The sequence below is a fragment of the Streptomyces sp. NPDC050842 genome (assembly GCF_044456565.1).
In the GTDB taxonomy this organism is placed as follows: Bacteria; Actinomycetota; Actinomycetes; order Streptomycetales; family Streptomycetaceae; genus Streptomyces.
The window spans coordinates 457,823-688,508 of record NZ_JBITGA010000002.1 but is presented as its reverse complement, the minus strand read 5'-3'; the positions used below and the strand labels follow the sequence as shown (position 1 = coordinate 688,508).

The 230,686-nt window shown below is 71.1% G+C and carries 179 protein-coding genes and 7 pseudogenes (2 of these 186 cut by a window edge); 105 read left to right on the top strand and 81 right to left on the bottom strand.

What is annotated here, in order from left to right; genetic code table 11:
• From ACIBG6_RS08280 to ACIBG6_RS08265, 4 genes are all read right to left on the bottom strand, one after another.
• Window positions 1-454, bottom strand: the 5' portion of a protein-coding gene (locus ACIBG6_RS08280; RefSeq protein WP_399221767.1) for a rhodanese-like domain-containing protein. 956 nt of this gene lie to the left of the window's left edge; only the first 454 of its 1,410 coding nucleotides appear in the window; it begins with the start codon at window positions 452-454; the stop codon falls past the left edge of the window.
• Window positions 455-970: 516 nt separating this feature from the next.
• Window positions 971-2,473, bottom strand: a complete 1,503-nt coding sequence (locus ACIBG6_RS08275) for an APC family permease (RefSeq protein WP_399221766.1) — start codon at window positions 2,471-2,473, stop codon at window positions 971-973.
• A gap of 110 nt (window positions 2,474-2,583) precedes the next feature.
• Window positions 2,584-3,105 (bottom strand): DUF4436 family protein, encoded by a 522-nt coding sequence (locus ACIBG6_RS08270; RefSeq protein ID WP_399221961.1) that lies wholly within the window; start codon window positions 3,103-3,105, stop codon window positions 2,584-2,586.
• A gap of 192 nt (window positions 3,106-3,297) precedes the next feature.
• Window positions 3,298-3,717, bottom strand: coding sequence for a TetR/AcrR family transcriptional regulator (locus tag ACIBG6_RS08265; RefSeq protein WP_399221765.1), 420 nt, complete (start codon window positions 3,715-3,717; stop codon window positions 3,298-3,300).
• A 134-nt stretch (window positions 3,718-3,851) separates the two neighbouring features.
• Here ACIBG6_RS08265 and ACIBG6_RS08260 point away from each other — a divergent pair, with 134 nt between their 5' ends.
• Window positions 3,852-4,430 carry a TetR/AcrR family transcriptional regulator gene (locus tag ACIBG6_RS08260; protein WP_399221764.1) on the top strand — a complete coding sequence of 193 codons (579 nt, stop codon included), beginning with the start codon at window positions 3,852-3,854 and terminating at the stop codon, window positions 4,428-4,430.
• Between the two features lie 63 nt (window positions 4,431-4,493).
• Here the strand turns inward: ACIBG6_RS08260 and ACIBG6_RS08255 are convergent, their stop codons facing one another.
• On the bottom strand, window positions 4,494-6,824 hold the full coding sequence (locus ACIBG6_RS08255; RefSeq protein WP_399221763.1) for a collagenase: 2,331 nt from the start codon (window positions 6,822-6,824) through the stop codon (window positions 4,494-4,496).
• A gap of 394 nt (window positions 6,825-7,218) precedes the next feature.
• Here ACIBG6_RS08255 and ACIBG6_RS08250 point away from each other — a divergent pair, with 394 nt between their 5' ends.
• The 6 genes from ACIBG6_RS08250 to ACIBG6_RS08225 all read left to right on the top strand — a co-directional run bounded on the left by ACIBG6_RS08250 (window position 7,219) and on the right by ACIBG6_RS08225 (window position 15,232).
• A complete protein-coding gene (locus tag ACIBG6_RS08250) occupies window positions 7,219-8,208 on the top strand; it encodes an alpha/beta hydrolase (protein WP_399221762.1) in 990 nt (329 codons plus the stop codon).
• 69 nt (window positions 8,209-8,277) lie between these two features.
• The gene (locus ACIBG6_RS08245; RefSeq protein ID WP_399221761.1) at window positions 8,278-9,822 is read left to right on the top strand and encodes a peptidoglycan DD-metalloendopeptidase family protein; all 1,545 of its coding nucleotides are present in this window, start codon (window positions 8,278-8,280) and stop codon (window positions 9,820-9,822) included.
• An 85-nt stretch (window positions 9,823-9,907) separates the two neighbouring features.
• Window positions 9,908-11,935: a family 43 glycosylhydrolase gene (locus ACIBG6_RS08240; protein WP_399221760.1), complete on the top strand. Its 2,028-nt coding sequence runs from the start codon at window positions 9,908-9,910 to the stop codon at window positions 11,933-11,935.
• Between the two features lie 507 nt (window positions 11,936-12,442).
• The gene (locus ACIBG6_RS08235) at window positions 12,443-13,249 is read left to right on the top strand and encodes a serine/threonine protein kinase (RefSeq protein WP_399221759.1); all 807 of its coding nucleotides are present in this window, start codon (window positions 12,443-12,445) and stop codon (window positions 13,247-13,249) included.
• Window positions 13,246-14,676, top strand: a complete 1,431-nt coding sequence (locus tag ACIBG6_RS08230; protein ID WP_399221758.1) for a protein kinase — start codon at window positions 13,246-13,248, stop codon at window positions 14,674-14,676. The genes ACIBG6_RS08235 and ACIBG6_RS08230 overlap by 4 nt, the downstream gene beginning before the upstream one ends.
• Window positions 14,677-14,779: 103 nt before the next feature.
• Entirely contained in the window at window positions 14,780-15,232 is a 453-nt protein-coding gene (locus tag ACIBG6_RS08225; RefSeq protein WP_399221757.1) for an RICIN domain-containing protein, read from the top strand.
• 119 nt (window positions 15,233-15,351) lie between these two features.
• On the opposite strand, the gene ACIBG6_RS08220 is transcribed toward ACIBG6_RS08225, so the two are convergent.
• Window positions 15,352-17,013 (bottom strand): peptidase M23, encoded by a 1,662-nt coding sequence (locus ACIBG6_RS08220; protein ID WP_399221756.1) that lies wholly within the window; start codon window positions 17,011-17,013, stop codon window positions 15,352-15,354.
• Between the two features lie 228 nt (window positions 17,014-17,241).
• On the opposite strand from ACIBG6_RS08220, the gene ACIBG6_RS08215 reads away from it, so the two are divergent.
• The 3 genes and pseudogenes from ACIBG6_RS08215 to ACIBG6_RS08205 form a co-directional block, all read left to right on the top strand.
• Window positions 17,242-18,771 carry a right-handed parallel beta-helix repeat-containing protein gene (locus ACIBG6_RS08215; protein ID WP_399221755.1) on the top strand — a complete coding sequence of 510 codons (1,530 nt, stop codon included), beginning with the start codon at window positions 17,242-17,244 and terminating at the stop codon, window positions 18,769-18,771.
• Between the two features lie 86 nt (window positions 18,772-18,857).
• Window positions 18,858-19,190 carry an ABC transporter permease gene (locus tag ACIBG6_RS08210; protein ID WP_399221960.1) on the top strand — a complete coding sequence of 111 codons (333 nt, stop codon included), beginning with the start codon at window positions 18,858-18,860 and terminating at the stop codon, window positions 19,188-19,190.
• A pseudogene (locus ACIBG6_RS08205) lies at window positions 19,181-19,297 on the top strand (urease subunit gamma); the annotation flags it as partial. The gene ACIBG6_RS08210 and the pseudogene ACIBG6_RS08205, both read left to right, overlap by 10 nt.
• A 162-nt stretch (window positions 19,298-19,459) precedes the next feature.
• Here the strand turns inward: ACIBG6_RS08205 and ACIBG6_RS08200 are convergent.
• Window positions 19,460-22,816 carry a S8 family serine peptidase gene (locus tag ACIBG6_RS08200; RefSeq protein ID WP_399221754.1) on the bottom strand — a complete coding sequence of 1,119 codons (3,357 nt, stop codon included), beginning with the start codon at window positions 22,814-22,816 and terminating at the stop codon, window positions 19,460-19,462.
• A 482-nt stretch (window positions 22,817-23,298) separates the two neighbouring features.
• A complete protein-coding gene (locus ACIBG6_RS08195; protein WP_399221753.1) occupies window positions 23,299-24,201 on the bottom strand; it encodes an NAD(P)-dependent oxidoreductase in 903 nt (300 codons plus the stop codon).
• 314 nt (window positions 24,202-24,515) lie between these two features.
• On the opposite strand from ACIBG6_RS08195, the gene ACIBG6_RS08190 reads away from it, so the two are divergent.
• Window positions 24,516-28,424, top strand: a complete 3,909-nt coding sequence (locus ACIBG6_RS08190; RefSeq protein WP_399221752.1) for a Pls/PosA family non-ribosomal peptide synthetase — start codon at window positions 24,516-24,518, stop codon at window positions 28,422-28,424.
• Window positions 28,425-28,468: 44 nt separating this feature from the next.
• Complete coding sequence (locus ACIBG6_RS08185; RefSeq protein ID WP_399221751.1) at window positions 28,469-29,872, top strand: M1 family metallopeptidase; 1,404 nt, start codon at window positions 28,469-28,471, stop codon at window positions 29,870-29,872.
• Window positions 29,873-29,900: 28 nt separating this feature from the next.
• On the opposite strand, the gene ACIBG6_RS08180 is transcribed toward ACIBG6_RS08185, so the two are convergent.
• Window positions 29,901-30,530: a hypothetical protein gene (locus ACIBG6_RS08180; RefSeq protein WP_399221750.1), complete on the bottom strand. Its 630-nt coding sequence runs from the start codon at window positions 30,528-30,530 to the stop codon at window positions 29,901-29,903.
• A gap of 109 nt (window positions 30,531-30,639) precedes the next feature.
• Between ACIBG6_RS08180 and ACIBG6_RS08175 the strand changes: the two genes are divergently transcribed.
• Window positions 30,640-31,269, top strand: a complete 630-nt coding sequence (locus ACIBG6_RS08175; protein WP_399221749.1) for a GNAT family N-acetyltransferase — start codon at window positions 30,640-30,642, stop codon at window positions 31,267-31,269.
• A 21-nt stretch (window positions 31,270-31,290) separates the two neighbouring features.
• On the top strand, window positions 31,291-31,986 hold the full coding sequence (locus tag ACIBG6_RS08170; RefSeq protein ID WP_399221748.1) for a 2-phosphosulfolactate phosphatase: 696 nt from the start codon (window positions 31,291-31,293) through the stop codon (window positions 31,984-31,986).
• A 21-nt stretch (window positions 31,987-32,007) separates the two neighbouring features.
• Here ACIBG6_RS08170 and ACIBG6_RS08165 read toward each other — a convergent pair whose 3' ends face one another.
• The gene (locus tag ACIBG6_RS08165) at window positions 32,008-32,982 is read right to left on the bottom strand and encodes a helix-turn-helix transcriptional regulator (RefSeq protein WP_399221747.1); all 975 of its coding nucleotides are present in this window, start codon (window positions 32,980-32,982) and stop codon (window positions 32,008-32,010) included.
• Between the two features lie 137 nt (window positions 32,983-33,119).
• Here ACIBG6_RS08165 and ACIBG6_RS08160 point away from each other — a divergent pair, with 137 nt between their 5' ends.
• Window positions 33,120-33,515, top strand: coding sequence for a RidA family protein (locus tag ACIBG6_RS08160; RefSeq protein WP_329619499.1), 396 nt, complete (start codon window positions 33,120-33,122; stop codon window positions 33,513-33,515).
• 91 nt (window positions 33,516-33,606) lie between these two features.
• Here the strand turns inward: ACIBG6_RS08160 and ACIBG6_RS08155 are convergent, their stop codons facing one another.
• Genes ACIBG6_RS08155 through ACIBG6_RS08145 form a run of 3 tightly spaced genes read right to left on the bottom strand, consistent with a single transcriptional unit; the run spans window position 33,607 to window position 37,089 of the window.
• On the bottom strand, window positions 33,607-34,590 hold the full coding sequence (locus ACIBG6_RS08155; RefSeq protein WP_399221745.1) for a quinone oxidoreductase family protein: 984 nt from the start codon (window positions 34,588-34,590) through the stop codon (window positions 33,607-33,609).
• Window positions 34,591-34,639: 49 nt separating this feature from the next.
• Window positions 34,640-35,701, bottom strand: a complete 1,062-nt coding sequence (locus ACIBG6_RS08150; protein ID WP_399221744.1) for a sulfotransferase family protein — start codon at window positions 35,699-35,701, stop codon at window positions 34,640-34,642.
• Between the two features lie 32 nt (window positions 35,702-35,733).
• Window positions 35,734-37,089 carry an MFS transporter gene (locus ACIBG6_RS08145; RefSeq protein ID WP_399221743.1) on the bottom strand — a complete coding sequence of 452 codons (1,356 nt, stop codon included), beginning with the start codon at window positions 37,087-37,089 and terminating at the stop codon, window positions 35,734-35,736.
• On the opposite strand from ACIBG6_RS08145, the gene ACIBG6_RS08140 reads away from it, so the two are divergent.
• The gene (locus tag ACIBG6_RS08140) at window positions 37,089-37,724 is read left to right on the top strand and encodes a helix-turn-helix domain-containing protein (RefSeq protein ID WP_399221742.1); all 636 of its coding nucleotides are present in this window, start codon (window positions 37,089-37,091) and stop codon (window positions 37,722-37,724) included. The two genes, ACIBG6_RS08145 and ACIBG6_RS08140, sit on opposite strands and share 1 nt — an antisense overlap.
• An 86-nt stretch (window positions 37,725-37,810) precedes the next feature.
• On the opposite strand, the gene ACIBG6_RS08135 is transcribed toward ACIBG6_RS08140, so the two are convergent.
• The 3 genes from ACIBG6_RS08135 to ACIBG6_RS08125 all read right to left on the bottom strand — a co-directional run bounded on the left by ACIBG6_RS08135 (window position 37,811) and on the right by ACIBG6_RS08125 (window position 48,334).
• A complete protein-coding gene (locus ACIBG6_RS08135; RefSeq protein ID WP_399221740.1) occupies window positions 37,811-38,794 on the bottom strand; it encodes a class I SAM-dependent methyltransferase in 984 nt (327 codons plus the stop codon).
• Between the two features lie 139 nt (window positions 38,795-38,933).
• A complete protein-coding gene (locus ACIBG6_RS08130) occupies window positions 38,934-39,059 on the bottom strand; it encodes a hypothetical protein (RefSeq protein ID WP_399221739.1) in 126 nt (41 codons plus the stop codon).
• The gene (locus ACIBG6_RS08125; protein WP_399221738.1) at window positions 39,056-48,334 is read right to left on the bottom strand and encodes an amino acid adenylation domain-containing protein; all 9,279 of its coding nucleotides are present in this window, start codon (window positions 48,332-48,334) and stop codon (window positions 39,056-39,058) included. Before ACIBG6_RS08125 ends, ACIBG6_RS08130 begins: the two co-directional genes overlap by 4 nt.
• Window positions 48,335-48,606: 272 nt before the next feature.
• Here ACIBG6_RS08125 and ACIBG6_RS08120 point away from each other — a divergent pair, with 272 nt between their 5' ends.
• Entirely contained in the window at window positions 48,607-55,650 is a 7,044-nt protein-coding gene (locus tag ACIBG6_RS08120; RefSeq protein WP_399221736.1) for an amino acid adenylation domain-containing protein, read from the top strand.
• Window positions 55,651-55,749: 99 nt separating this feature from the next.
• Here the strand turns inward: ACIBG6_RS08120 and ACIBG6_RS08115 are convergent, their stop codons facing one another.
• Genes ACIBG6_RS08115 through ACIBG6_RS08105 form a run of 3 tightly spaced genes read right to left on the bottom strand, consistent with a single transcriptional unit; the run spans window position 55,750 to window position 59,768 of the window.
• Window positions 55,750-55,986: a phosphopantetheine-binding protein gene (locus ACIBG6_RS08115; protein ID WP_329619490.1), complete on the bottom strand. Its 237-nt coding sequence runs from the start codon at window positions 55,984-55,986 to the stop codon at window positions 55,750-55,752.
• Window positions 55,987-56,018: 32 nt separating this feature from the next.
• On the bottom strand, window positions 56,019-57,233 hold the full coding sequence (locus ACIBG6_RS08110; protein WP_399221735.1) for a cytochrome P450: 1,215 nt from the start codon (window positions 57,231-57,233) through the stop codon (window positions 56,019-56,021).
• Window positions 57,234-57,239: 6 nt separating this feature from the next.
• Entirely contained in the window at window positions 57,240-59,768 is a 2,529-nt protein-coding gene (locus ACIBG6_RS08105; protein ID WP_399221734.1) for an AMP-binding protein, read from the bottom strand.
• 255 nt (window positions 59,769-60,023) lie between these two features.
• Between ACIBG6_RS08105 and ACIBG6_RS08100 the strand changes: the two genes are divergently transcribed.
• From ACIBG6_RS08100 to ACIBG6_RS07980, 25 genes are all read left to right on the top strand, one after another.
• Window positions 60,024-61,046, top strand: coding sequence for a VOC family protein (locus ACIBG6_RS08100; RefSeq protein ID WP_399221733.1), 1,023 nt, complete (start codon window positions 60,024-60,026; stop codon window positions 61,044-61,046).
• Window positions 61,043-62,152 carry an alpha-hydroxy acid oxidase gene (locus ACIBG6_RS08095; protein ID WP_399221732.1) on the top strand — a complete coding sequence of 370 codons (1,110 nt, stop codon included), beginning with the start codon at window positions 61,043-61,045 and terminating at the stop codon, window positions 62,150-62,152. The genes ACIBG6_RS08100 and ACIBG6_RS08095 overlap by 4 nt, the downstream gene beginning before the upstream one ends.
• Window positions 62,149-63,477 (top strand): PLP-dependent aminotransferase family protein, encoded by a 1,329-nt coding sequence (locus tag ACIBG6_RS08090; RefSeq protein WP_399221731.1) that lies wholly within the window; start codon window positions 62,149-62,151, stop codon window positions 63,475-63,477. Before ACIBG6_RS08095 ends, ACIBG6_RS08090 begins: the two co-directional genes overlap by 4 nt.
• Window positions 63,478-63,482: 5 nt before the next feature.
• The gene (locus ACIBG6_RS08085) at window positions 63,483-64,550 is read left to right on the top strand and encodes an N-acetylneuraminate synthase family protein (RefSeq protein WP_399221730.1); all 1,068 of its coding nucleotides are present in this window, start codon (window positions 63,483-63,485) and stop codon (window positions 64,548-64,550) included.
• Window positions 64,534-65,343: an SDR family oxidoreductase gene (locus ACIBG6_RS08080; RefSeq protein WP_399221729.1), complete on the top strand. Its 810-nt coding sequence runs from the start codon at window positions 64,534-64,536 to the stop codon at window positions 65,341-65,343. The genes ACIBG6_RS08085 and ACIBG6_RS08080 overlap by 17 nt, the downstream gene beginning before the upstream one ends.
• A 26-nt stretch (window positions 65,344-65,369) precedes the next feature.
• Window positions 65,370-67,331, top strand: coding sequence for a transketolase C-terminal domain-containing protein (locus tag ACIBG6_RS08075; RefSeq protein ID WP_399221728.1), 1,962 nt, complete (start codon window positions 65,370-65,372; stop codon window positions 67,329-67,331).
• Complete coding sequence (locus ACIBG6_RS08070; protein ID WP_399221727.1) at window positions 67,307-67,981, top strand: RraA family protein; 675 nt, start codon at window positions 67,307-67,309, stop codon at window positions 67,979-67,981. Before ACIBG6_RS08075 ends, ACIBG6_RS08070 begins: the two co-directional genes overlap by 25 nt.
• On the top strand, window positions 67,981-68,871 hold the full coding sequence (gene rfbD, locus ACIBG6_RS08065) for a dTDP-4-dehydrorhamnose reductase (protein WP_399221726.1): 891 nt from the start codon (window positions 67,981-67,983) through the stop codon (window positions 68,869-68,871). Before ACIBG6_RS08070 ends, rfbD begins: the two co-directional genes overlap by 1 nt.
• Complete coding sequence (locus tag ACIBG6_RS08060; protein ID WP_399221725.1) at window positions 68,871-69,518, top strand: HAD family hydrolase; 648 nt, start codon at window positions 68,871-68,873, stop codon at window positions 69,516-69,518. The genes rfbD and ACIBG6_RS08060 overlap by 1 nt, the downstream gene beginning before the upstream one ends.
• A gap of 1 nt (window position 69,519) precedes the next feature.
• Window positions 69,520-70,803, top strand: coding sequence for an L-lysine 6-transaminase (gene lat / locus ACIBG6_RS08055; protein ID WP_399221724.1), 1,284 nt, complete (start codon window positions 69,520-69,522; stop codon window positions 70,801-70,803).
• A 126-nt stretch (window positions 70,804-70,929) separates the two neighbouring features.
• Window positions 70,930-71,145, top strand: coding sequence for an MbtH family protein (locus ACIBG6_RS08050; RefSeq protein ID WP_399221723.1), 216 nt, complete (start codon window positions 70,930-70,932; stop codon window positions 71,143-71,145).
• A gap of 300 nt (window positions 71,146-71,445) precedes the next feature.
• Window positions 71,446-74,295 carry an AAA family ATPase gene (locus tag ACIBG6_RS08045; protein ID WP_399221722.1) on the top strand — a complete coding sequence of 950 codons (2,850 nt, stop codon included), beginning with the start codon at window positions 71,446-71,448 and terminating at the stop codon, window positions 74,293-74,295.
• A 296-nt stretch (window positions 74,296-74,591) separates the two neighbouring features.
• On the top strand, window positions 74,592-77,546 hold the full coding sequence (locus tag ACIBG6_RS08040) for an AfsR/SARP family transcriptional regulator (protein ID WP_399221721.1): 2,955 nt from the start codon (window positions 74,592-74,594) through the stop codon (window positions 77,544-77,546).
• Window positions 77,547-77,832: 286 nt separating this feature from the next.
• Window positions 77,833-78,162, top strand: coding sequence for a hydroxyisourate hydrolase (locus ACIBG6_RS08035; protein ID WP_399221720.1), 330 nt, complete (start codon window positions 77,833-77,835; stop codon window positions 78,160-78,162).
• Window positions 78,163-78,494: 332 nt separating this feature from the next.
• Complete coding sequence (uraH, locus tag ACIBG6_RS08030; protein WP_399221719.1) at window positions 78,495-78,857, top strand: hydroxyisourate hydrolase; 363 nt, start codon at window positions 78,495-78,497, stop codon at window positions 78,855-78,857.
• Window positions 78,858-78,994: 137 nt separating this feature from the next.
• The gene (locus ACIBG6_RS08025; RefSeq protein WP_399221718.1) at window positions 78,995-80,044 is read left to right on the top strand and encodes a helix-turn-helix domain-containing protein; all 1,050 of its coding nucleotides are present in this window, start codon (window positions 78,995-78,997) and stop codon (window positions 80,042-80,044) included.
• Window positions 80,045-80,493: 449 nt separating this feature from the next.
• Window positions 80,494-81,288 carry a 2-keto-4-pentenoate hydratase gene (locus tag ACIBG6_RS08020; RefSeq protein ID WP_399221717.1) on the top strand — a complete coding sequence of 265 codons (795 nt, stop codon included), beginning with the start codon at window positions 80,494-80,496 and terminating at the stop codon, window positions 81,286-81,288.
• A gap of 49 nt (window positions 81,289-81,337) precedes the next feature.
• Window positions 81,338-82,231: an acetaldehyde dehydrogenase (acetylating) gene (locus tag ACIBG6_RS08015; RefSeq protein ID WP_399221716.1), complete on the top strand. Its 894-nt coding sequence runs from the start codon at window positions 81,338-81,340 to the stop codon at window positions 82,229-82,231.
• Window positions 82,228-83,265 (top strand): 4-hydroxy-2-oxovalerate aldolase, encoded by a 1,038-nt coding sequence (gene dmpG, locus ACIBG6_RS08010; RefSeq protein ID WP_399221715.1) that lies wholly within the window; start codon window positions 82,228-82,230, stop codon window positions 83,263-83,265. The genes ACIBG6_RS08015 and dmpG overlap by 4 nt, the downstream gene beginning before the upstream one ends.
• Before the next feature lie 55 nt (window positions 83,266-83,320).
• Window positions 83,321-83,551 (top strand): acyl carrier protein, encoded by a 231-nt coding sequence (locus tag ACIBG6_RS08005; RefSeq protein ID WP_317592256.1) that lies wholly within the window; start codon window positions 83,321-83,323, stop codon window positions 83,549-83,551.
• A 71-nt stretch (window positions 83,552-83,622) separates the two neighbouring features.
• Window positions 83,623-84,699: a histidinol-phosphate transaminase gene (hisC, locus tag ACIBG6_RS08000; RefSeq protein ID WP_399221714.1), complete on the top strand. Its 1,077-nt coding sequence runs from the start codon at window positions 83,623-83,625 to the stop codon at window positions 84,697-84,699.
• Window positions 84,696-85,676, top strand: coding sequence for an LnmK family bifunctional acyltransferase/decarboxylase (locus tag ACIBG6_RS07995; protein WP_399221713.1), 981 nt, complete (start codon window positions 84,696-84,698; stop codon window positions 85,674-85,676). Before hisC ends, ACIBG6_RS07995 begins: the two co-directional genes overlap by 4 nt.
• On the top strand, window positions 85,673-86,218 hold the full coding sequence (cysC, locus tag ACIBG6_RS07990) for an adenylyl-sulfate kinase (RefSeq protein WP_399221712.1): 546 nt from the start codon (window positions 85,673-85,675) through the stop codon (window positions 86,216-86,218). The genes ACIBG6_RS07995 and cysC overlap by 4 nt, the downstream gene beginning before the upstream one ends.
• A complete protein-coding gene (gene cysD, locus ACIBG6_RS07985) occupies window positions 86,215-87,150 on the top strand; it encodes a sulfate adenylyltransferase subunit CysD (protein ID WP_399221711.1) in 936 nt (311 codons plus the stop codon). The genes cysC and cysD overlap by 4 nt, the downstream gene beginning before the upstream one ends.
• A gap of 2 nt (window positions 87,151-87,152) precedes the next feature.
• Complete coding sequence (locus tag ACIBG6_RS07980; RefSeq protein ID WP_399221710.1) at window positions 87,153-88,511, top strand: sulfate adenylyltransferase subunit 1; 1,359 nt, start codon at window positions 87,153-87,155, stop codon at window positions 88,509-88,511.
• A 24-nt stretch (window positions 88,512-88,535) separates the two neighbouring features.
• On the opposite strand, the gene ACIBG6_RS07975 is transcribed toward ACIBG6_RS07980, so the two are convergent.
• From ACIBG6_RS07975 to ACIBG6_RS07955, 5 genes are all read right to left on the bottom strand, one after another.
• Entirely contained in the window at window positions 88,536-92,459 is a 3,924-nt protein-coding gene (locus ACIBG6_RS07975; protein WP_399221709.1) for an amino acid adenylation domain-containing protein, read from the bottom strand.
• Window positions 92,456-100,249, bottom strand: a complete 7,794-nt coding sequence (locus tag ACIBG6_RS07970) for an amino acid adenylation domain-containing protein (RefSeq protein WP_399221708.1) — start codon at window positions 100,247-100,249, stop codon at window positions 92,456-92,458. The genes ACIBG6_RS07975 and ACIBG6_RS07970 overlap by 4 nt, the downstream gene beginning before the upstream one ends.
• Window positions 100,250-100,287: 38 nt before the next feature.
• A complete protein-coding gene (locus ACIBG6_RS07965) occupies window positions 100,288-101,337 on the bottom strand; it encodes a MupA/Atu3671 family FMN-dependent luciferase-like monooxygenase (protein ID WP_399221707.1) in 1,050 nt (349 codons plus the stop codon).
• 63 nt (window positions 101,338-101,400) lie between these two features.
• Complete coding sequence (locus ACIBG6_RS07960) at window positions 101,401-105,108, bottom strand: amino acid adenylation domain-containing protein (protein WP_399221706.1); 3,708 nt, start codon at window positions 105,106-105,108, stop codon at window positions 101,401-101,403.
• 92 nt (window positions 105,109-105,200) lie between these two features.
• Window positions 105,201-105,419: an MbtH family protein gene (locus tag ACIBG6_RS07955; protein WP_399221705.1), complete on the bottom strand. Its 219-nt coding sequence runs from the start codon at window positions 105,417-105,419 to the stop codon at window positions 105,201-105,203.
• Between the two features lie 204 nt (window positions 105,420-105,623).
• On the opposite strand from ACIBG6_RS07955, the gene ACIBG6_RS07950 reads away from it, so the two are divergent.
• Window positions 105,624-106,889, top strand: a complete 1,266-nt coding sequence (locus ACIBG6_RS07950) for an MFS transporter (protein WP_399221704.1) — start codon at window positions 105,624-105,626, stop codon at window positions 106,887-106,889.
• A 495-nt stretch (window positions 106,890-107,384) separates the two neighbouring features.
• Complete coding sequence (locus tag ACIBG6_RS07945) at window positions 107,385-107,657, top strand: hypothetical protein (RefSeq protein ID WP_399221703.1); 273 nt, start codon at window positions 107,385-107,387, stop codon at window positions 107,655-107,657.
• Between the two features lie 208 nt (window positions 107,658-107,865).
• Here ACIBG6_RS07945 and ACIBG6_RS07940 read toward each other — a convergent pair.
• From ACIBG6_RS07940 to ACIBG6_RS07915, 6 genes and pseudogenes are all read right to left on the bottom strand, one after another.
• Window positions 107,866-108,189 (bottom strand): annotated as a pseudogene (locus ACIBG6_RS07940) (GNAT family N-acetyltransferase); the annotation flags it as partial.
• 148 nt (window positions 108,190-108,337) lie between these two features.
• Window positions 108,338-109,000 (bottom strand): DUF5825 family protein, encoded by a 663-nt coding sequence (locus ACIBG6_RS07935; protein ID WP_399221702.1) that lies wholly within the window; start codon window positions 108,998-109,000, stop codon window positions 108,338-108,340.
• Window positions 109,001-109,068: 68 nt separating this feature from the next.
• Complete coding sequence (locus ACIBG6_RS07930; RefSeq protein ID WP_399221701.1) at window positions 109,069-110,970, bottom strand: RiPP maturation radical SAM C-methyltransferase; 1,902 nt, start codon at window positions 110,968-110,970, stop codon at window positions 109,069-109,071.
• Between the two features lie 222 nt (window positions 110,971-111,192).
• Window positions 111,193-113,082: a prolyl oligopeptidase family serine peptidase gene (locus ACIBG6_RS07925; RefSeq protein ID WP_399221700.1), complete on the bottom strand. Its 1,890-nt coding sequence runs from the start codon at window positions 113,080-113,082 to the stop codon at window positions 111,193-111,195.
• On the bottom strand, window positions 113,079-114,335 hold the full coding sequence (locus ACIBG6_RS07920) for an MFS transporter (RefSeq protein ID WP_399221699.1): 1,257 nt from the start codon (window positions 114,333-114,335) through the stop codon (window positions 113,079-113,081). Before ACIBG6_RS07920 ends, ACIBG6_RS07925 begins: the two co-directional genes overlap by 4 nt.
• Window positions 114,336-114,580: 245 nt before the next feature.
• Window positions 114,581-115,606: a serine hydrolase domain-containing protein gene (locus tag ACIBG6_RS07915; RefSeq protein ID WP_399221698.1), complete on the bottom strand. Its 1,026-nt coding sequence runs from the start codon at window positions 115,604-115,606 to the stop codon at window positions 114,581-114,583.
• A gap of 164 nt (window positions 115,607-115,770) precedes the next feature.
• Between ACIBG6_RS07915 and ACIBG6_RS07910 the strand changes: the two genes are divergently transcribed.
• Entirely contained in the window at window positions 115,771-117,666 is a 1,896-nt protein-coding gene (locus ACIBG6_RS07910; protein WP_399221697.1) for a CAP domain-containing protein, read from the top strand.
• Between the two features lie 55 nt (window positions 117,667-117,721).
• Here ACIBG6_RS07910 and ACIBG6_RS07905 read toward each other — a convergent pair whose 3' ends face one another.
• The 3 genes from ACIBG6_RS07905 to ACIBG6_RS07895 all read right to left on the bottom strand — a co-directional run bounded on the left by ACIBG6_RS07905 (window position 117,722) and on the right by ACIBG6_RS07895 (window position 119,563).
• Complete coding sequence (locus tag ACIBG6_RS07905; RefSeq protein ID WP_399221696.1) at window positions 117,722-118,180, bottom strand: group II truncated hemoglobin; 459 nt, start codon at window positions 118,178-118,180, stop codon at window positions 117,722-117,724.
• 118 nt (window positions 118,181-118,298) lie between these two features.
• Window positions 118,299-119,042, bottom strand: coding sequence for a BtrH N-terminal domain-containing protein (locus ACIBG6_RS07900; protein WP_399221695.1), 744 nt, complete (start codon window positions 119,040-119,042; stop codon window positions 118,299-118,301).
• Between the two features lie 293 nt (window positions 119,043-119,335).
• The gene (locus ACIBG6_RS07895) at window positions 119,336-119,563 is read right to left on the bottom strand and encodes a MerR family transcriptional regulator (RefSeq protein ID WP_399221694.1); all 228 of its coding nucleotides are present in this window, start codon (window positions 119,561-119,563) and stop codon (window positions 119,336-119,338) included.
• A 167-nt stretch (window positions 119,564-119,730) separates the two neighbouring features.
• On the opposite strand from ACIBG6_RS07895, the gene ACIBG6_RS07890 reads away from it, so the two are divergent.
• The 3 genes from ACIBG6_RS07890 to ACIBG6_RS07880 all read left to right on the top strand — a co-directional run bounded on the left by ACIBG6_RS07890 (window position 119,731) and on the right by ACIBG6_RS07880 (window position 129,112).
• Window positions 119,731-122,712 (top strand): hypothetical protein, encoded by a 2,982-nt coding sequence (locus ACIBG6_RS07890; protein WP_399221693.1) that lies wholly within the window; start codon window positions 119,731-119,733, stop codon window positions 122,710-122,712.
• A gap of 4 nt (window positions 122,713-122,716) precedes the next feature.
• Complete coding sequence (locus tag ACIBG6_RS07885; RefSeq protein ID WP_399221692.1) at window positions 122,717-127,765, top strand: hypothetical protein; 5,049 nt, start codon at window positions 122,717-122,719, stop codon at window positions 127,763-127,765.
• A 99-nt stretch (window positions 127,766-127,864) separates the two neighbouring features.
• Window positions 127,865-129,112 (top strand): MFS transporter, encoded by a 1,248-nt coding sequence (locus tag ACIBG6_RS07880; protein ID WP_399221691.1) that lies wholly within the window; start codon window positions 127,865-127,867, stop codon window positions 129,110-129,112.
• A gap of 2 nt (window positions 129,113-129,114) precedes the next feature.
• Here the strand turns inward: ACIBG6_RS07880 and ACIBG6_RS07875 are convergent, their stop codons facing one another.
• Entirely contained in the window at window positions 129,115-129,831 is a 717-nt protein-coding gene (locus ACIBG6_RS07875) for a TSUP family transporter (RefSeq protein WP_399221690.1), read from the bottom strand.
• 405 nt (window positions 129,832-130,236) lie between these two features.
• On the opposite strand from ACIBG6_RS07875, the gene ACIBG6_RS07870 reads away from it, so the two are divergent.
• The 6 genes from ACIBG6_RS07870 (at window position 130,237) to ACIBG6_RS07845 (ending at window position 135,485) form a co-directional block, all read left to right on the top strand.
• The gene (locus tag ACIBG6_RS07870; RefSeq protein WP_399221689.1) at window positions 130,237-130,884 is read left to right on the top strand and encodes a LuxR C-terminal-related transcriptional regulator; all 648 of its coding nucleotides are present in this window, start codon (window positions 130,237-130,239) and stop codon (window positions 130,882-130,884) included.
• A gap of 208 nt (window positions 130,885-131,092) precedes the next feature.
• On the top strand, window positions 131,093-131,341 hold the full coding sequence (locus ACIBG6_RS07865) for a hypothetical protein (protein WP_399221688.1): 249 nt from the start codon (window positions 131,093-131,095) through the stop codon (window positions 131,339-131,341).
• Between the two features lie 32 nt (window positions 131,342-131,373).
• Window positions 131,374-134,010: a WD40/YVTN/BNR-like repeat-containing protein gene (locus tag ACIBG6_RS07860; protein WP_399221687.1), complete on the top strand. Its 2,637-nt coding sequence runs from the start codon at window positions 131,374-131,376 to the stop codon at window positions 134,008-134,010.
• Between the two features lie 15 nt (window positions 134,011-134,025).
• Window positions 134,026-134,280, top strand: a complete 255-nt coding sequence (locus tag ACIBG6_RS07855) for a hypothetical protein (RefSeq protein ID WP_399221686.1) — start codon at window positions 134,026-134,028, stop codon at window positions 134,278-134,280.
• A 32-nt stretch (window positions 134,281-134,312) separates the two neighbouring features.
• Window positions 134,313-134,558: a hypothetical protein gene (locus ACIBG6_RS07850; protein ID WP_399221685.1), complete on the top strand. Its 246-nt coding sequence runs from the start codon at window positions 134,313-134,315 to the stop codon at window positions 134,556-134,558.
• 105 nt (window positions 134,559-134,663) lie between these two features.
• The gene (locus ACIBG6_RS07845) at window positions 134,664-135,485 is read left to right on the top strand and encodes a DUF1826 domain-containing protein (RefSeq protein WP_399221684.1); all 822 of its coding nucleotides are present in this window, start codon (window positions 134,664-134,666) and stop codon (window positions 135,483-135,485) included.
• Here ACIBG6_RS07845 and ACIBG6_RS07840 read toward each other — a convergent pair.
• On the bottom strand, window positions 135,421-136,347 hold the full coding sequence (locus ACIBG6_RS07840; protein ID WP_399221683.1) for a glycosyltransferase: 927 nt from the start codon (window positions 136,345-136,347) through the stop codon (window positions 135,421-135,423). The two genes, ACIBG6_RS07845 and ACIBG6_RS07840, sit on opposite strands and share 65 nt — an antisense overlap.
• A 49-nt stretch (window positions 136,348-136,396) precedes the next feature.
• Here ACIBG6_RS07840 and ACIBG6_RS07835 point away from each other — a divergent pair, with 49 nt between their 5' ends.
• Both ACIBG6_RS07835 and ACIBG6_RS07830 read left to right on the top strand, forming a co-directional pair.
• Entirely contained in the window at window positions 136,397-137,758 is a 1,362-nt protein-coding gene (locus tag ACIBG6_RS07835; RefSeq protein ID WP_399221682.1) for a 2OG-Fe(II) oxygenase, read from the top strand.
• A 77-nt stretch (window positions 137,759-137,835) separates the two neighbouring features.
• On the top strand, window positions 137,836-139,929 hold the full coding sequence (locus ACIBG6_RS07830; protein WP_399221681.1) for a sulfotransferase: 2,094 nt from the start codon (window positions 137,836-137,838) through the stop codon (window positions 139,927-139,929).
• A 5-nt stretch (window positions 139,930-139,934) separates the two neighbouring features.
• Here the strand turns inward: ACIBG6_RS07830 and ACIBG6_RS07825 are convergent, their stop codons facing one another.
• Together ACIBG6_RS07825 and ACIBG6_RS07820 are read right to left on the bottom strand one after the other, a co-directional pair.
• Complete coding sequence (locus tag ACIBG6_RS07825; RefSeq protein ID WP_399221680.1) at window positions 139,935-140,759, bottom strand: aspartyl/asparaginyl beta-hydroxylase domain-containing protein; 825 nt, start codon at window positions 140,757-140,759, stop codon at window positions 139,935-139,937.
• Window positions 140,756-141,520, bottom strand: coding sequence for a polysaccharide pyruvyl transferase family protein (locus ACIBG6_RS07820; protein ID WP_399221679.1), 765 nt, complete (start codon window positions 141,518-141,520; stop codon window positions 140,756-140,758). Before ACIBG6_RS07820 ends, ACIBG6_RS07825 begins: the two co-directional genes overlap by 4 nt.
• Window positions 141,521-141,634: 114 nt before the next feature.
• Between ACIBG6_RS07820 and ACIBG6_RS07815 the strand changes: the two genes are divergently transcribed.
• A complete protein-coding gene (locus ACIBG6_RS07815; RefSeq protein WP_399221678.1) occupies window positions 141,635-142,345 on the top strand; it encodes a hypothetical protein in 711 nt (236 codons plus the stop codon).
• Here the strand turns inward: ACIBG6_RS07815 and ACIBG6_RS07810 are convergent.
• Both ACIBG6_RS07810 and ACIBG6_RS07805 read right to left on the bottom strand, forming a co-directional pair.
• The gene (locus ACIBG6_RS07810; RefSeq protein WP_399221677.1) at window positions 142,264-143,145 is read right to left on the bottom strand and encodes a carbon-nitrogen hydrolase family protein; all 882 of its coding nucleotides are present in this window, start codon (window positions 143,143-143,145) and stop codon (window positions 142,264-142,266) included. The two genes, ACIBG6_RS07815 and ACIBG6_RS07810, sit on opposite strands and share 82 nt — an antisense overlap.
• A 5-nt stretch (window positions 143,146-143,150) precedes the next feature.
• Window positions 143,151-144,653: an APC family permease gene (locus ACIBG6_RS07805; RefSeq protein ID WP_399221676.1), complete on the bottom strand. Its 1,503-nt coding sequence runs from the start codon at window positions 144,651-144,653 to the stop codon at window positions 143,151-143,153.
• Between the two features lie 120 nt (window positions 144,654-144,773).
• Here ACIBG6_RS07805 and ACIBG6_RS07800 point away from each other — a divergent pair, with 120 nt between their 5' ends.
• Both ACIBG6_RS07800 and ACIBG6_RS07795 read left to right on the top strand, forming a co-directional pair.
• Window positions 144,774-145,382: a TetR/AcrR family transcriptional regulator gene (locus ACIBG6_RS07800; RefSeq protein ID WP_399221675.1), complete on the top strand. Its 609-nt coding sequence runs from the start codon at window positions 144,774-144,776 to the stop codon at window positions 145,380-145,382.
• Window positions 145,383-145,478: 96 nt separating this feature from the next.
• Window positions 145,479-146,621 carry a mechanosensitive ion channel family protein gene (locus ACIBG6_RS07795; RefSeq protein WP_399221673.1) on the top strand — a complete coding sequence of 381 codons (1,143 nt, stop codon included), beginning with the start codon at window positions 145,479-145,481 and terminating at the stop codon, window positions 146,619-146,621.
• A 32-nt stretch (window positions 146,622-146,653) separates the two neighbouring features.
• On the opposite strand, the gene ACIBG6_RS07790 is transcribed toward ACIBG6_RS07795, so the two are convergent.
• Complete coding sequence (locus ACIBG6_RS07790; protein WP_399221672.1) at window positions 146,654-148,174, bottom strand: catalase; 1,521 nt, start codon at window positions 148,172-148,174, stop codon at window positions 146,654-146,656.
• Between the two features lie 351 nt (window positions 148,175-148,525).
• On the opposite strand from ACIBG6_RS07790, the gene ACIBG6_RS07785 reads away from it, so the two are divergent.
• Complete coding sequence (locus ACIBG6_RS07785; RefSeq protein ID WP_399221671.1) at window positions 148,526-150,151, top strand: phospholipase D family protein; 1,626 nt, start codon at window positions 148,526-148,528, stop codon at window positions 150,149-150,151.
• A 14-nt stretch (window positions 150,152-150,165) separates the two neighbouring features.
• Here the strand turns inward: ACIBG6_RS07785 and ACIBG6_RS07780 are convergent, their stop codons facing one another.
• The 7 genes and pseudogenes from ACIBG6_RS07780 to ACIBG6_RS07750 form a co-directional block, all read right to left on the bottom strand.
• Window positions 150,166-150,519: a PRC-barrel domain-containing protein gene (locus ACIBG6_RS07780; RefSeq protein ID WP_399221670.1), complete on the bottom strand. Its 354-nt coding sequence runs from the start codon at window positions 150,517-150,519 to the stop codon at window positions 150,166-150,168.
• 164 nt (window positions 150,520-150,683) lie between these two features.
• Complete coding sequence (locus ACIBG6_RS07775; RefSeq protein WP_399221959.1) at window positions 150,684-151,508, bottom strand: ribonuclease BN; 825 nt, start codon at window positions 151,506-151,508, stop codon at window positions 150,684-150,686.
• The gene (locus ACIBG6_RS07770) at window positions 151,508-152,260 is read right to left on the bottom strand and encodes a VOC family protein (RefSeq protein ID WP_399221958.1); all 753 of its coding nucleotides are present in this window, start codon (window positions 152,258-152,260) and stop codon (window positions 151,508-151,510) included. The genes ACIBG6_RS07775 and ACIBG6_RS07770 overlap by 1 nt, the downstream gene beginning before the upstream one ends.
• A gap of 199 nt (window positions 152,261-152,459) precedes the next feature.
• Window positions 152,460-152,945: a flavin reductase family protein gene (locus ACIBG6_RS07765; protein ID WP_399221669.1), complete on the bottom strand. Its 486-nt coding sequence runs from the start codon at window positions 152,943-152,945 to the stop codon at window positions 152,460-152,462.
• Window positions 152,946-152,947: 2 nt separating this feature from the next.
• Window positions 152,948-154,039, bottom strand: a complete 1,092-nt coding sequence (locus tag ACIBG6_RS07760) for an iron-containing redox enzyme family protein (protein WP_399221668.1) — start codon at window positions 154,037-154,039, stop codon at window positions 152,948-152,950.
• Entirely contained in the window at window positions 154,036-154,236 is a 201-nt protein-coding gene (locus ACIBG6_RS07755) for a CDGSH iron-sulfur domain-containing protein (RefSeq protein WP_399221957.1), read from the bottom strand. Before ACIBG6_RS07755 ends, ACIBG6_RS07760 begins: the two co-directional genes overlap by 4 nt.
• Before the next feature lie 49 nt (window positions 154,237-154,285).
• Window positions 154,286-154,850 (bottom strand): annotated as a pseudogene (locus ACIBG6_RS07750) (methyltransferase).
• Window positions 154,851-155,094: 244 nt separating this feature from the next.
• Here ACIBG6_RS07750 and ACIBG6_RS07745 point away from each other — a divergent pair.
• A complete protein-coding gene (locus tag ACIBG6_RS07745) occupies window positions 155,095-155,298 on the top strand; it encodes a hypothetical protein (protein WP_399221667.1) in 204 nt (67 codons plus the stop codon).
• Window positions 155,299-155,309: 11 nt separating this feature from the next.
• On the top strand, window positions 155,310-155,987 hold the full coding sequence (locus ACIBG6_RS07740; protein WP_399221666.1) for an HAD family hydrolase: 678 nt from the start codon (window positions 155,310-155,312) through the stop codon (window positions 155,985-155,987).
• A gap of 91 nt (window positions 155,988-156,078) precedes the next feature.
• On the opposite strand, the gene ACIBG6_RS07735 is transcribed toward ACIBG6_RS07740, so the two are convergent.
• Window positions 156,079-156,837 carry a MerR family transcriptional regulator gene (locus ACIBG6_RS07735; RefSeq protein WP_399221664.1) on the bottom strand — a complete coding sequence of 253 codons (759 nt, stop codon included), beginning with the start codon at window positions 156,835-156,837 and terminating at the stop codon, window positions 156,079-156,081.
• A 271-nt stretch (window positions 156,838-157,108) separates the two neighbouring features.
• Between ACIBG6_RS07735 and ACIBG6_RS07730 the strand changes: the two genes are divergently transcribed.
• A complete protein-coding gene (locus ACIBG6_RS07730; RefSeq protein WP_399221663.1) occupies window positions 157,109-158,350 on the top strand; it encodes a PP2C family protein-serine/threonine phosphatase in 1,242 nt (413 codons plus the stop codon).
• 329 nt (window positions 158,351-158,679) lie between these two features.
• Here ACIBG6_RS07730 and ACIBG6_RS07725 read toward each other — a convergent pair whose 3' ends face one another.
• From ACIBG6_RS07725 to ACIBG6_RS07705, 5 genes are all read right to left on the bottom strand, one after another.
• Window positions 158,680-159,162 (bottom strand): hypothetical protein, encoded by a 483-nt coding sequence (locus tag ACIBG6_RS07725; RefSeq protein ID WP_399221662.1) that lies wholly within the window; start codon window positions 159,160-159,162, stop codon window positions 158,680-158,682.
• Window positions 159,163-159,176: 14 nt separating this feature from the next.
• Window positions 159,177-159,737, bottom strand: a complete 561-nt coding sequence (locus ACIBG6_RS07720) for a hypothetical protein (RefSeq protein WP_399221661.1) — start codon at window positions 159,735-159,737, stop codon at window positions 159,177-159,179.
• 102 nt (window positions 159,738-159,839) lie between these two features.
• Window positions 159,840-160,607, bottom strand: coding sequence for a metallophosphoesterase (locus ACIBG6_RS07715; RefSeq protein WP_399221660.1), 768 nt, complete (start codon window positions 160,605-160,607; stop codon window positions 159,840-159,842).
• Complete coding sequence (locus ACIBG6_RS07710) at window positions 160,604-160,855, bottom strand: BON domain-containing protein (protein WP_399221659.1); 252 nt, start codon at window positions 160,853-160,855, stop codon at window positions 160,604-160,606. The genes ACIBG6_RS07715 and ACIBG6_RS07710 overlap by 4 nt, the downstream gene beginning before the upstream one ends.
• 134 nt (window positions 160,856-160,989) lie before the next feature.
• Entirely contained in the window at window positions 160,990-161,955 is a 966-nt protein-coding gene (locus ACIBG6_RS07705; RefSeq protein WP_399221658.1) for a TIGR03557 family F420-dependent LLM class oxidoreductase, read from the bottom strand.
• Window positions 161,956-162,105: 150 nt separating this feature from the next.
• On the opposite strand from ACIBG6_RS07705, the gene ACIBG6_RS07700 reads away from it, so the two are divergent.
• Window positions 162,106-162,858 carry a nucleotidyltransferase family protein gene (locus ACIBG6_RS07700; RefSeq protein ID WP_399221657.1) on the top strand — a complete coding sequence of 251 codons (753 nt, stop codon included), beginning with the start codon at window positions 162,106-162,108 and terminating at the stop codon, window positions 162,856-162,858.
• 242 nt (window positions 162,859-163,100) lie between these two features.
• Here ACIBG6_RS07700 and ACIBG6_RS07695 read toward each other — a convergent pair whose 3' ends face one another.
• Window positions 163,101-163,604, bottom strand: coding sequence for a hypothetical protein (locus ACIBG6_RS07695; protein WP_399221656.1), 504 nt, complete (start codon window positions 163,602-163,604; stop codon window positions 163,101-163,103).
• 359 nt (window positions 163,605-163,963) lie between these two features.
• Between ACIBG6_RS07695 and ACIBG6_RS07690 the strand changes: the two genes are divergently transcribed.
• Both ACIBG6_RS07690 and ACIBG6_RS07685 read left to right on the top strand, forming a co-directional pair.
• On the top strand, window positions 163,964-164,176 hold the full coding sequence (locus tag ACIBG6_RS07690) for a hypothetical protein (RefSeq protein ID WP_399221655.1): 213 nt from the start codon (window positions 163,964-163,966) through the stop codon (window positions 164,174-164,176).
• Between the two features lie 200 nt (window positions 164,177-164,376).
• Window positions 164,377-165,114 carry an alpha/beta hydrolase gene (locus tag ACIBG6_RS07685; RefSeq protein WP_399221654.1) on the top strand — a complete coding sequence of 246 codons (738 nt, stop codon included), beginning with the start codon at window positions 164,377-164,379 and terminating at the stop codon, window positions 165,112-165,114.
• Window positions 165,115-165,266: 152 nt separating this feature from the next.
• On the opposite strand, the gene ACIBG6_RS07680 is transcribed toward ACIBG6_RS07685, so the two are convergent.
• Window positions 165,267-167,531, bottom strand: a complete 2,265-nt coding sequence (locus tag ACIBG6_RS07680; protein ID WP_399221653.1) for a Dyp-type peroxidase — start codon at window positions 167,529-167,531, stop codon at window positions 165,267-165,269.
• Between the two features lie 341 nt (window positions 167,532-167,872).
• On the opposite strand from ACIBG6_RS07680, the gene ACIBG6_RS07675 reads away from it, so the two are divergent.
• Window positions 167,873-169,855: a galactose oxidase-like domain-containing protein gene (locus ACIBG6_RS07675; RefSeq protein ID WP_399221652.1), complete on the top strand. Its 1,983-nt coding sequence runs from the start codon at window positions 167,873-167,875 to the stop codon at window positions 169,853-169,855.
• 70 nt (window positions 169,856-169,925) lie between these two features.
• On the opposite strand, the gene ACIBG6_RS07670 is transcribed toward ACIBG6_RS07675, so the two are convergent.
• The 6 genes from ACIBG6_RS07670 to ACIBG6_RS07645 all read right to left on the bottom strand — a co-directional run bounded on the left by ACIBG6_RS07670 (window position 169,926) and on the right by ACIBG6_RS07645 (window position 176,261).
• Window positions 169,926-170,588 carry a DUF4389 domain-containing protein gene (locus ACIBG6_RS07670; protein ID WP_399221651.1) on the bottom strand — a complete coding sequence of 221 codons (663 nt, stop codon included), beginning with the start codon at window positions 170,586-170,588 and terminating at the stop codon, window positions 169,926-169,928.
• 169 nt (window positions 170,589-170,757) lie between these two features.
• Complete coding sequence (locus ACIBG6_RS07665; protein ID WP_399221650.1) at window positions 170,758-172,104, bottom strand: nicotinate phosphoribosyltransferase; 1,347 nt, start codon at window positions 172,102-172,104, stop codon at window positions 170,758-170,760.
• A gap of 108 nt (window positions 172,105-172,212) precedes the next feature.
• Window positions 172,213-172,986 carry a hypothetical protein gene (locus tag ACIBG6_RS07660; RefSeq protein WP_399221649.1) on the bottom strand — a complete coding sequence of 258 codons (774 nt, stop codon included), beginning with the start codon at window positions 172,984-172,986 and terminating at the stop codon, window positions 172,213-172,215.
• Entirely contained in the window at window positions 172,983-173,528 is a 546-nt protein-coding gene (locus tag ACIBG6_RS07655; RefSeq protein ID WP_399221648.1) for an RNA polymerase sigma factor, read from the bottom strand. The genes ACIBG6_RS07660 and ACIBG6_RS07655 overlap by 4 nt, the downstream gene beginning before the upstream one ends.
• 25 nt (window positions 173,529-173,553) lie before the next feature.
• Entirely contained in the window at window positions 173,554-174,033 is a 480-nt protein-coding gene (locus tag ACIBG6_RS07650) for a hypothetical protein (RefSeq protein WP_399221647.1), read from the bottom strand.
• A 725-nt stretch (window positions 174,034-174,758) separates the two neighbouring features.
• Window positions 174,759-176,261, bottom strand: a complete 1,503-nt coding sequence (locus ACIBG6_RS07645) for an MFS transporter (protein WP_399221646.1) — start codon at window positions 176,259-176,261, stop codon at window positions 174,759-174,761.
• A gap of 127 nt (window positions 176,262-176,388) precedes the next feature.
• On the opposite strand from ACIBG6_RS07645, the gene ACIBG6_RS07640 reads away from it, so the two are divergent.
• Both ACIBG6_RS07640 and ACIBG6_RS07635 read left to right on the top strand, forming a co-directional pair.
• Window positions 176,389-176,901, top strand: a complete 513-nt coding sequence (locus ACIBG6_RS07640) for a MarR family winged helix-turn-helix transcriptional regulator (RefSeq protein WP_399221956.1) — start codon at window positions 176,389-176,391, stop codon at window positions 176,899-176,901.
• Window positions 176,902-177,630: 729 nt separating this feature from the next.
• Window positions 177,631-178,713 (top strand): ferritin-like protein, encoded by a 1,083-nt coding sequence (locus ACIBG6_RS07635; protein WP_399221645.1) that lies wholly within the window; start codon window positions 177,631-177,633, stop codon window positions 178,711-178,713.
• Window positions 178,714-178,865: 152 nt separating this feature from the next.
• Here ACIBG6_RS07635 and ACIBG6_RS07630 read toward each other — a convergent pair whose 3' ends face one another.
• Window positions 178,866-179,684 carry an SDR family NAD(P)-dependent oxidoreductase gene (locus ACIBG6_RS07630; RefSeq protein ID WP_399221644.1) on the bottom strand — a complete coding sequence of 273 codons (819 nt, stop codon included), beginning with the start codon at window positions 179,682-179,684 and terminating at the stop codon, window positions 178,866-178,868.
• Between the two features lie 334 nt (window positions 179,685-180,018).
• Between ACIBG6_RS07630 and ACIBG6_RS07625 the strand changes: the two genes are divergently transcribed.
• Both ACIBG6_RS07625 and ACIBG6_RS07620 read left to right on the top strand, forming a co-directional pair.
• On the top strand, window positions 180,019-181,821 hold the full coding sequence (locus ACIBG6_RS07625; RefSeq protein WP_399221955.1) for a SpoIIE family protein phosphatase: 1,803 nt from the start codon (window positions 180,019-180,021) through the stop codon (window positions 181,819-181,821).
• A gap of 509 nt (window positions 181,822-182,330) precedes the next feature.
• Entirely contained in the window at window positions 182,331-182,888 is a 558-nt protein-coding gene (locus ACIBG6_RS07620; protein WP_399221643.1) for a SixA phosphatase family protein, read from the top strand.
• Here the strand turns inward: ACIBG6_RS07620 and ACIBG6_RS07615 are convergent.
• Entirely contained in the window at window positions 182,839-184,416 is a 1,578-nt protein-coding gene (locus ACIBG6_RS07615; protein ID WP_399221641.1) for a hypothetical protein, read from the bottom strand. The genes ACIBG6_RS07620 and ACIBG6_RS07615 overlap by 50 nt on opposite strands.
• A 379-nt stretch (window positions 184,417-184,795) precedes the next feature.
• Between ACIBG6_RS07615 and ACIBG6_RS07610 the strand changes: the two genes are divergently transcribed.
• Both ACIBG6_RS07610 and ACIBG6_RS07605 read left to right on the top strand, forming a co-directional pair.
• Complete coding sequence (locus ACIBG6_RS07610; protein WP_399221639.1) at window positions 184,796-185,191, top strand: hypothetical protein; 396 nt, start codon at window positions 184,796-184,798, stop codon at window positions 185,189-185,191.
• Window positions 185,192-185,967: 776 nt separating this feature from the next.
• Window positions 185,968-186,870, top strand: coding sequence for an NAD-dependent protein deacetylase (locus ACIBG6_RS07605; RefSeq protein ID WP_399221638.1), 903 nt, complete (start codon window positions 185,968-185,970; stop codon window positions 186,868-186,870).
• 308 nt (window positions 186,871-187,178) lie between these two features.
• Here the strand turns inward: ACIBG6_RS07605 and ACIBG6_RS07600 are convergent, their stop codons facing one another.
• Window positions 187,179-188,135 (bottom strand): TIGR03557 family F420-dependent LLM class oxidoreductase, encoded by a 957-nt coding sequence (locus tag ACIBG6_RS07600; protein WP_399221637.1) that lies wholly within the window; start codon window positions 188,133-188,135, stop codon window positions 187,179-187,181.
• 218 nt (window positions 188,136-188,353) lie between these two features.
• Between ACIBG6_RS07600 and ACIBG6_RS07595 the strand changes: the two genes are divergently transcribed.
• From ACIBG6_RS07595 to ACIBG6_RS07585, 3 genes are all read left to right on the top strand, one after another.
• Window positions 188,354-189,139 carry a VOC family protein gene (locus ACIBG6_RS07595; RefSeq protein WP_399221636.1) on the top strand — a complete coding sequence of 262 codons (786 nt, stop codon included), beginning with the start codon at window positions 188,354-188,356 and terminating at the stop codon, window positions 189,137-189,139.
• 540 nt (window positions 189,140-189,679) lie between these two features.
• Window positions 189,680-190,234 carry a cysteine hydrolase family protein gene (locus tag ACIBG6_RS07590; RefSeq protein WP_399221635.1) on the top strand — a complete coding sequence of 185 codons (555 nt, stop codon included), beginning with the start codon at window positions 189,680-189,682 and terminating at the stop codon, window positions 190,232-190,234.
• A gap of 281 nt (window positions 190,235-190,515) precedes the next feature.
• Window positions 190,516-190,848 (top strand): plasmid stabilization protein, encoded by a 333-nt coding sequence (locus ACIBG6_RS07585; protein ID WP_399221634.1) that lies wholly within the window; start codon window positions 190,516-190,518, stop codon window positions 190,846-190,848.
• Window positions 190,849-191,156: 308 nt separating this feature from the next.
• Here ACIBG6_RS07585 and ACIBG6_RS07580 read toward each other — a convergent pair whose 3' ends face one another.
• From ACIBG6_RS07580 to ACIBG6_RS07570, 3 genes are all read right to left on the bottom strand, one after another.
• Entirely contained in the window at window positions 191,157-192,176 is a 1,020-nt protein-coding gene (locus ACIBG6_RS07580) for an NAD-dependent epimerase/dehydratase family protein (RefSeq protein WP_399221633.1), read from the bottom strand.
• 408 nt (window positions 192,177-192,584) lie between these two features.
• Complete coding sequence (locus ACIBG6_RS07575; protein WP_399221632.1) at window positions 192,585-193,421, bottom strand: class II glutamine amidotransferase; 837 nt, start codon at window positions 193,419-193,421, stop codon at window positions 192,585-192,587.
• 191 nt (window positions 193,422-193,612) lie between these two features.
• Window positions 193,613-193,807, bottom strand: coding sequence for a hypothetical protein (locus ACIBG6_RS07570; RefSeq protein WP_399221631.1), 195 nt, complete (start codon window positions 193,805-193,807; stop codon window positions 193,613-193,615).
• A gap of 236 nt (window positions 193,808-194,043) precedes the next feature.
• On the opposite strand from ACIBG6_RS07570, the gene ACIBG6_RS07565 reads away from it, so the two are divergent.
• The 4 genes from ACIBG6_RS07565 (at window position 194,044) to ACIBG6_RS07550 (ending at window position 197,205) form a co-directional block, all read left to right on the top strand.
• Window positions 194,044-194,451 carry a hypothetical protein gene (locus ACIBG6_RS07565; RefSeq protein WP_399221630.1) on the top strand — a complete coding sequence of 136 codons (408 nt, stop codon included), beginning with the start codon at window positions 194,044-194,046 and terminating at the stop codon, window positions 194,449-194,451.
• Between the two features lie 82 nt (window positions 194,452-194,533).
• On the top strand, window positions 194,534-195,226 hold the full coding sequence (locus ACIBG6_RS07560; protein WP_399221629.1) for a DUF6766 family protein: 693 nt from the start codon (window positions 194,534-194,536) through the stop codon (window positions 195,224-195,226).
• A gap of 147 nt (window positions 195,227-195,373) precedes the next feature.
• Window positions 195,374-195,877 carry a hemerythrin domain-containing protein gene (locus tag ACIBG6_RS07555; protein ID WP_399221628.1) on the top strand — a complete coding sequence of 168 codons (504 nt, stop codon included), beginning with the start codon at window positions 195,374-195,376 and terminating at the stop codon, window positions 195,875-195,877.
• Window positions 195,878-196,014: 137 nt separating this feature from the next.
• On the top strand, window positions 196,015-197,205 hold the full coding sequence (locus ACIBG6_RS07550; RefSeq protein WP_399221627.1) for a zinc-dependent alcohol dehydrogenase: 1,191 nt from the start codon (window positions 196,015-196,017) through the stop codon (window positions 197,203-197,205).
• A gap of 236 nt (window positions 197,206-197,441) precedes the next feature.
• On the opposite strand, the gene ACIBG6_RS07545 is transcribed toward ACIBG6_RS07550, so the two are convergent.
• The gene (locus ACIBG6_RS07545; protein ID WP_399221626.1) at window positions 197,442-198,335 is read right to left on the bottom strand and encodes an SDR family oxidoreductase; all 894 of its coding nucleotides are present in this window, start codon (window positions 198,333-198,335) and stop codon (window positions 197,442-197,444) included.
• A 39-nt stretch (window positions 198,336-198,374) separates the two neighbouring features.
• On the bottom strand, window positions 198,375-199,001 hold the full coding sequence (locus ACIBG6_RS07540) for a flavodoxin family protein (RefSeq protein ID WP_399221625.1): 627 nt from the start codon (window positions 198,999-199,001) through the stop codon (window positions 198,375-198,377).
• Between the two features lie 550 nt (window positions 199,002-199,551).
• On the opposite strand from ACIBG6_RS07540, the gene ACIBG6_RS07535 reads away from it, so the two are divergent.
• Window positions 199,552-199,827: a hypothetical protein gene (locus tag ACIBG6_RS07535; RefSeq protein ID WP_399221624.1), complete on the top strand. Its 276-nt coding sequence runs from the start codon at window positions 199,552-199,554 to the stop codon at window positions 199,825-199,827.
• Between the two features lie 102 nt (window positions 199,828-199,929).
• Window positions 199,930-200,085, top strand: a complete 156-nt coding sequence (locus ACIBG6_RS07530; protein WP_399221623.1) for a hypothetical protein — start codon at window positions 199,930-199,932, stop codon at window positions 200,083-200,085.
• 485 nt (window positions 200,086-200,570) lie between these two features.
• On the opposite strand, the gene ACIBG6_RS07525 is transcribed toward ACIBG6_RS07530, so the two are convergent.
• The 4 genes from ACIBG6_RS07525 to ACIBG6_RS07510 form a co-directional block, all read right to left on the bottom strand.
• Complete coding sequence (locus tag ACIBG6_RS07525; RefSeq protein WP_399221622.1) at window positions 200,571-200,726, bottom strand: DUF6131 family protein; 156 nt, start codon at window positions 200,724-200,726, stop codon at window positions 200,571-200,573.
• A 168-nt stretch (window positions 200,727-200,894) separates the two neighbouring features.
• Window positions 200,895-201,137, bottom strand: coding sequence for a hypothetical protein (locus ACIBG6_RS07520; RefSeq protein WP_399221621.1), 243 nt, complete (start codon window positions 201,135-201,137; stop codon window positions 200,895-200,897).
• Window positions 201,138-201,290: 153 nt separating this feature from the next.
• Complete coding sequence (locus ACIBG6_RS07515; protein WP_399221620.1) at window positions 201,291-201,896, bottom strand: hypothetical protein; 606 nt, start codon at window positions 201,894-201,896, stop codon at window positions 201,291-201,293.
• Between the two features lie 2 nt (window positions 201,897-201,898).
• The gene (locus ACIBG6_RS07510; protein WP_399221619.1) at window positions 201,899-202,057 is read right to left on the bottom strand and encodes a hypothetical protein; all 159 of its coding nucleotides are present in this window, start codon (window positions 202,055-202,057) and stop codon (window positions 201,899-201,901) included.
• Window positions 202,058-203,244: 1,187 nt separating this feature from the next.
• Between ACIBG6_RS07510 and ACIBG6_RS07505 the strand changes: the two are divergent.
• Together ACIBG6_RS07505 and ACIBG6_RS07500 are read left to right on the top strand one after the other, a co-directional pair.
• A pseudogene (locus ACIBG6_RS07505) lies at window positions 203,245-205,041 on the top strand (thiamine pyrophosphate-requiring protein).
• A 57-nt stretch (window positions 205,042-205,098) separates the two neighbouring features.
• Window positions 205,099-205,363: pseudogene (locus tag ACIBG6_RS07500) on the top strand (DUF6328 family protein); the annotation flags it as partial.
• Between the two features lie 460 nt (window positions 205,364-205,823).
• Here the strand turns inward: ACIBG6_RS07500 and ACIBG6_RS07495 are convergent.
• Window positions 205,824-206,204, bottom strand: a complete 381-nt coding sequence (locus ACIBG6_RS07495; protein ID WP_399221618.1) for a hypothetical protein — start codon at window positions 206,202-206,204, stop codon at window positions 205,824-205,826.
• Window positions 206,205-206,347: 143 nt separating this feature from the next.
• On the opposite strand from ACIBG6_RS07495, the gene ACIBG6_RS07490 reads away from it, so the two are divergent.
• Both ACIBG6_RS07490 and ACIBG6_RS07485 read left to right on the top strand, forming a co-directional pair.
• Entirely contained in the window at window positions 206,348-206,521 is a 174-nt protein-coding gene (locus tag ACIBG6_RS07490) for a hypothetical protein (RefSeq protein ID WP_399221617.1), read from the top strand.
• A 94-nt stretch (window positions 206,522-206,615) separates the two neighbouring features.
• Complete coding sequence (locus tag ACIBG6_RS07485) at window positions 206,616-206,789, top strand: CsbD family protein (RefSeq protein ID WP_399221616.1); 174 nt, start codon at window positions 206,616-206,618, stop codon at window positions 206,787-206,789.
• Between the two features lie 72 nt (window positions 206,790-206,861).
• Here the strand turns inward: ACIBG6_RS07485 and ACIBG6_RS07480 are convergent.
• Both ACIBG6_RS07480 and ACIBG6_RS07475 read right to left on the bottom strand, forming a co-directional pair.
• Window positions 206,862-207,711: pseudogene (locus tag ACIBG6_RS07480) on the bottom strand (SRPBCC family protein).
• A 3-nt stretch (window positions 207,712-207,714) separates the two neighbouring features.
• The gene (locus ACIBG6_RS07475; protein WP_399221615.1) at window positions 207,715-208,689 is read right to left on the bottom strand and encodes a histone protein; all 975 of its coding nucleotides are present in this window, start codon (window positions 208,687-208,689) and stop codon (window positions 207,715-207,717) included.
• A 218-nt stretch (window positions 208,690-208,907) separates the two neighbouring features.
• On the opposite strand from ACIBG6_RS07475, the gene ACIBG6_RS07470 reads away from it, so the two are divergent.
• The 8 genes from ACIBG6_RS07470 to ACIBG6_RS07435 all read left to right on the top strand — a co-directional run bounded on the left by ACIBG6_RS07470 (window position 208,908) and on the right by ACIBG6_RS07435 (window position 212,835).
• Entirely contained in the window at window positions 208,908-209,282 is a 375-nt protein-coding gene (locus tag ACIBG6_RS07470) for a gas vesicle protein (RefSeq protein WP_399221614.1), read from the top strand.
• A 28-nt stretch (window positions 209,283-209,310) separates the two neighbouring features.
• Window positions 209,311-209,799 (top strand): gas vesicle structural protein GvpA, encoded by a 489-nt coding sequence (locus ACIBG6_RS07465; RefSeq protein ID WP_399221613.1) that lies wholly within the window; start codon window positions 209,311-209,313, stop codon window positions 209,797-209,799.
• A 3-nt stretch (window positions 209,800-209,802) separates the two neighbouring features.
• Window positions 209,803-210,525 (top strand): GvpL/GvpF family gas vesicle protein, encoded by a 723-nt coding sequence (locus ACIBG6_RS07460; RefSeq protein ID WP_399221612.1) that lies wholly within the window; start codon window positions 209,803-209,805, stop codon window positions 210,523-210,525.
• 27 nt (window positions 210,526-210,552) lie between these two features.
• On the top strand, window positions 210,553-210,801 hold the full coding sequence (locus ACIBG6_RS07455; protein ID WP_399221611.1) for a gas vesicle protein GvpG: 249 nt from the start codon (window positions 210,553-210,555) through the stop codon (window positions 210,799-210,801).
• Between the two features lie 75 nt (window positions 210,802-210,876).
• Window positions 210,877-211,263, top strand: a complete 387-nt coding sequence (gene gvpJ / locus ACIBG6_RS07450; RefSeq protein ID WP_399221954.1) for a gas vesicle protein GvpJ — start codon at window positions 210,877-210,879, stop codon at window positions 211,261-211,263.
• On the top strand, window positions 211,260-212,207 hold the full coding sequence (locus tag ACIBG6_RS07445; RefSeq protein WP_399221610.1) for a GvpL/GvpF family gas vesicle protein: 948 nt from the start codon (window positions 211,260-211,262) through the stop codon (window positions 212,205-212,207). Before gvpJ ends, ACIBG6_RS07445 begins: the two co-directional genes overlap by 4 nt.
• A complete protein-coding gene (locus ACIBG6_RS07440) occupies window positions 212,204-212,419 on the top strand; it encodes a gas vesicle protein (protein ID WP_399221608.1) in 216 nt (71 codons plus the stop codon). Before ACIBG6_RS07445 ends, ACIBG6_RS07440 begins: the two co-directional genes overlap by 4 nt.
• Window positions 212,416-212,835 (top strand): gas vesicle protein K, encoded by a 420-nt coding sequence (locus tag ACIBG6_RS07435; RefSeq protein WP_399221606.1) that lies wholly within the window; start codon window positions 212,416-212,418, stop codon window positions 212,833-212,835. Before ACIBG6_RS07440 ends, ACIBG6_RS07435 begins: the two co-directional genes overlap by 4 nt.
• A gap of 462 nt (window positions 212,836-213,297) precedes the next feature.
• Here ACIBG6_RS07435 and ACIBG6_RS07430 read toward each other — a convergent pair whose 3' ends face one another.
• Both ACIBG6_RS07430 and ACIBG6_RS07425 read right to left on the bottom strand, forming a co-directional pair.
• A complete protein-coding gene (locus ACIBG6_RS07430) occupies window positions 213,298-213,495 on the bottom strand; it encodes a hypothetical protein (RefSeq protein ID WP_399221605.1) in 198 nt (65 codons plus the stop codon).
• Between the two features lie 680 nt (window positions 213,496-214,175).
• A complete protein-coding gene (locus tag ACIBG6_RS07425; protein ID WP_399221604.1) occupies window positions 214,176-214,406 on the bottom strand; it encodes a DUF6479 family protein in 231 nt (76 codons plus the stop codon).
• A 219-nt stretch (window positions 214,407-214,625) separates the two neighbouring features.
• Between ACIBG6_RS07425 and ACIBG6_RS07420 the strand changes: the two genes are divergently transcribed.
• The 3 genes and pseudogenes from ACIBG6_RS07420 to ACIBG6_RS07410 all read left to right on the top strand — a co-directional run bounded on the left by ACIBG6_RS07420 (window position 214,626) and on the right by ACIBG6_RS07410 (window position 215,736).
• A complete protein-coding gene (locus ACIBG6_RS07420; protein WP_399221603.1) occupies window positions 214,626-215,063 on the top strand; it encodes a DUF5959 family protein in 438 nt (145 codons plus the stop codon).
• Window positions 215,064-215,161: 98 nt separating this feature from the next.
• Window positions 215,162-215,392: pseudogene (locus ACIBG6_RS07415) on the top strand (catalase); the annotation flags it as partial.
• Window positions 215,393-215,505: 113 nt separating this feature from the next.
• Window positions 215,506-215,736, top strand: coding sequence for a DUF6480 family protein (locus ACIBG6_RS07410; protein WP_399221602.1), 231 nt, complete (start codon window positions 215,506-215,508; stop codon window positions 215,734-215,736).
• A gap of 203 nt (window positions 215,737-215,939) precedes the next feature.
• Here the strand turns inward: ACIBG6_RS07410 and ACIBG6_RS07405 are convergent, their stop codons facing one another.
• The 3 genes from ACIBG6_RS07405 to ACIBG6_RS07395 form a co-directional block, all read right to left on the bottom strand.
• A complete protein-coding gene (locus ACIBG6_RS07405) occupies window positions 215,940-216,581 on the bottom strand; it encodes a hypothetical protein (protein ID WP_399221601.1) in 642 nt (213 codons plus the stop codon).
• A gap of 173 nt (window positions 216,582-216,754) precedes the next feature.
• The gene (locus tag ACIBG6_RS07400) at window positions 216,755-218,911 is read right to left on the bottom strand and encodes a DUF6351 family protein (RefSeq protein WP_399221600.1); all 2,157 of its coding nucleotides are present in this window, start codon (window positions 218,909-218,911) and stop codon (window positions 216,755-216,757) included.
• Window positions 218,912-218,968: 57 nt separating this feature from the next.
• Window positions 218,969-220,111: a mandelate racemase/muconate lactonizing enzyme family protein gene (locus ACIBG6_RS07395; protein ID WP_399221599.1), complete on the bottom strand. Its 1,143-nt coding sequence runs from the start codon at window positions 220,109-220,111 to the stop codon at window positions 218,969-218,971.
• A 203-nt stretch (window positions 220,112-220,314) separates the two neighbouring features.
• Here ACIBG6_RS07395 and ACIBG6_RS07390 point away from each other — a divergent pair, with 203 nt between their 5' ends.
• The 8 genes from ACIBG6_RS07390 to ACIBG6_RS07355 all read left to right on the top strand — a co-directional run.
• The gene (locus ACIBG6_RS07390; protein WP_399221598.1) at window positions 220,315-221,316 is read left to right on the top strand and encodes a LacI family DNA-binding transcriptional regulator; all 1,002 of its coding nucleotides are present in this window, start codon (window positions 220,315-220,317) and stop codon (window positions 221,314-221,316) included.
• Between the two features lie 94 nt (window positions 221,317-221,410).
• Window positions 221,411-222,751, top strand: a complete 1,341-nt coding sequence (locus tag ACIBG6_RS07385; protein WP_399221596.1) for an ABC transporter substrate-binding protein — start codon at window positions 221,411-221,413, stop codon at window positions 222,749-222,751.
• 7 nt (window positions 222,752-222,758) lie between these two features.
• A complete protein-coding gene (locus tag ACIBG6_RS07380) occupies window positions 222,759-223,712 on the top strand; it encodes a carbohydrate ABC transporter permease (RefSeq protein WP_399221595.1) in 954 nt (317 codons plus the stop codon).
• Entirely contained in the window at window positions 223,709-224,590 is an 882-nt protein-coding gene (locus tag ACIBG6_RS07375; RefSeq protein WP_399221594.1) for a carbohydrate ABC transporter permease, read from the top strand. Before ACIBG6_RS07380 ends, ACIBG6_RS07375 begins: the two co-directional genes overlap by 4 nt.
• Window positions 224,591-224,627: 37 nt before the next feature.
• Complete coding sequence (locus ACIBG6_RS07370) at window positions 224,628-226,940, top strand: hypothetical protein (protein ID WP_399221593.1); 2,313 nt, start codon at window positions 224,628-224,630, stop codon at window positions 226,938-226,940.
• A complete protein-coding gene (locus ACIBG6_RS07365) occupies window positions 226,937-229,168 on the top strand; it encodes an FAD-dependent oxidoreductase (protein ID WP_399221592.1) in 2,232 nt (743 codons plus the stop codon). The genes ACIBG6_RS07370 and ACIBG6_RS07365 overlap by 4 nt, the downstream gene beginning before the upstream one ends.
• Window positions 229,169-229,172: 4 nt before the next feature.
• Entirely contained in the window at window positions 229,173-230,039 is an 867-nt protein-coding gene (locus ACIBG6_RS07360; protein WP_399221591.1) for an NAD-dependent epimerase/dehydratase family protein, read from the top strand.
• A 133-nt stretch (window positions 230,040-230,172) separates the two neighbouring features.
• On the top strand, window positions 230,173-230,686 hold the beginning of the coding sequence (locus tag ACIBG6_RS07355; protein WP_399221590.1) for a SpoIIE family protein phosphatase. It continues 1,883 nt past the right edge of the window; the window shows 514 of its 2,397 coding nt (coding positions 1-514); the start codon lies at window positions 230,173-230,175; its stop codon lies off the right edge, out of view.

Here is a 230,686-nt window from a genome sequence, read left to right as displayed (position 1 = left end):
AGGCCAGGAGGTCCGGACGGCCGACGTCGCCGATGAACAGCGCGTCGCCGGTCAGCACGCCGTACGGCACGGTGTCGTCGGCGTGCTCGTACACGAGGACGCTGATCGACTCCGGGGTGTGCCCGGGTGTCCCCAGGATCTCCAGGGTGACGTCGCCGAGGGAGATCCGCTCGCCCTCGGCGAGCTCGCGGATCGGGTACTCGGTCTCGGCGCCCCGGCCGTAGCCGATCCAGGCGCCGGTCTCGTCCGCCATCTCCAGGTGGCCGGCCACGAAGTCGGCGTGGAAGTGGGTGTTGACGACGCCGACCACGGTGAGACCGTGCGCGGCGGCGTCGGCGACGTACTCGGAGACGTCCCGGCGCGGGTCGACGACCACCGCCCTGCCGGTCTTCTCGTCGCCGACCATGTACGACGCCTGGGAGAGGCAGTCGAGGTAGTACTGGGTGAAGAACACGGCAATCCCTTCGATAGATACCCCCGGGGGTATTCACGGGCTCGACCGTAAGGGGGCTCCACGGGGGAAGTCAAATACCCCCCTGGGTATTGTGTGATCATGGCGCCGGCGTCGGCGCGGACCACGGCCGACATGGGCCTCGAATCGGTGATCCTGCGGGTCACCGTCGACGGCCGTGAGATCGTCACCACCGCTCTCGGCGAGTCGATGACGGGCGTCCCGGCCGACCCCGCCATGCCGTCCGCTACGGCGACGTGGCCATCAGCTACATGGGAACCGCACTCCTGCGTCTCGTCGACGAAGGCGCTCACGCCAACTTCGGCCTGCTCGGCGCCGCCCTGGAGAAGATTGGGACGTACGAGGAGTCCACCTTCTGGAACCCCTCGTGGACCACGGCCCCCGGCGCAGTCCAGACCACCGACATCTGCGACCTGGCTCGCTCGGCGTCCGGCCTCGGCTCGGGCGAACTGCTGTCACCGTCCTCGTACCGGCAGCTCCGGGAGACCGGGAGGCGCCTCAGGGCTCTTTGTGACGGTGGACCGGAGCCGGGTCGGCCACGCCGGGGCGTTCCTGCCAGAACGCCGGTGCCCACAGGCGCCGTACGAACATGATGACCACGCCGACGACGGCGATGCCGATGCCGATGACGAGCGGGGGACCGAGGCCGAACCACGAGGTGCCGCTGTACGAGTTCTCCGGATCGGACATGTCGGAGACCGACCTCACCAGGAGCCACGCCAGCAGCCCGGCACCGACCAGGGGTCCGACGCCGATGAACAGGAGGTTGTGGACGCTCTTGAAGAGCTGGCGGCGGTAGTAGATCACGCAGGCGAGGCCCGTGAGCGCGTAGTAGAAGGCGATCAGCAGCGAGAGCGCGGTGAGCGAGTCGAAGAGGGCGTTGGTGCTGATCTGGTTCACCACGAGATACCAGGCGCTGGCGATGCCGGCGACCCACCACGTACTCACGTCAGGGGTACGGAAGCGCGGGCTGATGTGGCCGTAGTGCGCGGGCAGCGCTCGGCGGCGTGCCATGGAGAGCGCGGTACGCGACGCCGGGATGATGGTGGTCTGGGTGGAGGCGATCGCGGAGGTGCAGACGGCCAGCAGCAGGACCCAGTCCCAGCCGCCCAACACGTCCCCGGCGAGCTGCGCGAAGATGAACTCCTCTTCCCCGGCGTTCTCGGCCAGGAACGTCGGACCGGCGTAGGCCACGACCGCGAACCCCACGGACACGTACGTCACGAGCAGGATGACGGTCGACCAGAGTCCCGCCTTGCCGGGGGCGATCGCGGAATCCTTGACCTCCTCGGTGAGGTTGACCGCCGACTCCCAGCCCCAGTAGATGAAGACGCCCAGGAGCAGCCCGCCGGTCAGCGCGGCGCCACCGGCGCCGAACGGGTTGAGCCAGCTGAGGGCGGGGTCGACCGAGTCGTACTTGCTCGTGCCGGCGTAGACGGCGTAGAAGGCCACCGCCACGAAGATCAGCAGGCAGACGACCTGCGCCAGGATGAGCACGTTCTGCAGCTTCGCCGACAGCTCGGTGCCGATGACGCACACGGCCGTCATCACGAGGATGAGCAGCACCGTGAGCAGTTGGCGTACGAAGGTGTTGTCCACCCAGCTGTCGAGGCCGACGGCGAGCAGGCCGAAGGTCACGGCGACGTCGGCGAGCGAGCCGACGACCAGGACGCCGGTCATGGCGATGGCCCACCCACCGAGCCAGCCCGCCCAGGGGCCCATGGCGCGGGTGACCCAGGAGAAGGTGGTGCCGCAGTCCTGGTCGACCTTGTTCAGGTAGTAGAACGCCGACGCGATCAACAGCATCGGCACGAAGGCCGCGAACATCACTCCGGGGGCGTAGATCCCGACCAGGGCGACGATCGGGCCGATGACGGCCGCGAGGGAGTACGCGGGAGAGGTGGAGTTGAGCCCGATGACGAGGGCGTCCACGAAGCCGATCGCGTTGTGCTTGAGTTCCGCCGGCTGTCCGGCGGGCTCGGCATGCTCGGCTGCTGCCATGTTCCCTCGCTCCGGTCGAACCCCGAAAGAACCGCGAGACCTGTTCCTTCATCGTAGGAAGCCCCGGCCGCACGTGCATGCGCGGGATCCCGCCGACGGCGACGCGGTCGTCACTTTCCGCGCTCGCCCGATGGCGTCTCCGCAGTCGACGACCGGTGCTCGGCCGTGAAGCCGGTGACGACGACGGTGACGAGGCAGAAGGCGATGACCGTCTCGGCCCAGAGGAACGCGATGTAGTCCATGAGGCAGCCGATGGGTGGCGCGCCCGGGGCCGTGTTGCGGAAGGCCGCCAGGGCGAAGAGCGTGGCGGCCATCCAGCCGAGCGCGGGCCAGGTCAGGCCCTTGCGCCGGGTGACGAGGAACCACGCGCCGATGAGCACCGAGACGGCGAGCGCCCACATCGCGACCATCATGAAGCCGGCGAAGATCAGTACGCTGTTGGAGCGCCCCAGGCCGACGTCGAAGACCGCGGTCCCGTCGACGTCCGAGGCGTCCACCGTGGCCGCGAAGAGCGCGTCGCTGTTGGTCAGCGTCACGTGGACGGGGACCTTCTCGCCTCCCTGGGTGGCGCTGAACTCGATCGCGGCGTCGTAGGCGTCGTAGGGGTAGTCCGTGATCGAGCCGCCGGTCAGGGCACGAGCCTGCCGCGACTCGGCTCGCGTCGGCGGGCGTCGGACAACGGGGTCTCCGATCGGGAACTCACACGGCAGGCCACCCGCACTGCCCTGGAACAGGGCGCACGCCCTCCGGCCGGCGGTGCGGACAAGCGCTTCGTTTCGCGAGATCGGCGACTCGGCGACTCGGCGATTCAGGAACTCGGCGATTCAGTGGCTCAGGCGCTCGACCTCGATGGAGACCGCCTCCCTCACCAGTTCGCGGGCATGGGGCAGGGGCAGGGCGCCGCTGAGCCAGCGCGTACTGAGCCCCTCCAGGAGTCCGGTGAGCCTCTCCGCGGATGCCGTGAGGGCCGGCGCGGGAGCCGTCGGCCGTACGCAGCTCAGGAGGTCCGCGACGTCATGGATCCAGGCCAGCGTGGCTCTGGCCAGATCGCCGCGCAGCTCGGGCTCGAAGAGGTACCGGTCGGCCCGGTCGCTGATGAACTCCAGGGTGTGGCGCAGGACGCCGGCCCGGTCCTTGAAGTGGTAGTAGATCAGCGCGATGGACACCCCGGCCTCGGTCGCCAGCTCCTCCATGCGCAGCCCGCGGACTCCGTTCCGGGCGATGACCCGGGCGGCACCTTCCAAGATGGCCCTTCTGCGGTCCGTCGCCACGTGATCCCCCTCGTGAGTGGTCTGAACCAGCAGTGTCGCGTATTAACTGAATCTTTAGTCAAAATGGCGAACGGAAGGCGACTGTGGGGAGGGATAAAGGTCGGGGCATGGCGTCTCGCAGCACTCAGATCCTCCAAGCCGCCGCCCGGGTCATCGCCCGGCGCGGGGTCCGCGGCCTGCGCGTCGAGGAGCTCGCCGCCGAGGCGGGCGTGTCCACCGCGCTGATCTACTACCACTTCAAGGACCGCACCGGGATCCTGCTCAAGACGCTGGAGTTCATCAGCGACCGTGCCGCGCACTACACGACCTGTCGTGAGCCGGACGCCGCACCGCTCAGCCCGCGCGAGGAACTGGACCAGACGCTTCTCCTCGAACTCCAGGACACGACCGAGGTCAGGGAGAACAGCAGCGCCTGGGGCGAGCTGCGGGCCAGCGCCGTCTTCGACGAAGTCCTGCGGGAGGACCTGACGAGATCCACGGCGGTCTGGGTCCAGGAGGTGGCGGAGCTGCTGGGCGAGGTCCGGCCGATGGCTCCGGCAGCGGCTCTCTCGGCCGCCGCCGAGCGGCTCACCGCCCTCCTGGAGGGCCTGAGCATGCGCTGGCTCAGCGGCACGCTCCAGATTTCCCACGCCCGGACGCTGATGAGCGAAGCCATCGACGCCGAGGTCGAAGGGCTGGGCCGCTAGGACCCGTCCGGGTACGCCGGGTACGCCGGGGCCGGTCGGCGGGACCGGCCCCGGTGAACCGGCTTACTTGGACTGCGTGGAGAGGCTCACGCCGCTGAAGTCCTGCGCGGCGGCGAGGCTGAAGTACACCCAGCCGGACGGCGGGTTGTCGATCGTCAGGGTCTCGCCGTTGCCGGCGTTGGTTGACTTCGCCTGGTAGCTGCCGGTGGTGGCCCAGCTGCCGCCGCCGTAGTACAGGTCGGCGTTGCCGGTGCCGCCGCTGCTGGTGATGGTCAGCTGCTTGACGCCGGCCGGCAGGTACACGAAGTGGTAGCTGTAGTTGCCGGCGGTGGCCGCGAGGCCGTCCCGGCGGCAGTTCTTGTCGAACTGCCGGGTGTCGGCGATGGTGCAGGCCGGGGCGAGCGGGGCCGAGGCCTCCGGCAGGGGGCCGCAGTCGTCGGTCGCGCAGGCGGTCGTCAGCCAGGTGGCGAAGTCGGCGTCGTAGCCGGTGCCGATGGTCTGCTTCAGGAGCGTGCGGGCACCGTTCCAGTCACCCGTGCGGTACTTGCCGAGCACGGTCTCGACGTCGGCGGGGTGCTTCTGGAGCATGTAGCGGACCGCGAGGAAGCCCCAGCGGTAGACGCGGTTCGAGTTGACCTCGGGGTCCGCCTCCTGGCCGTAGACGGTGTCGAAGAGGTCGCTGAGCTTGTACGTCTTCTTGCCGGCCTCGGCGATCGCGTCGGCGTTGCGCTCGCCCCGGTAGCCGAACGAGATGTTCTCGGCGATGCCCTCGACCCACCAGATGGTCGGCGTGGTCATGCCCGCCTCGAAGTCGCCGGCCATGTTGTAGCGGCCGTCGAGGTAGTGGGTGTACTCGTGGTTCAGGTTCCAGATCTCGAAGTCCGGGCGCAGCCAGTGGGCCTCGTGGGCGATGAAGCGGGCCTGGTTGCCGGCGGCGGCCGGGTTGCCCTCCTCGTACATGCCGCCGTTGTCCACGTCGATGTTGTAGATGGCCCAGGCGTACAGCGAGTAGTTGGTGTAGTCGTCGAAGACGACGACTTCGAGGTTCGTGTTCACGTCACCGGGGATCGCGCCCTTGTCGCCGATGACCCGGTGGAAGTACGCGTCCTGGTTGACGAGGCTGGTGCAGGTCCCGGCCAGCTGCGCGGGCGACATGTCCTGGGCGCGGATCTTCAGGCCCGGGGTGCACGTGTGCTGGATCGGCAGGATCGCCGGGAGGACGCGGTCGCCCAGGTCGCAGATGGCGTAGGCCGCGCAGTTGCCCCTGTCGTACTGGCGCGTGTACCAGCCCAGGTTCATGGTGATCGGCGCGGTGGGGCCGACGTTCGGGTAGCGGTTGATCAGGTCCTTCAGCAGCGGCCGGACCCGGTCCTTGAGCTCGGGGACGTCGAGGGCGTAGCCGAGGAAGCGGCCGACGTTGCTGACGACGTCCAGGCGGTTCAGCTGCGCGCCGTTGCGCGTGATGAAGCCGGCCCAGGTGTCGAGGATGGCGGGGTCGGCCTTGAGGGCGGCCCGCCAGCCGCGGTCGTCGTTCTCGGCCTTGAAGCCGTTCTCGACGACCCACTCGACGTGCTGCATGGAGAGGTTCATCTGGGCGGGCCAGGTGCCGTCGTAGCTGCCGAGCATCCACTTGACGACGCCGGCGTACCGGCCCGCCGCGTGGGTGCTGTCGATCAGCGTGACGACCTCGTTGAGGATCTCGCCGTTGGCGTCGGTGACGTCCTTGCTGCGCGGGGAGGCGAAGAACGCGTCCAGCGCGCCGCGAGCCGCGCCGTCCAGCGCCGTGCCGTAGTCGCCGACGACGTCCGCGTGGTTGTCCTGCACGTAGTAGCCGGCGCGCAGGAACAGCACCAGCTGGCCGATGGCGGCACTGTTGTCGCCGGAGTAGGTGGCGGAGGCGTCGCGCAGGGCGTTGGCGACGGTCACCATCTGGGGTTCGCGGAAGGCCTTGCGCGCGTCCTCCCCGGTGAGGCTGAACAGGGGGTACGTACAGGTGATCCGGGGGAGGGCCTTGAGCTGCTGGACCAGCGCGCCGCCCGTGGCGTTGATGACGCCGGAGAGGTCACTGCAGTCGTCCGCGGCGGCGGCCGAGGACTGCTTGCCGACCTTGACGGGCTTGAGCGCCGGGGCGGGGGCCGGGGAGGACTCCTCGGCACTGTCCTGCGAGGAGATCCGGAAGCGGGAGCTGTTGCTCATCGCGTCGGGCGACTTGGGGACGGGGATCGACCGCGGCGCCGAGGCCGCGGTCCCGGGTGCGTTCGTGCTGACCGGGGGCGTGGCGCCGACGGAGGCGGCCTGACTCTGCGGCGTCAGCAGGCCGAGCGCGATGAAGACGGCTGCGCCGAGTGCAGGGAGTCTTCGCGCGTTGGCCTTCGATATCCGGAAGGGATGCATCTGTGGGGGCCTCCGGGGCCGTTGTGGCCGCGTGCGGGGGACACACGGGCGACTGATGTGTGACATGTAAAATTTCACATGTCGCATCGTGCGGGAAGGCTTTCGGCCAAATTGACCGGCTCGCAACGGCAACGTTGTCGACTGCCGAGCCCGGATCGCCGCGATTGAGGCGTTTGCGATGCCCGAGGACCATCGGCAGGCACACCTAGCCGAAGCGGCCCCCGTCTGTCAGTCCGCAATCTTCCGGAGTCTCCCGGCGCGCGCCCGTTGCTACCTTCCAGACCTCACGTTCGCCCGGCCCGGTCAGACGGCGCCGGCACGGTCCGAAGGGCGCGCGGCAAAGCTTCCGCGCGGCTTCCGGACTCATCGTCATGCTCCCTACCTGGAGGTCACGTTGAGCGCGCAGCACCCCACTCGCAGAAACATCCTCAAGACCGCCGGTGGTCTTACGGCGGCGATGACCCTGGGTGCCGCAGGCGTCCTGGGGGCGGCGGCTCCGGCGTCGGCAGCCGGTGACGGCTTCGGCCTGCACATCGTGGACCACAACGAGGCCGACCACCGCATGTGGTACTACCGGTTCTCGACCAGTGCGATCGGCTGGAACCCCGCGGTCAACGTGCTCCTCCCCGACGACTACCACTGGAGCGGACGCCGGTACCCGGTGCTCTACCTCTTCCACGGTGGCGGCACGGACCAGGACTTCATCACGTTCGACCGCGAGGGCATCCGTGCCTGGACCGCCGGCAAGCCGATCATCGTCGTCATGCCCGACGGCGGGCACGCGGGCTGGTACTCCAACCCCGTGAGTTCCAACGTCGGCCCGCGGAACTGGGAGCACTTCCACATCGCGCAGCTGATTCCGTGGATCGACGCGAACTTCCGTACGTACGCCGAGTACGACGGCCGTGCCGTGTCCGGGTTCTCGATGGGCGGCTTCGGCGCACTGAAGTACGCCGCCAAGTACTACGGCCACTTCGCCTCCGTGAGCGCCCACTCCGGCCCGGCCAGCCTGCGCCGGGACAACGGCCTCGTGGGTCATTGGGCCAACGCGAGCGCCGCGGCCCTGGACCTGAACGGCGGCACGATCTACGGCGCGCCGTTCTGGGACGAGGCCCGGGTCAGCGCGGACAACCCGGTGCAGCGGATCGAGAGTTACCGCCACAAGCGGGTCTTCCTCGTAGCCGGTACCAGTCCCGACCCGATCAACTGGTTCGATACGGCCAACGAGACCCAAGTGCTCGCGGGACAAAGGGAGTTCCGTTCACTCCTCGGCGGCGCGGGAATCCCGCACGAGTGGTACGAGCTGCCCGGCGGCCACTTCATCCGCCACGACATGATGCAGCGCGACATCGACGGCATCATCGGCCACCTGCGGAGGGCGTGAGCGGCGCTCGCCCCGCTCCACGTCCGTTCCTCCGCCCATCCCCGGACGATCACAGGGAAGGAGCCTTCTGTGCTTCTCGGACTGTCCCGACGCGCGTTGAACTGTGTTGTCGCGGCGACAGCGGCTCTCCTGCCGTTGCTGCCCGCCGCGGCCCCGGCCACGGCGGCGGCCCCGGCCACGGCGGCCGCCGCGGCCGGGACCGCCGGCTCGGCCTCGGCGTGCCCGGCCGCCGGCTTCGTGAACCAGCCCTTCCACCCCGGTCACAACGGCGTCGACATCGCCAACGACACCGGGACGCCGATCTACGCCGTGGGCGACGGCGAGGTGACCATCTCGGGATACGCCAGTGACTACGGCCAGTGGATCCGCATCCTCCATCCGGACGGGAGGACCTCCGAGTACGGGCACATGTACCAGCGGGACGTCTCGGTCGGCGACCGTGTGGTGGCCGGCCAGCGGATCGCCCTGATGGGCTCCGAGGGCAACTCGACCGGTCCCCACCTCCATCTGCGGATCTGGGCGGGGGTTCCGAACAATTCGAACGGCATCGACCCCGAGGTCTACCTCGCGGAGGGCGGCGTGGTGCTGCCCTGCATCCCCGGCAGTGGTCCACGGCCCAAGCCCCTCGTGTATCCGGTGGAGTCGGGCCGCGTGGTGTCGGCGCGGTCGGCGGACGGCCGCCTGGAGGTGTTCGCCGCCGGCGCGGACGGCGTCCAGCACGCCTGGCAGCAGGAAGCGAACCGCAACTGGTCGGAGTGGGAGCAGACCGGCGGTCCCGGCAACGCCGAGCTCGCGATCGCTCCCAACGCGGACGGCCGCCTGGAGATGTTCGCGATCGACGGGAACACCTTCCGGCACCGCTACCAGCTCTCCCCGTCGGGCGGTTGGTCCGCCTGGGAGGACTTCGGCGGCGGCGGTCGTGACATCGCGGCCGGCGTGAACGCCGACGGGCGCATCGAGGTCTTCGCCTCCGGCCCGGTCGGCGTCTTCCACCGGTACCAGCTGACCCCGAACGGAGCCTGGTCGCCTTGGGAACCGACGGGCGGCGGGCCCGCCGACAGCCGTATCGAGATGGAGAAGTCGCCCGACGGTCGCCTTGAGGTGTTCGCCCTCAACGGCAGCACCTTCCAGCACCTGTACCAGACGGCCGCGAACGGCGGCTGGTCCTCGTGGGACGACTTCGGCGGTGGCGGTCACGACCTCACCGTCGACCACAACGCCGACGGTCGGATCGAGGTCTTCGCCTCGGGCCCGGTCGGCGTCTTTCACCGGTACCAGACGGGTCCCACCACGTGGTCGGGCTGGGAATCCACCGGCGGCCCCGCGAACGCCCAGCTCAGCAGCGAGCGCACGGCGGACGGCCGCGTCGAGGTCTTCGCCATGAACGGCGACACGGCCGTGCACGCCTGGCAGACCGCGGTGAACGCGCCGTACAGCGCGTGGGAGGCCTTCGGAGGCGGCGGCACCGAAGTCACCGCCACCTCCAACGCCGACGGTCGGATCGAGGTCTTCGGCACCAGTCGAGCCGGCACCTACCACCGCTGGCAGACCGGCTTCTCCACCTGGTCCGCATGGGTCTGGGTCAACAGCACCGCAGGTCCCTCCCTCGACTGACCCACCTCCTACCGCCACACACACGACCCGCGGCCGGCCGCGCCCCCACGGCACGGCCGGCCGCGCGGTCCGTCTGGAGATGCCCATGCTTCCCATCAGCAGACGGAACCTGCTGCGGGGTGCCACCGCGGCAGCCGCGTTCTCGTTCCCCGATACCGCCCGGGCCACGACCGCCGAAGCCGTCGCACCCCCTCGGTGGATCGGCGCCGGGCCGTTCGCCCGCGTCTACGACCCCTCCACCGTCGCCGGACCGCGGTACCTCAACGACCACACGCTGATCAACGCCCGGGGCCGCTGGCACCTGTTCGGCATCATCGGGGACAGCGCGCCGCCCGGCGACTCCCCGGACAGCTCGGCCGAGATCGCCTTCGCCCACGCCTCCGCGCCCACCCCGCACGGCCCCTGGACCACCCACGCCGACGCCCTCACCGTCGAACCGTCCTACTTCGGCGAGGAACACCTCTGGGCGCCGCACGTCGTCGAGGCGGGCGGCCTGTACCGGATGTTCTACGCCGCCGGCGGAGCGAGCGGCGCCGCGATCAACCTCGCCACCTCGACCGACCTGTTCACCTGGACCCGCGAGCCGTCCGGGCCCCTGTTCCGGGGGATCGCGGCGCGCGACCCGATGGTCCTGCGGGTCGGCGACGAGTGGGTCATGTACTACACCGAACTCTCGGGCCCGAACGACGGCCACCATGTCGTGTCCTACCGCCGGTCCGCCGACCTGGTGCGCTGGAGCGAGCCGGGCGTCGCGTTCACCGACGCGAGCACGGACGCGACCGTCTCGGTCACCGAGTCGCCGCACGTCGTCGAACGGGACGGCTGGTACTACCTGTTCATCGGGCCGCGCAACGGCTACGAGGGCACCGACGTGCTGGCGTCGCGCGATCCGTTCCGCTTCGACCTCACCGGCCACGCGGGGCACGTACCGGGTCACGCGGTGGAGGTGTTCACCGACGGGGAGGAGTGGTACGCCAGCGCCGCGGGCTGGTTCGGGCAAGGGCTGTACGTCGCGCCCCTGCACTGGCGGGACACACCACCTCCGTGGCAGAGCCCGGACAACCCGGTGGCGGGTCTCGACGTCGACGGCCGGCTCACGGTGTTCGCGCTGGACGCCGCCGACCGTTCGATGCTGCGGCGCGTCCAGCTCGACCCGAACAACGACACCTGGTCGGCGTGGGAGACCTTCGGGGGCCCGGCCGGTGCGGTTCCCACGCTGGGGCGCAACACCGACGGCAGGCTGGAGGTGTTCTCCCTCGCTCCCGGCGGCCTGAACCTGCATCACCGCGTACAGCGCCCTGACGGCGGCTGGCACGACTGGGAGGAGTTCGGCGGTCCCGCCGGCGCCGCGCCCGCCGTCGCCCGTAACGCCGACGGCCGACTGGAGGTCTTCGCGTCGAGCCCCGGGGCCGCCTCCTTCGCACGGCGGCGGCAGTGGTCGCCCGGATCGCGGGCGTGGGAGGCGTGGGAGCCCGGCTTCGGCGGAGCTGCGGGCGCCCCGCCGGTGGTCGCGGCCAACGCCGACGGCCGGCTGGAGGTGTTCGTCCTCGCGGCCGGCGGCACCGGGATCCGGCACCGGTGGCAGGAGGCCCCCAACGGCGCCTGGACCGGCGCGTGGCACTCCTTCGGCACCGCGGCCGGTGCCGCGCCGCGGACGGCCAGGGACGGCGCCGGCCGACTGACCGTCGCCGCGATCGGACCGTCCGGCGTGGGGACGTTCTCCCGGCGCCAGACCGTGCCGAGTGGCGGCTGGGACGGGTGGCAGCCATTGTTCGGCTGGAGTGCCGCCGCCCCGGCGTTCGCCGCCAACGCCGACGGCCGGCTGGAGGCGTTCTCCCTCGCTCCCGGCGGCGCCCGGCTCAGCCACCGCTGGCAGGTCACGCCCGGCGGGAACTGGGCTCCCGGCGGCGAGTTCGGCGAACCGGGGATCAGGCTCGCGGCCACCCCCTCGGCGGCGCTCGACTCCACCGGCCGGATGCATGTCTTCGCCGTCACCCGCGAGGGCCGGGTACGGACCCGTGTCCAGGCCCTGCCGAGCGGCGGGTGGCGACCGTGGACGGCGTTCGGTGACCGCGCGGTCGCGCCCGTCGTGTCGGGCAGTCCCGCTCTCTGAGTCGGACCGCGCCGCGCTCCAGGTGCGGATCTCGCCACGTGAAGTCGGTGAATCGGCGGTTCGATCGCGTCACGAACGGCCCGGATCGCCTCGCGTCCCCGCGGGGCGCGGTGACCTTTCCCACCTTGCGCGGGGCGTGACACGGCATACGCGCCCGGGTGCGAGGGCGGGTCCGCTGTCCCCGGGCGCGGACGTCGGCGGCCCGTCTCGCTCGCCTCGGCGCGAGATATTCGGCCCATCGGTGCGGCAGACGGCCGAAAACAACATCAAATCGCCGCCCCACCCCGCCGGGGAGGTGTCCTGGGTCACAGCAGACGGTCCTTCGCGGCACGTGCCGTCCGGGGCCCGGCGGATGGCTGCGGGGGGCGTTCCGAGCGCCGCTCCGGCCAGGCCTCCGGCCACCGCGGTCCCTCCGGGCCGAAGTGGCCGAAGCACGTCGGTGAACTCTCCTGACTCGTGAGTATCGTTCCGCTCGTCCGGCACCGCGACGGGAGGAAGAGGGGGAGCGTGAGCGGCGTAGTCGTCCATCTGCCGCAGGGGAACGGTGGCGCCGACGGCGGCGAACCGTGTGCCGACGCGGTCACGTTACGCCTCGGCCCCGGCCAGGTCGCCCGCTTCGGACGGGGCTCCGCGACGACCCCGGTGGAACTCCGGCTGGCCGACGCGGCGATCTCCCGGCTCGCCGGCGAGATCCGCGCGACCGACGACCACTGGCAGTTGACGAACCACAGCACCACCCACTGCTATCTGGTGGAGAACCCCGAGGGGGCCGGTGAGTACCTGAGGGTCCCGCCCCGGCGCGTCGGGGCGCCCGTCCCGTTCGAGTTCTCGCGTGTGGTGCTGCCCACCCGCGGCGACCTCACGGTCTCCTTCCAGGTGTTCGCGCCCGACCACGTCTATCTGGACCCGGAGGCGATGGGCGTTCCCTGGGGCAGCCGCACGGTCACCGCGTACTCCCTGGACGAGTCGGCCACGTACTTCCTCGTCCTCGTCGCGCTCTGCGAGCCCCGCCTGCGCGACCAGTCCCGCGTGGCGGTCCCGACCACGCCCCAGATCGTCGAGCGACTGAGAGGGCACGTCACCGGCGGCACGCTCACCGCCCGGGCGATCAGCTCGCACATCGACTACCTCGCCGAGGAGAAGCTCCGCATCGGCGTCCCGGACGCCCACGAACCCGGCAAGGGCGAGCGCCGGAACGGCAAACGGGAGGAGATCGTCGGGCTCGCGCTGCGGTTCGGGCTCGTACGGGAGGAACACCTCGCACTGCTGCCGTCCCTGGCCGGCGGCGGGCGGGAGCGGCAGGCGCCGCGATGACACCGCCGGTCGGTCCGGGCGACGCGACGGGACACGACCCCACGGACCTGCTCCCGCCCGGATACCGGGCGGGAGCCTGGGTCGTCACCGAGCTGATCGGGGCCGGAGGCTGGTCCACGGTGTACGCGGCCCGGCCGGCCCACGCGCCGCAGGACGGTCCCGCCGCGGTTCGCGAGGGCCGGTCGTCGGGCGTCACCGACGTCGCGCTCAAGATCATGCCCACCGCGGGGCTCGCGCCGCGCCAGGCACGCAGGATCGTGGAATCCGCCCACCGCGAGGTCGAACTCGGGCGCAGGGCCGGACATCCCCGCCTGATCGGTCTCCGGGAGTCCTTCGTCCTCTCCGCACCGGACCTGCCCGCCGTGGACGGCGCGATCGTCCTGGTCATGGAGCGGGCAGCCGGAAGTCTGCGCGAGCTCCTCGACGCGGGGGTTACCGAGGCCGATCGCGGCCGTCTGATCGCGGGAATCTGCGAGGGCCTGGCCCATCTCCACCGGTCGGGCTGGGTGCACGCCGACCTCAAGCCGGAGAACATTCTGCTGGGCAGGGACGGGTCCGTGAAGCTCTCGGACTTCGGCCTCGCCACGGAGCTGACCGGGACGCACGGGTACGTACCTCCCATGGGCACCCTGGACTACCTTCCGCCCGAACGCTGGCGGGCACCCCTGGGGGAGCTGGGCGTGCAGGTCCGGCCGAGTGCCGACATCTGGGCCCTGGGTGTCGTCGTCCACGAGGTGTTCGCCTCCGGTGCCTCGCCCTTCCCCGGCGCCACCCCCGTGGCGCGGGGCGCCGCCGTGCAGGAATACGGCGAGGGGCGCGCGCCGCTGCGCATGGACCTCGCGGTGCCGCCGTTCTGGCGCGCGCTGGCCGCCGACTGTCTGGCCCCGACGCATGCGGCACGCGCACCGCACACGGCCGAGAGCCTGCTCGCCCGTATCGCCGCCCGGGAGGGGACGCGGGACACCGGGGCGCGACGGCTGCGGGGCGTGGCCCGTGCCGCGGTCCTCGCCGCCGCGCTCTGCGGGACCGCCGGCGCGACCCTGTGGTCGGACGCGGTGCGGGAGGGCGCGTCCGCGGGGCCGGGCCGTACGGTCGGCACGCTCACGGTCTTCAACGCCGAGCGGGGCTGCCAGGACCGGGCCGACCGGGACCCGCAGTGCAGCCTGGGCCTGGCGATCGATCCCCAGGGACCGTACGCCGCGGACAACGTCGTCACGACCCGCGTGTGGCACGGCGACGCCCTCACCGCCGACTGCCGGCTGCCCGACGGACAGCCCATCGTGGACGAGGCGGGCATGCAGTCCACGCTCTGGTTCCGCGTCCGGCTCAGGGAGGGCTCCGCGCACCCCGCGGCCTGGCTCCCCGCCGTACGCACGAAGGACCGGCCGGCGCTGCCGGGATGCCCCCCTCCCACGGCCGGTCGCTGATCAGGCCGTTGTCACTCCGGATCGTTCCGGATGTCCGGCGCCGGGGGCGCACGGCTAGCTTGCGGACCGCCACGTCCACCACACGAAGGAGACGACGAACCACATGCGCGCCATGCGATCGCTTCTGCTCGGCGGGACCCTGGTCCTCACCACCCTCGCGGCTCCCGGCGGCGCGCTGGCCGCGCCCGCGGGGGCCACCGACGCCGTCCAGAGCTTCCGGAACCAGGCCACCGGCCGATGCCTCGACGACACCAGCAACGGCTTCCGCGTCTGGAGCTGCAACGGCACCACGCCACAGCGGTGGAACGTGCACGTCTGGGGCGACGGAACCCGTCAGCTGAGGAACGAGAACACCGGCCGGTGCATCGAGGACACCGACAGCGGGTTCCGTACCGCGGTCTGCAACTCCAGCGCGGCACAGAGCTGGTGGGTGACGGTCTGGGGCGACGGCACCGTCCGCTTCCAGAACCAGCTCACGCAGCGCTGCATCGACGACAGCTCCCTCGGCCTGCGCACCTGGGCCTGCAACAGCACCGAGTACCAGAGCTGGTCCTGAACGCCCGGGGGCGCCGTGACCGTTCCGCGGCGCCGGCGCCCCCGAGCACGGACGGCCACCCGGCTTCGGCGACCGGCGTCGTCCTAGGCCCTGTCCGGCAGATCAGGGTCGGATAGGGCCTAGCCGACCGCGGGACCGGAATCGTTCAGCCAGCCCCAGTCCGCCCAGGTCGTGAACCCGGTCTGCCAGCGGTGATAGACCCCGGCGTGGCTGGTGCCGAACACCTCGATGCGACCGTCGGCGTTGTTGCTCGCGCCGATCTCGGTGCCACCGCCCCCGAAGGTCTCCCAGGGCGCGAACGACGCGTTCGGCGCGGTCTGCCAGGTGTGGCTCGCGGTCCCGGCGTTGATCGCGAACACCTCGACCCGGCCGTCCACCGACCGCGAGGCGGTCAGCTCGGCGTCGGGGATCCCGCCGGTGCCCGTCCAGGCCGACCACGAGGTCGGGCCGGTCTGCCAGCGGTGGAACACCCCGTCGGCGTTGGAGGCGAACACCTCGAGACGGCCGTCCTGGTTGTGGCTGGCGGTGACATCGTGACCGCCGCCGCCGAAGTCCTCCCAGGCGGACCAGCCACCGCTGACCGCGGTCTGGTACAGGTGCCCGAACGTCGAGTCCGACAGCGCGAACACCTCGAGCCGCCCATCGGGTGCGTTCTCCATGGCGAGTCGCGCGTTGGCCGGGCCGCCGCCGGTGCCCTCCCAGCCGGCCCAGGCGCCGCTGGGCGCCGTCTGCCAGCGGTGGAACACGCCGGAGGCGTTGGAGGCGAACACCTCGATGCGGCCGTCGGCGTTGCTGCCCGCGGCCAGCCGGTATCCGCCGCCGCCGAAGTTCGCCCAGCCCGACCAGCCGGCGCTGGGCCCGGTCTGCCACATGTGATCGAAGGTGCTGTCCGAGAGCGCGAACAGCTCCAGCCGGCCGTCCGCGTTGGACGCCACCGCCAGCTGCGCGTTCCGCGGACCGCCCTCGAACCGCCACTGCGACCAACCGCCGTTCACCGCGGTCTGCCACGCGTGATAGACCCCGTCGGCCCCGGCGGCGAAGGCTTCGAGCCGCCCGTCGGCAGACCGTCCGGACACCACGCGACCCGAGCCGTACGGGTGCTCGGGACCGCCGCTCACCCCGGACCACAGCGCGTTGGCGATGGTCACCGCGTCGCCCGCCTCGACGGCGTACAGGCCACGCAGGTCCTCTCTCGGCCGCTGCACGTTCCAGCACACGTCGCCGATCGCCTGGCCGTTCCACGAGCCGCCCGGATACAGCCGTTCCATCTCGTCGAGGAAGGCGTTCGTGGCGTAGGCCGGGTTCAGCCGTTCCTCCCGGCTGCCCCACCAGTCCTGCTGCTGGAACAGCCCGAGGCTGGTGTAGTCGACGGCCTGGGAGTAGTTGTTCATGCTGCTCTCGACGATGATCGTGGCGATGGCGATCGCCGCGGCTCTCTGGTTGAGCCCGCGGTCCTTCACCGCCTGCGTGACCATCCGCGCGCAGGACACCTTGTAGGCGTCGAGGTATCCGGCCATCTTCGCCCGCAGCTGGGGGTTGAGCTGGTCGGCCATGATGCCGTCGGTGGCCGACGGGCCGGCCGGGTCGCACGGCACGGTCGGAATGGCGAACCCCTGCGGTCCGCTGAAGTACCGGGAGACGCCGTGACGTTCGCCGTCCGGGCTCGGTACCGATGCGTGCCGGGCCAGGGCGACCGAGGCGGTCATCCCCATGACCAACCCCCAGACAGCGGCCACGAAGGCCGTTCTGGTGAGCACACGGCGTAAGAGACCTCGTGCCATCGTGAGCCTTTCTGTCGTGAGGAGTGCCGTCGAATCGGCAAGCTAGTGGTGGGCAGGCCGGGCAAGGCATCCGGAACGATCCGGAGTGACAGGGGCGACGTTCCTGATGCGGGAGCCCACCGCCCCCCGAGTTGATCGAAATTCGATCAATCGACCGAGATTCGTTGACTCGATCACGTGCCAGCTCTAGCTTCTGGCGGCAGCAGACCGTCAGAAGGGTGTGGCGTCATGACCATCGGAGCACGCAGGAGACGGAAGCTGACGGGCCGTGGGCTCGTCGGCGTCGCTCTCGCTCTCACCGGAACCATCGCTTTCGCCGACGTACCCGCCTCGGCCGCGGGAAGTACCACCTACGTGAACTGCTCCATCCCGGTGGCCGGAGACGGCAGTCAGGCGTCGCCGTTCAACAGCATCGGACAGGCCAACGGAAGGACGTACGCCCCCGGCGACACGCTCGCCTTCGCGTCCGGCACCACGTGTACCGGCTCCCTCGCGCCACAGGGCAGCGGCACCGCCTCCGACCCCATCACCCTCACCGCCTACGGGGCCGGCGCGCTGCCCGTGATCGACGGCGCCGGCGCCGCCCACACCGTCTCCTTCACCAACCAGGACCACTGGCGGATCAGCAACCTCAAGCTGACCAGCCCGGCCTCCTCGCTCGCCCGTCGTGCCGGTCTGCGGATCTCCGTCACCGACGGAACGGCGCACCGCGGTTTCGACATCGGCCACCTCGTCATCGACCGCGTGGCCGGCCAGACGAACAAGAACAGCCCGACCACCGAGGACTTCGTCCAGTCGGCGGGCATCGTCACCGGCGCGAGCGGCACGAACTCGACGCTCAACGACATCCACGTCCACCACAACCAGATCAGCAACACGGGTGGCGGAGGCCTCAAGATCCGGGTCGGCGCCATGGCCGTCAAGGGCTCCGGCGTCCTGATCGAGCACAACACCATCAAGGATGTCGGCGGCGACGGCATCATCGCCAGCTACGCCGACGCGCCCATGATCCAGTACAACAACGCCTCCGGCGTCGGCAACGGCGTGTACCCGTTCTCCGGCGGCAACTTCGCCGGCATCTGGGTGCTCGGCGACCACGACCCGACCATCCAGAAGAACGCCGTCCACGGCATCACGCGGATGTCCGTGGCCGACAGCCAGGCGTTCGACTGCGACTGGGGCAACACCGGCACCTGCACGATCCAGTACAACTTCAGCCGCGACAACATCGGCGGCTTCTTCCTCGACTGCGACGGGTGCGGGACCATCGGCGGCGCCCGGCAGATCATCCGCTACAACATCTCCGAGAACGACTGCCGCATGAGCAGCGTCAGCGCCGGCCGTTCCGCCCTGCACATGTACAACAACGTCATCTACTGCACGGACAGGAAGCTCGACATCACCCTCCCCGACGAGAGCGTCGTCGAGAACAACATCTGGGTGGGCACCGCCGACTCCCGGCTTCCCACCGGACCCGGCGTCCGGTGGCTCTGGAACGTCTTCCAGGGTGTGCCGCGGCCGACCGCCAACGGCATCGCAGGCGACCCGCACTTCGTGAACCCCGGCACCGGCGGCGACACGATCCACTCCGTCGACGGCTACAAGCTGCGCACCACCTCCCCGGCCCTGAGCAACGGATCCGTGATCAGCGGCAACGGAGGCCGCGACTACTGGGCGAACCCCGTATCCACCCAGACGAAGCCGCACCGCGGCGCGTACAACGGCCCCGGCATCCCCAGCGACCAGTCCACCGGGTAGCGCCCGGACGTCAGCTCCTGGCCGGCAGCCGCTCGTGCTCGTGGCGGCCTGCCCGTTCACGGGGGTCGCCCATGGTGGTGGGCGTGATGGAGCGCCGCGGTGAGATCGGACTGCGCCGGGCGCTGGGCGCCAGGGGCGGACAGATCGCCGTCCAGTTCCTGCTGGAGGCCGTACTGATGGGCTTCATCGGCGGAATCGGCGGGCTGGTCATGGGGAGTCTCGCCGTCTACGGCTATGCCGTGGCCCAGGGCTGGCCCGTCTCCGTCCCCTTCTCCACGATCGTCGCCGGTCCCTCGGTCTCCGTCCTGGTGGCCGCCGTCGCCGGCATCCACCCGGCCCTGCGCGCCGCCAGGGCGTCCCAGGATGGGGACGCCATGCATGTGACCAGGGCCGTGCTTCAGGGGGCGGTATGCCTCTGACCCCCACGGAGCGGGACCGGCTGCTGCTCTTCACGGCCGCCGAGCTCGCGCGGACGCGGCTGGGGCGCGGGCTGCGTCTCAACGTGCCGGAGGCGACGGCGCTGATCGACGGCAACGGCGGCGGTGGCGCGCACTGCGTGACCATGCAGGAGCCCAACCGCTGAATGAGCGCGAACGAAGGAACGAACGACCGGCCCGGGCCTCGCTTTCGAGGTCCGGGCCGGCCACTCGCGGGACGTCGTCACACGAGACGCGTCACCAGGCCGACGTCACGTGCCGAGCCACGCGTTGTGGATCGTCAGCTTCGACGCGTTGCCCTGCTTGTCCGTGACCTCGGCGTGGAGCGCGACGCCCTTGTCCTTGGCGGGGGTCTTCACGGAGATCCTGCCGTTCTCGACCTTCACGAGCTGCCAGGTCTGCCCGTCGTCATAGCTCACGGACACGGCGAGCGAGGCCAGGTTCTTCCCGGCCGCAGCGCCCTGCACGGTCACCGGGACCAGGGCCGACGTGCCGGCCGGCGCGCGCGAGGTGAGGTCGACGGGCGGCGCGAAGCGGACCGTGGACACCGGAAGCGCCGTCCTGGCCGCCACCTGCTTCGAGCGGAACGTGAAGTCGGCGTCGACACGGGTGGAGACGGCGGCGACCGTCGCCGAGCGCTCCACGGACGTCGTCAGCCGGTACTCGGCGTCGGCGGAGTCGACCGTGAAGGGCTGATCACCCATCAGCGCGTCGTCGTTCTCGCCGACCTTGACGCCGTCGCGGTACAGCGTCGACGTGGCCGAGGTGTGCATCGTGAGACCCGCGTGGCCCTTGCCGTCGGCGAACAGCGGCAGGGAGCCGACGATCTGCTGCTCGCCGGTGTCCGGGTCGGGCGCGGTGCGGAAGACACCCATCCTCTCGCCGAGCAGCGGGCCGAAGACGCCCGTGTTGAACGTCTCCCGGTACGTCTTGCCGGCCACGTAGCCCTTCGGCCGGACCATCTCGTAGCCGGCCTCGAAGGTCGGGTAGCCCCACTGGTCGGGCTCGCCGTACTGGTTGAACTTGGTCAGCCACTTGACGCCGTCAGCGGTGGAGACGTGGAAGGTACGCGTGCCCGGAGCCGCCTGCCGCGCCGCGAACCCGACGCCCTGCGGCGCACCCGGCAGCTGCGAGTACGGGGAGGACAGCGTCGTCTTCCCGGGAGCGGAGGAGCCGAGGTCGACCTTGAGCGTGGCCAGCTCGTTCGCCTTCACGTGGCGGGAGTAGCCGGTCGCGACCTTGCTCACCTTCCCGCCGAAGGCCACCGAGTACTGCGTGATGGGGTCCTTGACGAGGTGCGCGTCCCAGGTCTGCAGGAGCGAGCCGTCGGTGATGGCCGGACCCTGGTGGGCGGTGCGGAAGCCGGTGAAGCCGCTGAGCACCCAGCCGCTGCCGACGCCGCCGAGCTCGGTCTCGCGCTCGTAGTACGCCCCGCTGTAGTCGACCTTGTCGAGGCCGGGCACGGAGACGCGTACCGGCTTGGTGGTGCGCGCGTCGGCGATGACGGTGGTGTCGCCGGTGACCTCCAGCTTCGGCTGGGCGATCCAGTCGGTGCCCTTGGTCAGGTCCGACGGGTCCTCGTAGACCGCCGTGTCCAAGGTGTACGAGCCCTTGGGCACACGCATGGTGTGCGCGCCCGGCTCGCTGTCGATCCGCGTCTGGACGTCCTTGGTGGCCGCGGAGACGCCGGTCAGGGTGCTGGTGAAGTTCTGGGCGTCGGCGCCGTCCCGGCCGAGGGTCCGGAGCGTGATGTCGTACGACTCCGCCTCGCGGACGGCCACCGCGGCGGTGCGGACGGACTGGCCCGCGCCCGTGGCGGTGACGTAGCCCGAGTAGGCCCCGTCGGCGTCGCCGATCCTGGTGTCGGCCGTCAGGTCGACCTCGGCCGTGCCGCCGGCGGGCACGGTCACCGTGCCGGCGCCGACCGAGAAGAACCCCGGGGCGGGCTTGCCCGCCGGGTCCTGCGAGGTCACCGAGAGGTCGAGGGTGACGTCGCTGCTGCCGAGGTTGCGGTACACGACCTTCCGGGTGAGGGGCTTGTCGTCGGTGTGCGGCCACACCGCCATGCCGAAGTTGAGCGAGACCTGCTCGGCGATCACGCTCTGCGCCAGCGCCTTGTCGACCTGGACGCGGCCCGAGCCCTGCTGGAAGGCGGTGTGGTCGCCGCCCTTGGTGGACGCGATGAGGGCGCCCTTGAGCTCGGTGGACTTCCAGTCCGGATGCCGCTGCTTCAGGATCGCCGCCGCGCCCGCGACGTGCGGGGTGGCCATGGAGGTGCCGTCGATCTGCAGGTAGCCCGGAGCCGGGTGCGGTGTGCCGGGACGCGTGTCGATCGTGCTGCCGGGGGCCGCGGCCGCGGTGATGGCGACGCCGGGCGCGGTCAGGTCCGGCTTCACGGCGCCGTCGCCGACGCGCGGGCCGACGCTGGAGAAGGGCGCCAGCCGGTCGTCCTCGTCGACCGCGCCGACGGTCAGCGCGGCGTCCGCGCTGCCCGGCGAGCCGACCGACGAGGCGCCGTCCTCGCCCTCGTTGCCGGCCGCGACGGCGAACAGGATCCCCTTCTCGGCGGACAGCCTGTTCACCGTCGCCTCCACCGGGTCGTCGCCGGGGCTGTCACCGCTGCCGAGGCTGAGGTTGACGACGTCGGCGCCTTCGGCGGCGGCCCACTCCATGCCCGCGATGACGGCGGAGTCGTCGCCGTAGCCCCCGTCGTCGAGGACCTTCCCGCTGATCACCTTGGCGCCGGGAGCGACGCCCTTGTACTTCCCGCCGGACTTGGCACCCGTACCGACGGCTATCGACGCGACGTGCGTGCCGTGTCCGACGCGGTCCACGGCGTCGGGAGACGCGGAGAAGTTCTTCTCGCCGACGACCTGGGAGCTGAGGTCCTCGTGGGTCTTGTCGACGCCGGTGTCGAGGACGGCGATCTTGACGCCGGTGCCGTCGAACCCGGACTCCCACGCCTTGTCGGCGCCGATCTGCCGGACGCTGCGGTCCAGGCTCGCCTTGCGCACCCCGTCCAGCCACACCTTGCCGATGCCGGCGCTGGTCGCGCGCAGGCCGCTCGGGCGCGGGTTCGTCAATGCCTCCCACACCCGGGCCACGTCGTCCTGTGAGGCACGGAGGGCGTCGGCGTTGATGGTGGGGAACGTACGCCGCAGCTGGGTGTCGCCGGCCGAACGCACCTCCGCCCGGGCCGAATCGGCTCCACGGTCGTACTGCACGATCAGCTTGAGCCCGTCGCGGTGGCTCTCGCGCAGCAGCGGATCGGTGAGCTCGTCGATGTCGAAGAGCCGCTGGTCCAGCTTGCCCGTGGAGATCAGGCGCTGCGCGTCGCTGGGCACCACCAGCGTGTGGCCCTTGGTGCGTTGGATCCGTACGGGTATGCGCTCACGGCCCTCGGCGGGCTCGAAGCCCGCCATCCGGCCCTTGGCGTCGACGACCAGTACGTCGCCCGTGATCAGCTGGATCCGCTGGTCGCCGTTGGGGCCTGTGGTGTCCGGAGTGGCCGTGGTGTGTGCGGCGATCGCCGTCACGGGGCCGGTCATGCCTGCCACGAGGGCCACCGATGTGGCCGCCGCGATGGTGAAGGCGCGTGCTCTGTGCACTTGTGCGCGCAAGTCTCCCCCAGGAGCTTGGGATGAAGTCGAGTGGTCGTCTCCAGCCATGGGCGCACTGCCGCCCGTCGCTGGTCAGCGCGGGGCGCACTGGCGCCCGCTGCTGGTCAGCGCAGTATGTGAGGGGAGAGGGGCGTGATCAACGGCGGTCCGTGCCTGAGCGTTCACGTCGCGTGTGTTCAAGCCATCTTGAGGTCCCCGAGTTTGATGGGGCGACGATGGCAGTGTGACGACCGTGTGACACCCGGGCGATGCTTCCGCGACAGCGGCGCGGGGCAACCCCTCCGGATCCCGGTCCGGACCGGGCCCTGCGCGATTTTCGGAGACGGGCACCGCGACGGCCGGAGCGCGTTCCTCCAATTGGCCCGTATCCGTACCCGGAGGGAACGGACCTTCCTCCGGGCAGTGGAGCCCCCCCGCCCGGCCGTTGTCCCGGGCGGGCGGGGGGCCTGGCCCGCGGTGTCCCGCGAGCGCTACTTCCTGTTCCTGAAGTGCTCGACCAGACGCGCGTAACTGTCGTCGGCATGCCCCGCTTCGACGGCCGCGTTCACGAGGCCGAGGGTGTAGCGGGGGAACTCGGCGTCGATGTTCCGCGCCTCGCTCTCGCGGACCAGGTCCTCGACGGAGGGCCGGTGGTGTCGGAGTGCTCCGTACTCCGTCGCGTACGCGCCGCGGTCGACCTCGCCGGCGATCATCGGGAAGGACGCCGACAGTGCGGCCAAGGACGCCTGGGCGTCGTCCAGGAAGCGCTTCACCTCGACGCCCTCGCTGGACAGCAGCGCGGCCGCGTGCAGGAATCCGTTGAGCGTGCCCCACATGGTGCCGTGCACGGCCATTCCGTACAGGGTCGGTACACCCGCGTCGTCCGAGACCAGGGTTCCCCGGCCGCCGATGAGCCGGAGCGTCGTCCGATGGCGGTCGTACACGGCGTCGGAACCGCCGTAGAAGATCACGGTGTCCGCTCCTCCGATGCCCGGAGCGATCGTCATGATCTGCCCGTGGAGGTACTGCGCACCTCGGCCGGTGGCCCAGTCGGCCACGGCCCTGACCTCCGCCGACGTCCCATCCGTCAGGTTGACCACGGCGCGGCCGGACAGCGCGTCACCCGACGCCTCCAGCAGCTCGCGGGCCGTGGCGCTGCCCTTCACGCTGACGACCACGAGCGAACCGGCCGCGACGGCTTCGTGGATGGTCGCGGCCCGCCGAGCTCCCTTCGCGACCAGGGCGTCGGCCCTTTCCGGCGTACGGTTCCACACCGTGGTCGGATGCCCGCCGGCCAGGAAGGCGCTCGCGAGCGTGAAGCCCATCTCGCCTAAGCCGATCACGGTCACGGGCACGGGCGGCTGAGCATCGGTCGGTGCTGAGGCAGTGGTCATCGACGTCATCCTCGATCAGGTCGTCGTGGCCCGGTCCGTCCGGGGCCACCCGCGGCGCTGCGCGGAAGCGCCACGCTAAAACCTCAACCGAACGTGAGGTCAAGGGCCGTCTCCGGCCCGGATGGTGGCGCGCTCGGAGCCCGCGACGGGCTGCCGCATTACCGCCCCTCCTCAGCCACGCGCAAGCGGTGCGACAAGGAAATCCCGGCCGGCGCACTAGACTGGCGGGCTGTTTGGCGCTGGATCGGAACAACCCGGGCAGACCCGGGCTCCTCCGGCGACCCGGACGTTCCGGGAGCGAGACGCGAGGGCCGATGTCAGCCACACCTGAGCGCGGTGAACTCACTCTGCTCGACGACGCGGAGACGTACGAGGAGCCCGGCAAAGCCGCCCGGTTCTCCGCCGGGCCCGCCGCCCCGCCCCGTACGCTCGTCGACATCCTCGACGCGACCGTCCGGGCCCACCCCGACGAACTCGCCCTCGACGACGGCACCACCCGATTGACCTACCGCGCGCTGGCCGCCGAGGTCGAGCGTCGGCGTCGCGACCTCGCCGCGGCCGGCGTCGGGCTCGGCGACCGGGTCGGCGTACGCGTGCCCTCCGGGACCAACGAGCTGTACGTGGCCATCCTCGCCGTACTCGCCGCAGGGGCCGCCTACGTGCCGGTCGACGCCGAGGACCCGGACGAGCGGGCCGAGCTGGTCTTCGGCGAGGCCGCCGTGCGCGCGGTGCTCGGCGCCGGACAGTCCGTCGAGGTCACCCGGGCCCCGGAGCCCGGCCACGCCCCCGCCGCCCGCCCCGGGCCCGAGCACGACGCGTGGATCATCTTCACCTCCGGCTCCACCGGCGTGCCCAAGGGCGTCGCCGTCGGTCACCGCAGCGCCGCCGCGTTCGTGGACGCCGAGGCCGCGCTCTTCCTCGCCGAGGAACCGATCGGACCCGGCGACCGGGTCATGGCCGGTCTCTCGGTCGCGTTCGACGCCTCCTGCGAGGAGATGTGGCTGGCCTGGCGCTACGGCGCCTGCCTCGTGCCGGTCCCGCGCTCCCAGGTGCGCAGCGGCGCCGACCTCGGCCCCTGGCTGGTGGAACAGGAGATCACCGTGGTCTCCACCGTGCCCACCCTGGCCGCGCTCTGGGAGCCCGACGACCTCGGCGAGGTCCGGCTGCTGATCTTCGGCGGCGAGGCCTGCCCGCCCGAACTGACCCAGCGTCTGGTCACCGAGGGCCGCGAGGTCTGGAACACGTACGGCCCCACCGAGGCGACCGTCGTCGCCTGCGCCTCGCTCCTGACCGGTGAGGAACCGATCCGCATCGGTCTCCCGCTGAACGGCTGGGAACTGGCCGTCGTCGACGAGTCCGGCGAGCCGGTGCCCATGGGTGGCAGCGGCCAGCTCGTCATCGGCGGCGTCGGTCTGGCCCGCTACCTCGACCCCGCGAAGGACGCCGAGAAGTACGCCCCGCTCGAGTCCCTCGGCTGGCAGCGCGCCTACCGCAGCGGCGACCTCGTCCGTGCGGAACCGGAAGGGCTCGTCTTCCTCGGCCGCGGCGACGAGCAGATCAAGCTCGGCGGCCGCCGCATCGAGCTGGGCGAAGTGGACGCCGCGCTCCAGGCCCTGCCCGGCGTCGCCGGCGCCGCCGCCGCCGTCCGCACCGCGCGCAGCGGCAACCAGCTCCTCGTCGGCTACCTCGTCACGCAGGAGGGCTGGGACCACGCGGCGGCGGTCGAGCGGCTGCGCGCCGAACTGCCCGCCGCCCTCGTACCGCTGCTCGCGCCGGTCGACGACCTGCCCACCCGTACCTCCGGCAAGGTGGACCGGGACGCGCTCCCCTGGCCGCTGCCCGAACTGGAATCCACCGGCACGGCCGAACAGCTCTACGGCACCGAGGCCTGGCTCGCCGAACAGTGGAGCGCGACCCTGGGCGTCGCCGTCACCGGCGCCGCCGACGACTTCTTCGCGATCGGCGGCAACAGCCTCGCCGCCGCCCAGCTCACCACCCGGCTGCGCGCCCGCTATCCGAGCGCGGCCGTCGTCGACATCTACCAGCGGCCCACCCTGCGCAAGCTCGCCCGCCACCTCGAAAGGTCCGCACAGGACGACACCGCGGCCCGGACCGTCGCTCCCGTCCCGCTCCGGACCCAGGTGACGCAGTCGCTCCTCCTGCTCCCGCTGTTCACCCTGGTCGGCCTGCGCTGGACGGTGGCGCTCCTCGGCCTGGGCAACGTCCTGCACATGTTCGGGCCCTACCCGTGGGCGCCCACCGCCTCGTGGTGGCTCGTCGCCGCCGGCGCCGCCCTGCTCTACAGCCCGCCGGGCCGGCTGGCCCTCGCGGCCGGTGGCGCACGCCTCCTGCTGCGCGGGGTCACGCCGGGACGCCACCCGCGCGGCGGAAGCGTGCACCTCCGGCTGTGGACGGCCGAACGCCTGGCCGAACACGTCGGCGCGACCTCCCTCACCGGGTCCTGGCTGGAGCGCTACGCACGGGCCCTCGGCGCCAAGGTCGGCCCCGACGTCGACCTGCACTCCCTGCCTCCCGTGACCGGCATGCTCAAGCTCGGACGCGGCTGCGCCGTGGAGTCCGAGGTGGACCTCTCCGGGCACTGGCTGGACGGCGACCGGCTCGTGATCGGCCCGGTCAAGGTCGGCGCGGGCGCGGTCGTCGGCACCCGCAGCATGCTCTTCCCCGGCGCACGGGTCGGCAAGCGCGCCGAGGTGGCCCCCGGTTCCGCCGTGACCGGACAGATCCCGACCGGCCAGCGCTGGGCCGGAGCACCCGCCGTCAAGCTCGGCAAGGCCAAGCGCAACTGGCCCGAGGGGCGCCCGCCGCGCGCCGTCCACTGGCGCGCCCTGTACGGAGCGGCCGGCTTCTGCCTGACGGCCCTGCCCGTACTCGCGGCCCTGCCGGCGCTGCTCGTCGTCAGCCTGTTCGTACCCGCCGACGCCACGCTCGCCGAGGCCCTGCGCGGCGCGCTGACGGCCGTGGTGCCGGGCGCGCTCGCCTTCGGTCTCGCGTACGCGCTGCTTCTGCTCGTCTCCGTGCGTCTCCTGAGCCTCGGGCTGCGGACCGGGACCCACCCCACGCACAGCCGGGTCGGCTGGCAGGCCTGGACCGTCACGCAGCTGATGGACCTCTCCCGGGAGACCCTCTTCCCGCTGTACGCCGGGCTGATCACCCCCGTGTGGCTCCGGCTGCTCGGCATGAGGATCGGCCGGGGCGCCGAGGTGTCCACGGTGCTCGCGCTGCCGAGCCTGACGACCGTGGGCGAGGGCGCGTTCCTCGCCGACGACACCCTGACCGCCCCGTACGAACTGGGCGGCGGCTGGGTCCGCATCGGGCACTCCGAGATCGGCCGCCGGGCGTTCCTCGGCAACTCGGGCATGACCGCGCCGGGCCGCAGCGTGCCGGACGACGGGCTGGTCGGCGTGTTGTCCGCCACCCCGAAGAAGGCCAAGAAGGGCAGCTCGTACCTGGGCCTGCCGCCGGTCAAGCTGCCGCGGTCCGCCGCCGCCGCGGACCGGAGCCGCACCTACGATCCGCCCGCGCGCCTGCTGTGGGCCCGGGGCCTGGTGGAGCTGTGCCGGCTCGTCCCGGTGTTCTGCTCGGCCGCGCTCGCCGTCCTGACCGTAGCCGCGCTGTGCGCCCTGGCCACGACGGACGGGCTCGGGATCATGGGGACGGCACTGCTCTCCGGAGTGGTCCTCCTCGCCGCCGGGGCGGCCGCCGCGGTGGTCTCCGTCGCCGCGAAGTGGCTCCTCGTGGGCCGGCACCGGACAGCGGAGCACCCGCTGTGGAGCGGCTTCGTGTGGCGCAACGAACTGGCCGACACGTTCGTCGAGGTACTGGCCGTGCCCTGGCTGGCCGGATCGGTGCCGGGGACCCCGCTTCTCTCCCTGTGGCTGCGTGGTCTCGGGGCCCGGATCGGCCGGGGCGTGTGGTGCGAGAGCTACTGGCTGCCCGAGACGGACCTGGTGACCCTTGGTGACGCCGTCACCGTGAACCGAGGCTGTGTGCTGCAGACGCACCTCTTCCACGACCGGATCTTGAGGACGGATACTGTGGTCCTCCGCGAGGGCGCCACCCTGGGCCCGGGCGGAATCGTCCTGCCCGGAAGCACGGTCGGGGCCCGCAGCACACTGGGACCCGCCTCTCTCGTGATGGCCGGGGAATCCGTCCCCGCCGACACCCGCTGGCTGGGCAATCCGATCGAGGCGTGGCGGTCCTGAAGGGGCCACGGCGTACGAGCACAGCGCAGGGAGCGGAAGCGGCAGTGAGCGGCCAGCGGACAACGGTGTCGGACCCGTACTTTCCGGCCAACGGCGATCCCCGATACCGCGTACACCGGTACGAGATCGCCCTGGACTACCGTCCCGGCCCCAACCGGCTGGCCGGGACGGCCCGGCTGAGCGCGATCGTCGGCCGGGCCCCGCTCACGGAGTTCGCCCTCAACCTGGCCGAGTTCAAGGTGGGCCGGGTCCAGGTGAACGGCCGGGCGCCCCACTACACCCACCGGGGCGGCAAGCTGCGCATCCGGCCGGCCAAGCCCCTCACCGCCGGCGCCGCCTTCACCGTGGAGATCCACTGGTCGGGCAACCCCAAGCCGGTACGCAGCCCCTGGGGCGGCCTCGGCTGGGAGGAGCTCACCGACGGTGCGCTCGTAGCGAGCCAGCCGGTCGGCGCGCCCTCCTGGTACCCGTGCAACGACCGGCCCGCCGACAAGGCCTCGTACCACATCTCGGTCAACACCCCGTCCCCGTACACGGTGGTCGCCGGCGGGCGGCTGCTGACCCGGACGACCAAGGCGTCCACGACCACCTGGGTGTACGAGCAGACCGCCCCGACCTCCAGCTACCTGGTCGGCCTGTCCATCGGCATGTACCAGACCGTGCTGCTCGGCGACCCCGGACTCGGCGGAGTTCCGCAGACCGCCCACGTACCGGCGCATCTGCTGTCGAGGTTCTCCCGGGACTTCGCCCGGCAGCCCGCCATGATGCGGGTCTTCGAGGAACTGTTCGGCCCCTACCCTCTCGGCGAGTACGCGGTCGTCGTCGCCGACGAGGAGCTGGACGTGCCGGTGGAGGCCCAGGGTCTTTCGCTGTTCGGCGCCAACCACGTGGACGGGGTGCGGGGTTCGGAGCGGCTCATCGCCCATGAGCTCGCTCACCAGTGGTTCGGCAACAGCGTGACCATCGGCGACTGGCGGCACATCTGGCTGAACGAGGGCTTCGCGAAGTACGCCGAATGGCTCTGGTCGGAGCGCTCCGGCGGTCGTACCGCGCAGGAACTGGCGGCCGCCGCACACCGGTTGCTGGCCTCGCAGCCGCAGGACCTGGTCCTTGCCGACCCCGGCCGCAAGCTGATGTTCGACGACCGCCTGTACCAGCGCGGGGGGCTCGCGGTGCACGCGATCCGCTGTGCGCTGGGCGAGGGCCCGTTCTTCCGCATGCTGCGCGACTGGGCCACCGCGCACCGCCACGGCGTGGTGACCACCGCGGGCTTCACCGCGCACGTGGCCCGTTACGCGCCGGAGTCGGTGGACGGCCTGCTCGCGTCCTGGCTGCACGAGCCCGCCCTGCCCTCGCTGCCGACCCTGCCGACTCCGCCGGCCACCCACCCGCCGATTCCGTCCCGGCCCGGGTACCCGCCGACGAACGGCGGGCCCGGGGTCGGCTGACCTCGGATCGGCGGAGTCGCCGGTTCGATCACACGGACGTCGACCGGCCGGGCGGCCCCGCGTGCGCCAGGAGGAACTCGGTCGCCCCGGCGATGGCCTCGGCGTAGGTGCCGTGGACGGCCTGGGACTCCTGGGTCCGCTCGTCCGCGCCGGTGGCGATGTACCACCAGGCGTCGGCGTCCGGGTCGTGGTGCACCACGGCGGAGCCGCCCGCGTAGCGGAGCGGGATGGGCTCGCCGGCGGACTTCTTCACCACCGCGTGGGGCCACTTGAGGCGGGCGGACTGACGCTTGATGCCGCCCCAGGCCGCACCCAGCTGGGCGTAGTTCGCTCCGCTGCGGCCGGCGACGGTGGCGGCGCTCTCCGCCAGTCGGTCGACGGACTGCTTGGCCTCGTACAGGGCCCGCAGCAGTGCCAACTGGACGTCGGGCGAGGCCATGAGCGCGGGGTCGAAGGGCTTGTCCGCGGCGCGATAGGCCAGCGCGCGCGTCGAGATCCGCTCGGCCAGCGCGCGCACCGCGTCATGAACCCTCTCGTCCATGGCGAACGCGTCGTCCTGGGTGGGCTCTTCCCAGGCGGGCTCCGTCAGAGTCAAGACGGTGGACCAGAAGTTCTCGTCGTTCTTGTCGGGAGTAGGGATCCCTGCCACATCGTTCATGCGACAAGTCTACCTGTCGAAGTGGGGTACGCGACAGGGATAGCTGTCGAGGGTGAGGGTGGTGGGAATTTCGATGGTTTCGATGCGAAGGTGCCCTTAGCATCCGCCCATGACTGAAGACACCGGGATCGCAGGCGACGAGTACGACGCGAAGGCCGGCAGGGAACTCGCCTGGCGTGCCCAAACTGTCGGTCTCGCGGCCCTCGACATGGACGACGCGGAGCTCCTGCACGGCTGGCGATCCGACCCCGTGACCGCTCACGAATTCGGGATCTGGCCGCGCTCTCTCACTGCGCTGCGCGAGCGCATCGAGCGCGACAGCGACAACGACGATCGCGACGACTATCTCGTCCTCCTCCCGGACGGCACGCCTGTCGGCCACATCGCGCTGAGCGGCCAGAACCTCGTCAACGGCACGGCGCAGGTCGAGCTGATGCTCGATCCTCGGCATCGTGGGAACGGCCACGGTACCGACGCCCTCGACGCTCTGGTGGACCTGGCGTTCGGCGAACTCCCGATGCACCGCCTCACCGCGGAGACCCACACCGAGAACGCCCCCGCTCTCGCCGTCCTCGCCAAATCCGGCTTCGTACGCGAAGGCGTCAGCCGCTCCGCCTGTCTCCACCGCGGTCGCCGCTACGACCTCGCCGTGCTCTCGCTCCTCCGCCCCGAATGGGAAGGACTGAACCGCCCTCGCGCCTGGGACGCCTCGGTGGGCGTTCGACGACCGCCCGTATGATCACCTGCCATCATGATCGGCATGGACGCTCGATTCCTCGGTATCGCTGATCTGGTCGAAGCCCCGTCTGTGGCGGTCGTGATCGACGTCATGCGCGCTTACACCGTGGCCGCCTGGGCCTTCGCCCAGGGGGCCGAGAAGATCGTTCTCGCCGAGTCGCTGGACGAGGCCCTGGCCCTCAAGGCTCGTCACCCGGAGTGGGTGGCACTCAAGGACGGTCCGCCCGCGCCCGGGTTCGGTGCCGTCAACTCACCGGGCCTGCTGCGCTCCGTCGACCTGGGCGGACGGACCGTCGTGCAGAAGACCACGGCAGGGACCGTCGGCGCCCTCGCGGTGAAGGACGCGTCGCTGGTCCTGTGCGCCGGCTTCGTGGTGGCGGAGGCGACGGCTCGGCTCCTGCGGGCACGGAAGAGCGACAGTGTCACCTTCGTGGTCACCGGCGAAGACGGGAAGGCCGAGGAAGATCTGGCGTGTGCTCAGTACATCGCTCGGCGGGTCACCGAGGCGGAGACGGACGCCGGCGAGTTCCTCCGTCGCGCCGCCGACTCACGCGCCGCCTTCGAGCTGGCGGAGGGGGTGCGTCAAGGAGCACATCCCGATGACATCGCCCTCTGCCTCGAACTCGACCGGTTCCCCTTCGCCATGGTGGCGGCCTTGGAAGGCTCCCTCATGGTCCTCCGCCCGTGCCCCGTGCCTCCCGACGGCCACGCCGGCTAGGGCCTGTCCGGCGGACAGGGCCTACGGCGACTCGCCGTAGAGCGCGGCGACCGCGGCGGCGCGGTCGCGCAGCGAGACGCGCAACGACTCCGGGGCCAGGGCCTCCGCGTCCGCGCCGAGCTGCCACAGCGCCCATAGGGCGTGTCGCATGTCTTGGAAGGTCACGTCCAGCCGCAGCCGGCCGTCCGCGTCGGGATCTTCCGCGCGGACCGCGAGCGCGGCGTCCAACAGCTCCTCCCGCCGCGCCGGGTTCACCCGTACCCGTACGACGATGTGGTCGCCGCCGGACAGGAACCGCGCGGAGCGCTCCCGCCAGATCCGGTCCAGATCGACCCGGTTCGGCCGCTCCGCCGTCTCGGGGAGTTCCTCGGCGGCCAGCACCCGGGACAGCCGGTAGGTGCGGTCCTCGCCTGATCGCGTGGCCAGCAGGTACGCCCGCTCGCGTACGGTGACCAGCCCGATCGGGTCCACCGTGCGCCACTCCGGTGGCCGGCCCGTCGCCGCGTAGTGGATGCGCAGCTTGTGTCCGGCGAGCACCGCGCGCCGGACCTCGACCATCGTGGTGCCGGGGACCTCCTCGGTGACCAGCCGACGCGACAGCAGGTCGGTCTCCGGGTCGACGAGAAAGCGCTGGGCGGCGTCGCTCGCGGTGGCGCGATGGCCTTCCGGCAGCGCGTCGACCACCTTCCGCATGGCCGAAGCGAGCGCCGAGCCGAGGCCGAACACCTGCTCGCCGCGCCCCGATCCGGCGGTCAGCAGGGCCAGGGCCTCGTCGTGGTTCAGACCGGTGAGCTCCGTACGGAAACCGGGCGACAACGCGAAACCGCCGTGTCGGCCGCGCTCGGCGTAGACCGGAACGCCCGACGCGGACAGCGCCTCGATGTCGCGCAGCACGGTACGGGTGGACACCTCCAGCTCGCGGGCGAGCGTGTCCGCCGTCAACTGACCGCGCTGACGCAGCAGCAATACCAGCGAGACCAACCTGTCGGCGCGCATCCGAGAACGCTATCGGAATACATGACCAAGGGTGTCATGTATTGCTGCGAGGCTCGTTCATGCGACGTCGAAGCCGGTGGTCACCGAGCCGATGGACGTCCGCACTCCCGCATGAATCGAATGGAGCTGACGTGGCGATGGAACGAACTGCGGTCAACCCGGTGACGTGGTCGGTGGACATGGGCTTCAACCAGGGGGAGCTCGTCTCCGGGCACACCCGGACCCTGTACATCTCGGGACAGACCGCGATGAGCGGCGAGGGCAAGCCCGAGCACGACGGTGACATGGCGGCGCAGTTGGCGCTGAGCATCGACAACGTGGAGGCCGTGCTCGGCGAGGCCGGCATGTCCCTCGCCGATCTTGTCCGGCTCAACGTCTACACGACCGACGTCGACCTGCTGTTCCGGCACTACGGCGTGCTGGCGGCGCGGCTGGGCGCTGCCGGGGTGGCGCCGACCACCACGATGCTCGGAGTGACGCGGCTGGCGATCCCCGGCCAGCTGGTCGAGCTCGAGGGAACCGCCGTCGCGTGAGGTGACCTGGTGGCGTCCGCTGCTCGTGCCGGACGAACCGGCGCGAGCAGCGGACGTGGCGGGACTCCTCGGGCGGGATCTCCGGCCCGGTTCAGCCGAACTCCTCGGAACACGTGAGCACCGTCTTGGCGATCGTGGTGCGGGCTTCGAGAGCCGCATGGGCGTTCGCCGCGTCGCGCAGGGCGAACCGCTGTCCGATCCGGACCCGCAGACGACCGTCACGGACGAGCTGGAGCACGGCCGTTCCGCGGCGGAGCAGCTCCGACCGGTCCTGGATGTGGTGTGTCAGGTTGGGGCGAGTGACGTACACGGACCCGGCGGCGTTGAGGCGCTGCAGGTCGAACGGCATCACCGCGCCGCCGGACTGCCCGTAGACCGCCAGGACTCCGCGCGGGCGGAGCGAGGCGAGGCTCTCGTCGAACGTCGGGCCGCCGATGCCGTCGTACACCACGGCGGCGCCGCGCCCGCCGCTGTGCCGCCGCACCGCCTCCAGCAGCGCGCCCGGCCGGTAGTCGACGACCTCGACGGCGCCGGCGGCACGCGCGGCCTCCGCCTTGGCCTCGGTCGACGCGGTGCCGATCACCGTGCCGCCGCGCAGCCGTACGAGCTGGGTCAGCAGCGTGCCGACGCCGCCCGCGGCCGCGTGCACGACGACGGTGTCGCCGGCCTGGACCGGATAGGTGTCGTGGCACAGGTAGTGCGCGGTCATGCCCTGGAGCAGGGTGGCCGCCGCCGCCTCGGGGGCCAGTCCGTCCGGCACCGGCACCAGGCGGTCGGCGCTCAACAGCGCGTACTCGGCATAGGAACCGGGCAGGTTCGCCCAGGCGACGACGTCACCGACGGCGACCTCGCGCACCCCGGGCCCGATCTCGACGACGGTGCCGGCGCCCTCCTGCCCGGGTATGAAGGGCAGTTCCTGCGGATAGAGGCCGGACCGGATGTAGACGTCGACGTAGTTGACCCCGGCGGCGGTGAGCCGCACCAGCGCCTCGCCCGCGCGCGGCGAGGGGCGTGGCAGGTCGACGAGTTCGAGCACGTCGGGCCCGCCGGCCTTGCTGACCTGAATCGCTTTCATGACCGGGATCGTAGGACGGTCGTCCACGGCTGATCGAGTGCCGGGTGGTTCAGCAGTCGTCATAGCCGGCCTCCTTGGCGAGGTCGCGGACGAGCGGCAGGACCTGGCGGATCTCGGACTCGTGACGGAGCCACTTGTCCGGGTCGGGAACGGTCTGGGTCATCACGACGGGGAGGTCGCGGCGGCCCCAGGCGTCGGCGAACGGCAGGTCCACCGCCTCGGCCACGGCCTCCATCGTGGCGACCGGGTCGGCCTTGACGTCCTCGTAGCGGACGAGTACCGAGTTGCCGGTGGGGGCCAAGGCCTGGGCGGCGTCCAGGACGGCCCGGTTGTGGGCCAGCCAGTTGTGCGCGCAGACCTCGGCCAGCGGCAGGTCCACCCAGTCCTGCCAGCCGGGCGGCAGGCTCAGGTTCCACCACTGCTTGCCCCAGGGGAACACGTCCGAGTAGCCCTTGATGCGCAGCGGCACCGGCATCGGGTAGGAGAAGAACATCCGCGGGTTGAGCCAGGCGTCCATCAGGGAGCCGATGCTGGTGCGGGGATCGCGGACGACGAAGACGTACGTGGCGTCCGGGTAGAGGGCCTGCAGGAACGGGATCCGGAAGCAGGACTGGATGCTCTTCTCCACCAGCCGGATCCCGTCGGCGAGGTCGGCCTCGGTGGGGCGCGGGCCGCGCGGCGGGAAGCAGAACGGGGTGATCTCGTCGAGTTCGCCGCCGTCCCGCGTGGTGGGCGGGCCTACCGGCACGTCGCCCGGGAAGCGCTCCTGGAGGGCCTTGAGCGGCACGTCGTAGTAGTGCGGCTGGAGGCCCTGGGCGCTGATGAAGTCGAGGAAGTCGAGCTTGTCGCCGACCGACCACTCCGCACCGGGCTTGCGCGCGGCGGCGAGCAGGTCCGCGTTCAACTGGGCCGCCACCTCGGGGGTCGCGTCGGAGGCGTCCAGGGCGTTGGAGTGCCAGCCGCGCCGGCTGGGGTGCAGGCTGTCACGTTCCCAGATCGGCTTGCCTTCGCGGCCGATGCTCCAGACGTGCTCGCTGCGTTCGATCAGGCTGCGGACGAGGCTGGTGCCGGAACGGGGGTGGCCGACGATGAAGATGGGCTGCTTGAGCATGGCTGAGGTCGCTTTCGTGAGGAGGCGGGTTCTCATGCGGGCCAGCGAGCGGACCTGACGTGCCGGTTCGCGAGCCCGGCCACGGTGATCACGGCCTGGACGCCCGCGATCAGCACGATGGCGCCGGTGACGCCGAGGAACTGCAGGGCCAGACCGCCGGCCAGGGAACCGAGCGGGGATCCGGCGCCGATGAGGGTGATGGTCGCGGCGATGGCACGGCCTCGCCGGTGGTCCGGGGTCTGCCGGAAGATCATGATGTCGACGAGGATCTTCAGTGCCGGCAGCCCGAGCGCCGCCAGGGTCAGCATGGCGAAGACCCAGACCGGTCCCAGCGGGAGCGCCAGGAGGGCCACCGCGACCGTGGTGAGCGTGGACGCGGCGAGCAGCAGTGCGCCGGGGCTGAGCCGCTTGTTGAGCCGCGGCACCAGCGCCGAGCCGACGAGCATGCCGATGGCGGTACCGGACAGGGCCAGACCGATCGTGCCCGCGGAGTGGTGCTGGTCGCGCAGGGTCACCATCACCATGAGGATCGCGGCGGTGATGCTGAAGTAGAAGATGCTGACCAGGAGCAGCGCGGACCGCAGCAGTCGGTCGCCGATCAGTTCGCGCAGTCCGGAGAAGACGTCGGTCAGCGGACTGAGCGCGCTCTTCGGCTCGTTGGTCACCGGCTCGTCGCTGACCGGTTCGGTTTCGCTCGCCGTCTTCGGCACGCGAATCATCAGGGCGCAGACGAACGAGATCACGAATCCGGCGATCGCCGCGACGAAAGGGAACGTGCGCGAGACCAGGTAGAGCGCGCCGCCGAGGGGCGGCCCCGCCAGGGCGGCGGCTCCGCTGCGCGCCTCGTCCTGACTGAGCGCCGCGGTCAGCTGATGGTCCGGCACGACCGCCCGGATCAGCAGCATGCGGGCGGGTGCGCCGAACGCCGTACCGGCGCCCAGGACGATCGCGGCCATGATCAGAAGGGCGAAGTTCGCCCGGCCGGCCATCAGAATGAGGACGATGAACGCCAGAGTGAGTGCGCGGACCGCCTCGGAGATCAACAGGATGCGGCGCCGGTCCCACCGGTCGACCACCGCGCCGGCCGGCAGTCCGACCAGGAGAGCGGTGCCGATCTGCGCGAAGCCGAACAGGCCGGCCAGCGCCGGCGATCCGGTCAGGGACATGATCAGCAGGGGATAGGCGACCTCCACGGTTTCGAGGCCGAGGTTGGCTGCGGCCGCCCCGATCCACAGAATTTGGAAGCGCCGGTTACGGCGCAGGGGCACGGGCGTGGCAGGAGCTTCGCTATCACGCTGACGTAAGCGTTCACTCATGCGTGAACGGTAGCATGCAGGTGAATGGTTCGCTATGAGGAAACGGAGATGGGTCAATGGCTGACGGGTCAATGGATGACGATGCCGACGCGATGGCGGTCGTCCGGGAGGTGGACGACGTGGAGACGCTGAAGGCCCTGTCCGACCCGCTGAGGTTGGCGATCCTGCGCACGATGATGAGCGACGTGCGCGGGTCGCACCGGGTGAAGGACATCGCCCAGCTTCTGGACCAGCCGCCCACCCGGCTCTACCGGCACATCAAGGTGCTGGAGGCGGCGGGCCTGATCAAGGTGACGCAGACCCGGATGGTCTCCGGGATCCAGGAGAGCCAGTACCAGGTGGCGCAGTTCGCCCTGCGGCTGAGTCGCGATCTGCTGGCCGCGCCGGGCAACGCGGGCGAACTGGCCGACGCGTTCGCCGTCGCGCTGAACGACTTCCGCGACCGGCTCGTACGGGACATCATCAGCGGTCGCTTCCAGCCCGAACCGGAGCCCGAGGCCGCGGAGAAGCCGGATCCGCTCGGCCCGATGGTCGTGGCGCTGGACCGCCGGCTGTCGCCGGAGCGGGCGACCGAGTTCCGGTCCCGCCTGTCCGCGCTGATGGAAGAGTTCAACCGCCCCGACGACGAGGAGAACGCCGTCGTGCCGGTCGAGTTCCTGCTGATGTTCTGGGCGCCCAAGGAGCCCACCGGGGAGTCGCCCGCCTAGGGTCCGTCCGGACATGCCGATGACCGCGCCGGACGTCGTTGAGGACGTCCGGCGCGGTCACCGTTGTACGACGACCTACTTGGTCGCTATTTGGTCGCTATGAAGAGCCGGCCACCGGGGAACCGGTGCGGCACGCACTGCGCCTGGTCGAAACCGGCCTGCCGGAAGCGGGCCAGCCAGTCCTCCTCCGGAGGCAGCTTCACGTTCATGAACCCGGCGTGCAGATAGGTGAACAGCGCGCTGAACCGGCGCTCGCGCTCCGCCGACGCGTACGGCACCGAGTCGGTGATCGCCATGATGCCGCCCGGCCGCAGCGCCTCACGGCACCTGCGCAGCACCCGGTCGAAGATGTCGCCCTCCTGCACGATGTCATGGAAGACGAACCCGGCGTGGATGACATCGGCACCGGCCAGCGGCGCGGGGTCGTCGGCGACGGACTGGATCGGCCGCTCCACCACCTCGAGACGGTCGCCGACGCCCGCCGCCAGCGCCGCACGGGCCGCCTCCTGGCACGCGCCGGCACTCATGTCCAGGGCCACCCCGCTGCTCTCCGGCAGCCGGCCGAGCAGGTCGATCAGCAGTCCGGCGGCGCCGGCGCCCAGGTCGACGATCCTCTTCGGCCGGGCCGCGAGGATCGCCTCGGTGGCGGCCGGGTAGAAGCCCTGGCTGCCGATCCACCGGGAACTGACCGCCACCTCGCGCCCGTTCCGCTGGAACTGCGCGGCGGCACCGGCCGGGTCGCGCAGGAACGCGGCGGGGTTCTGGAGGTACGGCTGGTTGGCCCTCAACGACCAGGTGAGGTAGCCGGACTGGTAGATCCGGTCGGCGAAGTCGTCCGCGATGCGGAACTCCTTGACGCCGGTCGGCACCAGCAGCTCCGCGGCCACCAGCGCGGACAGGAAATTGCCCATGCCTTCTCCCGGCACGTCCGCGGCCACGGCGAGCTCGGCCACGGTGACCGGCTCGCCGCGCTCCAGCAGGGGGACGATGCCCAGCCGGTCGGCCATCTCCAGCAAGGCGGCGACGGCGGCGAGATCGGCTGCGGTCTCAGGGGGACTGATGCGTGACATCGCGCTCCCACTCCATTTCGACGATCATCTCGAGTTCCACGGTGCCGGGCCGGAAGGGTGTCCGGCCGGCGGGCGCGGCACCGTCGGCGCCGTGCCGGTCTTCGGTCCCGCTGTCACCGGGTGGCAGCGGGAGTGCGGGTCAGGCGGCGCGCGCGAACCGGTCGGGTTCGTCGAGGTCCGCGCCGGCCGGCACGCCGGCGGGGTGGTTGCCGTGCCGACCGGTCCGGTCGGCACCGACACCCGGGGTGTTCGCCCCTGGCCTCATCGGGCAGTCCCTTCCACACCGGCGGGGCCGGTGCGCCGGCGGAGTTTCGGCCGGCTGCGGGTCGCGGCCTCGCCGAGGCGTGCGGCGAGTGCGGCGACCGTCGGGGCTTCGAAGAGCGCGGCCACGCTGAGGCTCGCGCCGAACCGGGTGCGTACCCGGTTGAGCAGGCGGGTGGCGAGCAGGGAGTGGCCGCCGAGGTCGAAGAAGTTGTCGTGCACGCCGACCCGCGGTGCCTTCAGCACCTCGGCGAACATCTCGCACAACGCGGCTTCCCGCTCGTCGCGCGGTGCCACGTAGGCCGTCTCGGACGCGCTCGGATCGGGAGCCGGCAGAGCCTTCCGGTCCACCTTGCCGTTGCCGGTCAGCGGCAGCCGCTCCAGCGTCACGAACACGCTCGGCACCATGTAGTCCGGGAGCGTCAGGGCGGCGTGCGCCCGCACGGCGGCCACGTCCACGTCCTGGGGTACGAGGTAGCCGACCAGCCGTTCACCGTCCGCGGTGACCGTCGCGTGAGCCACGTCCGGATGGCCGGTCAGGGCCGCCTCCACCTCGGCCGGTTCGATCCGGAAGCCCCGGACCTTCACCTGCGCGTCGGCGCGGCCGTCGAACTCGAGCACCCCGTCGGGCCGGTACCGGGCGAGGTCGCCCGTGCGGTACATGCGTCCACCGGCCGGGCCGAACGGGTCGGCCACGAACCGGGCGGCGGTCACGTCCGGCTGATGCGCGTAGCCGCGGGCCAGACCCGTCCCGGTCACGTACACCTCACCGGGTACCCCGGGGGGCACCGGCTGCAGACGCTCGTCGAGCAGATACAACCCGGTGTTGTCCATCGCCCGGCCGATCGGCACCGTGCGGGCCGGCGCCGAGGCGATCGGATACCAGGAGGAGATGACCGTGGTCTCCGTGGTGCCCCAGGCGGCGGCGACCGCGGTGTGCGGCGCGTCGGCCAGCAGGTCCCCGACCGACGCGGGCGACACCACGTCACCGGCTACCCAGACGAGGTCCAGCGCGGACAGTGCCGGTCTGGCCTCGGCCACCATCAGGTTGAACAGCGCGGAGGTGAAGACCGCGGTCGTCGCCTTCCCGTCGACGATCGTGCGGGCCAGTACCTCGGTGTCCAGGTCGACCTCGGGCGCGATCACCACCCGGCCGCCGGTCAGCAGGGGCAGCCAGATCTCGAACGTGGACGGGTCGAACGACGTCGGCGAGTGCATCAGCGTGTCGGCCGGTCCCAGGTGCTCCCAGGCACGGTCGGCGACGAACTCGGCGACACTGCGGTGCGAGACGCTGACCGCCTTGGGCGTGCCGGTCGAGCCGCTGGTGAACATCGTGTACGCGGTGCGGTCCGGGTGGGTGGTGGTCGTGGGGCCGTGCTCCTCGGTGCCGGGGGAGGGCGTGACGATCGTGACCCCCGTCAGCTCGGTGGGCCCGTCGGTGACGAGCAGGGCGGCCCGCATGTGGTCGACCATCCGCTGCTGCCGGGCGAGCGGCGCGGACCCGGGCAGGGGCAGATAGCCGCCGCCGGCCTTGATGACGGCGAGGACGGTCACGAGGTAGTCGATCCCTCGCGGCTGACGCACCGCCACCGGATCGTCGGGCGCGCAGCCCGCCGCCACCAGCGCGTGCGCCAGATGGTTGGCGCGCCGGTCGAGGTCCCGGTAGCTGATCGACCGGTCACCCTCGACCGCGGCGATCGCGTCCGGCGTGGCCGCGGCCTTCCGGGCGAACAGGACGGCGAGGTCCTCGTCGACGACGGGCCGCGCGGTGTCGCTCCCGCCCGCCAGCGCGGCTCGTCGTTCGACCTCGGAGAGCAGGTCGATCCGCCCGATGGGCGCGTCCGGATCGGCGACGGCCGCGCTCAGGACCCGCAGGAGGCGGTCCATCAGAGCGGTCACGGTGTCCTGGTCGAACAGGTCGGTGCGGTAGCGCACCTCACCGGTGATGCCCTCGGGCACCCGGCCGTCTCCGTGGTGCTCGACGAAGCTCAGGTTGAGGTCGAAGTCCACGGGACCGACCCGGATCGCCTCGACCGCGCCCTCGGTAGGCGCCGGCGACACGTCCACGCCGGACAGCGCGAAAGCGGACTCGGCGTTGTTCTGCAACACCAGCATGGTCTGGAAGAGCGGGTGCCTGCTCAGGGTGCGGGCCGGGTTGAGCGCGTCGACGATCCGGTCGAACGGTAGCTCCTGGTGGGCGTAGGCGGCCAGGTCCAGGTCCCGTACACGGCCCAGCAGTTCACGGAAGCTCGGATCCCCCGCGGTGTCGGTCCGCAGGACCAGGCTGTTGACGAAGCAGCCGATCAGATGGTCGAGGCTGTCGTCGCTGCGCCCGGCTACCGCGGCGCCGATGGGGATGTCCGTGCCCGCGCCGAGCCGGGTGTAGAGCGTCGCGAGGGCGGCGTGCAGCACCATGAACAGCGTGGTGTGGGTACGCCGGGCCAGGTCCAGCAGGCCGGCGTGCAGCGGAGCGGGCAGGGTGACCGGCAGCAGAGCGCCACGCAGGTCCGAGGAGTCGGGCCGGGGCCGGTCGTAGGGCAGTGCCAGCTCCTGCGGGAGCCCGGCGAGCCGCTCGGTCCAGTACTCCGCGAGGCGTTCCCCGATGGGTCCTTCGAGGAGGGCCCGCTGCCACAGCGTGTAGTCGGCGTACTGCACCGGCAGCGGGCGCCAGACCGGGGCGTCGCCACGGAGACGGGCGGCGTACGCCTGGGCGAGGTCGTGGGTCAGCGGGGCCAGGGACCATCCGTCGCCCGCGATGTGATGCATCAGCAGCAGCAGCGTGTGCCGGTCCGGTCCGGTGCGGAACAGGTGCAGCCGCAGCGGCAGTTCGGTGGTGAGGTCGAACGAGTGGCGGGCGGCGGTCGTCAGCTCCCGGTCCAGGTCGGCCGGTTCCACGGCGGACACCCGCAGCACCTCGTCCGGGTCGGCCGCCTTCAGGACCTGCTGGCCCGGTGCCCCGTCGACCTCCGGGAAGCGGGTACGCAGCGTCTCGTGCCGCTCCAGCAGATCGTCCACCGCGGCGCGCAGCACACCGAGGTCCAGGGCCCCGTCCAGGCGCAGCACCAGCGGCCAGCCGAGACCGTTCCACCGGGACAGGAACCACAGCCGTTCCTGGGCGTACGACAGGGGCAGCGGGCACGGCCGTGCGGCCGGCAGCAGGGGGCTGCGGGTCCGGCTCGCCCCTTGGCCGGCGCCGAGCCGTGCGCCGAGTGCCGCCGCCGTCGGGGCTTCGAACAGGTCGGCGATGCCCAGGTCCGCGCCGAGGTGGGTGCGGACCCGGTTGACCAGGCGGGTGGCGAGGAGCGAGTGGCCGCCGAGGTCGAAGAAGTTGTCGTGGGCGCCGACCCGGGACCTGCCGAGCAGCTCGCCCATGAGCTCGACGAGGATCTCCTCGGTCGGGGTGCGCGGCGCCGTGTATCCGGTGCCCGTCTCGAACTCGGGCTCCGGCAGGGCCCGCCGGTCGACCTTGCCGTTCCCGGTGAGCGGCAGCCGGTCGAGGACGACGAAGGCACTGGGCACCAGGTACTCGGGCAGTGCGGTGGCGACCCGCTCCTGTACGTCGGCGACGTCCAGGTCGGCGCCGCTGGGCACCAGGTAGGCGACGAGCCTGCGGTCGCCGCGGCGGTCCTCGTGGGTGGTGACGAACGCCTGCCCGACCCCCGGAAGCGCCGTGAGCGAGGACTCGACCTCGGCGGGTTCGACCCGGAAGCCGCGGATCTTCACCTGGGCGTCGGCCCGCCCGACGAAGTCCAGGGTGCCGTCACCGCGCCATCGGGTGATGTCTCCCGTGCGGTACATCCGGCTGCCCGGCGGTCCCCACGGATCGGCGGTGAATCGTTCGGCGGTCAGGTCGGGCTGCCCGGCGTACCCGCGCGACACCCCTGAGCCGGCGATGTAGAGCTCGCCCGGGACCCCGGCCGGCACCGGCTGGAGGTGCGCGTCGAGCACGTACAGCCGGGTGTTGTCCATCGGAGTGCCGATCGGCACCCGGCCGGGCACGGCCTGCGCGCCGGACATCGAGAACCGGGTGGAGCAGGTGGTGGTCTCGGTCGGACCGTACAAGGCCCTGACGGTCAGGTCGGGGTGGCGGTCCAGAATCCGTGCGACCGCCGCGGGCGGCACGACGTCGCCGCCGGTCAGGATCTCCCGGATCCCCGCGAAGCAGTCAGGGTTCTCCGCGAGAGCCGCGAACAGGCCGGAGGTGAGCCAGATCCTGTCCACGCCGTACGCGGTGACCGCGCGGGCCAGTCCGGCGTCGTCGAGGATCTCCTCGGGAGCCACCACGACCGTGCCGCCGGTCAGCAGCGGTGTCCAGATCTCGTGCACCGACGCGTCGAATCCGGTGGCGGAGTGCATCAGCACCGTGCCACCGGCCCGCCAGAGCCGGTCGCGCACGAACCCGGCCGTGTTCCGGTGCGTCAGGACGACGGCCTTGGGAGTACCCGTCGATCCGCTGGTGAACATCACGTAGGCGGCCTGGTCCGGGTGCGGGTCCGGGCGGGGAGGCTCGGGCGACTCGCCGTCCCCCGGTGCCAGCACGGTCAGTCCCGCCAGGTCGTGCGGCCCGTCGGCGACGAGCAGCGTGGCACCGACCTGGTCGGCCATCCGGCGCAGGCGGTCCGCGGGGGCCGTCGACGGCAGCGGCAGGTACGGGGCGCCGGCCTTGAGCACCGCGAGCATCGACACGACGAGGTCGGCCGAACGCTCCTGCAAAAGCGCCACCGGCCGGTCCGGGGCCGCGCCGGCCGCGACCAGTCGGTGGGCCAGGTGGTTGGCGCGCCGGTCCAGTTCCGCGTAGGTCAGGGTGACCGGCCCGGTGACCGCCACCGCGTCGGGGGTCGCCGCGGCGCGTGCGGCGAAGAGCCGCGGTATCGACGCGTCCGGCAGCGGCCGCACCGTGTCGTTCCAGGACCGCAGGATGGTGTCGCGCTCGTCGCCGTCGAGCACGTCGAGCCGGCCGAGACGCTGGTCGGGGTCGGTGACGACCGCCTGGAGGACACGGAGGAACCGGTCCGCCAGCGACCGGACCGTGGCCGGGTCGAAGAGCCCGGTGCGGTAGACGATCTCACCGACGACGCCGTCGGCGGCGCCGTCCCGCCGGTAGGTGTCCGTGAGGTTCACGAAGAGGTCGAGCTGCGCCGCCGACGGCGTCGACCGGACCACCTCGACGTCCAGGCCGGTCAGGTCGAAGTCGGCGTCCGCGTTGTTCTGCAGGACCAGCATCGTCTGGAAGAGCGGGTGACGACTGAGCACGCGGGACGGGTTGAGCGCCTCGACGAGACGGTCGAAGGGCAGCTCCTGGTGGCTGAGGGCGGCCACGTCGTCGGTCCTCGTGCGCTCCAGGAGCTCACGGAAGGTGGGGTCGCCCGCGGTGTCGGTGCGGAGCACCACGTTGTTGACGAAGAAGCCGATCAGGTGGTCGAGCTTGTCGTCGCCGCGCCCGGCGACCACGGTCCCGATGGGGATGTCGGTGCCCGCGCCGAGCCGCGTGTAGAGCGCGGCCAGGGCGGCGTGCAGCACCATGAAGAGCGTGGTCCGGCTCTGCTGCGCCACGGCCAGCAGGCCGGCGTGCAGCGACGCGGGTATCCGCAACGGGAGCAGCGCGCCGTCGTGGTCGGCGCCGCTGGGGCGGGGCCGGTCGTAGGGCAGGGCCAGTTCCTCCGGGAGCTCCGCCAGGTAGTCGTGCCAGAACCCGGTCATCTGCTCCTGGTACGCCGTGGTGAGCAGGTCGCGCTGCCACAGCGCGTAGTCGGCGTACTGGACCGGCAGCGGCTGCCAGACCGGCGCGGTGCCGGCGGCCCGCGCCGCGTACGCGGTGGCCAGGTCCTGGGCCAGGGGCTGCATCGACCATCCGTCGCCGGCGATGTGGTGCAGGACCAGCACCAGCACATGCCGGTCCGGCGCGGTGCGCAGCAGCCGTACCCGTACCGGCGTTTCCGCGGTGATGTCGAAAGGCTGCCGGCAGGCGGTCCGTACGGCCTCGTCCAGGTCGGACTCGGCCACGTCGAGCACGCGGACCGGATCGGTCTCCGGTACCAGGGGAAGGATCCGCTGGTACGGCCGGCCGTCCCGCTCGTCGAAGACGGTGCGCAGCGACTCGTGCCGGACCATCAGGTCCTCGACCGCGGCGGCCAGCGCGTCCCGGTCGATCGGGCCGGCCAGGCGCAGGACCACGGGGAGGTTGTAGGTCCAGCCGAGAGGATCCATCCGGTTGACGAACCACAGACGCTGCTGGGCCCAGGACAGCGGGACGTGCTCCGGCCGCGGGGCCGCGACCAGGGCCGGCGCCTCCTGTCCGGCGGTCTCGGCGATGGTGGCCGCGAGGCCCGCGATGGTGGGCGTGGCGAACAGCGCGTCGAGCCCGAGCCGGACGCCGAAGGCGCTGCGGATCCGGTTGAGCAGGCGGGTGGCGAGGAGCGAGTGGCCGCCGAGGTCGAAGAAGTCGTCGTCGATGCCGACCCAGGCCCGGTCGAGCAGCTCGGCGGCGAGTTCGCAGAGCAGCTTCTCCCGCGCGTCGCGAGGCGCCCGGCCGGACACGTTGCCGCGGAAGTCGGGCTCGGGCAGTGCCTGCCGGTCCAGTTTGCCGCTCGCCGTCAGGGGCAGCGCGTCGAGCACCATGAACGCGGAGGGGACCAGGTAGGACGGGAGCCGCTCCTTGGCCCAGTCGCGCAGGGCCGCGACGAGCAGCCCGCGACGGCGGGTGGCGATCGGGTCATTGGTGAAGCCGACGGAGCCGTTGGAGCCGTTGGAGCCTGTGGATCCGGTAGAGCCGGTAGAGCCGGTAGAGCCGGTAGAGCCGGTGGATCCCGTAGAGCCGGTGGAGCCGCCGTGGAGGTACACGCCGTCGAGCACCTGGCTGCCGTCGGTGGCCGGGAAGAGCACGTCCAGCAGGTCCGGGCCGTCCGCGGACCAGGTGACCACGGCGGTGCGTCCGTGCGTCGCGGCGACGGAGTGCCAGTACTCCGGGTCGATCCCGTCGTCCGGCCCTTCGAGCGCGGCGCGCGTGGCCTCCAGCGGTGCGACCGCCTGGACCGCTCGCGCGGCGGCGACCTCACCCGCGACCCGGGCGTTACGTATCCCGGTGAGCCGCAGCGCGGTGCCGTCGGCCAGCCGCGCGGCCAGGTCCTCGGGACCGCGGACGTCGACGCCCCAGATCGGCGCCGGGACCGCCGACAGGTTCTGCGCGTCGGTGCCGGCCTTGTGCAGCACCACGTCGTAGCGGTGCTTGGTCAGTTCGTTGTGGTCGGCGCCGCGCTTGAGCCGCAGGTCGACCGCGCCGGCGCCGACGGTGCCGAAGAAGCCCGGGTCGATCAGGAGCTCCTTCTCCAGGGTCACCGCCTGCTCGATCTCGCGGCGCAGTACCTCGGGTCCCGGATCGTGGTCGAGCTGCCCGAGCCGGACGCCGGTCCACATGCTCTCCACGAGCGGCAGGCACCGCACGTCGCCGACGAGCACCCGGCCGCCCGGCCCGAGCAGGTCAAGGAGCTTGGCCAGGACGTCCCGCAGGTACTCCTCGTGGGGGAAGTACTGCACGACCGAGTTGATGATGATCGTGTCGAAGTGGCCGTGCGGCAGATCGGTGGTGACGTCGGCGGCCTGGTGGCGCAGGGTGACCTTCCCCGCGGTGTCGGCTTCGCCGGCGAGCCGGTCGCGCAGCCCCTCGATCGCGGACGCCGAGTAGTCGGTGCCCCAGTACTCGTCCACCTGGCCGACCAGCGGCGTCAGGATCAGGCCGGAGCCGACGCCGACCTCCAGGACGCGCCGCGGCGCGAAGCTCCGTACGCGGGTGAGGAACGCCTCCCGCCAGCGGGCCATCTGCTCGACCGGGATCCCCTCACCGGTGTAGGTGGAGTTCCAGCCGGAGAAGTCGGCGCCGAAGGCCGAGCGGTCGGACTCGTCGTAGAACGTGTCGTAGATCTGCTGCCACTCGTCGACGTGCCGTTCGGCGTTGCCGTCGTCGGTCTCCGGCGCCGCCGCGGCGACCAGGTAGGAGGCGAGCCGCTTCTCGCCGAGTTTGTCCTCGTGCACCAGGACCCGGGCCTGCTCCACCGCCGGGTGCCCGGCGAGGACCGCCTCGATCTCGCCCGGTTCGATCCGCAGGCCCCGGATCTTGACCTGGTCGTCGGCCCGGCCGCAGTAGGCGAGTTGTCCGTCCGGCAGCTGCCGCACCAGGTCGCCGGTGCGGTACATCCGGGTGCCAGGCGCCCCGAACGGGTCGGCGACGTAGCGCTCCGCGGTGAGTGCGGCGCGGTCGACGTACCCGCGGGTCACGCCACCGCCTCCGCTGTACAGTTCGCCGATCTCGCCGGGGGGCGTCGGGCGCAGTGCGTCGTCCAGGACGTACAGGTGGGTGTCGCCGGACCGGTGGCCGATCGGCGGTGCGTCCGGCCCGGGCGTGAGCGGGGCCGAGAGGGTGATCGCCATGCTGGTCTCGGTGGGCCCGTAGCCGTTGACCATCCGGCGGCCGGGGCTCCAGGTGTCCACGAGGCGCGCGCCGCAGGCCTCTCCACCGACCATCAGCGACCGCAGCGCCGGCAGTTCGGTGCGCGGTACGGTCGCCAGCACCGACGGCGGGACGAACGCGTGGGTGATCCGGTGGTCCGCGAGGAACGCGGCCAGGTCCTCGCCGACCAGGGTGTCGGGGGGCGAGACGACCAGGGTGCCGCCCGGCACGAACGCCAGCAGCACCTCGATGATCATGGCGTCGAAACTGGGCGAGGCGAGCTGGGACACCACGCCGTCGGGGCCCGCCGCCATCCGGTCCGCGAGGTCGGCGCCGAACGGCGGCACCCCCCGGTGCGGTACGGCGACGCCCTTGGGCCTGCCCGTCGAACCGGACGTGTAGATCACGTACGCCAGGGACAGCGGATGGTCCACCGGGTCCGGGGCGGTCGCCGGCGCCGTCGCCGCCTCGGCCAGGAGCTCCGCCAGCGACCACTGGTCGGTGCCCGGGGTGTCCGGCAGCCCGGGCAGCACCGCCTCGGTGGCCAGCAGGGCGCGGGGCGCGCTGTCGGCGCACATGAAGGCGATCCGCTCGGCCGGGTGATGGATGTCGACCGGCAGGAACGCGCCGCCGGCCTTTCCGACCGCGAGCATGGCGACGATCAGCTCGGCCGAGCGAGGCAGCGCCAGCGCCACCACGTCCTCGGCGCCGATGCCGCGACCGCGCAGCACGTGGGCCAGCCGGTTGGCCCGGGCGTCCAGTTCGGCGTAGGTCGACTCGGCCTGGCCGCAGCGCAGTGCCGGCGCGTCACCGCGACGCGCCGCGTGCCGGGCCACCAGGCCATGCAAGGACCCGGGCAGGTCGGTATCGGCTGACGGCAAGCGCTCCGGCGAAAACGGCATCGCGGCTCTCCATGATCGATGTGTGCCGGTGGTCCATTCGAGTGGCTCATGATGGGCGGGCGGCGAGAGGGGCGACAACCCCTAGATGGGGCCGCCAAAACCCCTTGGGCCAGAGCCCTTTCGGAGCCGGTGACCTTGCTTTCCGTGGAACCGTCCTATCGTGTGCGGCCGACGACCGTCGATGTCTCGCAGGCGCAGGAGGATCCGTGTTCCCGTTGTCTTTCGCGCAGCAACGCCTGTGGTTTCTCAACCGGCTCGACACCGAAGCCTGGACCTACAACCTGCCGCTCACGCTGCGGCTCGAGGGCCCGCTCGACACCGCGGCCCTGCGCTCCGCCCTCGGTGACCTGGTGACCCGGCACGAGAGCCTGCGCACGGTCTTCCCCGAGGTCGACGGCGAGCCGTGGCAGCGGGTCCGCGACACCGTGGACGTCGCCGAGTTCGTCACCGACCTGGACGTCACGTCGGCCGAACTGCCCACGACGCTGGACCGGTTGGCCAGGCACGCGTTCGACCTGACGACCGACCTGCCACTGAGGGTGTGGCTACTGCGCACCGGCGAGCGAAGCCACACGCTGTACCTGGTGCTCCATCACATCGTCGGCGACGGCTGGTCGATGGCGCTGCTCGGCCGCGATCTGGGCGCCGCCTACGCGGCCCGCCGGGCCGGTGCCGCGCCGGACTGGGAGCCGCTGCCCGTCCAGTACGCCGACTACGCGCTGTGGCAGCGGGAACTCCTGGAGGGCCCGGACGGCGCGGACCTCCTCGCCCACTGGTCCGGGCGGCTCACCGGCCTGCCCGACGAGCTGCCGCTGCCCCTGGACCGGCCCCGGCCGGACGTCTCCGGTGACGACGGCGGTGAGGTACGTCTCGACCTGCCGGCGGCCCTGCACGGGCGACTGCTGCGGCTCGCGCGCGACGCCGACTCGTCCCTGTTCATGGTCGTGCACGCGGCCCTCGCCGCCCTGCTGACCCGACTGGGCGCCGGCACCGACATTCCGCTCGGCACGATGGACGCGGGCCGCGCCGACGAGGACCTCGAGGACCTGATCGGGTTCTTCGTGAACACGTTGGTCCTGCGTCTGGACACGAGCGGGGACCCGACGTTCCGGCAACTGCTCGCACGGGCCCGGGAGGCGGACCTCGCCGCCCTCGCGCACCCGGAGATGCCCTTCGACCGGCTCGTCGAGGCGCTCAACCCGAGCCGGGCGCTCAACCGGCACCCGCTCTTCCAGGTCGCGCTGGTCCTCCAGAACAACGCCGCCGCGCAGTACACGATGGACGGCCTGACCGTCACGGAGCTGCGGAACCGGACCATCGCGGCGCACTTCGACCTGTCGGTCGCCTTCACCGACCGGTACGCCGAGGACGGCACGCCGCTCGAACTGTCCGCGCAGCTCGTCTACCGCACCGAACTCTTCGACCGGGACACGGTCACGGCGTTCGCGCACCGCCTGGTGCGGCTCCTCGAACAGGTCGTGGACGACCCGGACCGGGCCCTGGGCGACATCGACCTGCTCGCCGCCCGCGAACGCGACACCGTGCTGCACGAATGGAACGGCACGACCCGACCGGAACCACCGATCGGCCTCGCCCAGGCCTTCGCCCGGCAGGCCGCCCGGACCCCCGCCGCGCCCGCCGTGTCCGACACGGACGGCACGCTGAGCTACGCCGAGCTGGACCGGCGAAGCGACCTGCTTGCCGGCCGCCTGAGCCGGCTGGGCGTGGCGGTGGAGACGCGGGTCGCGATACTCCAGCAGCGCTCCGCCGACCTGATCGTGTCGATGCTCGCGGTGCTCAAGGCCGGCGGCTGCTTCGTACCGCTGCCGCTCACCGCGCCCACCGAACGGCTCCGCGACATGCTGGACCAGTCGGGAGTGGAACTGCTGCTGGTCGACGACGCGTTGCGCGACCACGACACCGTGACCGGCGCCACGGTGGAGACCTTGACGGTGACAGGCTTCCAGGCCACGGCGGCCGACCGCGCCGCCGTACCGGCCGGTGCCGCACATCCCGAGCAGGCCGCGTACATCATGTACACCTCGGGCTCGACCGGTGCGCCCAAGGGGGTCGTCACCACCCAGCGCGGAGTGCTCGCCTTCGCCCACGACCGGTGCTGGCAGGACGAACGGCCCCGCCGCGCGCTGCTGCACTCACCGCACGCCTTCGACGCGTCGACCTGTGAGATCTGGGTGCCGCTGCTCTCCGGCGGAGAGGTCGTCGTGGCACCGGTCGGCGACGTCGACGGCGCCGTCGTGCGAGCCGCAGGCCTCACGGACGTGCTCCTGGTCTCCGGCCTCTTCCAGGTCATCGCCGAGGAGGACCCGGACTGCTTCGCCGGACTGCGCGAGGTGATGACCGGCGGCGACGTGATCAGCCCCGCCGCGGTCCGCGCGGTCCTGCGCCGCCACCCTGACCTGCGGGTCCGCGCCACGTACGGTCCCACCGAACTGACCATGTGCTCGGTGCAGATGCCCCTGGGCGACCCCGACACGGTGCCGGACAGCGTGCCGTTGGGCCGTCCGATGGACAACACCGCCGTCTACCTGCTCGACGACCGGCTGCGGCCGGTACCGGTCGGCGTGGTCGGCGAGCTCTACGGCGCCGGTGCCGGTCTCGCCCGCGGGTACGACGGCCGTGCCGGGCTCAGCGCCGAACGCTTCGTCGCCGACCCGTTCGGCGCCCCCGGCACCCGCATGTACCGCACCGGCGACCTCGCCCGGTGGCGCGCCGACGGGACCCTCGAATTCGCCGGCCGGGCCGACACCCAGGTGAAGATCCGCGGCTTCCGGGTCGAACCCGGCGAGGTGGAGAGCGTGCTGGTCCGTCACCCGCACGTGGCGCAGGCCCACGTGCACGCCCGCGAGGACCGGCCGGGCGACAAGCGCCTCGTCGGATACGTGGTGCCCGCCGTACCGTCGCCGGACCTCGCCGGGATCCGCGCCGCGGCCGCCTCGGTGCTCCCGCCGTACATGGTGCCCTCCGCCCTGGTCCCGCTCGACCAGCTGCCGCTCACCCCGAACGGCAAGATCGACCGGCGGTTGCTGCCGGCACCCGACGAGGCCGCCTCCGGCACGGAGTACGTGGCACCTCGCGACGACCGGGAACGCGCGCTGTGCGCACTGTTCGCCGAAGTGCTGAGGGTCCCGCGGGTCGGTGTGCACGACGGCTTCTTCACCCTCGGGGGCCATTCGCTGCTCGCGATCCGGCTGATCAACCGGATCCGCACCACCTTCGACGTGGACCTCGGCGTCGCGACCCTGTTCCAGGCGCCCACCGTCGCCGAACTCGCCGGCCGACTCGTCGAACCGGACAGCCGCCGACGGATCCCCGCCGCCACCCGGACCGCCGCGCTGCCGCTGTCGTACCAGCAGGAAGGCCTGTGGTTCCTGGACCAGCTCGATCCCGGCTCCCCGGTCTACAACGTGCCGCTCGCGCTGCGCCTGCGCGGCCGGCTCGACGTCGACCGGCTCTCCCGCGCCCTGGGCCGGCTGGTCGGCCGGCACGAGAGCCTGCGCACCCGGTTCGTCGCGGTGGACGGCGTACCCGTCCAGGTGACCGACCCCGCACCGGCGGCCTGGCCGCTCACGGTGACCCCGACCCACTCGGACGATGTGCCGGAGGCGCTCGCCGATGCCGCCACCCGCCCGTTCGACCTGGCCACCGACCGGCTGTTCCGCACGGAGCTCCTGCGGCTCGGCCCGGCCGAGCACGTCCTGGTGCTGTGCACCCACCACATCATCGCCGACGGATGGTCGGCGGGCGTCCTGCTCGACGAACTGTCCACCCTGTACCCCGACCCGGACGCTTCCCTTCCGGCCTTGGACATCCAGCCGGCCGACCACGCGGTCTGGCAGCGCGCCTGGCTCGCGGACGACGTCCTGGACAAGCAGCTCGGCTACTGGCGCGAACAGCTCCACGCGCTGCCGCAGCTGGACTTCCCGACCGACCGCCCGCGCGGCACCGGCGCCGGGCACCCCGGCGCCACCGTGGAACTCCATCTGCGGGACGGCCTCGGCGCCTCGCTGCGCGGACTGGCCGACGCCGAACGCGGATCACTGCTGTCCGTGCTGATGGCCGGATTCCTGGTGGTGCTCTCCCGGCACACCGGGCAGGACGACATCGGCATCGGTTCGGTGTTCTACGGCCGCAACCGCCCCGAACTCGAGCCGCTGGTCGGCTACTTCGCCAACACCGTCGTGCTGCGCGCCGACGTCGCAGGCACCCCGACCTTCCGGGAGCTCGTGCGCCGCTGCGAACTGGCCGTGCAGGGCGCCACCGAACACCAGGACCTCCCCTTCGGCACGCTGGTCGAACAACTCCGGCCCGCGCGTGAACCGGGCCGCAACCCGCTCTTCCAGATCAGCCTCACCCTGCACGCCGACGAGGTCTCGGACGCCGCGCCGGCGCTCGGCCCGGTCACCGTCGAACCGCTGCCGGTGGCCGGCTCCGTCGCCCGCTTCGACCTGGCCGCGCACGCCACCGTCACCGCCGACGGCGGACTGCGGCTCCAGGCCGAGTACGCCACCGACCTGTTCGACGCCGACCGGATCACCCGGCTCCTCGAACACCTCGGCCGCGTCCTGGCCCATGCGGTGACGGCCCCGGACTCCAGAGTGTCCGACGTCGTCCTGCCCGGGCCGGACGAGACGGCGCTGCTGCACCGGTGGAGCGCCGCCCGGCGCGAGGTGCCGGCCGACGCCTCCCTGTGGGACCTGTTCGCCGAACAGGTCCGACTCCGCCCCGACGCGGTGGCGGTGGTCGCCGGCGAGGAGCGGACGACCTATCGCGAACTGGCCCGGCGTGCCCAACGCCTGGCCGCCCGACTGGCCGCCCGAGGAGTCACCCGGGGCAGCCTGGTCGGCCTCTGCACACGCCGGGACACGGACCTCGTCGTCGGGATCCTGGGCATCCTGCGCGCCGGCGCCGCCTACGTACCGCTGGACCCCGACTACCCGGCACAGCGGCTGTCCTACATGGCCGCCGACGCGGGCCTGTCCGTGGTGGTCACCCAGCGAGGACTCGACGTCCCCGCGACCGCGCTGCCGCTCGACGACGACACCGACGGGGACCTCCCCGTACCGGACGCGACCGCGACCGGCGCCGACCTGGCCTACCTGATCTACACCTCGGGCTCGACCGGCGAACCCAAGGCGGTCACCGTCCCGCACGGCCAGGTCGTCCGCCTGATGCGGGCCACCCAGGACTGGTACCGGTTCGACGAGCGCGACGTGTGGACGCTCTTCCACTCGTTCGCCTTCGACTTCTCCGTCTGGGAACTGTGGGGCGCCCTCGTCCACGGCGGTCGGCTCGTCGTGGTGCCATTTTGGCAGACCCGCTCGCCCGAGGACTTCCAGAGGCTGCTGGCCCGCGAGAAGGTCACGGTGCTCAACCAGACCCCGGCCGCCTTCCGGCAGCTGGTCGCGGCCGACGAGGCGCGCCCGGAGGAACTCTCCCTGCGGTACGTGATCTTCGGCGGCGACGCGCTGGACATCGACTCGGTACGGCGCTGGTTCGACCGGCACGGCGAGGACCACCCGCGGCTGGTCAACATGTACGGCATCACCGAGACCACGGTCCACGTCACCTACTGCCCGCTGACCCGGGAGCTCCTGCGCGACAACGCCAGCCCCATCGGCGAGCCGATACCCGACCTGTCGCTGTGGGTCGTCGACCCGGCAGGCCATCCGGCACCCATCGGCGTACCGGGCGAACTCCTCGTCGGCGGTGCCGGTCTGTCCTGGGGCTACCTGCACCGGCCCGACCTGAGCGCCCAGCGGTTCGTCGCCGACCGGTTCGGCGGCACCCCCGGCGCCCGCCTCTACCGCTCCGGCGACCTGGCACGCCGCCGCGCCGACGGTGGCCTGGAGTACCTGGGCCGCATCGACCAGCAGGTCAAGATCCGCGGGTTCCGGATCGAACTCGGCGAGATCGAAGCCGTACTCGCCGCTCATCCCCGCGTCGACAACGCGTGTGTGACCGTCCGTGACGACCGCCTCGTCGGGTACGTGGTGACCAAGGCACCGGGCGACCTCGGCGACCTCGGCGAGCTCCGCGCGCACCTCGCGGCCCGCCTGCCCGACTACATGGTGCCCTCCGCGCTGGTGCCCGTGGAGCGCATCGCGCTGACCGCCAACGGCAAGGTGGACCGGGGCGCGCTGCCCGCCCCGGAGCCGAGCCGCGCCGGCGAGATCGTCGCGCCGCGCGGCGACACCGAACACGCGGTGGCCCGGGTCTGGTCCGGACTGCTCGGCACCGACCGGATCGGCGTCCACGACAGCTTCTTCGACCTGGGCGGCACCTCCCTCGACCTGACCCGGCTGCGTGCCGAGATCCGCCGGGAGTTCGGCGTCGAACTCGACATGCGCGACCTGTACTCGGCACCGACCGTGGAGATGACCGCGATGCTGCTCGATCCGACCCGCGAGAACCGGACCCAGCCCTCACCGCTGGTACCGATCAAACCCACCGGCGGCCGACCGCCGCTCTTCCTGGTCCACGCCGTCGGCGGATCCGTGGTGCCGTACCTGCCGCTGGCCCGCCTGGTCGACCCCGAACAGCCGCTCTACGCCCTGGAGGACCCGGGCCTCGACGGCGGCGAGGTCACCACGTCGCTGACCGCCCTGGCCGCGCGGTACGTCGAGGCGATCCGCGCCGTCCAGCCCCACGGCCCCTACCATCTCGGCGGCTGGTCCCTGGGCGGCGTGGTGGCCGCGGAGATGGCCGGTCAGCTGACCGCGGCGGGCGAACCGGTCGCGCTGGTCGTCATGCTGGACACCGGCATGCCCCCGTACCTGGGCAAGGAGCTGCCGGACCGCGCGGTGCTCCTCGGCGGCTTCGTCCACGATCTCGCCGGCCTGGCGGGCGTGCCGGCACCCCGGTACGACGAGGCCGCGCTGCGGGGCCTGGCGCCGGACCGCCAGGACGAAGCACTGCTGGACCTCCTGGAACGCGCGGCTCTCGTCCCGGCAGGCATCCGTGACGACATGCGCGAGCGGATAGCGGTCTTCGAGGCCAACACCCGCGCACTGCTGCGGCACCGCCCGGGCCCCGTCGACGGCCGCCTGGTGCTGCTGTCGGCGGAGCAGCAACCGCGCAGGCCGAAGATCCGCCCGTGGCGCGTCCTCGCCCGTGACGGCTTCGAACTCCACACGGTCCCCGGTGACCACCACACCATGCTCCAGCAGCCCCACCTGACCACACTGGCGGAGACCCTGCGCGGTGTCCTGGACCGGCTTGCCCGGTCGTGACGGTGGCCGCGCTTCCCCCCGGGAAGCGCGGCCGGGTGAGGACACGCGACAAGACGGCGGGAGCGAGGAACTCGTCCCGCCGTCTTGTCGATCGGGCGGTCAGGATCGATCCGGGGACCGTTCCCCGGACAGGCCGAGCTGGCCGGCGAAGTCCGCGAGCACGGGGTGCTCCAGCAGGACCCGGACCCGGACCGTGATGCCGAGGCGCCGGCGCACCGCGGCCACCACCTCCATGGCGGCCAGCGACTGACCGCCCAGGGCGAAGAAGTCGTCGTCGTCCTCGACCGGGACGCCGAGAACCTCCTGCCAGATCTCGGCGATTGCGGTGGTACCCATTGTCTATCAGCTCCTAAGGGGTGTCTTGCCGATCAGGCCGGGAAGAGCCGCACCGGCAGGCTGGTCAGTCCGTGGATGAAGTTGCCGGTGCTCCAGACCGGCGTTCCGGCCGGTTCGACCGTCCGTACGCGGCGGATCAGCGCGGTCAGCAGAGCGGTCAGTTCGAGCCTGGCCACCCGGGCCCCGACGCAGACGTGGGGCCCCCAGCCGAAGGCGAGGTGCCGGTTGGGGGTGCGGTCGGGCCGGAAGGTGTCCGGGTCGGCGAAGACGGCCGGGTCGCGGTTGGCCGAGCAGATCCAGGCGGTCACGTGGTCGCCGGGCAGCAGGTCGGTGCCGGCGACCGTCACCGGGCGGGTCACCGTGCGCAGCGCGTGCAGACCGGGGCTGGTCCAGCGCAGGATCTCCTCGACGGTGGTGGGCAGCAACTCCGGCGAGGCGCGCAGCGCCGTCCACAGATCGGGCCGGTCGGCGAAGACCAGCAGCGCTCCGGCCGCGGCGTACCGGACGGTCTCGCTGGCACCGGTCAGCACGCCGCTGCAGTTGAGTATCAGCTCGCCGTCGGTCAGGTCGCCATCGGCCGCGAGCAGTGCGCTGATCAGGTCGTCGCCGGGGCGGGCACGGCGCCGGGCGATCACGTCGGCGAAGTAGCCGAAGATCTCCGCGTTGGCGTCCAGCCGGTCGATCGGGTCGGGGGAGTCCAGGCCGTCGGTGGTGAGTCTGCCGATCAACGGCCAGTCGGCCCGGGGCAGGTCCATCATGGCGCAGATGACCTGGTTGGGCAGCCGCTGGGTCAGGTCGCCGACGGCGTCCCGGACCAGTGGCCCGGCCGTGTCGTCCGGCCGACCCCCGACGGGCCCGCCGACACCCGACCCGACCACCTCGTCCACCAGATCGGTGACGCCGGCGACGATCCGGTCGTGCCAGAGACGCAGCGACGCCGGGGTGAACGGCGCACCCACCACGCGGCGGATCCGGCCGTGCCGCGGCGGGTCGCTGACCACCATCATCCGGTCGGCGACCAGGCGGGCCGCCTCGTCCGTGCCGCCGATCCTGATGCCGGCGCGGGAACTGAACGTGGCCGGATCACCCAGGACCGTATGGACGTCGTCGTACCGGGCCGCCACCCAGAACCCGGGGCCGTCCGGCTCCGGATGCCAGGTCAGGCCGGGGCGGGCGCGGACGGCCGCGAGCTGGTCCAGGAACCGGTGCCCGGAGAAGACGTCCGGCGTGAGCAGGTCGATGTCCATCGCCGGTCAGCGCGCCTCGATCACGGAGAACGGCGACTCCGGGATCGCCACGGCCTCGTGCATGCGGTAGCCCGCGGCCTCCAGGATCCGGGCGAACCCGGCCCGGTCGCGTTCCCGGCCGCCGGTGAGGACCATCATGCCGAGGTCGCTCCAGCGGCTGATGTGCTGGGAGCCGTCCTCCGGCACGAGCATCTCGATCACGAGGAGCCGGCCGCCGGGCGCCAGCCCGCGACGGCTCGACCGCAGGATCTCCACCGCCTGGTCGTCGGTCCAGTCGTGCAGGACGCTGCACAGGAGGTGGGTGTCCGCGCCGGTCGGCACCGAGGCGAAGAAGTCACCGGGCACCGTGCGGCAACCGGGGACCCCGCCGCGGAGGTTCACCTCGTCGATCACCGTGGGGCGGTCGAACAGGATGCCGCTCGCGTGCGGGGCCGCCGAGAGGATCTCGCCGAGGAGGAAGCCGTCGGCGCCGCCGATGTCGAGGATGGTCTCCGACCGCGACCAGTCGACGGCCTCGGCCGCCTGGCGGTACAGACGGCCGGTACGCTCCCGCATCCGGCGCAGGAACGCGAGGTTCGCGCCGCGCTGGGTGTTCTTGACCCCGAAGAAGTCGCCGTCGTCGCCGGCGAAGGATGCCGCACCCGTGCGGAACGTGTCCGTGGCGCGCAGCCAGGCCAGTTGGCTCTCGGCGTTGACCAGCGACGCGGAGAGGCTCTGCGGGTCGTCCCTGCGCAGCCGCGCGCCGAGCGCGGTCAGCCGGAAGCCGGTGGCGGAGTCTCCGGCGAAGAATCCGGCCGCGCCGAGGGCGGACAACAGCCGGCCCAGAGCGTCCGGGTCGGCGTCGATCAGCTCCGCCGTGGTCGCCACGGGCTGCGTGGCCGAGGCGTCCATGACATCGGCGACGCCGAGTTCGATGGCGATGCGCAAGGCGTGCGGCAGCACCGCGACCATGCTGTCGTCGACGAGCGTGAGGTAGTCCTCCACGATCTTGTCGATGGCCCCGGCGGTCTCGCCGGAGGCGGCCCCGGCGGCCTCGGCCGTGGTGGTCTCGGTGGTCTCGATGTACGTGGTCATCGTCAGCCCTTTTTTTGGGGTCGGGACGCGCAGCAGCAGCTCTGTCACGGCTCGGTGATCCACCTTGCCGTTGGCGTTGTGGGGGAGTTCGTCGAGGCGGCGCACCAGATCGGGCACCAGGTGGCCGGGGAGCCGGTCGCGCAGCTCCGCACGGACCTGGTCCGGGTCCGCGTCGCCGGTGAAGGCCAGCGCCAGGCGTTCGTACGCACCGCTCCGGCCGGCGAGTGCCACCGCCACACAGTCGCGTACGCCGGCGCGGCCCGCGGCGTGGCTCTCGACCTCGCCCAGCTCCACCCGGTATCCGCGGATCTTCACCTGCCGGTCGGCGCGGCCCAGGAAGTGCAGCACCCCCTCGGCGTCGCGTTCGGCGCGGTCACCGGTGCGGTACACCCTCGTCGGCACACCCTGGACCTCGACGGTGACGAACCGCTCGGCGGTGCGTTCCGGGTCGCGCAGGTATCCCTGGGCCAGCCCGGCGCCCGCGACGCACAGTTCGCCGTCGATCAGGTGGACCTCCGTGCCGGGCACCGGCCGCCCGATGGGCACGCCGTGCGGCCGGTCGCAGTCCTCGGGCCGGATGCGATGCATGGTGGTGAAGGCGAAACTCTCCACCGGGCCGTAGCAGTTGTGGACGGTCGTGTCCGGGTGTCCCAGCAGCAGTGCGCGCACCGGCTCGGGCGCCAGCCGTTCACCACCGATGAACATCAGGTCGACCCCGCGGAAGCAGTCGGGGTCCAGCCGTACCAGCAGGTTCACCACGGACGCGACCAGCACGAGGGTGTTCACGCCGTGTTGCTCGATCAGGTCGCGCAGGGCGTCCGGCAGCAGATGGTCCTCGTCCGGCAGCACCACGGTGCCGCCCCGGGACAGCATGCCCCAGAGCTCCAGTCCGCAGGCGTCCCAGCCGACCGGGGCGAGCTGCGGCAGCACCCGCCCGGGCCCGAAGGCCGCCAGGGGGCCGCTGTCGAAGAGCCGCAGCACGGCCCGGTGCGGAGTCACCACTCCCTTGGGGGCGCCGGTGCTGCCGGAGGTGAAGAAGACACAGGCCGGGTCGTCCGGCCCGATGTCCGCCCGGACCGTCCGGGACCCGGGTACGGGCGCGGGCGCGGACGGCGGTGTCCAGCACGGTGCGCCGGCGAGGGGCGTGTCCGTGACGAACAACGGTGCCCGCAGCAGGCGCAGCAGTTCCCGTACGCGCTCGTCCGGCCACTTCACGTCGATGGGGCAGTAGGCCGCACCCGTCTTCAGCACGGCAAGGAGCAGCGTCACCATCCGGGCCGAGCGGGCGACGCGTACCGGCACCAGGGAACCCGGTCCCACCCCCGCCTCGGCGAGCGCGGCGGCATACGAATCCGCCGTCGAAACAAGTCGGGAATAGGTGACCGGGCCGTCGTCGTCAATCAGCGCAATATGGTCGCCGTATTTTGCCGCGCACTCGTCGAGTACCTGATGAATCAACACGTACCGCTCCTTGTCCGCAGCTTCGACCGCACGCATATTCACCTGCCGCCGTGGTGCGCGCAACCCCTACGAACCCCATAGCGGATACCCCGGTACCCAGGTGCGGCAAGGCGCGTTCCGCACTGTTGGGCGGCTCGCAGCGGCGCGCATTGACATTCTTCCGTGATCGTCCGTAGCGTTTTTTCGTCGCGGTACCGGGATCTGACAATTCTTGTTCCCGCCGTTGAAACCGATTATCGAGCCTTGGGGGAATTCGTGTCGTCCGCACCCCAGACCAGAAATCAGCACGCTGTCGACGCCGGGATCGACCACATCACACTCTCCGTCGATGACGCCCGCTCCCGGGCGGCCGAGTTCGTCGACCGCTACGGCTTCGAGGTGATCGCCGAGGGGGACACCCCGGAGTTCACCGCCGTGGCCGTGCGCCAGCGGGACGTCGTCCTGGTGCTGCTGGAGGGCCGCACCGACGACCATCCGGCCACCCGGTTCGTCGCCCGGCACGGCGACGGTGTGAGCGACATCGCCCTGCGGGTGGAAGCGCCGGACCACACGGTGCTCGACGCCTTCGGCGATGTCACGCACACCTTCGTGAGCCGGCCGGCCGGTGAACCCTGGTCGCTGCCCGGCATCGCACCGGTGCGCACCGAGGAGACCACAGGGACCACGGCGACGACCACGGGACCGGCGAAGCGTCACCTGCTGTGCGTCGACCACATCGCGGTCTGCCTGGAGACCGGCGAACTGGACCGGACCGTCGAGTCCTACGAGCGGACGCTGGGCTGGCAGGTGGTGTTCGAGGAGGACATCCACGTCGGCGCGCAGGCCATGCAGTCCAAGGTGGTGCAGAGTCCGTGCGGGCGGGTGACGCTGACGCTGCTGCAGCCCATGAGCGGTGCCGTCCCGGGCCAGATCGACGACTTCCTGAGGAAGCACGGCGGCGGCGGTGTGCAGCACCTGGCCTTCGCGGTACCGGACATCGTGGACGCGGTCGCCGATCTCGGCACCGCCGGCGTACGGTTCCTGGCCACGCCCGAGTCCTACTACGAGGACCTCGAGGAGCGGCTCGGGTCGTCCGCCCATCCGGTGGCGGAGCTGCGCAAGTACAGCGTGCTCGCCGACCGGGACCACGACGGTGAGCTGTTCCAGATCTTCACCCGGTCCGAGCACCCGCGCCGCACCCACTTCATGGAGATCATCGAACGCCGGGGCGCGACCACCTTCGGCAGCAACAACATCCGCAAGCTGTACGAGGCGGTCGAGCGACAGGACCTGGCGTGACGAGCGGATCGGCCGTCCTGGCGACGGATCCGCTCACCCTCGCCGATGTCGAGGACCGTGCCCGCGCCGTACTGGCGCCCGAGGTCTACGACTTCGTGGCCGGCGGAAGCGGTGGCGAGTCGACGCTGAACGCCAACCGCAGCGCGTTCGACCGGTGTCACCTGGTCCCGCGCGTCCTGTCCGGGGTCGACACCGCCGACACCAGGACCACCCTGCTGGGGGTGCCGGCGTCGATGCCCGTCGCCGTGGCACCGATGGCGTTCCACTCGCTGGTGCACCCGGACGGCGAACCGGCGGTGTCCCGCGCGGCGGCCGCGGCGGGCGTCCCCTTCACGGCGGCGACCCTGGCCAGCTGCCCGCTCGACGAGCTGGCCTCGGCCGGCGGTGACCTGTTCCTCCAGCTGTACTGGCTGCGCGACCGGGCCCGCACCGAGTGGCTGATCGGCGAGGCCGAGCGGCTCGGCGCCCGCGCCCTGATCCTCACCGTGGACGTTCCGTTCATGGGCCGCCGGCTGCGCGATCTGCGCAACGGGTTCGCCGTGCCGGCGCACGCCGCACCGGTGAACCTGGCCGACGGCCAACGCGGCGGAGGACAGAGCGTCGGCGGGCACGCGGCCTCGGTGATCGACCCCACACTGTCCTGGTCCGACGTGGACCGGGTGCGGCGACGGACGCGCTTGCCGTTGGTGCTCAAGGGAGTTCTCGACCCGGCGGACGCGCGGCGCGCGGTGGACCTCGGCGTCGACGGCCTGGTGGTGTCCAACCACGGAGGCCGCCAACTGGACGGCGCCGTGCCCAGCCTCCTGGCCCTGCCCGCGATCCGGGACGAGGTCGGCGACGCCTGCGAGGTGCTGCTCGACAGCGGCGTGCGCAGCGGCACCGACGTCCTGCGCGCACTGGCCCTCGGCGCGTCCGGGGTGCTGCTCGGCCGGCCGGTCCTGTGGGGACTGGCCTCCGGCGGGGAGCAGGGAGTGACCGGCGTGCTGGAGCTGCTGCGCTCGGAACTCGAGGTGTCGATGGCCCTCGCCGGGGCGCCGAACGTGGCCGCGGCCGGGTGGCTGGGCGTGCGGTGGGGGTCCGGAGCGTACGGACGGGAGGAGTCATGACCGAGTCCTCTCGCACCTCGACGGCACGGCCCGGGACGGTGCTGGACCTGGGCGACCTGCACGGGTCGCTGTCCGATCCGGCGCTGTTGTCGATGAACCTGCTGAACGAGGTGTCCGACCGGTACCCGGACGCGGTCTCCTTCGCGCCAGGACGGCCGGACCCGGGCGGGTTCTCGATCGAGGACGTCCACCGGTACCTGCGTACCTGGACCGAACACGTCACCGACGGCACGGCCCGAGGCGCGGAAACGGCCCGCAACCGGCTCTACCAGTACGGCAGAACCAAAGGCGTGATCCAGGACCTGGTGGCCCGGAACCTCGCGACCGACGAGAACATCCACGTCGACCCCGAGTCGATCCTGGTGACCGTCGGCTGCCAGGAGGCCATGGTCCTGGCGCTGCGCGCACTGCGCGCCGGCGACGGCGACGTCCTCCTGGCCACCGAACCGGCCTACGTCGGCATCACCGGCGCGGCCCGTCTGGTCGACATGCCGGTCGTACCGGTCGACAGCGGCACCAGCGGCATCGACCTGGGCGACCTGGCGGCCAAGGTGCGGGGCGCACGCGAGGCCGGTCTGCGGCCCCGCGCCTGCTACCTCGTGCCCGACTTCGCCAATCCGACCGGGCTCAGCCTCGACGTACCGAGCCGGCGCCGGCTGCTCGACCTGGCCGCGGAGCTGGACATCCTGATCATCGAGGACAATCCGTACGGCTTCTTCGGCGACGGCGCGCCCCCGAAACCGACGCTCAAGTCGCTGGACACCGGACATCGGGTCGTCTACCTCGGCTCGTACGCCAAGACCGCCCTGCCCGGCGCCCGGATCGGGTTCGTGGTGGCGGATCAGCCGGTCGTCCGGGACGGAGAGGTCCTCGGCACCCTCGCCGACGAGCTATCGAAGATCAAGAGCATGATCACGGTCAACACCCCGCCGATCGCGCAGGCGGTCATCGGCGGCAAGCTGCTGGAGAGCGGCTTCGCGCTGCGCGAGGCGAACCGGGACGCCACCGCGCGGTACGGACAACGGCTGCGACACCTGCTCGACGGCCTCGCCGCGCGCTTCCCGACAACATCGCCGGTCACCTGGAACCGACCCGACGGCGGATTCTTCCTGGTCGTCACGGTGCCCTTCGTCGCCGACGACGACCTGCTCGCCTACTCGGCCGAGCGGCACAAGGTCATCTGGACGCCGATGCACCACTTCTACGCGGCGGGGGGCGGACAGCGGCAGCTGCGTCTGTCCTGCAGCTCGCTCACGCCGGAGGAGATCGATCTCGGTCTGGACCGGTTCGCTTCGCTGGTTACCGATCTTCTGGAAAGGACCTGAGCACGATGAGAGCGCTGACGGTAAACGATCGGACCATCTCTGATGACACCGACGCCTATGTGATCGCGGAGATCGGCCACAATCACGAGGGCGACCTGGGCAAGGCGGAGGAGCTGGTACGCCAGGCGGCCGCGGCCGGAGCCAGCGCGGTCAAGCTGCAGAAGCGGGACAACCGCCTGCTCTACACCAAGGCGATGTTCGACTCCCCGTACCCCGGACGCAACAGCTTCGGCCCGACGTACGGAGCCCACCGCGAGTTCCTGGAGTTCGGCACCCACGAGTACACCCATCTCCAGCAGCTGTCGGCCGAACTCGGCGTGGACTTCTTCGCGACCGCCTTCGACTTCGCCAGCGTGGACTTCCTGGCCGAGCTCGGCGTGCCGGCGATCAAGATCGCGTCCGGGGACATCAGGAACACACCGCTGCTCGCCTACGCGGCGAAGGTCGGCAAGCCGCTGGTCGTGAGCACCGGCGGCGCCGACATGGAGTCCGTGCGGCGCGCCTGCGGCACCATCCTGCCGATCAACCCGGACCTCGCCCTGCTGCAGTGCACGGCGATGTACCCGGCCGAGCCGGAGGAGTTGAACCTGGCGGTGCTCGCCACGTACCGGGCCGAGTTCCCGGACACGGTGGTCGGCTTCTCCGGGCACGACCTCGGCCCGCAGGCCGCCTGGACCGCGTACGCGCTCGGCGCCCGGGTGGTGGAGAAGCACGTCACCCTCGACCGCACCCGGCCCGGCAGCGACCACAAGTTCTCCATGGAGCAGGCGGACATCGCCGAACTGGTCGACGGCCTGCGCCGGGTGCGGCGCTCGCTGGGCAGCCGGGACAAGGAGGTCCTGGACGGCGAACGCCCCGCGATGAGCAAGATGGGCAAGAAGCTCGTCGCCCACCGGGACCTGCCGGCCGGGCACCGCCTCACCCTGGAGGACGTGGCGATCAAGTCGCCGGGCGACGGGCTGACGCCCGACCGGCTCGCCGACGTGGTGGGCCGCCGCCTCGGCCGGCCGCTCGCGACCGACGCCGACATCACCCTGGACGACCTGGTGGACGGCGATGCCGGCCGCGATTGACCTGACCGGCTCGGTCGCCGTCGTGACCGGCGTGTGCGGAAAGCTCGGCGCGGTGTGGGTGGACGCCATGCTGGGCGCCGGTGCCGACGTGGTGGGCCTGGATGTCCGGGACGCCCGCGGGCCGGACCTGCGGGCGGTGCTCGACCGGCATGACCCGAAGAGGTTCACCACGCTGGTCGCGGACGTCACCGACACCGAAAGCCTGCGCCGCGCGCTCGACGACTGTCTCGAACTGGCCGGCGAGCCGACCGTTCTCGTCAACAACGCCGGTGTCGACAGTCCTCCGTCGGCCGACGGCACCGGCTGGCGCTTCGAGGACATCCCGGACGAGGTGTCCGGCGGCGTCCTCGCGGTCAACGCCCAGGGGACGCTGCGGATGTGCCAGGTGTTCGGGTCGAGGATGGTCCGGCACGGCGGCGGCTCCATCGTCAACATCGGCTCGATGTACGGCGGCCTCGCCCCCGACCCGCGGATGTACGAGCACCTGCCGGTGGACCCGCCGTTCCTGAAACCGCCCGCGTACGGCATGTCCAAGGCCGGCGTCGCCGCGCTGTCGCGGTACCTCGCGGCGCTGTGGGGTCCGGCCGGGGTACGGGTCAACACCTTGTCGCCGGGCGGTGTGCTGGGCGCGCAGGACCCCGTGTTCCGCGAGAAGTTCGACGCCCGCGTGCCGCTGCGGCGGATGGCCCGCGCCGAGGATCTGACCGGACCGCTGCTGTTCCTCGCGTCCGACCTGAGCCGCTACGTCACCGGCACCGAACTCGCCGTGGACGGCGGGTTCAGCTGCTGGTGACCCCGACCCATCCCCGAGGAGATTGCATGGACAGGTCCTTGGCCTGGATACCGCGTACCGAGTTCGAGCGGGTACTGGGCCACGTCGACGATCCGTACGAAAGGGCCGTCGCCTTCGCGGCGATGTCCCGGATCAACACCCTCTACATGATCGCGCGTGCCGGGTCGGGACACATCGGTTCCAGCTTCAGCGCCGCCGACGTGGTCAGCTGGCTGTTGCTGGAGGAGCTCCACCGGCCGTTCGAAGCGGACGGCGACGTGTACTTCTCGTCGAAGGGACACGACGCGCCCGGACTGTACGCCGCGATGATCGCGCTCGGACATCTGGACGAGGACCTCCTGCACCGGCTGCGGCGGATCGACGGCCTGCCCGGGCACCCTGACGTCGGCACCCCCGGAATGCCCTTCAACACCGGTTCCCTGGGCATGGGCATCTCCAAGGCGAAGGGCCTGATCCTCGCCCATCGCCTGGCCGGCCGGGTCTCCCGGGTGGTGGTGATGACCGGCGACGGCGAGCTCCAGGAGGGCCAGAACTGGGAGGCGCTGCCCAGCGCCGCGCGGTACGGGATGGGCGAGCTGACGGTGGTCGTCGACCACAACCGCATGCAGTCCGACACGTTCGTCACCGACGTCAGCGATCTCGGTGACCTGGCGGGCAAGTTCACCGCCGCGGGCTGGGGCGTGCTGCGCTGCGACGGGCACGACCCCCGGCAGCTCCAGCAGGCGTTCACCCGCCGCGCCGCGGACCACCCGGAGCAGCCCGTGGTGATCATCGCGGACACGGTGAAGGGCGGCGGATGCCCCACGTTCGCCGCGACCTCGATGGCACCCGGCGAATGGCGCTACCGCCACCACAGCGGCGCGCCGAGCCCGGAGGACTACGGCTCCGCGTACAAGGAACTGGTCGACACCGCCGACGAGATACTCCGCAGGCGCGACCTGCCGGCCCTCCGGCCGGTCGAGCGCACGCTGGACCTGCCCGTGAAGCCGGGCGGGGTACGGCTGCCCGAGCTGTACGGCCGCCTGCTCACCGAGGCGGCACACGACGATCAGCGGATCGTGGCGCTGGACGGCGACCTGGTGCTCGACACCGGCCTGATCCCGTTCCGCGAGGCCCACCCGGACCGTTTCGTCGAATGCGGCATCGCCGAGCAGGACATGGTCTCGATGGCGGGCGGACTGGCCGCGGGCGGTCTGCGGCCGTTCGTGCACTCGTTCTCCTGCTTCCTGCACGCACGACCCAACGAGCACATCTACAACAACGCCACCGAGCGGCGGCCGGTGGTCTATGTCGGCTCGCTCGCCGGGCTGTTGCCCGCCGGGCCCGGACACTCGCACCAGGCGGTCCGCGACGTGTCGGCGCTGTGCGCCGTCCCCGGCCTGACCATCCTGGAACCGTCCCACCCCGCCCAGTTGGCCGCCGCCCTGAGCTACTGCCGATCCACCGCGGACAGCGTCTACCTGCGGCTGTCCAGCCAGCCGGTCCCCGCCGACCTGGTGGATCTGCCGCCCGCGCCCCTCGTGGTCGGCCAGGGACAGGTCCTGCGTACCGGCGGCCGAGCCGTCGTGTTCGGCGCCGGCCCGGTGGTCCTCGCGCAACTGCTCGCCGCCGCCGACCTGCTCGCCGCACAGGGCGTCGAGCTGACCGTGGTGGACCTGCCCTGGCACAACCGGGTCGACCCGGTGTGGCTGGGCGAGCTGCTGACCGGCGTCCGGCACGTCTTCGTGGTCGAGCACCAGTTCGGCAGTGGTGGTCAGGCCGACCTGATCGCCCGGCAACTCCTTGAGACGGGCGCGGGGGACGGGGTCGCCTTCCGCGGCATCGGCCTCACCGACGTACCGCGCTGCGGCACCGACGCGGAAGTGCTCGCCGCACACGGCATGGACGCGGCGCACCTGGCACAGCTGATCGGCGGGGACGTCCTGGACGCCACCCGCACCACCCGACCGACGGGAGAGACACCGTGGAAACTGTCCGCAACGAGCTGAACCGGCCGCCCGAGGAGATCGTCGAGGGCTTCCGCGCGGTACTCGCCGAGTACAGCCCGAGCTGCCTGGTCACCGACGCACGCCGGCGGGTCGGCGCGATCGGCGGGCTGCTGCCGGTGAAGCACCACCACAAGATCGCCGGACCGGCGCTCACCGTCAATCTGTCGATCGACGACCTGGTCGACTGCATGCCGGTGCTGGCCCGGGCGCAGCCCGGTGACGTGGTCGTGGTGGCCTGCCACGGCACCACCCGCACCGCGATGTGGGGCGGGCTGATGTCCACCCTGTCGCGGCAGATCGGTCTGGCCGCCGGCATCGTCGACGGCGCCATCCGCGACGTCGACGAGATCCGCGACCTGGACTTCCCGGTCTGGTACCGCAGCACCGTCCCGAGGCCCTCCCCGACCGCCGTGCACGACCGCACCGAGCCGGTCCAGGTCAACGTGCCGGTGGTGATCGACGGCCAGGTGATCAACCCCGGGGACATCGTCGTCGCCGACGAGAACGGCATCGCGGTCGTGCCGCAGGGCGAGGCCGAGACCGTCCTCGCGCACACGAGGATGAACATCGACAGGGAGCGGGTGATCCGCGAGAAGATCAGCTCCGGCCTCTCGGTCGCCGAACTGATCGCCGAGTTCGGACACCTGTGATGCGCGTCTACCTCACCGGCGCGGACGGGATGCTGGGCACCGCGCTGCGCCAGGAGCTCGCGACGCGGCCCGAAACCGCCGACTGGCCCGTCCTCGGGGTGTCCCTCTCCGACTTCGACATCGGCGACGAGACGGCCGTCCGGGACTCGATCGCCGACTTCAAGCCCGACGTGGTGGTGCACACCGCCGCGAACGCGGTCGTGGACTCCTGCGAACGGGACCCGGCGCTCGCCCTGCGGGTCAACGTCGGCGGCACCCATCACGTCGCGGAGGCCTGCCGACGGCACGGCAGCCGGCTGATCTACATCTCCAGCGACTACGTGTTCGACGGCCGGGCACCCGGTCCGGCCGGGTACAACGAGGACGACATACCCGCCCCGGTCAGCGTGTACGGCCTGAGCAAACTCGCCGGCGAGCGGATCGTCGAGGCCGTGCCCGACCACCTCGTGGTCCGCACGTCCTGGCTGTACGGCGGTACCGACCCCCGCCTGGACCAGGTGCTCGCCGCCGTCCACGAGTTCCTCGACGGCGGCCGCCCGCGACTGATCGACGACCAGTTCAGCAGCCCGACCTACATCCCCGACCTGGCGTCCGCGCTGGTACGGCTGCTGCCCGGCGCCCTGGCCGTCCGCGGCCTGCTGCACATCGCCAACCGGGGCCGGGCGAGCTGGTACCAGGTGGGCATGGCACTCGCCGAACGCCTCGGCACCGCTCACCCCGTGCCGATGTCCATGGACGACGCCGGCTTCGTCGGCGGCCGGCCGCGCGACTCACGCCTGGACAGCACCCGCGCGGCCGCCTTCGTCCACGCGATGCCCCACTGGACCGACTCCCTCGCCCGGTACTGCGCCCGGCTCACCGCCGTCGACCGAGGCACGGTGAACCACTGATGTCCGAGCCGCCGTTCCTGCTGCTCGACTTCGACGGTGTCGTGTGCGACACCGAACGGGCCGCGCTGCTGGCCTGGCAGGACCTGTACGACCGGCTCGGGGTGCCCCTGAGCGATGAGGTACGCGCCGGGATGCTCGGCAACTCGGCCGGCGCCCGGGTCGCACTGGCCGACCTGGCCGACCGGCTGGGCCGGCCGGTCGAGGACGGCGAGTGGGCCTGGCAGCGGCGGCGGCGCACCGCCCGGTGCGCCGCCGCCCCGGCCCGGCCCGGCGTGGACCGGCTGCTGCGCACCGCCGAGGGCGCGGCGATCGTGTCCAGCAGCCCGGCCGCCTGGGTGGAGGAGCACCTGCGGCGGCTCGGGCTGCGGCACCACTTCGCCTTCCTCGTCACCGGCGACGACACCGACCGGCACAAACCGGAACCGGACCTGTACCTGCTCGCGCTGAAGCGCGCCGGGGTGGGTGCCGACGACGCGCTGGCCGTCGAGGACTCCCCGCGAGGGGTCCGGGCCGCCCAGGCCGCAGGCCTACGCTGCGTGGCGGTGCCCTGGGAGCCGGCCGGGGCGCCCGGCCTGGCCGGTGCCGACGCGGTGCTGCCGAGCCTGAACGAGCTGGATCTGCGGAGCTATCGGCAAGACGAGGTGTGACATGGAGATCACGGCGGACAACGCCCTGGAGGAACTGTCCCGGCACGTCCTGATGGACGGCCTGGACCTCGTACTCGACCTGGACCGCAGCCGCGGCAGCACGCTGGTCGACGCGCGCGGCGGCGAGGAGTACCTGGACCTGCTCACGTTCTACGGCTCACTGCCCCTGGGCATGAACCACCCCGACATGGCCGGCGACCCGGCGTTCCTCGCCGAACTCACCCGGGCCGCGCTGCACAAGGTGACCAACTCCGACATCTACACCGCGCAGTACGCGCGGTTCACGGCGACGTTCAGCCGGGTACTCGGCGACCCGAGGCTGCCGCACCTGTTCTTCATCGACGGCGGCGCCCTGGCGGTGGAGAACGCGCTGAAGGTGGCCTTCGACTGGCGAGCGCAACGACCCCGACGCGACCCGACCGTGCCCCTCGAAGTCCTGCACATGGAGGGCGCCTTCCACGGACGCAGCGGCTACACGCTGAGCCTGACGAACACCTCGCCGACGGTGACCGCCCGGTACCCGGCGTGGACATGGCCGCGCGTCCCGGTGCCCGAGGCCGGCGCCGAACGGGACGCGGTCGAGGTCGCGCGACGGCACCTGGCCGAGCGCGGCGACCGGATCGCCTGCTTCGTCGCCGAACCGATCCAGGGAGCCGGCGGCGACCGGCACCTCGGCAGGGAGTTCCTGCTGCGCATGCAGGACCTGTGCCATGAGTACGACGTGCTGTTCGTCCTCGACGAGGTGCAGACCGGCTGCGGCATGTCCGGCGCGCCGTGGACGTACCAGCGGCTCGGACTCGCACCGGACGTGGTGGCCTTCGGCAAGAAGACGCAGGTGTGCGGCCTGATGGCGGGCGGCCGGGTGGACCAGGTGCCCGAGGGCGCCCTGGCCGTGCCGGACCGGCTCGGGTCCACCTGGGGCGGCAACACCGCGGACATGGTGCGGGCCACCCGGATCCTGGAGATCGTCGAACGGGACGGCCTGATGGAGGCGGCCGACACCAAGGGCGAACACCTGGGCCGACTGCTCGCCGACCTGGCCGCCGCCCATCCGACCCTGGTGAGCAACGTGCGCGGCCTGGGCCTGATGTGGGCGTTCGACCTGCCCGACACGGCACGACGCAAGGAGACCCTGGACCGCCTGCGTCGCAGCCACCGCGTACTCCTCCTGCCCGGCGGCGCACGCGCCGTACGCTTCCGCCCGGCCCTGACCATCGGGCTCGACGACCTGGACAAGGCAGTCGCCGCGGTGGACGCCGTTCTCACCACGATGAGCGTGCGCTGAACCACGCGGCCGGCCGGAATAGTCGCCACGGGGGCGTAGGGGTTATAGGGGTTGTCGAGAGGTGGCGGCGCGGCCAGAATATGGGCGGCTCTGTAATTCGGCAGCGATAAAGGGGTGCCCTGACTCATGAGCAATCCGTTCGAGGATGAAAATGCCTCATACCGCGTTCTGACCAATGCGGAGGAGCAGTATTCTTTGTGGCCGGATTTCGCGGAGGTCCCGGCCGGCTGGACCGTCGCCCTGCCGAGTGCGAGCCGGCAGGAGTGCCTCGACTACGTGAACGAACACTGGGTCGACATGCGGCCCAAGAGCCTCGTCGACGCCATGCGCCAGGCCGACTGACGCGCCCGCCCCAAGGCCGCCAGGGAACACGCGATGAGGTCGCGTGATCCCTGGCGGCTTCCGCGTGGGCCCGTTCCGCATTGAATTCCCGCACTCGTGATTCTCTCGTTCCGCATCGCGGTGGACGCCGGCGCCTGTGGCCGCCGATAGCGCGCCGATAGCCGGTCGATGAGCCGGGCGGCGAACATGGGTCGAGTCGGCGACCGGAACGCCCGGTCCGCGGGTGGTGACGGCGTGAGGCGAGATCACGACCACCGCGCAGGCCATCGACGAGGGCGCGCTGCGGAGACACATGCGCTGATGGCGCGGCACACGTATGCGACCTACTGCCTGGCCGAGGAATGGCTTTCTCTCTTTCTCACCGACCCATGGGAGGAGTTCGCGGTGGAACTGGTGGAGCGCGAAGCACCGTTGGCGCTACTGACCGCGCTGGCCGAACAGGCGCGGGCCGGACACGGACGCGCCGTGCTGGTCTCCGGAGCGGTGGCAGCGGGCAAGAGCGTGCTCGTGCACGACTTCGCCGACCGCGCCCTGAGCCTGGGCATGCTTCCGTTGTCGGCGCTCGGATCCCGGGACGAGCGGCACCTGGTCCTGGGCGTCGTGCGGCAGCTGGTGGACGACGCGCCGCTGGACGCCCAGGACCGGGCGCGGGCCGCGGCGCTGATCGAGGAAGGCGTACGCGCCGCCCGGTGCCAGGACACCGGCGAGCAGGTGGACGACGGCATCGTGCACGGCCTCAGCACCGTTCTGCTGGAACTGGCCGAACGCTGCCCGCTGTACATCGCCGTCGACGACGTGGAGCAGGCCGACCAGGCCTCACTGACGTGCCTCGCGTACCTGGCACGGCGGCTGAACAGTGCCCGGGTGCTCGCCGTGTTCACGCACAGCGGGCACGGGTGCGACACCGACTTCCGCTTCGGGGCCGACCTGATGCGGCAGCCCAACTGCCACCGCGTCGAGGTGACGCGGGTCTCCCCGGCGGGCGTCCGGCAGCTGATAGCCCAGCACCTGGGCGAGGTGACCGCCGAAGAGCGGTCCACCGACTGGCACGCCTACAGCGGAGGCAACCCGCTGCTCGTCGAGGCGCTGGTCCGCGACCACCTGGGCGGTGGCGAGGCGGGTCCGCGCTACCGCGAGGCCGTACTGTCCTGCGTGCGCCGCGGCTGCCCGGACATGGTCCGCGCGCTGAGCGGCTACGTGGTGCTCGGCGAGCTGGACAACCTGGACCGTCTGGTGGACCTGAGCCCGGCCCGGACCACGGAGGCGGTGCACGCGCTGATCGCCGGCGGGCTGCTCACCATGGACGGCTTCCGCCACGAGGCGGCCCGCGCCGCGGTGGTCGGCGCGATCGACGCCGACGAACTCGCCCGGCTGCACGCCCGTGCGGCGGTCCTCGCCCACGAGCGAGGCGCCGGCACCGCCGTGGTCGCCGGCCACCTGCTCCACTCCGGTGCGCCGACCGCCGGCAGCGTGCTGGAGGAGCCCTGGGCACTGCCGACGCTGGAGGACGCCGCCGCGCACGCCCTGCGCGACGGCGCCGCCGTCCGTGCGGTGGACTGCCTCCGGCTGGCCCGGCTGATCTGCGCGGACTCGCTCCGGCGGGCACGCATCACCGCCGCCCTGATCCGGGCCGAGTGGAGCATCAACCCCGGGGTGTCCAGCGGCCGGCTCGGCGAACTCGTCGAGGCGATGCGCAAGGGCTGCCTGCGGGGTGCCGACGCGCTCACACTGGCCCGGGCACTGCTCTGGCACGGCCGCTTCGACCAGGCCCAGGAGGTCCTCGGTCACCTGGCCGGAGCCGGTCAGGTGACCGACCCCGAGGCAGCCACCGAGCTGCAGATCACCCGGCGCCGGCTGCGGCACACCTACCCGTCGTTTCTGGCCGCGCTCGGCCCCCGGTCAGGCGCCGGACGTCCGCCCACGCACTCGGTGAGCGCCGACCGCCGGTTGCAGGCGGTGTCCGCGCTGGCCGCCGTCGTCAGCGACGGGCCCCATCAGGAGGCCGTCAACGTGGCACAGCGGGTGCTCCACGGCACCCGGCCGGACGAGTTGTCCACCGAGACCGTCGAAAGCGCCCTCCTCGCCCTCGCGTACAGCGGGCGAGCCGAGCATGCGACGACCTGGTGCGATCTGTTCCTGGACCGGATGCGGTCGCGGCACACGCCGAGCCGACAGGCGAGGCTGGGCGCGGTACGGGCCGAGATCGCCCTGCGCCGAGGTGACCTCACCGACGCCCAGCGACACGCGAGCGAAGCGCTCGCCACCCTGCCGGCGATCAGCTGGGGAGTGACCGTCGGCGCCCCGCTGAGCACCCTGATCCTGGCCACCACCGCGATGGGCCGCTACGACGAGGCACAGACCTACCTGGACCACCGCGTCCCGGAGGCGATGTTCTCCACCCGCTACGGCATGCACTACCAATACGCGCGGGCACGGTTCGGGCTTGCCACCGGCCATCTGGAGATGGCCCTGGAGGACCTCCTCCGGTGCGGCGCCACGCTGCGCCAATGGGGGATGGACACGCCTGGCCTGATCCCGTGGCGCACCGACGTCGCCGAGGTGTACCTGGGACTGGGCCGCCCGGACGACGCCAAGCGGATACTCGAGGAACAGTCGGCCAAGTTCAGCGTGATGCCGAACCGGGTCCGCGGCACCGCGACCCGGGTCCTGGCCGGAGCCAGCGCTCCCGGGCACCGGCCGACGATGCTGCGCCAGGCGGCCGAACTGCTGCAGTCCGACGACGGCGACCGGTACGAACTCGCCCTGGCCTTCGCCGACCTGGCCCGGGCGTACCGGACCCTGGGCGAGTTCCGGCGCGCCGCGGCGGCCGAGCGACGCGCGGTCATCGTGGCCGCCGACTGCCACGCCGAGGCACTGGTCCGGGGCCTGGTGGTGGAGAGCACCACCGCGCTGCCGACACCGGACGCCGGCGGCGACGGGCTCACCGAGGCGGAGCGCCGCGTGGCCGCGATGGCCGCGGTCGGCTGTTCCAACCGGGAGATAGCCGAGGGTCTGCACGTCACGGTCAGCACGGTCGAGCAGCACCTGACCCGCACGTACCGAAAGCTCCGCATCAGCCGGCGCGCGGACCTGCCGTCCCTGCTGGGCGGACCGGCGATGGGGGACCTCACCGCAGCGCGACGGCGGTGACCACGGTGCCCGGACCGCGTGCCTGACCCCGACTCCCCACCCTGCATCCCGCCCCGGAACCCCCTGCCACTTGAGCAACACCGCTCACTGGACAGACCCGATCGGGTTAGGTAGATATGACGTTGGTGCGTAGCTGACCGGCGGAAACTATGGCGGGGATGTGAAGGACGGTCATGCGCTTTCGATTACTCGGGCCGTTGGAAGTGGTCGGCCCCGGTGGCCCAGCGCTGATCACCGCCGAGCGCCAGCGAATCGTTTTGGCGGTTCTGCTGCTGGAGCCCAATCGGATCGTTCCGATGGGTCACCTCGTCGACGCGGTCTGGGGCGTGTCCCCGCCGCCCACGGCGCGCGCCCAGATCCAGATCTGTGTCTCCATCGTCCGCGCCAGCATGGCGAAAGTCGGGCTGCCCGACGTCATCCAGACCAGGTCACCCGGATACCTCGCCGAAGTCGGGGATGACGAGCTGGATCTGCATGTCTTCGAGCGGGCCGCGTCGGCCGGACGTACCGCCGCCGAGGCCGGCCGCTTCGACGAGGCGGCATCCGCCTTCGAGACCGCGCTCGGGCTCTGGCGCGGGTCCTCGTGTTTCGGCGGTGGCACCCCCAGCATGGCGCTTCAGGCTCCGGCCGCGCGGCTGGACGAGCAGCGGCTCGCCGTCGTGGAGCAGTGGGCGGACGCGCGGCTGGCCCTCGGCCTGCACCAGCAGCTCGTGGCGCGGCTGATCGACCTGGTCATGCAGAATCCCCTGCGTGAACGCCTCCGCGCCCAGCTCATGGTGGCCCTGTCCCGGTCGGGCCGCCAGGCCGAGGCGCTCGAGGTCTACCGGCGTGGCCGGCGCGAGCTGATCGACGAACTCGGCATCGAGCCGGGGGAGGAGCTCCGCCGACTGCAGGAATCGATCCTGTCCGGCCGACTGGACTGTCCGCCGGTGAGCGCGCCGCCCGCGGTGCAGGCCGTACCGGCCATGCCCACAACACCCGCGGCGTCACCGGAACCGGCACCGGCACCGGCAGCACCGGCACCAGCAGCGCCGCCGGCTGCCGCGACGGGCGTCGAACCACCCGCGGTGCCCCGCCTGCTCCCCGGCGCGATCGCCGATTTCGCCGGACGCGACGACCTGCTCGCCCGCCTCGAAGCGATGCTGGAAGACGCCACGGAGACGTCGTACGCCCTGCGGATCGTCTCGATCACCGGCAAGGGAGGCGTCGGCAAGACCACCCTCGCGGTGCACCTGGGACACTCCCTGGCGAAACGATTCCCCGACGGCCAGATGTTCGTGAAACTACGAGGACCGTCCGCCCAGCCGATCCTGCCGACACGCATCCTCGAACGCTTCCTGCGCAGCCTGGGAATTCCGGGCTCGGCAGTCCCGTCGACCATCGAGGAACGGGCGGAACTCTTCCGGAACCTCGTCGCCGACCGGCGCATGCTGATCGTTCTCGACGACGCGATCGACGAGGAACAGGTGCGCTGGCTGCTCCCCGGATCGTCCAACTGCCCGGTCCTGATCACGAGCCGGTCCCGGCTGGCCGGCCTGGAGGGCGCCAGCTCCGTCCAGATCGACGTGTTCACCACCGAACAGGCCCTGCAACTGCTCAGCCGGATCCTCGGTGCCGAGCGGATCCACAGTGAACTGTCCGGCGCCCTGCAGCTGATACAGCTGTGCGGCAACCTCGCGCTCGCGCTGCGGATCGTGGCGGCGCGGCTGGCCGCCCGGCCGCACTGGCCCCTGAGCAAGATGGTGGCCAGGCTTCGTGACGAACGCCAGCGCCTGGACGAACTGACCCACGGGGGGGTCGGCGTACGGGCCGGCCTGGCCATGGCCTATCAGAGCCTGCCCGCCGACGCGCAGCGCCTCTTCCGGCGCCTGTCCATGCTGGAGGCCGCGGAGTTCTCCAGCTGGGTCGCGGCTCCCTTGCTCGACGTCGCCGTGGCGGAGGCCGAGGACACCCTGGAGTTCCTCGTGGACGCCCAGCTCGTCGACGTCGAGGTCGTGAAGGGCCACCGCCCCCGATATCGCCTGCACGACCTGGTCCGGGTCTACTCCCAGGAGTGCCTGGCCGAGCACGAGAGCACCGCCGAGAGATCGGTCGTGCTCGGCCGCGTACTGAGCACGTGGTTGCTCCTGGTCGAGGAGGCGCATCGGCGGGCGTACGGCGGGGACCACACGCTGATCCACGGAGAGGCGCCGCGCCTGGCCCTCGACCAGTCGGTCGTCGACCGCGAACTCGCCGATCCGCTCGGATGGTTCGAGGACGAACGGGCCAGTCTGATCACGGCGGTCAGACAGGCCGCGGGCGCGGGTCTCGACGAGCTCTGCTGGGATCTCGCGCTGACGCTGGTCACGCTCTTCGAGATGTACGGCTACTTCGACGACTGGCGCACGACACACGAGATCGCGCTCGAGGTCACTCGGCACAACGGCAACCGGCGTGGTCAGGCAGCGATGCTGTACTCGCTCGGCACCCTGCACATGTTCGAGTACAAGCTGGACGAGGCGCGACGCCGGCTGGGGCTCGGCTGTGAGCTGTTCCGTCAGGTCGGCGATGTGCACGGCACCGCGCTGGCCCTGCGCAACCTCGCGTTCGTCGACCGCATCCAGGGCCGCCTCGACGAGGCGATGGAGGGCTACGAGCAGGCGCTCGTCATGCTCTCCGAGGTCAACGACTCGACCGCCGAGGCACACGTGCTGAGCAACATGGCACAGATCCACCTGGATCGCGGTCTGATCGCGGAGGGGAAACAGACGATGGCGGCCGGGCTGGCCGCGGTGGAGCGGTCGGGCAACCGGCGGGTGCGCGCGCAGATCCTGGTCCGCCTGGGCGAGGCGCATCTGCAGATCGACGAAGTGACCGAGGCCGAGTACGTGTTCACCCGGGCGCTCGAGACCGTGCGTTCGGTCGGCGACCCGGTGGGCGAGTGCTACGCGCTCCGCGGTCTGGCCATCGTCCGGTCGCGTCAGGGGAGTCACAGCGCGGCCTACGAGATGCTGGAACAGGCCATGGTGATCGCCTCCCATGCCCACGAGACTCTTGCCATCGGACGGATCCAGCTCTCGCTCGGCGAGGTGGCCGCGGACAAGGGCAGCTACGAGCGCGCCAAGGAGCACATCACCGCGGCACTGGACATCTTCGACCGGATGCAGGCCGTCAGATGGCAGAAACAGACGCTGCGCCTGATGAGCGACGTCTGCGCGGCATCCGACGACGCGGCCGCGGCCGCTGCCTACGCACAGGCGAGCTCGGGCTGATGCCAGGGCCACGGGGCGATCGGCGGCGGACCGCACCGCCGCCGTCCCCGTGCCCGGCAGCAGGGCCCAAGGACCGGAACCGGCCTGCCGGGAACGGAACTTCCGCATATCTCCCGGCCGCGTGACATCATTCCCGCCGCGGCGGGAAACTCCGCCCGGACATCGGATGCCGGACGGTGGGAAGGAAAGAACGAACCGTCGCGATAGCGACGGGGCAGATGTTCGCAGACGGGACGCATCCGGTGTTCCGTCCCACAAAGGATGCAATCGATGAGGCCGGTGTTACGTGAAACTCGGAGTGTGTGTCTCTGATGGAACCAATGGGCGGCCCGTCGACGGGCTGCTGATCCGTATCGAACGACCTCGCCTGGACGAGTGGCAGACCGTGTGGCACGGGCTGACCGGCAGCGACGGCCGGCTGGACCGCCCTTCCCTGCCGGAGGACACGCCCGGCCCCCTCCGGCTGATCCTGGAAACCGACCGGTATTTCACGACGCTCGGGATGCGGCCGTTCTACAGTCACATCTCGGTCGTGTTCGCCGAGTGGGAGACGGACCAGGAGATCCCCATCGTGATCGCCCCACACGGCTACGCGGTGTGCGCCGTCAGCCAGTAGCCGTGGCACGCGAACGATGAACGACGACAGGCGACCCCACCCCGGTCATCCCGTGCCGCCGACTTCGACGAGGCAGCCGCGGGCGAAGGCGATCCCTTCCTCGCGCCCCTCGCCGACCGGCGGTCACCGCAGTCGACCTCCGACAACGGACGCTTAGCGAGTACTTAGCGTTCCGGTAGGAGGACGAAAACGGAACTCACTAGAACTGGAGATGTCCACCCGGACCTCCGGGTCACGAGTTTCCGCATGGGAGATCGATATGTTGGCTCTGCTTTGTACCCTGGCCGGATTCGCGGGCGTCTACACCGCGGACGACACCATCTGGGGCTGACTTGAGCATCTCGGTGCGGGTCATCGATTCCACCAATGGTCGCCCGGTCGCGGATCTGGCCGTCACCCTGCACGCCCGGGAGGACGGCTCATGGCCGGCCGTGGCCCGGTCGCGGACCGACAGCGCGGGGAAGATCGGCTCGGTGTGCGGCCAGGCCCTGCCGTACGGGTCCTACCGGCTGGTGTTCGACACCGGTGAGTACTTCGCCGAACGGGCGGTCGACAGCCTGTACACGGAGGTCATCGTCTCGCTCCACTATCCAGGTGACCCGAGCGACCTGCACGTTCCGTTGCTGTTGAGCCCGTTCTCGTACACCACCTATCGGGGGTTCGTCCCCGAGACGGCGGCAGTCGACACGGCGTGAGGCCGGGGCAGGCGACGCGAGTGCCGGAGCCGACCCGGTCCCGAGCCGGCCCCACGCTCTTCGAGACGTGCGGGCCGGCCGTTGCGTTCGCCTGTACACACGCCGCAGGGGTACCGCAAGCAGAAGGGGTGGAACAGTTGTCTGACGAATCGCAGTCGACGACGCACACAGTGCCGGTCGAATCCCTGCTGCCGGCGGACTCGCCGCGTCTGCAGGGCCTGAACGAGGGCCATGCGCAGGCACTGGCGGAGAGCGGGACCGCGTTCGAACCGATCCTCGTCCACCAGGACACGCGACGCGTGGTCGACGGCATGCACCGGCTGCGGGCCGCGGTCCTGCGCGGCGAACGCCGCATCACGGTCCACTACGTCGACGGCCCGTCGGCCGACCTGTTCATCCGGTCGGTACAGGCCAACATCAGCCATGGCCTTCCCCTGACACTCGGGGACCGCAAGGCGGCGGTCCTGCGCATCCTCGCGACCCATCCCCACTGGTCCGACCGGGCCATCGCCGCCGTCACAGGGGTGTCGCCGAAGACCGTAGGGGCCGTACGGGGGAAACGTTCGACTGAGGAATCTCCTCAGTCGAACCCCTCGATCCCGCGCGTGGGCCGCGACGGCCGGGTGCGCCCGGCCGACATGCCGGAACGGCGGGAGAAAGCCCGGTCCTTGCTGGCGGAGCGGCCCCGCGCGACCCTCCGCGAAGTGGCCCAGGAGGCCGGTGTCTCCGTCAGTACCGCACACCGCCTACGGCAGGAACTGCGGTCCGGCACCGCCGTCCCCGACTCGGAGGATCGGGCGCCGGCGGCGGCGCCCGTGCGCGAGGACTCCGCGTACCTCGCCTCGCTCGTGGTCGCGGCGTCCCAGCGGTGCTCCGGCCTGACCTCGCTCCCGCCCCCGGCGGAGCCCTCCTCGCGGGGCACCGCGCGCATTCGGGTGCGGGCCATGGACGTGCTGTCCAACGATCCGTCGATCCGCTTCACGGACAGCGGCCGCGCTCTGCTGCGCTGGCTCAACGGCCAGGCCCACGGGCTGGCGGCGGGCGAGCAGCTGCTGGCCTCCGTCCCACCGCACTGCGCCAGCGCCCTCACCGAAGTGGTGAGTCACTACGCCAGGGAGTGGGAACGGCTGGCTGCCGGGCTGCAGGAGACCGACCCGATGAACAGCGCCTGGCGCGCGGTCCGTTAGGCCGTGCGGCGCCGTGGCGCATTTCCAGGCACAGGTGGCGAACATGAGAAACCAGGAGTGGCGAAGCTCACGTTTGACGTGGGGATCGCATCGCTTGATGCCGTTTACGTGGGGGACAGAGTGGTGAATGTGGCCAATTGCCGGACTCGTGGGCATGGGTGGAACCTTCTGCGGCGCGGACTTCGTGGCTACGGTGAGACGCGAAACGAGGGGGCAGGGCACCGAGCCCCGGGCTTCGCGGCCGTGCTCCCCTCGCCCGGATCCGCTCTGCTGATCCCAGTGATTCGGTCCGCACGTCATGGACCTCGTGTTCCCCAGGTGCCGGTGGCAGTCCGTCAGAGACGGGCCGGCGTTCATGGGTGACGGCGACGCGTCGGAACAGGAGACGCTCGCGTACAGGTGACCGACGGGCCCGTGTGGCAGGTGCGATGTGTTCTGACAGGAGCAGAGTGAACATCTCGGTGGACGACGCCAGGATCAAGGCCAAGGCACTTTACGAGGCACGCGCGACGGGCTGCCCCATCCCTCCCTTCACCGACGAGCATCCGGCGCTGGACATGCAGGACGGATACGCCATCCAGCGCGAACTGGTCGGGATGCTCACGGCCGCCGGCGACAGCGTCGTCGGATACAAGGCGGGACTCACCTCCGTCCCGATGCAGGAGATGCTCGGTGTCAGCACCCCGGACTACGGACCGGTGCTGAGCTCGACCGTGTACGAGAACGGGGCCACCACGCCGAGCGGGGCGTTCATCGCGCCCAAGGTCGAGGCGGAGATCGTCTTCCGGCTCGGAGCGCCTCTGAAGGGGCCCGGTGTCACCGTGGCCGCGGCGCGCGAGGCGATCTCCGACGTCATGGCGGGGCTCGAGATCGTCGATTCCCGGATCGAGGACTGGAGGATCCGGCTCGCGGACACGGTCGCCGACCTCGCGTCGAACGGCGCGGTGGTGCTCGGCCCGCCGGTCGCACTGCCCGATGACTGCGATGTGCGCCTCATCGGCATGGCCTTCTCCCGCAACGGCGCACTCGTGGCGACCGGAGCGGGTGCCGCCGCCCTGGGGGATCCGGCGGCGGTGGTCGCCTGGCTGGCGAATGTCCTCGGCGAGCACGGTGTGACGCTCGAAGCGGGCCAGCTGATCATGACGGGTGCCCTCCATGCCGCGGTCGCGATGAGTCCCGGGGACAGCTTCGTGGCCGAGTTCGACCGGCTGGGCACCGTCACTCTGCACGTGGGCGACGAGTAGACCACCGACGCCCAAGGTGAACCTCTGGACAGGGAAGGGAGAAGCAGCCATGAAGAGAAACGGGCGCCTGCCCGTGGCCGTCCTCGGCGCCGGCCTCATCGGAGTCGATCTGGCCGAGAAGATCATGCGTTCGGAGTTCCTCGACTGCGGCCTGGTGGTGGGACGCGACGAAAAGACGCCCGGCTTGCGGCAGGCGGCCGACCTCGGTCTTCCCATCGGCACGCGCGGCATCGAGTCGCTCCTGGACGCTCCGCAGCCGTTCGGCATCGTGTTCGACGCGACCAACGCGATGGCCCATGCCGAGCACGCGGAACGCCTGAGTCTGTCGGGCACGAAGCTCGTGGACCTGACGCCGAGCAAGGTGGGGCGGATGGTGATTCCGAGCGTGAACGGGGCGGAAGTCCTGGGCAGCGACGACATCAACATGATCAGCTGTGGTGGCCAGGCCTCGATACCGATCCTGCACGCGATCACGCAGGGTCACAGGGTCGACTGCGTCGAAGTCGTCACGACGGCCGCGAGTCCGAGTGTCGGGCGTTCCACCCGGCTCAATCTCGACGAGTACATCGAGACCACGCAGGACGCGGTACGCGACTTCACCGGCGTCAAGGACGTCAAGGCGATCCTCAACATCAGCCCGGCCAGGCCGCCGGCCACCTTCCGCGTCGCCATGTCGATGCTCGGGGAGGGGTTCGGCACGGAGTCGGTGAACGCGGCCGTGGCGGCAGCGGCCGATCAGGTGCGCGCCTTCGCCAAGGGATACCGGATCACCGCGTGCGTCGTGGAGGAGAACAAGGTGTTCGTCGCCGCGGAGGTCACGTCGTCCGGCGGCCGCATCCCCCTGTACGCCGGCAACCTCGACATCATCAACTCCGCCGCGGTTCATGTCGCCGAACAGTGTGCGGCGCTCGGCCTGGCGGGCATCGGAACGGAGACGTCATGAGCGCGGCATCCTCTCCCGGCGGTGCCGGAAAGCCGGTTCTCATCCACGACGCGTCCCTGCGCGACGGGCATCACGCCGTCCGTCACCAGCTGGACCGCGACCAACTGCGGTCCTACGCCCGGGCGGCGGACGCCGCCGGCGTTCCGGTGGTCGAGGTGGGGCACGGCAACGGTCTGGGAGCGTCCTCCCTCCAGGTCGGGCAGGCCCGGCTCGGCGACGACGAGATGCTGTCCGTCGTGCGGGAGGCCCTGCGCGACAGCAAGATGGCCGTCTTCATGCTGCCGGGATGGGGCACCACCGCAGACCTCGAACGGGCCATCACCCATCAGGCGGACGTGGTGCGGATCGGCACGCACTGCACCGAAGGCGACCTCGCCGAACGGCATCTGGGCTTTCTCCGCGAGCAAGGGGTCGAGGCCCAGGCCGTTCTCCTGATGAGCCACATGGCGACTCCCGAACGGCTGGCGAGCGAATGCGCCCGGCTGGTGGAGTTCGGTGCGACCGCGGTCGGCATCATGGACTCCTCGGGCCACTACCTGCCGGCCGATGTCACGGAGCGCGTCGGCGCCATGCGCGAAGCCGTCGAGGTACCGGTGATGTTCCACGCCCACAACAACCTCGGCATGGCGGTCGCGAACTCGATCGCCGCGGTGGAAGCGGGCGCGGACATCCTGGACGCCTGTGCCCGGGGCTTCGGGGCGGGCGCGGGGAACACCCAGCTGGAGGTCCTGGTGCCCGTGCTGGAACGGATGGGCTTCCCGACCGGGATCGACCTGTACGGGCTCCTGGACGCGGCCGACCTCGCCGAGCGCGAGCTCATGCCGGCCCCGCCCACCATCGACTCGGTGAGTGTCGTCAGCGGTCTGGCCGGAGTGTTCTCCGGGTTCAAGACCCGGGTCCTGGACATCTCACGGCGTGAGGACGTCGATCCGCGCGACGTCTTCTTCGAACTGGGCAAGAGACAGGCCGTGGCGGGCCAGGAGGACCTCATCGTCGAGGTGGCCCTGGCCCTGAAGGCGGCTCGTGGTGCGTGAAGGCCGCGAGCCCGCGGCTTCCGGTCGGGTGAGGACAGCGAGGGAAGAGCCAGCCGTGTACGACGTACTCAAGGACATCCTGGTCAGCGACCTGCACGTACGCGAGAAGGACGTCGTGCCCACCGCCACCCGCGACGAGGTCGGGCTGGACTCCCTGGCGGTGCAGGAACTCGCCACCGTACTGAACGAGCGGTTCGGCATGGAGGTCCACGACTACGAACTGCTGGACACCCGCACCCTCGCCGACGTGGCCCGCCTGATGGCGGAGCGGCGGCCGGGAGGCTGAGAGCCCCACAGTCGATCCGGGCGCCGTTCGCACGACCCAGCGCGGACGGAGTCCTCTCCATCGGGAGTCCCATGTCTTCTCCACCACTGCGTGCGGTTCTCGAGACCGTCGCCTCCTACAAGCCGTCCGCAGGCGTCCACGGATCGACCGTGCGACCTCGCCCGCTGTCGGCGAACGAGTCGCCGCACACACCGCTTCCCGGCATCGTCGAGGCGATCGCGGGGGCCGGCTCCACGGTGAACCGCTACCCGGACCCCGGCTGCGGTGCGCTGATCCGCGCCATAGCCAAGGCCCACGGGGTCGCGGAGGACCGCGTCGCGGTCGGCGCCGGATCCGTGGCCCTCCTGCAGACGTTGTTCCAGGCGGTCGCCGACCCCGGCGCCGAAGCCGTCTACGCCTGGCCGTCGTTCGAGGTCTACCCCACGCTCGCGGCCCTGGCCGGCGTGGAGTCCGTACAGGTGCCGCTGAGCGACGACACCCATGATCTGCGGGCGATCACCAGCCGGATTTCCTCCCGGACCCGGCTGGTGATCGTCTGCAACCCCAACAATCCGACGGGCACGGTCGTCGGGCACGAGGAACTCCGGAAGTTCATCGCGTCCGTACCGCCGACCTGCCTGGTGGCCGTGGACGAGGCCTACCACGAGTACGTCCGCGGGCCGGCGGCACCCACCGCCCTGCGGCTGTGCGCCGAGCATCCGAACCTGGTGGTGCTGCGCACGTTCTCGAAGGCGTACGGACTGGCCGGACTGCGGACCGGCTATCTGGTGGGGGACGCCCATGTCGTCGAACGGCTGCGCCGGGCATCCCTCCCCTTCGCGGTGAACACCGTCGCCCAGCACGCGGCGGTCGCGGCCCTCGAACTCGAAGAGCAACTGCTGCGGCGTGTCGACAGCACCGTCGCGGAACGCACCCGCGTGCGTGACGCCCTGGTGGGCCTCGGCTGGGAGATCCCGGACAGCCAGGCGAACTTCGTCTGGCTGGGACTCGGCCCGCACGCGGTCGACTTCGGTGCGTGGTGCGCGAGCAAGGACGTGACGGTACGGGCGTTCCCGGGCGTGGGCGTCCGCGTGTCGATCGGTTCCGCCGAGGACAACGACCGGTTCCTCGCCGCGGCGGACGAGTGGAGAAAGGAGACGGAAGGATGACCACGCTTCGCACCGCACCCGGTGCGCTGGTTCCGCACGACGCCGGGGTCTCCCGGCACGTCGTCGTCGCGCCGGGCATGTGCAGCGGCGGCTCACTGGTGTTCGGCCGCATCGGGGACTGGACCTGGGAGGTGGTGAGCGAGTCGTGCCGGATCAACGTGCACGCGGCGCGGACCGCCGACGGCGACCCCGCCTACCTGTCCTTCTACTACTTCCATGTGCGCGGCGGAGACGTCGTCCACCCCCACGGCCTCACCTTCGGCGACGAACTCCGGGTCGACTCCCGCGCCTTCCAGTTCGGCACCCAGTCGGTCATCACGCTGCACCGGCTGGCCCCCGCCGGTCTGGAGCTGCCGGACGGCCCGCTGGACCCGGCGGAGGTGTACGAACACCCGCACCCGCAGTGCCTCTACGCGGAGAACTTCAATCGGTGGATCGCCCGCACCACCGCGGGCAGCAACCGGGGCCTCGCTCAGGTGACACCTCCGGACTTCACCTACCAGGAGCTGGCGCCGCTTCCGAACGCCTACTCTCCCCGGTCCCTCGTGGGCCGGGCCCGGGCCACCGGGAGCTTCCACCCCGACGGGCCACCGGGATTCCACGAGGCCGGACAGCCCGAGACCTTCGCGTACACCCTGGACGTCGTGCGCGACCTCAACGGCGCCGGGCTGATGTACTTCGCCTCGTACTTCGCCGTCTTCGACACGGTGCTGCTGCGTCTGTGGCGGTCGCTGGGACGCACGGACGAACAGTTCCTGCGGCGCAAGGTGATCGACCAGAAGATCGGCTACTTCGGCAACGCCGACCCCGGCACGGTCTTCGCCGTCACCGTCCGCAGATGGCGGAGCACCGGCTCCCCGGACGTCGAGGTGGCCGACATGGCCCTGCGCGACACGGCGACCGGGCAGCTGATAGCCGTCACCGCGATCGAGATCGGGATCGAGCCGGCGGGCCCCCGCTCCTCGGACGCCTCATGAACGGCGACGCCGCCGGCGCGACGGTGTGGCTGACCGGCCTGCCCAGCGCCGGCAAGACCACGATCGCCCGGACCGCCGCCGCCGAACTGCGGTCCGCGGGCCGCCGGGTGCACATCCTGGACGGCGACGAAGTACGCGCCCACCTGACGGCCGGCCTGGGCTTCTCCCGCCAGGACCGGGAGGTGAACGTGCGCCGCATCGGCTACGTCGCGGAGCTGCTCGCCTCCCACGGTGTGACGGTGCTGGTACCGGTCATCGCCCCGTACGCGGACGCCCGCGAGGCGGTACGCCAGCGACACGCGGCCGCCGGTACCGCGTACGTCGAGGTGCACGTGGCGACGCCGGTCGAGGTGTGCGCCGTGCGCGACGTGAAGGGTCTGTACGCCAGGCAGGCCAGGGGCGAGATGTCCGGCCTCACCGGGGTGGACGATCCGTACGAGCCGCCGGCCGCACCGGATCTGCGCATCCCCGCGCACGAGCAGAGCAAGGCGGAGTCGGCGGAGGCACTTGTCGCGTTGCTGCGGGAGAAGGGGCTGGCATGACGACGCTGACGACTCGGTCCGAGAGAACCGACCACCCGTACACCCTGACCCACGCGGACGCGCTGGAGTCGGAGGCCGTCCACATCTTCCGCGAGGTGGCGGGCGAGTTCGAGCGGCCGGTGATCCTCTTCTCCGGCGGCAAGGACTCCATCGTCATGCTGCACCTCGCGCTGAAGGCGTTCGCGCCCGCCCCGGTGCCGTTCGAGCTGCTGCACGTGGACACCGGACACAACTTCCCGGAGGTCCTGGAGTACCGGGACCGTGTGGTGGCGGCCCATGGACTGCGTCTCCATGTGGCGTCCGTACAGGACTACATCGACCGTGGCGTGCTCAAGGAGCGCCCCGACGGGACCCGCAATCCGCTGCAGACGCTGGCGCTGACGGAGAAGATCCAGGCGGAGCGGTTCGACGCGGTCTTCGGCGGCGGACGCCGCGACGAGGAGAAGGCCCGCGCCAAGGAACGGGTGTTCAGCCTCCGGGACCAGTTCTCGCAGTGGGACCCGCGCCGCCAGCGCCCCGAGCTGTGGCGGCTCTACAACGGCCGGCACGCCCCCGGCGAGCACGTCCGGGTCTTCCCGCTGTCCGACTGGACCGAGCTGGACGTGTGGCAGTACATCGCCCGCGAGGGCATCGAGCTGCCGGAGATCTACTTCGCCCATGAGCGCGAGGTCTTCCGGCGCTCCGGGATGTGGCTGCCCGTGGGGACGTGGGGCGACCCGAAGGCCGGCGAGACCGTGGAGAAGCGGCTCGTCCGCTATCGCACCGTCGGTGACATGTCCTGCACCGGCGCGGTCGACTCCGACGCGGTGACCCTGGATCAGGTGATCGCGGAGATCGCCTTGTCCCGCCTGACCGAGCGGGGCGCGACGCGCGCCGACGACAAGCTCTCCGAGTCCTCCATGGAGGACCGCAAGCGCGAGGGGTACTTCTGAGCATGACCAGGACCAGGACCAGGATCAGGACCAGCACCGGGACCACGGAACCTTCGACCGCCACCCTTCTGCGGTTCGCCACCGCCGGCTCCGTCGACGACGGCAAGTCCACCCTGGTGGGCCGGCTGCTGCACGACTCCAAGTCGGTGCTGGCCGATCAGATGGAGGCGGTGGAGCGCGCATCGGCCGGCCGTGGCCAGGACGCGCCCGACCTCGCCCTGCTCACCGACGGTCTGCGCGCCGAACGGGAACAGGGCATCACCATCGATGTCGCCTACCGCTACTTCGCCACCCCGAAGCGGCGGTTCATCCTGGCCGACACCCCCGGGCACGTGCAGTACACCCGCAACATGGTCACGGGTGCCTCCACCGCCGAACTGACCGTGATCCTGGTCGACGCCCGCCACGGCGTCGTCGAGCAGACCCGCCGGCACGCCGCCATCGCCGCGCTGCTGCGCGTTCCGCAGGTCGTCCTGGCGGTCAACAAGATGGACCTGGTCGGCTACCGCGAGCCGGTGTTCGCCGCGATCGTGGCGGAGTTCACGGCGTACGCGCGCGGGCTGGGCATCCCCGAGGTCACCGCGATCCCGATCTCGGCCCTGGCCGGGGACAACGTGGTGGAGCCGTCGGCGGTCATGGACTGGTACAGCGGCCCCACGGTGCTCGAGCACGTGGAGACGGTCCCGGTCAGCCACGACCCGACCCACCGAAACGCCCGGCTCCCCGTGCAGTACGTCATCCGGCCCCAGACCGCCGAGCACCCCGACTACCGCGGATACGCCGGCCAGATCGCGGCCGGTTCCTTCCACGTCGGCGAGCCGGTCACGATCCTTCCGTCCGGTCGTACGACGAGGATCTCCGGTATCGACCTGCTCGGCAGGCGGGTCGACACGGCCTGGACCGGGCAGTCGGTCACCGTCCTCCTCGAAGACGATCTCGACGTCTCGCGCGGCGACCTGATCGTGCCGACGACGGACGCTCCGGCGACCACCCAGGACATCGAGGCGACCGTCTGCCATGTGGCCGACCAGGCGCTGACCGTCGGGCACCGTGTGCTCCTCAAGCACGGCACCCGCACGGTCAAGGCCATCGTCACGGACATCGTCTCCCGGCTCACCCTCGACGACCTGTCCCTGCACCCCCACTCCGGTCGCCTCGTCGCCAACGACATCGGCCGCATCACGATCCGTACCGCCGAGCGACTGCCCGTCGACTCCTACGCCGACTCGCGCCGCACGGGCTCGTTCATCCTGATCGACCCCGGCGACGGCACCACCCTGACCGCGGGCATGGTCGGCGAGTCCTTCGCCGCTCCCGATCCGGTCAAGGGCACCGCCGCCGACGACGGCTGGGACTTCTGACGAGCGACCGGTCCGCCGGGCCGCTCATCGCCCCGCCGTGCCTTCCGTGGCCCGGTCCGACAGCACCGCGCCGATCGACGTGAGCGGAGCGGGATCCAGCATCTCGTAGTGGCCGCACGCCACGTCGACGGTCGAGAGCCGCCCGCCGCCGCACACCCGCCAGGCGTCCGGGGCGGCGTCCGAGGCGTCCGACGCGGCCCGGAAGTGGAGCACGTCCACCCCGTGCGTCCGTGCCGGAGCGGTCCGCAGCGCGTCCACCGCCGACCGCACCGCGAGCCGCGCGCCCTCCACCGCCCGCTCCCCGAGCAGCGCGATCTGCTCCGGCGGCGTCCCGTCCGCGGCGAACCCGGCCGACCCGGCCACGTGCCGGTGCGTCTCCTCCCAGTCGGGCAGCCCCTCCTCGGGAGCCGGATACGAGTCGAGCAGGGCCACGAACTCCACGACGTGCCCCGCCGTCACCAGCTCCGCGGCCACTCCGTAGGCCAGGGTGCCGCCGACCGACCAGCCGAGCAGCCGGTACGGCCCCTCAGGCTGCACCTCCCGGATCCGCGTCGCGTACTCCCGCACCAGCTCCTCCGGCGTGCGCGCGCCGCCCTCCGGATCGGTGAGGCTGGGTGACTGCAGCCCGTACAGCGGTACGTCCGGATCCAGGTGCGGCAGCAGCCGGGCGTACGGCCAGGCGAGGCCGCTCGCCGCGTGCACCGCGAACAACGGCCTCAGACGTCCGCTGGTCCGCAGCGGCAACAGCACGTCCAGGCCGGAGCCGTCTCCCTCGCCGTCGAACCGGCGTGCGAGGGCGGCCGGCGTCGGCGCCTCGAACAGGGCACGGACGGACAGGTCGGTACCCAGGACCGCACGCACCCGGCTCACCAGGCGGGTCGCGAGCAGCGAGTGCCCGCCCAGATCGAAGAAGCCGTCGTCCGGGCCGACCCGGTCCACCCCGAGCACCTCGGCGAACAGCGCGCACAGCGGCTCCTCGTGCGCGTGGGCCGCCTCCCGGCGGGCGGCGGCGCCGTACGCGGGGGCCGGCAGCGCCCGCCGGTCCAGCTTGCCGTTCGGCATCAGCGGGAACCGCTCCAGCTGCACCACCGCCGACGGCACCATGTAGTCCGGCAGCGCGTCACGGGTGAAACGCCGCAGCTCCGCGCCGTCGAGCGGCGTCCCGGGCTCGGCCGCCACGGCGTACGCGACCAGCCTGCGGTCGCCCGCCCGGTCCTCCCGTACGACCGCGACGGCCTGCGCCACGCTCTTGTGCCGCAGCAGGGCGGCCTCCACGTCGCCGAGTTCGATCCGGAACCCACGGATCTTCACCTGGCCGTCGAGCCGGCCCAGATACTCCAGCTGCCCGTCGGCCCGCCACCGCACCTGGTCGCCCGTGCGGTACATCCGGCCGCCGGGCGCACCGAACGGGCAGGCCACGAAACGCTCCGAAGTCAGCGCCGACCGGTTCAGATAGCCGCGGGTGACGCCCGCGCCGGCGATGTACAGCTCGCCCAGCTGCCCCACCGCGACCGGCTGGAGCCACGGATCCAGCACGTACACCCGGGCGTTGGGCACCGGGCGGCCGATCGGCGGATCGCCGTCGCCGTCCTCGTCGCCACTGCGCCACCAGGTCGAGTAGGTGGTCGCCTCGGTGGGGCCGTAGATGTTGGTGACCGCGCAGCCGGGCACCCGCTCCCGCAGCTCGCGCAGCAGGGCGAGCGGCACGGCCTCGCCGCCGAGCACCACATGCGGGGTCGACACCTCGAAGGCGTCGCCCGCCAGCATGCTCGCCATCGCCGAGGGAACGCCGCTGACCAGGCTCCCCTCCCAGCCGTCCCGTTCGAGCAGGGCGAACAGGTCGTCGACCAGCTCCAGATGGCCGCCGAGCGTCAGGGTCGTCACGATCTCGAAGACCGACACGTCGAAGCTGAGCGAGGTGGACGCCAGGACCCGCGCCATGCCGTCGGCGCCGAAGTGGTCCTCCACGATCGCCACGAAGTTGACGGCGTTCGCGTGCTCGACGACCACGCCCTTCGGGACGCCCGTGGTGCCCGAGGTGTAGATGACGTAGGCGGGGTGCCGGGGGAGGAGCGGGCCCGGCCGCTCCGCGTCCACGACGTCCGCGTCTCCCTGCTCCTCGACGCGCCGCGCCACGGCGGGATCGTCCAGGACGAGCGCGGCCGTCCCCTCCGGCAGCACGCCCCTGGACGCCTCGGTGACGACCGCGAGCCGGGGCCGCGCGTCGCCGAGCATCCGCGCCACCCGGTCCGCCGGGTAGCGCACGTCGACCGGCACGTAGGCGGCCCCGGTCTTGAGTACGGCGAGCAGGGCGACGACCATGTCCGCGGTCCTCGGCAGCGCCAGGGCCACCCGCGTCTCCGGTCCCGCACCCTCGGCGATCAGCACGCGCGCCAGACGATTCGCCCGGCGGTTGAGCGAGCCGTAGCCGAGGACCCGCCCCTCGTGCGAGAGGGCGGGCAGATGCGGGATCCGCGCGGCTCGCGCCTCGATGAGGGCGGGCAGCGTGGCCGGTGCCACCGGGTGGTCGGTGGTGTTCCACTCCTCAAGGACCCGCCGGCGCTCGCCGGTCGAGAGGACCGGCAGGCTGCCGACCGTGCGGTGCGGATCCTCGGCGATCGCCTCCAGGATCCGTTCGAGCCGCTCGGCGATCCCCTCCACCGTCCCGCGCCCGAGCAGATCGGGCCGGAAGTCGATCCGGATGCCCAGCTCCTCGCCGGGGGTGCAGATCAGGGAGAGCGGATAGTGGGTGGCGTCGAACCCGGTGACATCGACGAGAAGCGCGTCGCCGAGACGGCGCTCGCCCGAGCCCATCGGATAGTTGTCGAAGACGGTCGTGGTGTCGAACAGAGCGCCGAAGCCCGCCTGCTGCTGGATCTCCGTCAGTCCGACGTGGTGGTGCTCGAACAGGTCGAGCTGCTCGTCCTGGACCCGTTCGAGGAGATCGAGCAGCGTGTCCCGCGGACCGATCCGCACCCGCGCCGGAACGGTGTTGATGAGCAGCCCGACCATCGTCTCGACGCCGTCGACGTCGGCGGCCCGCCCCGACACCGTCATCCCGAACAGCACGTCGCCCTGTCCGGTCAGCTGCCGCAGCACCAGCCCCCAGGCCACCTGCATCACCGTGCCGAGGGTGACCCCCGCCTCCCGCGCCCGGTCCGTCAGCGCGACGGTGCGCGCGGCGGGCAGTGCGCGCTGCACCCGTTCGGGCACGACCGTGCCCGTGCCCTGCGCCCGTGGCGCCACCAGCGTCGGTCCCTCGATCCCGGAAAGGGCCTCCGCCCAGGCCTCCCGGGACCACTCCGGGTCCACCTCCCCGAGCCAGTCCAGATAGGAGGTGTACGAGGGGGCGGGCGGCAGCAGGTGCGCCGCGGCACCCGCTCCGGCGGCGTACAGGCGGAACAGCTCGTCGAGGAGGATCGACGTGGACCAGCCGTCCAGGATGATGTGATGGTTCGTCAGGACGAAGCGCCACCGGGCGCTCTCCAGACGGATCAACAGGAAGCGGACCAGCGGCGGCCGGGCGGTGTCGAAGCGCCGCCGCCGCTCCTCCTCGACCAGCCGCGCGGCCTCGGCCTCCCGGGCGCCGGGCGCCGTCCCGGTGAGGTCGGCCGCCCGCCAGTCCAGCGGGACCCGGGACGGCACGAAGCGTACGGGCGATCCCGACGCGTCCGTACGGAACCCCGAACGCAGGCTGTCGTGCCGGTCCAGGAGTACCTGGCAGACCTCCCGCAGGAGAACGGGGTCGACCGGACCCTCGAAGTCCAGTCCCAGCTGGGTCGTGTAGATGTCCTGGCCGTCGGTGTCGAACGCCGTGTGGAAGAACAGCCCTTGCTGGAGCGGCGCCGGCCTCTGCGTCGGCTCGTGGGCCTGGTCCTGGCCCTGTTCCTCGGCGTGCTCGTAGGCCTGTTCCTGGGCGTGCTCGTGGGTGCGATCTGGTGCGGTCACGCCGTCTCTCCCGGTTCTCCGGTACGTGCGGTCAGGGTCTCCAGTGCCTCGAACCAGGCGTCGGCGAGAGCCTCCACCCGGGGCCGCTCCAGCAGGGCCTTCGGATATGCCCAGGTGACGTGGAGTTCCGGCCGGTCCCCGCTGTCGTGGACGACCGCGGACACCTCCAGGAGGTGGGTCAGGGGCATCTCGGGGTCGCCGCCTCCGGCGACCGCGCCGGCCTCCGGCGCCAGGCCCCAGTCGGCCTCGTCCGGCCGGTCGAACCGGCCCAGGTAGTTGAACAGGATCTGCGCCCGGGGCCGCGCCCCGAGCACGGGCGCGGTCTCCGGATGGAGATGGCGCAGCAGACCGAATCCGAGCCCCTTGTCCGGCATGCCGGCGAGCTGGCCGTCCACGGCCCGTACGGTGCCGTCCGGATCGTCCGGCCGCCCAGGCAGCCGTACGGGGAACATGCTGGTGAACCAGCCCACGGTCGCCGACAGGTCCAGGCCGCCGACGATCTCCTCGCGGCCGTGACCCTCCACGTCCACGAGGAACGGCGCGACGTCGCCGTCGGACGCGCCGCCGGGGTCGAGGGGTGTACGCCACTGTGCCGCGGCCGTGCTCAGCGCGCCGAGCAGTACCGCGTTGACGCCGACGCCGAGCCGCGCGGGAACACGGGTCAGGAGCGGCTCCGTCCGGTCGGCGGGAAGGACCCGGGTGAAAGCGCGCTTCGAGCCCTCGACGTCACGGCCGGCCACGAGAACCGCACCCTGGACGAGGTCGTCCACTCCCTCGACGAGCCCCAGCCAGAAGGGGAGTTCGGCTGCGCGCCCACGCGCCTCGCGGTCCAGGAGGCGTCCCCAGTCGGCGAACGACACCGGCGTGAAGTCCGACCCCGCCGTCCGCGGGGCCGCACCGGTGCTCAGGTCCTCCAGGAGGATCCGCCACGAAACGCCGTCCACCACGAGGTGGTTGATCATCAGGAGCAGTCGGCCGGGCAGGCCGGGGCCCGCGTCGAACCACACCGCCTGGAGCATGTTCCCGTCGCCGGGCGCCAGCCGTCGCCGCGCCGCGTCCGTCTCGGCGCGGACCAGGTCCGCGAGCCTCTCCGCGGCGAGGCCGGCCGCGTCGATCCGTACGACGCGGCCGGCCGCGTCGACCGCACCGCGCGGCAGGACCTCAAGGCGCCAATCGGGGGTGCGCGTCAGCCGCATGCGCAGCGCGTCGTGCCGGTCGAGCAGTGACTGGAGCAGCGCCCGCAGCCGTTCCACGGACAGGTCCGCCGGGGTCCGTACGAGCACGGACTGGTGGAAGCCGTCGACGGGGCCGCCCCGCTCGCGCTGCCAGTGGACGATCGGGGTGAGCGGCACCTCGCCGGCCGTCGGCGCCGGGGCGGCTTCCGTCGCCGTGCCGGCCTTGGGCTTCCGTACCTTCGCGTGGGCGGCCAGTTCGGCGACGGTCCGGTACCGGAAGACGTCCCGCGTGGAGATGGCGAGACCTCGTGAGCGGGCGCGGGACACCAGCCGGATCGACACGATGCTGTCGCCGCCGAGGTCGAAGAAGTCGTCCTCGACGCCGACGTCGGGCCGTCCGAGGATGGCGGCGAACAGTTCGCAGAGCAGCTTCTCGGCGGGGGTGTTCGGCTCCCGGGCCTCGCGGGCGGGGGAGGCGGGTCCGTGCGGGGCGGGCAGCGCGGACCGGTCGAGCTTTCCGTTGGGCGTGAGCGGCAGCCCGTCGGGAAGCACGACGACGGTCGGGACCATGTACGGCGGCAGTGCCTGCCGCGCCCATTCGGCGAGTGCGGAGACGAGGTCGTCGGCGGTGCGGGCGGCCCGGACGGGTACGACGTAGGCGACGAGCCGGCGCTCGCCCGGCCGGTCCTCGCGCACCACCACGGCGCTGTGGGTGACGCCGTGGTACCGGTCCAGGACCGCCTCGATCTCGCGGGGCTCGATCCGGAAGCCGCGCAGCTTCACCTGGTCGTCGGTGCGCCCGAGGAAGGCGAGTTCCCCTTCGGAGGTCCACCGGACCAGGTCGCCGGTGCGGTACAGGCGGGCGCCGGGCGGACCGTACGGATCGGCGACGAACCGCTCGGCGGTCAGCCCGGGGCGGCCGAGGTAGCCGCGGGCCACGCCCGCACCTCCGATGTACAGCTCGCCCGGCACTCCGACGGGCACCGGCCGCAGCGCCTCGCTCAGGACGTAGACCCGGGTGTCGCCCAGCGGGGAGCCGAGCGGCGGGTGCTCCGCGTTGTGCGGGCCGATGGGCGCCGCGAGCGACCAGATGGTCGTCTCGGTGGGCCCGTACACGTTGGTGACCTCCGCGGCGAGGGCGGTGAGACCGCCGGCCAGGGCGGGCGGCAGGGCCTCGCCGCCGACGAGGACGCGCAGCCCCCGGACCGCGTCGGGGATCTCGGCCACGAGCCCGGACCACAGGGAGGGCGTCGCCTGGACGGCGGTGACCCCGTGCCGTCCGATCAGCCGGCCGAGGGCGTGCGGCTCGCGCACCTCGTCGGGCGAGGTGAGGACGACCGCGGCGCCGCCGAGCAGGGGCAGGAGGAGCTCCAGGTGGGCGATGTCGAAGGCGACGGTCGTCACGGCGAGCAGGCGGTCGGTGGGGCCCAGCGGCAGCCGGTCGCGCATGGCGGCCAGCAGATGGGCGAGATTGCGATGGGTGACCGTGACCCCCTTCGGCCGGCCCGTCGATCCGGAGGTGTAGAGGACGTACGCGGTGGCGTCGGCCGGGATCGCCTCGCTGGGGCCGGAGCTGGGGCTGGGGCTTTCGGAAAGGGCCCCGGTGAGCCGGGGGTCGTCCAGGGTGAGCCAGTCGTCGGTGCCGAGCGCGTCGCGGGTGGCGCGGTCCGAGAGCACCAGGAGCGGCGCGGCCTCGGACAGCACCGTCAGCACCCGGTCCTTGGGGTGGTGCGGATCGACCGGGAGGTACGGGGCACCGGTCCGGTGCACGGCGAGGAGCGCGACCAGGAGCTCAGGAGTACGGTCCATGGCCACGGCGATCAGCCGCTCCGGGCCGGCGCCGAGCTGCCGCAGACGCCCGGCCAGCCGGTCGACCCGCGCGTCGAGCTCCCCGTACGTGATCCGGCCGGCCCCGTGGAGCACGGCCACCGCGTCGGGTGTCCTCGTGGCCTGATCGCGGAACCACTGTGGCACCGAACCGGTCGGCGGCGCCGAACCGGCCGCCGGACCGCTCCACTCCGTGAGGACGGTGTGCCGCTCGGCGGGGGACAGGACGTCCAGCTGCCGCACCGGCAGGGTGGGACGGGCGGCCGCGTCGGCGAGGAGGTGGGTGAAGTACCCGGCGAGCCGTTCCGCGGTGGTGCGGTCGAAGAGGTCGCGGGCGTAGAAGAGGGTGCCGTCCAGGCCCCCGTCGGACTCGGTGAGATCGAAGAGCAGGTCGAAGGGGCTGGTCGGGTGCCGGCCGTGGTCCAGCATGTCGACCTGGAGGCCGGGTAGTTCCACGGCCCCGGTCGCGTTGTTCTGCAGACTCAGCATCACCTGGAAGAGCGGGTGCCGGGCTGCCGACCGCACCGGGTGGACGGCGTCCACGACCTGCTCGAAGGGCACGTCCTGGTTCTCCAGCGCGGCGAGGACCTCGGTGCGGACGCGGTCGAGCAGGTCGCCGAAGTCCGGATCGCCGGACACGTCGGTCCGTACCACCACGGTGTTCACGAAGCAGCCGACCAGGTCGTCGAGACCGCTGTCGGTGCGCCCGGCGACCGGGCTGCCGACGAGGATGTCCGTCCCAGCGCCGAGTTGCCGCAACAGGCCCGCCAGGCCGGCGTGCAGTGCCATGAACACGCTCGCGCCGTGCTTCCGCGCCAGGGCGGCGAGGCGCGCGTGGACCTCCGGGGCGAGCCGGAACGGCACCGTCCCGGCGTGATGGGTGGCGGCGGCGGGGCGTGGCCGGTCGGCGGGCAGCGGGATCTCGTCGGGAGCCTCGGCCAGGGTGCCGGTCCAGTGGGCGAGTTGCCGGGTGAAGAGGCTATCGGGGTCGCCGGGTTCCCCGAGCGCCTCACGCTGCCACAGCGTGAAGTCGGCGTATTGCACGGGCAGTTCGGGGAAGTCGGGGGCCTGCCCCCGCAGTCGGGCGGCGTAGGCCGAGGAGAGGTCGCGGAGGAAGGGGGCGGCGGACCAGCCGTCGAAGGCGATGTGGTGGATCGTGACCGCGAGGACGTGCTCCTCGGGGGCGCAGGCGAAGAGCGCGGCCCGCACCGGTGCCTCCCGCGCCAGGTCGACGTCGTACACCGACGCCGCGGCCACCGCCGCTTCGACGTCGCGCGGTGCCACCTCCCGTACAGGCAGGTCGAACTCCACCGACTCCAGGACCAGTTGACGGGGAACCCCGTCGGTGAGCGGGAACACGGTGCGGAGGCTCTCGTGCCGTTCCACCACGTCCCGCAGCGCCGCCGACAGCGCCGCCGTGTCCAGGGGACCCGTCAGCCGCAGCGCGGTGGTGACGGTGTGCGAGGCGGCGCCCTCCGCCAGCTCGCCCTGGAGCCAGAACCGCAGCTGGGAGAACGACGGAGGCAGTACGTCCCCGCGCGGCCGGGGCCGCAGCGGCCCACGGCCGGCAGCACCCGTGGCGCCGACCTGCTCGGCGAGCCCGACCTTCTCGGCGAGCCCGGCGAGCCGGGCGAGTCCGGCGGGCGTGGGCGACTCGAAGACCGTCCGCATCCCGATCCCGTCGTCCAGCTCCTCGCGCAGCCGGTTCACCAGCCGGATGGCCAGCAGGGAATGGCCGCCGAGCTCGAAGAAGTCGTCGTCCGCACCGACCTCCGGCAGCCCGAGGGTCTCGGCGAACAGTCCGCACAGCATCCGCTCGGCGGGCGTGCGGGGCGGGCGGGGCACGCGGGAGCCCGGGCCCTTCCCGGGGGCGGGCAGAGCCGCCCGGTCGAGCTTGCCGTTGGGCGTGAGGGGAAGCCCGTCGGGAAGCACGACGACGGCGGGGACCATGTAGTCGGGCAGGGCCCGCCCGGCGTGCTCGGCGAGTTCCGGGGCGGGATCGCCGTCGAAGTGCGGGGCGGGGACGACGTAGGCGACGAGGCCGCGCTCCCCGGGTCCGTCCTCCCGTACGAGGACGGCGGCGCGGCCGACGGCCGGGTGGCGCTCCAGGACGGCCTCGATCTCGCGGGGTTCGATGCGGAAGCCGCGTATCTTGACCTGGTCGTCGACGCGGGCGAGGAAGTCGAGCTCGCCGCCGGCGGTCCACCGGACGACGTCACCCGTGCGGTACATGCGGGTGCCGGGCGCGCCGTAGGGGTCGGCGACGAAGCGCCCCGCCGTGAGTCCCGGGCGGCCGAGGTAGCCGCGGGCCAGTCCGGCGCCCGCGACGTACAGCTCGCCCGGCACCCCCACGGGCACCGGCCGGAGCCACTCGTCCAGTACGTACACCCGCGTGTTCGCCATGGGCCGGCCGATCGGCGGTTTGCCGCCGTCCCCGTCCCGGGCCGGGTCCAGGCTCCTGAACGTGGTGAACGTCGTGTTCTCGGTCGGTCCGTAGACATGGGTCAGCACGGCGCCGGGGAAGTCCGTCAGCATCTGCCGCACGGCCCCGCCCGACGGCTGCTCGCCGCCCGTCCAGACGTGCCGGAGCCGGCCGAAGAGTGAACTTCTCTCCGCCATAAGCAGGTTGAAGAGCGCGGTGGTGAGGAACGCGCTCGTCGCGCCCCCCTCGGCCACAGCCCGCTCCAGCGCCTGCGGCGAGGAGTCGCCGGCCGGCACCATCACCACCGTGCCGCCGCCGAGCAGCGGCACCCACAGCTCGTAGGTCGAGGCGTCGAAGGAGTGCGGCGAGTGGGCGAGCACCCGCGCGTGGCCGCCGTCCGCCGCCCAGCAGGGATCGGCGGCGAGAGCGACGATGTTCCGATGGGTCACCAGGACGCCCTTGGGGCGGCCGGTGGAGCCGGACGTGTACATCGCGTACGCGGCCCGGTCGCCGGTGATGTCCGGCCACCCGACCGCGTCCGGATCGAGACCGGCCGGTTCGACGTCGGTCGGACCGAGGTCGGTCCGATCGGCGTCCTCGACCAGGACCAGCGGCACGCCGAGCGGCGCGCCGAGCGGCGCGCCGATGAGGTCCTCGGCCCGCTGCTTCGTGGACGCGTCCGCGAGGAGCAGGCAGGGCCGCGCCTCCTCCAGGATGGCGCGCTGCCGCTCCACCGGGTTCCGTGGGTCCAGGGGGAGGTAGGCGGCCCCCGTCTTCAGTACGGCGAGCAGGGCGACGACCAGGTCGGCCGAGCGGTTCATGGCCACGGCGACCAGCCCTTCCGGCCCCGCCCCCTGCCCGCGCAGTCGCCGGGCGAGGCGGTCGGATCGGGCCTCGAGCCCCGCGTAGGTGAGCCGGGACGCGCCGCAGATCACCGCGGTGTCATCGGGCGCGGTGGCCGCGCGCCGCCGGAGCAGCTCCGGCACGGAGTCGGCTGGCAGCGCCGTGTCCGGGCCGTTCCAGGTCTCCAACGTCGTCCGGCGCTCGGCGGGGTCGAGGATCTCCAGCCGGCCGATGCGCCGCTCCGGCGCGGCGACCGCCTGGGCCAGGAAGGCCGTGAAGCAGCGGACCAGACGCTCGGCGGTGTCGTGGTCGAAGAGGTCGCGGGCGTAGACGAGGTACCCGTCGAGTCCCCCGTCGGTCTCGGTGACGTCGAGGAGCAGGTCGAAGGCGACCGTTCGATGGCGGCCGGGGTCCAGCAGGCGGGTGTCGAGGTGGGGGAGGTGCGCGGCGGCGCCCGCGTTGTTCTGCAGGCTGAGCATGACCTGGAAGAGCGGGTGCCGGGCCGCCGACCGCGCCGGGTTGACGGCCTCCACGACCTGCTCGAAGGGCACGTCCTGGTGGTCGAGCGCGGCCGTGACCCCCGCCCGGGCCTGCTGGAGCAGGTCGTGGAAGTCGGGGTCGCCGGAGGTGTCGGTGCGGATGACGACGGTGTTGACGAAGCAGCCGACGAGGTCGTCGAGGCCGACGTCGGTGCGGCCGGCGACCGGGCTGCCGACCAGGATGTCGGTGCCGGCGCCGAGCCGCCGGAGGAGCCCCGCGAGCGCCGCGTGGAGGACCATGAAGGTGCCGGCGCCGTGCCGGAGGGCGAGGCTGGAGAGACGCCGGAAGCTGTCGGGCGGCAGGTGGAAGGGGATCGTGCCGGCCCGGTGCGTGGCGGCGGCGGGGCGTGGTCGGTCGGTGGGCAGGGGGAGTTCGGCCGGCGCGTCGGCGAGGGCGCTGGTCCAGTGGGCCAGTTGCTCGGCGAAGAGGCTGCCGGGGTCGTCGGGCGCGCCGAGCTCCTTGCGCTGCCACAGGGCGAAATCCGCGTACTGGAAAGGAAGTTCGTCCCAGGCGGGAGGTCCACCGTCGAGGCGCGCGGTGTAGGCGTACGACAGCTCGCGGAGGAACGGTGCGACGGACCAGCCGTCGAAGGCGATGTGGTGCACGGTGATCGCCAGCACGTGGTGGTCGTGCGAGCCGACGTCGAGCAGGACGGCCCGCAGCGGGATGTCGCGCTCCAGGTCGAAGAAGTGCTCGGCCGCATCGGTCACCGCGGCCTCGACGTCCTTGTCCAGGACCTGTCGTACGGGCAGCTCGACCGTCACCGCCTCCAGGATCCGCTGCCCGGGCACTCCGTCGGTGACCGGGAAGACGGTGCGCAGGATCTCGTGCCTCGTCACCACGTCCCGCAGCGCGTCTCGCATCGCCGCCCGGTCCAGCGGGCCCGTCAGCCGAAGCGCCATCGAGGCGTTGGGCGATTCGCCGGAGCGGTCCATCTCTCTCTGGAACCAGAACCGCAGCTGCGAAAACGACAGAGGGATCACGGTGGTCTCGGCCTCTCGGGTCTCTCGGGTCTCTCGGATCAGTTCGCTTCGGATGCTTCGCGGAGGACGTTCAGATGGCGCAGCCCGTCCAGGACCGTCTTGGTGTCGATGCCGAAGTCGATCAGGCAGGCGATCTCGTCCACGCCGATGCCGCGCAGCCGCTCGACCGTCGCCGCCGCCTCCTCCACCGTCCCGAACAGCCCCCGCTGCTCGACGTACGTGTCGAGGGACTGGTCGACGAGGAAGTCGAGGTCCTCGTCCTCCAGCGCGTCGATGTCGAAGTCCGGGTCGAGGGCGCCGAACGAGCGGGCGAGGAGATGGACCGAGCTCCTGAGGTAGGCACGCAGCGGTCCTTCGACGGTGGCGCGCACCTCCTCACGGTCGGTGCCGAGGAAGGTGTGCAGCATCAGGACGACATGCCCCTCCCAGCCGTCGTGCGTCTCACGCGCCGTCCGCCGGTACGCGGCGATCTTCGCGGCGAGTTCGTCGACGTCCTGGTGCAGCAGATGCGTGAGGACACCGGCCCGCGCCGACGCCGCCGTACGGAAGGTGTGCGCGTCGCCGGCGCTGGTCACCCAGAGCGGCAGCTCCCGCTGCACCGGTGGCGGGAAGATCCGTACGGTCGCGGGGGCGCCGTTGCCGTCCACGACCTCGTGGCCGTCGCCGCGCCACAGCCCGCGGAGTCGCTCGATGCTGTCGGCCAGCACGCGTTTGCGGTCCTCGTACGGCACCGTGCTCAGCGCGAAGTCCACCGGGTGCCAGCCGGAGGCGAGGGACACCCCGACCCGCCCGCCGGAGAGGTTGTCCACCACCGACCACTCCTCGGCGATCCTCAGCGGATGGTGGAGGGGCGCGACGACACTCCCGGCGCGGATGGCGACGGTGCTCGTGATCATCGCCAGGGCGGCGCCCACCACGGACGGGTTCGGGTAGAGCCCGCCGAAGGGATGGAAGTGCCGTTCGGGCGTCCACACCGCGCGGAAGCCGTTCCGGTCGGCGAAGCGGGCGCCTTCCAGGAGGAGTTCGTACCGTCCGGCCTCGCCCTCCGGGGTGCTGTCGTCGGCGAAGTAGAAGAGGCTGAAGTCCATCGGGAATCCTTCGGTGACCCTTGGCGTGTGTGAGTCGGTCGGTGTCGCGGGCCCGTGCCGCCGTCAGCCGGGGCGCGGCATCCTCCGCATGGCCGGTCGTGCCGTGCGGGTTCCCGTGAGCCGGGACGCGAGGTCGGCCACCGTGGGCGCGTCGTAGACCGTACGGACCTGGACCTCCACCCCGAGCTCGGCGCGGACACGGCTCACCAGCCGGGTGACGAGCAGCGAATGGCCGCCGAGCGCGAAGAAGTTGTCGTCGATCCCCACGACGTACGCCGTGTCCGCCTCGCTCGCCGCGTCCACCCCGTTCGCCTCTTCCGCAGTGGCGAGCCCGAGGACCTCCGCGTACATCCGGCACAGCGCCGCCTCCTGCGGGGTCCGCGGTCGACGGCCGGCCCCGCGCCGGGCGCCGCGCGAGGCGGGCAAGGCGGTCAGGGCCGCCCGGTCGAGCTTGCCGTGCGGGGTGAGCGGCAACTCGTCGAGGACGACGATCGAGGACGGCACCATGTACACGGGGAGGTACGCGGCCGCCCATGCGCCGACCGATGCGATGAGCTCCGTGTCGTCGGACGCCGCGAAGGGCACGTTGACATGGCGCTCGGGATCCACCGCCGGGCCGGTCCCGGTCTCCGGCGGGACGTCCAGCTCCCCGGAGGAGAACTCGGCGTCGACGTGGTCGGGCCCCGCCTTCGCGGACCAGCGCACCACGGCGCGGTACCCCAGCCGTTCGCCGAGCCGCGCGAGGTCCTCCGGGTCCGGACCGGGGCCCGGTGACCCGCCCGACGCGCGCAGATCCTCGGCGAGGCGCGCGTTGGGCACGCCGGCGACGCGGACGGGTACGGAGTCCGGCGCGCGGTCCCGCAGGACCTCGGCGACGTCGGCGAGCGTACGGACGTCCGCGCCCCACAGCAGCTCCGTCACCGCGCCGGCGGCTGACGACGGCGCGTCGCGGTTGCGGCGCAGGACGACGTCGTAGCGGTAGCGGGTCAGTTCGTTGTGATGGGTTCCCCGCTTCAGCCGTACGTCGCAGGTCGCGAAGAGCGGCCCGGAACCCTCGGCCGCGACCGTCAGCGACCGGAAGAACTCCGGATCCACCAGCAGCTCCGGCTCCGCGGCCATGCCGCGCGCCACGGCCCGGCGATACTCCCCGCTTCCCGGTACGGCGCCCGCCGAACGGGCCGCTACCGCGCTGTGGAAGGACTCCATGAGGCCCAGGTGCCGGACGTCGCCGACGAACACCGACCCGCCGGGCGCCAGGGCGGCCGCCGCGAGCTCCAGCACCCGCGCGAGATGGCGGCCGCTGGGGAAGTACTGGGCGACGGAGTTGAGGACGACCACGTCGAAGTATCCGCGCGGGACGCCCTCGTGGTCGTCGGCCGGCCGGCTGTGCAGGACCACCCGCCCGGCCAGGTCCGGTCGCTCGTCCACCTGCCGTCGCAGCCGCTCGATCACCCGCGGCGCGAGGTCGAGTCCCCAGTAGGCCTCCGCCTCGGGGGCGAGACGGGACAGCAACAGACCGCTGCCCACGCCGAGTTCCAGAATGCGCCGGGGCCGCAGGGCGCGGATGCTCCGTACGGTCTCGTCGCGCCACTCCCGCAGCTGGTCCAGGGGCAGCGCGCTGCCGTCGTATCCGCTGTTCCACCCGGTGAAGTCCTCGCCGAAGGCCGGCGGTCGATCGTCGGCCGGCACGGCGTCGAGGACGCGCCGCCAGTCGGCCACGCGGGCCGCGTCGCTCGCACGGCCAGCGCTTGCCGACGCGGTCGGCTCGCGGCGGACGTAGGCGACGAGCCTCCGGTCGCCGTCCTGGTCCTCGTGCACGGTCACCGCGGCGGCGGACACCCCGGGGTGGCCGGCGAGCCGCGCCTCGACCTCGCCCGGTTCGATCCGGTGCCCGCGTACCTTGACCTGGTCGTCCGTACGACCGGCGAACTCCAGTTCGCCTGACGTCCGCCGGCGGGCCAGGTCGCCGGTGCGGTACATCCGCGTCCCGGCCGGACCGTACGGGTCCGCGACGAAGCGCTGCGCCGTCAGACCGGGCCGGTCCAGGTAGCCGCGGGCCAGGCCAGTCCCGGCGACGTACAGCTCGCCCACCTCTCCGGAGGGCACCGGCCGCAGGGCGGCGTCGAGGACGTACAGGCGCGTGCCCCGGATGGCGTCGCCGATCGGGGGTGGGTCGGCGCTCGCCGCGAGGGGTCGGCTCATGGTGACGCAGACCGTGGCCTCCGTCGGTCCGTACGCGTTGATCAGGGTCCGGCCGGGAGCCCAGCGCCGCTGCTGGTCCGCGTCCAGGGCCTCGCCGGCGGCGACGAGGACGCGTACGCGGGGGAGGGCGTCGGACGGCAGGACGCGCAGCACCGACGGGGGCAGGGTCGCGTGGGTGACCCGCTGTTCGTCGGCGAGACGGCGCAGGCCGGGCCCGGGCAGCAGGCTGAGGGCGGGCGCCAGGACGAGCGCGGCCCCCGCCGACAGGGCCATCGCCAGTTCCCAGAAGAACGCGTCGAAGCTGGGCGAGGCGAACTGCAGGACGCGGCTCTCGGCGTCCACCGCGAGGCTGCCGCGCTGGTGGGCGGTCAGGTTGGCGAGACCGGAGCGGGTGACGACCACGCCCTTCGGCAGGCCGGTGGACCCGGAGGTGTAGATGACGTACGCGGGCAGGTCGCCCTCCGCGCGCCGGGCGCCGGCCGGCGGGCCGGACGCCGGAGCGCGCCGCAGCGCCGCGGCGGTCTCCGGATCGTCCATGTCGGTACGGGGTACCGCGGTGCCGGCCCGGAGGGCCGTGCCGGAATCCGCGAGGAGCAGTGCCGGGGCCGCGTCGCCCAGGATGTGGGCGATGCGCTCCTGCGGGTAGCCGGGGTCCACGGGAAGATGGGCGGCCCCGGCCTTCATCACCGCCAGGACCGCGACGACCAGTTCCACCGAGCGGTCGAGTACCGAGGCGACCACCGTCTCCGGCCCCGCGCCCCGCGCGGCCAGCACATGGGCCAGCCGGTTCGCGCGGGCGTCGAGCTCCGCGTACGAGACCTCGTCCTTCCCGAACACCACGGCGGTGGCGTCCGGGGCGGTCCCGGCGCGCTCCTCGAAGAGGTCGAGCAGCGGCCGTGCCGGGGCGTCCACGCCGTCGAGGTCGGTGGCCCCGTACGCCTTGAGGAACCGGGCGAACAGCCCTGGGTCGGCGCGTAGTTCGTCGGTCGGAAGGAGCAGGGTGTCACCGCGGCAGATCCGGACCCACTGGCGTACCGAGGCGCCGAAGTCGGGGCCCGCATGCCATACCGCCCGCGCCGGGGCCGGAGCGCCCGACGATAACGGGTCGATGCCGGAAGGGATTTCGAGGCGGGAGGCGAGATCGAGGCCGGCGGCGAGGCCGAGGCCGGCGGCGATATCGAGGCCGGCGGCGATATCGAGGCGGCGCATGCCCTCCGGCCAGTCGGTATCGTCCGGCCCCGCGGTGACCACCAGACGCGCCCCGGCGTTCTCGGCTGACAGGCGCCGCCGGTGCGCCGGATGGGCGGGGTCGAGCGAGACGTACGCCGCGCCGGCCCGCCACACCGCGAGCATCGCCGTCACCAGGTCGACACCGCGGGGGAGATTCAGGGCGACGGTCGTACCGGGCTCCGCGCCCGCCGCGCTCAGCGACCGTGCGGTCCGCTCGACGCGTTCGCCGAGTTCGCCGAACGTCACCGACTCCGACGGCGTCACCACGGCGGCACGCTCGGGGTGCCGGGCTGCCTCCCGCAGAAAGCGCGTGAGGAGGTCGATCGCGCTGGTGACCACGGACAGCTCCTTGCAGGGGAAAGGGGACGGTGCCGGTGCGGGCGACGAGGGAGATGACGGGAGCGAGGCGCGGCGTCTCGGAGGGGCCGTCGCTAGCGCGGCGCCGTGGCCATCGCGGCGCGCAGGCTCGCCGGCCGCATGTCGGTCCAGGTGTCCGCCGCGCGGTCCGGACGCGCGGCCCGCAGGTCCGGTCCGAATGCCGTGCTCCACCCGGCCGGAATAGCGAATTCCAAGGGCCGGAGGGAGTGCTGGTTCTCGCCATTTGCGAGGACCAGGAATTGACCGGATTCATTCGCGAACGGATTGATCATCCGGGCTCGACCCTCCCACGAGGCATGGTTCGTTGGCAATGGACGCGGCAGAGCCTAAGCGGCACCGGCGGGAAATGGCCACCCTGGTTTCCAGGACGATGAACTTGTACGATCCAGCCCGAACTCCCGTCCACCGCACGTACTCTGTGGCGCGCCAGGAATTCGTCGCGCTATCGAAGTCCGGAGGCCGTTCTGGAATCCGCTGTGCCGACTGCCACGCAGTCCGTGAAAGGCCGGGGTCGAGACTCCCGCCGCAACTTCCGATTGCTGCTCGTCGGCGAGACCACCAGCAAGCTGGGCACCAGCGTGACGTCCGTCCTGCTGCCGCTCGTGGCCGTCACCACACTCCAGGCCTCGCCGTTCGTGCTGGGTGTGCTCACCGCCGCGCCGTGGCTGCCGTGGCTGGTCCTCGGCCTGCCTGCCGGTGCGTGGGTCGACCGTCTCCCGCCGCGCCGGGTGATGCTCGTGTGCAACGCGGTCTCCGCGGCGGTGTTCGTGAGCGTTCCGGCCTCCTGGTGGCTGGGATTCCTGACCATCGGCCATCTCCTCGCGGCCGCCCTGATCTCCGGTACCGCCTCCGTCTTCTTTTCCACCGCCTATTCGGCCTATCTGCCCCAACTGGTCCGCAAGGCCGACCTGATGGACCGCAACGCGCAACTTCAGGCCGGGGATCAGGCCGCCAGGGTGGCGGGCCCCGGTCTCGGCGGGCTGATCGCCCAGAGCGTGGGCAGCGTGCCGGGCCTGCTGCTCGACGCGGCCTCCTTCGTGGTGTCCTCGTTCTGCCTCCTGGCCATCCGTCCCGACGGACCGCGCCCCGCCCCGCCGCCCCGGCGGCGGCTGAGCCGCGAGATCTCCGACGGCCTGCGCTTCGTCGTCGGTGACCCGTGGGTCCGGGCCGTCACCGCGTTCGGCGCGGCGGTCAACCTGGCGATGGCCGGCTTCCAGGCCGTCCAGATCGTGTTCCTCGTGCGGACCGTCGGCGTCGACTCCGACACGCTCGGCTGGCTCGTCTCCTGCGGCGGGCTCGGCGGGGTGCTCGGCGGCCTCGTGGCCGGCCGGCTCGCCCGGCGCCTGGGCACGGCACGCGCCCTGCTGGCCATCCAGTTCGCCGCCTCGCCCTTCGGGCTCCTCGCCGCGCTCGCCGGTCCCGGGCCGAGGCTGGCGTTCTTCGTGCTCGGCACGACCGTGATGCTCGCGGGGCTCGTGGCCTGCAACGTCATCACCGTCAGCTTCCGGCAGGCGTACTGCCCGCCCGCGCTGCTGGGGCGCGTCACCGCGACCACCCTGTTCCTCAACTACAGCACCATCCCGCTCGGTGCCCTCCTGGGCGGCTCCCTCGCCTCCCTCTTCGGCGCCCGCTCCACGATGTGGGCCGTCACGGCCGCGCTGGTGGCCGCCGGCGGATTCCTCCTGGTGGGGCCCCTGCGCGGGCTCCGCGACCTACCGGGCGCACCTGCCGCCGAGGGCTGAGAATTCCGGGGTGAGTGCCCTGGGCGCCGCCGCCACTCTCGCGGCCTGGGCCGTCCAGCCGTACCTTCCCGGTGGGCGGGACTACATCACGTCCCTGGGCATCGTCCCGGGTTGGGCGCCCTGTGCCGCCGGCTTACTCGGACCGGGCGCGGCGCTCGCCCTCTCGCGTGGAGCGGGGAGGCGGCGGCCGGTGGTGGCCGTGGGCTGGATCGCGTCCGTGCTGCTGTGGGCCGCGGTCGGCGTCGTCTTCGACGGGGCTCCGCGCCTTCTTCCGGGCCACCGGGATCCCTGCCGGCGCCTTCGCGCAGGTCGACTGGCCCGGCTTCCTCACCCGAGCGGCGGCGTTCGTCGCGACCGTGGCGCTTGCCAGGACCGTACGGGCGTACCAACGCGTGACGGGGCCCGGCTGCGACAGGTGCGGTCGTACGGCCGGCGCGGAGGCGTGGCAGGCAGCGTGGCCGGCATACGCGGCCTGCGCGCCTGCTGCCGTTCGCGGTGCTCATCGGACATGCCGCCCTGGCCTGGCGGCACGTCGCGCCGACGCTGTCGTCCGCCGTGGCCACCGCGGCGGGAACCGTGCAACTCGCCGGAACCCGAGGGCTGCCCCCGCTTCCCGCGCCGCTGGTGTTCCCGATCGCGCTGTACGCGTACACGGTCCACGGCGGAGACCGGTCCCGGCTCGTCGCCCCGGCCGTCGGCGCGATGGCCGCGGTCACGCCCGCGGTCTGGTGCGCCCGCCGGGGGACCGGGCGCGCAGCGCCGTGCTGAGCGAACGGGCGCGTGTGCCGAGGGAGATGCACGACGTCATCGCCCACTCCAGGCACTCACCGACACGCGAGGCCTGCTCGGGGTACTGCGCTCCGGTGAAGACACACGTCGGACGCATCCTGGCCGAGCTGGGGCTGCGCGACCGGGTACAGGCGGGGTGATCTACGCCTACGAACACCGCTTGATCCGTGTCGGTGGCGTCATGTGATCACCGCGGTCGGTCGTCCGTATCGGTAGCCGTACGCCGTATGTGCAGATGGCCGTCGAGGGGGAAGGCATGGGGCGCCGCGGGCAAGATGCTGTCGAGCGCGAACCCGCACTTCTGCGCGACGCGGCAGGACGCCGGATTGTCTTCCTGGTGGAGGAGTTCGAGGCGTTCCAGCCCCTCCGCGCCGAAGATCTCGAAGGCCCAGTCGGTGAGCACCTCAAGAGCGCGCGGGGCCACACTCCGCCCCCGCGCGCGGGCCGCTGTCCACTATCCCACCTCGGCAGAGGGTTTGCCGGACGCGACCTCCTTGAGGACGACCTTGCCCACCGACTGTCCGTGTGCCGTGCCTGATTGCCAGGGCCGTAGAACGAGAGCGGGGGCGGACGACGTCGGGCTCGCATGGAGTGTGACGTCGTTTTTCACGAGCGGATCCTATGCGTCAGCGCTCTCCGCGACGGGGGCGGGCCGGGGATCAGATCACCAGCGGTGCCTCCGACCAGCGGCGGACTCGGTACGGGGCCCACCACAGATGGTCGCCGAGGCGGAGGACGAGCGTCTCGGCCATGAGGTCGTCCAGGATCGGCTGCGGGACCGCGTCGGCGAGGGCGCCGTCGGTGAGGGCCTCGATGGCCTCGTGGTACTCCGGTTCGTCGATGGTGAAGCGGCGCAGCTCGCCGTAGCGCCGGTCACGGACCTGGATGAACCCGGGGCCGTACCGGAAGACGCACTTGCAGATGTAGTACGCATTGCGCCATGCGAGTGCCGTCGCCGCCGGGTCGGCGGTGCCGAGGACGGCGGTCGGTGGGTGGAGATGGCTGTAGTGGCGCCAGGCGTCCGGGTCCGGGCCGGTGTGGAGCTGCCAGGCGACCGAGATGGCCAGGCTGGACAGGTCGCCCACGAAGCTGAGCGCCCTGACCGACCAGGCCGCGTCGTCGGTGTCCGTCACGTCGACCGGGCGGGGGAGCGTGACGTGCCGGGCCCCGGCGGCGAACAGCCGCCGGGCGGCCTCGCCGCCGGTCATGTCGATCTCGTAGCTTCCCAGGGACATGGCGGCCAGCGAGCCCACCGCGGGGTCGTAGTCCCGTGAGGCGGAAACGGTGAAGGGTGCGATACCGGTGAGTGCAGGAGTCGTCATCGTCGTCTCTCGGTCGGCAGGCGTGGGGCGATCGTCAGGCATTCGTCGGCAGCAGTCGGCGCCAGTCGTCAGGCGGTCGTCGCGGCGAGTTCGGCCTCGCGGGCCGAGGTGTGCCGCATGAAGTCGATCCGCAGGAACTCCTCGTTGAGCGCCGGCGGCGCGATCTGCACGAACTGTCCGCTGTCCTCGAAGACCACCCCGAGCGCCCGCCACCGCGTCAGTACCTGCCGCAGGGCGTCCTCGCCCACGTGGTGGTCCTTGTCCAGCTTGCGTGCGGCCGCCTTCACCGTGTGCGGCTGGTCGAGCAGCCGGAACAGGGCCAGCTCGAACGGGTTCGTCAGCTCCAGGTGTGTCCAGTCGAAGGCCCGGCGTCGACTGACCAGGACGATCCGGTCCTCCAGATCGCAGTGGGTGAGACGGCTGCCGGCGTAGTTCCGCTTCCAGTGCGCGATGCCTTCGTCGAGGCGGGCGACGACGTCCTCCCCGATCCCGCGCGGCGGCACGTCGAAGACATACGCCAGGTCGAACATCTCGGCGTCGGGGAGATCGTAGGTGAGCCGGTACGGTTCGGCGGGGCGCAGTTCGGAGAAGCCGAGCCCGGGGTTGTTGAAGTACGGGCTGAACCGCTCGATCGCGATCCGGGAGGACGGGCCCACGGGCGGGTTGAGGTGCTCCAGAGCTGCCAGCTGGTCCACCACGTCGTCGTAGTCCTCGCGGTCCTCGCCGGGGAAGCCGTGCAGGTAGTTCCAGGCCACCGAGAGGCCGACGGTGGCGGCGTCGCGGAGCATCCGGACGTTCTGGCCGCCGGTCACGCCCTTGTCCATCAGGGTGAGGACCCGGCTGTTGAGGCTCTCGATGCCCGGTTGGACGAAGATCAGGCCCGCGTCGGCGAGGGTCTGGAGCTGGCCCCGCCGCATGTTGGACTTGATCTCGATGTGCATGCGCAGATCGAAGCCGCTGTCGATGATGCGTGGCAGCACCGTGTTCACGTACCCCATGTCCAGGATGTTGTCGACGACGTACATGTCCAGGACCCGGTGTTTGCGGGCCAGTTCGATGATCTCGTCGTAGAACACGTCCGGGCTCTTGCTGCGGAACTGCATGAACGAGCCGTTCAGGCCGCAGAAGGTGCAGTGGTGCTTCTCGCCCCACCAGCAGCCCCGCGCGCCCTCGACGACCAGCTTGGGCTCGACCCAGTTCCGCGCGTGGGAGGAGGCGAGCCGCTCGAAGTACCCGGCGTAGTCCGGGGGGAGGATCGAGGCCGGCGGCAGCGGTTTGGTGCTCATGGCGTTGACGACGGACGTGCCGTCCGCGTCGCGCCAGCACAGTCCGGGTACCTCGGACAGCGGTTCGCCGGCGTCCAGCGCCGTGAGCAGCGCGGGGAACGACACCTCTCCCTCGCCGCGCATGACGTAGTCGACGAAGGGGAAGTTGCGGTGGACGGCCTCGCCCTGCTTGCCGTCGCAGTTGGCGCCGCCCATGGCCGTCGCGATGTGCGGGGCGAGGCGCTTGACGTACTTGGCGGCCGCCAGGGCGGCGGTGTTCTGCTGGAACGTCGAGGTGAAACCGACGACGTCCGGGGCGAGTTCCACGATTTGCTCGGCAACGTGTCGGACGAAATCGGGCGCCGTCACGTGCAGGGCCTGCGTCATCTCCATCCGGGCCCCGCGTACCCGGTTGCTCATCGCCTCGGTGAATTCGGGAACCCGCCACTGGGGGTCGTCGTACAGTGCGGAGGAGAACACCCAGTCACCGCAGCCCAGGAAATAGGAACCGAGCGCGTAGTAGGAGTAGTCCTCCAAGGTGAATTCCGTGTTCTTGGTGATCCAGTCCACGTACTCGATGTTGGCGTGGAGGACGTCCGCTGTTCCGTTCGGGACGCGCTCGTCGACACTGCGCTTGAGAATTCCGAGAGCCAGCGACGGGAGATCGATCGGGGCCCAGGGCATGTTCACCAGGAGTACGCGCATGGCTCGCCTCTTCTCATGGGATCAGTGCACGAATTCGGTCGGTCCGGTGAGGTAGGGGCCGATCGCGCACGGGGTGCGGGGCCGGCCCCTACCCGTGCTACTTGGCCTCGTCTTCCATCTCCTCCGTTGAGCGGAAGTAGATGACGACGCCGACGCCCGGCTTGCGGCTCTCCTCGTCGCCCTCGAGGGGGTCGCCGTGGATGATGTCCTTCTGCATGATGTTCACCTCCTCTCCGGGTGTGGGGACGGCTCGGCCGGCGCGGGCGCCGAAGGCAGCCCGCGGCCGAGAAATCTGAGGGACCGCCGTATCACGGCCAGGTGGTCGGCTCCGTCGTAGCCGTCATGGCCCGAGTCCAGCCACATCAGCTCGTGGGCCACACCGCCCGCGCGCAGCACCTCCAGGTACGCCTCGACCTGTTCCGGCGGACACTTGGCGTCCTGCCGCGCGGCGACGACCAGCAGCGGGGAGCGGATGGCGGCCGCGTACGAGGAGGGGGAGGCGTGCGCGTAGGCGTCGGGCACCTGCTCCGGAGTGCCGCCGAACAGCGCGGTGTCCAGCGCCTGGAGGGCGGGCGTGGAGTGCCGGAAGGCCGTGACGCAGTCGGCGAGCGGCTTGACGGCCACTCCGACGTCCCACAGCTCGGGACGGGTTCCCATGGCCAGCAGCGTCAGATAGCCGCCCCACGACGTGCCGCACAGGCCCACGGCGCCCTCGCGGCCGATGCCCCGGTCCAGCAGCTCGGCCCGAGCCCGCACCAGGTCGGCGACCTGGGTGTGGCCGACGCCCTCGGAGTAGGCGGAGCGCCAGCGCGGCCCGTAGCCGGTCGAGCCGCGGTAGTTGACGCGGGCCACGGCGTAGCCCGAGCCGACGAGGGCCTGCACCATGGGGTCGTAGGCGTCTCGGTCGTGGTCGGCAGGGCCGCCGTGGACGAGGAAGACCAGCGGGTACGGCGCGGGACGGTCGGCCGGAGTGGTGACGAACGTGTGCACGGGGCCGTCGGGCCCGGGTGTCCACAGGTCCTGGCGGCGGCCGAACCGGGGGAGGCGCCACTGGCTCTGCCCGGGAAGTGGCGCACCCGAAAGGGACAGCGCGCGCGGCACGTTCACCGCGTCGGTCCAGATGAAGTGCACCTCGCCGTCGGCGGCCGGCGACGCGTCCAGGACGCTCCCCTCCGGGGTGGGTACCGGGGTCAGCTCGCGGCGGTCCAGGTCGGCGGTGAACAGCCGGCTGCGGCCGTGCCGGTCCTGTCGCAGCAGGACCCGCGCGCCACCCGGGCCGGGGTACCAGCGGGCGGTCGTCTCGGTATCGAAGGAGCACCAGGGCAGCAGCTCCAGTCCGCGCCCGGAGGCCCACGTACCGAGGTGGTAGCGGCCGGCCTGCTCGCGCATGACCAACAGCAGAGGGCTTCCGGATGACGACGCCGGACCGGGTCCGGATGACGGCGTCGGGCCAGGTGACGAGGTCTGACCGGGTAATCGCGTCGGACCGGGTAACGACGCCGGCGTGGGAGCGAAGCCCAGCGCCCAGGTGCGTTCCCTGGTGCCGGAGAGCACGGCGACGGTGGTCCCGTCCGGGGTCAGCAGGGTCACAGCGCGGGCGGAGTGCGCGGGTCCGGACACCGCAAGGAGCCCGCCGTCCGGCGACAGGTCGCACAGGGTGCCGGAATCCGTCGTGTGCAGGACGGGTATGCCGGCGCCGCCGCGCCGCCCCATGTGCACGCTGAGTCCCTCGGGGCTGCGGATGCCGACGGCCACCGTGCCCGCGTCCGTCAGCGCGAGTCCCGCGGGCCGCCCCTGCGGCACACCGGTGAGCGCCGGACGGTCCGGGCCGCCGTCGAAGTCCTGGGTGCGCCAGCCGCCGCTGCCGCCGCGGTCCTCGTCGAACCACCACACGGCATCGTCGCCGTCGATGGCGCACAAGAGCGTGCCGTGCGGACGGTCCGTCACCTGCCGTCCGGCGCCGCTGGAGCGGTCCCAGGTGAAGATCTCACACCGGCCGTCGGCATCCCCGGTGTACACCATCCGGTCCGGGTTCCGGGGGCTGGTCACCGGCAGCACCGGCCGGTAGACGCCGTACGTGCGCGTGGCCGCCTTCGGCGGGGCCGGCGTCACAGCGCCTCCCGGACCACGAGCCGGGCCCTGGTGGTCGCGTACAGCGCCAGCCCGGCGAACGCGCCCGCGCAGCCCAACGCCACCGCACGGCCGCCATACGCCGCCACCAGCACTCCCGCCGCCACGGGTGCGAGCACCGCGACACCCTGACCGGCGGTGCCCAGCACCGTGCCCATCCGGGCCAGGAGCCGGTCGGGGGTGACGAGCACCGCCCGGGTCTGCAGGACGACCACGACGGACGGCACGATCAGCGACACCCCGCTCAGCAACAGCCCGTAGGCCCAGGTCCGGGACGTGAACGCCAGTCCGGCAGCCGTCGGCACCATGGCCCACGACGCACCCGTCACGATCCGGGCGGCCGGCACCCGCCGCACCAGCCACGGCGCGGCGAGTGCGCCCAGCAGCCCGCCGATGCCCGCCAGGGTGAGGATGAGCCCGATCGAGGAGGGGCTGGCGTCCTGGGCGTGGGAGCTGAAGACCGCGTGGAAGTACAGCGCGCCGAGCAGCGCGTTGATCCCGGCGGTCCACACGACCACGAAGCGCAGGAAGGGCTCGGCCCACACGAAACGCAGGCCTTCGGCGAGGTCACGGGTGAACGATGGGGCAGGACCCTGCCGTTCGGGTGTCAGGTCCGCGCGGATCGCCTTGCTCAACACCGCCACCAGCAGGAACGAGGCCGCGTCCGCGAGCAGCGGTACCCACCGCGCCAGCTGGTACAGCACGCCGCCCAGTGTCGGTCCGACGATCTGCACCGCCTGGTCCCGCGCCTGGAGGTACCCGATCGCCCGGGAGTACTGCTCGGGCGGCACCAGCCGCCGGATCGTCCCGGAGGCCGCCGCTCCGTAGGTGGCGCTGGCCGCCTGCTCGACCACGGCGGCGACGAGTACGTGGACGAGGACGACATGGCCGAGGGCGACGGCCACGAACACCGATCCCATGGCCCCCGCCGCGATCAGGGCCGCCGCGTACATCATCGGCTTGCGCGGCCAACGGTCGGCGAAAACGCCCGCGATCGGTGAGACCACCAGTCCGCTGACCAATGCCACGGACGCAACGAGTCCGGCGAGCCCGGACGAATATCCGGCGCCCAGCAGGATCAACGGAAGAAAGAGAGAGGAAGCACAGGTGCCGAGACCGTCGACGGCGCCCGCTGTCCAGAAGAGTGCGAAATCCCGTCTTCGGAACGGGGAAGCAGAAGAGTTCTTCGATAAGTCAGGGCCGGAGGGTCTTAACTCCTCCTCGGCCTCGCCCATCAAGAATGCCGTTCGGAGGGAATTGCTGACGCTAACGCACCCACAATGCCCCCTGTAATAAGCGGACTTTCGGTCGTTGAGGGTTGCGATCGTATCGAACGGACAGAGTCGTCACAATACCCCGGTTCGAATAGGGTTCTTGATCAAGAAAGGGGACTTCTCGGGGTACCGGTCGACTGGTCTACGCGCGTGCACTCGCAGTTCATGAAGAGACCGGCACGCACGGCCGTAGCGGGGTGCCACGCTCACTGAGGGCGGTCGTCACCGCGTCCGGTCAGCAGGGCGAAGCCGTGGCGGTCCACGGACGCCGTCGTGGCCGAGAGGACGACCACGCCGGTGCCCGCGGCGCGGTCGAGGCCGAGCCAGGACCGGAAGCCGCCCGTGCCGCCGTTGTGCCAGGTGACCGTCAGGCCCTTGACCTTCACGGTGACCCACGCCGCGCCGATGCGAGCCCCCGCACCCAGGGGCGCGACCGGATCGAGCGCGGCGATGCCGGGTGCGCTGCCGTCCAGCAGGGCCTCGGTGAGACGGGCCATGCTGCGGATGTCGGCGCGAATTCCGCCGGCCGGCCCGAGCGCCTCACCGGTCCAGGGCTCCCGCGGCCGTCCCTTCCGGTTCGTACCCCTCACTGCCCCGGGCCGGAGCCGGCCGGCCGTGGCGGGCAGGTAGAAACACCCGAGACCCAGCGGGGTGCTGACACGTCGGAGGACCAGCTCCTCGTAGGACGTCCCGGCGGCCCGCGCGAGCGCGTGTCCCAGCAGCTCGTACCCCAGATTCGAGTACCGGGGCCGCGGCTTGCCCACCCGTACGCCCCGGGCCTGGTCCAGTAGCTGCTCGATGTTCTCCCCGTACGGATTGGTCCCGTGCCGCCACAGCGCGACCGTTCGACGCCACGGGTGTGCGGAGGCCGGGATCCGGGGCAGTCCGGACCGGTGGATGCTCAGCGACTCCAGCGTGACCCGCCCGGCGGGAGCGTCCCCGAGCGGCAGGAGCTCGCGGAGCGTCGTACGGGCCGCGATCTCGCCCCGCGCGAGTGCCTCGGCGTACAGCAGTCCCGTGACGCCCTTCGAGATCGACCCGATCTCGAAATCGGCGTCGAGTCCATTGGCGGTGGCGGTGGCGGTGGTGTCGCCGCTGGTGTCGCGACCGGCTCCGAGGCAGGCGATCCTCGTGCCCGCGGGCGAGACCACGGCTGCTGCGACGGGGTGCCGTGCCCCGGTCAACGCCCGGATCCTGGCGGCGAGTCGCGCGTCTCCGTGATCCTCTTCCATGGTGCTCACGATAGGCGGCGGCTCCGGACCCGGCAGCGGCCCCCGCACACCCCACGGCCCCACGTGACCCACATCACTTTCACCGTCCTCCCGCTTTCCGTTATCCATGGCCCGGCCCCAGGCTCTCCCCTGCGCAACCATCTCCAACAGACGGGACAGTCGGCGTGCGGCAGAGCACAGGAATCGAGCGGGACACGGAGCTGGTCCTGGCGGCGCGGAACGGTGACCCGTGGGCGCGGGAGCAGCTGGTCACCGTCCACCTGCCCCTGATCCGTACCACCGTGGCGCTCGCGACGAGCGGTCGCGGTGGTGCCGAACGCGGTGAGCACGTCGAACACGTCGTACGGGAGACGATGCTGCGCGCCCTCGACGGGCTGCCCTCCGTGTCCGATCCCGGCACCTTCCGACCGTGGCTGGTCGCGATCGCCGTGGACGGGATCCGTAGGCACCGGCACGCGCAGCCGGCCGGTTTCGGGTACGGGGACGCCGCGATCCCGGCTGCCGGGTGGCAGCACTCGACGGGTCCGGCGTACGAGACCACCACGGCGGCGCGCTGGCTGGACCCGGACGACGGCGAGCTGTTGGCCCTGTGGCGGCTCGAGTGCACGGGTGAGCTGACCCGCTACGAGACCGCGGCCGCGCTGCGGTGGTCGGTCGAGGACACGACGGTCCGCGTCGAGGCGCTACAGGCCCGGTTCGACGCGGCCCGGGTGGTGGCCGGCGCGCTGGCCGAGAACCCGCCCTGCTCCTTCCTGAGCCGAGAGGCGGCGGGCTGGGACGGCCGGCCCTCCGCCCCATGGCGCGACCACCTGGCCCAGCACACGCTGGCCTGCGCGCACTGCGCGCCGCGCTGGAACGGCCTGGTCCCCGCGGGGATCCTCCTGACGGCCACGTCACTCGCGGGGGCGCCCGGGGCGAGGGAGACGTACGAAACCACGGAGCAGCCGTACGCGGCCGCGGCCGCAGACCCGTACCGCACGACCGCACCGACCGCACTGGCCGAACCGGCCGGTCGGGACGACGCAGGCGACCTGACGGCGCCGTACCTCCTGGCCAAGCCTACGGAGCCCGGCGACCCCCACATATCCCGCCACGGGGCAGCCACCGCGTCCTCGGTCCCCGGCAGGCGCGGCTCGCGTGCGGCTCTCCGTCGCCGCCGTCAGACGCAGGAGCGGAACCGGCGCCGGGCCGTCATCGCCGCTGGCGTCGTGGTCATGGCGGTCACGGGCGGGGCCTTCTCGCTGTACGGGGGCCGTGGAGGGGACGACGAGATCCTCGAAGCGAACCGGCTGGCGGCCCCGGGCCTGGACCTGCCGCTCGCCCACGACCCGTCCGCCTACTCCGCGGTCCCGGTGGCGACATCGGCGATCCCCTCCGCGTCGCCGTCCACCGCCAGGCCCACCGCCGCACGCCCTTCCGCGCCGGCATCGCCCACGGCGCAGAAGACGACCGCGCCGCCCCGCACGGCCCGCACCACCCCGCCGGTCCAGGTGAAGACGACCCCGCCCCGCACCACGGCGCCCACGGACGACTCGCAGCCGACCGGCACTGGCACCGGCACGGGCAGCGGCACGGGCACGGGTACGGGCACGAACTCCAACACGGGCACGAACACGGGCACGGACACCGGTACGAACGCGGGTGCGGGCACTGGTGCCGGAGCGCAGAACGACCAGGGCCAGAGCTCGGCCGCCGACCAGGTCGTGGCCCTCGTCAACGCGGAGCGCGCCAAGGCGGGCTGTGGCCCGCTGTCGGCGAACGCGACCCTGACCAAGGCGGCTCAGGGCCACTCCGAGGACATGGCGGCGCGTGACTTCTTCGACCACACCAATCCCGACGGCGACGGCCCGGGGGAGCGGGTGACGGCAGCCGGCTACCCCTGGTCGACGTACGGCGAGAACATCGCCATGGGCCAGAGCACGCCGGAGGATGTCATGGACTCCTGGATGAACAGCCCGGGGCACCGTGCGAACATCCTCAACTGCTCGTTCAAGGAGATCGGCATCGGAATCCACTCCGAGGGCGGCCCGTACTGGACCCAGGTCTTCGGCGCCCGCTGACCCCGCTGCCCCCGTATGCGCCGAGGCGCTGCCCCCCCCCGGTCACGAGGTGGGGTCAGGCGAGGCCGTCCCACCCCCAGCGCGGGGTGGGGCCGGGGTCGCCGAGGTCCGTCCCCGGGGCCGAGGCCGAGACGTCCTTGGCGATCCGCGTGCCCCAGTCGAAGTACTCCACCACCCGGCGGCGCAGCAGGGCGTCGTCGGGCAGCTCCTTCTCCACGGCCGCCGTCATCAACTCCATCCAGCGCAGTCGCTGTTCCTCCGTGATGCCGAGTCCGAGATGGGCGCGGAGCAGGGCCTGGTGACCGCCGTGCTCCGCCGTGAACCCGGCAGGTCCCGAGAAGACCTCGGCCAGCCACACGGCCACGTGCTCCACATGGGTGGCGGTGAAGTCGGCGAAGACGGGGGCGAGGAGGGGGTCGGCCAGGACGCCCTCGTAGAACGTCCCGGAGAGCCGGCGCAGCGCGTCGGCGCCGCCCACGGCCTCGTACAAGGTGTTCGCGTGCTCGGCGCTCATGAGTGGCCTCCGGGATCCGGGATGCGGACTCCCAGCTTTCACACAACACGGCCCGAATCCAAGGATGTTCGCTCTCGGCGGGGCGGAACGCACTCCGGCCCCGCCAGGTGCCTCACTCTCACTCCCGCAGCCGTCGCAACGCCTCCATGGCCTCGCGCTCGATGCGTGCGAGGTCGCCGAGGACCGTGCCCGCCTGCGCGAGGCACCGCGGGTCATCCGACTCGCCGGCCTGGGCGATCAGCCGTGCCGTCCCGGTCCAGCCGGTGGCGGCTTCGGCGTACAGTCCGTGGCCGGTGCGCAGGTCGGCGCTGTCGACCAGCTGCGTACACGCGCCGAGGAAGTCGCGGTACAGGTTGCGGAAGAGCGCGCCGCCGGTGCCGCCCTTCTCCATCAGGAGGGCTGTCTGCGTGAGGTCCCGTCGCGGGTCGTCGGTGCGCTGGAGCCAGGTGCGGACAAGCTTGGCGGTCATCGGCCCGCGTGCGGCTCTGGCCCTGCCGAGGGAGGCCAGGCTCGTCGACACCGCGCCGCCCTGTTGTTCGGTGTCCACGAGATAGGCGCGGTGCTCGTCGTAGCCGTGCAGGGCGACGACATGACCGCCGAAGTGCACCTTCGACCCGAAGTAGTCCAGGTGGTGGCTGTCGAGCTGGAGCCCGACGGGGCGGCCGGCGTCGCTGGAGCCCGTCACGTTCTGCCATGCCCTGCGTGGGGACGTCGTTTCCTGTACGAGCAGCTCCAGGTCCAGCGCGGCGGCCAGGTTCCTGGTGAGCTCGAAGGGCCTGACCCGTCCCCCGAGGAAGGGGAACGGCATGCCTTTGCCGTCCCAGTAGACGAACGACAGGCCGGAGCCGAGCCCGAAGAGCATGGGCTCCGACAGGTCGAGTCCCTCGTGGCGCAGCAGTACTCCCAGCGCGGTCGCGCCAGGGGCAGCTGGGCGTACGACCCGACGTGCACGGTCTCGGCCACAGGGCCACCGGGCAGCACCTGGAACTCCACCCCGTGCGCCGCTCCGTCCTCCCACGAGGTCTGCGCTCCGACGGCGATCAGCGTCCGCTTGTCCGGATCCAGCGGGTACAGCCCCCAGAGAGGCGGCTCCCACGAGACTCCCGCCGCGACCGGAGCGCGGGCAGCAGTCGGCCCACGCGCTCCCCGACCGTCTCACCGAGCTCCCGCCCGGGCGATCACGGCCAGGGGGAGATCCATGTCGCGCAGCAGCGCGACGGTCAGGGCATCGCGCGCCTGCTCGGGTGGGTAGTAGCGGTATCCGGTACCGGCGTCCACACGCACCGGACCCAGCAGCCCCACCTCGTCGTCATGACGGAGCTGCTTCACACTCAGCCGGCACAGACGGGCGAAGCGCCCGATGGTCAGAAGTTCGTCGCGCACCCCCTCATCGTGGACTCTCCCACCGGGGGAGAGTTCACCGCCGTTCACCCGACAGAGTGAAGAATCGGTCACGATACGTAATTGCTTGGTAGCGTTGCGTTACTTGCAAAGTCGGGCGGCGTCGGGCAGGAGAGTCCACGGACGGCCCAGGCCAGGGGAGATGAGCAATGGTTGACCTGTTCCGCTACATCGAGCACGACTTCGCGGTACCGGCGCGGACCGACGCGATCGATGCCACGAACCAGTCCACGTTCCAGGAGGACCTGGAAGAGGCGGCGAGCGGCGGAGGGGGCGGGACGGACGGCGGCCAGGACACCGCGGTCGACGAGCCACCACCCTCGCCCGCCGCGCAGGTCCGGGCCCTCGCCGAGCAGTTCCTGGCCGATCGCTTCACCTCGCCGACGGCCGACCCCACGAAACTGGGCCAGAAGCTCGGCGGGCTGGAGGCCGCGCTCGAACAACTGCCCACTGTCAACACGCAGAAGGTCCAGCAGCTGATCCACGACACCTTCGGAACGCCCGTCGGCCAGGTGGTCGCCGGTGCCAACTTCAAGAGCGACCTGGAGCTGCTGCAGAACGCGGTCGTGGCGGTGAAGCTCGCCACCGGATACGCCGCGGTCGACACGGCGACCGTCGTGCGGCAGCTGCGCGCCGCGTCCTTCCTGCGTCATCTCGCGACCCTCGCCTCCGCCGCGGCACCCTCCGGTCCCGCCGCGCAGCCGGACAAGCTGACCCGCGAGGAGGTACGGCGGCTGCTGGCGAGGCCCCTGAGGATCCCGCCCGGTCCGCTCGCGGCGGTAGCGCACCCGTCCAGCGAGGCGCGCGTCAGCCGAGCGCCCGAGGACGACTCGGCCTCGCGGTACGAGCGGACCCACACGCTGCGGCGGGAGCGGGACCGGCTGCAAGCTGCCTACGACAAGCTGCTCGCCGTGCGCCCCGAGGAACTGGAGGTCGTCACCCCCGAGCAGCCGCCGCAGGACACCGCCACGGACGCGGGGGCCGCCCGGAGGGAAGGGGGAGGCCCCGACGTGGGCGACGCGGCGGCGGTCGCCGCCGGGCCGTCGACGATGCTCCTGGCCGAGGCAGCCCGGAGGCGGTTCGGCGAGGAGGACCGCGCCGCCATGGCGAAGCTCGGGATCAAGGTGGAATCCACCGCCGTCCCCGTGGCCCTCGACCGGATCGGTCAGCGACTCCTGTGGCTCAACGAGGAACTGCTGCCCCTGGAAGCCCCCACGACCGCCAAGGTCTACCGGATCGGCGGGCAGCTCTTCGCCGAGACCACACCGGTGGTTCCCACGGCCGAGGTGGACCAGGCCCGGGCACCGGACTTCAGCAAGGCGATCACCCGCCCCGCCGGGGTGGGCAACCTGTTCGTGGTGCGCCAGGAGACCGTCGGATACAGGGCCGGCGAGATCTCCCACATCGAGAACGTCCTGGAGCACGAACAGCTCCGCCGATGGACCCGGCGCTCCGAGAGCTCGGAGATCATCGAGACCGACGAGACCCTGACGTCGCAGACCGACGAACGGGACCAGCAGTCCACCCAGCGCAACGAACTCGCCACCGAGGCCCAGCGGGAGTCGGGCGGGCAGAGCAGCCGCGCCGGCGAGGGCATGACGTCCTCCGAGTACGGCCGGCTGGTGGAGAACAGCAAGAGCAACTTCGCCCAGGGCGTGGTCGCCAGGTCGGTCGAGCGACGCACCTCGGAAGTACGCCGGCAGCGGGTGCGCCGCGAGAGCCGCAGTTACGTCGAGCGGGTCGGGCACGTCCTCGACAACCAGCAGGGCGTGGAGAAGATCCGCGGGATCTACCAGTGGGTCGACAAGGTCTACGACCTGCGGGTCCTCAACTACGGCAAGCGCCTGATGTACGACGTCGTCGTGCCCGAGCCGGCCGCCGTGCTCGTCCAGGCACTCAAGGACGCCGCCAAGCCCGAGCACTTCCAGCTGGTCAAACCCCTCGACCCCGGCCTGTACCCCGACCAGATCAACGCCTCCAACTACATGTGGTACGCCACTCAGTACGGCGTCACCGGCTCCGTCGCCCCGCCGCCCGCGGTCTACGCCCGGACGGTCTCGCAGACACAGGTGATCGAGGGCAGCAAGAAGGTGGCCGCCTACGGCGGGGAGTCCCACGTCGCCCAGCAGGCCGCCTTCAAGCTGCCCGTTCCCGAGGGGTACAAGGCGGTCAGGGGCTATGTGCAGACCACCAACATGGACTACCTGGCTCCGCCCCCCGGAGCGGCGCTCGAGGTCGTCGTCGGCGAGAGCACCCACCGGCGGGTGCAGGAGTCCGGGGGCGGCAACCCCCACCTCAACGCCTCGTTCACGATGGCGGGGGAGACCGGCGAGGTTCCGGTCAGCGTCCGCTCCTTCTCCCAGGTCGTCTCCGTGGCCTATGCCGTCGCACTGGTCTGCCAGCGCACGGACGAGGCCTACGCCCAGTGGCAGTTGAAGACCCACGCGACCATCGTCAGCGGCTACCAGCGCAAGCTCGCGGAGTACGAGGAGAAGCTGGCCCGCTACGTCGCCGCCACGCGCGCCCAGCTCGCCGCCGCCGGGGGACTGGGCGCCGACCCGGGCGTCACCCTCCAGGAGCTCAAGCGGGCCTTCGTGTTCCTGCTGCTCGGCGAGCACCCGCTGACCTGGCTGGCCACACCCACACCGGCACCCGCGCCACCGGGCGCGGCACTCCCGGATCCCCTCGCCGTACGCGAATGGGGCTCCGTCGTGGCGTTCTTCGAGCGCGCCTTCGAGTGGGAGAACCTCATGCACACCTGCTACCCCTACTACTGGGCCCGCCCGCTGCGATGGCAGGAGATGCTGCTCACCCAGGACTCCGACCCGCAGTTCGAGGCCTTCCTCAAGGCAGGCGCGGCGCGCGTCGTCGTACCCGTCCGGCCCGGCTTCGAGGCGGCCCTGGCCCACTACCACGAGACGGGGGACGTGTGGATGGGCGAGGAGATCCCCGACATGTACGGCGACCACTACCTCTCGATCATCGAGGAGATCAAGGCCGCCAACCGCGCCCCCGGCCAGGAGGTGTGCGTGGATCAGTGGGAGGTCACCCTGCCCACGACGCTGGTCCTCCTCAAGGAGGACGCCACCCTGCCGACCTGGTCGGCCACGCCCTGCGGGCCGGAGTCCTGACGCCGTGGCGGAGGACCTGCGCGAGGCGGTGCGACGCCGGGCTCTCTGGTTCTACGAGACCCAGCTCCGCCTCCTCAACTACGACCGCTTCCGGTCCCTGCGGCCCGACTCGCAGGACCCGCGGCTGGACCTGATCTCGGAGCAGCCTTTCGGGGGCGGCCCCTCCGGCCGGGTCTACCTCGACAGCGGACAGCCGGTGTGGACCGAGGCCGAAGCGTCGCGCCACGGCGCCTTCGACGCCTCGCTCGTCGGGCGGATGGGCGACTGGCTCGGGGCCCATGAGCCCCGGCGCCTCGGCGAGCGCCTCGGGGCCCTGCGCACCGACTACGAGGCGAGCACCTATGCCTCGGTGTGGGAGTCGCCGTCCGCGCTCGCCCCCTTCCCGCGCGAGCATCCGGCCATGCCCACCGAAGCGCAACCGGAGGGCGAGCGGGTGGCCTACGCGATCGCCCGTGCCGAACTCGCCGCCGGGAAACCCTGGCTGATCCCCGAGCTCTACAGAGCCGAGGGTGAGGATGTGAGCAAGGCCCCGGGCTGGGTCGACAGCCTGGAACGCTACGTCGACGAGTTCGAGATCGAGCTGGGGCTGGCCGTCGGCGGTATCGGTGGCGTCCGGCCGCCGTTCGACCCGGACGCGCCCGCCGCGTACCGGGCCTTCCTCGCCGCCCTGCTGGCCGCCGGCACCGAACGGCCCACGGGCGACGCCGTGAAGGTCCGGCTGCTCGACCTCGCCAAGCAGAAGCCCGAGGACGCGGAGGCGACGTACCGGCACCGGCATTCCGTGGCCACCAACGGCGCACCGATGGGCCCCGTCGCGGCGTTCCCGTTCTCCAAGCGCGTGGCCTATTGGAGTGGTGTCGTCCACCCCTCCCTCGGCGAGTGCCTCAGCCTCAAGCCCAACTCGGACATGGGCCTGTGCCAGCTGGTGCGACTGCTCTACCGGTACGGGCCGCTGGCGTCCGGACTCGCCCCCGGGGCGACCCCACGCTGGCGCGAACGCACGGCCCCCGGCGAGGAGTTCACGCGCTTCATGGAGGCTCGCGCCGTCGATGTCGCCGGCGACCCCGAACTGTCCGCCCGGTTCCGCTCCGCCGCGACCCGCCTCCGGTACATCTTGGAGGCCACCGCCGCCAACCCGAGGAGTCAGGACCCGAGCTGGTCTCCACTGGCGGGCGAGATCCTCAAGCAGGGCCTTCTGTCGTACAAGTTCTGGATGGACGAGAAGCCCCGCGCCCAGGACAACGAGCGGCTCAACAAGGTCAAGAGCGGGCTGGGGCAAGCCGACGCGGCCGACCAGGAGATGGAGTTCTGGTCGGAGAACCACTACATCATGTTCGCGTCCTCGGAGTACCTTCTCGGGCAGCTCTGGGAGGACGACACCTTCCAGCCGTGCGGGCTGTTCGCCGACCCGGGAGACCGGACCGGGGCGAAGACCGGGGCGCAGCGCCGCGACCGCGGACGCGCCCGGGTGCTGAAATGGCTGAACAACCGTCTGATGTTCGGGTGGATGGAGTACAACTCGTCGGGTTACTACCGCGAACACCTGTGGGCCCTGCTCAATCTGGCCGACTTCGCCCTCGACGACGAGGTGCGCAAGAAGGCCGAGATGGCGGTGGACCTGATGCTCTTCGACGTGGCGCGGTTCTCGCACCGCGGGTCCATGGGCGCGGCCGGTGGGCGCAGCCAGTTCAAGTCCAAGAGCCACGGATACGACAACGGGCTCAATGACGTCATGGAGATGCTGTTCGGCACGAAGGGGGTCTTCAACGAAGGCAACGCCCAGGTCGGCGCGAGCTTCGCCTCCTCCATGTACGCCAAGGCCGTCCCCCGGGTACTTCTGGAGATCGGGTCCCATCCGCCCGGGTTCGCCTTCACCGACCGGTCCCGGGTCTCGGTCACCTTCGACGAGGCCCCGAAGTACGGCATCACGTGGTCCCAGAAGTCCGTGGTGAAGGACTCGCTGCTGCGCGGATACGCCTCCAAGCGTGCCCGCTACTTCCCCCACCTCGCGGAGGTGAACCGCGACATCGCCCGCACCCACGAGGGGTATGGCGCGGTCGAGGACGACACCGTCTTCTTCTGGGGTATGTCGGCGTTCTTCAACAAACAGGTGGTGCGGAACTCGCTGCACGTCGTCCATCGCTTCGGCCTGGAGAAGTCGAAGGCCTTCGGCGTGATCCGGTGGATGGTCGAGACGATCATCCCGCTGGTCCGCGCACCGGTCAGCGGCCTGCGCGACCTGCCGGCACTCGTCACGGCGCCCTTCACGGGAGGTGAAGGCCTCGACGAGCTGGACGAGCAGACGGCGGACGACCTGTCCCTGCTCCTCGAAGGGTCGACCCGGAGCCGCGCCAACATCGTGACCTACCGCTCACCCGGGGCGATGCTCTCCACCACCCAGAACTTCCGCTACGGCCAGCTCAACTTCCAGAACAGCGTCCAGCAGGCCACGCTCAACGGCGCGGTCAACGTGTTCGTCACCGCCGGATTCGGGGGGTTCGACATCCCCGACACGGCAGCCTTCGGCGCGGGCGCCCTGATCGGCGGACTGGTGCTGGGGCCCATCGGCGCCGTCGGCGGCGGCATCGCCGCGGTCGTGGCCAACAACGAACTCCTCAAGGGCGAGGCCATCGACGAAACGGACGGACCCGACTGGTGGACGGGGTACTGGGCGCTGCCCCGCGTGGTCCAGCACGGGGGCGCCGCCGTCATGCTCTCCGAGTTCCACGACATCCAGGACTTCCTGGCCGAGACCGGGTCGCACGCCTGGTTCCCCAAGGCCGGGTTCGACCACGTGGTGGAGCGGCGCACGTCCGCGTACGACGACGCCAACTTCCCGCTGCTCGACATCGGCCACATCGGGGCCAAGGGATTCTGGCTGTTCGGCAAGGTGGTGCACCCGGCTCCCGAGGGTTCCACCGCCGAACCCGAGGAGGGGTACGTCGGGGTCTTCTCCAACAAGCGTCCCGAGTGGCTGACGAAGGAGTCCGACCCCTACGCGGTGCGCCTGGAGAAGCAGGGCGGGGAGGGGATCTGGAAGGACCCGCCGGACCTCTTCGCCGACAAGGACTGGTACGTCAACGGCAAGAACGTGTGGATCGTGCAGGTCGGCTCCAAGAGCGAGTTCGGCGGCTTCGAGGCGTTCATGGACCGTGTCACGTCCGCCCGCGTGCACGTGGACGATGTCGGGGACCTGGAATGCACCTACGACGTGCCGCGCCCCGGCGGAGGATCGGACCGGCTGCGCCTCACCAACGGTGACGGAGGGGAGTTCGAGCTCAACGGCCGGCAGCTGGCGACCGACCTGTTCCCGCGGTTCGAGAACCCGTTCGTACGGGGCGGCCTCGTGGAGTGGGGACAGCGGGCCTACTGCCTGGAGTGGAGGGGACGCACGCTGCTGCACGACTTCGGCGACTCCCGGAACCCGGTCCGGCTCGAGCAGCCCGAGCAGGGTCCGCGGGACGCCGAGACGATCATCGCCCTCGTGATCCATCTGCGCACCGGCGGCGAGGCGATGGAGGCCTTCACGGTGGCGACGGCGACGGTGGAGGTCGGCTGCAACCGTCTCACGACCGATCAGGTGGTCGCGGCCGGCCCCATCGGCGAGGACACCACTCACGACGCCGAGTGGATCTTCCTGGACCGGCCCGTGCGCCGCAGTCCCGACATGACCGTGAAGCTCACCCATCCCGCGTCCGGCGGCGACCCCTTCGACCCGAGCCTGCTCGGCCTGAGGGAGCCGGAACTACCGGACCTGTCGGACCCGTTGGACCTGCCGGACTTCGACCCGGCCCTGCTGCTCGGCCCGTTGGCACTCCTCGGCGAGCTGGACGACCCCGAGTGGAAGGCGTCGTACTCACTCAAGGCGCTCATGGGCGACTGGCGGCTGCGGGACTGCTCGGTGCCCTTCCGCCACGTGGACGTGGCGGGGGACCGGCGGGACACGGGGCCGCGCCCGTTCGCCGTGCGCTTGGGGGCGTGGGACGAGTGGGCGGACGTGCCGGGGGCGGTTCGGGCCCGGCGCTGGATGGCGGCCCGCCAACCGGTGGCCGGATCGGTGTGGCTGGCCCACCTCGACCTGTTCCTCGTCGACGGCGAAGGGGAGTTGTGGCACAAGCGGGCGTCGTGCGGCATGAACGTCGGCGTGTGGACGCGGGTGCGGCCGGACGGGGACGCGCCGGTGTGGTCGAGCGTCCCCTCGTGGGCCGCCGTGTCGGACGCAGGGGGGCGGGCGATCGTGTGGGCGCTGAGCGAAGGACGCCTGTTGGTACGGGCCAGTGACGCGCAGGGCAACTGGGGGGAGGGGTGGTCCGATCTCCGGCCGATGGTGCGGGACGGACTCACCCTGAAGGCGGTGCCGCTCGGCCCGGGCAGCGCGCTCAGCGCCGTGCCGGGCGACGGCCCGCTGACCGCCACGGCCGCCCTCTGTCTGACCGGCGCGGACGGCGAGGTCTATCTGCAGACGGGATGGAACCCCGGTGAGAAGGGCGAGTGGGAACGGGTGGAGACCACCGGGTTCGACCTCGCGCCGGGATCCCCGGTGGGAGTGGCCGGTGAGTGCCTCGTCGCGCGTTCGACGCAGGGTGGGCTCTGGCTGCGGGACCCCGGCACGGCGGTCCTGTTCGGCGGCCCCTGGCAGGAACTGGAGGGGCCGGGACGCGCGGTGACGAGCTGTGCCGTCGCGGGCGGCGGGGCCGATCTGCTGATCGCGGCCTCCGGGAACGGGGGCCGGGTCAGCCTCGGTCGGCGCCGCGGTGCCGAACCCGTGCGCTGGCTGGCCGCGCAGGCCGAGGACGGCTGGCAGCCGCGCCCGGGGGGCGAGGTGACCTGGGCCCTCCCGGAACCGGGGGTGGCCCGGGCCTTCGCCACCGGGGCCGACGGGACCGTGCGTTCGGCCTCGGTGACGGACGGGATCTGGCGCCCGGTGGGGCGCGAGCCGGGCCCGAGCGACGGCTCGGGCGGCAGGGTGGCCACCGTCTGCCGGATCCCCGGACAGATCGAGGTGCTCTCCGACACGGAGGAGGGGCTCCTGCGCTGGACGTGGTGGTCGTAGTGCCCGTCCCGGCGGGTGACCGTCACCGGCCGGGTGAGGTCGGCCGTCGGACGTGCGCGCCACCGGCGGAACCAGGGCGCTCCCGGCGCAGTCCTTGTCATGGCTGAGAGCGCACCGCCCGCCGACGGCACTCCCGTTCGACGCCCCTGGCTCACCCCGGGCGTCAAGGGCATCGGCTCCGCCAGCCTGCTGGCCGATGTCGGACACGAGATCCCCACCGCCCTGCTGCCCTCGCTGCTCACCTCGACGCTCGGAGCTCCCGCGGCCGCGCTCGGCGTGATCGAGGGCGTGTCCGATGCCCTCGCCGGCGCCGCCAGGTTCTGCGGCGGCGCCCTGGCGGACGACCCCGGCCGGCGCCGGAAGGTTGCCGTCGGCGGCTACGTGGCGACCGCCGTCCTCGGTGCCGCGACCGCCGGGGCCACGACGGTCTGGCAGGTCGGCGTGCTGCGCGCCGCGGCGTGGACCGCCCGCGGCCTGCGGGTTCCGGCCCGCAACGCTCTCCTTGCCGACACCGTCCGGGCAGGAGCGTACGGCCGCGCGTACGGTTTCGAGCGGATGATGGACAACCTCGGGGCGATCTTCGGCCCCCTGCTCGCCGTCGGCCTGGTCGCCTGGCTCGGCGTCACCTGGGCCATCGGCCTCTCGGTCGTCCCGGGACTGCTGGCCGCCGCGGCCATCGTGTACGCGATCCGCAGGACTCCCCGGCCCACCGGCAGGGCCGCCGTCCCCCTCCGGATCCGTGTCCGGCCCGTCCTGCGGGGAGCCCTGGGCAGGCTGCTGGCCGCCGTCGCGGTCTTCGAATTCGGCAACATCGCCGCCACGCTGCTGATCCTGCGGGCCTCGGAGCTGCTGGAGGCCGGGCACGGCACGAAGACGGCGACCACGATCGCGCTCGGTCTCTACACCGTCCACAACCTCGCCGCGGCCCTGGCCTCGCTTCCGGCGGGACGGCTCGCCGACCGGCTCGGCGCCCGCGGGCCGGTCCTCGTCCTGGCGGGCGGCGTCGCCGCGTTCGCCGTCGCCTACGGCCTCTTCGCCGTCAGCGCCGGCACGGCCGCCTTCCTCGCGGTTCCCTTCGCCCTGGCGGGGATCGGGATCGGCGCGGTCGAGACGGCCCAGCACTCCGCGGTCGCCTCCCTCGCACCCACGGACCTGCGGGGCTCCGCGTTCGGCATGCTGGCCACCGTGCAGTCCTTCGGCAACCTCGTCGCGAGTGCCGTCGCCGGCGTGCTGTGGACCGCGTTCTCGCCGGCCGTCGCGTTCGCCTGCCTCTCGGGTTGGGCGGTCATCGCCCTGACCGGATTCCTCCGCGTCGCGAGGAGCACGGCGGCCACGCCGCAGGACTGATCTCAGAGTCCGGCCAGGAGGCGCCCGGTGTAGCCCAGCATGACGGTCCAGAACAGACCGGTGTACCCGCGTTCTCCGATCTTGTTGTTGAACCGCCTGCCCAGGAACGTCGCGATCAGCATGAGGGGCACGCACGCCAGGGCGACGAGGTAGTCCCCGCCGGTGAGCAGAGCGGCATCCGTCCATACCGCCGTCTTGGTCACGTCCCCGACCAGCGAGACCAGGGACAGGGCGCCCACGAGATGCATGCGGTCCAGGTCGAGTGCACGGACCGCGAGTCCTTTCAGGGGCCCCGACGTGCCGCTGAATCCGGAGGTCGCGCCGGACGCGAGCGCCAGCAGCGGGGACCCGACCCGTCGGAAGCGGGTGAGGTCGAAGGACTCGACGAGGAACGCGAGCGCGAACCCGACGATGACCGCGATCGTCACCCACTCCTCCGGCGCCGAGACGAGCAGCTTCGCCCCCACGAAGGCTCCGACCGCGACGAGCACGATCACCGGAAGCGCCTTCCGGTAGGGCAGGGTGCTCCGGTACGCGAAGACCTTCACCAGGTTGTTGGCGGCCAGAAGCAGCGCGGCCAGGGCCACGCCGGACTTCGTGCCGAGCGTGAGGGCCAGCGTCGGCACGAGGATGAGACTGCCTCCGAACCCCGCGGAGGCGGACACCGCGAACGCGGCGAAGACCGCCACGAACACGACTGGAAACAGATACGGTTCCATCGGCGCTCCTCAGTCGGTCGGCCTCCCACCACGCCGCCCGCGCCGCGTACAGGCACCCCCGTCGGCGCCGTCGTCGGCACGAGCGATGGGACCTTCTTCCTCCACGATGGAACCGTCCGCGCCGACGCGCCACAGGGGCGGGCGCCCACATATGATCGTCCGAGGCAACCAATTCCCTTTGAAGCGGGCCATGTTCCGCCCGTAGCGCGTGCGACGTGGGAAAGCCTCGCCGGGTGCTCCACTCGGTCGTGAGGAATCGTTTCGGCTTCCCCGTAGGGGTGAGCCGTCACGTCGATCGCGCAGCGTACCGTGGTATTCGGGGCACCAGTGTCATGCCGGCGAACGCTCCGCCGTGAGGGAATCCGACGCATGTGCCCCTGCCGTCCCCGCCACCGAAGGTTTCTGATGGAAGCTGACCCGAGGCGTGTCGTCGTCGTAGGAGACTGCCCGCTCATACGGCTGGGCATCGTCCAACTGATCAACAGCGAAGCGGATCTCCTCCTGGTCGGCGCCGTGTCCGCCGTCGAGGAACTCGACGCGCATCCCGTCGACGCCGAATTGGCGGTCCTCAACCTCCGCCTCGCCACCCTCGAACTGGCCCGTACGGTCTCCCGGCTCTGCGCCCACGGCTACGCGGTCGTCGTCGTCTCGGCAGCGGCGCACATCGACCTCGCCACGGCCATCCGCGCCGGCGCGCGAGGATGTCTGGACAGCCAGACGGAGCAGGCGGAGCTGCTCTCCGCAGTCCGGACCGTGGCCGCGGGCGAGATCTATGTGCCCGGCCCACTCGCCGTACACCTGCTCCATGCGCCCCTCCACCTCACGGACCGGGAACGGGAGATCCTCGGGCGGGTCGCCAGCGGCGACACCGACCGGGAGATCGCCGTCCTGCTCGGCATCAGCGAACACACGGTGCACTCGCACCTGGACCGGCTGCGCGACAAGATCGGAGCCCGCCGGAGGGCTGATCTCACCCGCTTCGCCATCGAGTACAGCCTCGTTCCGCCCACACCCGGCCGGGGTAGATCTACCTACCCGGTGCGGGGCGATTAGGTCCTTGGCAGGGCGCACACCCCGATGAAGACTGAAGCCGGACGACCGTGAGGCCACGGCGCTGAGTGACGGTCCTTCCGGTCCGTGACGGCGCCGCCGTCCTCTGGAAGCCCCTGTGTGCAAGCGCCGATTCGCCGGGCTTGCCTCGGCGTTCTCCTCAGGGGCCTCCTCCTTCTCCTTCATCCGCACCAGCGCGGGGAGGTCCGAGATGACACGCAAACCGCTTGGCGTCCCCGACGACTCGGAAGACGACCGCGCGGCGCGTCGGCTGGAGGAGTTCCTGCGGGCCAGAGAGCTCCAGGAGGAGGGCACCGGCGACGAGGCCGAGACGGCCGAGCCGGACGAAGCAGATGAGACGGACGACGGGACGCCGGAGGACGAGACCGACACCTCCGGGGCCGCATCGGACCCCGAGGCCCGGCCCGAACCACCCGAGGGCCGGCCGACCGAGCCGTGACGCGGGACCTCGACGGCACGAGGAGAACGACGATGCGTGGGAATCCCCAGGACAGAACAGTCGCGAAGGGCGATCACGAAGAGTTCCCCGGCGGCAAGGCGTTGGCGCGCCTCATCTTCGAACTGACCCGTACCGGCCACGCGGACGCGGCCGTGGAGGCGGCCATCCAGGCCCGCCCCGACATGGATCAGGCGGCTGCCCAGGAGCTTGTCGAAAGCGTGGCGGGACCCCAGTTCGGAGCCTCAGGCAGCGGCCATGGCACCGGTGACGGCGACGGGCCCGCGGGCGAGGGAGGACACGAGGGAGGCAACGAAGGAGACGGCGGGAGAGCCGACCAGGGGAACGCCCAGTCCGCCAAGCCACCGCCCTCCGGCGGCGGCACCCGGCCAGGCGACGGGATGGAGCAGCTGGCGGCCAACTACATGGCCGTGGCCGAGACGTTGTCGACGACTCCGCCGAGCCCCAGCGGCCCCAACTGGCGCTCGCTCGGCCCGTGGACGATACCCAACGGACAAACCTACGGCGCCGCACGCATCAACGCCTCCGGACGCGTCTCGTCCGTGGCCGTCGACCCCGGCAACGCCAGCCACCTGCTGGCCGGAGCAGCCCACGGCGGCATCTGGGAGAGCCACAACCGCGGACAGTCGTGGGCCCCGCGCACCGACCACGCGGCGACGCTCACCACGGGTGCCATCGCCTTCCACCCGACCACTCCGGCAACCGTCCTCGCGGGCACCGGCGAAGGCGACTGGTGGTCCAGCTTCGGAACCGGCATCCTCCGGTCCACCAACGGGGGACTCACCTGGGCAAGCCTGGTCACCGCTCCGTTCGTCGGAGAGGGCTTCCACGACCTGGAGTTCGACCGGGCCACCCCCACCCGGGTCTACGCCGGAACGACGGGCGGCCTCTACACCTCCGCGGACACAGGAGCGACGTGGACACGGAGGCGCACCGCGACGACCTGGTCGGTCGCGGTGGCTCCGTCCGGCGCCGAGGCTCTCGCCGCGTGCCGGGACGGCCTGTTCCGGTCCACCGACGGCGGCGCCACCTGGACCGCCGTCACCCTGCCGAGCGCGCCCGCGAACTTCAGCAGGCTCGCCGTGGCCATCGCCCCATCGGACCCCACCGTCGCCTACGTGTGGGGCGCCGGGGCCACCGGGTATCTGGCCCGACGCGCCGGGGGCACCTGGACCGCGATCGCCGCGCCCACCGGGGCGAGCATCATCCAGGCCTGGTACGACTGGTTCCTGGCCGTCGCACCGGACAACGCCGGCCAGATCTACTGCGGAGCCATCAGCGCCCACCGGGGTGACCTCTCCGGCACCACCTGGACCTGGACGGACATCGCCAGCAAGCCATCGCCCGGCCAGTCCATCCATCCCGACCAGCACGCCATCGCCTTCGAACCGGGCCAGCCCCAGGTCGTCTACATCGGCAACGACGGCGGCCTCTACCGCAGCCCGGACCGGGGCGTCACCTGGCAGCACCTGAACAACGGCCTGGAGATCACCGAGTTCGAGTACCTCGCGCAGGACCTGGGCTCCTCGCGCTGGCTCATCGGAGGCACCCAGGACAACGGCACCGAACGATGGACCGGTTCGCCGACCTGGCTGCACGCGCAGGACGGCGACGGCGGCGACTGCGGCGTCAACCGCACCGACCCGCGCACGGTGTTCCACAGCTTCTACAACATGGGCGTGGAACGCTCCACCTCCCGGGGCGACTGGGGCAGCTGGGCATGGCTGCCGCCACCCGTACCCTCCGGAGAGGGGTCGCTCTTCTATCCGCCGTTCGAGGCCAGCGCCACCAACGGCAACACGGTCGCCCAGGCCGGCGGGGCCCTCTACGTCTCCCGCGACAACTGCACCAACTGGACGCGGCTGGCCTACCCCACGGCCGGCACCGCCTCCGCGATGTACATACCGACGGCGGACCAGGTGTACGTCGGCACCACCGGCGGCCTGCTCTACGTCACACGATGGAACGGGACCGCGTGGGGCGCGCTCACGGCGCTCACGACACCCCGCGCCAACGCCTGGGTCAGTGACATCCACGTCGACCCGACCGACACGAACCGCATCTGGGTGACCCACACGACGCGCAACGGCGGTCGGGTCTGGCGGTCGACCGACGGTGGCACGACCTGGGTCGACCGCACGGCCGCGCTGCCCAACCTGCCGCTGAACGCCGTGGAGGTACACCCGGGCAACCGCGACCGCGTCTGGGTCGCCGCCGACCTCGGCGTCTACCAGTCCGTTGACGGCGGTGCCTCCTGGCAGATCTTCTCCAACGGCCTGCCCAATGCCTTCGTCGGCGACCTCCTGTACCACCGGCACGCCAGAGTGCTCCGGGCCGGCCTGCGCAACCGGGGCGTCTGGGAGATCCCGGTGGACGGCTGGATGACCCAGCCCGTGTGCGGCGTCCAGTGGACGGGCACCGTCGCGGCCAACTCGACCCGTCGCTTCTTCACCTGGGGCTGGCCCGCCACCTGGCACGTCCTGTGGACGGTCATGCCCACCACGATCCGCCCAGGTGCCGAGGAGATGAGCTGGAAGGTCCAGGTGGAACGCGGGGACGCCGAGAACGTCACGTACTGGGTCTCCGTCACCAACCTCACACCCGTCCCGGTCGCGTTCGAGGGCCGGTTCGCCATCCTCAGCCGCTACTGAACCGGGAGAAGTGCGATGTGGACCAACGTTCATTACACCGGATCGCTCGGGGCCAACGCGAGCACACGTCTCTTCACCTACGGATGGCCGGCGTCCTGGCACGTCGTCTGGTACTTGGTGCCGACCAATCCGCAGTCCGGTGCTCCGCAGGTGGACTGGGACGTGGCCGTCGAGCGCTACGAGGCCGGCTACGTGACGTACTGGATCACCGTGAAGAACCTCACCGCGTCCACGATGACGTACGAGGCCAGGTACGTCGTCCTGAACTGAGCCACCCCACCCGTACACGGAAGGACCGAGCCATGCGCATCACGATCGAGATCGACGGAGCCGCGGAGCAGTCGTCCTCCCCGGACTGCCCCCCTCCGGTGCCGCGGCCCGAGCCCGTGGAGGGGGTGGACATGGGACCCGCCCCGAACTCCGGTGCTTCCACGGGTCAGCCGCCCACCTCCCCCGGTCAGGCGCTGCCCTCCACCGACCGGCCGTACGCGACCGACGCGTCGTCGACCACCACCGACCAGGCGGCCGGCGCGGCGCCCACGATGTGACCGCCGCCCAGACGGCGACCGGGGTCTGCGCCGAACGGGTCGTCACGCCTCGGACCCCGCCTGTCGGGCCGGGGACCGCCCCGGCCGACGATTACGGTGCCGTCCGTGGCCCCCATCGACGAGGAGACGTTCCCCAGCGGTGTGCTCCGCGGAGACACGGCACGGAACGACATCGCACGACTGATCGACCCCGGGCTGACCGCCGTCATCGTGGCCCGGGGCGAACGCCCCGACTGGCTGGACGAGTTGGCCGAACTGGTGGTCTCACGACGGCTCGTCATCGCCCGTACGACACTGACCGCGGTCTCCCGTGACGAATTCGCCGACTGGTCCCGCACCGCCCTGGCCGACACGGACAGGGCGGTCGCGCGTCCGCTCCTGGAGGACATGACAGGGATCGCGGAGCAGGTCATGGCCACGACGGACGTCCGGCGCGTGACGGTACGGGTGTTCACCGAGGCCCCCACCCGGCGCTGCGGATTCCACGTCGACACGGTCCCGCCGCAGGCCCCGACGACCGGTGCCGTACGGGTCTACAACGGTCCGACGACCGAGTACGTGGCCGGCGACGACGTGCGCAGCATGAAGGACTTCTACGCCTACCTGTCGCGCCGGGAACGGGTGTCGCGGGAGGCGGGTGCCGGGCCCTGCGGCGACGAACCGGTCTCTGAGGCGCTCGGCTCGCTGATCGCCATGGACGAGACCCCCTCGTTCCTGCGGCCCCACGCCCCCGTCCACCGGGTGCCGCCGGACGCGACCGTCTACTTCAAGCACATCGACGTACGGCGCCACTGGTCGCCGCATCCCGTGACGGACGCGTGGATCCACCGTTCGCCGATGCAGGGCCCTCCGAGGCTGGTCCTCAACATCTCCCCCGCAGAGAGGGTTCCCGCGGGCCCTGGTCGGGGGCCAGCAGTACATGGCTGAGGGCGGGCAGGGACGGATCGAGGGAACGCAGCAGTCGCAGGACGCGCCCGCCCGCCCGGGCCGGCCCGTGATGGGCCATGAACCAGGACCTCGGCCGGCCCGCGGCACCGATCGTGTCCACCACGGCCGGCACCACGTCGTCCACGCCGTCGAAGAAGGCACCGGTGAAGGCGTTGACGTACTGCCAGCCACCGAGGATCGCCCGATTGACGACGACGGGCACATCGAGACAGAGCGCCTCGGCGAGCACCCTCGGCGACGCGTCGAGGACGGCCGGTACGAACAGGCAGCGCGCGGTGGCGATCACGGCGAGCAGCGAAGGCCACTCCAGCGGACCCGACGACCTGACACCCGGCAGCGACTCGGCGCCGGGCGGGGCGTCGACGACCAGGACGCGCAGGCCCGTCTCCTCGGCCAGCCGACGCAGGCAGAGTGCGGCGAGCGGCCAGTTCTTGGCCCGTTGCCGCCAGGGTTCCGCACCGGACACGTGCACCACGTCCGCGACCAGGTCCGTCGGCAGGACGCGTGCCGTCCGGAGCGGGTCGACACGGCGCGGGTCCGTGAAGTCGGACTCGCTCACCCGCACCCGTGGCCCGTTCGGCGGCAGGAAGCGGTCCGGGTCCCGGAAGCAGTGCAGCCACGCCTCGCAGAGCAGCCCGTAGTCGCGCTCGTCACGGAACCCCGGCCCCGGGAACCCCAGGTAGCTGGTGGCACCGACGAAGCGACAACCCTCGTCCGCGAGGTGGTTCAGGCGTACGTGCTGGGCCCGGGTGACGACGGGAGCCCGGATCACCACCCACGGCAGTACGTCGCCGCCCGGTCCCGTCACCCGCAGAAACGGGGCGCCCGCCGTGAGGTCCACCCGCCGTCCTCCCCACCGGGATCGACACAGCGACATGACAGGAGAGGCCATGACCGAGCCCATCAGACGCGACTTCTTCACCGAGCGCAACGGCGCCACGCGGATCGAGATCTTCGACGAACTCGGTGACACGGCGAAAGCCGCCCTGCACACCTTCTTCCGGCGGGCGGGCGCGCCGCACCTGATGGATGAGGTGATTCTGCCGCTGTTCCGCGACGGCGACTCGCAGATCTTCGCCGCGGTCCGCGACCGGCCGTGGCCGCCGTGGGGTCTGGGCGCGCGCAACATCATCGCCGTCCTGCAGACGCACCTGGTCTCCGACGGATGCTGGGGGTTGAGCCCGGTGCACGTCGCCGACGAGGACCTCACCAACACGGGCCTGTGCGCCGCTCTGTACAAGGAGGCCCTGGAGACACTCGCCGTCGACCCCGGCGCCGAGGTGCACTACCTCGTTGCCGAGGAGTCCAGGCTCGCCGACCTGGTCATGCGCCGCGTCGGCTTCGAGCGCACGGAGGACGTCTTCCTCACCGAGGCGGCGCGGTACCTCACCTATCGCGCCCCGGCCCGCGAGCTCCTCAAGAACCTGGGCCTGGCCGGGGCCGACTCGGTCGACCTGCTCGCGGGCATGGTCGACGACGAGGTGTACGAGCGCAACGCGGCCTTCCACGGGACGGTCTACCTGGGATCGCGCGCGGAATGGACGGCGGACCGTGTCACTGTCCCGTCCGAGATCGCCCGGCTGGTCCGCGGCGGCCACTACAGCAAGCCGGCCGGCGTGCCCACCGGAACGGGGCGGTTCGAGAGGGACGTGATCGCCGAGGTCGCCCAGGGCGTACGGGAACTCCTCACCGACGCCGAGCAGGACGACCTCCTCCGGTACGTCCTCGACAGCGAGTCCGCGTTCACGGCGGCCACGATCCAGCCGCACGGGACGGGAGCGGCGGTGGTGGACGAGCGGGTCCGCAGCAGCTCGGTCCTCCACGAGCTCGGTCGGTTCGACGCACTGTTCACGGAGCGCATCAAGGAACAGCTGGAGACGGTACGCGCCCGGCTGGGCCACCCGGCGTTCCCGCTGGGCCGCATCGAGCTCCAGGTCACGGCCAACGGCGACCGGGACTACTTCGGCATGCACCGCGACAGCGACGGCGGGGACACCCGTGAGCTCACCTTCGTCTACTTCTTCTCCGCCGAGCCGCGCCGGTTCTCCGGCGGGGAGCTGCGCGTCTTCGAGACGGTCGTCGAGGACGGGCGGGTCGTTCCCACGGACCGCAGCCAGACGATCGTGCCGCGCGCCAACCTCGCGGTGTTCTTCCCGAGCCGGCACGACCACGAGGTGCTGCCCGTCCGCGTGCCGGGCAAGGCCTTCGCCGACAGCCGGTTCAGCGTGACGGGCTGGATCCACCGGAAGTGAGCGGCCGACCGGGCGGGAGGGAATCCGGCGGACGGGCCGGACGCGAGGAGCCGCGGGACGAGGAGCCGCGGGACTGCGTGGCGTGGTCCGTGGAGGGCCGCGTGGCCCTCCCGTCCGGCAGCGCGCGGCGGGCGGCGCGCGAGACCCATCACGGCCCGTTCCCCGACGCGCCGGAGCTGCTGTCCCGCGCCGTGCGGGCCGACGCCCACGGAGTGCGCGCCCGCTACCTCTTCGCCTCGGCCGAGGCGGCCGCCGAGTTCTCCGCGGTCCGGGACCCCGCCCTGACCCGGCTCGGGACGCCGCTCACCGGACAGGTGAGCGCCGTCCCGGAGGCCCCGCTCGCCGCGCCCGTGATCATCGCCTCCCCGCCTCGCTCCGGCAGCACCGCGCTGTTCGACGCGCTGGCCCGAAGCACCGCCCTGTGGACGGTCGGCGGAGAGAGCGAGGGGGTGATCGAGGGCGTGCCCGCACTCCACCCGGCGGCCCGCGGCTACGCCTCGCACGCGCTGGACGCCGCGGACGCCGACATCGGGGGACACGCGGTACGGGCGGGCTTCCTCGCCGACCTACGTGATGCGCGGAGACGGCGCCCGCCAGGGGCCGGTGCTCCCCGGCCCCTCAGGCTGTTGGAGAAGACCCCCGAGAACAGTCTGCGACTCCCCTTCCTGCTGCGGCTGTTCCCGGACGCCACGGTCGTCCGTCTGCACCGCGATGCCCGTGACACGGTGGCCAGCATGGTGCGGGCATGGAACCACCCTGGCTTCGTCAACATCCCGGACCTGCCCGGCTGGCCACGGCGGGCCTGGCACCTGCTGCTGCCACCGGGCTGGCGCGGCTGGGCGGGCGAGGACCTCGCGCGGATCGCGGCCCGTCAGTGGGCCGCCGCCGTGGAGGCGACCCTCGACGCCCGTGACCTACGGCCGGCCGTCCCCTGGGTGGACGTCGACTACGCCGAGCTGTGCGCCGCACCGGCACGGACGCTGCGGCGACTGGAGGCCGTACTGGACCTGCCCGCGGCGACGCAGGGCAGGGACCTGCCCCTGTCGGCCACGACGATCAGCCCGCCGCGCCCCGGCAAATGGCGCGAGACCCCCGGCTTCGACCCGGCGGCGCTCGACGCCGTGCGGCCCACCCTGCGGCGCCTCACGAACGGACACACCACGATGCCCCAGTCCACCCCGGCCTCTCCGGCAGCCCGCACCACTCCGGAGGCCCCCCGCCGTCCCCCCTCCTTCGCCTGCTGGCTCCACGAGGCGGACGCCACCGCGCCGGACGCCACCGCGCCGGACGCCGACGCGGCCCCGGGCCGGGGCGACGGGGCGGTGCTCGATCCGACCGCCGTGCTCCAGACCGGGGTCACCATCCCTCTGGGGATGGCACGCCGGGCCCGCTTCCGGGACCGCTTCCTGACCGGCCGCCCTCTCCTGTGGACCGACGATCCCGAGACGGGGGCGCTCGTACCCTTCTGGGTGCGCTTCGAGGACTTCTGGGCGCTTCGCGAGCTCGCCCCGGGGCGCCCCTTGCCGCCCGGGTTCCCGCCCGGGCTGCGCACCGCACTCTCCGGGGCCGGTGCGCTCGGGACGGCGGAGGCGCGCTCGCGGCGGACGGCTCTGGCCGATGTCGCCGTGGCGGACGCCGCCGAGGAGTTCGCGCGCTCGGACGTCTGCGGGATGGGCCGCCTGGTGCGCCCAGGGCACCGCGAGGCGCTGCTCGACTACTACGAGCGGCTCATCGCGACGGGATCCTGGCCGCTCGGAGACGCGCAGGTGCAAGGCCGATACGGCTGGTACAACGAGTCGTTGTCCCGCTTCTTCCACCATCAGTTCCGTGGCCTGGTGGGCCGCCTCGCCGGACGGCCGGTGCGGCCCTCGTACTCCTACGTCTCCGCGTACCGCGCGGGCGCCGTCCTCGACCGGCACGTCGACCGCGAGCAGTGCGAGTACACCGTGTCCCTGCTCCTCGGGGAGTCGGGTCCCGGCATCGCGGGCGGGTGGCCGTTGCTCCTCGACACCACGCAGGGGTCGCTGTCCCTGATCCAGCGTCCCGGTGAAGCCGTGCTCTTCGCGGGCACCCGGGTACCGCACTGGCGCCCGCCGCTGCCCGACGGGAGCACCCACACGTCCCTCCTGTTCCACTATGTCCCGGCCGAGTTCCCCAGGACCCTGTACTGAGACGGCTACTGCGGATCGAGGAAGCCGACGTGCCGGGCCTCGCCCTCCGAGACCCTGGGCGCGATCCGTTCCCACCGGGTGACCGTCCGCCGGCCCTCGGGCCGCACGGCGCGTACCCGGGTACGGGAGAAGCCCTCGGGCGCCGGACCCGTCCCGAACATCACCTCGGCGGCGGGGGCGGTCAGCAGCATGTCCCACACGAGATGGACCCGGTCCGTGGCCCCGGCGTTCTCGGCCGCGTGCACGCACCCGTGATTGACCAGGTAGACGGTCCCGGCCTCCAGGTGGTGGAGGTCGCCGTCGAGCAGCAGGGAGGCCTCGGGACCGGTGACGAGCGGCAGGTGGAAGCGGGCCCGTACACCCACGGCGCCGGTGCGCGACCGTACGACGCTGTGTTCCTCGTGCGGCGCGAGCGCGGCACCGGGGCCGAGCACGTTGATCCGGAGGTTCACCAGGTGCGGCAGCGCCTCCGCCAGTGCGGACAGGGCGGGGTAGCGCGTGCGGTCGTGGAACCGCTTGCCGAAACAGGACAGGTCGTGGTCCCGGGAGAAGTCGTCGCAGCGGCCCGACGCGTTGAGGAGACTGAACTGCTCCACGCGGCCGCGAGGACCGGTCCAGGCCGTGATGTGGCCGGGGGCGCTCGCCGACGAGGGGGTGTGCCGGGCGCGCAGCCGCTCCGCCTCCGCCACGAGTTCCCGCAGGGTCGGGGCGTCGGCGGAGAGGAGTCGCAGGCATCGGATGCCGGGGCGGTGGTAGTTGGCGTCACGGATCCCGCGCAGGAGCAGCAGCGGATCGAGGCCACCACCGTGGTCGTCGTCGTGGCGGGTCATCGGAAGGGACACCTCTCCAGGAGGAGGTCCAGGTCGGGGAGGTCCGCCGGGAGGGTCGCGAAATCGGCCAGCGCGACCGGGTCCAGGCCGGCACCGATGGGTCCGACCGGCACCGGCGGAGGTACCGGCACACCGACGGAGAGGAAGTAGTCGTGGAACTTGCTGTCGTCGCCGCTGGGCAGCGGCCGGAACCGGATCCAGACGGCGGGAACCCCGTACGCATGACTGAGGACGATGCCGTGCAGGCTCGACGAGGCGACCAGGCACGCACCCGTCACCTGTTCGACGACGTCCTCGACACCGCCCTGTACGTCGACGATCCGCCAGCCCCCCGGAACACCGCGCCGGGCCCGGGCCTTGTCCGCGAAGTGCGGTACGACCGCGGGCCGTCCGCCCGCCCGGACCGGGCGCACCGGCAGGAACCTCGGCACCAGCAGCCCGGGGTCGCCGTAGACCGGGGGACAGGCGACACCCGAGCGGCGGGCCGCCTCCCGGGTGAGCGGCCCGCGGACGGCGAGCAGTTCGGCCCGCGGATCGACGGACTCGCCGGCATCCATCACGCCGGCCCCCCACACCACGGCGCCCGGGCCCGCGAGCGCGACCACGCTGCCCGTGACGAAGTGCTTGCGGCCCGGGGCGTGCGGAGCGACCCACCGGGCCGGTGCGCCGGAGATCCGGCGGATCAGCCAGGGAGTGAGCCGGTCACCGACATTGCCCTGACTGGGCATCCGGCACCAGAACGCGGGTACGGACTCGGACACGTCCGTCACTGTAGCGAGCGGACGGCTCTTCTCATCCGCACCTACCACCGGGATGTCGCCTGGCTGCGCTACGCGCTGGCGGCCGTCGAGAAGTGGTGCCACGGGTTCGCGGACGTGGTCGTGGTGTCGCCGCGCACGGGATCCGCCGCGGTGCGCCGGGCGATCGGCGGAGACGTACGGCTGAGCGTGTGCCCGGACTACCGGGACGACTACCTGGGACAGCAGGTGACCAAGTTGTACGCGGACGAGTTCACGGACGCCGACCTCATCTGCCACGTCGACTCGGACGTCGTCTTCGACCGCCCCGTCTCGCCCGCCGATCTGCTGGACGCCGGCCGGCCGTGGATCGTCCGCAAGGCGGTCACCCTGCTCGGCCGGCACCGGCCCTGGCTCGCCCCGACGGAGGAGTTCCTGGGCCGTCCGGTCGCCTACGACTTCATGCAGCAGCCGCCCTTCACCTACCCGCGCGAGCTCTACCCGGAGGTACGCGCCCTGTGCCTGGACCGCCACGGAATCCCGCTGGCCCGCTATGTGGCGGGGCGGCCGCCCCGCGGCTTCTCGGAGTTCAACGTGCTGGGCGCCCACGCCCACGCCGCCCACCGCACCGCGTTCGCCTGGTACGACGCGGACGCGGCGGAGGTACCGCGGTTGTGCAGGTGGTACTGGAGCAGGGGCGGCATCGACGCCGGTCTGCGGCGGGAACTGGACGGGATCGTGGGCGGAGCGGGCCGGGGCCGTGGTTGCTACGCGGGCTCGTCCTTCAGCCAGTCCGGTGTGCGGAACGTTCCGCCGCCGTACATCGGGAGCCGTACCGACTCCCCGTAGCGGGCGAGCTGGCTCCAGGGGCGGTTGAGTCCCGAGGAGCCGTAGGTGCGGACCCGGGTGACAGCGTCGAGGTCGAGGACGTCGACGAGGATCTCCTCGCCCCCTCCGGCCTGTTGGCGGATGATGCCTTCGGGGTCGATGACGGCGCTGGTGCCGACCCCGGCCGGGTCGGAGGCGTTGACGTTGACGACGTAGACCTGGTTGGTCCAGGCGTTGGCGCGGGCGCAGACGAGTTCCATCTCGCGGTCGCGGGTGGGGGTCAGGGTGGGCTGGATGATGATCTCCGCTCCGAGCCAGGCGAGCTGGCGGGCGGTTTCCGGGAAGGAGCCGTCGTAGCAGATGGCCAGGCCCACACGGCCGGCGCCGGGGATGTCGAAGACGGTGAACTCGTCGCCCGGGGTGGTCTTCTCGTAGGGCTGCCAGGGGAAGACCTTGCGGTAGCGGGCGACGATCTCGCCCTGGGGGGAGACGGCAAGGGCGGTGTTGTAGATGTGCCCGTCCTCGGCGCGCTCGTAGAGGCTGCCCGGGATCAGCCACAGGCCGGTCTCCACGGCGAGGGCGCAGATCCGGTCGGTGAGCGGGCCCGGGATCGTGACGGCGGCCTGTTCCATCCAGTCGTCGGCGGTCGGCTGGAGCAGGGCGCCTTCGGCGGCGAGCAGCAGTTCGGGGACGACGACGAGCTGGACGTGGGGGAACATCTCGCGCGTGGCCCGGACCTGCTCGGCGAAGCGCTGCCGGCTCGCTTCGAGGTCGTGGGGTACGGGCGTGGTCTGCAGGGCGGCGATGGCCAGAGTGCGCATGGGAGTCAGTCCTCGGTGACGGTGAGTTCGGCGACCGTGGTGCGGCCGTCGCGGAAGAAGCGGTGGAGACGGGCGCGGGCTGTCAGCAGGGCCAGGATTCCGGTGGCGATGGCGCCGGCGCCGAGGAGGAAGACTCCGCCGATGCCGTGGAAGGAGGTGCTGCCGTAGGCCGGGTCGTACATGTCGTGGGCGCTGCGGGCGAAGGCGGCCAGCATCGTCAGGCCGCCCAGCAGGGGCAGGATCCCGCGCAGCAGGAGGTCGCGCGGGGAGTCGCGCAGCCGCCCCCGGAAGTACCAGACGCAGGCCAGGGCGGTGGTGCCGTAGTAGCAGGCGATGAGCAGTCCGATGCAGAGGATGGCGTCGCCGAGGAAGTCCGCGGAGACGAGTCTGAGGAGTACGAGCAGGGAGGCCGCCGCCGCGCCGAAGAAGAGGGTTCCGAAGGCGGGCGTGCGGTGGCGGGGGTGGATGCGGGCGAAGGCGCGGGGCAGGGCGCCGTGGCCGGCCATGGACAGGGTGCCGCGGGAGGAGCCGACGAGGCAGGTGAGCAGGGCCGCGGTGGCCGAGACGCACACCGCCAGCTCCATCGCCTTGGCCGGCGCCGCGCCGAGTACGGGTGGGGCGAGGGTGGACAGGATGTCGGCGGCGTTGTCGGGATTGCCCAGCCCCGTGCCCGTGGCGTCGGTGCCGGCGAAGCTGATCGCCGCGAAGGCGGTGAACAGGTAGGTCCCCAGCAGGACGAGGGTGGAGATGACGGCGGCCTGGCCGGCGACGCGGTCCCCGTCGCGGGTCTCCTCGTTCGCGGTGATCAGCGCGTCCCAGCCCCAGTAGATGAACAGGCACAGCAGCACGGCCTCGGCGAAGGAGCCGAGATCCCCGAACGCGAAGGGGTTGAGCCAGGCCAGGGAGGGAGTGGCGGCGCCGTCGCGGGCGAAGGCGGCGGCACCGAAGCCGAGCAGGGCGGCCAGCTGGAGCCCGAGGAGCACGTACTGGACGGAGGCCGCGAGGTGCAGTCCCCGGTAGGCGATCGAGGTGACCGCGGCCAGCAGCACCACAGCGGTGATCGTCACGGCGGCGCTGCTGGAGGCCAGGGAGTGCAGGCCGAGCAGCTGGAGCAGGTAGGTGGCGCCGACCTGGGACAGGGCCGTCATCGCGATGAGGGTGGCCATCTGAGGCACCCAGCCGCCGGTGAGCCAGCCGGCGATCGGCCCGAAGGCGCGGGTGGTCCACACGAAGGTGGTGCCGCAGTCCGGCATCTCCCGGTTGAGCTCCCTGAAGGCGAAGGCGGTGAGCAGGATCGGGACGAAGCCCAGCAGGAGCGCGGCCGGAGCGAGGTCACCGACGATCAGTGTCACGAAGCCGAGGGTGACGGCGATGCTGTAGGCCGGGGCGACGGAGGACAGCCCGAGAGTGACGGCGGCTAGCAGGCCCACCGAGCCGCCGCGCAGCCCCTTGCCCGTCGGGGTGGCCACGGGCCCGGTTCTTGCCTCGGCGTCGGTCGGGTTGGGCATGATGCCTCCGTAAGGCCGCAGGTTTGTTAAACGCAGATTTAAGACGTGGTGCACTGGCCCGTCAATAGCTGGAGAGCTATCGTTAAATCTGCATGTAACTGAACTGACGAGAGGACCGACGTGGCGCCAAGGAAGGGCATCGGCAAGGAGGCCCGGCGGGCCGAGCTCGGCAAGGCGGTGGAGCGCGCCCTGATGGCGCGCGGCCTGGAGGGCCTGCGCCTGCGCGACATCGCGGAGGCGGCCGGTGTCACGCCCGCCGCGGTGCTCTACTACGGAGACCTGGATGCCCTCGTCCACGACACGTACCGGCAGGCGATCGAGCGCTACAGCCAGGAACGCGAGCAGGCCGCGGACCACTTCGACGACGCCCGCGACAAGCTCAGGGCCTGCATCGACAAGGGCGTCGCCACCGGGCCCGACGACACTCTGACCCGGCTGCTCTTCGAGTACTGGCCCCGCTGCCTGCGCGACGCCAGGGCCGCGGCACTCGACAGCGCACTGACGGAGCGCCAGATCGCGGTGTACTCCGCCATCCTGGTCCTCGGTCAGGCCCAAGGCCATTTCGTCCTCCAGGACCCGCCCCGCTTGCTCGCCGCCAGCTTCGTCGCCATGGAGGACGGCCACCAGATGGAGATCCTCGCAGGCCGACGCACCCGCACCGAGGTGATCACCGCCCTGCGGGCCTACGCCCGCGCCGTCACGGGCCACGATCTGGCCGAGCATCCGTGACGACGGGCCCGCAAGGGCCTCGGGCGGATGTTTGGCGTGCTCGTCGGCGGTGAGGCGTAGGGGACGGACCCGTTCGACTCATCGACTGGGGAGCACATGGAGAGCGTTATTCGGCCGGCGATCTCCGTCGGCGGCTCGGTGCTGGTGGCCTTCGTCGTCTGCCGCGCCGCGGACCTGCTGGCACGGTTCGCCGACGCGCGGCATCCGGAGACCCCGCTGTGGGGGCTGCTGCGCCGCTGCCGCACGCCGTTGTACGTCGTCCTGCTGGCCGCCTTGCTCAGATGGACCTACCCGGTGGCGGTGCCGGGATGGACGCCGCTGGAAGAGCATGCGGAGGCGGTGAGCCGCGTCCTGCTGTTGTGCCTGATCGGCGGCGGAGCCTGGCTGACGGTACGGACCGTCGCGGCCGTCGTCGAGTCCTCGTACGCGCGGTACGCCGGACGATCACGTGACGCCGCGCGGCTCCGCCGGGTCCGTACGCAGGTCACGCTGATCATGCGAGTGGTGTCCGTCGCCGTCGGGGTGCTCGCCGCAGCCGCGGCCCTCGTCACCTTCCCCTCGTTCCGAACCCTCGGCACGTCCCTGCTCGCCTCGGCGGGCATCATCGGCATCGTGGCCGGCGTGGCGGCCCAGTCGACGCTGAGCAACCTCTTCGCCGGCTTCCAGATCGCCTTCGGCGACATGGTCCGCATCGGTGACACCGTCGTCGTCGACGGCGAATGGGGTGTGGTGGAGGAGGTGACCCTCACCTTCCTCACGGTCCGGACCTGGGACGAGCGTCGCGTCACGCTCCCCGTCTCCTACTTCACCTCGCGGCCGTTCGAGAACTGGTCGCGCGGCGGCGCGGAGATGACAGGGTCGGTCTTCGTCCACTGCGACCACACCACACCGGTCGCGCTCGTACGGTCGCACCTCCAGGAGTTCCTCACCACGTGCGGCACCTGGGACGGGCGGGGCTGGGACCTCGCCGTCACCGACACCTCGCCGACCGGCATCACGGTGCGGGCGATCGTGACCGCCAAGGACGCCGACGACCTGTGGACGACCCGTTGCGCCGTACGAGAGGAACTCGTCGGCTGGCTCGCGCGCGAGCACCCGGGCGCCCTCCCCAGGGTCGTCACCGCTCCCGCGGCCGACGCGTTCGACCGGCCGGGGGAGCGCGCCCGAGCACCGCGGCAGCGACGCGGTCGTCAGCCCGCCCGGAATCCCACCCGGCCGGCGGACACGCCCCCGGACTGAAGCCGTGCATCACCGTCCGGCAAGGGGCTCTGTCAGGCCTTCCGTTGCATGGAACGGCGCGCGGGGTTGCCCTGTTCGGCCGCCTTGGGGTCCTTCTCGGCGGCCTTGGCCCGAACGCCCTGGGCGATGCGCTCGCCGATGGTCCTGTCGATGTTCGTCCAGTAGGCGAAGGCACGCTCCAGGACGGGCTCGGTGACGCCGTTGAGGAGATGGCCGACGACGTTGTCCACCAGTCGGTCGCGGGCCGCGTCGTCCAGCACCTCGCGCACGAGGGTGCCGGGCTGGCCCCAGTCGTCGTCCTCCGGGTGGGAGACGTAGGCCGCCCGGGTGATCTCGCCGTCCGCCGCCCAGCCGGGCGGCGTCCCGTAGCGGGCCGTGTCGGCGGCGGGGCCGCCCTTGGAGTTGGGGGCGTAGACCGGGTCGGCCGTCTTGCGGTAGGCCATCGCGCCGTCCTTCGAGTACGTGTGGACGTCGACGACGGGCGCGTTCACGGGGAGCTGCTGGTAGTTGGCGCCGATGCGGTGGCGGTGGGCGTCCGCGTACGAGAACAGCCGGGCCAGCAGCATCCGGTCGGGGCTGGGTCCGATACCGGGGACGAGGTTGTTCGGCTGGAAGGCGGCCTGCTCGATCTCGGCGTGGTTGTCGGTCGGATTGCGGTCGAGTGTCATGCGGCCCACCGGGACGAGCGGGTAGTCCCCGTGCGGCCACACCTTGGTGAGGTCGAACGGGTTGAACCGGTATCCCGCGGCCTTCTCGTACGGCATGACCTGCACGTGCAGCGTCCAGCTCGGGAAGTCGCCGTCGCGGATGTGCTCGAAGAGGTCCCGCGTGTGGTAATCCGTGTCGACGGCCGCCATCTGGTCGGCCTCGTGCTGGGTGAAGAACTCGATGCCCTGGTCGGTCTTGAAGTGGTACTTCACCCAGAACCGCTCACCGGACTCGTTGATCCACATGTAGGTGTGCGACGTGTAGCCGTTCATGTGCCGCCAGGAGCGCGGGATGCCACGGTCTCCCATCAGCCAGGTGACCTGGTGGGCGGACTCGGGGGAGAGGGTCCAGAAGTCCCACTGCATGTCGTGGTCACGCAGGTTGTTGTCCGCGCGGCGCTTCTGGGACCGGATGAAGTGCTGGAACTTCATCGGGTCCTTGACGAAGAACACCGGCGTGTTGTTGCCGACCATGTCGTAGTTGCCGTCGCTGGTGTAGAACTTCACCGCGAAACCGCGCGGGTCACGCCAGGTGTCCGGGCTGCCGCGCTCGCCGGCGACGGTGGAGAAGCGGACGACCAGATCGGTGCGGGCGCCCGGCTGGAACAGGGCCGCCTTGGTGTAGCCGCTGACGTCGTGGGTGACCTCGAAGTGGCCGAAGGCGCCGCTGCCCTTGGCGTGCGGCTGGCGCTCGGGGATCCGTTCGCGGTTGAACTGCGCCATCTGCTCGATGAGGTAGGCGTCCTGCATCAGAATCGGACCGCCCGGGCCCACAGTGAGCGAGTGTTCGTCGCTCTCCACCGGGGCACCCGAATCGGTCGTGGTGGCGGGTCGGCTGTCGGTCATCTGTCGTGCTGCCTTTCCTCGCGCTATCTGGTGGCGCACCCCTCGATCGGGGGAGGCCTTGTACGACCGGTGCGCAGGGCCGCCCTCCGCCGGTCGAGGCTCGCGCCCCCGGGGGTGTCCTTTCGGCGCGGGGCGCCCTCTCCGCCCCGCCCACGTCCCAGCCTGAGCCCGCTCTGCCGAGGCCACCACCGGAGACCGAACCCTGCGCGGACGCAGGCAAGTGGACAGCAGCCTCTGGAGTGGGAACCTGAAGGGTGAGGGCCCGTGCCGACGAGACTCGGGAGATCCGAAGGGGACGCGACACCTCGTCTGCTGCGGCCGACGGTAGGAGTACCTCGGAGGGCCGACGACGTGACGCGCGCAGAGTGGCTTCTGGTACCCGGTGAACGCGGCAATACCGCCACGCGCCTCGACACGCGCCGCCAGGACGGGAAGGCCTGGTCCGAGGGGAATCAGGCGCACGCCCTGGTTCACGGTGCCACCTACTTCGCGGAACTTCTGGAGGCCATCCGCGGCATGCGCTCCGGTGACCTGCTCCTGTTCACCGACTGGCGCGGCGATCGCGACGAGCGGCTCGCCGGTCACGGCACGGAGATCGGCACGGTTCTGCGCGAGGCGGCCAGACGCCACGTCGTGGTGAAGGGCCTCTTGTGGCGCTCCCACCTGGACAGCCTCCGGTTCAGCGAGGAGGAGAACCGCCGCCTCGGCGCGGAGATCGAGGAGGCGGGCGGCGAGTGCCTGCTCGACATGCGGGTGCGACCCGGAGGCTCGCACCACCAGAAGATGGTGGTGTTGCGCCACCCCGGCCGCCCCGAACTGGATGTGGCGTACGTCGGAGGAATCGATCTCTGCCACAACCGGAACGACGACGCCACCCACTCCGGCGACCGTCAGTCACTGCCCCTGGCCTCCGCCTACGGTCCGCACCCGCCGTGGCACGACGTGCAGCTCGCCCTTCGCGGCCCGGTCGTCGGAGACGTCGAGGCCGTGTTCCGCGAACGGTGGCAAGACCCTTCTCCGCTCAGTCGCACCCCGGCCACCCGCCTGCGCGCGCTGATGCACGGCGAGGACACCGACGCGGACAGCCTGCCGCTCCAGCCCCCCGATCCCGTTCGGTGCGGCACGCACACCGTGCAGCTGCTGCGCACGTATCCGAACCGACTGCTGCGCGGGTACCCCTTCGCCCCCGACGGAGAACGGAGCATCGCACGCGGGTACCTCAAGGCACTGCGACGGGCCCGGGCCCTGATCTACGTCGAGGACCAGTACCTGTGGTCCCCGAGGGTGGTGGCCTGCTTCGCCCGGGCTCTGGCCAGGCACCCCGGGCTGCTGATGATCGGAGTCATCCCCGCGATCCCCGAGCAGGCAGGCCGGCTCACGCTGCCCATGAACCTGGTCGGGCGGATCACGGCTCTGGAGGAGCTGCGTCGCGCCGGCGGCGACCGGGTCGCGGTGTACGGACTCGAGAACCATGCCGGGACCCCCGTGTACGTCCATGCCAAGGTGTGCGTGATCGATGACGTGTGGGCCTCCGTGGGCTCCGACAACATCAACCTCCGCTCGTGGACCCACGACTCCGAACTCAGCTGCGCCGTCGTCGACGAGACCCTGGACCAGCGGCAGCCACGCGACCCCGGAGGGCTCGGCGACGGCGCGCGCGTCTTCGCCCGGGAGCTGCGCCTGGGGCTGATGCGCGAGCACCTGGACGCGCAAGGTGCCGTGGGGCGGCAGGCAGAGGCGGTGGCGGACGCACTGTGCGACCCGGCGACGGCCTTCGATGCCTTCGAGGAGGCTGCCGCAGCCCTTGACGCATGGCATGGAGCCGGCCGCCGTGGTCCACGGCCGGCGGGGCGTCTGCGCCGGTACACACCCCCGGGTCTGTCCGGGGTGCAGAGGGCACTGGCGACTCCCCTGCACCACGTTCTGATCGACCCGGACGGTCGCCCGCTGGGGCTGCGGCTGCGCAAGGCGTTCTGAACGAGCCCCCGCTTCTACATGTGCGGCTGCCTGTAGTACCGGGCGAACTGATCAAGGTAGGAGGGTTCGCCGCCGTACTTGGCCTCGTCGTATTCGGGGGCGTCCTTGATCTGGTCCTTCGTCCGGTCGACGTAGACCTTCTTCTCCGCGGTGTCGATCAGCCTGATGGTTCCGGCGGGCAGGAGCACGTGCTTGCCGAAGATCCAGATTCCGGTGTCGACGACCAGGTAGGAGGAGCCCACCTCGTCGGAATGCTTGTCGATCTTCCCGATGCCGCCGTCGGTGGCCTCGACCTTGTAGCCGATGAGGTCGATTCCCTGCTGGTATCCCGCTTGCGGGTGGTAGACCCAGATGTCGGTTTCGCTCACGGTGGCGCCTCTCCAGTGGGTGACGGATGACGGATGACGGATCGCGGAGAATGTGCCGGATTTCGGGGAGGGCGAAACGGGAAGCTCGAAACTCCCACCCGACTGCCTGCCGGTGACGACCCTTGCCGACACGTGCGCGGACCCGCGCCTGCGGCTTCTGAGGATCACCCTCGCCGCTTCAGCGCCGTCGTCAGGCGGGGGAGCTCGCCCTCGATCAGGCGGCCGGTCAAGGCGCCGCCGAACACGACCACGCCCACGGCGACGAGCCAGGTCTGGATGACGAGGAACGCTCCGAACGGGCCGTAGGTGACGGCGCTGGACGCGATCAACGGGGAGAAGACCAGCCGGGAGAAGATCCTGAGCCCGAGCAGGCCGAGGACGGTGGCCACCGCCCCGGGAAGCAGGGCGAGCCATGCGACCCGGCCGCCGAGCAGCAGTCGCTGCGACCACCAGAAGAACAGGACGCCGCTCAGCAGGCTGACGACGCCATGGGCCGGGATGTCGCGCCAGGAGGAGGGGACCGCGAACAGGTAGAGGACCGCTACGAGGACCGTGAGCCACAGTACGTGCCGCCACCGGGCCCACCAGCGCGCCGGAGGCAGATCCCAGACCCTCTCGTAGGCGCTCTGCACCACGGTGCCGAACGAGAGGCCGAACACGGCGAGCAGGACGAGGCCGAACGCCGTCGTGGTCCGCCGCACCTGGCCCGGCAGCGCGAACAACCGCTCGATCTCCACCCTGGCGGCCTCTGACACGCCGAGGCCGTCCCCGAGCCACTGCGCGAACCCCGCCCCGCTCCCCGCACCCGCCGCGGACACGACGATCAGGAGCGGGACCAGCGTCAGGAACCCGAGCGCCGCGAATCCCAGCGAGCGCTGCCACAGCCCCAGATCGTGCACCGGTCCCCATCGGTGGCCGGCTCGCAACCGCCGGATCCCACTGAACATCCGCTGGAACGGAGACGGGCGTCCGCCGGGGCGGGAGAGCATCATCGTGCCGGGGCGTGGCCAGGTGGGCCATGCGGGGCGACCACGGTGAAGTGCGCCCCTTCCGGGTCGGCGAGATCGACCCACCGGCTCATGGGGGAGGTGTGTACAGGAGAGGTCGTGCTGCCTCCCCTCCGGTTGGTGGTTTCGATCGCCTCGTCCAGATGGGGCACGGGAAAGCGGACGTGCCAATCGGGGCGGACCTCGGGGTCCGGTGCCTCTTCGAGTGCTTCGCCGCCGATGAGGGCAACCGTGTGGTGTCCATGACGCAGAACGACACGCTCGTGTTCGTAGGACGCCACACAGCAGCCGGGGCGCTCACCGGCCCAGTCGAAGACCTCCCCGTAGAAGATCGAGGCGGTGAAGGCCTCACGTGTACGCAATTCGAGCCAGGCCGGGGCGCTGCCGCCGCCCACCGACCAGTCCGGGACGACGGCGCCTTCCCAGAAGCCGAAGACGGCTCCCGCGGGGTCGGCGGCCAAGCCCGCCCGGCCGGTACCGAAGGCGAGGGGCCCCACGGCCATGGTGCCGCCGCGTTCGAGGATCCGGGCCGCGGTGACGTCCGCGTCGACGACGGCGAAGTAGGGCGTCCACGCCACCGGGATGTCGAAACGCTCGGTGAGCGCCCCGATACCCGCCACGGGAGCTCCGTCGTGGAAGGCGACCGCGAAGCCGTCTCCGAGCCGACTGGGCCTGAACTCCCAGTCGAGTACGCCGCTGTAGAAGTGCTGCGCGGAATCCATGTCCCGGGCCATCAGGCTGACCCAGCACGGGGCCCCCGCGATCTCATGGCTCGACGTCGACACGGTCGTCACCCTCGTACGCCGCTGCCGGCTGCGAGGACGATCATGGTGTCCTCCGATACGGCTGAATTCCTCCCTTCAGCGTAGGCGTCCCCTCCGCTCGTGGCCTCCGGAAGCCTGGCTTCACCAGCGGAAACGGCTGAGCGTGAGCTCAGGCCGGGTGCCCCGGCGAGAGGCCCTTGACGTCACTGAACCGCAGGAGTGGCGGCCTGGCGGGGCCGTGCGGGCTCTGAGCGACGGGTGTGAGGAGGAAGCCGACGTGGTCTCCGCCTTTGGCGCGTCGCTCTACCCGGCCGACGAGCCAGGCGCAGGAGTCGAGCAGTACCGGTGCCCCGCCCTGCCCCGGTGACCATGCCACCCGGGCGAACTTGTCGATGTCGTCGCCGGTCCGCCCTCCGAACAGTTCGGCCATCCCTCCCTGGTCCCGCCGAAGTATGTGTACAGCGAGGTGGGAGGCGCGGCGTGCGACCCGGTAGGTGCGGTTGGCGGTGGAGATCCACACCATGAAGCGGGGCGGTTCGATCGAGCACTGCGAGGCGAAGCCCACCAGACAGCCGGCCTGCTCGCCGTCGACCGCGGCCGTCACGACGTACATCGGATAGTCGAGTATGTCGGTGAAGGCGTCCAGGCCCGTCACGCTCAGCTCCTCGGGTCCGCGTCCGCGTCCGGGTCGCGGAGCGGCTCACGGTCAGGGTCAGGGTCAGGGTCCGGGGGCGGCAGCGGACTGCGGAGCGCCGAGTGCCCCGAGGCCCAGGCCTCGCGCACGCGGGCGTCGAGCTCGTCCTCCAGCAGGACGGTCGCCGCACACCCGAACGCGATGTCCGGCTCCAGCGCGGGTTCGTCGGCGAGCAGCCCGCCGATGACCTCGTGCCGTACGACCTGCTCGTGGACGGCGTCGGCTTCGACGTGCTCGGTGTAGAAGCGTTCGGCGGCCGGTCCCGCACCACAGCGCCGCATGGCGTTCGCGAGCCTGCGGGAGCCGGGTGAGGAAGTGACCTCGACACAGGCGAAGTGGCCGACCAGGGCCCCGCGCAGGGACCGGTGCAGCCCGAAGAGGGACATCAGGTTGACGGTGGCGAGCAGGGGGGCGGTCGCGTGGTCCAGATAGTGGCCGTACGTCGGGTCGAGGCCGAGATCGGTCATGAGCTCCGCGAAGAGCCGGGCGTGGACGCGATCGGGGTGCCCGGCGCCGAACTCGTCGTACTCGACGGCCGCCATCGCCACCTTGGCCCGGCCGGTGAGCCGCGGGATGACCCAGGCATGTGGGTCGGCCTCCTTGAGGTGGTAGAGGGAGCGCATGGCCGCGTACTCGCGCACCTGCCAGAGTTCCCCCTCCCGTTCCAGGTGATGGCTGATGCCGCCGGCCGGATCCACCGGTTCGACGAGCAGTGGGGCGAGGGCCTCCTCGACGGACCGGGGCGCATCGGCGAGCGAGGAGCGCAGCGCGTGGAGGAACAGGCTCTCCAGCTCCTGCCGCAGACGCAGCAGGTCGGGGTCCCATTCGCGCGCGTCGTCGACCTCCGCGAAGCCCCGGTAGTGGAGCTCGTACAGCAGGTAGAGCGCGAGCTGCACGTCCTCTCCCCAGGGCTCTGCCCGTCGGATGCTTCCCTCGGTGTACGCGGGCGGGCGGCCGGTCCGCAAGGCACGCTCCACGGCCATGGAGAGGTCACCGCGCCCCGCGACGAGGCGGGGTCCGGCGAACGCGGGGGAGATCGGCCCGGCGGACGTCATCGAAGAGTCCCTTCCTCGGGTGGCTTGGCGGTGCGCTCTCGGGGACGGTGGCTGGTGTCGCACCAGGGGTACGTGCGGCTGCGGCGGCACGTGCACACCGCGACCACGAAGCGATCGGACCGGGCGTGGGTCCCGTCGTCCAGCGCGATCTCCACCGGGCCCTCCACCAGGACCGGGCCCTGCGGGTCGACGGCCACCCGGCGGGCGGGCCGCGACGGCCCGGGGCCGGCCCCAGGGGACCCGTCGTCAGTGGTTCTCGGCACGGATGATCACCAGCTCTTCGCGCTCGTCGCCGTCGTCCAGCAGGCCGCGGCCCTGTAGCCAGGTCCGGCGCGCACGGAGCACCGGTCCCCACGGGACGAAGGATCGCGCTGTCACCCGGGCGGTCAGCCCGGCCGCTGCGAGGCGCTCCACGGTGGTTTCGGGGCCGCACATCGCGGAGTGCACCATCAGCAGGACACCGCCAGGGCGGGTTCGCGACGACGACGTCGAAGCGCCGGCCCTGAGTCCTGATCGCGAAGTCGCCGTGCATCACCCGCAGCGACAGCCGCTGCCGGAAGGAGTTCAGCCTGGCGGCGATCACCGCGCCCCAGGCGACGTCGACGGCCGCGACACGGGCCCCGGTACGCGCCGCGGACAGGGCCAGGGCGCCCGTTCCGGTGCCGATGTCCAGTACGTCGGTGGCCGCGTCCATCTCCTCATGGGAGAGGGCCTCCGCGAGAAGCCAGGTATCGGTCTGCGGGCGGTACACGCCGGGCAGGACGATCAGCCGCGCGGGAGGCGCTCCGAGGACCAGAGCTGTACTGGGCACTGCTTCATTGTGGCGCCGGGGCGCGAAGGCCGCCGCTCCACGGGGTCCGGGCAGCGTATCGGCGGGCTGCTGAGAACGGGCTCCGGCGAAAGCCTTCCGCCCGTGACCCGTCGCGGCTCTCGATTCGTGCGGCCAGGGGAAACGTACGAGCCTGGTGTCTATGGTGCGCTTCGGGTACACGATGACGACCGAGCAAGCAGCGGGGCACATCGTGGGTACCGGCCGGCCGACGGCCCCTGTCCGGATGGACATGCAGTTCCGCTGGTCCCTCGGCGGCCGGCACGTGAACGCGGAGCTTCCCGGCCCCGCCGGCTTCGCCCAGGCAGCCACGTACATCCGTCCCGAGGACGAGCCGGACGCCATTCCCGAGGTGGGCGGCGACCAACAGGAGCCCTTCCTCCGCTGGGCACACGATGAGCTGCTGCTGCCGGCCCTGCGAGAACCGTGAGGAGCTACCCCATGAACCGCGCCGCGCTCTTCGACGTCGACGGGACACTCACCGACACCAACCACCTTCACGTGGTGGCCTGGTGGGAGGCGCTGCGCCAAGCGGGGCACCAGGTCCCCATGCACGCCATCCACCGGGCGATCGGCCTGCCCGGCGGCGACCTTCTCGACCATCTCCTGGGAGACGACCGCGACACGTCGCAGGACGACCGGCTGAGTGCCGCGCACCACACCCTGTACGCCACCACCTTCGACCGCCTGCCCGCCCTGGCCTCGGCCGCCGATCTGTTGCGGAAGCTCGCCGGTACCGGCTGGCGGGTGGTCCTCGTCACCTCGGCTCAGAACAGTGAACTCGCCGCCCTGCTCCGAGCGATCGACGCCGACGACGCCATCGCCGACACCAGCTCCTCCGACGACGTGGAGGACGGCAAACCCGCACCAGAACCCGTCCGGCACGCCCTCCGACTGGCGAAGGTGCCACCCGAGCGGGCGGTGTTCGTCGGTGACACCGTATGGGACATGAAGGCGGCCACCCGGGCACATGTGAGCGCCGTGGGCCTCCTGTGCGGAGGCATCCCGCAAGGCGATCTCGAGGACGCCGGCGCCGCCGCCGTGTATCGCGACCCAGCGGACCTGCTGACCCACCTCGACAGCAGCCCGTTCGCCGCAGTACCGACCCTCCTCACCTGACCCGGGTGACCGGCTCCGGCGCCCCGCTCCGCGGTGCCGGCCCACGGGGCGCCGTCGGACCGCTCGTGGCCCGTCGGCTGTTGCGCCGTGCTCAGTTCAGCCGGGTGGTGGCGTAGGCCTCGATGGCGTCGCGCTGGTACGCGGCCAGCCCCGGCGCGATCGCTTCGTAGGCGGTGCGCCAGGTGTCGTTGTCCACGCAGGAGCATCCGATGGCCCGGTACTCCTCGGCGGAGACGCTGCGCAGCCGGGTCAGCGCCCGGTACTGGGCATCGATCTCGGCCTGCACGGGGCCGGCGTCGGCCGGGTGGCCCGCGGCCATGAGTTCGGCCAGCCGGATCATCTGCGCGGTGCGCTCACGGTGCGCGGCATCGGCGTCGGCCTGGCTCATGGTGGCGGCGCGGCGTCCGACCGCCTCGGCGAGTTCGGGGAAGTCGGACATGTTCTCCGCGTACTGGGAGGGCTGGGCGCCCTCGAAGAGGTTCTCCGGTCGGTTGACGGTCATGGGGTTGCCGTCCTTCCTGGACTGCTCCAGTTCGGCGATGGTGCGGGAGACGGTGTCGGCCAGGGCATGCAGCCGGTCACGCTCCGCGAGCAGCCGCTGGTGGTGACCCCGTAGGGCGTCCACCTCGTCGACCTGCTCGGAGAGGATCCGGCCGATCTCCGGCAGCCCGACGCCCAGCGCCCGCAGTACGAGGATCTGCTGCAGCAGCAGAAGCTGGTGCTCCTCGTAGTAACGGTGGCCGTTGGCGCCGATCCGGGCCGGCGGCAGCAGGCCGGTCTCGTCGTAGTGGCGCAGTGTCCGAGCGGTCACGCCCGACATCCGGGCCACTTCCGAGATCGGCCAGTCCATCACGACTCCTGCACGTGTGTGTCGCCAGGCCGGTCTCTCCGGCCCTGGCACGACGGTAGGAGCTGCCGCAGCGGCAACTTCAACCCCGAGACCTCGCGTACTCGCGCGGGTTGATACCGGCCACGGCGTCCCATGACGATCGTGTCGCGCCGCGAGGCCGCACGGGTGAGGCTGGAAGCAGGTGCACCGTGGGCGCGGTGCTCGGTGTCTGCCGCGTGGACGTCGCGTCTCACGCCCCGTCCGAGCATCGCACGGCTGGAAGGACCGGTGCATGGTCGTGGGACCGGACATTGACTACACGGCGTTGTTCGCGGCCACGCCCAGCCCGTATCTGGTGCTGGGCCCGGACCTGGTGATCGTCGACGTCAACGACGCATACCTTCGTGCCACCGGCCGGAGCATGCAGGACCTGGTCGGCCGGCATCTGTTCGATGCCTTCCCGGACAATCCCGCGGATGCGAACGCGGACGGCGTGCAGAATCTGAACGCCTCGCTGCAGCGGGTCCTGCGGTCGAAGCAGCCGGACACGATGGCGGTGCAGAAATACGACATCCCCGTCGTGTCCCGGCCCGGGAGGTTCGAGGAGCGGTGGTGGTCGCCGATCAACACCCCCGTGCTGGGGCCGGACGGGCAGGTGGCTTGGATCATCCACCGGGTGGAGGACGTGACCGAGTTCGTCCGCTCCCACCCGCCCGGACCGCCAGGGGGACTCCTGTCCAGGGGGCAGATGATGGAGGCCGAGCTGTACGCGCGGGCTCGGGAGCTTCAGCGGCTGAACGAGGAACTACGCCAGGCACACGCCCGCGAACGCCAGGTCGCCGTCAGGCTGCAGGAATCCATGCTGCACTCGCCCGACCTGAACCGGCACCGGAATGTCGCGGTCCGATACCTGCCGGCGGTCGGGTCGCTGAACGTGTGCGGCGACTGGTTCGACGTCGTCGATCTGCCCGAGGGCTGCTTCGGCGTCGCGGTCGGCGACGTCGTCGGCCACGGCCTGGAAGCCGCCGCCGTCATGGGCATGCTCCGCAGCGCACTGAGCGCCGCCGTCCGAGCCCTGCGCGAACCCGCCAAGTCGCTGGAAGTCCTCGGCCTGTACTCACGATCGGTCGAAGGCGCACTGGCCACCACCGCCTTGCAGGCCGTGATCGACACCCACCACCATCAGATCACCTACAGCAGCGCCGGACACCCGCCGCCCGTTCTGCTGCACCCCGACGGCACCTACGACCTGCTGGACCAAGCCACCGACCCGCCGCTGGGCGCCCGCCCCGAACACGTCCCACGCCCGCACGCCGCCCTCCCCTGCAACTCCGGCGACACCCTCGTGCTCTACACCGACGGGCTCATCGAACGCCGCGGCGAGGACATCGACGCCGGCCTGCACCGGCTCACCGACACCCTCGCCCACCATGCCCACACCAGCCCCGACAGCCTCGCCGACGCCCTGCTGGCCGGCCTGGGTGTAGTCGGCGGTGCCCGCGACGACATCGCCCTGATCGTCGTCCGCCTCTGAGACACAGCCCGGAGGCAATCAGGTCACTCCACTCGGCGGGCGTCCGGGCACGCAGGTCGACGGCGAGGAGGTGACGCCGGAGCGTCAGGGTGAGGTGCTGGAGCCACAGCGTGCCGGCACCGCCCCGACGGGCCGCACGGGCCGCATCCCCACTGCGTCGCGCGACGGACCCGGCCGAGGTGACTACGGGCCCGGCCGGGTCCTTCGCATGTGGGGTCGGTACGGACTCGACGAGTCAGAGTTGCTCTTCGCGCGGAGACGACGCCGAAGGAGTCGACCTCCGATGTCCGGTTCCGGCGCAACGATCCAGGTGGGGCGGGGTAGGGACGTCATCGGGTGAGGAGCCGGTTGAAGAACGAGCGGTAGTCGCGCAGAGCCATGCGCAGGTTCTCCGTGTCGACGTCCTTGTCATCGTTCCACTGCCGCTCGAGGTTCTTCCTGTGGTCGGCGAAGGTGGCAGCCAGCTGATGCATGACCTCGGCGACGAGGGCGTCGGCCGCGTGCACGGCCTGGCGGGGGTCGTCGACGAACTGGCTCTGGATGTCGTGCCAGCGCGCCCGGAAGGCTTCGTCGTCGTCGCCGTCCAGCAGGCGCGGCGTGTGGTCCTCCGAAAGTTCCTCGGTGTCCGTCTCCGTCTCCGTCTCCGTTCGCGCTCCGGCGTCGTCCGCTCCCGCGGGTGGGCCTTCACCGGTTTCTGCGCCGGTGCCTTCGCCAGTGGCCGTGCTTTCTCCGGGGTATACGGGTGGTTCCTCGACGATGTCCTCGGTCGACGGGCCGCTCTCGGCCCGCTCCGGTGCCTCACGATCACGCATGGCGCGCCTCCCTGTCAGGTACGGCCGGAACCGGCCTGGTTGCCGTTGGTGAGGAGTTCGTCGAAGAGGGCCCGGTAGTGCACCATCGCTCCTCGCAACTGCTCTGTGGTGGCCCGCCGGGACGTGCTGAGCGTGTTGATCTCGTGCGCCGCCCAGTAGTGCTCCAAGGTGCGTCCATGCTCCACGGAGAGGTCCCGCGCCTGCTGCTCGAAGTCCTCGGTGGGATAGCCTCGTTCGCGCATGAGTGAGGTGACCAGCCGGTCCGCGTCGTGCACCGCGCCGTCGGGCCGGTCCACGAACTCCTCCTGGACACCGCGCCACTCCTGGGCGTACCGCTCTCTCTGCCCGCTCGACAGCGGCTTGATGTCGAGATCCTCGTGGCGCTTCTCGCGGCTCTCCAGGTCGTACTCGGCGGCTCGCCTGCTCCCGACGTCGTCCACCGTCCGGTCGTATTCGGACCCGAACTGTTCCCGCAGCCGATGTCGCCGGCGCATGGTGAGGACGACAGCCACGACGACCAGCGCGATCACCACCACCGCGGGTATGACGATGGCCAGAATCGTTCCTGTTGACATCGGCCTCACTCCCTCGGAAGTCGTCCCGTCCCCACGGCGGCTTCCCAGCGGCCACGCCCTGAAACACGTCGGCGGAGAGGCCGACGGGCGCCGGGCCGGTTGTCACTCCGGCCGGAGAAGCGGGAGGTGGTAGAGGGCGAACGCCCTGCGAATGACGGGCTGGGCGACGTTGCGGACGCGTACGCCTCCCGCCGTCATGCCGTGCTCGGTTCCGAGATGTGCGTGACCGTGCACCGCGAGGTCGGCACCGGCCTCGTCGATCGCCTCGGCGAGAAGATAGCTCCCCAGGAAGGGATAGATCTCGACCGGTTCGCCCGCGAGCGTGTCGGGGACGGGAGCGAAGTGGGTGAGGGCGATCCTCGCACCGCAACTGTCCGAGGGCATTCCGGCCAGGGCTCGCTTCAGAGCCTCGGCGCCGCGGCGGGCGGTGCGGACGAAGTCCTTCATCTCGCGCTCGCCGAACTCCCCGGCACTGCGGCCCGCGAAGCCGCCACAGAAGCCCTTCGCCCCCGCGATACCGACCTTCCCGCCGCCCACAGGAACGAGCACGCTGGCACCCTCCAGGACCGTGACCCCGGCGTCGGCGAGGACGCGGGCGACGTCCGCCTCCTGTTCGGAGTGGTAGTCGTGATTGCCGAGCACGGCGACCACGGGGACGCCGAGATCGCGGACTTCGTCCGCGACGACCTCCGCCTCGGGGACCGTGCCGTGGCGGGTGAGGTCTCCCGCGAGGAGGAGTACGTCCGCGCAGAGCGGCAGCGTCGCGAAGGAGGGGCGCAGGAGTCCACGGGAGTCCGGGCCCAGGTGGATGTCGCCGACCGCGGCCACCCGGACGACGGCTTCGTCCTGTACGGCCCCCTGCGGCGTCATCGCAGCTCCTCGGGTCGGTCGGGAGGATCCGCGCAGGCGAGCAGCAGCTCCGCCCGTACGGGGAGGCCCGCCAGCTCCGCGGCCGCGATCCGCAGGATCTCGTCCCGGTGGTCGGCCGTCGGGAGGGTGCCCGTCAGGAGGACGGTCGCTCCGCGTACCTCGATGCGTACGCCGAGTTCGGCTACGTCTCCGCCCGCGAGACGCTCCCTGAAGCGGGCGATGCGGTACTCGCTCTCGCCGTTGCTCATCGTTCTGCTCCGTCCTCGCGCCGCGACGTCCTTCCGCGGAGACTCTGCGCCTACCCGAACGGAGCGGGATGATCCGCCCGCACGCGATCCCCGGTCCAGCGGATCCGTAGACGCGCGACCCGGTAGGCGACCCGTCACAGGGCGGCACGGAGGGCGGGCAGCAGAGCCGTCTCCGCCCAGCGGAGGAAGGGCAGTTGGTGTGCGCCACCGATCTGGACGAGAGCGAGATCGGTGAACCCCGCCTCGGCGAACGGACGGACCGCCTCCACGACGGCGTCGACGTCGTCCCCGCAGGGGATGCTCTCCGCCACGTCCTCCGGGCGGGTGTGTTCGGAGGCCTGGTCGAAGCCGGCCGGCAGGGGGAGCTCGGCGTTGACCCGCCAGCCACCCAGTGCCCAGCGGAACTGCTCGTGGGCGCGGGTCACCGCCGCTTCCCGGTCGGAGCCGTAGCAGACGGGCAGCTGTCCGATGCGGGGCTTGCCCGCGCCGCCGTTCGCGTCGAAGGCGTCCAGCAGCTCCCGTTTCGGCTCCGTGGCGATCAGCACGTCGGCGTGACGCCCGGCGACCTCACAGGAGGCGGGTCCCGACACGGCGATGCCGAGGGGTGGTGGCACTTCGGGAACGTCCCACAGCCTGGCGTCGTCCACCTGGAAGTGAGCACCGTGCCGCGTCACGTACTCGCCCGTGAACAGGGCACGGATGATCTCGGCCGCCTCGTCCAGCATCGCCAGGCGTACGCGTGCCGATGGCCATCCCGCGCCGACTATGTGCTCGTTGAGGTTCTCACCCGAGCCGAGACCCAGCCGGAACCGGCCGTCGGACAGGAGTTGCACGGTCGCCGCCTTCTGCGCGATCACCGCAGGGTGGTAGCGGAAGGTCGGGCAGGTCACGAAGGTCATCAAAGGGATGCTGGAGGTCGCCTGCGCGGCCGCCCCGAGCACGCTCCACGCGTACGGGGCGTGCCCCTGGGACTCCAGCCAGGGAAAGGAGTGGTCGGAGATCACGGAGAAGTCGAACCCGATCCGCTCGGCCTCGACCACGTGCCCGACCAGCTCACGGGGTCCTGCCTGTTCGGTCATCATCGTGTATCCGATACGCATACCTCCGCGACTTCCACGTCCGACGGCTCCGAAACGGGCCGGCTCCCACCTCGCCGAGGAGGGATGAGGACCGCCATGACGGGTAGGCGCAGATCCCCCGGCTGGGTGGGGCCATCGCCACCAGCCCGGCCGCGAGGACAGGAGCAGCCCATGAACCTCACGGAAGGCCCGGCCGCGTACCGGGCAGCAGTCACGACGAATCCCTCCGTGTCCGGTCGTCCGAACGACGCGCCCGTCGATACCGGCCCACGAAGCGCCGGTCCGCGGAGTACGGGAACCGGGCCGCGGGCGGCTGGGCACGGCAGTACGCCCGACCTTCCGGCGGACCACACCCAGGCCATCCTGGAGACGACCAAGGAGGTCGGAGCCGTACTCAAGGCGGCCGGTCTGTCCTTCGCCCTGGTCGGCAGCGTCGCCGTCTACGCGCACGGGATCCCGGTCCGGCTCCAGCACGACACCGATTTCGCCGTCCTACGGAAGGACGCCGAGGCCGTCACCCGCGCCCTGCGGGAACGCGGCATGCGGATCGTCGAACCGCCCGAGGACTGGCTCGTCAAGGGCCGCGCGGGCGGTGAGGAGATCGACCTGATCTTCGCCCTCGCCGGCCGACCGGTCACGAGTGAACTCCTCGCACGCGCCCAGACGCTTCCGGTGGACTCCGTTCACATGCCGGTGCTCGCGCCGACCGACCTGATGGTCTCCCGGCTGCTGGCCCTCTCCGAGCACCACTGCGACTTCGGCGCCTTGCTGCCGGTGGCGCGTGGACTGCGCGAACGGATCGACTGGCCCCGCGTGCGCGAGGAGACCGGGGGCGCCCCGATGGCCACGGCCTTCCTGTACCTGCTCGAACTGCTGGATGTGCTGCCGCGGCGCGAGGCCGCCACCACGGAGGAGACCGCGTAGGGGCGACGTGCCGCTCCGCCGCGAGGAGGCCTCGGGCGCGGCCTGGCCCCCCTTCACCCCCGCCAGCCCGGTCCGGCCGCGGGCATGCATGGCGGTACGGCTCAGTCGAGCCCCAGATACGCCCGCCAGATACGCCCGGCCAGGGACGACGGTGAGCAGGTGCAGAACGCCAGCCGCGTCGGGTCCCAGATCTTGCCCTTGCCCTTCTGCGTGCGCTCTGACGCATGGGTCGTGGTCTCGTTTCATGTCGTCGTCGGAACGGTTCCCGGAGTGGGGACGGCGGGGCCGTCAGAGGCCCTCGTTGCGGCCACGGTCAGTCCGGCCGTTCCGCTCCGCCGCCGGGAGGGCGCCGCCGGGGGCGGTGGAGGGACGATGCGGAACCGGTGGCTCTCGCGTGCGAGTTCGTGTCCGTCGGGAGCGATGAACCTTCCAGTCACCTCGTACGTTCCGCAGTTCGCCCGCGCCACGGGCATCCGCTCGGGAGGCAGGCGGAGCTCGTACGGTCCGCCCGTCCGGAATCCACCCAGCGCGGTACGGGTCGTGCCGATCACCTGCCCCCCGTACCGTCGGGTCTCCTCCAGGGTCAACCCGTCGACCCCGCCCTTGACCTGAAAGGTGAACGCGACACTGATCACGGCGCCCTCAGGCAGCGCGACGGGCTTGCCACCCCGGGTGTCCAGGGAGACGGTTCGCGTGCCCCACCCGTCCGAGGCAAGGGCCACGTCCAGCAGTTCGAACTGCGCCATGGCGGCTTCACGTCCTCTCGGTTCGCCCCGGACGCCAGATCTGTGAGGCGGCTACCCCGCTCGGCACCGGCCAAGCAGGCGGGCCTCCCGCAGCGACGGCCTCTGCGGATTGCGGGCGGGGCCGCGGGTCCCCGTCTGCAGGTGGCCGTGGCCATGATGTCGACCACCGGCGGCCACGTCGACTTCCGCATGCCCACCGACAACGGCCCCGTGGAACCCTCCGTCAGCCGCCTCGCGGACGGCGTGGCGGAATGCCGCCGCGAGGCACGGAACCTCCTCCGGCAGGGCGCCGACCTCGTCCCCCATCCCTCTCCACCGCCACCCACGACTTCGACCCGTCCACCCCACCGGCGTGGACGATGGCGAAGAAGAAGCAGCGGCAGGGCAGCTCGCTCACCTCGGTACCGCGGGCCATCGAGCGCGGCGTGAAGATCGCCATGGGCACGGACTGCGGCATCGCCGCACACGGGAACAACCTTCGCGAACTGGGCCATCTCGTCGACTGCGGCACCTCCGGCCCGGTCCGAGGGCCGAAGCCCTTCATCACACGGCCTTGCCCCTTGGGCGAGTGACTCCGTGGCCTCCGGTGACAGGCCTCCGCGAAAACGTTTGGCGGACCACGGAAATCACTGCTAACTTCCGGGAGGCCGTGCGAGAGAACGAGGAGGTGGTACCCGTGAACGTATTGACATGGGTGCTCTCCTCCGGGGTCACGGTCGGGCGATAGGTCGTCCGGGAGCGCCGAACATGAGCACTCCCGAAAGGCACGACCGTGCAATTCACTTCTGAGCAGCGCCTCGACGACGACGTCCTCGAGCGCGAATTCACCCTTGGCGAGATCCCCGGCATCCTGTGGACGCCCGCGTCCGCATGCGCGCCGGCGCCGCTGATCCTGATCGGTCACCCTCCCCTCGGACTGCGCAAGATGTACCCCCGGCTGGCGGGGCGGGCCCGGTACTACGCGGCGGAGCACGGCTTCGCCGCGGCCACCATCGAACTCCCCGGGAGCGGTGAACGGCCCCGTTGGGCCGCCGCCGAGCAGGCCCGCGCCGACCTGCGCCGGGCTTTGGAGGCCGGCGAGCCGGTCGGCGACGAGATCGTCGACGCCCTCATCCTCCCGCTGGTCGAAAGGGCGGTCCCCGAATGGCAGGCCGCTCTGGACGACCTCCTGTCGCAGCCCGAGATCGGCGGCCCGGTCGGGTACGAAGGGGGAGTGATCTCCATCGGCGTCCGCCTTGCGGCGGTCGAGCCGCGGATCGTGGTTGCCGGCTTCTTCGCCGGGAGTTTCGTCCCCGCCGCCATCTTCGAAGAGGCTCGCCAGGTCACCATTCCGCTGCGGGTCCTGTTGCAGTGGGACGACGAGGGGAACGACCGGCAGGTGGCGCTCGACCTGTTCGACGCCTTCGGCTCCAAGGAGAAGTCCCTGCACGCCAACCTCGGCGGACACACCGGCGTTCCGCGCTCCGAGATGGAGGACGGGGCCCGGTTCTTCGCCCGGCACCTGAAGTGAGGCCAGGCCGACCGGCCGGCCCCGGACGGTGAGCGGCGTCGGCCACGATGTCGTCATCGAGGGCCGCGAGAAGGCCCACCGTCGCCGCCCGCGAGTTCGAGCCGAACTCGCTTGCCGCGCGATGGGCCACCTCACGAGCCTCCGAAGCGCGGTCAGGCCGTCAGGGACGTCCACATGGTCAGGGCGCGGTCGTCGACCGAGATCTGGTCCTCGTGGCCACTGCCGTCGCGGATCATGATGATCCGGTACTTGTCCTGGTGGAACACCCAGAACAGGCTCATGCCGTTGATCCGCTGCATGTCCGGTACCGCGAGGAACTCGTCGACCTGGGTGATCCCGTTCAGTGATCGCCACAGGTCGAGCCCGCGGTCGCCGCGCTCCAGGGCGTCCTGGTGCATCCTGCCGTCGGCGACCGAGATGAGCCGGTAGACCTGACGGCCCATGAGGGTGTGGAAGACCCAGTAGTGGCTCTTACCGTTCACTCGCTGCAGGTCGGGCACCGGCAGGAAGGCGTCCACCCTTTCCACGCCGCTGAACGAGACCCAGGCGGAGAGCGAGCGATCCGGGATGTCGATCCCGGCAGTCTGCTCGGGAGGGAGCCCGGACTCGGCGTCGTCGGCGATCCAGATCCGCCGGTAGACCTGCCGGCCCTCGACGGTGTGGAACAGCCAGAACCGGCTGCGGCCGTTGATCCGCTGCTCGTCCGGGACGGGCAGGATCGCGTCGACCTTCGTCACCCCGGCGTAGCACGGCCACAGGGTCAGCGGCCGGTCCGGGCGTTCTCGGACGTCCGTGTGCTCGTCGCCGTCGGCGATGGAGATGGTCCGGCAGACGACGCCGTCGCTGCCCGCCCCGTATGCCCAGTACCAGCTCTTTCCCTGGTCCCGCTGCATCCCGGGGATGGGCAGGAAGGCGTCGGTCGGCCGGACGACGGCGGGCGGCTTGTCGGTGAGTCGGCCGTCACCGAGCAGCCGCAGCAGGGTCAGCGAGGGGGCGAAGGCATAGACCGACCCCTCTGTGACGACGAACTGACTGAGACTCAGCTGCGTGGTCTTGCCGGGCGTCTCGTAGCTGAGCTTGCCGGCGGCGCCCACCATTCCGTCCGGGCCGGGCTTGTTGGTCCGGTTGGGCGGAAAGTCCGGGCTGTCGATCCACGCCTTCTGGATGAACTCGAACTGCTGCACGAGGTCCGACTGGTAGCAGACGAAGAGGAGGCCGCGCTTCTCGTCGGGCCCGCCGGGGCCCTCCGAGGCGGGGTCGAAGGGTGCGCCGTACGGGGCGCCGCGGCGGATGATCCGGCGGCGGTCCATCACCGGATTCTCGTCGAACGGCGGATCGCCGGGCTTCTCCTGGAGGCCGTCCCGGGGGTTGGTCTTGCGCAAGTGCGAGAAGAGCGGCGTGACGAAGCCCTCGGGGTCGTTGCGGTAGCCGAAGTCGTTGTCGTCGCCGGCCATCGCGTTGGAGGGCCTGTCGGCATGGGGACACGTGGCGACGGGGGTGCCGGAGCGCCACCGGCCGACGAGGCGGGCGGCCAGCCACTCCGAGGTGGCCTCGGGCGGCACCACTTTGGCCTCCTTGAGCACCTTCAGCTGCACGGCGACCTGGAACCAGAAGCCCGGGACGTCCTGGCCGAGCCGCCGCACCACCTGGAAGCTGCCGTTGTCGGCCCAGTCGGGCGTCTCGTGCGGCACGCCGCCGACCCGGTCGTGCCCGACGACGAACTCGCCGGGCGGGATGAGCCGGGTGCCGTGATGGCCCTTGACGTACTCGGGCTTGACGGGGTCGGGCTCGTCGAAGCCGGTCACGCCGGGCTCGCTGACTCCGTCCTTGAAGCCGAAGTGCTCCTTGCCCCTCCGGCTGCCGGGCAGCGTGGCGGCGTCCTGCTGGAACACGATCACGATCTTCGCCGCGGCGGCCGCCTCGCGCTGCTGTCTGACCGCCGCATGGAGGTCCTGGACGGTGTCGGAGGCGACGGTGAGGACGGCGTGGATGACCTGGCCCTTGCCGTTGCCGAAGAGCCACATCTCCGGCGAGCTGTCGCCGGTGTCCCCGAGCGCCCGCTTGTCCGAGCCCTGCTTGAAGGCCTCCAGGCCGCTGCCGGGCTTGACGGAGGGCAGCGGGTCCTTTCCGGTCAGCTCCCGCAGGCCGGCGCAGGTGAAACTGACGTTGATCCACGTGGCCTTCAGTGTCTTCGGGTCGTCGCCGGCCGAGGACTTCCTGGCCTTGCTGAAGGCGGCGTTGAAGGTCGCCACCTGCCGCGTCGTGGAGATCTGCGGTTCCAGGCTCTTGACCCAGGTACGTGCCCGCGCCGGGTCCTCGAACTTGAGGAACAGCAGGGTCATCTGGTCCTTCTTGAAGCCGGCGATCACATCGCCCTGGATGTCGTCGCTGTCACGCAGCTCGAGGTCGTCCACCATGCTCACTCCAGAAGATCGACACCTCCACGCCTTATTGCGCAGAGTGATGAGCAACGTAAGCGGCACCCGTGAGGGCTTCCGGTGGCCGACGGGCCGATGAAGCGGTCCATCACCCGTTTGTTGTGCACAAACGTGCTGGTCGGGGGGCGCGCGAGGTGCGGTGGGGCGCTTTCGAGGCTCGCGGTCACCCGCCTGCATGCCCCGGGGTGACAGCCGGACAACCCGCCGGAATGCTGAAGCCTGTCACTTTGCGTGAACAGGTGGCAGTCCCGGCTCAGCCCGTCCCCGACGCGTCCCCTCGTCGGGGCCGGTGCGCCTTCACCTCTCCGGCAAGGAGTCCCATGTCCCGCAGTAACCCGTCCCTGCCCGCCCGCCGACGGCTCGCCGCGGCGATCTCCGTCTGCGCCGCCACCGCGATGGCCGCGTCCATGGCCCTGGTGTCGGCCGGCCCCGTACTCGCCCACACCGGTCACGGCGAGGAGAGCGATGCCTTCCCCTACGGCCCGGCCTCCCGGGCGGCGACCGCACCGGTCACCGTCGACCCGGCCGAGGCGGCGACGCTCGGCAAGGAGCACGCCGAGGAACACGCCCGTACGCGGAAGGCCATGGCCGGCGTCGGCGAGTACCCGCAGACGACCCGTACGGAGCGGCTCAAGGCGCTGACCGCCTCCCAGGAGAAGGCCAACGCGTCCTTCGACGCCGCCGAGTTCGGCCGGTTCCGGGAGTACTTCCAGTCCCCGGACTTCGCGGCCCACGTCGCGCTCCTGCCCACCGGCAAGGTCCTGCTCTTCTCCTTCGAGCGGATCGAGAGCAACCCGCAGAAGGAACCCGCCCCCACCGACACCATCGGCAAGGAGAACGCCGGCCGCGCCTGGATCTGGGACCCCACCAAGGGGACCGGCCCCGGCGCGTTCACCGAGAAGAAGCCGCCGGTCATCAACATGCCCGACGGCAAGAACGAGCCCCGCCCGGCCCCGTTCTTCTGCGCGGGTCACTCCTATCTGCCCAACGGCATGCTCGGCGTCTTCGGCGGCAACCTCGGCGGCAACGGAGGCTCCGGCGCCAAGCTGTCCCTGGTCTTCGACCCTTGGTCGGAGGAGTGGTACCTGAACAAGGACATGTCCGTCGGCCGGTGGTACCCGAGCGTGGTCACCGGCGCCGACGGACGTCAGGTGATCATGTCCGGCCAGTCGGAGCTCGGCTGGGGCACCCCCACCCCGGTCGTCGAGCGCTTCCCCGCCGCGACCCACGAGGTGCCGTTCGACAAGTCGGTCAAGCCGATCGGCTGGGGGGTGGACAAGCTCAGGACCGAAGCCCCGTTCAAGTGGGACTATCCGCAGCTGTTCTCGCTGCGCGACGGGAAGATCTACGGTCTCGGCCGCTCCGTGGACCAGCAGTGGCTCTTCGACACCGCCGCCGACACCAGGACGGACCTGCCGAACCGCCCGGACGTCAACAAGGACATGCCCGGCCCGGACGGCGGGGAGTGGAGACGCAACTACGGCTCCGCGGTTCCCCTGCCGGCCGGCTTCAGAGGGCCCGACTCGGTCCTGGTCCTCGGCGGCGACCGTAATGACCCGAACACCTACCGTCTGGCCGGCGGCAAGTGGAACACCGAGAAGCCCCGGGCGTTCGGGCGGACCCAGGACGACACCCTGCTCCTGCCGAACGGCAACCTGCTCACCGTCAACGGTGCCTTCGACATCCGCGACTACGGCAACGGGCCGTACAACCCCAACGCCGACCTGAAGTACCGCCAGGTCGAACTGCGCGACGAGAACGGCGACTGGAAGCTCGGCCCCGTCCAGCGGCTGCCGCGCGGCTACCACTCCAACGGCGTGGTCCTCCCGGACGGCCGAGTCATGATCACGGGCGATGAACTCCAGCAGCTCGCCAACGACCCCGACATCAGCGACAACAACAATGGCAGCATCGAGATCTACGAGCCCGCCTACCTCCACCAGGGCAGCCGCCCCGCGCTCGGCCTGATCTTCAACCCCAGCGTGGGCTACAACGAGAAGATCACGGTGAGCACCAGCACGCCCGGCGAGGTGACCCGCGCCGTACTGCTGGCCCCGACCACCGCCACCCACTCGATCAACACCAGCCAGCGTCACCTCGAACTGCGCATCAAGAGCCGCAGTGGCAACTTCCTGGAGCTCCAGGCCCCGCCGACCGCCGCCGCGGCCCCGCCCGGCCACTACATGCTCTTCCTCCTCAACGAGGAGGGCGCACCGAGCAAGGCCGGCTGGGTCCAGCTCAAGCCCCCGGCGCCGGCCGCGGCCACGGGTGCCGCCGCCAAGGTGAAGGTCGCCGGCGACTGACACCCGATGTTCCCGCCGGGGCGGGCCCCAGCCTGGTCACGGGCACGGCTGGGGCCCGCCCGCGGAGGCGTCAGCGGGCTTCATGAGCGACCGGCTCTTCGCCGCCCTGGTCGAGGCGGAAGGGCGGGTAGGCGTCCGTCATGAGGCTCGCGTAGGCGGCGACACGGAGCACCCAGCGGTTCAGCCCGACGATCAGGGCGAACAGATCGCGCGGATACCGTTCGGTGAAGGTCACGGAGAAGCCCGCGATGAGCGTGAGGAGCGTGATCAGGCCGCCGCTCCACCAGCCGGCGGCGCGCATGCCGCCGCTGAAGAAGGCGATCACGAGGTAGTGGGGGATGGCGAGCAACCACCACTTGACCAGCACCATCGAGCGGGACAGCCGCTCCGGGTAGGCGATGTCGAGCCGGGCCGGGTAGTCGGGCTCGGGGCCGAGGCTGAAAGGCGGGTAGCGGTCGGTGCCGAGTGCGCCGTACGAGTAGTACGAGACGCGCCAGGACCAGCGGAGCACGCCGAGGTTGAAGTCGAACAGACCCCGCGGGAACCGCTCGGTGAAGAGGATCGCGAAGAACGCGATCACGCTGACGACGAGGAAGGCGATCCAGAGGAAGATCAGCACGATCCAGTGCGGGATCACCAGGATCCACTTGACCAGCCACAGCCAGCGGGAGAGCGGCTTGTCGAGTGCGGCCGTCACCATCACCGGAGGGTAGGAACCGCGCTGGATTTCCATGATCGTCACTTCCTTGCCGGGTCGTGCCGCTCCTACGTGAGTCCGACGCCTCCCACCTCTCAGGATCGCCCGTTTTCGCTGCCTCGGCCCTCCGGGACCGGGACTCGCCCGTGGTCGGAATGAGCAGGACCAGCGCCGCTCCCGCGAGTACCGAGTACGGGGAGCCACCTCATCCGGGCGCCGTCCGCCCGGAGCCGGTCTGCGCCCCGGTGCGGTGGCGTACGACGGTCGTGAGGACCGCGAGCCGGGTCGACACCACGGGCGCCGGCGGCACCGGGTCCTCGATGCGCCGGGCAACCTCCGGTAGCGCGGCGACGTCGGTCTCGAAGCGGGTACGGGAGGCCGTCAGGGTGGCGGGCGGTTCCGTGCGGAGCCCGCCGCGCATCACGGTCCGCAGCAGCGGTTCCGTGCCCTCGGGCGGCTCCTCGTTCGTCAGGCCTATGACGTCGTTGAGGCCGGGATCGCGGAAGACCTGCTTCGGGGCCGGAGCGGTCGCCTTCGCGGCCGAGAGCTTCATGACGGGACGGCCGTCGTACTCGACCAGCTTGTACGCCGCGTCCAGGTACGGGGCGTCGGCGGCCGTGCCGACCTTCGTCCCCACGGCGTACGCGTCGATCGGCGCCCCTTCCCGTACGAGCCGGTCGACGCCGTACTCGTCCAGACCGCCGCTCGCGATGATCCGCACGTCGCGCAGCCCCGCCGCGTCGAGGGCGGCACGGGCCCGGTGGGCCTGGGCGCCCAGGTCGCCGCTGTCGAGGCGGATCCCGCACTCCGGGCCGAGCCCGAGGTCCGCGAGCACGCGTGCGGCCGTCGCGACGCCGCGATCGGTGTCGTAGGTGTCGACGAGGAAGGTCACCGGGCCCGGATGCGTGCGGGCGAAGGCGCGGAACGCCTGCTCCTCGGAGCCGAAGGCCTCGATGTACGAGTGGGCCATGGTGCCCGCCGCCGGTATGCCGTACCGGCGCGCGGCGGCGACGTTGCTCGTACCGGCGAAGCCCACCAGTGCGCACAGGCGGGCCGCCTGGATGCCCGCCTCCGGACCGTGGGAGCGGCGCAGGGAGAAATCCACCAGGGGACGACCGGCGCCGGCGAGCACACACCGGGCCGCCTTCGAGGCGACCGCCGTCTGATGACAGACGAGCGACAGCAGATACGTCTCCACGAGCTGGGCCTGTGGCAGCGGTGCCGTGACCTCCAGGAGCGGCTCTCCGGCGAACACGAGCCGGCCTTCGGGCACCGCACGGACCTGGCCGTCGAAGGACAGACCGCGAAGCGGTGCGAGGTCCTCCACGGGCCGCCGCAGCGTCTCCGCGAACTCCTCGACGTCGGAGCCGCTCACCCGGAAGCGCGAGAGGTAGTCGAGGGCCGGTTCCAGTCCCGCGGCGACGAGGAATCCGCGCCCCGGTGGGAGGTCGCGCACGAAGAGACTGAAGGTGGCCGGTGCGCGCATGTCCTCCCGCAGGTACGAGAGCGCCATCGTGACCTCGTACAGGTCGGTGGTGGTCACCTGGGACATGCTTCGAGCATGCGTGGCGAATCCGCGAACCGCATGGGGAACGCCGGACACGGTCCCCCCGCATGGGCGGCCCAGAGGATTCGATGACCCCGAAGGCGATTCTCGTGGTCAGCGACCGCGCCCGGCAGCCGGCGTATCCCCGGCAGGCGCATGGGGGTGACGGGTCGCATCGCCGGCTTCGGGTGCTGCGGGGATGTCGAAGGGACTCTTGGAGAGGGGATCGGAGCGCTTGTTCCCGGACACCGGGGGCGGGGCCGTGGCTTCGGACGTCGGGAGGGAGTCGCAGTACGCCAGGACGTCCTTGCCGCCGGCCGCGGCGACCAGACGCTTCCAGGCCGCGGCTTCCATGGCCTTGCCGTGGCCCAGGGCCTTCTCGTACGCGCGACAGAGCGGCTCGCCCGTCGACGCCGACTGGGTGGTGGTGGCGGTGGCGGTGGCGATGGCGTGGGGAACGGGGTGTGTGGCGGGGGCTCGGGGAGGGGGCGACGAACCTGCGAGTGGGGGTTCGGGCCGCGGGCTTGCGGGTTCCTCCGACGGCAGGGGAGCGGAGGTGCTGCGGTGGGGTGTGGGTTCGCGGGCCTCGGTCTCGTCGAAGAGGTCGAGCGGAACGGCCGCGGCGATCGCTACGCCGCCCAGGGTGAGGCTGGCGAACAGCGCTGCGAGTGCGGTCTTCAGCGAACGTCCCCTGCGGCGTTCCGATGCGGGACGCCAGTCCTCGCGGCGTCGGGTGCGCCGAGACGTGTGCAGGCCCGTGTCGCGGGCCGTGCGGAACGCGGTGACGGCTGCTCGGGTCGAGGCGTCGTCCACGTCCGTGGGCCGCAGGGCAGCGGCCAGTGCCGCCTCGATGTCGTCGTGTTCCCGCATACCGTTGTCACCTCTCATCCCTTCAGTTCCTTCGCGAGCCGCTTCAGTCCGCGGTGCGCGGCGGAGCGTACAGCTCCGACCCGCTTTCCCAGCACTCGGGCCGCCGCGGGTCCGTCCAGCCCGATGACCACCCGCAGCAGTACCGCCTCGGCCTGGTCCCGGGGAAGCCCGGCGACCAGGGCCAGTGCCTCGGCGGTGGATATCGCCTCCAGGGCCTCGCCTGCCGTCTCCCGCGGGGCGGGCGGATCGAGCACGTCCTGTTCCAACGGGGCCGTTAAGGGTCGGGAGCGCAGGCGCCGTAGGTGGTCCAGCGCGCGGTGGCGGGCGATGGTCGCGGTCCAGCCGCGGAACCCGGCACCGTCCCCGCGGAACCGCCCCAGGTCGCGGGCTATCTCGAGCCAGGCGTCGGAGGCGACGTCTTCGGCGGAATCGCCGACGAGTCCCCGCAGATATCCCAGCAGCCCAGGCTGCACGATCCGGTACGCGTCGGCGAACGCTTCGTCGTCACCGTCCTGTGCACGCTCCACCGCATGCTGCAGAGCGGGGTCGTCCGCCCTCAAATGATCTTCCTTCGGTCTATCCGCGTCACGCTGTCCGGTGCTTCACCTTACGTGGCCGCCGGTCGTCGGCCGCACCCCGAGACAGCGGCGGGCGCCGTGCACGCCCCGGGAGCAACAGGAAGAACTCGTAGGCGGATTCGTCGGGGCCCAGCTCAAAGCGGTTCACCACCTTGCCCAGTGGGTTCCACGCCAGTCCGTCGGGCATGCGGACGCCGACCGGTTGCCGGAACAGCTCGGACGTCGCGGCGTCGAAGTCGACCCAGCGGGCGCGGGCCTGACGGACGAGTACCTCGCCGACGTACGCGCCGAGTTCGTGGAGGATCGGCGCGGCCGCGACCGGGTCGTCGGCCCCGCGCCGCAGCCCGTCCACCACGCGATCGACGATCCGAAGGCTGGTCGCGGAGAAGTCGAGGGGGAGCCGTGCTTGTGCGGTCGCGCGGGATGCGAACGCGGAGGCGTACCGGCTCATGTCGGCGGCCCGCAGCGTGTGGCTGACGTGGTTCATCGGTTCCACCCTTCGTGCGCGAACCGGTGCGGTTCTTCCCGGTCCTCCGTGGCTCTCGGGGGCGCCGGTTCTCCGGGCCTCCCGATAACCCAGCGGAACCGGATGCCGGATCATCACGGGTTCGCTCTGTGAGCGCCGCCACATTCTGAGGGGACGGACTGACGGGGCAACGAAGGCAAGGGTGTACGAGGCGGTCAATTCAGCGGGAAGGCACACCCACGGCGATCGCCCCCCGAGCTGGAACTCGCCCAACCCAGCAGGCCACCGGGTCGAGGGAAGGGAACGTAGTCCCCGGTGTCGCCCATCTCGTGCAGATCCTGGAGGATCTCGTCATTCCTCGACCCGGACGCCCATGACGCCTCGGTGCCGGGCCGGGGAACGGTCACCATCAGGAGGTCGTCGACGAGCAGGGCCGGATACGCCTCCGCCAACGAGCGGAAGTCCGATGGCAGCGCCGTCCCGAGGCCCGCCTCCAGGACGGCCCAGTCGACACCACGTACGACGTGCCGGCCACCGACGCGCTCAGCAGTCGGTTGCGGTCATAGGTGAACGTCGCGGGTGTGCCCCTTGACGTTCTGGCTGGCCACTTGGCGTCGTCGTCGTGGACATAGGTGTCCGTGCGACCAGAGAACCGGCGGCCTTCTCCGTGGTGCTCGCCGTCGAGGTCCCACGCCTCCCAGAGGCGCTCGGTGACGACTTCCGTGGGCGCTCTCCCCAGCTGTGTTTCACACGGTGAGGTGCTGCTTCGCGCCGGAGCCGGTGGCGGGCTCGGTGGCGATGCCGTGCTGCTCGTCGTCGGGGCGGCCCGTCTCGGGCAGCAGGAAGGTGATCGCGAGGAACGCCGTCAGCAGGCATGCCTGGACGATCAGCGCGCGGTGGAATCCGCCGGTGAAGTCACCGGTCTTGGCCTGGGCGAAGAACACCGAGCCGAAGATCGCGACGCCGATGGAGCCGCCTATGGCCTGCACGGCCGACAGCACGCCGGAGGCGGAACCGATCTCGTCGTCGTCGACCGCGGCGAGGATGAAGCTGAACAGGGCGGCGATCACCATGCCGGCGCCGATGCCCGCCACCGCTGTGCCGGGAACGATGTCCCAGATCGAGAACGAGGCGGTGTCGAGGCCGTCGAGCTCGAACCACAGCACGGCCGCGCCGGCCAGCTGGACGAGCGGTCCGATCTGCAGCACTTTGCGGCCGATCTTGTCGGCGAGGAATGCGCCGCTGATGGCGCCGCCGATGGCGGTTCCCACGGCGAGGGGCAGGTTGCCCAGTCCCGCGTCGCCGGCGGTGAAGTGCCGGCCCATCTGGAGGAACAGGGTCAGGACGAGCTGGGTGCCGATCAGTCCGCCGAAGAACAGGGCGATGCCGCCGAGGCCGACGGTGAAGGCCGGCTTGCGGAGCAGGAGGCCCGGGGTCACCAGCGGCTCGCGGCCCGCGCCGGCCGTGCGGCGCTGCTGGAGGGCGAAGAGGGCGAAACCGATCGCCGAGGCAGCCATGGACAGCCATGTCCACAGCGGCCAGCCGTTCTCCTGTCCCTGATTGAGCGGCAGCACCAGCAGGGCGCAGGAAGCCACGACCAGTGCGGCGCCGGTCATGTCGACCCGTACCGTGAGGTCGCCCGCCTTCTTGGGTACGAACTTCGCGGCGACGATCAGCGCCGCGATTCCGATGGGCAGGTTGATCAGGAACACCGACCGCCAGCCCAGGCCGAAGAAGTCGCCCTCGATGAGGAAGCCGCCCAGGACCGGGCCGATGATGCCGCCCAGGCCCAGGACGGGTCCGAAGATCGCGAAGACCTTGGTGAGCTCGGGGCCGGAGAAGTTCTCCCGCAGCAGACCCAGACCCTGGGGCAGCAGCATCGCTCCGGCGGTGCCCTGCAGCAGGCGGAAGGCGATCAGCGACTCGATGTTCGGCGCGATCGCGCACAGCAAGGAGGTCGCGGTGAAGGCCGCCAGGCCGATCAGGAACATCCGGCGCCGGCCGTAGCGGTCGCCGAGCCGGCCGCCGAGCACGAGCCCGGCGCCCAGGGTGAGGGCGTAGCCGCCGATCACCCACTGCAGTCCGACGGAACCGGCGCCGAGGGAGTCCTCCAGGGCCGGCCCGGCGACGTTGACGATCGAGGCGTCCAGGAGATCCATGATCTCCGCGACGATCATCACCGCCAGGATCAGCCACCGCCACCGGTAGGGCTCGGTCGTCTCGTCAGGGGTGGGGGACGGGTCACGCACGCCAGATACCTCCATGATGAAGTAATTCCATCGTGAAGGTAAAGTGGTGAAGGTAGGTTGTCAAAGCGGGCCGCCCACCTGGACGCCCGGCAGGAGAGAAGAGGTGGCAGGCCCGGTGGAGGAAGCGATGGGCGACGGTGTCGCGGCGCGGCGCGAGCGACTGATGGAAGGGCTGCGGATCTACGGCGGCCACTACGCCGAGCTCAGCCGGCGTTTCGCGGCATGGCTGGGCCTGCACTCCACCGACGCGACCGCGGTGCTGGAGATCGCCGCCGCCGAAGAACGCGGGACCCCGCTGTCACCGGCCCGGCTGAGCGAGCGCATCTCCCTGTCCACGGGCGCCACTACCGCGCTTCTGAACCGCCTCGAAGCGGCCGGGCACATCACCCGCACCCGCGAGCACTCCGACCGACGCATCGTCACCCTGCGCGGCGGCCCGCACATCCAGGAGCGGGCGGACGAGTTCTTCGGCCCGCTCGCCGGCCGCCTCGATGCCGCGATGTCCCCCTACCCGCCACAGCTCCTGGAACAGTTCGAGCAGTTCATGACCGATCTGAACGCCACCATGGACGCCCACCTCGCCGAGACGAGCCCGGTGGCACCGCGCCCCCCTGGCGTCCTCGGGGACCGCCGGGGCTAGAGGTCGCCTCGCGTGGGGGGCTTCCTGCTGAGGCGTCAGGCGCTCCTGGCCCGGGCGTCGGCGGCAGTCGTCGCGGTTGCCGGGCAGAGGAAGGCCGACGGCGACGACGAGCTTGCTGTTGGCGTCGATCACCACTTGGTCCACGGGGCATCGCCGAGGCTCGACCACCAAGCGGGGGCCAGGAGAGGCAGGGGCCTCGGGTGCCGATTTCGTGGCTGTGACCGGCGGCCTGCGCGCTGCGGGAGTGGGGCCTCTGGAGCGTCGGGCATGCGGACGCGTTTCCGACGACAGGCCCCCGGCGGCTCACCGTTTTATGATGGGCGGGGTGGTGGAAACCGTTTCCCGTTCTCGTGTCTCACGAAAAGCGTGCAGGAACGGCAGATGAATCCCCCCTTCACCTCCACGGCAGTCCGCCTTTCAGCTGCCCGGTCACTTCCGTCTGGAGTTCCGTCGGCGAGCCCGCGGTGCTGTGCGGCACCTCCCAGCGTCTCCTGGGCCTTAGCCGGGCTCCGGCGGCAGGCCCCCGTTCCGTCGTCGCGGAGACCCTGCGGTCGGAGGCGCACGCCCAGGGGAGCCCGCGTACGAGGCTGCCTCCGGTTCGCGAGGACGATCCCACTCGGGCGACGAAGAACGGTGGTGGGGAGGGATGAACCTCTGCGATGACGGCAACGACGGTACGGCGCGGTCCGACGATCGACGGCGGGGGACTCGTCCAGAAGGAGGCCGGTGGTGAAAGCCGTCCAGTACACGCATAGCAATCGGATCGTCGAGTTGATGCGGCGGCCCTCGGAGCAGCGCGACGCCGAGTGGCTGAAGGACGCGGTACAACAGGCGGTCCTGCTGGAACTCGCCACGCTCCCGCCGTACCTCTGCGGCATGTGGTCGATCGACACCCCGAGCGGAGGAGACACCCAGGTCTTCCGCGCCCTGCGCACGATCGTGTTCGACGAGATGTCGCACCTCGGCCTCGCCTGCAACCTGCTCACCACCGTCGGCGGTTCGCCCCGCCTCGCGGACGAGACGCTGGTGCCGGCGTACCCGGGCCCGCTGCCCGGCGGCGTACGGCCCGAACTCACCGTCTTCCTGGGCGGGCTGACGAAGGACGCGGTCGCCATGTACGCGAGCATCGAGGAGCCCGACGACCCGATCGTGCGGGCGGCCCCGGCGTACACCTCGATCGGAGCCTTTTACACCGCGATCCTGGACGCGTTGCGCGCGAGCCCGCGCCTGATCACCGGGGTTCGGCAGGTGAGCAGGGACATGTCGCACCACGGCTCGGGGAACAACCTCGTGGCCCTCACCACGCTCGGCGCCGTCGAGTCGGCAGTCGCTGTCATCAAGGAGCAGGGCGAGGGGACGTCCGTGTCCCCCCGGAACCCGCACCCGAACGAGGCGGCATCGGGCGAGCTCGCCCACTACTACGCCTTCCTGGAAGTCCTGCACGGACGCAAACTGATCCACCCGCCCGGCCATCCTGATGTGTGGGACTTCCAGGGCCCACCCGTCCCCATGCCTCCCACCCTCCCCATGGGGATCGTGCCGCAGGGGGGCTGGCCACGGACGGGGCCCGGCGCGCCCGCCGCCGACGTGACGGTTCTTCTCGACAAGTGCAATCGCGTCTACAGCGACATGCTGCGGCTTCTCGAACTGGTGTGGCAGCAGGACGACCCTGCCCAAGCCACGGACCTGCTGGACGACGCGGTGGTGAAGATGTTCGGGCTGAAGCCGCCCGCCCGGGAGCTGATGAAGCGCGCGCTGCCCGACGGCAGCGGCAAGAACTACGGACCGGAGTTCCGTTACGTGGCTTCCTGAGTAGGTGGCTCCCTGTCGTCGGGTGTGCCGGTGCCGAACGGTGCCGGCGGTCCTCATCGGCGCGGGAGGACTGTTGCCGGCCGGGACGACGACTGTGCGCTGCTCGAACGCGGTCGACGAGCGTGACCGGTCATTTCGGCCGTGGCTGTCGGTCAGGCTCGCGGGGCGCGTGGCTCCAGCCGGAACTCGAAGCCGAGGGTGCCCGGGTCGAGTGCGGTCGCGCCGCCGTCGACGGTGAGCGTCGCACCGTTCACGAACGAGGCGGCGGGCGACAGCAGCCAGGCGATGGCCTCCGCGACCTCGTGCGGCTCACCGGGCCGCCCGGCGGGCAGGACCCGGGTCACCTCCTCGTACGCCGCTTCCAGACCGTTCCCGGCCAGGCCCGCCTCGTCGGCGAATCGGCTCATTCGGCGGTCGGCCATGTCGGTGCGCACCCAGCTCGGGCACACGGTGTTGGCGCGCAGCCCCGCGCCCCCGTAGTCGACCGCGAGCGAGCGGCACAGCTGGAGCAGCGCCGCTTTGGAGGTGGCGTAGGCGGCGTTGCCGACGCCGTTGCGCAGGGCGGACACCGAGGCCACGGCGACCACCGCGCCGCGGGCGTCGAGCAGGTGCGGGAGCGCGGCGCGCAGCAGCAGGAACGGACCGGTGAGGTTGGTCCGCATGACCTCCTCCCAGTCCTCCAGGGTCACCTCGCCCACCCCGCCGCCCCGCCCGATGCCGGCGTTGAGCACCAGACCGTCGAGCCGCCCGTACGTGCCGACCACCGTCTCGATGAGCGAGGCGACCGCGGCGGGATCGCCGATGTCCGACGGTACGGGCAGGGCGCCGGTCTCCTCGGCGACCAGCCGTAGCGGCTCGGGGCGGCGCCCGGACACCGCCACCTTGTGTCCCGCCCGGGCCAACGACTGCGCGGTCGCAGCCCCGATACCCGTTCCGCCCCCGGTCACCAGGTACACGCGCTCGTTCGCCATGTCCGCCGCCTCTCCCGTGTCTCGTCCGCCGTCCACGCCCCGGTGATCTTAGGCGCGCGCCGCCCCGGGACCGGCCCTGACAGCCGGCCTGGCGCCACCAGGAGGGGCTCCGCTCACTCGCCTGCCCGGCGGTGGAAGGCCCGCGCAGGCCGGTCGGGCTTCCGCTCGAGGACCGGAGGTCCAGTTCCAGTGGGCGCGCCTGCATCCGGAGGACCGCCTCCTCCCCTCCGCGTCGTACCGGCCGAGTTCCCGGCCGGAAGTCGGCCGATCGGCCGAAAAAGGGTGCATGCTGAGCATCAACAGCGATCGAGTTCCTGTTCTGGAGGTCGAAAGAATGAACGGCGGCGAGGGAAGGCGGCGCCTGGCCGCCCGCGCTTCGGCCGGAAAGGGCGCCGTGGCGCACCGCTCGGGCGGAGCCCGCAGACGACTCGCCCGGGGTGGCGGCGAGGTCCCGCTCGACCGGCTCACCACGCGAGGTCGGCTCGCCTGGCTGAACTCCGCCGCTTCCAGGATCGGCACCACCCTCGACCTGGAACGCACGGCCCAAGAGCTGGCCGAGTTCACCGTGCCCCGCTTCGCCGACGGCGCCGCCGTCGACATCCTGGACAGTGTCCTGCGGGGCGACGAGGGCGCACAGTGGACGGGTACGGGTGTCCCGCTCATGCGGGCCACCGCGCTGTGCGCCGTCGAGGAGCTGTCTTCCCTGGAGCCCACTCCGGTGGGCGAGACCTCCGCCCGCGCCGAAGAGACGCACGAGACGCTGCTCCACCGCTACTGTCTGCGACAGGGCAAGCCAGTGCTGGTCAGCCGCATGAGGAACGACGACTTCATCAAGGTCGCGCCGACGGAGAGCGCCGCGGCGAAGATGCGAGCCGCCGGAGTGCACAGCTATCTCGCCGTGCCGCTGATCGCCCGCGGGCTGCTGCTCGGCAGCGCGGACTTCGTCCGCGGCCCCGGAACACCACCGTTCTCCACCACAGACCTCGCACTGGTGAAACAGCTGGCCTCCCAGGCCGCCGTCTACATCGACAACGCCCGGCTGTACGGGCGCGAGCGCGAGCACGTCGTCTCGTTGCAACGCGCACTGCTGCCGCGCGCGACCCCGGTGACGCCCGGGCTGCGCGTGCACTCCGAGTACGCGCCCTCGACGGCGCACCACGGCGTGGGTGGGGACTGGTACGACATCATGGCCCTGCCCGGCGGACGTACGGCCCTCATGGTGGGCGACGTCATGGGCCACGGGCTGCCCGCCGCCGCCACGATGGGACGTCTGCGGACGGTGGCCCGCACCCTGATGACCCTGGACATGGCTCCGGAGCGGGTCCTGGCCCGGCTCGACCTCGCCACGCGTGACCTGGAGGACGAGCAGGTCGCCACCTTCCTCTGCGCCGTGTTCGACCCGGCCGACTCCACCTACACGCTGGCCAGCGCCGGGCACCTGCCGCCGCTGTTCGTTGACGGACACGGCTCCGCCGAGTTCGTGGACGTACCCGTCGGCGCGCCGCTCGGGGCCGGAGTGATCCCGTACGACCCGATCCGTGTCAAAGTGCCGAGGGGCGGCAACCTGGTCATGTACACGGACGGGCTCGTCAAGTCCCGGCGCGCGGACATCGACCACCAGCTGGAGTCTCTGCGCTCCACGGCGTGCGGCCTGGCATCCGAGGCTCTCGAAGCCGGCGGCTTGATCGAGCGCGCCCCGGCCGACGCCACCCGTTTCGACGAGGCCGTACTCATCGTCGCCACGGCCGTCTCGGACGACACCCCGGCCGACCTGCGCGAGTGGCAGTTGCCGCAGGAAGGGCGAGCGGCGTCCGTCGCCCGGAGCCTGGTCACGGACCAGCTCGCCGAGTGGGATCTGACGGAGCTCACCGACGTCTTCGAACTCGTCGTCTCCGAACTCGTCGGCAACGCCCTGCGCTATGGCAACGGGCCCGGCAGACTCCGGCTGCTGCGCGGCGACCGACTTGTCGTGGAGGTCTCTGACACGGGCCCCGACCTGCCCCAGATCCAGCACGCGGATCTCAGTGACGAGGGAGGCCGAGGTCTCCAGCTCATCAACATGTTGTGCCGCCGATGGGGTTCCTGCCGCACGGTGACCGGCAAGGTGGTGTGGGCGGAACAGAACCTGCCCTCCTGAGGACGGCCGGAACGCCGACGCCAGGACCACCGGAGCCGCTGGGACGGTCACCGGACGAGCCGGAGCGGGACGGAACCGTACCGGGCGACGACCAAGCGGCCGATGTCACCCAGACCGACCAGTGACAACTGTCAGCCCATCACTCCCGCCCGCTTCCCTGACCCCGTCGCCCGCTCCCACCACGACCCCGGACCGTAACCCGGCAGCGGCACCGCTGCCGCCTGCGACAAGGCTGAGGGCCCGAGTCTTCCCGTGCACAGCACGTCCCAGACGTGATCGACAAGACCTCCTAGCCGGCGACACGCCAGAAGTCCTCGAGCGGGGGTGCCCGGCACGCGGTGTCGACATTCCTGACGACAGCGGCGACACCCGACCGGACCGGACCGGACCGGACCGGACCGGATGGGATCGGGTCGCCCGGCCAACCGCCGCTGCTTGCTTGAGGAGGCGTACTCCCCGTCCTCCCCGCACCATGGGTCTGTACCGGTACCGCCGTGAAGGAGGTGGCCATGTCCTCCGGTTCCGCACCCCACACGCCATCCTCTGCCTCCGACACGGCCGCCGCATGCCGACTGCTGCTGGTACGCCACGCGAAGGCCGTGCCGAAGCACGCGGCCGAGGACTTCGAACGGGCCCTGAGCGACCGCGGCCGGGCCGACGCGCCGCAGACGGGACGTTGGCTCGCCGAGTCGGGCTTCGCACCCCGACTGGTTCTGTGTTCCCCGGCCCGAAGAACACGCCAGACATGGCAGCTGATCTCCCTGGCCCTCCCGGATGTGCCGCCCACCGTGTACGACGACAGGCTCTACAACGAGGCCCCGAACACACTGGCCGCCGTCTTGGCGGAGCGCGGATCGGGGGTGAGTCACGTGATGCTGGTCGGCCACAACCCCGGCATCCACGAACTGGCCACGGCCCTGTGCGGAACCGGCCCGACGAACCTGCTGGACCGGCTGAGGGAAGGGCTCCCGACGTCGGGCGTCGTGGTCGTGGACCTTCCGGGCGGGTGGGACGGCATCAACCCCGGCGACGGCGACCTGGCTGCCTTCTGGGCCCCTGCCCACTGACGGCCGCCAGAACCCCGGCGGTGCTGACCCAGCGTCGGGCCGCCGTCGGTGGGGTGGCGGCGCTGTTCAGGCATTCGTCGAGGAGCGCGTGCATGCGGGGGACGGGGAGGGACGGGTTGGCCGCGGCGCCCTCTGCGGTGCGAGGGTCGGTGAGGAGGGTTTCCAGGGTCTCCGGTGTCAGGGTCGGGTTGGCGGCGGCTGCCCGGCGTACCGCATCGTCGGGGTCTTCCAGCGGAGGTGCGGGCAGGGCGGGGTCGGCCGCGGCCAGGGCGCGTACCTCCGGGTCCGGGTGGCCGATGAGGTGGGTCCGGCCGGTGCGGGGGAACGCGGGCAGGGTCAGCAGGTGCGGACGGTGGGCCGGGCGGGTCACGAAGACGTCCAGGAGGAGGCGCGGCGGAGCCAGCGGGTGGTGGCAGGCCAGCCGGATCCGTACCTCCTCGTCATCGTCCAGCGCCAGTGTCCCGACGAGCTCTGCGGGCAGGCCGGGCCAGCTCGCCGCAACCCGGCGGAGCACCGGTTCCTCGGACGCCGCGCAGGTGGCGTACCAGTCGGGCGACAGCTCGGTGGCCGGCTCCGTGATCGGGCAGGTGCAGTCGCGACCGTGATCGACCACACTCTGGACCGCCTCGAATTCGGCCCAGGTACGGATGGAGGGCTGGAGGCGGGCACGCATCCGCACGTCCTCGTCCGGATCCTGCCTCAGCTCCGCCGCCGCCGGTCCCAGGTCGGGCCGCGTGGCGACCAGCCTGCGGATCTCTGCATCGGGGTGGCTGGCGAGCCGGGCGAGGGCGTCGGCCGGGATATGGCGGTTCAGGGCCAGCGGGTACACCTCGTCGTCCGCGAAGCACAGCTCGACGACCGCGGGTGACAGCGCATAGGCGCTGAGCACGGACCACCCGTGGCGCGATCCGATGGACGGCAGCCTGGCCTCCACCGCCTCCGGGTCCAGCACCCAGCTGGTCTCCCGCGCCGCCTTCCGCACCGCGGGGTCGGGGTCGTCGAGCAGGGCATCGCGCTGTGCAGCGGTGAGCGACCGCCACTGGTAGGCGGCGTACAGACGGAGTGCGGGGTGGTCGTGACCGGCCATGTCCCGCGGGAAGGACGGAGGGACCTGCCGGGAGGACCAGAGCTCCCCGACGATTTCCGTTTCGGTGACCCTGCCGTCCTCGCCTCCTTCCTGGGCGGTGAGGAAGGTGACGAGGATGTCGACCGGCAGGGGCCGGACCCACCGGGGCTTGCGCCGGGTGCCGCCGGCGAGATACGCACGGACGAGTCCCGAAGGGTCCGATGCCAAGGGAGCGAGTCGTACGGGGTCGACGTGCAGGTTGCGGGCGAGGGCGCGTCGGACCCGCTCGACCGGGTGGCGGAGGGCCGCGTCGATGGCGGCGTCGGGCAGGTCGCGGCCCTCGCACATCAGCAAGCCGGCCTCACCGGCCGCTTCGTCCAGGAGACGTATCAGTACGTCGGCGGGCGCCGCGGCGTTGAAGGCGATGCCACGCAGCCACGGTTCACGGAGAGAGTCGGACACCGCGTCATCCTGCCACCTCGCCTCCTGAACCGGGCCCGCCCGATGGCTCCCTCGCCGGTGCTGACCGGCGGCTCCGTCGGGAACACGCAGCCGACCGGGGTGGCGACGGCGGCGTTCGGGAGTGGGCGGCAGCAGCGGGGCTCCCCGCTCCCACAGGTCGGCAGGAACAAGATCAGCACGCACCCCGGCCACCATGCCGACCAAGATCGTCGACCCAAGACCCACAGCCCCACTCATTCTGAAACGATCAGTTGGACGTCACGGGCCGTGCCTCGCGCTCGCCCGGCGGGCCGGCTGCGGCCACGGATCGCGGTGCGTATCTCCGACGGCATTGGCTCCGTTGACGTCCTGTGACATCCACGACCGAGAGGGGAAGCTCGTGAGCATCCCGGTGCGCGTAGCAGAAAGCTGTCTGGAGGCCTGTCGGCACGTGAAGGAGCTGCGGGACGTGAATACCGCAGTCCTCGAGCTCGATTCGGGTGCCCTGGTGCCGGAGACCGAGGCCAACTGGACGCAAGACGAACTGCTTCAGAACCTACCGACCGACCAGGCACGGCTGATCGTCCACGAGCTGTCCTTCGCCACGCCCAATGGCGCCCGACGCCATGAACGACTGCTGATCGGGTGGTTGCCCCCTGACGCGAGCGCCCAGGAACTCGTATATACGGCCGGGTACGAAGCTCTGAAGGAAGCCCTCCCTGACGTCAGCGTTCACGTGATCGCCCGCAACGAAGGGCAACTCGCCTACCCGAGACTCGTGGCGCTGGCCAACTGATCCACACACGCTCAGACGAGGGCCTGGGGACGCGGCCTGCGTGCCGAAAACGACCCAGGTCGCTCGCCTGCTGACCGCTGACCGCTGACCGCTGACCGCTGGCCGTGCCGATACCGCCGTCGTTCGTGCGGATGCTGCGAGATCGCGTAGACCGATGTGGCATAGCGCCTGATGGCCCGGGTGTTCCACAACGGGGCCGGAGGCTACGTACACGCAGCTGCCAGCAGTACGACGTGGGAGCGGGCCTGGAAGGGGGTCCTGGCTCCCGACGAGCAGCCGATGCTGCTCGCCAAGAAGCCTTTGACCTCAGGCACGCCGGGATCTCGTTCTGGCTGCGCTCTGGGGGAGGAGAGGCGCATTTCGACACCTCGCCCAGTTGCGTTGCTGGGCGCTCCACAGAGGCGCCTGGCCCGGGTAAAAGCCCAGGTCAGGCGTCTTCTTTCGTGCCGTTAGAAGAAGCCCAGCTTCTTCGGGGGAGTAGTTCTTCGTCTGCTGGTGGTACATGCGCCGGATATCCGCTGACCAGCAACGATGACGGTTGGGGCGTGTACTGCCGGGAGGATGGTCCACGAATGGTCCGGATCTTGGTTGCGTGGACCTCGAACGGCGCGTTGACGGTGTTGCGCCGGCTCCCCACCCAGCAGGTTGTGCGCGCTGCTCCGGGCTCGGTTGCAGGGCGTGTGCCCTCACGTCCGCGGCAGGAGGCCTTCGGTTGCCATCGGCTCCGCGGGGTCGTGGCCCGTGTCGATGTCGGGTCCGTTCCGTACGCTGGCGGCATGCGAATGCGCCCCACTCTGAGCTGGACTCCGCCCCAGGATCTGCCGCCAGGCATCACGGATCCCGAGCCGGTCGCCGAGATGCTGAGGGCCGGCGGTGTGCTGGTGCTCAGCGGGGCGGGCTTGTCCACGGAGTCGGGCATCCCTGACTATCGGGGTGAGGGCGGGAGCCTGCGGCGGCATACGCCGATGACGTACCAGGAGTTCACGGCCAGCGCCCGGGCCCGGCGCCGGTACTGGGCGCGCAGTCACCTCGGCTGGCGCACGTTCGGCCGGGCCCGGCCCAACGCCGGGCATCGGGCTGTGGCGGCGCTCGGGCGGCACGGTCTGCTCTCGGGTGTGATCACCCAGAACGTCGACGGCCTGCACCACGCCGCCGGCAGCGAGGGCGTGGTGGAGCTCCACGGAAGCCTGGGCAGGGTTGTCTGCCTTTCCTGCGGTGCCTCCGGCTCGCGCCGGGAACTCGCCCGGCGACTGGAGGAGGCCAACGCCGGGTTCGCGCCGGTGGCCGCCGGACTGAATCCGGACGGCGACGCCGACCTCAACGACGAGCAGGTCGGGGACTTCTCCGTGGTGCCCTGCTCCGCCTGCGGCGGCATCCTCAAACCGGACGTGGTGTTCTTCGGCGAGGCCGTTCCGCCGCGGCGGGTCGCGTACTGCCGAGAACTGGTCGATGCGGCGACCTCGCTCCTGGTGCTGGGCTCTTCGCTGACGGTGATGTCCGGGCTGCGGTTCGTCCGCCAGGCGGCCCAGACGGGGAAGCCGGTGCTGATCGTCAACCGGGACCCCACACGGGGCGACCGGCACGCCGTCGCCCGGGTCGCTCTTCCTCTGGGGCCGACCCTGACCACCCTGGCCGGCCGACTGGGAGTCCCCGTGGACGACGGGGCACCGGCAGCCTGAAGCGGCGCGTCCTACGCCGCGTGGCCGGAGCAGTCCTGGCGCCTGGTGCCGGCGGACGGGTTGTGGGCGGGTTGGCCTCGATCCCGTCGCCTGGACCGGACCGGCCGCGGTTGTCGGGCGCTCTCACCGGACCGGAGTGGTGAGGGACGGCCGCCCGGCGAGGAGCCGCGGTTGGGCGGTGCCGCCCAGCCTCGGCTCCGCGCGATCCGCCGCTCGAACGGGCGTGAGCGGAGACGTATCCGTGTCGTCGGCGGTCCGGTGAGCCGTCAGTACGCCGAGGGCGGCCGGTTCCCGTTCTGCAGCACCGTTCAGCCGCGCAGGGCTGGGAGAACCTTCTCGCGGTAGGCGTGGAAGAACTCCTCCTGTCCCTGGCCGATCTGCCCGACGTACACCTCGTCGAATCCGGCGTCCACGTACGCGCGGACGGCCTCCACGTGCTCCTCGACGTCCGGGCCGCACGGTACGGAGTCGGCCACCTGCTTCCGGGTGACGAGGCCGGCGGCCTGCTCGAAGTGGGCGGGCGTGGGGAGGATCTGGTTCAGTTCTCCGGGCAGCTGCTCGGTGGGCCACGTGCGGTGCGTCGTGTCGACGGCCGCGTCCCGGTCCTGACCCCAGCAGACCTTCAGGCCTCCGATGACGGGCTTGCCGGTGCCGCCCTCATCGCGGAACGACGCGATGGCGTCCTCATCAGGGGTCATGGTGACGAAGCCGTCCCCGATGCGGCCCGCGAGTGCGGCGGCCTTGGGGCCGAAGCCAGAGACCAGGATCCCCGGAGGTGCCTCCGGGACGGTGTAGAGGCGGGCGTTGTCGACCGTGTAGTGCCGGCCCCGATGGCTGACCTCGCGGCCGGTGAACAGCTTCCGCATCACCTCCACCGCCTCCTCCAGCATGTCCGCCCGCTCGTCGAACGCGGGCCACCGGTCACCGAGGACGTGCTCGTTAAGCGCCTCACCGGTACCCACACCCAGAGCGAACCGGCCGCTGAGCAGCACGCTGGAGGTCGCCGCCGCCTGGGCCGTCACCGCCGGGTGCAGACGCATCGTGGGGCACGTGACGAGCGTGGTGACGGGCAGATCCACCGTCTGGGACAGGGCACCGATCATCGACCACACGAAGGGACTGCTGCCCTGAGCGTTGGTCCACGGATGGAAGTGGTCGGAGATGGCCAGGCGGGTGAATCCCGCACCCTGCGCCAGGCGCGCCTGGCGCACCAGCTGGGCGGGTGTGAATTCCTCGCAGGACAGGAAGTAGCCGAACGACGTCATTGTGTATTCCCTTCGCGTCGGCCCCTTGGATCCGGCTACCCCGGCACGCCCGCTTGAATGACCTCAGAGAAGGCCCGATGCGCTTCGGTGCTGCCTGGATGAACCGTTCGGGGCTTCGGGGTCATGACGGTGCAGACCGTCTGGCCGCTTGGAAAGCGAGTCGACGGGAATAGGCGCAATTGGGGGCGGAACGAGGCGTGTGCGGAGGCGAGAATCCCATGGTGTTGGTGGCAGTGGATGTGATCGGCTCCCCGTGCTGGTTGAGCCTGGCGACGCGTGATCGTTCGGCGGCGGAGCGCTTCTACGGTGCGGTGCTGGGCTGGGCTTTCCGGCAGGGCCGTTTCGGCCGGGCATTCTCGGTGGCCGAGATTGATGGCATCCCGGTCGCAGGTATTGGGGCCGTCGCGGGTGAGTTCGCCGTACCTGTGGCGTGGACGCCGTATTTCGCCGTCGATGACGCAGATGCGGCTGCGGCGCGGGTACGCGAGAGGGGCGGCACGGTCGGGGTGGGACCGGTCTCGTATCCGCCCGGCGGCCGGGCGGCGCTGGTGGCCGACCGTGAAGGCGCCACTTTCGGTATCTGGGACGGGGACGTTCTCGCCGAGTGGAGTGTCGGTGCGGCGCGCTCGCCGGCGTGGCTGGAACTCCAGACGGGCAATGCGTTCGACGCCGCGCTGTTCTACGGCGAGGTACTGGGGTGGGGCCAAGGCGACAGCGACGGCTGCTGCGACACCTCGTACGAGGAGGACCAGGTTGTGCTCCGGCGGCGCGGTCAAGCCGTCGCCAGGCTGAACAGCGGGCCCGTCGAGGAGGCCGCGCCGAAGCCACAGCTGCGACCCCGGTGGCTGGTCCACTTCAAGGTCCCCGACATGGACAGAGCAGTCGCGCTCGCGCTGGAGAACGGCGGCAGCCCCCTCACCGGCCAGGAGCGGAGCGACGGCCGTCAGATGACGCTCCGGGACCCTGACGGCGGCCTCTTCACCCTGGACCAGGGCGACGAATGACGCCCCCGGGTGCGTACGACCATCAGACCCACGCGCGCTGGTCGAGACGCTCGCCGTTCGCCTGCGCGATGCCGGAGAAACCGCGCCCGGAGTGGCCACGGCGATCGCGGAGGAGAAGGCGGACAGGCCCCTGCCGGCGGTGGCGCCAGAGTCTGCGCAGGCCGCACCCCTGCTGGAACCGCTCGGCCGCCCGCACAGCAGCGGAGACGTGCTGCGCGCATTCCCGCGTCACATCACACCCGCCCTGGAGGGGGCGGGTCAGCGCCGTGCGATCGACGAGGCAGGGCAGGTTGGCCCAGGGGCGAGTGCCCTTCGGAGTTCCTTCTCCCTGGGGAGGCAGGGGGCACCGATCGCCTGTGGCCGTGTCGCAGCGGTGCGCGCTCCGCCGGATGGCGGAGACTTGTTCCACCGCCGGAGCGGCCGCAGCGAGCCCGCCTGACTTGCGGAGCCCCGGCGGCGGTCGGTCGCCGCAGGAGTGAGTGCCGCGCCCCGGCCTCCGCCGCAGCCGACAGCGGGACGAGACGAGAGATGGCGGCTCCCATGCCCCGTACAGCACTCCTTGTGATCGACATGCTCAACACGTACACACACGAGGACGCCGAGGCTCTGGTTCCGTCCGTCCGTGAGGCGCTCCCCGGGATCGCGACCTTGCTGCGGAACGCCGGTGCCTGCGACTCGCCGGTCGTCTATGTGAACGACAATTTCGGCGAATGGCGCTCGCACCACGGGGAGATCCTGAAGGCTGCCCTCGACGGCCGTCATCGCGACCTGGTGGAGCCGGTCGCACCCGACGACAGCGCGCTGTTCGTGGTCAAGGCGCGGCACTCGATCTTCTTCGAGACCCCGCTGGCGTACCTGTTGGGCCAGCTGAAGGTCGAACGCGTGGTGCTTTGCGGGCAGGTGACCGAGCAGTGCGTGCTGTACTCGGCTCTGGACGCCCACATCCGGCACTTCGACGTGGTGGTGGCCGCCGACGCGGTCGCCCACATCGACGCCGACCTGGCGGCAGCGGCCTTGAGGATGATGCGTACCAATATGTCTGCGACAGTCTGCTTGGCGGACGAGGTCGCCTTCGACACGCGACAGCCGCAGTGATGTCGAGCCGGACCGCACCCTTCAGGGGAGCTCACCCGAGTCCAAGCCGGTGGGCGTCGCCCACGTCGACCGGCATGGGGAGGCGCGGGCGTTCAAGCCCGTTCCTGGCACTGTTCGTGGCCGCGGTGGCCGCGGAGGCCTCCGGGCGGGCAGCCTCTTCGTCGCCTCGTGGGGAAGGTGATGCTGCTGGTGGGGAAACACCCACCCGGCTCTCGTGAAATGCCGGCCTATGGGGGTAGCCGCACCATGGCATTGATATCCCACCGATGAAGGGTTTCGCCATGCCTCGAGGTTCCAGTCCGAAGCGCGAGCGCCAGTACGAGCACATCAAGGAGTCCGGCGAGAAGCGTGGCATGTCAGAAAGCCGTGCGAAGGAGATGGCTTCCCGCACGGTGAACAAGGAGCGTGCCCGGTCGGGAGAGAGCAAGTCGGCCAGCCGTAGTTCCACCCAGGGGAAGTCCGCCTCGCAGCGAGGAGGCCAGAAGTCCGGTGGTGGGGGCAGCAGCTCCTCGGAGAGGACCAAGGACGACCTGTATGAGGAGGCGAAGAAGCGCGGTATCGAGGGCCGCTCCAACATGACCAAGCAGCAGCTCAAGAACGCCCTCGGCCACTGACCGGGATCCGAAGTACAGCTCCCGTGGGCCGCCCGGGCAAACCCGCCCCGCGACAGGGCACTCGCCCGAGCACGGCCATCCGTTCCACTGCGGCCCGCACTACGGAGGTCCCGCCCGACCACGCTCCTGCCGGCTCACGACGTGCTCCTCGACCGGACTGCACCGGTTACCGGTGGAGACTCTGGGATCGATAGAGAAGCGCGTCTGCTTTTCGCTCGTGACCGGCGAGATCACCAGGTGCGGAGCGGGCCCCGGGCAAGGGCCCCCGCACACCGCCTTGAAACGCGTCGACCACGTCGACCACCCGGTCAAGGCATTCCGGCGGTGGTGGCTGCCAGGGGCGGGGTGTCGGCACCTGATCCCCGTGCGAGGCCCTCCAGGAACTCCCCGACGGCTTGCTCGGAGGTGAACGATGGCTCCCAGTCGAGCTCGGCGCGGGCTCGACCGGTGTCGAGCAGGGGCAGGCGCAGGACTGCGTCCAGGAGGCCAGGTGCCGCGGGGACGAGGTGCATGCGCCAGGCGGCGGCCAGCGCGGCACGCGCGGCACGGGCGGGCAGCGGTACGGTCCGGGTGTCGAGGATGCGGGCCACGGCGGCGGTGTCCAGCACGGGGTCTGCCACCAGGTTGAACGGACCGTGGACCGGGCGCACCACCGCGGCCTGGTAGGCCCGCGCGGCGTCGTCGGTGTGCAGAGCCTGGAAGCGCAGGCCGGTGACGGCCGGGAGCGCCGGGAGCAGTCCCGGCCGGATGAGGCGCCAGGGCAGGAGGGGGCCGGCGAAGATGCGGCGCTGCTCGCTCGCCGACTCCTCCTTGAACAGGAACGCCGGCCTCATCCGTACGACGCGCATCTCCGGGTGGGTGAGCTGGAAGCCGTCGAGGTAGCGCTCCAGGTAGGCCTTCTCCCGGGTGTAGGCGGCGCCGGGCCAGCCGTGGGTGGGCCAGGACTCGTCGACGGGACGGCCATCGGACGGCCCGGGCGAGTAGGCGCCGACCGACGAGGCGTGCACGAGGGTGCGCACGCCTGCCTGGGCGCAGGCCTCGAAGACTCGGATACCGCCCAGGACGTTGGTGCGCCAGGTCTCCACGGGATCGTGGGTGGGCTGGAACTTCCACGCGAGGTGGACGACGGCGTCGAGCCCTGTGAACAGCGCGGTCAGGTCGGCGCCACCCGGGTCGATGTCCGCTGCCGTCCAGCGGACCCCGGAGACCCGGAGTGCGGGCACCCGACGGGCGATGCCGAGCACGTCTCCGACTGCGCGGTCGTGGGCGAGTGCGCGGACCACGCTGGTCCCCGCGTTGCCGGTGGCTCCTGTCACGGCGACTCTCATCGGACCAACCGCCTTTCGGCCCGCGCCACGGGCGCAGCCCGTCGTCGAGGCGCACGGCCGGCGACGGACAGGGGCGGTCGCCGTCGCTCGGGGGAGGGAATCGTGCGGTGCTCTGCATCGGCATGAGAGATGATCATGACGCTTCCGATCGCGAGTAGCGGTGGCCCGTCAGGAATCCGAACCTGGCGAAGGGCGCGCTGCGGAATGTCCGTCTCGGCGAGCGGCCGGCGGGCCAGAGCGGCGGCCGCCCCACGGGTCATGCCCCGCGCCTGACCGCTCAGCGCACTCCGCAAACACGACGGGCCCCGGAGAACGGCGGCCGAGCGCTTCTCTTCCTTGCCGGTTCCGGATGGCTGTCAGGAGCATTCCGACCCACGCAGTGGGCGTGCGGGCCAGGCTTCGATGGTGTCACGCGATCGGGGAGAACGGGAGGTAGTCCCTGCCCTGGACGGACGGGATCGCGGCGTAGCTGGCCTCGGGCAGTTCGTTCCACACACCTGGGAGGTCGCCCAAGGGCTCGGAGACCACGATGCGGGTCTCGTCGGAGATCTCCCTGAGGTAGTCCAGCTCGGGGTGAAGACGCCGGACCGACTCGGCCCTGCTGCTGTAGAAGAGCGACCGAGGCTTGCCCCGACTGGCATAGCGGAAGGCCCACACGCGCTCTCCATCGCTCACCGCCACCGTCATCTGCAGCGGGTCGGCCACGCCGTGTTCTCTGCCGAGGCGCTCCACCAGGCCCGCCATGCGAGCCACCGCGCCCGGGACGTCCTGGTCGAGGCCGAAGGTGACCGCCAGGTAGAACATCACCTCGGAGTCCGTCGACCCTTCGATGGAGGGGAAGAGCACAGGGTCGACGGCCATGCAGAGATCGCGTTGCAACCGGGGGAAGTCGGCGATCGCCCCGTTGTGCATCCACAGCCACCGGCCGTGACGAAACGGGTGGCAGTTGGTCTGCTGGACGGCGGAGCCGGTGGAGGCACGTACGTGTGCGAAGAAGAGAGAGGACCGGACATGCGCGGAGAGCTCGCGCAGGTTGCGGTTGTTCCAGGCCGGCCCGACATCGCGAAATACGGCCGGTGTTCCGTCGCCGTCCGCGCTGTACCACCCGACGCCGAATCCGTCGCCGTTGGTCGACTCGACGCCCATCCGGGCGTGGAGGCTCTGGTTGATCAGCGAGTGCTCGGGGCGGTAGAGCACGGTATCGAGCAGTACCGGCGTACCTGAGTAGGCGAGCCAGCGACACATGCGGACCATCCCCTTCCGGAGCCTGTTCCGAGGCTACGTCGATGACGGCTCAGGACCGCCGAGCGCCGACCGGGTGTCCCGGTGGGCCGATGGGGAAGGTCCGGAGAAGCGGGCACGCCGTGGCTGGCGGGACCTGTAGGCGATGGTGCGAGCGGGCACTGGGCAGGCGCAGCCGGTCTGGTCGTCAGCAGTCATCGGTCCGCGTCGGGGTGGGCATGCGTGCGCAGGGCCCAGGCCTGCCCCGAGCAGTCGTAGGGCAGAGGTGGGAACCGGTGCCCGCGAACGTCGGTGCTCTTGCTCCACAAGTGCTCCTTGCCGCAGTCACAGGCGTAGATGCCGCTCTGCGGTACGATCTCGCCCGATTTCCACTGCTCTGTCCCGTTCATGATGAGGCGCCTACCCCTGCGGGCCGAGTGCATTCCACGCCCCGACGGGACAAGCCGGGCCCAGGAAGCGGCGACGCTCCGCCCAGGCTTCTCCGTGACCCGCGGAGGCACTCGATCAGGCGACGTGTGCGGGCAATCGGCCTCGTGTCCGGACCCGGCGGATGTCCGGAGGGCATACCTGGACCTGCGGCGCCGGAGTGCGCCACGCCATGAGCGACGTACGGGCGAGGTGGAGAGTGAAGTTGCTGAAGCTCGGCGGCGCCCTGGCGGCCTTGGCGGTGCTGTGTGCCTGTGGCGCGCCGCAGGCACGTCAGGACGGAGCCACTCGGGCCGGCCGGATCTTCGAGGAGGCCCTCGCCGTCGGCGACTACCCCGCGGCGTGTGAGCTGCTCGCTCCTGAGAGCCGTGAGCAGCTCGAGGAAGACGAGAAGCGGCCGTGCGAGCAGGCGTTGGCAGCGCAGGAACTGCCACGGGGCGGAGGTCTGCGGAGCGTGGACGTCTACGGCCGGCAGGCGCTGCTCCGGCTGCACGACGAGACCCTGTTCCTGTCGCAGTTCGACGACGGGTGGCGCGTCACCGCCGCCGGATGCGTGCGGGAACCTGGCGTCGACACACCCTACCGATGTGTCCTGAAGGGGGCTTGATCGTGCGAGCGGTGTTCGCGGTGTGCCTGCTCGTCATCGTGGGAGGTCTTTCCTACTTCACCGCGATCGGGGCGATGCACCGGTGACGGCCGACCGGAGCCGTGGTGGCTTCTGGCGGTCGAACAGCCTCACGCTGGGCTTCGGCGGGGCCTTTCTGGTGGTGCTTGGCGCACAGGCCGTCGCCGGGCGCGCGGAGTTCAACGAACAGCTCGTCCTTGAGGGACTGCAGCAAGTCGGGCTCGGCGACTACCTGATGTCCTCGGACTTCGCCGTCGACGTCACCGAGAACTGGCAGTCGGAGTTCCTGCAGTTCTTCCTCTACGTCTTCGGCACGGTCTACCTGCTCCAGCGCGGCTCTCCGGAGTCCAAGCCACTGCACAAGGCGGGTACGGAGAGCGAACGCGAACAGCGCATGGGTGACCATGCCCGAGCGAACTCGCCCCGATGGGCCGGTACGAAGGACTGGCGCCAAGCCGTCTACTCGCGGTCGCTGGGTCTGGCCATGGCCACGTTCTTCGTGCTGTCGTGGCTGGCACAGTCGATCTCGGGCGTCGCCGCCTTCAACGAACTGCGACTGCGGCAGCTCCAGGCACCCGTCGCCTGGCACTCGTACCTCGCCTCGGCCGACTTCTGGAACCGGTCACTGCAGAACTGGCAGTCGGAACTCCTCGCGGTGGCCGCGATGGCCGTGCTCTCCGTCTACCTCCGCCAGCGCGGTTCACCGGAATCCAAACCCGTCGGCGCGACGCACGAGGCCACCGGCGTCGAAGGCTGAACCGACCGCGGAAGCGGGACACGGCGACCGTACGCCGTCGGGGAGCGTGCTTGTTTCGACCGGCCAAGGGCAGCAGCCAAAGGAACCGCAACGGTCCGGACGCCTTCGGTAGGAGGCGACCACGAACATCGAGCGAGGAGAACGACGGTGGGTACCGGCAACAACGAAGACCAGGATGTCGTCGCGGCCATCCTCAAGGATCACCGCACCATGGAGGACCTGTTCCGCCGCATGCGGAGCGTCGAGTCCGACCGCCCTGCCGCGCTGAAGGAGTTCTCGGCGTTGCTCGTGGCGCACGGCGAGGCGGAGGAGGCCGAGGTCTACGGGGCGCTGAAGCGCTTCCGGGACATCGACGACGAGGAAGTGGAGCACGGTACGGAGGAACACGCCGAGGGAAACAAAGCGCTCCTGGCCCTGCTCGAGGTCGAGGACGTCGGCTCCGACGAGTGGGACTCGCGGCTGGAGGACCTGGTGGAGGCGGTCTCCCACCACGTCGACGAGGAGGAACGGACGATCCTCAACGGCGCCAGGGAGAACGTTCCCGCCGAGCGTCGGGCCGAATTGGCGGCCGCGTTCCTGGAGGAACGCGCGAAACAACTCGCGTCGGAATGCGGCAGCGTGGAGAACGTCCGCACGGTCGTCAACCGGTGAGGTGATCCGCCGCGCCGTCTCACCCGGCGCCCGCCGGAGCGCCGCGAGCGTCCCGTCCCGTGGCGGGGCGCGCATACAAACCGGCGGCACCGGGCAGTCGCGGCGTGTCGAGCGACACCGACCGTGAGGAGAGAACCATGAGGGCGTTGACCTGGCACGGACAGCGCGACGTGCGGGTGGACACCGTGCCCGATCCGGTGATCGTCGATGCCACGGACGTGATCGTCCGGGTCACCTCGACCGGCATCTGCGGCTCCGACCTGCACCTGTACGAACTGTTCGGGCCCTTCCTGGACGAAGGCGACATCCTCGGCCACGAGGCCATGGGGATCGTGGAGGAGGTCGGTCCCGAAGTCCGTACCCTCAGGCCTGGCGACCGCGTGGTGGTGCCGTTCAACATCTCCTGCGGGACGTGCTGGATGTGCGGCCAAGGGCTGCATTCACAGTGCGAGACCACCCAGGTCACGGAGTACGGGATGGGCGCGGCCCTCTTCGGCTACACCAAGCTCTACGGGCAGGTCCCCGGCGGTCAGGCCGAGTTCCTGCGGGTCCCCTTCGGCGACGCCCTGCCGGTCAAGGTGCCCGACGACGCTCCCGACCAGCGGTACCTGTACCTCTCCGACGTCCTGCCGACCGCTTGGCAGGCCGTCGCCTACGCCGAGGTTCCGCCGGGCGGCACCGTGGCGGTGCTGGGCCTCGGGCCGATCGGTGACATGGCCGCGCGAATGGCACTGCAGAGAGGCGCTGGTGAGGTCCTCGGCGTGGACCTTGTCCCCGAGCGACTTTCCCGGGCGCAGGAGCACGGTGTCCGCCCGCTCGACCTCGCCGAGCTCGGCGACGGTCTCGGTGACCGGATCCGGGATCTCACGGACGGCCGCGGCGTGGATGCCGTGATTGAAGCCGTCGGGATGGAAGCCCATGGTGCTCCCCTCACCAAGGCCGCGCAGAGGGCGACGGGCCTGCTGCCCGACGCCCTGGGCAGGAAGCTGATGACCAGGGCCGGTGTGGACAGCATGACCGCGTTCGACGCGGCGGTGGACGCAGTACGCCGCGGCGGCACGATCAGTCTGGTCGGTGTCTATGGAGGAGCGGTCGACCCGGTGCCCATGCGCAGCCTCTTCGACAAGCAGATCCAGCTCAGGATGGGCCAGGCCAACGTCCGTCGTTGGGTGGACGACATCCTTCCGCTGCTCGACGACAGCGATCCCCTGGGGGTCGACACGTTCGCGACCCACGTCCTGCCGCTCGAGGAGGCACCTCAGGCGTACAAGACGTTCCAGGCCAAGCGGGACGGCATGGTCAAGGTGGTGCTGACCCCCGGTCACTGACCATCCGTACAGCCGCACCCATGTGCGCGGGGACGAGCCCGCCCCCGAACCCCGGTGCCGGCGGCGGTGTTGCTCGTCGTGCTTCTCGTCATCGCGGCGCTCGCCGTCCCGGCCCGGAGCACATCCGCACCTGCTCCTCGCGGCCCTTGCCCGGCTTCCGGCGCGTGTCCTGCATACCGCCCATGACGGCGATTCCTCTGGGCTCTCGCCTGACGTCGACCGTCGTGGGACATGGGTCAGGGCAGGGGGGTTCCTCCGGTGGCGTTGACGATCTCCCCGGTGATGTAGCTGGACTGGGGTGAGGCCAGGAAGACGTACGCGGGGGCCATCTCCGCCGGCTGCGCGGGGCGGCCCATCGGCGACTGGTCGCCGAAGTCCTTCGTCCGGGGCATGGTCGCGGGGATGAGTGGTGTCCAGACCGGACCGGGCGCGACGGCGTTGACCCGAATACCGCGCTCGGCGACCATCTGCGCCAGGGAGTGGGTGAAGGAGATGATCGCCGACTTGGTCATGGCGTAGTCGAGCAGGTGCGGGCTGGGCTGGTAGCCCTGTACGGACGTGGTGTTGATGATGCACCCGCCGCGAGGCATGTGGGCCAGTGCCCTGCGGGAGAGCCAGAACATCCCGTACAGGTTGGTCTTCATCACCCGGTCGAACTGATCCGTGGTGATGGCCTCGATCCCGTCGGGTTGGGACATCTGGTAGGCGGCGTTGTTGACGAGGACGTCGATGCGGCCCAGTTCTCCCACCGCCCGGTCGATCAGGGCGGTGCACTGGTCCTCGTCGCGGATGTCGCACATGAGGGGCACGGCTGTGCGTCCCGCCTCGCGGACCAGGCGGGCCGTCTCGTCCGCCTCGTCCGCCTCCTCGGGCAGGTAGGTGAAGACGACGTCGGCGCCCTCACGCGCGAAAGCCAGACACACGGCCCTTCCGATCCCGGAATCGCCGCCGGTGATGACCGTGGCCCGGTCGCGCAGCACGTCGTGGCCCTGATAGGAGTCCTCGCCGTGGTCGGGCCGGGGGGTCATCCGGTCGGTCGAACCGGGATGGTCTTGGTGCTGATCGGGGAACGGGGGCCGGGGGTGGCGGGTCACAGGGTCGGGAACATGGGGTGATTCCTGGGGGGACATCAAGATCTCCATCGTGCCGTGCTGGGAGGGGCCGCGCGATCAGGAAGAGGACGGGTAGGGAGCGGCCTTGAGGCGTCGGGCGAGGTGCGCTGTGTTGGCGGCGAGGGTGCTGGTGGTGGCCGCGGTCTTCCCGGGGGTGCTGTCGAGGTCCTGGTAGTCGGTGCGCTGCATGGCTTCGCCGACCCAGTAGGTGACGGCGTTGGGCGCGAGGGAGAACCCGATGTCGTTGAGGCCCTGGAAGAGGTCGGCGCTGACCTTGTGCGCGCCGTCCTCGTTGCCGACCACACAGACCGCGGCGACCTTGCCGTACGTGAGCATGCGACCCTCGTCGTCGGTTTCGGAGAGCTCCGCGTCCAGGCGTTCGAGAACGCGCTGGGCAACGCTGGAGGGGTGCCCCAGCCAGATCGGTGTGGAGAGGATCAGGATGTCGGCGCCGAGGATCGTCGCCCGGATCTCCGGCCAGGCATCGCCGTCGCCCATGTCGGTCTGCACACCGGGCTTCACGTCGTGATCGACGATCCGGATGGTCTTCCCCGTCACGCCGTGCTCGGAGAGCGCCTTCATCGTCTGCTCCGCCAGCAACTGCGAGCTGGAAGGGGCAGGGGAGGGGGAGAGAGTGCAGACGAGCGCGACGGCGCGCAAGGGGGTGGTCGATGTGGTGTCCATGGTCATCGACTACCCGTAAGCCTGATTTCATCCCTCCTGCCTGCCCCGGATCTACGCCGTACGGGCCCCTGGCCGGTCCCGGGCGGGACATGAGGAACCCGCTCACGACGTACGGAATGGGCGGGCAGCGAACTGCGCTTCGCCTGCTATTTACCGGAGGAGTTGATGTCGCGTGAACGAACATGTGTGGAGTTGCAGTTCGGCCTCGGGGCCACCTGGCCGGTGCCGACCCCATCGGCTCCGAGGCGGTGCCACCGACGGGCGCATCGGAGGCGAGAAGATCTTCCTCGACCAGGCCAAGGAAGAGATCAAGCACGCACCCGAGTTCCACCGCGAAGTACACCTCGGCGACCCGGCGTACGGACGGATGCCACCCCGTCCGTGACCAGGATCTTCCGTCGCGAGGATCACCTTCCGTGCGGGGCCGGCCGTAAGGGTGGTGCCGCCCTGTGCAGCGCACGTCATCGACCCGGATAATGGCCATACCGCCTCCCGTCGCACACAGAGTCTCCTGCGGCAGGGGGCGGACAGTAGGAAGACTGGAGGAGTCATGCTGATCCGATACGCGATGGAGGAAGACATCCTCCACCTTCAGATCACGCGCGACCTCGACATCTCCAGCCGGGCTGCGGCGACCCTGGAGATCGAGATGCTCCTGTTCACGCTTCGCCCGTACGTCCGCGTGAGGGTGCAGCTGCCCACTGCCGATCCTTCGCCGGCCTCCCTCAGTGTCCTGACCCGCGCTCGACGCCTGTGTGGCCACCTAGGGGTGCCCCTGAGTGTCGTGGGCCCGGTCTCCACCACCGAGCTCCCACCAGTTGCGTGACTGCCGTGGCGGTGCACACACCATGGACTGATCGAAAGCGTTGGGGATGTACTCAGAGCGGCCCTTGCTACCCATCGCGCCTGTGTCGACGCACGGGGCCACATGACCGCCACGACACTGCTCTCCGCAGGCTTCCTCCCGCATGAGCTGGTCCCGATCGGCCCGATCCCCCACCATCTGCGCCAGCTGTTCCTGATCACCAGCACCCTGAGCCTGTTCACGTTCGTCCCGGACCGGACGCACCTGGGGATCGACTGAGGGCTGCCAACGTCGGCCCAGGCCCACACCAGGGGCCTGAAAGGCTCTTGCCGATGCTCCACCGCTGACCCTCAGCCAACCTGCCCGAGGCTTCCAGTGACGCGTCGACGCCGCCGAGCGAGGCCTGTACGGATCGCGACGGGCTTCTCCGTACCGTCCCCCGGGGCGATGAGTTCCCGAGCAGAGCAGGACTCCACCCAGCGCGAGCAGGTCCGGAGCCCGTACGCAGAGACGGTCGAGGAGCAGCCTCCCGTCGAGTCCGGCGTCCCGATTCCATCGCGGGCCCCGGGAGGGTAGGCCCCCGTCCTCGCACGGCCATATACGGCGGATTCACGGTGACGAGGTCGAAGCGTTCACGTGACACCGGCACGTCCAGATCGCCGCGCAGGGTGCGGGCCTTCGATAGAACCGCCGACCTGCCGCGGACCCGTGCGGCCGACGGATGGCGGGGCTTCAGCCGGCGGGGGTGCCGGCGCGCCGCCCGGCTAGTAGTAGTGGCGTCGGCCGCCCACGGCGTGGCCGACGGATCCGAGGATCCAGAGGGCGGCGCCGACGACGGCCAGGATGATCCCGATCGTCCACAGCACGGAGCTGCCGATGAGGAAGCCGATGATGAGCAGAATGACTCCGATGAGGATCATGACGTGCCTCGATCTCTTGATGGGGGGCCGGGTTTGCGATGCCGGTGCGGCACGCCCCAGTTGAACTGCCTCTGCCCGCGATCCGTGGGTCTATGGGTATTCCCCGTGCCGGAGCTGTCGGTCCGAGGCCGCGGCAGGCGGGTCATGTACCACCCTCCGTGGGCTCTTTCACGACGCCCCGCAGTGCGGCAGCACATCCAGCAGTTCGAGCAGGTAGAGGAAAGCCGTGGCTATCGGTCTCCTCGTAAACACGCGCGGACACTCGATCCGTTCGCGCAGCCCCCGTGTCACCGGCAGCAGGGCGCCGACGTCGCGATGGTGCTCGGGCTTGGCCGGCAGCCGGGAGACCGTCAGGTCGGTCGGGGCGAGCACGGGCATGGGGACGGAGTCGCGCAGCAGATCCGTCGACATCGATGACCGCGTGGACACCGCTGACACGGTCACCCGCGCTCTGCGGGAGCGCGGCATGCTGATCGTCGAACCTCCGGATGCCCGAACCCGCCGTTCTCTCCGAGCCGTTCGATCGCTCCGGAGACCGTGACGCCCGCGTGGCAGGCGGCGCAGTCACCGGCGCCGAGACCGCGAGGGCGACGGCCGCGAGGACCGTGGTATGCCAGGTGCGGAAGTCCTTGGCGGTGATCTCGCGTCCTGAACGGTCCCGCAGGTAATCGTTCCGTTCCTCCGCGCGGACGTCGTGCCAGGTACGGCCCTCCCAGTACGCGAACAGCCGCTCCCCGTCGCCGCCGCGCCGCTGCAGCGCGCGCACGAGCCGCGGTATGCCGGCTCGTCCACCAGGGCCCGCGTCTGCCGACGGCCCGACTTGGCCGGATAGCTGAGGCAGACCTCCCCGCCCGCGCAGGCGGCATGCTCTCGGAGGAGGGTGGTGAGGCCGTAGGAGGAGTTGTCGCGCCGGTAGCGCTCGTCGCCGACCGGGAAGAAGCCGAGATCGAGCAGGCGTGCCGCGCAGGCGAGCACGCGCTCGCGGCACAGGCCACGCAGCGCCAGATCACGCGCGATGGCGCGCCGCGGCCGCGTCCGCGCGCGGCCTGCCGTATATGGGCGTGCTTCGCCGCTTCCTGCCGCCGTCGGAATTCCTCGTGGTAGAGGTACTGCCCGCGGCCCGCGGCGTCGGTCCCGACGGCCTGTATGTGTCCGTTGGGCCAGGGGCATACCTACACGTCCCGCCAAGCCGGCGGAATGACGAGCGCGACCACCCTGGCCCGATCCTCCGGGCCGAGCGGCGAGCCGTCCGCGTCCAGGTACCGGAAGCCGCGACCGTGGCGGACCCGCCGCCAACCCGGCCCGTCAGGATCACTCGTCCTCAGCCGCACACCTCCACTGTGCCGCCGTACGGCTCCATCCGCCCGCCCTCCTTCGGAGTGCCGGCGGGTGGAGGACGCGTTGGACCGCACCGCGGTCCTGTTGCTCCAGGGACACGGTTGGGTGCCCGACGCGCGCCGCCGGGCGGGGAACGGGGCGGTTCTGCGTACCCGGTTGCTCGGACGTCCCGCCGTCGCCCTGCACGGGCCGGAGGCGGTGCGCTTCTTCTCCGACGAAGCTCATGTACAACGCGAGGGCGCCCTGCCCGGGCCCGTGCCCGACACGCTCTTCGGCCGAGGTGCTGTCCACACGCTGGACGGCGGGGCGCACCGCGTGCGCAAGGCGCTCTTCGTCGACCGGCTCACCGGACCGGCGGCCGTGACCGCGCTCGTATGGCACGTCGAGGCCGTTTGGCAGGACGGCTTCGCTCCGACCGACGTTGGAGGGCCCGGGCGCGAGGTCGTGCTCTTCGACAGGGCGGCGCACGTCCTGGCACGGGCCGTCCGGGACTGGTCGGGGCTGCCGCTCGACGACCCCAGGTGCGGAGCCTGTCGAGGGACTGCGTCGCCATGGTCGACGGGTTCGCCACCCCTGGCCCGCGTCACGTGCGGGACAGACTCCGGCGGGTCGAGAACGACGACGACCCCACCGGGTACGCGACGGCCTTCGCCCACGAGGTGCGACGCTTCCATCCCTTCGTACGCTTCGTCGGCGGCCTGGCCGCCCGCGACCTGGAGTGGCGCGGGGAGCACATCGCCGAAGGCACGCTGATGCTCCCTGGACGTGTACGGCCAGAACCACGACCCAGCTCACTGGCCCGATCCCTACCGATTCGATCCCGGCCGCTTCCTCTCCCGGCCCCCGGAGCCCGACCTGCTGATTCCGCAGGGCGGCGACACCCGTACCGGCCATCGGTGCCCCGGCGAGGCACGGCCGGCTAGACCGACCGTCCGCATCGTCGACCATGACGTCCGTCTCGGTGTTCCCATTCGTTCAGTGGACTTGCCCGCTGACCGGCGGCCTCACCTGCGCACTATGTCGCGCAGGTTCTCCAAGCTGTCCCAGGCCTCGGAACCGACGCCGTCCATGTTTCCGCGAGCCCCCCGAGGGCAGTCGCACCCGCGGAGCCGCCATGCCCCGCAAGGAGCACCTTTCCGCGCGCGAGGTCGGCATTCCCCATGGACCGGAGGCGCAGGTCATGACCAGGAAGACCGTAGGTGACCACCTGCTCGACAGGCTCGGCGCCTGGGGCGTCAGTCACGTCTTCGGCTACCCGGGGGACGGGATCGGTGGGCTGCTCGCGGCCTGGGAACGGGCCGGCGACGACCCCCGCTTCGTGCAGGCCCGGCACGAGGAGATGGCGGCCTTCGAAGCGGTCGGCTACGCCAAGTTCTCCGGCCATGTCGGCGTCTGCGTCGCCACCGCGGGGCCCGGTGCGATCCACCTCCTCAACGGCGTGTACGACGCGAAACTCGACCACGTACCGGTGGTCGCAGTGGTCGGGCAGACCGATCGCAGCGCCATGGGCGGTTCCTACCAGCAGGAAGTGGATCTCCACACGCTCTTCAAGGACGTGGCCAGCGCGTTCCTGGAGACGGTCACCGTCCCCGAACAGCTGCCCAACGTCCTCGACCGGGCCCTGCGCACCGCCTACGCCCGCCGGGCCCCTACCGCGCTGATCATTCCCGCCGACGTTCAGGAACTGCCGTACTCGCCTCCGGAGCACGCCCACAAAATGATCCCCTCCAGCCTTGACGCCGGCGGCTGGGCCCCGGTGCCCGACGACGCCTCCCTCGCCCGCGCGGCCGACCTCCTCAACCAGGGCGAGCGCGTGGCGATGCTCGGCGGGCAGGGTGCGGCAGGCGCCGCACCCGAAGTCGAGGAAGCGGCGCGGATCCTCGGCGCGGGGGTGGCGAAGCCCTGCTCGGGCTGGACGTCATCAGCGACGGACTCGCCTTCGTGACGGGCCCGATCGGACTGCTCGGAACCCGCCCGTCGTACGAACTCATGCGGGACTGCGACACGCTCCTCACGGTCGGATCGAGCTTCCCCTACTCGGAGTTCCTTCCCCCGTACGGGCAGGCTCGCGCCGTGCAGATCGACATCGACCCGCACATGGTGGGGTTGCGCTACCCCTACGACGTCAACCTCGTCGGTGACGCAGCGACCACCCTGCGCCGTCTCCTGCCGATTCTCACCCCCAAGCCGGACCGGGACTGGCAGCGGACCGTGGAAGCGGGTGCAACCCGCTGGCGGACTGTCATGGAGCGTCGTGCCGCACTGTCGGCGGATCCCGTCAACCCCGAGTACGTCGCGCACGTGCTCGACCCGCTGCTCCCCGACGACGCGATGATCACGTCGGACGCGGGCTCCGTCGCGACCTGGTACGCCCGCCATCTCACGATGCGGGGCACCATGCGAGGCTCCCTGTCGGGCACGCTCGCCTCGATGGGCAGTGGTGTCCCGTACGCGATCGGCGCCAAGTTCGCCCACCCTGACCGGCCGGCGATCGCGCTCGTGGGCGATGGCGCCATGCAGATGAACGGAGTCGCGGAACTGGTGACCGTGGCCAAGTACGCGGACGAGTGGACCGATCCCCGGCTCGTCGTCGCCGTCTGGAACAACCACGACCTGAACCAGGTCAGTTGGGAGCAGCGAGCGTTCGGAGGAACTCCACCGTTCGAAGCCTCGCAGTCCCTTCCCGACGTGCGGTACGCGGAGTTCGCCCGGTCGCTCGGGATGGACGGCATCCGGGTCACCGATCCGGAGGGCGTCGAGGACGCTTGGCGAGAGGCCCTTGCGGCGGACGGCCCCACGGTCCTGGACTTCCGTACGGACCCGGCGGTGCCCCCCCATCCCGCCGCATTCCACCTGGGAGCAGATCGAGGGGACGCTCGCCTCCCTGACCCACGGAGACGGACACCGGGCCCACCTCGTCCTCCAGGGACTGAAGGCGAAGGCCCAGGAGCTTCTCCCGCGCCGCCCTGGCGACTGACGGTCCCGCCACCAGCCGGCCGGGGGCCACACCCCCACAGGGCGGACCTGTTGAGCGGCCCGGGAGCGGGTCAACAGACGATGGCAGGAGATCCTTCAGGAGACGCGCGTCGCTCAGCGGTGTACAGATCCTGTTCGCGTTCCTACTGAGCCAGGCCTTCACCGGTCGCTTCGAGGATCTGGGAGGCGTGGACCGCGGACTGTACGTCGCCATCGTCGTCCTCGCCGCATCCTCGACGGCCGCGCTGATCGCTCCGGTCTCCATCCACCGCTGTCCCTCCGGCCTGCGGCTGAAGGAGGAGGTCGGCACGGCTCGGGCGAAGACCGTCAGGTCACAGGTGGGGACGTCCTTGATCAGGCCCTGGAGGGTCATGAGCAGTTCCACGCCGGCGTTCCAACGGGGCGCGGGGGCCTCAGATCCCCACCTGACAAAGCCCCCACTGTGCTGTCGCGGTCTTGTGACGGGAGGCTTCCCCCGCGGCAGCGTGCTTACCTGCGTGCGGCGGAGCCGGTCGACGCTCTCGCGGTCGTAGCCGGAGTGCAGGCGGACCATCTTGTTCCGTTTGGGACAGCACGATGAACACAACGCGAGCGAGTACCCGCATCGCCTCCTTCAGGGAGCGGCTGGCGCGGGCGAAGACCCTTGCGGTTCCACCCTGAAGCGAGAACGACAGCACGAGCACATCAACGAGAGCGCGCAGAGGCGCGGCGAGAGCGCCAAGCGCGTGCGTCCGGCAGCTTCGGATCGGGGCGGAAGACCCTGCGTCGGCACGGGCAGCCGGGTCAGCCGCGTCTGCGGCGAGCTGCTCGCGTGCAGCTCGACCTCGTGCCGAGGTGGCGAGACGAGCACGAATCCACTCGACGACCGCCGTACAGCGCGAGCGCCTGGAGGATCTCCTCCGCGGGCGCACCGGGTTCCGACCGGTCATACGCGTCGGCCACCGCCTCGAAGGCGAGTACGAAGCCGTTGACGAGGGCGCTCAGTGGGGCCGCCGGCTGGTTCAGTACCGCCGCACCGACCTCCGCCGCGTCGCCGGTGTCCGGAACGAGGAACTGGGTGGGAACCACGTCGCCGAGCAGATCGGAGGCGTAGTCCCCTCCGACGCCACCACGCAGGGCCGTGAGCGCGGCGACGGCCTTGAGTCGGATCTCGCTCTCGGTCATGTGTCGAGCGTATGGATTTTCGCTGCCCTTCGGCGCGTCTCTCCGGCCGGTCAGGGCACTCTCTTCCCGCCGAGGCGGGAGTCTCCGCTTGCCTGTCTTGAGGGTGGGTAGGCGGTGCAATGAGCATCCGAGAAGGGACCGCCATGAGCGCGAAGGAGAAGGCCAAGGCCAAGGCCGAGCAGATCGCCGGAAAGGCCATGCGGAAATCCGGCCACTCACGGGGCAAGGAGACCACGGCGGCCAAGGGCGTCGCTCTGGGTGTCCGGGGCAAGGCGCGGGAGGCGAAGGAGAAGGGCAAGGACCTCTTCAAGCGCTGACCCACGTATACGCCTGAACGTCAGGGGTAGTCGCGGCGTAGGACACCCGTCACAGGGCGGGTGGCACAGGGGACCTGCGGGAAGGTGACTGACCATGGCCGGAGGCAAGAAGGCCAAGAACATGGCGAAAAGCGCCAAGGGCAAGGTCAAGGAGACCACAGGAAAGACCGTCGGAAACGAGAGTCTGGAGATGAAGGGGCGTGCCGAGCAGGCGGCGGCCGACGCCAAGCAGGCAGCGGAGAAGGCGAAGGACGCGCTGAAGCACTGACCGCTGGAGGGGCGCTGCCGGCCCGAGAAAGGAGTGGCCCGATGGGCCGCTCCTTTCGCTGCGGGGTGAGGCTCATCGTCCGCGGCGGCGAGAACCGGTGGTCTCGTACGCCTCGTCCTCGTTCTCGTCGTCGACCTCGTCCGCATCCTCGTCGCTCTCGGCGTAGCCTTCCTCGTAGCCTCGTCGTCCCCTTCTCCGGGTTCGTCGTACGCCTCATCGCCCTCCTCGGGCTCTTCCTCCTCGCCGTATTCGCTCGCCTCCTGTTCTTCCTCCTCGAGCGCGTCTTCGTGCGAGCGGACCACTTCGCCGTCGCGGATCTCGCCCCGCCAGCCTTCCGGATCGTCGTCGGTGAGGGTGACGTAGCGGCGGAAGTGCTTCAGATCGAGCCTGAGACGGCGGCCCTGGGCACGCCAGATGTTGCCCGTCTTTTCGAACAGGCCGGACGGGTAGTACTCGACGGTGACCAGGATGCGAGTGAGGGACGGGCCCAGGTCGTGGAAAGTTGACGCAGCCGCGGGTCGAGCCCTTGGCACCCTCTGAGCTCCAGACGATGTGGTCGTCCGGCACCTGTTCCTGGACCGTCGCCTTCCAACTTCGTGTCGAGAATGCCACCTTGACCTTTCAGTCGCTGGTGGTCTCGTCCGCCTGCGAGACGTCGCGGACGCCTCTCGTGAACCCGCTGAAGTCCTCGTACTGGGTCCAATGGTCGTAGACCCTGCGTAGCGGAGCACCCACCGATGTCCGTGAGCTTGCCGCCGTTCTCGGCCACGTCGTCAAGCTGGTCAGTGACGTCCTCGAGCTTGTCCGTGGCCTTCTCGGCCAGTTGGCCCGTCTGGGCGGTGAGGAAGTCGCCGACTTCTTCGAGCAGCCGGTCAAGTCCGGATCTCGACTCGTTGGCTTGGGTGCGCTCTTCGCGTGCCACGGCCTACCTCCGAGTCGACGGCTTGCGGGTCGCTCTCTTCTTAGCCGTCGGCTTGCGTGCCGGGCTCGTTCGCGCCGTGGTCTTCTTGGCTGTCGTCTTACGAGCTGTCGTCTTCCGCGCGGAGGCGCTCTTCTTTGCCGGTGCGGCCTTCTTCGCGGGTGCGGTCTTCTTCGACGGTGCGGTCTTCTTCGCGGGTGCCCGGCTCGACGTCCGCTTCTCCGCCGCGGTCTCCTTGGCCGGGGACTTCCCTGCCGCCGACTTCTTCGTGGCGGCTGTCTGCGAGCTCGACTTGCCGGCAGTCGTCTTCCTTGCCGGCGGGGCGGACTCCTTGGAACCGGCTGTCTTCTTGGATGCGGCGGACTTCCTTGCTGACGTCGTCGTCGCGGTCTTCTTCGCCGGCGCTCTTGTGCTGCGACCCTGGGACGCCTTGCGGGGACGGGACTCCGCGGTTTCCCTGGTCCGAGAACGGGATGGCGGACGTGAAGTCCGGCGCGAGCGTGGCTCGTCCGACGTGGGTTCTGCTTCCTCGGCCTGCTCCTTCTCGTCAGGCTCCTCTTCCTCCTCCCACGCCTCTTCGTCTTCGTAGTCCTCGTCGTCCCGCTCGGCCTCCTCCTCGCCTTCGCCGCCCCTTTCCTCCTCGTCCTCGTACCGTCCGTCCTCTCTGCCACTGCCTATCGCCAGCGTCCGCTCGTGGAGTGAGTCGGCAAAGTCGGCCAGCTTCCGGTTCGCCGCCGCTGTCAGTGCCTGACGACCGGCGTCCATCGCCTCGCCCCTCAGCTGATCACCGATCTCTGCCACCTGAGGTATGTCCTTGAGCTTGGTCAGCCCCTGGGACACGAGCTGCCCCGGTTCGAGGCCGAAGCGCCGGCCCGCGAGATAGGTCGCCACGGTGAATGCGAGGCGACCCTTCTTCGTCCGACCCAGTACGTACCCGCCGGCCACGGCGGCCGCAAGGGCGATCTTGGTCGCGTCCTGCATGACCTCTGTCCCTTCACCGGGTGCCAGCGGCCTCGTCGTCCCGCGTACCGAATCGCTGCGGCGTAGGGAACGCCGCGCGTCGCGCATCAGCTTGCTCACCCACAGAGGGACGCCCCTTCGGGCGGCGGGAACGAGTCTGCATCTCCCGGGAATGGCGTGTACCCATATACCATGAAACTCTAGCCTTTACTGGCCGTACATCTCCTGGAAGGGCCGGCATGGCCTCAGCAGATCCGGCTCGCCCCCGACGGGCAGCCTCTCGCGCCGCCGCCGACGACGGCCGGGAGCCGCGGACGCCCGCTCGGCGGACGCCTGCGTCACGGCGTCGGAAAGTCGTGGACGCAGGAGAAGCGATGAGTTCGGCGATCGATCAACTGGCCAAGCTGCTCGGCAGAATGCCCGAGTCCGTCTCCTCACTCAAACCCACCGACTCGGGGTGGGAAGCACAGGTGGAGGTCGTGGAGCTGGAGCGCATTCCCGACACGACGAGCGTGCTGGGCAGTTACCACGTCATGCTGGACGAGGGAGGCGCGTTGATCTCCTTCGAGCGAACTCGCCGCTACAACCGCGGAATGATCGATCGGCCGATCTGAGACGAGCCCGGCCGTGAAGGGAGGCGCCATGACCATGGTGCCGCAGAGCGGCAGTGCCATCAGCAGGGGCGGGGGTTCGACGAGCAGCCTGTACGACGTCCTCGAATTGATACTGGACCGCGGTCTGGTGATCGATATCTTCGTCCGCGTCTCCCTGGTCGGCATCGAGATCATCAAGATCGATGCCCGGATCGTGGTCGCCAGTGTGGACACGTACCTCCGCTTCGCGGAAGCGTGCAACAGACTCGATCTCGAAGCCGGTCGCAAGGCTCCGGCTCAGCTTCCCGAAGTCGTCGGAAACATGGTGGAAGACGGAGCCCACGGAAAGTCCCAGGGAGCCATCAGTGGGGCGATCGACGCCGTGACCGAGTCCCTCACCGGCAGGTCCCGTGGCGACGATGAGGAACCGGAAGAAGAGGAGGCGGAGGAACCGGAGGCGGAGGAACCGGAGGAGGAGCCCGCTCCCCGGCGCCGCCGGCCCGCTGCCCGACGATCGGCGCGGCGGGAGAAGGAGTGACTCATGGCCCTCTACGTCTACGCGATCGTCGCGACGAGTCATCCGCTCACGATCGAAGACATGACCGGCGTCGGCTCGGAGCCGGCCCCCGTGCGCGCCCTGGAGTCCGGACCCATCCGTGCGGTGGTCAGCGACATCTCTGAGGAGATCCGGCCCAAGCGACGTGACCTGCTGATCCACCAGGATGTACAGGAACGTCTCATGGGGAGCGGCCCCCTTCTGCCTCTGCAGTTCGGCTACACCGCCCCCGACGAGTCGACGGTCCGGCAGGTGCTCCTGAGGGACGCCGACAGGTATCTGGCCGACCTGGAGCGCCTCAAAGGCTGCGCCGAGTACCACGTACGAGCGACCGTGGCCGAGGACGAGCTCCTGCGTCAGATTCTTCGGGAATCGCCGGAAGCGCATGAGCTCAACGAGCGCATGCGCGCCGGGGACCCGGACCCCCAGCTCCCGCTGGCTCTCGGTCAGATCGTCGCCACGCAAGTACGGGAGCGGCAGGACGCCCTGGCGGCGGGACTGATCGATGCGCTGCTGCCGTTCGCCCGCGAACACAACGTCCGGCAGGCCTCGGGCGACGACTTCCTCAACTTCTCGCTGTTGGTCGCCGAGGACCGGAAGAAGGAGTTCCTCACGGCGCAGGCGGAGCTCGCCCGGCAGCTCGACGATCAGGCCGCTGTCGCGTTCCGGCTGAGTGGCCCCCTGCCGCCGTACAGCTTCGTGCGGTGACGGCCGACTGGAAGGAGGGCGACGGGCATGGGTCTGGTTTCGTACCTGCTGACGCTCCCCCTCGCCCCGGTGCGCGGCGTCGTCTGGGTCGCGGAAAGGGTGGCGGAGCGTGCGGAGGAGGAGTACTACGACCCTGCTCCGGTCTGGCGGGAGCTCGCGGCCCTGGAGGAGCGGCTCGTACGAGGGGAGATCGACCAGGAGACATTCGACCGACGCGAGGATGAGCTGCTCGATCGGCTGACGGAGATCACCGTTCACCGGCGGCAACTGCCATGACCGGATTCCGAGGACGCCGCCGTGTCTGACCCCCTGCCCGACCGCTTCGGGCCCGTCCCCTCCCGGGCAGCGCCGATGCCCTACGGGCCGAGTTCCTCCGCGAACCTCGCGGACATCCTCGAACGCGTCCTCGACAAAGGAATCGTCATCGCCGGGGACATACGCATCAACCTGCTCGACATCGAGCTGTTGACGATCAAACTGCGGATCCTGGTCGCTTCCGTCGACAAGGCGAAGGAAATGGGCATCGACTGGTGGGAGCACGACCCCTCCCTGTCGTCGGGGCGCAGTGGCGCCGCTCTCGCGGAGGAGAACCGCCGCCTCCGCGCGGAGCTGGAGGAGAACCGGCGCCTCCGCGCGGAACTCGAGGAGCTGCGGCGCGGGGAGCAGGAAACCGGGGAACCGCCTGAGGAGCCCGGAAACAGGGCGGCACCGGAAGAACCTCGAGGGCGCACGAAATGAACGGTCGAGAAGGCCTCATCTACGTCTACGCCGCGGCTCCGGACACGCGCCGGGTGCGCGCATGCCTCTCGGACGTCCGTGGCGTGTCGGAGGCGCCCGTGCTCCTCCTGGGCGAAGGCGCACCAGGTGCACCCGGCCAGGCCGTTCCACCCGCCGTGGTGTTCGTCATCAGCCGGGTCGCGGCCAACGAGTTCGACGAACGGACGCTGAAGGATCGCTTCGAGGACCTGGAGTGGCTGGAAGGCATCGCCCGAGCCCATCACGAGGTCGTCCAGGCGATCGCCCGCCACGACACCGTTCTCCCGTTCCGGCTGGCGACCGTGTACCAGAACGACGAGCGCGCCCGCCGTGCCCTCGTCGCGCAACGCGATGCCTTCGCCGCACGGATCGCCCTGCTCAGCGGCCATAGCGAGTTCGGCGTCAAGCTGTACGTCCCCCCTGCCGGACCCCCGGAGGACGGCAGCGTTGACGACCGCTCCGACGACGGCTCCGTCCTCAGTCCGGGCAAGGCGTACCTGCGGCAGCGTCGGGCCCAGCACAGCGTCCAGGAGAGCCGGTACCAGCGTGCCCAACAGGTCGCCGAGCGCGTCGAGGCCCTCGCCTCTGAGTTCAGTACTCATCGTGTGCGCCACCCCGCGCAGCGTGGCGCCTTGGCGGGCCCCGAGGAGAACGTCCTCAACGACGCCTACCTTGTCCCGGACGACCGGGCCGAGGCGTTCCGGGCGGCGCTCACCGCGGTGACGCGGGAGATCTACGGCGTAGACGAAGGCCAAGGTCCGGAAGGGGTACGCGTCGAGGTCACCGGGCCGTGGGCCCCGTACTCCTTCGCCATGGCCACACCACAACCGTCCCCGCCGTCGGCACCGCCTGTACCCACGCCGCCCCGGCCGGATGAGTCAGATGAGGCGAATGAGTCGGGCAGCCGGAGCGGGGGAGCGCCATGACCGTCGCCCGGTCCACCGAACCGCTGCCCGGACGCCAGATCGCGCTGGTCGACCTGCTCGACAGGTTGCTCAGCGGGGGCGTGGTTCTCTCCGGCGACATCATGCTCTCGATCGCTGACATCGACCTCGTCCGCATCTCGCTCCGTGCCCTGATCGTGTCCGTCGACTCCGAGACGGAGCCGTGGCGGCCCGTCGACCGGGGACGGGCATGAACGGGGTGAGCCCAGCAAGCGGGGAGCGGCACAGCTCCCCGGAGACCTCCGGGGCCCTGGGGGATGTCGGCACCTCCTTGAGCGACGCATTTCGCCTCATCCAAACGCCGCCCACACCGGCCGACGAACCCCGACGCCCCGCACGCAGGATCCGCACCGACAGCGAGTCGGTGGAGGAAGACCTCCTGAAGCTCGTCCTGACTCTCGTGGAGCTCCTTCGCCAGCTCATCGAGCGCCAGGCTCTGCGGCGTGTCGACGCAGGCGACCTCACCGACGACCAGGAAGAGGAGTTGGGCGCCACCCTGATGGCCCTGCACGATGCCCTGGCCGACCTCTGCGCCGAGCACGGATACACGCTCGCGGACCTCAACCTCGACCTCGGCCCGCTGGGACCGTTGCTGCCACGCGTGGACTGACCATGGCAGCAGTGGCGCGTCAGGCGGGCCGGCAGGACCGTGCCTGTGGTGAGTCTCCCGAGCAAGCGCAGGACCGCCCCGCGCGGCTGACACGATGCGCCCTTGACCGGACCGCAGCGAGGATGCGTACTGCGGTCACGACGTGATCGTCGACCGGGTGGAACTGGACACCGGTCCCCGCGTGGGCGGCGGTGGCGGGGCGGGGCGGCCCGCTCCGGTGACGGACGTCTTATGCGGGTTCCGGCCGTGAAGGCTGGAGCGCCAGGTGCAGGACGCCGCGTTCGACGAAGTGGCTGATGAGCATGAGTTCTTTCCTTCCGCCGGTTCAGCGGAACGTTCACATCGAGCGCTGTTCGATGTCCGTAGACGGTGGCGTCGCGTGACAGGACCCGGCCGGGGTGACTACGGGCCCGGCCGGGTCCTGCGTATGTGTGGGGTCGGTACGGACTCGACGAGTCAGAACTACTCGTCGCGCGTCTCGTCGCCGCGGCGCTCGCCGCTCATCTCCTCGCGGCGCCGCTCGAGGTCCTCAGGGCCCTTGCCCTCGGCCCGCTCCCGGCTGGCTCCGGGATGGACCGGGTCCTGGTCCGGGCGGTGGGCACGCTTCTGCTCCTCGCGGCCCTTGCCCGGCGTCTGGCGCTTGTCCTGCATACCGCCCATGACGGCGACTCCTTTGTGACGCGTGACGGATCGTGCCATCACGCTGACACGATCCGTCACCTTTCGCACCTTTACGCTACGGAGCGTGGATCACTCCGCTCGCCAAGGGCACCGGCCCGGAATGACCACCGCACGCCTTCAGACCACTACCAGCTCGCCCGAAACGGCACCAACAGACCCGCCGATAGCGGCTGAACGGACAGTCGCACTCGGGTTACCGCCGCGATAGCCGGGGCCGATCAGATCGAGGCCCGCAGGCCGAAGGTGCGGTTCGGTCCGAGCTGGGAGAATGCGAAGAGGGTCTGCGTGGCCGTCGCGCGGCACCCCTGAGCAGGATGGCCGTTCCCTCGGCCCGTCTTCGTCACCCGAACCGACGCGATCGCCGCCGCGTCCGCTCGCACGCACGGCGACGCTCCCTCACGGACAGAGCAAGCCGTGTCCACTCTGGGAGCAGGCAGGGAAAGACCATGGAAGCGCCGGCCAACGTGCGGGAGAGCAGGCCAACGTAGACGACCTTGCAAGAAATCCCAGGTCAGAGAGGTGATGCTTGTAACCGTTGCTCCCGTGGGCCATGGATTCTCAAAGACCGTCGATGCCCTGCGGCTACGCGAGCGGCAGCGCGGTTCCGGCGGCCCAATCATCTGCGGCCGACACAAGCCGGACGAGGAGGGGGACCGTCTCTATGGGCGGGGTCCTTCACCGCCCTGATCATTCTGGGGCGTTTCCCACGATCCCGCGCGCCGCTGTGCGGCGGGGTTCTGCTCACTCGGCTGCGCTGCGGCTCTGCGTCGCGCGACGCGCTTGCTGCCGTACCAGACGGCGCCGATCAACAGCACTACCACGAACACGCCGGCCAGGATGAGGAACAGCTCTGCCCTGGCCTCAGCCGCAAGATCTCCGATGGCAATCATGAGCTGCCTCTACCCTCGATGGCCAGACTCATGGGCCAGCTACTGCGTGTGGCCGCCTCCGTAGAGGAAGGCCACGCCGCGAACCGAATTTCCGGCCGCAGGCAGACGCCTATCCTTACGCCGTCGAGCCCGCTTCGTGGAAATGGTCAGGCTGCTCTCCGTCCCCCGCAGGGTCCCAGTAGATTTCCATGGTCGTGAACCCGAGGAGCGGGAGTTGGCATGGAAGCGCAAGGCCCGATCGACTTGATCCACTTGGCGGGCGTCGAGGGCAACAGCGTTGTTGTTCGCGTGACAGGGCAAGAAATCGGCACATCTCAACAGGACCCTGACATCCTGGTCGGCGAGATCAGTGTCGGAACCCGCTTCGTCAAGGGAAGCCTCAAGACTTGGATCTTCCCCCAGGACCTCATGGACTGGGAGGCGGCTCTCAGCGCTCTGGCCTGTGGGGAGAGCATCGCCTGGAGGGAGAACAAGAGAGCAACTGAACTGCGCATAGACCTCGAAGAGGGTCTCGAACGCGCCACGGTTTCGGTTGCCGACCGCTCGATGTCCCTGGCGACCGTCCATGTCACCATTGAGTTGGCTGACGGCTGGCTCGAAGACCATCGCGCCCGGCTGGACAGAGTCCGGCAAGCGTGGCCCATGCGACGCGATTGAGGAATCCTCCTTCGCCCCTTGCCCTGTAAGCGTCACACGGCGCTGTTGCGCAGCCACAAGGCGAGCGACGCGAGATGTGACCGGCCCTGTGGCGTCTGCCGAAGCGGGGCGTGGACTCGCCGTCTGGGAGGAGGCGCAGATCGCTAAGGGCCTGACCCGGACTTCCACAGCCGGGATTTGGCCGACGCGATCGAGGCGGGCGCGTTCTCCTGGCGTGAGCTCGGCATTCAGGCCTTCTCCGACACCCCAGACCAGACCTTCGCGGGCAGCGACCTCCCCAACCCACCATGATTGTTCCGGAGGAGGTCGCTCATGTTCAGCGATCGGGCTGATGACCAACCGACACACACCCACCATCGGTCGACGAGGCCGGGAAGCACCGCCGGGTAGCCGACCCTCCCGGTCGGGCATGCTCTGCCTGGGAGTGGGGATCCGCCAGGACATGAGTACCAACAATCCGGATCCTGATCCCCGCAATACTCCCGGCCTGGAACCCGGCGGCTCGGTGCCGCCCGGCGAGACCCCTCCAGCCGAGGCGAGCACTGCCTCCGGCGCCGGACCGTACCGCCCGCTCAAACGTGGCTGGTCCAAGGGGCCGCTCGTGATCATCCTCACCGTCGCGATCCTCGTGGCGCTCTTCTTCCTCGTCTACGCGATCGTGCTGGCTTTCTGACGCCGCACCCGGCCGACGCAGGGCACGGGCCTATGCGTCGGCGCCGGCGTCAGCAGAAGAAAGGGCCGGGGGTCACTGCCTTGAAAGACGCGGACGCACGCCCCGCGGTGCGCCTCCCCCTCGGCACGGACCGGGGCCCGGCCTCCACCTAGCGGCACGCGGCGCCCCCTGACCGGTGGGGGAGGCCTCGGGCCAAAACGAGTTCAGTTGCTGTAGTCGGCCGTGAGCTGCTGCTTCGCCTTGCTTGAGCGGCCCTCCATGCCGCGCTTCATCGCCGCCTGGTACAGCTTCCTCGGTGATCCGCTCGGAGGATCGCCTACGCCTCGGGACGTCACGGCCGCGCCGGGAGGCGGACTTGTCCCAGTGAAGCTTCGGCTCTTGTGGGCGCCCATGGCGCCCTGCATCGGCCGCCCCGTGCTCGGTGCTGAGCCTCGGGCCGACGCGCCGGGCATCATGGGAAGGCATGAGACGAGAAACAGGGGCGGGCAGCCGGCGTCGTACTCGTTGACCGTCCAGGAACGGGCCGCGGCCGGCTCACCGGTGCCGGAGAGCGTGATCCGACGCAGCGGACCGAACTCCTGCAGCGCGCGGACGCCCTTGGAGTCGTGGACGGACTTCGTGGCCAGCAGGTCGGCGCGGTCCTCGGCGGACAGACCGATGATGCCGAGGTCGGTCAGGTTCCGAACTCGAAGACTCCCCTGCCGACGCAGGGCAGCCCAGTCAGCACAATCGATCACGGCCCCGATCAGCAGCCGGCGGATAGCGATCCGTTTCCTCGTGTCCTTGGTTGTGGTGCATGCGCATGCCGAGCTGGTCGGCGTAAGGGCGGGCATCTGTAAGGCCACCGTGGAAGGGTCCGCACCACGTCGCGGCAGTGCGCCGCCAGAGAGAGGCGGTCCGCGGCTTGGAGGAACCTGTGCAGCCGACGGCGCCCGGCGAATGTGCGCACCGCCGGCTGCAGGAGCGCGGGGAAGCGGTCCGCGCCCGGTGCGTCAGGGCCTGCCCCTGTCGGTTCCGGTCAGCCCGGGCCGAAGGAGAGCCATGTCCCGGCAAGTCCCTGCTGCCCCGCCCCGGGAACGGACCAGTCGCAGACGCCGTACGGGAAGATCACCTTCAGCGCGCTCAACTGTCCGTCAGTCAGCGGCACTTGATAGTCCTCAGGGGTCACGGGCCGCTTACGGCACTTCACGATGTCGTTGGCCACATCGGCCCCGGCGACCATCCGAGGCGAGGTCCACACCGGGTAGAGCGTGTTGCACGCCGTATTGCCGATGCCCTCCACCTGCGGCTCCTCGATCTTCTGCGCGCCGATGCCACGCGTCCAGCAGGCATCCGTGAGCCCCGTCGGCCGATTCCGGACGATCTTGTCGATGGGGGCGCCGTCCCCCGCGTCCCCCTTGACCGCGGTCAGCCACCGGTCCATGTCGGACACCATCCCGGCGAGCGTGAACCCGTGCCCGCTGGAGCGGGTCAGCATGATGTGGTTGGCGTGGGTGCCGTTGGCCTTGTCCAGCCGTGCCCGGGTGGAGAACGAGTGGAAACGCATGTGCATGTCACCGGTCGCCGCGTCGTCCACGTAGTCGCGATAGTCGATGATCGGCACGTTCGCGAGCCCGCCACCGCCGTTGAGCAGACGGCCCGTGCGATAGGCCAGCCGCACCGCCGCGAGATCGGCGGCGGTACGCGAAGCGACTGGCTTGGCGTCGGAGTCGAGTCCGCCGATGCGCCGGTTCAGGTCGATGAACTGGTCCATGTCGATGGTTCCGTCGTTCAGGGCCTGGAGCCCGTACTGGATCCCCGTGTTGTCCAGCGGCCTGCGCGCCTTCCCGGTCTCCGGGTCCTTGCCGTACACGTTCACGGTGTGGCTGTAGACGTCACAGCGCGCACCGCCCGGGTTGGTCGCCGGGTCGTAACGCTGTGCCGCGGGCAGCTGGGCCGGGCAGTACACCGTCGGGTCGATCCGTCCGGCCGCCCTGGCCAGGCTGCCGATGCTCTCCCACTTCCCGAACCCGGAGACCGCCCGCTGCTGCTCCTGGGAGAACGCGTCGGGCGCGACCTGAGTGAAGTAGTGGTTCAGGAGCTGTGCGTCGCTGAGTGTCTGGATCGTCCCGAAGCCGACGTCGGGAAAGCTGCAGCCGGAGAGGATGCCGTCGAGCAGCCCCGGGTAGTTGTCGGCGATCTGATGGGTCTGGTACGAGCCGCCGGAGCAGCCGTTGCCGATGGTGAAGGCCGGTTCGCCGTACGTCTCCACGAAGTGTTCCTTGACCATGCTCATGGTCTCGGCGGCCAGGACGTCGTTGCAGTTGTTGCCGAAGACGTTGAGGGAGGACGAGGCGACGCCGTACCCCTTGCTCAGATACGCGTCGTTCATGATGCCGACGGTGTTGCGGCCCTGGACGTACCAGCCGCCCGAACAGCCCCCGCCGAAGCCGTACACCAGGCGCCCGTTCCAGCCCGGACCGCGCCGCAGCGGGTCGGGGTCGGGGGACTGCGGATCGTGCAGTACGGCCGTCTCGTAGATGGCGCGGTTGATGGTGCCGGTCTCGACGCGGACGATGTACGGGACCTTCTCGCCGGTACTCGTCGTGGCGGTCGCGAGGTCGGCGGGGCGTACGGCCGGGTCGGGCAGGGGGACGAATGTGCCGGCCGTGGTGCGGTACAGGTAGTCGACGCGGGTCTTGATCGAGCAGTCCTGGTCGAGCGGCGGCCCGAGGGTGACGCCGGTGATCGTCTTGAACTCTGCGGTGTCGCAGACGAACGGCTGCTCGTGCGGTCCGGAGAAGATCGGGCCGGTGACCGGGTGGTTCTTCAGGGTCAGTTGCCCGGATTCCGTTCCCGGGGCGCTCGCCGTGAGGAGGTTGTCACCAGGGGACAGGTCCTTGACCAGGCCTGTCAGCGCGTTGTCGCCGGAGGGCAGGAAGGCCGAGGTCACATCCCGGCCGCCCACCTCGACCCGTATCGTGCCGGCCGGTGTCGACGCGGGCACCTCGACGCGTATCAGGGCGTCGTCGCCCGACACCGTGCCGGGCCGTGACGACAGGGCCGTCGCCTGGAGCTGCCCGCCGTCCAGGCTGCTGGCCGGCGTCGCTGTCGCGCCGACCAGTACGCCCATGATCGCCAGACCGGCAAGGCCCAGCCGGGCCGGTCTCCTCGTGGCTGCGGTGAACGACACCATGGAACTCGCCTCACTTCCTGGAGTGGGATTGCGTACTCGATGTCCGGACACGGCAGGTCACCAGTTGGTGAACGCCCCGTCCGCCGCGCGCAGATGAGGCCGCTCGGCCGCGGTGGCCTGGTAGCGGCGTGCGGCCTCCCGGTCGATGTCGACGCCGATACCCGGGAGTTCGCTCACCTCCACCCGCCCCGGAACGATCGTCGGCCGCGCGGTGAACAGTGCGGCGATCTCCGGATCCGGATCGGTCTGATGCTCCTGGATCGCCACATTCGGGCACGCCAGATTGAGCTGGAGCGACGAGGCGGCGGTCACCGGCCCGAGCGGATTGTGGGTGGCCAGCTTGATGTGATGGGTCTCCGCCATCGCCGCGATCTTCTTCGCCTCGGTCAGGCCCGCGGCCACCCCGATGTCCACGCGCGCGTAGTCGATCAGGTCGCCCTCGATCAACGTCCTGAACTCCCATTTGGAGCCGTACTGTTCGCCTGCCGCCAGCGGTACGCCGGTACGCGCCCGCAACATCCGATAGCTGTCCGGGTTCTCGCAGCGCAACGGGTCCTCGACGAAGTACGGGCGGGCCGCCTCGATCTCCCGGCACAGCGTCAGCGCCTCCGGCGGATCCAGGCGCGTGTGGACATCGAGGATCAGCTCCACCTCGTGGCCGACCGCGTCCCGCACCCGGTGGAAGAGTTCCACCGAGTCCCGCAGGCAACGGCGGGCATCGAGGGTGTCGTCCGCGTCGTGCGGCGCGGCGAACCGCAGATGGCGCCAGCCCTCGGCGACCAACTCGCGGCAGCGGTCCAGGAACCACTCGCGGTCGTGGTAGCCGTCGCCGACGTGCACATAGGCCGGTACGTGATCACGTACCCGGCCGCCGAGAAGTTCATGGACCGGTACGCCGAGCGCCTTGCCGCGGATGTCCCACAGGGCCACGTCGACCGCCGCGATGGCGGCACCGAGGAAGCGGTCGGCGGGAAAGAAGCCCCGCCGGAACATCACCTGCCACAGATGCTCGATCCGCCGCGGATCCTCGCCGACGATCAGTTCCGCGAGATGCTCCAGGCCCCCCGCGACCGCCCGCTGCCGCGATCTGATGCCGACCTCGCCCAGACCGTGGATGCCCTCGTCGGTGTCGACCACCACCAGCATCATGCTGTCGCCGTGGTCGGGGAGAGTCAGCACTTCCAGGCCGGTGACCTTCATTCCACTCCTCTGTGAAAACGTTCCCGCAACGCAGCATCATTCTCGAGAACGCATCATTGGGGGCAGTCGAGCCCCAGCGCAAGACCCTTGCAGTGAGCGGGATTTCGTCGATGAACAAGTCGTGTCGCACGTCTTGACGCTTCCCGGGAACGTTCGCAAGCATCAACCACGTTCGCAGTATCCAGACGACGAGGAGGCCGTCCGTGGCAGTCACGATCCGGGAGGTGGCGAGTGCCGCCGGTGTCTCCGTCTCGACGGTGTCCCGTGCGTTCACCGCGCCCGACCAGGTGCAGCCGGCGACCCGGCAGCGCATCCTCGACGCCGCGGCCGAACTGGGCTACTCCGCCAATCCGGCGGCGCGTTCGCTGCGCGGCGGCTCCACCGGAACCCTCGGTCTGATCGTCCCGGACATCGCCAACCCGTTCTTCCCGCCGATCATCAAGGCGATGCAGGCCCGCGCCCGCCGTCTGGGCTACACGGTCCTGGTCGCCGACAGCGACGAACGCGAGGCAGACGAACTGGCCGTCATCGCGGCCGTGTCCAAGCGGGTCGACGGCCTGATCCTGTGGGCCTCCACCCTCACCGAGGAGCGCCTCCATGAACTCGCGGGCCGGATGCCGCTGGTGGTGGTGAACCGCCACGTCCCCGGCATCCCCGAGGTCCGCATCTCGCTCTCCGCCGGGATCGCCCAGGCCGCCGAGCTGCTGAAGGCGTACGGTCACCGGCGCTGCGTCTTCGTCAACGCCTCCCGCGCCGAGCTGAGCCGCGGCAAGTCCATCCAGGAGTCCTTCGAGGCGCTCGACCTCTCCCTGCACGAACTAGGCCCGTACGAGCCGAGGTTCGAGACGGGTGTGCACGCCGCCACCCTGGTCGCCGCTCACGACGCCACCGCCGTGATCGCCCACAATGACCTGGTTGCCCTCGGCGTGCTGCACCAGATGGCCAACCTCGGCATGAGCGTGCCCCGCGACGTGAGCGTCATCGGCATCGACGACACCCTGCTCGCCTCCGTCTCCACCCCCAGCCTCACCACGATCAGGATCGACCCCGAGGAGATCGCCACCCGTGCGGGAGACCTCCTGATCGAGACGGTCGCCAACTCAACGGGACGTAGCACAAAGGAACTTGATGCCACGTCCCCCATCGTGGAGATCGGCTCCCGCCTGATCCCCCGTGCTTCGACGGGCCCCGCGCCCACCCACTGATCCATAGCGAAGAAAGCGCCGCACCGAGCTCACCCCTGCCCTTCTTGGAGCCGTCATGCCCAGAAACTTCCGCTACGCAGCCATTTGTGGCTCCATGGCCCTGACCGTGACCGTCGCGGGCTGTTCCTCCCTCACTCCGACCAGCGCCGGCACCTCCGGCGATCTCGTCCTCCGTGTGCAGGGGATGCCCCCGGCCACCGACAAGCCGGGCCTCGCCCTCTTCAAGAAGCAGGTCGCCGACTTCGAGAAGGCGCACCCCGGCATCAAGGTCAAGGGCTCCACCACGGTCTTCGACCCGCTGACCTTCTCCGCCAAGCTCTCCGGCGGCAGCGTCGAGGACGTCATCAAGGTGCCGCTGACCGAGCCGCAGCGCCTCATCCAGCAGAAGCAGGTCCAGTCGATCACCGGGCAGCTCAAGGAGTGGCAGCACTTCAAGGAGTTCAACCCGCAGGTGCTCCAGCAGCTCACCGACGACGGCGGCGACGTCTACGGCGTACCGCAGAACCCGTACGCCCAGGGCCTGGTCTACAACCGTGAGCTGTTCGAGCAGGCCGGCCTCGACCCCGACAAGCCGCCGGCCACCTGGGAGGAGGTCCGTACGGCCGCCGAGCAGATCAGCGAGAGGACCGGCAGGGCGGGCTTCGTCCACGAGTCCAAGGACAACCAGGGCGGCTGGCAGCTGACCATGCTCTCGTACGCGTTCGGCGGCGAGCTGCAGAAGCAGGAGGGCGGCAAGTACACCGCCACGCTCACCGGGGAGCCGACGAGGAAGGCGCTGCGGCTGCTGAAGGACATGCGCTGGAAGGACGACTCGCTCGGCAGGACGCTGCTGGTCAACCAGAACGATGTGATCAAGCAGTTCGCGGCCGGACAGGTCGGCATGTTCATGGGCAGCCCGGGGACGTACCGGCTGGCGAAGATGCAGTTCGGCATGGAGAACACCGACGCCTTCGGGGCCGCCCCGATGCCGCAGTCCGGCGGCGACGCGACCCTCACCGGTGGCGACATCTACATGGTTCCGAAGTCCGCCGACAAGAAGCACGCGGCAGCGGCCGTCGAGTGGCTGACCTTCGCCTACGCCAAGCCGCAGTACAGCACCGAGATCGCCGCCGCCCAGGCCAAGGCGCTCTCTGCCGACCCGAAGTCCGCGGTGGGCGTACCGACCCTGCCGGTCTTCGACCAGAAGCGGCAGACCGAGATCAACGCCGCGATCAAGCCGTACGTGAACGTGAAGCTGGAGCACTTCAAGCCGTACATCGACGGGCTCGCGACCCTGGAGCTGAAGCCGGAGCCGCCGTACCAGGCGCAGAAGCTGTACACCGCGCTCGATCCGGTGGTCCAGGCCGTGCTCACCAAGCGCGACGCCGACATCGACTCCCTCCTCGCCTCAGCCGAGAAGGACGTCAATGCGCAGCTTGCCGCAGACCAGAAGTAGCCGACCGATGACTCTGCTCACTCCCTCCCGGAGCCCCGCCGCAGTGTCCGAGGAGCCCGTGCCGAAGTCGCCGCCGATGCGGCGGAAGCGTGCCACCGGCGCACGCAAACAGCTCACGGCCTGGCTGTTCCTCGTCCCCGCACTGCTCGTCTTCGGGCTCTTCGCCTGGTGGCCGATCGTGCGCAGCCTGCTCCTCGGTTTCCAGCGCACCAACCTCGTGGAGCCGGCCGTCTGGGTCGGCCTGGACAACTTCCGTACCCTCTTCGACGATCCGCTGCTCGCCACCGCCGTCGGGAACACCCTCTTCTTCGTGGCCCTCGGCCTGCTGATCGGCTTCCCGGCGCCACTGATCCTCGCCGCGATCATGTCGACCGTGCGGCGCGGCGCCGGTGTCTACCGCTTCCTCGTCTACCTGCCGGTCGTCATCCCGCCGGTCGTGGCGATCCTGCTCTGGAAATGGTTCTACGACCCCGGCAGCGGCCTCTTCAACAACATCCTCGGCAAGATCGGCCTCGGACCGTACCCCTGGCTGGAGTCCTCCGACAGCGCCATGCTCTCGCTCGTCCTCGAAGCCACCTGGGCCGGAATGGGTGGCGCCGTCCTCATCTACCTCGCCGCCATGGTCTCCATCCCCGGCGAACTCTACGAGGCCGCCGAGGTCGACGGCGCCGGTATCCGGCGCCGCATCTGGCACGTCATGCTGCCTCAACTCCGTTCCGTCATCGGCCTGTTGCTCCTCGTGCAGCTGGTCAACACGGTCCAGGTCTTCACCGAGCCGTACGTCTTCACCGGCGGCGGTCCCGACAACGCCACCCTCACGGTCCTGCTGTTGATCTTCCGTTACGCCTTCCAGGACGGTGAGTACGGCCAGGCCGCCGCCCTCTCCTTCCTGATGGTGCTCGCCCTCGCCCTGCTCTCCGCGGTGTATCTGCGGGCCACCCGCAGCTGGAGCACGTCATGACCACAGCACTCACCACGTTCGTCTCGACGAACGACCGGCAACGGCCCGGCGTCCGCGCCGCCGTGCGCTCCATCCAAGGGTTCACCCTGATCCTGCTGCTGCTCATCGGCGTCGGACCGCTGTACTGGATGCTGAAGGGCGCGGTCTCCCCGCCCACCGAGCTCACCACCCAGCCGCTCGCCCTGTGGCCGGACCGCGCGGCCCTCGGCAACTTCGCCACCGCGTACACCGACCTCGGTGTCGGCCGCTATCTGATGAACACCTTCCTGGTGGTCGGCGGATCGTGGTTCGTGCAGCTCTTCGTCTCGGCCACGGCGGGTTTCGCGCTCTCCGTGCTCAGGCCGAAGTTCGGCAAGGTCGTCTACGGGGCGATCCTGGCCACCATGTTCGTGCCGTACACGGTGAACATGGTCAGCCTCTTCATGACCGTGATCGACGTGCCGTTCCTGCACCTCAACCTGGGTGACACGTACTGGGCGATCTGGCTGCCGGCCGGCACGAACGCCTTCACGGTGCTGCTCGCCAAGCAGTTCTTCGACGCCCTGCCCAGGGAGCTGTTCGACGCGGCACGGGTCGATGGGGCGAGCACCCGGCAGCTGCTCACCAGGATCGTGCTGCCGATGAGCAAGCCGGTGCTCGCCGTGATCAGCCTGCTCGCGGTGATGCACTCCTGGAAGGACTTCATCTGGCCGCTGGTCGCGATCACCGACCCCGAGAAGCAGCCGATCAGTGTCGCGCTGGCGCAGCTCGCCACGCAGGCCCCGCAGGACCAGCTGATCGCCGCGATGGTGCTGGCAGTGGCCCCGCCGGTCCTCGTCTTCGTCGTCTGCCAGAAGTACATCGTCGCCGGGCTCGGCTTCACCGGCGTCAAGGGCTGAGCCCCACTCACACCCGGACCAACAGAAGGGCACCTCCATGCCAGTCGCCCGACGCAGACTCATCCAGGGCACGGCCCTCACCGCCGGCGCCGCACTCCTGCCGAACGTTCCCGCGTACGCGGCCGCCGACCCGGTCACCGTCGAGGCCGACGGCATCAAACTGGTCGGCCGCAGCGACGGCAGCGTCCTCGTCCAGGACGGTGCGGGAACCGACCGCATCCTCCTCAGCCACTTCATGATCAAGGACACCGCACTCGGCCAGCAGCGCACCTTCGGCGGCGGCCCCGCCCTGATCACACTCCCCGACGGACGGCCCGCGATCCAGGTCACGTACACGATGGGGAGCAGCGCGCCCGGAGTCACCGTGCGCGGCACCTTCGACGTCACCGCGCGCAAGGCGCACCTGAAGTGGGAGGTCGCGGGCTCCAGCACGCTCACCCCGTCCGGCTTCCAGTTCTCCCGCACGGTGTACGGGGCGAGCGCGCCGGAGTCGTACGAAGCGCTGACCGTCTGGGAGCGGGACGCCCGGGGCGGCATCCCGTACGAGGTGAACGCGGGCGGTACGTACGTGGAGACGTGGGAGGGGGCGAAGGGCTTCTTCTGTCTTTCCTCCACCAACCCCGCCAGCACGAACGCCACGTGGATCCATGCGCCCGGCACCTCGACCGGCGCGAGCACCGGCGTCACCCAGGCCGATCTGGTCCTCGGCGACCTGCGGCCGCGCGCGGCGGGCAGGATCGCCGCCGGGTGGCCGCTCGGCGTGGAGGTGTGGACCGACCAGCCGTTCAACCTCTACAAGGCGGCCGGGCAGACGATGACGCTCAAGGCGCAGGTCGTCAACGGGTCGGGAACGGCCCGGAAGGTGACCCTGACCTGGTGGGCACGGGACTTCGGCGGCAAGAAGATCGCCGGCGGGACCCTCTGCAAGGACCTCGCGGCAGGCGCCGCCTGGAACGCCTCCTTCCCTCTGACCTCGCCCTCGCAGAACATCGTGTTCACCGGTGTGGAGGCGGTCAGCGGCGCTGACCAGGCAATCGCCCGCACCAATCTGAGCGTGCTCCCGGAGTTCACGTACCAGGCCGGCAAGGAGTCGATGTTCGGCCTCGCCAACTACCCCTGGCTGCTCCAGCCCAGCAAGGAAGCCGTACTCGGCCTGGTCAAGACGCTCGGCATCAAGTGGATCCGGATCGCCTACGCGGGCGCCCCCGGCATCGACATCGCGACCCTGGACGCCAACGGCATCGGCCACAACGTGCAGCTCAGCGGCATCCCCGTAGGCGGCAGCCCCGAGCAGATCGCTGCCTGGGCCGACACCAACGTCGCCAAGGCCCTCGCCGCCGACGCCGCGTACTTCGAGGTCAGCAACGAGGTCAACCAGCCCTGGATGTCCGGCCGTGGCGCCGACGCGTACGTCCGCGACGGCCTGCGCCAGGTCACCACCCGCCTCGCCGCAGCCGGCTCCACGATGAAGGTCATGAACGCCGGCCTCGGCGGCATGGACCACATCTGGACCAAGAACTTCCACGACGCGGGCGGCTGGGACCTCATCGACGTCTTCGCCTTCCACCCCGGCCGCGGCAACTTCACGCCCGACTTCGCGCCGCCGCCGGAGGAGTGGACCCAGGGCTCGTCCGGTACGTACTGGAACTTCCTCGGCGCCCTGCGCAAGGCACGGCAGGTCATGGCGGAATACGGCGGCGACAAGGAACTCTGGATCACCGAGGCGTACGCGCCCACCCGCCCCAACGTGTGGTGGAGCGACACCTACCGGCACGCCGCCGAGAACACGCTGCTCTCGCTCGCCCTCGCCAAGTCGGAGAAGGTGCGCGCCGTCAACTGGTACCAGCTGCACGACTCGATCATCCACCACCCGCAGGAGGCCGACCCGGCCAACCCCGAGTACCACTACGGCCTGATGAACCGCGACACCAGCGCCAAGCCGTCGCTGCTCGCCTTCGCGACGGCAGCCCGGGTCCTGGACCAGGCCGAGTTCGTCCGCCATCTCGCCTTCTCGGACCAGGACATCAAGGGCCTACTGTTCACCACTCCCGACGGCCCGATCTCGATCATCTGGAGCCGCAAGGACGGTTACGTCCTCAACTCCGAACACGGTGAGGATCCTTGGTACGCGTCGCCGGAGCCGTGGGTCGACACCTGGACGACCAGAACCGAGGTCGTGGCCGAAGCGGCCGCCGGCACCGTGCGCGAGCTCAACTGCATCGGCCAGGAACGCTCCCTGAAAGCCTCCGGCGGCAAGATCACACTCACCGTCGACGGCGCCCCGCGCATCTATTACGGTCTCGCCGCCGATCCCGACCGCAAGCCCGGAGGCAGGGGACGTACCGCATGAGGAACGAAGCCGCACGGCACGACATCACCGTTGTCGGCGGCGGCCTGGCCGGGGTCTGCGCGGCCATCGCCGCGGCCCGCCTCGGTCGGACCGTCGCACTGATCAACAACAGGCCGGTACTCGGCGGCAATTCGAGCAGCGAGGTCCGCGTCTGGGTGTGCGGCGCGACCGGCCACGGCAAGAACCACAACGCCCGCGAGGGCGGCATCATGGGCGAGCTGCTCGTGGAGAACCAGTACCGCAACCCGGACGGGAACCCGTACTACTGGGACGCCGTGGTCCTGGACGCGGTACGCGCCGAGCCCGGCATCACGCTCTACCTCAACACCGATGTGCGCGAGGTCGAGGCCGAGGGCCCGGACGACGCCCGGCGGATCACCTCGGCCACCGGCTGGATGATGGGATCCGAGCGCCGCATCCGCTTCGAGAGCGACCTCTTCCTCGACTGCACGGGAGACGGCCTGATCGGCCACCTCGCCGGAGCCCACCACCGCATCGGCCGGGAGGCGCGTAACGAATTCGAGGAGGCGTGGGCCCCGGAGTCGGCCGACGGCATCACTCTCGGTTCCACACTGCTCTTCTACACGAAGGACACCGGGCGTCCGGTGAAGTTCGTGCCGCCGGACTTCGCCAAGGACATCAGCACCACCTCCATCCCGCAGCGCCGGATCATCAAGGCGGGGGACAACGGATGTGCGTACTGGTGGATCGAGTTCGGCGGAGAGCTGGACACGGTCCACGACAACGAGCGGATCCGGGACGAGCTGTGGGCGGTGATCTACGGGATCTGGGACCACATCAAGAACTCGGGCGAGTTCGACGCGGCGAACATGACGCTGGAGTGGGTGGGGTCGGTCCCGGGGAAGCGGGAGTACCGCCGCTTCCTCGGCGACTACGTCCTCCACCAGGGTGACATCCTCGGCCAGACCGAGTTCGCCGACCGGGTCGCCTTCGGCGGCTGGTCGATCGACCTGCACCCGCCGCAGGGTATGTACGCCACCGAGTCGGGGGCCCGGCAGCTCTACGCGGACGGGATCTACCACATCCCGTACCGCAGCCTGTACTCGGTGAACACCGAGAACCTGCTGTTCGCCGGGCGGAACATCTCCGCCAGCCATGTCGCGTTCGGCTCGACCCGGGTCATGGCGACCTGCGCCACGATCGGGCAGGCGGCGGGCACGGCGGCGGCGCTGTGTGCCGCCGGGGAGGTCGCGCCGCGCGAACTTTCCGTACCCGAGCTGCACCGGGTGCTGCTGCGTCAGGACGCCTCGCTCATCGGGCTGGCTTCGACGGACCCGGAGGACCTGGCGCTGCGGGCGAGCGTATGCGCATCATCTTCCCTTTCCTGCCTGGCGGTTGAGGATTCCCGCGAGCTGTGGCCGCTCGCGGCGGACGCCGGACTCGTCCTTCCCGTCGACCCGGACCTCACCGGCCTTGAACTCCTGGTCGACGCCGACCGTGAAACCGAGCTCGTGATCGACCTGTACGACCCCGAACTCGGCCAGAACTACGTCCCGCGCCGCCTCGTCGCCTCCACCACCCTGCCGGTCGCCGCCGGTCGCCGACAATGGCTCAAGACCGGCCTGGACTGGTCCCCGGACACCCCGCGTAACGCCTTCCTCGTCATCCGCGCGAATGACGCGATCGCCCTGCACCGCGCCGACCGGCCGACCCCCGGCGTCCTGTGCTTCACGCGTGTCCCGCTGCGTCCGCAGGACGAATCCCCGCAGCTGCTGCGCGAGTGGACGGACGCCGGTCTGCTGCGCCGTACCTTCTGCTTCCGTGCGGGGGAGACGGCGGCGTACGCCCCGGCCAAGGCCGTCGACGGCTACGCCCGGCCGTACGCGGGGCCGCACATGTGGGTCTCCGCACCCCTGGCGGACGATCCCTCGCCCTGGCTCTCGCTCACCTGGCCCGAACCGGTCACCCTGGGCCGTATCGAGGTCATCGCCGACGACGACGTCAACGAGGACCTGATCAACCTGCACCACCACCGCACCCCCTTCGACACCCTCCCCACCCTCCTGTGCGACTACCGCGTCGAGGCGCGGGACGCGGACGGCACCTGGCGCGTGATCGCCCGGGCGGATCGGAACCGACGACGCCGTCAGTCGCACACGCCGTCGGAGCCGGTCACCACATCGGCCGTCCGGATCGTCGTCGAAGCCACCAACGGCACGGACTCGGCGCACCTCGTCGCCGTACGCGCCTACGCGGCAGGGGAGTGACGCGATGGTCGCGAGAGTGCTGGTCACCGGGGCAGCCGGACGGATCGGGCGAGCGGTCCTCACGCTGCTCGCCGAGCGCGGGTTCGAAGCGAACGCCCTGGTCCTCGACGACCCCGGTGACCTCCCGGCCCGCCTGGTCGTCACCGGCGACGCGGCCGACGCGAAGACCGTTCGGGCAGCCCTGGAGGGCACCGACGCGGTCATCCACCTGGCCGCGATCCCCACTCCCGAACGTAACACCGCAGTTGAAGTCTTCACGGCCAACAGCCTGACCACCTTCACCGTGCTGGAGGAGGCCGGTCGGGCCGGGATCCGGCACGTGGCACTGGCGAGCTCGTGGGGTGTCACCGGTCTGCCCTGGACGGCGGCCGAGAATCCGCATCCGCCGTACGTTCCGGTCGACGAGGCGATGGACTCCCAGGTCGCCGACGCTTACGGCCTGTCCAAACAGGTCGACGAGCTGACCGCGCGGATGATGGCGCGACGGCACGGCATGAGCGTGGTGTGCCTGCGCTATCCGTACGTGGGCGGCTTCGAGGAACGGCTGCTCGCGCACGCCGCCCGGCTCACGGCCGACCCGGCCGCCGGCGCCAGGGACCTGTGGACGTACCTCGAGGTCCACGACGCGGCGAGAGCGGCACTGCTCGCGCTGGACGTGCGTGGCAGCGGCGCGCACGCGGTGCACCTCTGCGCCCCCGAGATCATCGTCCCGTACCCGACGGAGGAACTGCTGCGCCGCTACCACCCCGGCACCGTGCTGCGCGGCCCACTGCCGGGCCGCACAGCACCGGTCGACACCTCGGCGGCGCGCAGGCTCCTGGGGTTCACGGCCAGGAATCTTGTCGACCGCGAGGGTGTCGCTTCTTGCTGAAGTGACGCCTTGAGCTCCGACGCTCCCGTTCTGTGAAGCAACTGCGGGCCGCGCCCCGCCCGCGCTGTGTGGTGGCCGTCCGGACTGGACCGAGCGCACTGCGGTCGCGACCGCACGGAAGGATGATGGGACCATGGAAGGGCTACCTTTCACTCCTCCCGCCGGGGCGGACGAAGGCGGGCACCTCGGTCCGCCCCCGGTCGCTTTCGCCCTGATTGCCGCAGACGGAGTGCTCGTCGGGTGGAGTCGTGAGGCAGAGGCCCTACTGGGATATCCCGCTTCGCAGGTACTGGGACGCCGAGCGGCGGACCTGCTCGTCACCCCGCACGCCGATCGCGACAGATCGGAAGAGCTGCGACCGGATCAGCGGCTGTGGTCCGGTGGGACACGCAGTGCCGTCGTGGACGTGCGTCACCGTAGCGGACACACCGTACGTGTGGCAGTGGCTCTGCGTCCCCTGGCCCCCGCCTCCGACGGGGACTCCACCGGCCGGGCCCCCACCGCCGTCCTCATGGCGGCCGAGCTGGAGGAGCTTCGCTGGTGGGAGACCCGGCAAGCGATGCTGCAGGGGCTCGTGACCCAGTCGCCCGTGACACTGACCATCTACGGCCCCGGCGCGCGCCTCCTGTGGGCCAACGCATCCAGCG

Bases quoted from the DNA above. Each gene is read 5' to 3' on its own strand.
- ACIBG6_RS07745 (WP_399221667.1), top strand. From the start codon at position 155,095: ATGGACATGCAGTTCCGCTGGTCCCTCGGCGGCCGGCACGTGAACGCG.
- ACIBG6_RS07470 (WP_399221614.1), top strand. From the start codon at position 208,908: ATGGCCTCAGCAGATCCGGCTCGCCCCCGACGGGCAGCCTCTCGCGCC.
- ACIBG6_RS08255 (WP_399221763.1), bottom strand. From the start codon at position 6,824: ATGCATCCCTTCCGGATATCGAAGGCCAACGCGCGAAGACTCCCTGCA.
- ACIBG6_RS07900 (WP_399221695.1), bottom strand. From the start codon at position 119,042: ATGCTCTTCGGGCTCGGCTCCGGCCTGTCGTTCGTCTACTGGGACGGC.
- ACIBG6_RS07460 (WP_399221612.1), top strand. From the start codon at position 209,803: ATGGCCCTCTACGTCTACGCGATCGTCGCGACGAGTCATCCGCTCACG.
- ACIBG6_RS07855 (WP_399221686.1), top strand. From the start codon at position 134,026: ATGTGGACCAACGTTCATTACACCGGATCGCTCGGGGCCAACGCGAGC.
- hisC (WP_399221714.1), top strand. From the start codon at position 83,623: ATGTCTTCTCCACCACTGCGTGCGGTTCTCGAGACCGTCGCCTCCTAC.
- ACIBG6_RS07625 (WP_399221955.1), top strand. From the start codon at position 180,019: ATGAACGGCGGCGAGGGAAGGCGGCGCCTGGCCGCCCGCGCTTCGGCC.
- ACIBG6_RS07640 (WP_399221956.1), top strand. From the start codon at position 176,389: ATGGGCGACGGTGTCGCGGCGCGGCGCGAGCGACTGATGGAAGGGCTG.
- ACIBG6_RS08090 (WP_399221731.1), top strand. From the start codon at position 62,149: ATGACCGAGTCCTCTCGCACCTCGACGGCACGGCCCGGGACGGTGCTG.
- ACIBG6_RS07620 (WP_399221643.1), top strand. From the start codon at position 182,331: ATGTCCTCCGGTTCCGCACCCCACACGCCATCCTCTGCCTCCGACACG.
- ACIBG6_RS07380 (WP_399221595.1), top strand. From the start codon at position 222,759: ATGACTCTGCTCACTCCCTCCCGGAGCCCCGCCGCAGTGTCCGAGGAG.
- ACIBG6_RS08050 (WP_399221723.1), top strand. From the start codon at position 70,930: ATGAGCAATCCGTTCGAGGATGAAAATGCCTCATACCGCGTTCTGACC.
- ACIBG6_RS08040 (WP_399221721.1), top strand. From the start codon at position 74,592: ATGGGTCACCTCGTCGACGCGGTCTGGGGCGTGTCCCCGCCGCCCACG.
- cysC (WP_399221712.1), top strand. From the start codon at position 85,673: ATGAACGGCGACGCCGCCGGCGCGACGGTGTGGCTGACCGGCCTGCCC.
- ACIBG6_RS08165 (WP_399221747.1), bottom strand. From the start codon at position 32,982: ATGCGCGCCGACAGGTTGGTCTCGCTGGTATTGCTGCTGCGTCAGCGC.
- ACIBG6_RS08230 (WP_399221758.1), top strand. From the start codon at position 13,246: ATGACACCGCCGGTCGGTCCGGGCGACGCGACGGGACACGACCCCACG.
- ACIBG6_RS07980 (WP_399221710.1), top strand. From the start codon at position 87,153: ATGACCAGGACCAGGACCAGGATCAGGACCAGCACCGGGACCACGGAA.
- ACIBG6_RS08115 (WP_329619490.1), bottom strand. From the start codon at position 55,986: ATGGGTACCACCGCAATCGCCGAGATCTGGCAGGAGGTTCTCGGCGTC.
- ACIBG6_RS07365 (WP_399221592.1), top strand. From the start codon at position 226,937: ATGAGGAACGAAGCCGCACGGCACGACATCACCGTTGTCGGCGGCGGC.
- ACIBG6_RS07920 (WP_399221699.1), bottom strand. From the start codon at position 114,335: ATGGGCGAGGCCGAGGAGGAGTTAAGACCCTCCGGCCCTGACTTATCG.
- ACIBG6_RS07455 (WP_399221611.1), top strand. From the start codon at position 210,553: ATGGGTCTGGTTTCGTACCTGCTGACGCTCCCCCTCGCCCCGGTGCGC.
- ACIBG6_RS07465 (WP_399221613.1), top strand. From the start codon at position 209,311: ATGACCATGGTGCCGCAGAGCGGCAGTGCCATCAGCAGGGGCGGGGGT.
- ACIBG6_RS07360 (WP_399221591.1), top strand. From the start codon at position 229,173: ATGGTCGCGAGAGTGCTGGTCACCGGGGCAGCCGGACGGATCGGGCGA.
- ACIBG6_RS07995 (WP_399221713.1), top strand. From the start codon at position 84,696: ATGACCACGCTTCGCACCGCACCCGGTGCGCTGGTTCCGCACGACGCC.
- ACIBG6_RS07870 (WP_399221689.1), top strand. From the start codon at position 130,237: ATGGAAGCTGACCCGAGGCGTGTCGTCGTCGTAGGAGACTGCCCGCTC.
- ACIBG6_RS07490 (WP_399221617.1), top strand. From the start codon at position 206,348: ATGAGCGCGAAGGAGAAGGCCAAGGCCAAGGCCGAGCAGATCGCCGGA.
- ACIBG6_RS07520 (WP_399221621.1), bottom strand. From the start codon at position 201,137: ATGTCGACGGATCTGCTGCGCGACTCCGTCCCCATGCCCGTGCTCGCC.
- ACIBG6_RS07875 (WP_399221690.1), bottom strand. From the start codon at position 129,831: ATGGAACCGTATCTGTTTCCAGTCGTGTTCGTGGCGGTCTTCGCCGCG.
- ACIBG6_RS07865 (WP_399221688.1), top strand. From the start codon at position 131,093: ATGACACGCAAACCGCTTGGCGTCCCCGACGACTCGGAAGACGACCGC.
- ACIBG6_RS07915 (WP_399221698.1), bottom strand. From the start codon at position 115,606: ATGGAAGAGGATCACGGAGACGCGCGACTCGCCGCCAGGATCCGGGCG.
- ACIBG6_RS07545 (WP_399221626.1), bottom strand. From the start codon at position 198,335: ATGTCCCCCCAGGAATCACCCCATGTTCCCGACCCTGTGACCCGCCAC.
- ACIBG6_RS08160 (WP_329619499.1), top strand. From the start codon at position 33,120: ATGGAACGAACTGCGGTCAACCCGGTGACGTGGTCGGTGGACATGGGC.
- ACIBG6_RS08080 (WP_399221729.1), top strand. From the start codon at position 64,534: ATGCCGGCCGCGATTGACCTGACCGGCTCGGTCGCCGTCGTGACCGGC.
- ACIBG6_RS07425 (WP_399221604.1), bottom strand. From the start codon at position 214,406: ATGATTGCCATCGGAGATCTTGCGGCTGAGGCCAGGGCAGAGCTGTTC.
- ACIBG6_RS07580 (WP_399221633.1), bottom strand. From the start codon at position 192,176: ATGAGAGTCGCCGTGACAGGAGCCACCGGCAACGCGGGGACCAGCGTG.
- ACIBG6_RS07775 (WP_399221959.1), bottom strand. From the start codon at position 151,508: ATGCTCTCCCGCCCCGGCGGACGCCCGTCTCCGTTCCAGCGGATGTTC.
- ACIBG6_RS07440 (WP_399221608.1), top strand. From the start codon at position 212,204: ATGACCGTCGCCCGGTCCACCGAACCGCTGCCCGGACGCCAGATCGCG.
- ACIBG6_RS07850 (WP_399221685.1), top strand. From the start codon at position 134,313: ATGCGCATCACGATCGAGATCGACGGAGCCGCGGAGCAGTCGTCCTCC.
- ACIBG6_RS07585 (WP_399221634.1), top strand. From the start codon at position 190,516: ATGCCTCGAGGTTCCAGTCCGAAGCGCGAGCGCCAGTACGAGCACATC.
- ACIBG6_RS07600 (WP_399221637.1), bottom strand. From the start codon at position 188,135: ATGACGTCGTTCGGCTACTTCCTGTCCTGCGAGGAATTCACACCCGCC.
- ACIBG6_RS07715 (WP_399221660.1), bottom strand. From the start codon at position 160,607: ATGACGCCGCAGGGGGCCGTACAGGACGAAGCCGTCGTCCGGGTGGCC.
- ACIBG6_RS07660 (WP_399221649.1), bottom strand. From the start codon at position 172,986: ATGAGAGGTGACAACGGTATGCGGGAACACGACGACATCGAGGCGGCA.
- cysD (WP_399221711.1), top strand. From the start codon at position 86,215: ATGACGACGCTGACGACTCGGTCCGAGAGAACCGACCACCCGTACACC.
- ACIBG6_RS08045 (WP_399221722.1), top strand. From the start codon at position 71,446: ATGGCGCGGCACACGTATGCGACCTACTGCCTGGCCGAGGAATGGCTT.
- ACIBG6_RS07695 (WP_399221656.1), bottom strand. From the start codon at position 163,604: ATGGCGCAGTTCGAACTGCTGGACGTGGCCCTTGCCTCGGACGGGTGG.
- ACIBG6_RS08135 (WP_399221740.1), bottom strand. From the start codon at position 38,794: ATGTCACGCATCAGTCCCCCTGAGACCGCAGCCGATCTCGCCGCCGTC.
- ACIBG6_RS07570 (WP_399221631.1), bottom strand. From the start codon at position 193,807: ATGAACGGGACAGAGCAGTGGAAATCGGGCGAGATCGTACCGCAGAGC.
- ACIBG6_RS07605 (WP_399221638.1), top strand. From the start codon at position 185,968: ATGCGAATGCGCCCCACTCTGAGCTGGACTCCGCCCCAGGATCTGCCG.
- ACIBG6_RS08190 (WP_399221752.1), top strand. From the start codon at position 24,516: ATGTCAGCCACACCTGAGCGCGGTGAACTCACTCTGCTCGACGACGCG.
- ACIBG6_RS08215 (WP_399221755.1), top strand. From the start codon at position 17,242: ATGACCATCGGAGCACGCAGGAGACGGAAGCTGACGGGCCGTGGGCTC.
- ACIBG6_RS07530 (WP_399221623.1), top strand. From the start codon at position 199,930: ATGACCGCCACGACACTGCTCTCCGCAGGCTTCCTCCCGCATGAGCTG.
- ACIBG6_RS08170 (WP_399221748.1), top strand. From the start codon at position 31,291: ATGGACGCTCGATTCCTCGGTATCGCTGATCTGGTCGAAGCCCCGTCT.
- ACIBG6_RS07590 (WP_399221635.1), top strand. From the start codon at position 189,680: ATGCCCCGTACAGCACTCCTTGTGATCGACATGCTCAACACGTACACA.
- ACIBG6_RS07730 (WP_399221663.1), top strand. From the start codon at position 157,109: ATGGTCGTGGGACCGGACATTGACTACACGGCGTTGTTCGCGGCCACG.
- ACIBG6_RS08175 (WP_399221749.1), top strand. From the start codon at position 30,640: ATGACTGAAGACACCGGGATCGCAGGCGACGAGTACGACGCGAAGGCC.
- dmpG (WP_399221715.1), top strand. From the start codon at position 82,228: ATGAGCGCGGCATCCTCTCCCGGCGGTGCCGGAAAGCCGGTTCTCATC.
- ACIBG6_RS08180 (WP_399221750.1), bottom strand. From the start codon at position 30,530: ATGAACGATGTGGCAGGGATCCCTACTCCCGACAAGAACGACGAGAAC.
- ACIBG6_RS07725 (WP_399221662.1), bottom strand. From the start codon at position 159,162: ATGCGTGATCGTGAGGCACCGGAGCGGGCCGAGAGCGGCCCGTCGACC.
- ACIBG6_RS07420 (WP_399221603.1), top strand. From the start codon at position 214,626: ATGGAAGCGCAAGGCCCGATCGACTTGATCCACTTGGCGGGCGTCGAG.
- ACIBG6_RS08130 (WP_399221739.1), bottom strand. From the start codon at position 39,059: ATGAGGCCAGGGGCGAACACCCCGGGTGTCGGTGCCGACCGGACCGGT.
- ACIBG6_RS07665 (WP_399221650.1), bottom strand. From the start codon at position 172,104: ATGTCCCAGGTGACCACCACCGACCTGTACGAGGTCACGATGGCGCTC.
- ACIBG6_RS07700 (WP_399221657.1), top strand. From the start codon at position 162,106: ATGAACCTCACGGAAGGCCCGGCCGCGTACCGGGCAGCAGTCACGACG.
- ACIBG6_RS08140 (WP_399221742.1), top strand. From the start codon at position 37,089: ATGGATGACGATGCCGACGCGATGGCGGTCGTCCGGGAGGTGGACGAC.
- rfbD (WP_399221726.1), top strand. From the start codon at position 67,981: ATGCGCGTCTACCTCACCGGCGCGGACGGGATGCTGGGCACCGCGCTG.
- ACIBG6_RS07880 (WP_399221691.1), top strand. From the start codon at position 127,865: ATGGCTGAGAGCGCACCGCCCGCCGACGGCACTCCCGTTCGACGCCCC.
- ACIBG6_RS07540 (WP_399221625.1), bottom strand. From the start codon at position 199,001: ATGGACACCACATCGACCACCCCCTTGCGCGCCGTCGCGCTCGTCTGC.
- ACIBG6_RS07965 (WP_399221707.1), bottom strand. From the start codon at position 101,337: ATGGACTTCAGCCTCTTCTACTTCGCCGACGACAGCACCCCGGAGGGC.
- ACIBG6_RS07575 (WP_399221632.1), bottom strand. From the start codon at position 193,421: ATGTGTCGCTGGCTCGCCTACTCAGGTACGCCGGTACTGCTCGATACC.
- ACIBG6_RS07675 (WP_399221652.1), top strand. From the start codon at position 167,873: ATGTCCCGCAGTAACCCGTCCCTGCCCGCCCGCCGACGGCTCGCCGCG.
- ACIBG6_RS07410 (WP_399221602.1), top strand. From the start codon at position 215,506: ATGAGTACCAACAATCCGGATCCTGATCCCCGCAATACTCCCGGCCTG.
- ACIBG6_RS08260 (WP_399221764.1), top strand. From the start codon at position 3,852: ATGGCGTCTCGCAGCACTCAGATCCTCCAAGCCGCCGCCCGGGTCATC.
- ACIBG6_RS07860 (WP_399221687.1), top strand. From the start codon at position 131,374: ATGCGTGGGAATCCCCAGGACAGAACAGTCGCGAAGGGCGATCACGAA.
- ACIBG6_RS07670 (WP_399221651.1), bottom strand. From the start codon at position 170,588: ATGGAAATCCAGCGCGGTTCCTACCCTCCGGTGATGGTGACGGCCGCA.
- ACIBG6_RS08240 (WP_399221760.1), top strand. From the start codon at position 9,908: ATGCTTCCCATCAGCAGACGGAACCTGCTGCGGGGTGCCACCGCGGCA.
- ACIBG6_RS07485 (WP_399221616.1), top strand. From the start codon at position 206,616: ATGGCCGGAGGCAAGAAGGCCAAGAACATGGCGAAAAGCGCCAAGGGC.
- ACIBG6_RS07805 (WP_399221676.1), bottom strand. From the start codon at position 144,653: ATGCCCAACCCGACCGACGCCGAGGCAAGAACCGGGCCCGTGGCCACC.
- ACIBG6_RS07650 (WP_399221647.1), bottom strand. From the start codon at position 174,033: ATGAACCACGTCAGCCACACGCTGCGGGCCGCCGACATGAGCCGGTAC.
- ACIBG6_RS07760 (WP_399221668.1), bottom strand. From the start codon at position 154,039: ATGACGTCCGCCGGGCCGATCTCCCCCGCGTTCGCCGGACCCCGCCTC.
- ACIBG6_RS07430 (WP_399221605.1), bottom strand. From the start codon at position 213,495: ATGGGCGGTATGCAGGACAAGCGCCAGACGCCGGGCAAGGGCCGCGAG.
- ACIBG6_RS07955 (WP_399221705.1), bottom strand. From the start codon at position 105,419: ATGATCAATCCGTTCGCGAATGAATCCGGTCAATTCCTGGTCCTCGCA.
- ACIBG6_RS07525 (WP_399221622.1), bottom strand. From the start codon at position 200,726: ATGATCCTCATCGGAGTCATTCTGCTCATCATCGGCTTCCTCATCGGC.
- ACIBG6_RS08275 (WP_399221766.1), bottom strand. From the start codon at position 2,473: ATGGCAGCAGCCGAGCATGCCGAGCCCGCCGGACAGCCGGCGGAACTC.
- ACIBG6_RS07550 (WP_399221627.1), top strand. From the start codon at position 196,015: ATGAGGGCGTTGACCTGGCACGGACAGCGCGACGTGCGGGTGGACACC.
- ACIBG6_RS07630 (WP_399221644.1), bottom strand. From the start codon at position 179,684: ATGGCGAACGAGCGCGTGTACCTGGTGACCGGGGGCGGAACGGGTATC.
- ACIBG6_RS07690 (WP_399221655.1), top strand. From the start codon at position 163,964: ATGGCGAAGAAGAAGCAGCGGCAGGGCAGCTCGCTCACCTCGGTACCG.
- ACIBG6_RS07790 (WP_399221672.1), bottom strand. From the start codon at position 148,174: ATGACCGACAGCCGACCCGCCACCACGACCGATTCGGGTGCCCCGGTG.
- ACIBG6_RS08225 (WP_399221757.1), top strand. From the start codon at position 14,780: ATGCGCGCCATGCGATCGCTTCTGCTCGGCGGGACCCTGGTCCTCACC.
- ACIBG6_RS08110 (WP_399221735.1), bottom strand. From the start codon at position 57,233: ATGGACATCGACCTGCTCACGCCGGACGTCTTCTCCGGGCACCGGTTC.
- ACIBG6_RS07400 (WP_399221600.1), bottom strand. From the start codon at position 218,911: ATGGTGTCGTTCACCGCAGCCACGAGGAGACCGGCCCGGCTGGGCCTT.
- gvpJ (WP_399221954.1), top strand. From the start codon at position 210,877: ATGCCCTACGGGCCGAGTTCCTCCGCGAACCTCGCGGACATCCTCGAA.
- ACIBG6_RS07930 (WP_399221701.1), bottom strand. From the start codon at position 110,970: ATGCGCGTACTCCTGGTGAACATGCCCTGGGCCCCGATCGATCTCCCG.
- ACIBG6_RS07890 (WP_399221693.1), top strand. From the start codon at position 119,731: ATGGTTGACCTGTTCCGCTACATCGAGCACGACTTCGCGGTACCGGCG.
- ACIBG6_RS07810 (WP_399221677.1), bottom strand. From the start codon at position 143,145: ATGCGCACTCTGGCCATCGCCGCCCTGCAGACCACGCCCGTACCCCAC.
- ACIBG6_RS08150 (WP_399221744.1), bottom strand. From the start codon at position 35,701: ATGCTCAAGCAGCCCATCTTCATCGTCGGCCACCCCCGTTCCGGCACC.
- ACIBG6_RS07735 (WP_399221664.1), bottom strand. From the start codon at position 156,837: ATGGACTGGCCGATCTCGGAAGTGGCCCGGATGTCGGGCGTGACCGCT.
- ACIBG6_RS07680 (WP_399221653.1), bottom strand. From the start codon at position 167,531: ATGGTGGACGACCTCGAGCTGCGTGACAGCGACGACATCCAGGGCGAT.
- ACIBG6_RS07375 (WP_399221594.1), top strand. From the start codon at position 223,709: ATGACCACAGCACTCACCACGTTCGTCTCGACGAACGACCGGCAACGG.
- ACIBG6_RS07705 (WP_399221658.1), bottom strand. From the start codon at position 161,955: ATGCGTATCGGATACACGATGATGACCGAACAGGCAGGACCCCGTGAG.
- lat (WP_399221724.1), top strand. From the start codon at position 69,520: ATGGAGATCACGGCGGACAACGCCCTGGAGGAACTGTCCCGGCACGTC.
- ACIBG6_RS07935 (WP_399221702.1), bottom strand. From the start codon at position 109,000: ATGACGACTCCTGCACTCACCGGTATCGCACCCTTCACCGTTTCCGCC.
- ACIBG6_RS07770 (WP_399221958.1), bottom strand. From the start codon at position 152,260: ATGGCCCGGGACATGGATTCCGCGCAGCACTTCTACAGCGGCGTACTC.
- ACIBG6_RS07475 (WP_399221615.1), bottom strand. From the start codon at position 208,689: ATGCAGGACGCGACCAAGATCGCCCTTGCGGCCGCCGTGGCCGGCGGG.
- ACIBG6_RS07385 (WP_399221596.1), top strand. From the start codon at position 221,411: ATGGCCCTGACCGTGACCGTCGCGGGCTGTTCCTCCCTCACTCCGACC.
- ACIBG6_RS07795 (WP_399221673.1), top strand. From the start codon at position 145,479: ATGGAGAGCGTTATTCGGCCGGCGATCTCCGTCGGCGGCTCGGTGCTG.
- ACIBG6_RS07905 (WP_399221696.1), bottom strand. From the start codon at position 118,180: ATGAGCGCCGAGCACGCGAACACCTTGTACGAGGCCGTGGGCGGCGCC.
- ACIBG6_RS08210 (WP_399221960.1), top strand. From the start codon at position 18,858: ATGGAGCGCCGCGGTGAGATCGGACTGCGCCGGGCGCTGGGCGCCAGG.
- ACIBG6_RS07710 (WP_399221659.1), bottom strand. From the start codon at position 160,855: ATGAGCAACGGCGAGAGCGAGTACCGCATCGCCCGCTTCAGGGAGCGT.
- ACIBG6_RS08075 (WP_399221728.1), top strand. From the start codon at position 65,370: ATGGACAGGTCCTTGGCCTGGATACCGCGTACCGAGTTCGAGCGGGTA.
- ACIBG6_RS08015 (WP_399221716.1), top strand. From the start codon at position 81,338: ATGAAGAGAAACGGGCGCCTGCCCGTGGCCGTCCTCGGCGCCGGCCTC.
- ACIBG6_RS07535 (WP_399221624.1), top strand. From the start codon at position 199,552: ATGCTGATCCGATACGCGATGGAGGAAGACATCCTCCACCTTCAGATC.
- ACIBG6_RS07495 (WP_399221618.1), bottom strand. From the start codon at position 206,204: ATGACCGAGAGCGAGATCCGACTCAAGGCCGTCGCCGCGCTCACGGCC.
- ACIBG6_RS08155 (WP_399221745.1), bottom strand. From the start codon at position 34,590: ATGAAAGCGATTCAGGTCAGCAAGGCCGGCGGGCCCGACGTGCTCGAA.
- ACIBG6_RS08085 (WP_399221730.1), top strand. From the start codon at position 63,483: ATGAGAGCGCTGACGGTAAACGATCGGACCATCTCTGATGACACCGAC.
- ACIBG6_RS07435 (WP_399221606.1), top strand. From the start codon at position 212,416: ATGAACGGGGTGAGCCCAGCAAGCGGGGAGCGGCACAGCTCCCCGGAG.
- ACIBG6_RS07835 (WP_399221682.1), top strand. From the start codon at position 136,397: ATGACCGAGCCCATCAGACGCGACTTCTTCACCGAGCGCAACGGCGCC.
- ACIBG6_RS07740 (WP_399221666.1), top strand. From the start codon at position 155,310: ATGAACCGCGCCGCGCTCTTCGACGTCGACGGGACACTCACCGACACC.
- ACIBG6_RS07515 (WP_399221620.1), bottom strand. From the start codon at position 201,896: ATGCCCCTGGCCCAACGGACACATACAGGCCGTCGGGACCGACGCCGC.
- ACIBG6_RS08060 (WP_399221725.1), top strand. From the start codon at position 68,871: ATGTCCGAGCCGCCGTTCCTGCTGCTCGACTTCGACGGTGTCGTGTGC.
- ACIBG6_RS07445 (WP_399221610.1), top strand. From the start codon at position 211,260: ATGAACGGTCGAGAAGGCCTCATCTACGTCTACGCCGCGGCTCCGGAC.
- ACIBG6_RS07395 (WP_399221599.1), bottom strand. From the start codon at position 220,111: ATGAAGGTCACCGGCCTGGAAGTGCTGACTCTCCCCGACCACGGCGAC.
- ACIBG6_RS07825 (WP_399221680.1), bottom strand. From the start codon at position 140,759: ATGACCCGCCACGACGACGACCACGGTGGTGGCCTCGATCCGCTGCTG.
- ACIBG6_RS07595 (WP_399221636.1), top strand. From the start codon at position 188,354: ATGGTGTTGGTGGCAGTGGATGTGATCGGCTCCCCGTGCTGGTTGAGC.
- ACIBG6_RS07720 (WP_399221661.1), bottom strand. From the start codon at position 159,737: ATGTCAACAGGAACGATTCTGGCCATCGTCATACCCGCGGTGGTGGTG.
- ACIBG6_RS08195 (WP_399221753.1), bottom strand. From the start codon at position 24,201: ATGACCACTGCCTCAGCACCGACCGATGCTCAGCCGCCCGTGCCCGTG.
- ACIBG6_RS08220 (WP_399221756.1), bottom strand. From the start codon at position 17,013: ATGGCACGAGGTCTCTTACGCCGTGTGCTCACCAGAACGGCCTTCGTG.
- ACIBG6_RS07370 (WP_399221593.1), top strand. From the start codon at position 224,628: ATGCCAGTCGCCCGACGCAGACTCATCCAGGGCACGGCCCTCACCGCC.